This window comes from Actinomadura atramentaria DSM 43919, assembly GCF_000381885.1.
Lineage (GTDB): Bacteria > Actinomycetota > Actinomycetes > Streptosporangiales > Streptosporangiaceae > Spirillospora > Spirillospora atramentaria.
Genome location: NZ_KB907209.1, coordinates 449561 through 677750, shown reverse-complemented (window position 1 = coordinate 677750; position 228190 = coordinate 449561). Strand labels below are relative to the sequence as shown.

General features: G+C 73.7%; 213 protein-coding genes, 4 tRNA genes, 1 pseudogene, 2 CRISPR repeat arrays and 1 riboswitch (2 of these 221 cut by a window edge). Of the genes and pseudogenes, 89 read left to right on the top strand and 129 right to left on the bottom strand.

The genetic code is table 11. From position 1 onward, the window contains the following. The 14 genes from G339_RS0107130 to G339_RS0107065 all read right to left on the bottom strand — a co-directional run. A protein-coding gene (locus G339_RS0107130) for an Rne/Rng family ribonuclease (protein WP_019630385.1) crosses the window boundary here: on the bottom strand, nt 1-1368 show its 5' end (the start). 1665 nt of this gene lie to the left of the window's left edge; only the first 1368 of its 3033 coding nucleotides appear in the window; its start codon is at nt 1366-1368; its stop codon lies off the left edge, out of view. Between the two features lie 198 nt (nt 1369-1566). Beyond that, nucleotides 1567-2412 (bottom strand): TIGR03936 family radical SAM-associated protein, encoded by an 846-nt coding sequence (locus G339_RS32885; protein WP_019630384.1) that lies wholly within the window; start codon nt 2410-2412, stop codon nt 1567-1569. Nucleotides 2413-2773: 361 nt separating this feature from the next. Then, the gene (locus G339_RS0107120; protein ID WP_019630383.1) at nt 2774-4747 is read right to left on the bottom strand and encodes a TIGR03960 family B12-binding radical SAM protein; all 1974 of its coding nucleotides are present in this window, start codon (nt 4745-4747) and stop codon (nt 2774-2776) included. Between the two features lie 64 nt (nt 4748-4811). Then, the gene (gene rodA, locus G339_RS0107115; RefSeq protein ID WP_019630382.1) at nt 4812-5996 is read right to left on the bottom strand and encodes a rod shape-determining protein RodA; all 1185 of its coding nucleotides are present in this window, start codon (nt 5994-5996) and stop codon (nt 4812-4814) included. After that, the gene (gene mrdA, locus G339_RS0107110; protein ID WP_019630381.1) at nt 5993-8071 is read right to left on the bottom strand and encodes a penicillin-binding protein 2; all 2079 of its coding nucleotides are present in this window, start codon (nt 8069-8071) and stop codon (nt 5993-5995) included. Before mrdA ends, rodA begins: the two co-directional genes overlap by 4 nt. Further along, nucleotides 8068-8670, bottom strand: coding sequence for a rod shape-determining protein MreD (gene mreD / locus G339_RS0107105; RefSeq protein ID WP_019630380.1), 603 nt, complete (start codon nt 8668-8670; stop codon nt 8068-8070). The genes mrdA and mreD overlap by 4 nt, the downstream gene beginning before the upstream one ends. Before the next feature lies 1 nt (nt 8671). Then, entirely contained in the window at nt 8672-9655 is a 984-nt protein-coding gene (gene mreC / locus G339_RS0107100) for a rod shape-determining protein MreC (RefSeq protein WP_019630379.1), read from the bottom strand. Between the two features lie 168 nt (nt 9656-9823). After that, nucleotides 9824-10858 carry a rod shape-determining protein gene (locus G339_RS0107095; protein ID WP_026341230.1) on the bottom strand — a complete coding sequence of 345 codons (1035 nt, stop codon included), beginning with the start codon at nt 10856-10858 and terminating at the stop codon, nt 9824-9826. A gap of 187 nt (nt 10859-11045) precedes the next feature. Continuing rightward, nucleotides 11046-11456 carry a nucleoside-diphosphate kinase gene (gene ndk / locus G339_RS0107090; protein ID WP_019630377.1) on the bottom strand — a complete coding sequence of 137 codons (411 nt, stop codon included), beginning with the start codon at nt 11454-11456 and terminating at the stop codon, nt 11046-11048. Between the two features lie 201 nt (nt 11457-11657). Continuing rightward, nucleotides 11658-12098, bottom strand: coding sequence for a DUF4233 domain-containing protein (locus tag G339_RS0107085; RefSeq protein WP_019630376.1), 441 nt, complete (start codon nt 12096-12098; stop codon nt 11658-11660). Then, nucleotides 12095-13513, bottom strand: coding sequence for a bifunctional folylpolyglutamate synthase/dihydrofolate synthase (locus tag G339_RS0107080; protein WP_019630375.1), 1419 nt, complete (start codon nt 13511-13513; stop codon nt 12095-12097). The genes G339_RS0107085 and G339_RS0107080 overlap by 4 nt, the downstream gene beginning before the upstream one ends. 64 nt (nt 13514-13577) lie before the next feature. Then, nucleotides 13578-14621 carry a hypothetical protein gene (locus G339_RS0107075; protein ID WP_026341228.1) on the bottom strand — a complete coding sequence of 348 codons (1044 nt, stop codon included), beginning with the start codon at nt 14619-14621 and terminating at the stop codon, nt 13578-13580. A 121-nt stretch (nt 14622-14742) separates the two neighbouring features. Beyond that, the gene (locus G339_RS0107070; protein WP_157407381.1) at nt 14743-15549 is read right to left on the bottom strand and encodes a ComEA family DNA-binding protein; all 807 of its coding nucleotides are present in this window, start codon (nt 15547-15549) and stop codon (nt 14743-14745) included. A gap of 386 nt (nt 15550-15935) precedes the next feature. Next, nucleotides 15936-18557: a valine--tRNA ligase gene (locus G339_RS0107065; protein ID WP_019630373.1), complete on the bottom strand. Its 2622-nt coding sequence runs from the start codon at nt 18555-18557 to the stop codon at nt 15936-15938. A 252-nt stretch (nt 18558-18809) separates the two neighbouring features. On the opposite strand from G339_RS0107065, the gene G339_RS0107060 reads away from it, so the two are divergent. Together G339_RS0107060 and G339_RS0107055 are read left to right on the top strand one after the other, a co-directional pair. After that, nucleotides 18810-19589, top strand: a complete 780-nt coding sequence (locus G339_RS0107060; RefSeq protein WP_033322541.1) for a sensor histidine kinase — start codon at nt 18810-18812, stop codon at nt 19587-19589. A 52-nt stretch (nt 19590-19641) separates the two neighbouring features. Beyond that, a complete protein-coding gene (locus tag G339_RS0107055) occupies nt 19642-20289 on the top strand; it encodes a response regulator transcription factor (protein WP_019630371.1) in 648 nt (215 codons plus the stop codon). A 6-nt stretch (nt 20290-20295) separates the two neighbouring features. Here G339_RS0107055 and G339_RS0107050 read toward each other — a convergent pair whose 3' ends face one another. Next, the gene (locus G339_RS0107050) at nt 20296-21012 is read right to left on the bottom strand and encodes a TetR/AcrR family transcriptional regulator (RefSeq protein WP_240489750.1); all 717 of its coding nucleotides are present in this window, start codon (nt 21010-21012) and stop codon (nt 20296-20298) included. A gap of 85 nt (nt 21013-21097) precedes the next feature. On the opposite strand from G339_RS0107050, the gene G339_RS0107045 reads away from it, so the two are divergent. Then, nucleotides 21098-22549 (top strand): MFS transporter, encoded by a 1452-nt coding sequence (locus G339_RS0107045; RefSeq protein ID WP_019630369.1) that lies wholly within the window; start codon nt 21098-21100, stop codon nt 22547-22549. A 69-nt stretch (nt 22550-22618) separates the two neighbouring features. On the opposite strand, the gene G339_RS0107040 is transcribed toward G339_RS0107045, so the two are convergent. From G339_RS0107040 to G339_RS0106970, 15 genes are all read right to left on the bottom strand, one after another. After that, complete coding sequence (locus G339_RS0107040) at nt 22619-22948, bottom strand: carboxymuconolactone decarboxylase family protein (protein WP_019630368.1); 330 nt, start codon at nt 22946-22948, stop codon at nt 22619-22621. Beyond that, on the bottom strand, nt 22945-24198 hold the full coding sequence (locus G339_RS0107035) for a PucR family transcriptional regulator (protein WP_019630367.1): 1254 nt from the start codon (nt 24196-24198) through the stop codon (nt 22945-22947). Before G339_RS0107035 ends, G339_RS0107040 begins: the two co-directional genes overlap by 4 nt. 4 nt (nt 24199-24202) lie before the next feature. Then, nucleotides 24203-25789 (bottom strand): class I adenylate-forming enzyme family protein, encoded by a 1587-nt coding sequence (locus G339_RS32880; RefSeq protein ID WP_019630366.1) that lies wholly within the window; start codon nt 25787-25789, stop codon nt 24203-24205. Next, the gene (locus G339_RS32875) at nt 25786-26238 is read right to left on the bottom strand and encodes a MaoC/PaaZ C-terminal domain-containing protein (protein ID WP_019630365.1); all 453 of its coding nucleotides are present in this window, start codon (nt 26236-26238) and stop codon (nt 25786-25788) included. The genes G339_RS32880 and G339_RS32875 overlap by 4 nt, the downstream gene beginning before the upstream one ends. 36 nt (nt 26239-26274) lie before the next feature. Next, entirely contained in the window at nt 26275-26991 is a 717-nt protein-coding gene (locus G339_RS0107020; RefSeq protein ID WP_019630364.1) for an ABC transporter ATP-binding protein, read from the bottom strand. Next, nucleotides 26988-27713: an ABC transporter ATP-binding protein gene (locus tag G339_RS0107015; protein WP_033322355.1), complete on the bottom strand. Its 726-nt coding sequence runs from the start codon at nt 27711-27713 to the stop codon at nt 26988-26990. Before G339_RS0107015 ends, G339_RS0107020 begins: the two co-directional genes overlap by 4 nt. After that, the gene (locus tag G339_RS32870) at nt 27706-28689 is read right to left on the bottom strand and encodes a branched-chain amino acid ABC transporter permease (RefSeq protein WP_240489756.1); all 984 of its coding nucleotides are present in this window, start codon (nt 28687-28689) and stop codon (nt 27706-27708) included. The genes G339_RS0107015 and G339_RS32870 overlap by 8 nt, the downstream gene beginning before the upstream one ends. Then, a complete protein-coding gene (locus tag G339_RS0107005) occupies nt 28686-29555 on the bottom strand; it encodes a branched-chain amino acid ABC transporter permease (protein WP_019630361.1) in 870 nt (289 codons plus the stop codon). Before G339_RS0107005 ends, G339_RS32870 begins: the two co-directional genes overlap by 4 nt. Before the next feature lie 6 nt (nt 29556-29561). Continuing rightward, nucleotides 29562-30752, bottom strand: a complete 1191-nt coding sequence (locus G339_RS0107000) for an ABC transporter substrate-binding protein (RefSeq protein ID WP_084693137.1) — start codon at nt 30750-30752, stop codon at nt 29562-29564. Beyond that, a complete protein-coding gene (locus G339_RS32865) occupies nt 30749-31873 on the bottom strand; it encodes a class II histone deacetylase (protein WP_019630359.1) in 1125 nt (374 codons plus the stop codon). Before G339_RS32865 ends, G339_RS0107000 begins: the two co-directional genes overlap by 4 nt. A 119-nt stretch (nt 31874-31992) precedes the next feature. Beyond that, a complete protein-coding gene (locus G339_RS0106990; protein ID WP_019630358.1) occupies nt 31993-32433 on the bottom strand; it encodes a protein-tyrosine phosphatase family protein in 441 nt (146 codons plus the stop codon). Between the two features lie 18 nt (nt 32434-32451). Next, on the bottom strand, nt 32452-33489 hold the full coding sequence (locus tag G339_RS0106985) for an ABC transporter permease subunit (protein ID WP_019630357.1): 1038 nt from the start codon (nt 33487-33489) through the stop codon (nt 32452-32454). After that, nucleotides 33486-34379, bottom strand: a complete 894-nt coding sequence (locus G339_RS0106980; protein WP_019630356.1) for an ABC transporter ATP-binding protein — start codon at nt 34377-34379, stop codon at nt 33486-33488. Before G339_RS0106980 ends, G339_RS0106985 begins: the two co-directional genes overlap by 4 nt. Next, nucleotides 34376-34768 (bottom strand): GntR family transcriptional regulator, encoded by a 393-nt coding sequence (locus G339_RS0106975; protein WP_019630355.1) that lies wholly within the window; start codon nt 34766-34768, stop codon nt 34376-34378. The genes G339_RS0106980 and G339_RS0106975 overlap by 4 nt, the downstream gene beginning before the upstream one ends. A gap of 57 nt (nt 34769-34825) precedes the next feature. Next, the gene (locus tag G339_RS0106970) at nt 34826-35527 is read right to left on the bottom strand and encodes a nucleotidyltransferase domain-containing protein (protein ID WP_157407379.1); all 702 of its coding nucleotides are present in this window, start codon (nt 35525-35527) and stop codon (nt 34826-34828) included. A gap of 212 nt (nt 35528-35739) precedes the next feature. Here G339_RS0106970 and G339_RS0106965 point away from each other — a divergent pair, with 212 nt between their 5' ends. The 5 genes from G339_RS0106965 to G339_RS0106945 all read left to right on the top strand — a co-directional run bounded on the left by G339_RS0106965 (nt 35740) and on the right by G339_RS0106945 (nt 39213). Beyond that, nucleotides 35740-36393, top strand: a complete 654-nt coding sequence (locus tag G339_RS0106965) for a maleylpyruvate isomerase N-terminal domain-containing protein (RefSeq protein ID WP_026341223.1) — start codon at nt 35740-35742, stop codon at nt 36391-36393. A 76-nt stretch (nt 36394-36469) separates the two neighbouring features. Beyond that, entirely contained in the window at nt 36470-36883 is a 414-nt protein-coding gene (locus G339_RS0106960; RefSeq protein ID WP_019630352.1) for a hypothetical protein, read from the top strand. Further along, a complete protein-coding gene (locus G339_RS0106955) occupies nt 36862-37092 on the top strand; it encodes a hypothetical protein (RefSeq protein ID WP_019630351.1) in 231 nt (76 codons plus the stop codon). The genes G339_RS0106960 and G339_RS0106955 overlap by 22 nt, the downstream gene beginning before the upstream one ends. A 16-nt stretch (nt 37093-37108) precedes the next feature. Further along, entirely contained in the window at nt 37109-37828 is a 720-nt protein-coding gene (locus G339_RS0106950) for a response regulator transcription factor (RefSeq protein ID WP_019630350.1), read from the top strand. Then, the gene (locus G339_RS0106945) at nt 37825-39213 is read left to right on the top strand and encodes a sensor histidine kinase (RefSeq protein WP_019630349.1); all 1389 of its coding nucleotides are present in this window, start codon (nt 37825-37827) and stop codon (nt 39211-39213) included. Before G339_RS0106950 ends, G339_RS0106945 begins: the two co-directional genes overlap by 4 nt. A 57-nt stretch (nt 39214-39270) precedes the next feature. Here G339_RS0106945 and clpX read toward each other — a convergent pair whose 3' ends face one another. The 4 genes from clpX to tig form a co-directional block, all read right to left on the bottom strand. Beyond that, on the bottom strand, nt 39271-40551 hold the full coding sequence (gene clpX / locus G339_RS0106940) for an ATP-dependent Clp protease ATP-binding subunit ClpX (protein ID WP_019630348.1): 1281 nt from the start codon (nt 40549-40551) through the stop codon (nt 39271-39273). Between the two features lie 193 nt (nt 40552-40744). Continuing rightward, nucleotides 40745-41371 (bottom strand): ATP-dependent Clp protease proteolytic subunit, encoded by a 627-nt coding sequence (locus tag G339_RS0106935; protein WP_205625506.1) that lies wholly within the window; start codon nt 41369-41371, stop codon nt 40745-40747. 73 nt (nt 41372-41444) lie between these two features. Further along, nucleotides 41445-42077 (bottom strand): ClpP family protease, encoded by a 633-nt coding sequence (locus G339_RS0106930; protein WP_033322532.1) that lies wholly within the window; start codon nt 42075-42077, stop codon nt 41445-41447. Nucleotides 42078-42301: 224 nt separating this feature from the next. After that, entirely contained in the window at nt 42302-43795 is a 1494-nt protein-coding gene (tig, locus tag G339_RS0106925) for a trigger factor (RefSeq protein WP_019630345.1), read from the bottom strand. Nucleotides 43796-44124: 329 nt separating this feature from the next. Here tig and G339_RS0106920 point away from each other — a divergent pair, with 329 nt between their 5' ends. Further along, complete coding sequence (locus G339_RS0106920; RefSeq protein WP_019630344.1) at nt 44125-45294, top strand: DMT family transporter; 1170 nt, start codon at nt 44125-44127, stop codon at nt 45292-45294. Nucleotides 45295-45343: 49 nt separating this feature from the next. On the opposite strand, the gene G339_RS32860 is transcribed toward G339_RS0106920, so the two are convergent. After that, entirely contained in the window at nt 45344-47782 is a 2439-nt protein-coding gene (locus G339_RS32860) for a Tex family protein (protein ID WP_019630343.1), read from the bottom strand. Nucleotides 47783-47934: 152 nt separating this feature from the next. Between G339_RS32860 and G339_RS0106910 the strand changes: the two genes are divergently transcribed. Together G339_RS0106910 and G339_RS0106905 are read left to right on the top strand one after the other, a co-directional pair. After that, the gene (locus tag G339_RS0106910) at nt 47935-49218 is read left to right on the top strand and encodes a sensor histidine kinase (RefSeq protein WP_019630342.1); all 1284 of its coding nucleotides are present in this window, start codon (nt 47935-47937) and stop codon (nt 49216-49218) included. Further along, nucleotides 49170-49814, top strand: a complete 645-nt coding sequence (locus tag G339_RS0106905; protein ID WP_019630341.1) for a LuxR C-terminal-related transcriptional regulator — start codon at nt 49170-49172, stop codon at nt 49812-49814. Before G339_RS0106910 ends, G339_RS0106905 begins: the two co-directional genes overlap by 49 nt. A gap of 291 nt (nt 49815-50105) precedes the next feature. Here G339_RS0106905 and G339_RS0106900 read toward each other — a convergent pair whose 3' ends face one another. Further along, complete coding sequence (locus tag G339_RS0106900) at nt 50106-50504, bottom strand: cupin domain-containing protein (protein WP_019630340.1); 399 nt, start codon at nt 50502-50504, stop codon at nt 50106-50108. A 60-nt stretch (nt 50505-50564) separates the two neighbouring features. Here G339_RS0106900 and G339_RS0106895 point away from each other — a divergent pair, with 60 nt between their 5' ends. The 3 genes from G339_RS0106895 to G339_RS41055 all read left to right on the top strand — a co-directional run bounded on the left by G339_RS0106895 (nt 50565) and on the right by G339_RS41055 (nt 51870). After that, the gene (locus G339_RS0106895; protein ID WP_019630339.1) at nt 50565-51035 is read left to right on the top strand and encodes a MarR family winged helix-turn-helix transcriptional regulator; all 471 of its coding nucleotides are present in this window, start codon (nt 50565-50567) and stop codon (nt 51033-51035) included. Nucleotides 51036-51054: 19 nt separating this feature from the next. Next, complete coding sequence (locus tag G339_RS0106890) at nt 51055-51447, top strand: tautomerase family protein (RefSeq protein ID WP_026341221.1); 393 nt, start codon at nt 51055-51057, stop codon at nt 51445-51447. A 216-nt stretch (nt 51448-51663) separates the two neighbouring features. Next, a complete protein-coding gene (locus G339_RS41055; RefSeq protein ID WP_084693153.1) occupies nt 51664-51870 on the top strand; it encodes an HAD family hydrolase in 207 nt (68 codons plus the stop codon). Here G339_RS41055 and G339_RS0106885 read toward each other — a convergent pair. After that, on the bottom strand, nt 51851-52891 hold the full coding sequence (locus tag G339_RS0106885) for an NAD(P)-dependent alcohol dehydrogenase (RefSeq protein WP_019630337.1): 1041 nt from the start codon (nt 52889-52891) through the stop codon (nt 51851-51853). The genes G339_RS41055 and G339_RS0106885 overlap by 20 nt on opposite strands. A gap of 130 nt (nt 52892-53021) precedes the next feature. Here G339_RS0106885 and G339_RS0106880 point away from each other — a divergent pair, with 130 nt between their 5' ends. Then, a complete protein-coding gene (locus G339_RS0106880) occupies nt 53022-53777 on the top strand; it encodes a hypothetical protein (protein ID WP_019630336.1) in 756 nt (251 codons plus the stop codon). 12 nt (nt 53778-53789) lie between these two features. On the opposite strand, the gene G339_RS0106875 is transcribed toward G339_RS0106880, so the two are convergent. From G339_RS0106875 to G339_RS0106860, 4 genes are read right to left on the bottom strand one after another with little or no spacing between them, the layout of a single operon-like run. After that, nucleotides 53790-55223, bottom strand: a complete 1434-nt coding sequence (locus tag G339_RS0106875) for an aldehyde dehydrogenase family protein (RefSeq protein WP_019630335.1) — start codon at nt 55221-55223, stop codon at nt 53790-53792. A 1-nt stretch (nt 55224) separates the two neighbouring features. Continuing rightward, a complete protein-coding gene (locus G339_RS0106870; RefSeq protein WP_019630334.1) occupies nt 55225-57168 on the bottom strand; it encodes a GMC family oxidoreductase in 1944 nt (647 codons plus the stop codon). Nucleotide 57169: 1 nt separating this feature from the next. Continuing rightward, nucleotides 57170-58054, bottom strand: coding sequence for a diacylglycerol/lipid kinase family protein (locus G339_RS0106865; protein ID WP_019630333.1), 885 nt, complete (start codon nt 58052-58054; stop codon nt 57170-57172). Then, the gene (locus G339_RS0106860; RefSeq protein WP_019630332.1) at nt 58051-59667 is read right to left on the bottom strand and encodes an FAD-binding oxidoreductase; all 1617 of its coding nucleotides are present in this window, start codon (nt 59665-59667) and stop codon (nt 58051-58053) included. The genes G339_RS0106865 and G339_RS0106860 overlap by 4 nt, the downstream gene beginning before the upstream one ends. 54 nt (nt 59668-59721) lie before the next feature. Here G339_RS0106860 and G339_RS0106855 point away from each other — a divergent pair, with 54 nt between their 5' ends. Continuing rightward, the gene (locus tag G339_RS0106855; protein WP_019630331.1) at nt 59722-60369 is read left to right on the top strand and encodes a TetR/AcrR family transcriptional regulator; all 648 of its coding nucleotides are present in this window, start codon (nt 59722-59724) and stop codon (nt 60367-60369) included. A gap of 65 nt (nt 60370-60434) precedes the next feature. Then, a complete protein-coding gene (locus tag G339_RS0106850; protein ID WP_019630330.1) occupies nt 60435-61973 on the top strand; it encodes a glycerol-3-phosphate dehydrogenase/oxidase in 1539 nt (512 codons plus the stop codon). A 35-nt stretch (nt 61974-62008) separates the two neighbouring features. On the opposite strand, the gene G339_RS0106845 is transcribed toward G339_RS0106850, so the two are convergent. Further along, on the bottom strand, nt 62009-62605 hold the full coding sequence (locus tag G339_RS0106845) for a TetR/AcrR family transcriptional regulator (protein ID WP_019630329.1): 597 nt from the start codon (nt 62603-62605) through the stop codon (nt 62009-62011). Between the two features lie 119 nt (nt 62606-62724). On the opposite strand from G339_RS0106845, the gene fabG reads away from it, so the two are divergent. The 9 genes from fabG (at nt 62725) to G339_RS0106800 (ending at nt 72832) form a co-directional block, all read left to right on the top strand. Continuing rightward, the gene (fabG, locus tag G339_RS0106840; protein ID WP_019630328.1) at nt 62725-63486 is read left to right on the top strand and encodes a 3-oxoacyl-ACP reductase FabG; all 762 of its coding nucleotides are present in this window, start codon (nt 62725-62727) and stop codon (nt 63484-63486) included. Next, nucleotides 63483-64496 (top strand): phosphotransferase family protein, encoded by a 1014-nt coding sequence (locus tag G339_RS0106835; RefSeq protein ID WP_019630327.1) that lies wholly within the window; start codon nt 63483-63485, stop codon nt 64494-64496. The genes fabG and G339_RS0106835 overlap by 4 nt, the downstream gene beginning before the upstream one ends. Nucleotides 64497-64524: 28 nt before the next feature. Next, on the top strand, nt 64525-66018 hold the full coding sequence (locus G339_RS0106830; RefSeq protein ID WP_019630326.1) for a long-chain-fatty-acid--CoA ligase: 1494 nt from the start codon (nt 64525-64527) through the stop codon (nt 66016-66018). Between the two features lie 207 nt (nt 66019-66225). Further along, nucleotides 66226-67875, top strand: a complete 1650-nt coding sequence (locus G339_RS0106825; protein WP_019630325.1) for an ABC transporter substrate-binding protein — start codon at nt 66226-66228, stop codon at nt 67873-67875. Between the two features lie 26 nt (nt 67876-67901). After that, the gene (locus G339_RS0106820) at nt 67902-68846 is read left to right on the top strand and encodes an ABC transporter permease (protein ID WP_019630324.1); all 945 of its coding nucleotides are present in this window, start codon (nt 67902-67904) and stop codon (nt 68844-68846) included. Beyond that, the gene (locus G339_RS32855) at nt 68839-69726 is read left to right on the top strand and encodes an ABC transporter permease (RefSeq protein WP_019630323.1); all 888 of its coding nucleotides are present in this window, start codon (nt 68839-68841) and stop codon (nt 69724-69726) included. The genes G339_RS0106820 and G339_RS32855 overlap by 8 nt, the downstream gene beginning before the upstream one ends. Beyond that, nucleotides 69723-70757, top strand: coding sequence for an ABC transporter ATP-binding protein (locus tag G339_RS0106810; RefSeq protein ID WP_019630322.1), 1035 nt, complete (start codon nt 69723-69725; stop codon nt 70755-70757). The genes G339_RS32855 and G339_RS0106810 overlap by 4 nt, the downstream gene beginning before the upstream one ends. Next, nucleotides 70754-71764, top strand: a complete 1011-nt coding sequence (locus G339_RS0106805) for an ABC transporter ATP-binding protein (RefSeq protein WP_019630321.1) — start codon at nt 70754-70756, stop codon at nt 71762-71764. Before G339_RS0106810 ends, G339_RS0106805 begins: the two co-directional genes overlap by 4 nt. Before the next feature lie 54 nt (nt 71765-71818). Then, nucleotides 71819-72832 (top strand): NADPH:quinone reductase, encoded by a 1014-nt coding sequence (locus G339_RS0106800; RefSeq protein WP_026341219.1) that lies wholly within the window; start codon nt 71819-71821, stop codon nt 72830-72832. Between the two features lie 43 nt (nt 72833-72875). Here the strand turns inward: G339_RS0106800 and G339_RS0106795 are convergent, their stop codons facing one another. From G339_RS0106795 to G339_RS0106785, 3 genes are read right to left on the bottom strand one after another with little or no spacing between them, the layout of a single operon-like run. Next, nucleotides 72876-73517 (bottom strand): MBL fold metallo-hydrolase, encoded by a 642-nt coding sequence (locus G339_RS0106795; RefSeq protein WP_019630319.1) that lies wholly within the window; start codon nt 73515-73517, stop codon nt 72876-72878. A gap of 58 nt (nt 73518-73575) precedes the next feature. Then, nucleotides 73576-73989: a cupin domain-containing protein gene (locus tag G339_RS0106790; protein WP_026341218.1), complete on the bottom strand. Its 414-nt coding sequence runs from the start codon at nt 73987-73989 to the stop codon at nt 73576-73578. Nucleotides 73990-74027: 38 nt separating this feature from the next. Next, nucleotides 74028-75044, bottom strand: a complete 1017-nt coding sequence (locus G339_RS0106785; protein WP_026341217.1) for an NADP-dependent oxidoreductase — start codon at nt 75042-75044, stop codon at nt 74028-74030. 104 nt (nt 75045-75148) lie between these two features. On the opposite strand from G339_RS0106785, the gene G339_RS32850 reads away from it, so the two are divergent. From G339_RS32850 to def, 3 genes are all read left to right on the top strand, one after another. Continuing rightward, nucleotides 75149-76024: an oxygenase MpaB family protein gene (locus G339_RS32850; RefSeq protein ID WP_051107782.1), complete on the top strand. Its 876-nt coding sequence runs from the start codon at nt 75149-75151 to the stop codon at nt 76022-76024. Between the two features lie 68 nt (nt 76025-76092). Beyond that, entirely contained in the window at nt 76093-76749 is a 657-nt protein-coding gene (locus G339_RS0106775) for a hypothetical protein (protein ID WP_019630316.1), read from the top strand. A gap of 89 nt (nt 76750-76838) precedes the next feature. Then, nucleotides 76839-77498, top strand: a complete 660-nt coding sequence (def, locus tag G339_RS0106770; protein WP_026341216.1) for a peptide deformylase — start codon at nt 76839-76841, stop codon at nt 77496-77498. 180 nt (nt 77499-77678) lie between these two features. Next, a CRISPR array of direct repeats spans nt 77679-77978; the repeat unit is 30 nt; unit sequence GTCCTCATCCACCCTGCGAGGGTTCGCAAC. A gap of 49 nt (nt 77979-78027) precedes the next feature. Here def and G339_RS0106765 read toward each other — a convergent pair. From G339_RS0106765 to G339_RS0106755, 3 genes are read right to left on the bottom strand one after another with little or no spacing between them, the layout of a single operon-like run. Continuing rightward, on the bottom strand, nt 78028-78855 hold the full coding sequence (locus tag G339_RS0106765) for an alpha/beta fold hydrolase (RefSeq protein WP_019630314.1): 828 nt from the start codon (nt 78853-78855) through the stop codon (nt 78028-78030). Continuing rightward, entirely contained in the window at nt 78852-79445 is a 594-nt protein-coding gene (locus G339_RS0106760; protein WP_026341215.1) for a TetR/AcrR family transcriptional regulator, read from the bottom strand. The genes G339_RS0106765 and G339_RS0106760 overlap by 4 nt, the downstream gene beginning before the upstream one ends. A 50-nt stretch (nt 79446-79495) precedes the next feature. Then, nucleotides 79496-79897, bottom strand: a complete 402-nt coding sequence (locus G339_RS0106755; RefSeq protein ID WP_019630312.1) for a nuclear transport factor 2 family protein — start codon at nt 79895-79897, stop codon at nt 79496-79498. A gap of 123 nt (nt 79898-80020) precedes the next feature. On the opposite strand from G339_RS0106755, the gene G339_RS0106750 reads away from it, so the two are divergent. Further along, nucleotides 80021-80593, top strand: coding sequence for a PadR family transcriptional regulator (locus G339_RS0106750; protein ID WP_019630311.1), 573 nt, complete (start codon nt 80021-80023; stop codon nt 80591-80593). Nucleotides 80594-80615: 22 nt separating this feature from the next. Here the strand turns inward: G339_RS0106750 and G339_RS32845 are convergent, their stop codons facing one another. From G339_RS32845 to G339_RS0106735, 3 genes are read right to left on the bottom strand one after another with little or no spacing between them, the layout of a single operon-like run. Then, nucleotides 80616-80819 (bottom strand): DUF397 domain-containing protein, encoded by a 204-nt coding sequence (locus G339_RS32845; protein ID WP_019630310.1) that lies wholly within the window; start codon nt 80817-80819, stop codon nt 80616-80618. Next, nucleotides 80812-81009, bottom strand: a complete 198-nt coding sequence (locus G339_RS37520) for a DUF397 domain-containing protein (RefSeq protein ID WP_026341214.1) — start codon at nt 81007-81009, stop codon at nt 80812-80814. The genes G339_RS32845 and G339_RS37520 overlap by 8 nt, the downstream gene beginning before the upstream one ends. Then, nucleotides 81002-81811 (bottom strand): helix-turn-helix domain-containing protein, encoded by an 810-nt coding sequence (locus G339_RS0106735; protein WP_169514713.1) that lies wholly within the window; start codon nt 81809-81811, stop codon nt 81002-81004. Before G339_RS0106735 ends, G339_RS37520 begins: the two co-directional genes overlap by 8 nt. A 424-nt stretch (nt 81812-82235) precedes the next feature. Here G339_RS0106735 and G339_RS39340 point away from each other — a divergent pair, with 424 nt between their 5' ends. Then, nucleotides 82236-82478, top strand: a complete 243-nt coding sequence (locus G339_RS39340) for a hypothetical protein (protein WP_019630308.1) — start codon at nt 82236-82238, stop codon at nt 82476-82478. Further along, complete coding sequence (locus G339_RS41050; RefSeq protein ID WP_157407378.1) at nt 82382-82930, top strand: ATP-binding protein; 549 nt, start codon at nt 82382-82384, stop codon at nt 82928-82930. The genes G339_RS39340 and G339_RS41050 overlap by 97 nt, the downstream gene beginning before the upstream one ends. An 83-nt stretch (nt 82931-83013) precedes the next feature. On the opposite strand, the gene G339_RS0106725 is transcribed toward G339_RS41050, so the two are convergent. The 3 genes from G339_RS0106725 to G339_RS0106715 form a co-directional block, all read right to left on the bottom strand. Continuing rightward, entirely contained in the window at nt 83014-83406 is a 393-nt protein-coding gene (locus G339_RS0106725; protein ID WP_019630307.1) for a hypothetical protein, read from the bottom strand. Between the two features lie 72 nt (nt 83407-83478). Further along, a tRNA-Gly gene (locus G339_RS0106720) sits at nt 83479-83549 on the bottom strand. A 77-nt stretch (nt 83550-83626) separates the two neighbouring features. After that, a complete protein-coding gene (locus G339_RS0106715) occupies nt 83627-84352 on the bottom strand; it encodes an alpha/beta fold hydrolase (RefSeq protein ID WP_019630306.1) in 726 nt (241 codons plus the stop codon). Nucleotides 84353-84433: 81 nt separating this feature from the next. Between G339_RS0106715 and G339_RS0106710 the strand changes: the two genes are divergently transcribed. The 3 genes from G339_RS0106710 (at nt 84434) to G339_RS0106700 (ending at nt 86376) form a co-directional block, all read left to right on the top strand. After that, entirely contained in the window at nt 84434-85375 is a 942-nt protein-coding gene (locus G339_RS0106710) for a helix-turn-helix transcriptional regulator (RefSeq protein WP_240489749.1), read from the top strand. A gap of 79 nt (nt 85376-85454) precedes the next feature. Further along, nucleotides 85455-85528 (top strand) — tRNA-Pro (locus G339_RS0106705). A gap of 125 nt (nt 85529-85653) precedes the next feature. Then, nucleotides 85654-86376, top strand: coding sequence for a hypothetical protein (locus G339_RS0106700; RefSeq protein ID WP_157407377.1), 723 nt, complete (start codon nt 85654-85656; stop codon nt 86374-86376). A 32-nt stretch (nt 86377-86408) separates the two neighbouring features. On the opposite strand, the gene G339_RS39335 is transcribed toward G339_RS0106700, so the two are convergent. Further along, nucleotides 86409-87842: a serine/threonine-protein kinase gene (locus tag G339_RS39335; RefSeq protein WP_051107781.1), complete on the bottom strand. Its 1434-nt coding sequence runs from the start codon at nt 87840-87842 to the stop codon at nt 86409-86411. A 46-nt stretch (nt 87843-87888) separates the two neighbouring features. Then, a complete protein-coding gene (locus G339_RS0106690; protein ID WP_026341213.1) occupies nt 87889-90249 on the bottom strand; it encodes an ATP-binding cassette domain-containing protein in 2361 nt (786 codons plus the stop codon). A 58-nt stretch (nt 90250-90307) separates the two neighbouring features. Between G339_RS0106690 and G339_RS0106685 the strand changes: the two genes are divergently transcribed. Both G339_RS0106685 and G339_RS0106680 read left to right on the top strand, forming a co-directional pair. After that, nucleotides 90308-91312: an LLM class flavin-dependent oxidoreductase gene (locus tag G339_RS0106685; protein WP_019630302.1), complete on the top strand. Its 1005-nt coding sequence runs from the start codon at nt 90308-90310 to the stop codon at nt 91310-91312. A 24-nt stretch (nt 91313-91336) separates the two neighbouring features. Then, complete coding sequence (locus G339_RS0106680) at nt 91337-92764, top strand: aldehyde dehydrogenase family protein (protein WP_019630301.1); 1428 nt, start codon at nt 91337-91339, stop codon at nt 92762-92764. A 623-nt stretch (nt 92765-93387) separates the two neighbouring features. Here the strand turns inward: G339_RS0106680 and G339_RS36490 are convergent. Beyond that, nucleotides 93388-93972 carry a hypothetical protein gene (locus G339_RS36490; RefSeq protein ID WP_019630300.1) on the bottom strand — a complete coding sequence of 195 codons (585 nt, stop codon included), beginning with the start codon at nt 93970-93972 and terminating at the stop codon, nt 93388-93390. A gap of 710 nt (nt 93973-94682) precedes the next feature. Beyond that, nucleotides 94683-95204, bottom strand: coding sequence for a hypothetical protein (locus G339_RS0106670; RefSeq protein WP_019630299.1), 522 nt, complete (start codon nt 95202-95204; stop codon nt 94683-94685). A gap of 201 nt (nt 95205-95405) precedes the next feature. Between G339_RS0106670 and G339_RS0106665 the strand changes: the two genes are divergently transcribed. The 6 genes from G339_RS0106665 to G339_RS0106640 all read left to right on the top strand — a co-directional run bounded on the left by G339_RS0106665 (nt 95406) and on the right by G339_RS0106640 (nt 99259). Beyond that, nucleotides 95406-96275, top strand: coding sequence for a helix-turn-helix domain-containing protein (locus G339_RS0106665; protein ID WP_338028913.1), 870 nt, complete (start codon nt 95406-95408; stop codon nt 96273-96275). After that, nucleotides 96272-96520: a DUF397 domain-containing protein gene (locus G339_RS0106660; protein WP_019630297.1), complete on the top strand. Its 249-nt coding sequence runs from the start codon at nt 96272-96274 to the stop codon at nt 96518-96520. The genes G339_RS0106665 and G339_RS0106660 overlap by 4 nt, the downstream gene beginning before the upstream one ends. A 15-nt stretch (nt 96521-96535) precedes the next feature. Beyond that, nucleotides 96536-96781, top strand: a complete 246-nt coding sequence (locus G339_RS0106655; RefSeq protein ID WP_019630296.1) for a DUF397 domain-containing protein — start codon at nt 96536-96538, stop codon at nt 96779-96781. Nucleotides 96782-96927: 146 nt separating this feature from the next. Next, on the top strand, nt 96928-97581 hold the full coding sequence (locus G339_RS0106650; RefSeq protein WP_084693133.1) for a DedA family protein: 654 nt from the start codon (nt 96928-96930) through the stop codon (nt 97579-97581). Next, on the top strand, nt 97578-98495 hold the full coding sequence (locus G339_RS0106645; protein WP_019630294.1) for an ABC transporter ATP-binding protein: 918 nt from the start codon (nt 97578-97580) through the stop codon (nt 98493-98495). The genes G339_RS0106650 and G339_RS0106645 overlap by 4 nt, the downstream gene beginning before the upstream one ends. Continuing rightward, entirely contained in the window at nt 98492-99259 is a 768-nt protein-coding gene (locus G339_RS0106640) for an ABC transporter permease subunit (RefSeq protein ID WP_019630293.1), read from the top strand. The genes G339_RS0106645 and G339_RS0106640 overlap by 4 nt, the downstream gene beginning before the upstream one ends. A gap of 7 nt (nt 99260-99266) precedes the next feature. Here G339_RS0106640 and G339_RS0106635 read toward each other — a convergent pair whose 3' ends face one another. From G339_RS0106635 to G339_RS0106560, 16 genes are all read right to left on the bottom strand, one after another. Next, nucleotides 99267-99923, bottom strand: coding sequence for a response regulator (locus tag G339_RS0106635; RefSeq protein ID WP_019630292.1), 657 nt, complete (start codon nt 99921-99923; stop codon nt 99267-99269). 11 nt (nt 99924-99934) lie between these two features. Then, nucleotides 99935-101725: a sensor histidine kinase gene (locus G339_RS36485; protein WP_084693132.1), complete on the bottom strand. Its 1791-nt coding sequence runs from the start codon at nt 101723-101725 to the stop codon at nt 99935-99937. A 47-nt stretch (nt 101726-101772) separates the two neighbouring features. After that, nucleotides 101773-106224 carry a hypothetical protein gene (locus G339_RS0106625; RefSeq protein WP_019630290.1) on the bottom strand — a complete coding sequence of 1484 codons (4452 nt, stop codon included), beginning with the start codon at nt 106222-106224 and terminating at the stop codon, nt 101773-101775. A 175-nt stretch (nt 106225-106399) separates the two neighbouring features. Further along, entirely contained in the window at nt 106400-107932 is a 1533-nt protein-coding gene (locus G339_RS0106620; protein WP_019630289.1) for a carboxyl transferase domain-containing protein, read from the bottom strand. 29 nt (nt 107933-107961) lie between these two features. Further along, a complete protein-coding gene (locus G339_RS32820) occupies nt 107962-109365 on the bottom strand; it encodes a sensor histidine kinase (protein WP_019630288.1) in 1404 nt (467 codons plus the stop codon). Nucleotides 109366-109428: 63 nt separating this feature from the next. Then, the gene (locus tag G339_RS0106610; protein ID WP_019630287.1) at nt 109429-110004 is read right to left on the bottom strand and encodes a flavin reductase family protein; all 576 of its coding nucleotides are present in this window, start codon (nt 110002-110004) and stop codon (nt 109429-109431) included. Further along, nucleotides 110001-110531 carry an NAD(P)H-dependent oxidoreductase gene (locus G339_RS0106605; RefSeq protein ID WP_019630286.1) on the bottom strand — a complete coding sequence of 177 codons (531 nt, stop codon included), beginning with the start codon at nt 110529-110531 and terminating at the stop codon, nt 110001-110003. The genes G339_RS0106610 and G339_RS0106605 overlap by 4 nt, the downstream gene beginning before the upstream one ends. 257 nt (nt 110532-110788) lie before the next feature. Beyond that, entirely contained in the window at nt 110789-111952 is a 1164-nt protein-coding gene (locus tag G339_RS32815) for a PP2C family protein-serine/threonine phosphatase (RefSeq protein WP_084693131.1), read from the bottom strand. Between the two features lie 184 nt (nt 111953-112136). Beyond that, on the bottom strand, nt 112137-112613 hold the full coding sequence (locus G339_RS0106595; protein ID WP_019630284.1) for a ribose-5-phosphate isomerase: 477 nt from the start codon (nt 112611-112613) through the stop codon (nt 112137-112139). Between the two features lie 42 nt (nt 112614-112655). Continuing rightward, nucleotides 112656-113726 (bottom strand): hypothetical protein, encoded by a 1071-nt coding sequence (locus tag G339_RS0106590; RefSeq protein WP_026341208.1) that lies wholly within the window; start codon nt 113724-113726, stop codon nt 112656-112658. A 57-nt stretch (nt 113727-113783) separates the two neighbouring features. Next, entirely contained in the window at nt 113784-114719 is a 936-nt protein-coding gene (locus G339_RS0106585; protein ID WP_026341207.1) for an ATP-binding protein, read from the bottom strand. 168 nt (nt 114720-114887) lie between these two features. Beyond that, a complete protein-coding gene (locus G339_RS0106580; protein WP_019630282.1) occupies nt 114888-115655 on the bottom strand; it encodes an energy-coupling factor ABC transporter ATP-binding protein in 768 nt (255 codons plus the stop codon). Further along, complete coding sequence (gene cbiQ, locus G339_RS0106575; RefSeq protein ID WP_019630281.1) at nt 115652-116416, bottom strand: cobalt ECF transporter T component CbiQ; 765 nt, start codon at nt 116414-116416, stop codon at nt 115652-115654. Before cbiQ ends, G339_RS0106580 begins: the two co-directional genes overlap by 4 nt. Then, the gene (locus G339_RS39750) at nt 116417-116743 is read right to left on the bottom strand and encodes a PDGLE domain-containing protein (protein WP_026341206.1); all 327 of its coding nucleotides are present in this window, start codon (nt 116741-116743) and stop codon (nt 116417-116419) included. A gap of 11 nt (nt 116744-116754) precedes the next feature. Then, nucleotides 116755-117447, bottom strand: coding sequence for an energy-coupling factor ABC transporter permease (locus G339_RS0106565; RefSeq protein ID WP_026341205.1), 693 nt, complete (start codon nt 117445-117447; stop codon nt 116755-116757). Nucleotides 117448-117550: 103 nt separating this feature from the next. Further along, a complete protein-coding gene (locus G339_RS0106560) occupies nt 117551-118165 on the bottom strand; it encodes a mycothiol-dependent nitroreductase Rv2466c family protein (protein ID WP_019630280.1) in 615 nt (204 codons plus the stop codon). 160 nt (nt 118166-118325) lie between these two features. Here G339_RS0106560 and pepN point away from each other — a divergent pair, with 160 nt between their 5' ends. Both pepN and G339_RS0106550 read left to right on the top strand, forming a co-directional pair. Then, nucleotides 118326-120860: an aminopeptidase N gene (gene pepN / locus G339_RS0106555; RefSeq protein WP_019630279.1), complete on the top strand. Its 2535-nt coding sequence runs from the start codon at nt 118326-118328 to the stop codon at nt 120858-120860. A gap of 100 nt (nt 120861-120960) precedes the next feature. After that, entirely contained in the window at nt 120961-121935 is a 975-nt protein-coding gene (locus G339_RS0106550; RefSeq protein ID WP_019630278.1) for a hypothetical protein, read from the top strand. Nucleotides 121936-121939: 4 nt separating this feature from the next. Here G339_RS0106550 and G339_RS0106545 read toward each other — a convergent pair whose 3' ends face one another. Beyond that, entirely contained in the window at nt 121940-123370 is a 1431-nt protein-coding gene (locus G339_RS0106545) for an amidase (RefSeq protein ID WP_019630277.1), read from the bottom strand. 218 nt (nt 123371-123588) lie between these two features. Here G339_RS0106545 and G339_RS0106540 point away from each other — a divergent pair, with 218 nt between their 5' ends. The 3 genes from G339_RS0106540 to G339_RS0106530 all read left to right on the top strand — a co-directional run bounded on the left by G339_RS0106540 (nt 123589) and on the right by G339_RS0106530 (nt 127061). Then, on the top strand, nt 123589-124443 hold the full coding sequence (locus G339_RS0106540; RefSeq protein WP_019630276.1) for a nuclease-related domain-containing protein: 855 nt from the start codon (nt 123589-123591) through the stop codon (nt 124441-124443). A 257-nt stretch (nt 124444-124700) separates the two neighbouring features. After that, nucleotides 124701-126557 carry a dihydroxy-acid dehydratase gene (gene ilvD, locus G339_RS0106535; protein WP_026341204.1) on the top strand — a complete coding sequence of 619 codons (1857 nt, stop codon included), beginning with the start codon at nt 124701-124703 and terminating at the stop codon, nt 126555-126557. A 144-nt stretch (nt 126558-126701) separates the two neighbouring features. Beyond that, entirely contained in the window at nt 126702-127061 is a 360-nt protein-coding gene (locus tag G339_RS0106530; protein ID WP_019630274.1) for a DUF1330 domain-containing protein, read from the top strand. A 12-nt stretch (nt 127062-127073) separates the two neighbouring features. On the opposite strand, the gene G339_RS0106525 is transcribed toward G339_RS0106530, so the two are convergent. Further along, entirely contained in the window at nt 127074-127286 is a 213-nt protein-coding gene (locus tag G339_RS0106525; protein WP_026341203.1) for an FmdB family zinc ribbon protein, read from the bottom strand. Between the two features lie 242 nt (nt 127287-127528). Between G339_RS0106525 and G339_RS0106520 the strand changes: the two genes are divergently transcribed. Then, entirely contained in the window at nt 127529-128632 is a 1104-nt protein-coding gene (locus G339_RS0106520; protein ID WP_033322350.1) for a serine hydrolase domain-containing protein, read from the top strand. Between the two features lie 417 nt (nt 128633-129049). On the opposite strand, the gene G339_RS0106515 is transcribed toward G339_RS0106520, so the two are convergent. Together G339_RS0106515 and G339_RS0106510 are read right to left on the bottom strand one after the other, a co-directional pair. Continuing rightward, entirely contained in the window at nt 129050-129562 is a 513-nt protein-coding gene (locus G339_RS0106515; RefSeq protein ID WP_019630271.1) for an HNH endonuclease, read from the bottom strand. A 242-nt stretch (nt 129563-129804) separates the two neighbouring features. Further along, on the bottom strand, nt 129805-130218 hold the full coding sequence (locus G339_RS0106510) for a DUF11 domain-containing protein (protein WP_019630270.1): 414 nt from the start codon (nt 130216-130218) through the stop codon (nt 129805-129807). A gap of 114 nt (nt 130219-130332) precedes the next feature. On the opposite strand from G339_RS0106510, the gene G339_RS0106505 reads away from it, so the two are divergent. Then, nucleotides 130333-132402, top strand: a complete 2070-nt coding sequence (locus G339_RS0106505; protein WP_026341201.1) for a prolyl oligopeptidase family serine peptidase — start codon at nt 130333-130335, stop codon at nt 132400-132402. 66 nt (nt 132403-132468) lie between these two features. Next, entirely contained in the window at nt 132469-133254 is a 786-nt protein-coding gene (locus G339_RS0106500) for a class I SAM-dependent methyltransferase (protein WP_019630268.1), read from the top strand. A 19-nt stretch (nt 133255-133273) separates the two neighbouring features. Here the strand turns inward: G339_RS0106500 and G339_RS0106495 are convergent, their stop codons facing one another. Next, complete coding sequence (locus G339_RS0106495) at nt 133274-133936, bottom strand: GNAT family N-acetyltransferase (protein WP_019630267.1); 663 nt, start codon at nt 133934-133936, stop codon at nt 133274-133276. A gap of 9 nt (nt 133937-133945) precedes the next feature. Further along, nucleotides 133946-135484, bottom strand: a complete 1539-nt coding sequence (locus G339_RS0106490; RefSeq protein ID WP_019630266.1) for an NsdA family TPR-like regulatory protein — start codon at nt 135482-135484, stop codon at nt 133946-133948. Between the two features lie 537 nt (nt 135485-136021). Here G339_RS0106490 and G339_RS40270 point away from each other — a divergent pair. The 4 genes and pseudogenes from G339_RS40270 (at nt 136022) to G339_RS0106470 (ending at nt 139895) form a co-directional block, all read left to right on the top strand. Then, nucleotides 136022-136465: a hypothetical protein gene (locus G339_RS40270; protein WP_019630265.1), complete on the top strand. Its 444-nt coding sequence runs from the start codon at nt 136022-136024 to the stop codon at nt 136463-136465. 422 nt (nt 136466-136887) lie between these two features. After that, the gene (locus tag G339_RS38600; protein ID WP_019630264.1) at nt 136888-137883 is read left to right on the top strand and encodes a mechanosensitive ion channel family protein; all 996 of its coding nucleotides are present in this window, start codon (nt 136888-136890) and stop codon (nt 137881-137883) included. Nucleotides 137884-137952: 69 nt separating this feature from the next. Then, a pseudogene (locus G339_RS38595) lies at nt 137953-138318 on the top strand (globin); the annotation flags it as partial. 23 nt (nt 138319-138341) lie between these two features. After that, nucleotides 138342-139895: a glycoside hydrolase family 13 protein gene (locus G339_RS0106470; protein ID WP_019630262.1), complete on the top strand. Its 1554-nt coding sequence runs from the start codon at nt 138342-138344 to the stop codon at nt 139893-139895. A 282-nt stretch (nt 139896-140177) separates the two neighbouring features. Here G339_RS0106470 and G339_RS32805 read toward each other — a convergent pair whose 3' ends face one another. From G339_RS32805 to G339_RS0106365, 20 genes are all read right to left on the bottom strand, one after another. Further along, nucleotides 140178-141566: a S28 family serine protease gene (locus G339_RS32805; RefSeq protein ID WP_019630261.1), complete on the bottom strand. Its 1389-nt coding sequence runs from the start codon at nt 141564-141566 to the stop codon at nt 140178-140180. Nucleotides 141567-141713: 147 nt separating this feature from the next. Continuing rightward, nucleotides 141714-142343: a GNAT family N-acetyltransferase gene (locus G339_RS32800; RefSeq protein WP_019630260.1), complete on the bottom strand. Its 630-nt coding sequence runs from the start codon at nt 142341-142343 to the stop codon at nt 141714-141716. After that, nucleotides 142340-142777: an acyl-CoA thioesterase gene (locus G339_RS0106455; RefSeq protein WP_019630259.1), complete on the bottom strand. Its 438-nt coding sequence runs from the start codon at nt 142775-142777 to the stop codon at nt 142340-142342. Before G339_RS0106455 ends, G339_RS32800 begins: the two co-directional genes overlap by 4 nt. 129 nt (nt 142778-142906) lie before the next feature. Beyond that, on the bottom strand, nt 142907-144571 hold the full coding sequence (gene ettA, locus G339_RS0106450; protein WP_019630258.1) for an energy-dependent translational throttle protein EttA: 1665 nt from the start codon (nt 144569-144571) through the stop codon (nt 142907-142909). A gap of 72 nt (nt 144572-144643) precedes the next feature. Beyond that, nucleotides 144644-145930 (bottom strand): sensor domain-containing diguanylate cyclase, encoded by a 1287-nt coding sequence (locus G339_RS0106445; protein WP_026341199.1) that lies wholly within the window; start codon nt 145928-145930, stop codon nt 144644-144646. A gap of 958 nt (nt 145931-146888) precedes the next feature. Continuing rightward, nucleotides 146889-147434 (bottom strand): single-stranded DNA-binding protein, encoded by a 546-nt coding sequence (locus G339_RS32795; RefSeq protein WP_019630255.1) that lies wholly within the window; start codon nt 147432-147434, stop codon nt 146889-146891. A 104-nt stretch (nt 147435-147538) separates the two neighbouring features. Then, nucleotides 147539-149194, bottom strand: coding sequence for a GTPase family protein (locus G339_RS0106430; protein ID WP_019630254.1), 1656 nt, complete (start codon nt 149192-149194; stop codon nt 147539-147541). Further along, nucleotides 149191-151092 (bottom strand): P-loop NTPase family protein, encoded by a 1902-nt coding sequence (locus tag G339_RS0106425; protein WP_019630253.1) that lies wholly within the window; start codon nt 151090-151092, stop codon nt 149191-149193. The genes G339_RS0106430 and G339_RS0106425 overlap by 4 nt, the downstream gene beginning before the upstream one ends. Beyond that, on the bottom strand, nt 151089-152327 hold the full coding sequence (gene cobA, locus G339_RS0106420) for a uroporphyrinogen-III C-methyltransferase (RefSeq protein WP_019630252.1): 1239 nt from the start codon (nt 152325-152327) through the stop codon (nt 151089-151091). Before cobA ends, G339_RS0106425 begins: the two co-directional genes overlap by 4 nt. Nucleotides 152328-152477: 150 nt before the next feature. Then, on the bottom strand, nt 152478-153548 hold the full coding sequence (cobT, locus tag G339_RS0106415; RefSeq protein WP_019630251.1) for a nicotinate-nucleotide--dimethylbenzimidazole phosphoribosyltransferase: 1071 nt from the start codon (nt 153546-153548) through the stop codon (nt 152478-152480). Nucleotides 153549-153572: 24 nt separating this feature from the next. After that, on the bottom strand, nt 153573-154595 hold the full coding sequence (gene cobC / locus G339_RS0106410) for an Rv2231c family histidinol phosphate aminotransferase CobC (RefSeq protein WP_019630250.1): 1023 nt from the start codon (nt 154593-154595) through the stop codon (nt 153573-153575). After that, a complete protein-coding gene (locus tag G339_RS0106405; protein ID WP_019630249.1) occupies nt 154592-155188 on the bottom strand; it encodes a precorrin-8X methylmutase in 597 nt (198 codons plus the stop codon). Before G339_RS0106405 ends, cobC begins: the two co-directional genes overlap by 4 nt. 13 nt (nt 155189-155201) lie before the next feature. Further along, nucleotides 155202-155606 carry a cobalamin biosynthesis protein gene (locus tag G339_RS32790; RefSeq protein WP_019630248.1) on the bottom strand — a complete coding sequence of 135 codons (405 nt, stop codon included), beginning with the start codon at nt 155604-155606 and terminating at the stop codon, nt 155202-155204. A gap of 66 nt (nt 155607-155672) precedes the next feature. Next, nucleotides 155673-156650 carry a hypothetical protein gene (locus G339_RS0106395; RefSeq protein WP_019630247.1) on the bottom strand — a complete coding sequence of 326 codons (978 nt, stop codon included), beginning with the start codon at nt 156648-156650 and terminating at the stop codon, nt 155673-155675. Then, a complete protein-coding gene (locus G339_RS0106390) occupies nt 156647-157123 on the bottom strand; it encodes a hypothetical protein (RefSeq protein ID WP_019630246.1) in 477 nt (158 codons plus the stop codon). Before G339_RS0106390 ends, G339_RS0106395 begins: the two co-directional genes overlap by 4 nt. Continuing rightward, nucleotides 157120-157740 (bottom strand): GNAT family N-acetyltransferase, encoded by a 621-nt coding sequence (locus G339_RS0106385; RefSeq protein WP_019630245.1) that lies wholly within the window; start codon nt 157738-157740, stop codon nt 157120-157122. Before G339_RS0106385 ends, G339_RS0106390 begins: the two co-directional genes overlap by 4 nt. Continuing rightward, on the bottom strand, nt 157737-159188 hold the full coding sequence (locus G339_RS0106380) for a cobyrinic acid a,c-diamide synthase CobB (RefSeq protein ID WP_019630244.1): 1452 nt from the start codon (nt 159186-159188) through the stop codon (nt 157737-157739). The genes G339_RS0106385 and G339_RS0106380 overlap by 4 nt, the downstream gene beginning before the upstream one ends. Beyond that, the gene (gene cobO / locus G339_RS0106375; RefSeq protein WP_019630243.1) at nt 159182-159784 is read right to left on the bottom strand and encodes a cob(I)yrinic acid a,c-diamide adenosyltransferase; all 603 of its coding nucleotides are present in this window, start codon (nt 159782-159784) and stop codon (nt 159182-159184) included. The genes G339_RS0106380 and cobO overlap by 7 nt, the downstream gene beginning before the upstream one ends. A gap of 27 nt (nt 159785-159811) precedes the next feature. Next, entirely contained in the window at nt 159812-161935 is a 2124-nt protein-coding gene (locus G339_RS0106370) for a putative cobaltochelatase (protein WP_019630242.1), read from the bottom strand. A gap of 56 nt (nt 161936-161991) precedes the next feature. Then, nucleotides 161992-162110, bottom strand: a riboswitch (cobalamin riboswitch). A 99-nt stretch (nt 162111-162209) separates the two neighbouring features. After that, nucleotides 162210-162689, bottom strand: a complete 480-nt coding sequence (locus tag G339_RS0106365) for an ATP-binding protein (protein ID WP_019630241.1) — start codon at nt 162687-162689, stop codon at nt 162210-162212. A 214-nt stretch (nt 162690-162903) separates the two neighbouring features. Between G339_RS0106365 and G339_RS0106360 the strand changes: the two genes are divergently transcribed. The 4 genes from G339_RS0106360 (at nt 162904) to G339_RS0106345 (ending at nt 166859) form a co-directional block, all read left to right on the top strand. Continuing rightward, nucleotides 162904-163746 carry a helix-turn-helix domain-containing protein gene (locus G339_RS0106360; RefSeq protein WP_033322345.1) on the top strand — a complete coding sequence of 281 codons (843 nt, stop codon included), beginning with the start codon at nt 162904-162906 and terminating at the stop codon, nt 163744-163746. Continuing rightward, nucleotides 163743-163943 (top strand): DUF397 domain-containing protein, encoded by a 201-nt coding sequence (locus G339_RS0106355; protein WP_019630239.1) that lies wholly within the window; start codon nt 163743-163745, stop codon nt 163941-163943. The genes G339_RS0106360 and G339_RS0106355 overlap by 4 nt, the downstream gene beginning before the upstream one ends. Before the next feature lie 125 nt (nt 163944-164068). Next, a complete protein-coding gene (locus G339_RS0106350) occupies nt 164069-165088 on the top strand; it encodes an LLM class F420-dependent oxidoreductase (RefSeq protein ID WP_019630238.1) in 1020 nt (339 codons plus the stop codon). A 115-nt stretch (nt 165089-165203) separates the two neighbouring features. Next, the gene (locus tag G339_RS0106345; RefSeq protein WP_019630237.1) at nt 165204-166859 is read left to right on the top strand and encodes an acetolactate synthase large subunit; all 1656 of its coding nucleotides are present in this window, start codon (nt 165204-165206) and stop codon (nt 166857-166859) included. Nucleotides 166860-166909: 50 nt separating this feature from the next. Here G339_RS0106345 and G339_RS0106340 read toward each other — a convergent pair whose 3' ends face one another. Then, nucleotides 166910-167707: a methyltransferase domain-containing protein gene (locus G339_RS0106340; RefSeq protein ID WP_019630236.1), complete on the bottom strand. Its 798-nt coding sequence runs from the start codon at nt 167705-167707 to the stop codon at nt 166910-166912. 127 nt (nt 167708-167834) lie between these two features. On the opposite strand from G339_RS0106340, the gene G339_RS0106335 reads away from it, so the two are divergent. From G339_RS0106335 to gdhA, 6 genes are all read left to right on the top strand, one after another. Next, nucleotides 167835-168623: an SAM-dependent methyltransferase gene (locus tag G339_RS0106335; RefSeq protein WP_026341198.1), complete on the top strand. Its 789-nt coding sequence runs from the start codon at nt 167835-167837 to the stop codon at nt 168621-168623. Between the two features lie 46 nt (nt 168624-168669). Then, on the top strand, nt 168670-169200 hold the full coding sequence (locus G339_RS0106330) for a carboxymuconolactone decarboxylase family protein (protein ID WP_019630234.1): 531 nt from the start codon (nt 168670-168672) through the stop codon (nt 169198-169200). A gap of 108 nt (nt 169201-169308) precedes the next feature. Further along, a CRISPR array of direct repeats spans nt 169309-169641; the repeat unit is 28 nt; unit sequence GGCACACCCCCGCCTGCGCGGGGAGAAC. Between the two features lie 336 nt (nt 169642-169977). Next, on the top strand, nt 169978-170805 hold the full coding sequence (locus G339_RS32785; RefSeq protein WP_019630233.1) for a helix-turn-helix domain-containing protein: 828 nt from the start codon (nt 169978-169980) through the stop codon (nt 170803-170805). Then, nucleotides 170802-170990 carry a DUF397 domain-containing protein gene (locus G339_RS0106320; RefSeq protein WP_019630232.1) on the top strand — a complete coding sequence of 63 codons (189 nt, stop codon included), beginning with the start codon at nt 170802-170804 and terminating at the stop codon, nt 170988-170990. Before G339_RS32785 ends, G339_RS0106320 begins: the two co-directional genes overlap by 4 nt. 115 nt (nt 170991-171105) lie before the next feature. Beyond that, on the top strand, nt 171106-171285 hold the full coding sequence (locus G339_RS0106315; RefSeq protein WP_019630231.1) for a DUF397 domain-containing protein: 180 nt from the start codon (nt 171106-171108) through the stop codon (nt 171283-171285). A gap of 230 nt (nt 171286-171515) precedes the next feature. After that, a complete protein-coding gene (gene gdhA, locus G339_RS0106310; protein ID WP_019630230.1) occupies nt 171516-172865 on the top strand; it encodes an NADP-specific glutamate dehydrogenase in 1350 nt (449 codons plus the stop codon). A 126-nt stretch (nt 172866-172991) separates the two neighbouring features. Here the strand turns inward: gdhA and G339_RS38590 are convergent, their stop codons facing one another. Together G339_RS38590 and G339_RS38585 are read right to left on the bottom strand one after the other, a co-directional pair. Continuing rightward, nucleotides 172992-173273, bottom strand: a complete 282-nt coding sequence (locus G339_RS38590; RefSeq protein WP_019630229.1) for a hypothetical protein — start codon at nt 173271-173273, stop codon at nt 172992-172994. 123 nt (nt 173274-173396) lie between these two features. Then, nucleotides 173397-173612: a hypothetical protein gene (locus G339_RS38585; RefSeq protein WP_157407374.1), complete on the bottom strand. Its 216-nt coding sequence runs from the start codon at nt 173610-173612 to the stop codon at nt 173397-173399. 118 nt (nt 173613-173730) lie between these two features. Between G339_RS38585 and G339_RS0106295 the strand changes: the two genes are divergently transcribed. From G339_RS0106295 to G339_RS0106280, 4 genes are all read left to right on the top strand, one after another. Further along, nucleotides 173731-174918 carry a sensor histidine kinase gene (locus tag G339_RS0106295; RefSeq protein WP_157407373.1) on the top strand — a complete coding sequence of 396 codons (1188 nt, stop codon included), beginning with the start codon at nt 173731-173733 and terminating at the stop codon, nt 174916-174918. Beyond that, a complete protein-coding gene (locus G339_RS0106290; protein WP_019630226.1) occupies nt 174915-175583 on the top strand; it encodes a response regulator in 669 nt (222 codons plus the stop codon). Before G339_RS0106295 ends, G339_RS0106290 begins: the two co-directional genes overlap by 4 nt. 3 nt (nt 175584-175586) lie before the next feature. Continuing rightward, nucleotides 175587-175943: a hypothetical protein gene (locus G339_RS0106285; protein ID WP_019630225.1), complete on the top strand. Its 357-nt coding sequence runs from the start codon at nt 175587-175589 to the stop codon at nt 175941-175943. Nucleotides 175944-176047: 104 nt separating this feature from the next. Next, the gene (locus tag G339_RS0106280) at nt 176048-176728 is read left to right on the top strand and encodes a DUF4328 domain-containing protein (protein WP_033322343.1); all 681 of its coding nucleotides are present in this window, start codon (nt 176048-176050) and stop codon (nt 176726-176728) included. A gap of 4 nt (nt 176729-176732) precedes the next feature. On the opposite strand, the gene G339_RS0106275 is transcribed toward G339_RS0106280, so the two are convergent. Together G339_RS0106275 and G339_RS0106270 are read right to left on the bottom strand one after the other, a co-directional pair. After that, nucleotides 176733-177038 carry a DUF6504 family protein gene (locus G339_RS0106275; protein WP_019630224.1) on the bottom strand — a complete coding sequence of 102 codons (306 nt, stop codon included), beginning with the start codon at nt 177036-177038 and terminating at the stop codon, nt 176733-176735. Nucleotides 177039-177168: 130 nt separating this feature from the next. Further along, nucleotides 177169-177441: a hypothetical protein gene (locus G339_RS0106270; RefSeq protein WP_026341195.1), complete on the bottom strand. Its 273-nt coding sequence runs from the start codon at nt 177439-177441 to the stop codon at nt 177169-177171. A 191-nt stretch (nt 177442-177632) separates the two neighbouring features. On the opposite strand from G339_RS0106270, the gene G339_RS32780 reads away from it, so the two are divergent. After that, on the top strand, nt 177633-178304 hold the full coding sequence (locus G339_RS32780; RefSeq protein ID WP_019630222.1) for a TetR family transcriptional regulator: 672 nt from the start codon (nt 177633-177635) through the stop codon (nt 178302-178304). Between the two features lie 83 nt (nt 178305-178387). After that, nucleotides 178388-180130 carry a serine/threonine-protein kinase gene (locus tag G339_RS0106260; protein ID WP_033322341.1) on the top strand — a complete coding sequence of 581 codons (1743 nt, stop codon included), beginning with the start codon at nt 178388-178390 and terminating at the stop codon, nt 180128-180130. Between the two features lie 9 nt (nt 180131-180139). On the opposite strand, the gene G339_RS0106255 is transcribed toward G339_RS0106260, so the two are convergent. The 4 genes from G339_RS0106255 to G339_RS0106240 form a co-directional block, all read right to left on the bottom strand. Continuing rightward, nucleotides 180140-181615: an AMP-binding protein gene (locus G339_RS0106255; protein ID WP_019630221.1), complete on the bottom strand. Its 1476-nt coding sequence runs from the start codon at nt 181613-181615 to the stop codon at nt 180140-180142. A 98-nt stretch (nt 181616-181713) separates the two neighbouring features. Then, complete coding sequence (locus G339_RS0106250; RefSeq protein WP_019630220.1) at nt 181714-182334, bottom strand: DUF1444 family protein; 621 nt, start codon at nt 182332-182334, stop codon at nt 181714-181716. A gap of 69 nt (nt 182335-182403) precedes the next feature. Continuing rightward, nucleotides 182404-183903 carry a cobyric acid synthase gene (locus G339_RS0106245; RefSeq protein WP_019630219.1) on the bottom strand — a complete coding sequence of 500 codons (1500 nt, stop codon included), beginning with the start codon at nt 183901-183903 and terminating at the stop codon, nt 182404-182406. Continuing rightward, nucleotides 183900-184820, bottom strand: a complete 921-nt coding sequence (locus tag G339_RS0106240) for a cobalamin biosynthesis protein (protein WP_026341193.1) — start codon at nt 184818-184820, stop codon at nt 183900-183902. Before G339_RS0106240 ends, G339_RS0106245 begins: the two co-directional genes overlap by 4 nt. 142 nt (nt 184821-184962) lie before the next feature. On the opposite strand from G339_RS0106240, the gene G339_RS0106235 reads away from it, so the two are divergent. After that, nucleotides 184963-185036: transfer RNA gene (locus G339_RS0106235), tRNA-Arg, on the top strand. A gap of 145 nt (nt 185037-185181) precedes the next feature. On the opposite strand, the gene G339_RS40265 is transcribed toward G339_RS0106235, so the two are convergent. The 13 genes from G339_RS40265 to G339_RS39330 form a co-directional block, all read right to left on the bottom strand. Continuing rightward, the gene (locus G339_RS40265) at nt 185182-186591 is read right to left on the bottom strand and encodes a tyrosine-type recombinase/integrase (protein ID WP_019630217.1); all 1410 of its coding nucleotides are present in this window, start codon (nt 186589-186591) and stop codon (nt 185182-185184) included. Then, entirely contained in the window at nt 186591-186788 is a 198-nt protein-coding gene (locus tag G339_RS0106225; protein ID WP_019630216.1) for a helix-turn-helix transcriptional regulator, read from the bottom strand. The genes G339_RS40265 and G339_RS0106225 overlap by 1 nt, the downstream gene beginning before the upstream one ends. 269 nt (nt 186789-187057) lie before the next feature. Next, entirely contained in the window at nt 187058-188191 is a 1134-nt protein-coding gene (locus G339_RS0106220) for a DUF3631 domain-containing protein (RefSeq protein ID WP_019630215.1), read from the bottom strand. Continuing rightward, nucleotides 188188-189219 carry a bifunctional DNA primase/polymerase gene (locus tag G339_RS0106215; RefSeq protein WP_019630214.1) on the bottom strand — a complete coding sequence of 344 codons (1032 nt, stop codon included), beginning with the start codon at nt 189217-189219 and terminating at the stop codon, nt 188188-188190. Before G339_RS0106215 ends, G339_RS0106220 begins: the two co-directional genes overlap by 4 nt. A 126-nt stretch (nt 189220-189345) precedes the next feature. After that, nucleotides 189346-190353, bottom strand: coding sequence for a phosphoadenosine phosphosulfate reductase family protein (locus tag G339_RS36480; RefSeq protein ID WP_169514711.1), 1008 nt, complete (start codon nt 190351-190353; stop codon nt 189346-189348). A gap of 159 nt (nt 190354-190512) precedes the next feature. Further along, nucleotides 190513-190791 (bottom strand): hypothetical protein, encoded by a 279-nt coding sequence (locus G339_RS0106205; protein WP_019630212.1) that lies wholly within the window; start codon nt 190789-190791, stop codon nt 190513-190515. A gap of 140 nt (nt 190792-190931) precedes the next feature. Further along, nucleotides 190932-193142 (bottom strand): DUF3631 domain-containing protein, encoded by a 2211-nt coding sequence (locus tag G339_RS0106200; protein ID WP_019630211.1) that lies wholly within the window; start codon nt 193140-193142, stop codon nt 190932-190934. Continuing rightward, nucleotides 193142-194314, bottom strand: coding sequence for a DUF2637 domain-containing protein (locus G339_RS32770; protein ID WP_019630210.1), 1173 nt, complete (start codon nt 194312-194314; stop codon nt 193142-193144). Before G339_RS32770 ends, G339_RS0106200 begins: the two co-directional genes overlap by 1 nt. Further along, the gene (locus tag G339_RS0106190) at nt 194311-194703 is read right to left on the bottom strand and encodes an RRQRL motif-containing zinc-binding protein (RefSeq protein WP_033322338.1); all 393 of its coding nucleotides are present in this window, start codon (nt 194701-194703) and stop codon (nt 194311-194313) included. Before G339_RS0106190 ends, G339_RS32770 begins: the two co-directional genes overlap by 4 nt. Before the next feature lies 1 nt (nt 194704). After that, nucleotides 194705-194857: a hypothetical protein gene (locus G339_RS38580; protein ID WP_019630208.1), complete on the bottom strand. Its 153-nt coding sequence runs from the start codon at nt 194855-194857 to the stop codon at nt 194705-194707. 44 nt (nt 194858-194901) lie between these two features. Further along, nucleotides 194902-195339, bottom strand: coding sequence for a DUF3307 domain-containing protein (locus G339_RS0106180; protein ID WP_019630207.1), 438 nt, complete (start codon nt 195337-195339; stop codon nt 194902-194904). Then, complete coding sequence (locus G339_RS32765; RefSeq protein WP_169514709.1) at nt 195339-195647, bottom strand: WhiB family transcriptional regulator; 309 nt, start codon at nt 195645-195647, stop codon at nt 195339-195341. Before G339_RS32765 ends, G339_RS0106180 begins: the two co-directional genes overlap by 1 nt. Nucleotides 195648-195762: 115 nt before the next feature. Next, nucleotides 195763-195909, bottom strand: a complete 147-nt coding sequence (locus G339_RS39330) for a hypothetical protein (RefSeq protein WP_019630205.1) — start codon at nt 195907-195909, stop codon at nt 195763-195765. A 166-nt stretch (nt 195910-196075) separates the two neighbouring features. Between G339_RS39330 and G339_RS0106165 the strand changes: the two genes are divergently transcribed. Continuing rightward, the gene (locus G339_RS0106165) at nt 196076-196741 is read left to right on the top strand and encodes a GntR family transcriptional regulator (protein WP_019630204.1); all 666 of its coding nucleotides are present in this window, start codon (nt 196076-196078) and stop codon (nt 196739-196741) included. A 56-nt stretch (nt 196742-196797) separates the two neighbouring features. Here the strand turns inward: G339_RS0106165 and G339_RS37495 are convergent, their stop codons facing one another. Continuing rightward, a complete protein-coding gene (locus G339_RS37495; protein ID WP_205625489.1) occupies nt 196798-197541 on the bottom strand; it encodes a class I SAM-dependent methyltransferase in 744 nt (247 codons plus the stop codon). 300 nt (nt 197542-197841) lie between these two features. Further along, nucleotides 197842-199338 (bottom strand): Fic family protein, encoded by a 1497-nt coding sequence (locus G339_RS37490; protein ID WP_084693123.1) that lies wholly within the window; start codon nt 199336-199338, stop codon nt 197842-197844. 514 nt (nt 199339-199852) lie between these two features. Here G339_RS37490 and G339_RS36475 point away from each other — a divergent pair. From G339_RS36475 to G339_RS39740, 6 genes are all read left to right on the top strand, one after another. Further along, complete coding sequence (locus G339_RS36475) at nt 199853-200143, top strand: WXG100 family type VII secretion target (RefSeq protein WP_019630203.1); 291 nt, start codon at nt 199853-199855, stop codon at nt 200141-200143. Then, nucleotides 200140-201387 carry a WXG100-like domain-containing protein gene (locus G339_RS0106155; protein ID WP_157407372.1) on the top strand — a complete coding sequence of 416 codons (1248 nt, stop codon included), beginning with the start codon at nt 200140-200142 and terminating at the stop codon, nt 201385-201387. Before G339_RS36475 ends, G339_RS0106155 begins: the two co-directional genes overlap by 4 nt. A 24-nt stretch (nt 201388-201411) precedes the next feature. Then, nucleotides 201412-201780, top strand: a complete 369-nt coding sequence (locus G339_RS0106150; protein ID WP_019630201.1) for a hypothetical protein — start codon at nt 201412-201414, stop codon at nt 201778-201780. Between the two features lie 8 nt (nt 201781-201788). Continuing rightward, on the top strand, nt 201789-202154 hold the full coding sequence (locus G339_RS0106145; RefSeq protein ID WP_019630200.1) for a hypothetical protein: 366 nt from the start codon (nt 201789-201791) through the stop codon (nt 202152-202154). A 298-nt stretch (nt 202155-202452) separates the two neighbouring features. Next, the gene (locus G339_RS0106140; protein WP_019630199.1) at nt 202453-203583 is read left to right on the top strand and encodes an FKBP-type peptidyl-prolyl cis-trans isomerase; all 1131 of its coding nucleotides are present in this window, start codon (nt 202453-202455) and stop codon (nt 203581-203583) included. Nucleotides 203584-203786: 203 nt separating this feature from the next. After that, entirely contained in the window at nt 203787-207167 is a 3381-nt protein-coding gene (locus tag G339_RS39740) for a transglycosylase domain-containing protein (protein ID WP_205625488.1), read from the top strand. Between the two features lie 55 nt (nt 207168-207222). Here G339_RS39740 and G339_RS0106130 read toward each other — a convergent pair whose 3' ends face one another. Beyond that, the gene (locus G339_RS0106130; protein ID WP_157407371.1) at nt 207223-207594 is read right to left on the bottom strand and encodes a hypothetical protein; all 372 of its coding nucleotides are present in this window, start codon (nt 207592-207594) and stop codon (nt 207223-207225) included. A gap of 424 nt (nt 207595-208018) precedes the next feature. Here G339_RS0106130 and G339_RS0106125 point away from each other — a divergent pair, with 424 nt between their 5' ends. The 3 genes from G339_RS0106125 (at nt 208019) to G339_RS0106115 (ending at nt 213692) form a co-directional block, all read left to right on the top strand. After that, nucleotides 208019-212263: an SseB family protein gene (locus G339_RS0106125; protein WP_157407370.1), complete on the top strand. Its 4245-nt coding sequence runs from the start codon at nt 208019-208021 to the stop codon at nt 212261-212263. A 28-nt stretch (nt 212264-212291) separates the two neighbouring features. Then, nucleotides 212292-212666 carry a hypothetical protein gene (locus G339_RS0106120; protein ID WP_019630196.1) on the top strand — a complete coding sequence of 125 codons (375 nt, stop codon included), beginning with the start codon at nt 212292-212294 and terminating at the stop codon, nt 212664-212666. Nucleotides 212667-212795: 129 nt separating this feature from the next. Beyond that, entirely contained in the window at nt 212796-213692 is an 897-nt protein-coding gene (locus G339_RS0106115) for a hypothetical protein (protein ID WP_026341189.1), read from the top strand. Here G339_RS0106115 and G339_RS0106110 read toward each other — a convergent pair. Continuing rightward, complete coding sequence (locus G339_RS0106110) at nt 213679-214497, bottom strand: TrmH family RNA methyltransferase (RefSeq protein WP_019630195.1); 819 nt, start codon at nt 214495-214497, stop codon at nt 213679-213681. The genes G339_RS0106115 and G339_RS0106110 overlap by 14 nt on opposite strands. Nucleotides 214498-214643: 146 nt before the next feature. Between G339_RS0106110 and G339_RS0106105 the strand changes: the two genes are divergently transcribed. Both G339_RS0106105 and G339_RS36470 read left to right on the top strand, forming a co-directional pair. Next, nucleotides 214644-217061: a substrate-binding domain-containing protein gene (locus tag G339_RS0106105; protein WP_026341188.1), complete on the top strand. Its 2418-nt coding sequence runs from the start codon at nt 214644-214646 to the stop codon at nt 217059-217061. A 262-nt stretch (nt 217062-217323) separates the two neighbouring features. Continuing rightward, nucleotides 217324-218835: an RNA polymerase sigma factor gene (locus G339_RS36470; protein ID WP_026341187.1), complete on the top strand. Its 1512-nt coding sequence runs from the start codon at nt 217324-217326 to the stop codon at nt 218833-218835. Nucleotides 218836-218864: 29 nt separating this feature from the next. On the opposite strand, the gene G339_RS0106095 is transcribed toward G339_RS36470, so the two are convergent. Together G339_RS0106095 and pdxR are read right to left on the bottom strand one after the other, a co-directional pair. Next, nucleotides 218865-219944 carry a phosphotransferase family protein gene (locus G339_RS0106095; RefSeq protein WP_019630193.1) on the bottom strand — a complete coding sequence of 360 codons (1080 nt, stop codon included), beginning with the start codon at nt 219942-219944 and terminating at the stop codon, nt 218865-218867. A gap of 877 nt (nt 219945-220821) precedes the next feature. Further along, nucleotides 220822-222303, bottom strand: coding sequence for a MocR-like pyridoxine biosynthesis transcription factor PdxR (gene pdxR / locus G339_RS32745; protein ID WP_019630191.1), 1482 nt, complete (start codon nt 222301-222303; stop codon nt 220822-220824). Nucleotides 222304-222371: 68 nt separating this feature from the next. Between pdxR and G339_RS0106080 the strand changes: the two genes are divergently transcribed. From G339_RS0106080 to G339_RS0106065, 3 genes are all read left to right on the top strand, one after another. After that, complete coding sequence (locus tag G339_RS0106080) at nt 222372-223013, top strand: pyridoxamine 5'-phosphate oxidase family protein (protein ID WP_019630190.1); 642 nt, start codon at nt 222372-222374, stop codon at nt 223011-223013. 148 nt (nt 223014-223161) lie between these two features. After that, on the top strand, nt 223162-223776 hold the full coding sequence (gene orn, locus G339_RS0106070) for an oligoribonuclease (protein WP_026341185.1): 615 nt from the start codon (nt 223162-223164) through the stop codon (nt 223774-223776). Between the two features lie 72 nt (nt 223777-223848). Further along, a tRNA-His gene (locus G339_RS0106065) sits at nt 223849-223924 on the top strand. A 48-nt stretch (nt 223925-223972) separates the two neighbouring features. Here the strand turns inward: G339_RS0106065 and G339_RS0106060 are convergent. Further along, nucleotides 223973-224995 carry a hypothetical protein gene (locus G339_RS0106060; RefSeq protein WP_019630188.1) on the bottom strand — a complete coding sequence of 341 codons (1023 nt, stop codon included), beginning with the start codon at nt 224993-224995 and terminating at the stop codon, nt 223973-223975. A 483-nt stretch (nt 224996-225478) separates the two neighbouring features. Between G339_RS0106060 and G339_RS0106055 the strand changes: the two genes are divergently transcribed. Beyond that, complete coding sequence (locus G339_RS0106055) at nt 225479-227347, top strand: DNA/RNA helicase domain-containing protein (RefSeq protein ID WP_157407369.1); 1869 nt, start codon at nt 225479-225481, stop codon at nt 227345-227347. A 212-nt stretch (nt 227348-227559) separates the two neighbouring features. Then, nucleotides 227560-228190 carry the 5' end (the start) of a lipase family protein gene (locus tag G339_RS0106050; RefSeq protein ID WP_019630186.1) on the top strand. The gene runs 731 nt beyond the window's last position, so the window shows 631 of its 1362 coding nt (coding positions 1-631); it begins with the start codon at nt 227560-227562; its stop codon lies beyond the right edge, outside the window.

Below are 228190 nucleotides of genomic sequence, written 5' to 3'. Positions count from 1 at the left end.
CATCGTGCGCTCGACGGACTCGCGGCGGGCCAGGAACTCGGCCTCGGTGATCACCGGCGGGCGGCGGCGGCCCTGCTCGCGGCCCTCGCGGCGGCGCTGCTTCTTGGCCTCCAGCCGGGTGGAGCCGCGCACGGACTGGACCTCGTCCTCGACGGCGCGCGCGTCGCGGACGTGGACGACGGTGTTCGGCGGGTCGTCGACGACGCCGTCCTCGGCCCCGCCCGCGCGGCGGCGGCGACGGCGGCGACGGCGACTGCCGCCGGCCTCCTCGTCCGCCTCGTCGGCCTCGGCCTCGGCGCGCGTCTCCTGCGCCGCCTTCGACTCCTTGGCGCCCTTCGGCTCCTTGGCCTCCTTGGGCTCCTTCTTCGCCGCGCGCGCGGGCTTCTCGGCCTTGTCGGCCTTCTCGGCGCGCTCCTGGCGGTCGGCCTTCTCGGGCTTGTCGGCGGCCTCGTCGGCCGCGCCGTCCTCGGCGCCCTCGCGGCCGCCCTTGCCGCGGCCCCGGCCGCCGCGCCGCCGCCTGCGGCGGGTCGGGCGGTCGCCGGACTCGTCGTCCTCGGCGAGCTCGTCGGCCTCGTCGGCGGCCTCTTCGGCCTCCTCCACGACGGCCGCCTCGCGCTCGGTGCGCGGGGTGGACGGCGCGGGCTGCGGCGGCTGGAAGACCACCATCGGCGGCTGGAACGCGATCGACGGGACTCCGCCCGCGTTCTCCTCGTCCTCTTCCTCGTCCGCGGCCTCGGCGGCGGGGACGGGCGGCGGCGAGAACGCCGGTGCGGGCGGCACCTCCGGCGGCGGACCGGCGGGCGCGGTGGCGCGGCGGGTCCGGGCGCGGGTGCGGGTGACGGGCGTGACGCGCGCCTCGGCGGCCCCGCCCTCGGGCGTCTCGGCGGTCTCGGCGGTCTCAGCGGTCTCCGTGACCTCGGCGGTCTCGGCGGGCGGCTCGGCCGCGGCGGCGCGGCGGCGCGACCGGCTCCGCCCGGCGGGCGCGGCGGCCTCGTCGGGCGCGGGCGCCTCGGCGGGTTCGGCGGCGACCCCGGCGGGCGGCTCCTCGACCGGCTCGACCTTCTTGCGGGTCCGCGTCGTGCGCGTGACCTTGGGCTTGGTGGCGGTGGTGCGCGCGGTGGTCCGCTCCACGGTCTTGGCCGCGGCGCGGGTCGTCTTGCGCGCGGGCTCCAGCGCGGGCTCCAGCACGGGCTCCCCGCCCGTCGCGGCCTCGCCGCCGGTCGCGGCGGCCGCCGCGGGGGACGGGGCCTCCTCGACCTCCGGCGGTGGACCGGCGGGCCTGCTGGCCGCCCGGCGCGTCGTGCGGGCGGGCTTCTTCACCTGCGCGGTGCCGCCTGCGGCAGCCGATTCGGCGTCGTTCTCAAGCATCCGGGCAATCTCCCGTCAGGTTCCCGGGCGCGACCGCGCCGACCCGCCGGTCAGGGCGGGACGTGCGGTGCGCCGCGCGGGAACTCTCCTCAGTTCTCGGTGCCGGTGCGCCCGGACGGTCGTCCGGGCGCACCGACGAAGTCGTCGGGGGCGCGCCCGCCGCATACCGCCCGTCCCGTGCGCGGCACGGGACGGGCCCTACGCGAGGGCGCCGGCGGCATCCGTGCCCACGGCCGGCGGGCGAAGGGCGGCCGCGGCCGCCGAGCCGGCGTCGTCGCCGGTCGGCCGCGCGGTCTCCCGATCGGGTCCGAGCGGATCCGTGGGGCCACCGGTGGCAGCGTCCAGAGGCCCCTGCGCCAGCCTGGTCACCAACGGCGGTGACGGCGGCGCGAGGTCGGCGACCTGGCGCAGTCCGGTGAGGATGTCGTCGGGTCGTACGGCAGGAGTGGTATGCCGGACAACCATGCGAAGTATCGCACAAGGGGCATCCGCCGCCTCCGAGGCGCGCCGGTCCACTTCGCAGCGGGACACGGCGGACCTGGCGTCGAAACGGCGCCGACCCTTCTTGGTGAGGCGTTCGACCTCGACCGTTTCGGCGGCCAGGAAGGCCGCGACGGCCGCCCGCGCTGCGTCGGCCGCGACGCCGTCGAGCCGGACGCGCCACTCCGACGCCTCCAGCCGGTCGGCGAGGGCGCTCGCCCGGCCCGACCCCGGCGGCACGGCCACGGCGTCCAGGACGTCCAGGCCGTCCGGCAGGGCCGCGTCGAGCTCGGCGCGGACCCGGTCGGGGTCGCGGGGCTCGGTGAGCCCGATTTCGAGGTACTCCGCCTCGCTGGCCACTCCGGTGGCGGCCGCACCCGTGTACGAGATCTTCGGGTGCGGGGTGAACCCCGCGCTGTGCGCGACAGGAATCCCGGCGCGCCGCACGGCGCGTTCCACGGCCCGGGAGATGTCGCGGTGGCTCGTGAAGCGCAGCCTGCCCCGCTTGGCGTAGCGGATGCGGAGACGCTGCGTCACGGGGGCCGGTGCGGGGCCCTCCGGCATCGGTGCCAGGGCTTCGTCCTTCCTACTCGCTCGCGATGGCCGTCCGCCGCCATGACGGACGACTCTCCCCCTAGGGTACGGCTCCCGGAGCCGCCCTCGACCGCCGCGCCGCACCAGAAGATCGTCGAGAACACGAAAACCCTTGCACCGCAAGGCCTTTTCGCGTTTTCACAACACCCTCCCCCAAAGGGGGACACGGCGTCCGCACGGCCGCGAGCCGCCAGGCGAGCGGCCGGGCGGACGCAGCGCGAAGGGCCGCACCGCAGCGGAACGCCGCACCGCAGCGAGCGCCAGCGAGCGAGGATGCGGCGCTCCGCGCCGCGGGGGGCCGTGGGGGTCCGCCCTCACAGTGACGCGCGCGCTAGCGGAGCGAGGACGCGTCGCTTCGCGCCGCGGGGGGCGTGGGGGGTCGTCCCCCCACAGTGAGAGGAAGCAGTTTCCGGCCCGTCGGGCCGATCTGGATCTCCGTGCCCATCGTCGGGCAGACGCCGCAGTCGTAGCAGGGCGTCCAGCGGCAGTCGTCGACCTCGGTCTCGTCCAGGGCGTCGCGCCAGTCCTGCCAGAGCCATTCGCGGTCGAGGCCGGCGTCGAGGTGGTCCCAGGGCAGGACCTCGACCTCGTCGCGCTCGCGGACGGTGTACCAGGCGAGGTCGACGGGCTCGTCGGCGAGGGCCTTGTCGGCGCAGGCGACCCAGCGGTCGTAGGAGAAGTGCTCGGTCCAGCCGTCGAACCGGCCGCCGTCCGCCCAGACCTCGCGGATGACGCGGCCGACGCGGCGGTCGCCGCGCGACAGCAGGCCCTCGATGACGGACGGCTGCCCGTCGTGGTAGCGCAGCCCGATGGAGCGGCCGTACTCCTTGTCGGCGCGCAGGGCGTCCTTGAGGGCGCGCAGCCGCCGGTCGACGGTCTCGTGGTCGCACTGCGCGGCCCACTGGAACGGGGTGTGCGGCTTGGGCACGAACCCGCCGATGGAGACGGTGCAGCGGATGTCGCGGCGGCCGGTGGCCTCGCGGCCGGCCTGGACGACGCGGCGGGCCATCCCGGCGATGGCGAGGACGTCCTCGTCCTCCTCGGTGGGCAGCCCGCACATGAAGTACAGCTTGACCTGCCGCCAGCCGTTCTCGTAGGCGGTGGTGACGGTGCGGATGAGGTCGTCCTCGGAGACCATCTTGTTGATGACGCGGCGCATCCGCTCCGAGCCGCCCTCGGGCGCGAACGTCAGCCCGGACCGCCGCCCGCCGCGCGAGAACTCGTTGGCGAGCGTGATGTTGAACGCGTCGACGCGGGTGGACGGCAGCGACAGCGAGGTGTTGGTGCCCTCGTAGCGGTCCGCGAGGCCCTTGGCGACGTCGCCGATCTCGCTGTGGTCGGCGCTGGACAGGCTGAGCAGCCCGACCTCCTGGAACCCCGACTGCTTGAGCCCCTGCTCGACCATGTCGCCGATGGTGGTGATCGACCGCTCCCGCACCGGGCGGGTGATCATCCCGGCCTGGCAGAACCGGCAGCCGCGCGTGCAGCCGCGGAAGATCTCGACGCTGAACCGCTCGTGGACGGTCTCGGCCAGCGGGACCAGCGGCTTCTTGGGGTACGGCCACTGGTCGAGGTCCATGACGGTGTGCTTCTCGACGCGCCAGGGGACGCCGTGCCGGTTCGGCGCGACGCGCTGGATGCGCCCGTCCGGCAGGTAGGTGACGTCGTAGAACTTCGGCACGTACACGCCGCCGGAGCGGGCGAGGCGCAGCAGCAGCTCGTCGCGGCCGCCGGGCTCGCCCTCGTCCTTCCACTCGCGGACGACCTCGGTGATGGCGAGGGCGATCTCCTCGCCGTCGCCGAGGACGGCGGCGTCGATGAAGTCCGCGATGGGCTCGGGGTTGAACGCGGCGTGCCCGCCCGCGAGGACGATCGGGTGCTCGTCGGTCCGGTCGGCGGCGTCCAGCGGGATACCGGCGAGGTCGAGCGCGGTGAGCAGGTTCGTGTAGCCGAGTTCGGTGGAGAACGAGACGCCGAAGACGTCGAACGCGGCGACGGGCCGGTGCCCGTCCACAGTGAACTGCGGGATGCCGTTCTCCCGCATCACGGCCTCCATGTCGGGCCACACCGAGTAGGTGCGCTCCGCGAGGACGCCGTCGCGCTCGTTGAGGATCTCGTAGAGGATCTGGACGCCCTGGTTCGGCAGGCCGACCTCGTAGGCGTCGGGGTACATCAGCGCCCAGCGGACGCGGGCGGCGTCCCACTCCTTGACCTCGGAGTTCAACTCCCCGCCGACGTACTGAATCGGCTTCTGCACGCGCGGGAGCAGCGGCTCCAGTCGCGGGAAGATCGACTCGATCGGCATGGTGGCGTTCCTCCGGGTCTTCGGGGATGGACGCATCAGGCTACCGCCCGGAAGGCGCGGCGGCTCAGTCGAACGTGCGGCGGCGCAGATGGACGGCCTGGAGCAGCCCGAGCGCGATGAAGTTCGCGAACGTCGCGGACCCGCCGTAGGACACGAACGGCAGCGGCAGCCCGGTGATCGGCATGATCCCGAGCGTCATCCCGATGTTCTCGAACGACTGGAACGCCAGCCAGCACACGACGCCGGTCGCGACGAGCGTGCCGAACAGGTCCGCCGCCTGGGAGGCGGTGCGCAGCCCGCGCCACAGGATCACGCCGAGCAGGACGACGATCAGCGCCCCGCCGATGAACCCCAGTTCCTCGCCCGCGACGGTGAAGATGAAGTCGGTCTGCTGCTCGGGGACGAAGTGCCCGCCGGTCTGCTGCCCGTGGAACAGCCCGCGCCCGGTGACGCCGCCGGACCCGACCGCGATCCGCGCCTGCTGCGCGTTGTAGCCCGCGCCGAGCGGGTCGACGTGCGGGTCCATGAACGCCGTGAACCGGTCGATCTGGTACTGCTTGAGCAGCCCGAAGAACCAGACGCAGAACCCGGCGGCCAGCCCGCCGCCGACGAGCCCGGCCATCCACCGCTTGCGCGCGCCCGACACCGCGAGCATCCCGAGGACGACGGCGGCGAACACCAGCGTCGTCCCGAGGTCGGGCTGGAGCATGATCAGCGCGGCGGGCACCCCGGCGAGCGCGAGCGCCATGAGGATGTCGCGGCGGCCGGGCCCGACCTCGCCGTCGCGGGGCTCGCCGAGGATCATCGCGAGCAGCACGACGAGGCCGACCTTGGCGAACTCCGAGGGCTGGACCTGGAACCCGCCGCCGATGATGATCCACGAGTGGGAGCCGTTGACGGTGGAGCCGAGCGGCGTCAGCACCGCGAGCAGCCCGAGGCACGCGACGGCGAACAGGATCGGGACGTAGGCCCGCACGAGCCGGTAGTCCAGCACGGTGAACAGCCCGCACAGCGCGATGCCGATCGCGAGGTTCAGCAGGTGGCGGTCGAGGAACGAGTTCGGGTCCTGGCCCTGTTCGAGCAGCAGCCGGTGGGTCGCGGACCGGACGAGCAGCGCGCCGAGCACCGACAGCGCGCTCACCGAGAGCAGCATCGTCCAGTCCAGGCGGCGCAGCGCGGACGCCCGGCGCCGCCAGCGCGCGACGTCGCGGTCCCGGTAGCCGCCGAGCGGCGTCGTCCGGGCGGTCACGGCGCGGTCCCGGCGCCGTCGTCGGCGGGCTTGGGCAGCGCCTCGGGCAGCTTGCCGTCCTTGAGCGCGGGCTTGTTGCCGTTCAGCCCGTACATGGACTCCCAGATCCGCCGGACGGCGGGCGCGGCCGCCTGGGCGCCCTGGCCGCCCTGCGACACCATGACGACGACGACGAACCGCGGGTTCTTCACCGGGGCGAAGGACGCGAACCAGGACGTGTCGTCCTTTCCGTAGACCTCGGCGGTGCCGGTCTTCCCGGCGACCTGCACCTTCTTGTCGTCGAACCCGCTGAACGCCCCGGCCGCCGTACCGGACTTGACGACGCCCGCCAGCCCGCTCCGGATGTAGGCGAGGACTTTCGGGCTGACCGGCAGCTTCGGCGCGGGCGGGGCGCCGATCTTCTGGACGCGCGACCCGTCCGGCTGGACGATCGCCGTCCCGACGCGCGGCACGACGAGCTTCCCGCCGTTGGCGACGGCCGCGAACGCGCGCGCGACCTGGAGCGGCGTGGCCAGCACGTCGCCCTGCCCGACCGACAGGTTCGCCGCGTCGCCCGCGCGCCAGGCGTAGCCCTGCGCGCAGTTCTCCGCCGCGATGGCCTTGAGGTAGGCGGCGCGCGTCGGGTCGGTCTTGGCGATCTCCGGGTAGCCCTGCTTGGCGCCCTTGCAGTCGGCCTTCTTGGTGGCGTTCCAGTACGCGCGCTTCCACGAGCGGTCGGGGATGCGGCCCGCGACCTCGCTGGGCAGGTCCACCCCCGTCTTGCTGCCGAACCCGTAGTGGCGGGCCATCGCGACCATCGGGTCGGACGGGTGCTTCTTCGGGTGCGTGCCGCCGTCGCGCAGCCACTGCTCGTACGCGAACTTGTAGAAGATCGTGTCGCACGAGACGACGAGCGCCTGGTGCAGGTTCATGTTCCCGTGCTCTTCGCCCTCGAAGTTGGTGAAGGCGCGGCTGCCGACCTTGTACGAGCCGGGGCACGGGTAGGTGCCGTTGAGGTCGTAGCCGTCGTTGACGGCGGCGGCGACCGACGAGATCTTGAACGTCGAGCCGGGCGCGTACTGGCCCTGGATCGCGCGGGAGATGAGCGGCTGCCCCTCCTTCTTGCCGAGCAGCGCGTCGTACTGCTGCTGGGAGATCCCGCCCGTCCAGATGCTCGGGTCGTAGGTGGGGTAGCTGGCGAGCGCCGCGATGTGCCCGTTGGTCACGTCCATGACGACGGCGGACGCGGCGTCGGCCTTGCGGCCCTGCGACCGCGCGCTCTCCACGGCGTCCTTGATGGCCTTCTCCGCCGACGCCTGGATCTGCGAGTTGATGCTGGTGACGAGGTTGCCCCCGGGCACCGGCGGCTTCTCCTTGGCGGTGCCGGTGACGCGGCCCTGGCTGTCGACCAGGACGGTCCGCTCCCCCGGCGTGCCGCGCAGCTCCTCGTCGTAGCTGGCCTCCAGCCCGTCACGGCCGATGAGGTCCGCGCCCGCGTAGCCGGTGACCTTGAGGTCCTTCTTCCGGTCCAGCTCGGCCTGGGTGATCGGCTGCAGGTAGCCGATGACCTGCGCGGCCCCCGCCCCGGACGGCCGCGGGTACTCGCGGACGGCCTGCATCTGCGCGGTGACGCCGGGGAAGTCCTCCTGGCGCTCGACGATCTGCAGGGCGCGCCGGTCGTCCACGTGGTCGTCCACGGGGATCGGCTGGTACGGCGAGCCGGGCCAGCACGGGCGCGGGACGCTCGGCCCGCACAGCCGGACGCGGTTCCGCAGCGTGCCCACGTCGGTGCCGAGCACCTTGGCGAGCCGCGCGAGGACGGCCGCGCCGTGGTCCTTCTGCCGCATCAGCGTCGTGCGGTCCACCGACACGACGAGCGCCGTGCGGTTGCGGACGAGCGGGCGGCCGGTGTCGTCCAGGATCATGCCGCGCACGGCCGGGACGACGATGTCGCGGGTGCGGTTGTCGGCCGCGACCTGCCGGTAGTGCGCGCCCTGGAGGACCTGCATCGTCCACAGGCGGCCCATCAGGACCAGCAGCAGCGCGCCGACCAGCACGTACAGGACGACGAGCCGGAAGTGGGTCCGGGAGTTCACAGCCCGGTCCCCCGGCTCGACATCGCCCGGTACTTGGCGGCCGGAAGCGTGAACCGGTCGTGCCGCGCGCCCTTGTCGGCGCGCTCGTAGCGGCGCGTGACGCGCAGCACGGCCCACACGACGAACGGGCTCGCGACGACGTCGTAGAACACCTGGAGCGGCACCATCCGCGCGACGATCGTCCAGCTCGCGCGCGGGTCGCCCAGCAGCATCCCGGTGATCGCGTACAGCAGCGTCCCGGCGAGCGCGCCCACGGCGACGGCGACGAACGGCACGACGGACCGCCGGTCCATCTCCGTCGCCGCCATCCCGCACAGGTAGCCGATGAGGCAGTACACCAGCGCGTACCGGCCGATCGTGTGGTCCGCGGGCGGGATGATGTCGGACGCCAGGCCCGCGCAGAACCCGACGACGACGCCCGTCAGCGACCCGTACACCAGCGCCAGCGCGACGACGGTCAGCAGCACCAGGTCGGGCGTGACGCCGCCGGGCAGCGGCAGCCGGTTCGCGACCGACACCTGCAGGACCAGCGCGACCACCAGGACCAGCGCCGCCGTGAGGTGGCGGCCCGTCGCGCTCGGTTCGGGTGCGTTCAGCACGTCAACCCTCCGTCTTCCGCTTGGCCTTCTGCTTCTTGCCCTGCTGGCGGTGGGGGGCGGGCGTGCCGGACGCGCCCGGCGACGGCGCGGCCGTCGGCGGCGGCGCGGGCCGCGGGGGCAGCACGGCGTCGCGGGGGTCGGACTTGGGCGGCGCGACCACGACGGCGACGACGTCGAGGCTGGTGAACCGCACGAACGGGCGGACCATCGCGGCGCGGCTCAGCCCGCCCTCGGGCCGGTCGATGCGCTCCACGGTGCCGATCGGGACGCCCGGCACGTACGGGGAGTCGCCCTGCGAGCCGAGCGTGACGAGCCGCTGCCCGACGCGCAGCGGCGCGTTGGCGTCCAGGAGCTGGAACTTGATGGGGGTGGAGCCGCCGTCGCCGAGGCCGCGCCGACCGCGGCCCTGCACGATGCCGATCTCCTTGGAGTCCTCCAGGCGGGCCCCCACCGACGACGCCGCGTCGGTGGCGAGCAGGACCGTCGCGGTCGCGGGGCCGACGCGGGTGACGCGGCCGACGAGCCCGGCGGCGCTCATCACCGTCATGTCGCGGCGGATGCCGCTGCTGCTGCCGACGTCGAGCGTGACGGTGTCCTCGAAGCCCTGCCCGGCGGAGATGACCTGCGCCGCGACGATCTTGTAGCCGCCGATCCCGGCGGTGTGCAGGAGCTGGTCGAGCTGCTTGCTGCGCCCCGCGTCCAGCGCGTTCGCGCGGACCTGCTCGCGCAGCCGCTGGTTCTCGCGTTCGAGCCGTTCGGCGCGGCGGCGCTGGTCGGGCGCGTCGGTGATCGCGTCGAAGGCGTTCCCGACCGGGCGGACCACGGCGGCCGACGCGCGCTCGACCGGGCCGAACACCGCGGCCCCGACGTCGCGCAGCCCGCGCAGCGGGGAGTTCTCCCCGCCCCGGTAGTCGACCGTGATCAGCACCAGGGCCGCGACGATCAGCACGCCGAGGACCGCGCGGGTCCGCCGGGTGTCGTTCACCGGCCGTCCTCCCGTTTCTCACCGCGACCGGCGGCGGCCGGTCTCGCGATCGAATCCGGCCGGGACGCGCCCGACCGGCGTTGGCGTTCCTTCCCGACCTCGCGTCCCGGCGAACCGAAACGGTCGAACCGGACACCGAGCGACGCGGTGCCCGGCGGGCGGCGCGGGTCAGTGCCGCGGTTCGGGCACCAGGACCTGCCGCAGCGACTCGAAGTCCTCCACGCACTTGCCGGTGCCGAGGACGACCGAGTCGAGCGGGTTGTCCACGAGGTGGATCGGCATCCCGGTCTCCTCGCGGAGCCGCTCGTCCAGGTTCTTCAGCAGCGCGCCGCCGCCGGTCAGCGCGATGCCCCGGTCCATGATGTCGCCGGACAGCTCCGGCGGGCACTTGTCGAGCGTGGTCTTCACCGCGTCCACGATGGAGTTCACCGGCTCCTCGATGGCGCGGCGGACCTCCTCGGACGAGATCACGACGGTCTTGGGCAGGCCGCTGACCAGGTCGCGGCCGCGGATCTCGGCGTGCGGCTCCTCGTCCCCGCCGGGGAACGCCGACCCGATCGCCATCTTGATCTCCTCGGCGGTGCGCTCCCCGAGCATCAGGGAGTACTCCTTCTTGGAGAACGAGATGACGGCCTGGTCCAGCTCGTCGCCGCCGACCCGCACGGACTGGCTGGTCACGATGCCGCCCAGTGAGATGATCGCGACCTCGGTGGTGCCGCCGCCGATGTCCACGACCATGTTGCCGGTCGGCTCGTAGACGGGCAGGCCCGCGCCGATCGCGGCGGCCATCGGCTCCTCGATGATGTAGACGCGGCGCGCGCCGGCCTGGTACCCGGCCTCCTTGACGGCGCGCTGCTCGACGCCGGTGATGCCGCTCGGCACCGCCACCACGATCCGTGGCTTGGCGAAGTGCCGCCGCTTGTGGACCTTCTGGATGAAGTACCGCAGCATGCGCTCGGTGACGTCGAAGTCGGCGATGACGCCGTCCTTCAGCGGCCGGACGGCGACGATGTTCCCGGGCGTGCGGCCGATCATGCGCTTCGCCTCGATGCCCACCGCCACGATCTTGCCCGTGTTGGTGTTGATCGCGACGACGGAGGGCTCGTTGAGGACGATGCCGCGCCCGCGGACGTAGACGAGCGTGTTCGCGGTGCCAAGGTCGACCGCCATGTCACGGCCGAGAAACGACAGTTTGTTACCCATGAAGAAAGGGAGCCCTTCATGTCGGCGGGCGTGCGGAGCGGCACCCCCTATCGTAACGTGCCACGCGGGGCCGGGTCAGCCGCCCATTCGGTGTGCGTCGCCCAAAAAACCGGCGTTGACCTGGGATTGTTCGGGTAAAACAGACGCGGGCCGGAGAGCTCCGGCCCGCGTGTGTCGGTGGCCCGGGTCAGGCCAGCTCGGGGAAGAACAGCTTGATCTCGCGCTCGGCGGAGTACGTCGAGTCCGAGCCGTGGACGATGTTCTCGCCGATCTCCAGCGCGAAGTCGCCGCGGATCGTGCCGGGGGTGGCGCTGACCGGGTCGGTCGCGCCCGCCAGCGCGCGGAACGCCTCGATCGCGCGCGGGCCCTCGACCACCAGCGCGACCAGCGGGCCGCCGGTGATGAACTCGACCAGCTCGCCGAAGAACGGCTTGCTCGCGTGCTCCTCGTAGTGCGCCTCGGCGGTCTCGCGCGGCAGGTGCTTCAGCTCCAGCGCCACCAGGCGCAGGCCCTTGCGCTCGATCCGGCTGATGACCTCGCCGACGACGCCGCGGCGGACGCCGTCGGGCTTGACCAGGACGAGAGTGCGCTCGGACACGGGTGGTTCTCCTCAAGTGACGGTGGATGGCGGCGCGCGTCCCGCCCGGTCGTCGACCGGCGGCGGGCACGTGGGGGCCGCCGTCCGGACGGGGACGCGGCCGACGCACCTTCGGCCGTGGAGTTTACCGGTCCCGCGAGGGCCGCCGCGCTGCCGGGCGGCCCGGAGCGGGGCGGCCGCCCGCCCGATTTCCGCGCGAATTCACGCGCCGGGGGCCGCGCCGCCGTTTTCCGCGTCGTTTTCCACCGAATTCGCGGCGGCCGCCGCGGCGGCCCGGCGCGCCATCCGCAACGCCGTCCACCACAGCGCGCCGAAAAGGACGCCGAGGAAGAACATCGTCGGAACGAGGAATCCCGTCAGGAAGATCGCGGCCTGCAGGGCGGTGCCCACCGGGACGCTCCACGGCCGCCGCAGCAGGCCGGGCAGCAGCAGGCACAGCACGGCCAGGCCGCCGCAGACGCCGCCCGCGAGCCCGGCGGACACGTCCAGCACCGAGATCGCCACGGGGATCGCGAGCGCGATGACGACCGCCTCGCAGACCAGCACCGTGGACAGCAGCGGCCGCCCGGTCTCCGCGACGCTCGCGCCCGCCCCGCCCGTGCCCGCCATCGGGTCCGCCTTCCGGTCCGTCGCCGCCGTCATCGGTTCCCGTCCGCCCGCAGGAGAATCCGGGCGTCGCCCGCGGTGACGACCGACCCGGTGATGAGCACGCCCGCGCCCCGGTACTCGCCGGTCTCCTCGGCGAGGCCGATCGCGCGGTCGATCGCGTCGTCCAGCCGGTCGACGAGGTGGACGCGCTCCGCGCCGAACACGCCCTCGGCCAGTTCCGCCAGTTCCTCGGGCGGCATCGAGCGCGGCGACGAGTTGCGGGTGACGACGAGTTCCGCGACGACGGGTTCGAGCTGGTCCAGCGCGCCCGCCAGGTCCTTGTCGGCCGCGCCCGCGAACACCCCGACGAGCCGGGTGAACCCGAACGACTCGGTGACGGTCGCGACCGTCGCGGCCATGCCCGCCGGGTTGTGCGACGCGTCCACCAGGACGGTCGGGCCGGTGCGCACGACCTCCAGCCGCCCCGGCGACTCGGCCTTCGCCAGCGCGCTGCGCACCAGCGCGGGATCGAGCTGGCCGTCGTCGCCGCCCGCGTAGGTCTCGCCGGGCGCGATGCGGGTCGCCGCCTCCAGCGGGACGTCGCCGGGCGTCGGGCCGCCGGACGCGAACGCCTCGACCGCCGCCACGGCCGTCGCCGCGTTGGACGCCTGGTGCTCGCCGAACAGCGGCAGGAAGACCTCGTCGTACACGCCGTGCAGGCCGCGCACCGCGATCTGCTGGCCGCCGACCGCGACCTCGCGGCTCAGCACGCCGAACTCGATGCCCTCGCGGGCCACGCTCGCGCCCGTCTCCGCGGCGCGCGCCAGCAGCACCTCGGCGGCCGCGACGGACTGCTGCGCCAGCACCGCGACCGCGCCGGGCTTGATGATCCCGGCCTTCTCGACCGCGATCTCCTCGACCGTGTCGCCGAGGTAGCGGGTGTGGTCCAGCGCGACGGGGGTGACGACGGCGACCTGGCCGTCCGCGACGTTCGTCGCGTCGGTGACGCCGCCGAGGCCGACCTCGACCACCGCGACGTCCACCGGGGCGTCGGCGAACGCGGCGAACGCCATCGCGGTCAGCACCTCGAAGAAGGACAGGCCGATCGGGTGCTTGCCGTCCACGATGTCCAGATAGGGGGCGATGTCGGCGTAGGCGGCGACGAACGCGTCCTCGCTGATCGGCTCCCCGTCGATCGCGATGCGCTCGCGGACCGACACCAGGTGCGGGCTCGTGTAGAGGCCCACGCGCAGGCCCCGCTCGCGCAGCAGCGCCGCGATCAGCCGGGCCGTGCTGGACTTGCCGTTGGTCCCCGCGACGTGGATCACCGGGTAGGCGCGCTGCGGCGACCCGAGCAGGTCGACCAGGTCGGCGATGCGGTCGAGACTCGGGTCGAAGTCCCATTCGACGCCGCGCCGGTCGATGGCGCGGACGACGGAGTCGTAGTCGGAGAGCGGGGATTCAGCCACGCCCGAAAGCCTACTCACCCGGGGCGGCGGACCGTCCCCGGGTGCGACGGCGGTCGGCGGGCGGTCAGCGGTGCTTCTCCAGGTCGGCGCGGAGCAGGCGGGCGACGACGGCCAGCTCGGACGCGGAGCGCTCGGTCTCGGCGGCGACGAAGCCGTACGTGGTGGGGGTCGCCCAGGCGCAGTACGTCCGGGTCGCGGCGAGGACGGCGAACGTCCCGCACGCGGCCGCGCCGCCCTGGCCGCCGGGGGACTCGGCGCGCGCGGCGAGCACCGTGGCGGGCTCGGCGGTGCGCAGGAACGCGGCGGGGTCGGCGATCACCTCGTGGCCCGCGATGACCAGGACCTCGCTGCTTCCGGTGCCGTAGAGCGCGGACACGACCGGGGCGTCCCGGACCCCGGCGGCGGCCAGCGCGGCGGACGCGAACGGGTACGTCTGCGCGGTCGCGGCCGCGTCGGGGACGCGGGCGAGCCCGGCCGCGCGGGGCGCCGCGACGATCCGCGCGGCGTGCGCGTCGCCGCTCCCGGCGAGCACGGCGACCGTCCCGGCCCCGAGCACGGCCGCCACGCCCAGCGCGACGAGCCCGCCGTACAACGGAACCCGCCGCCGCACCCGCTTCCCGTTGCCGTCGCTCCGCGCCGGGCCGGTGCTCGCGCCGCCGGCGGCGGGACGGGCGTCGCCCGTAGCGCTCACGCCTTCGTCGGCGGCCCGAGTGCCCTCGCCGGCGACGCCGCTCCGCGCGGCGGGACGGGCGTCGCGGGTTCCGGCGGTGCCGGCGGGCGCGGCATGGGACGCGGCGGCCGGGTCGAGCGCGGCGGCGTCGGCGGGCGCGGGGGCGGGGCCGAGCGCGGCAGAGCCGGGGGGCGCGGTGGGGGAATCGAGCGCGGCGGCCGGGTCGAGGGCCGTGGGGTCGGCGGGCGCGGTGGGCGGGCTGGTTTCGGTGGTGGCGTAGATCGGGGCGTGGGTGACGTCCACGACCGGGGTCGGGCCGGTGATCGTGGCGGTGGGGCCGGTGCCGGTGGCCGGGGAGTCCGCCCACCAGGGCGGGGACGTGCCGAACAGGCCCTCGGCGTCGACCGGACGCGACGACGGATCGGACGAGTCGGCCATGACACTCCCGGCAGCGATCCCAACAAAGGCCACGAACAGCCGAAATCGTAACGTGCCGGGACAGGATGCCGGAGCGAATCAGGGCGACCCGGACATGCCGGGTGCGCGGCGGGGCGGCGGGTCAGGCCAGGTAGAGGCCGTACTCGATCAGCTCCGGGAGCAGCTTCGGCGGCAGGTCCGCGATCGTCGCCAGTTCCTCCGCCGAACTGAACCCGCCGACGTCCTCGCGGATGCGCACGATCCGCTCGGCCGTCTCCGGCGCGATGCCGAAGCGCGTCAGCTCCCCCGCCGGGACCAGGTTGACGTCGATCAGCCCGCCGTCGTCGTACGGGCGGCGGTACGGCGGGAAATCCGTCCGGCCGATCCGCAGCTCGCGCGCCATCAGCGGGTTCTGCGCGGCGAGCGCACGCGCCTCCCGGCGCAGATGCGCGCGGGCGTTCGCCTGCTGGATCGCCGCGTGGTTGATCTGCTCGGCGGTCGGCGGCGGCACCGGCGGGCCCGGCGGCCGCATCATCACCGGCGGCGGCACGGGAGCCGCCACCGGCACCGGCGGCGCGGGATCGCGCGCGGCCATCACGATCGCGTGGACGACCCACACCGGCAGCCACAACCCGAACGTCATCACCGTCAACACCAGGTGCATGATGTGGACCGACGCGTCCGACCGGCGCTGCGGCACATGGTGGACGTGGATCGGCGCGGGCGGCACCGCCCCGCGCGGCACGTCCGGCGGAGCCCCGACCCCGGCCGCCGGACCGGCCGCGCCGACCGCCGGAGCGCCGACCGGACCGATCGCGGGACCGTGCGGATCAGGCTCGTGGACACCGCTCGTCCGCGCGTCCCGACGCAGACCCGGAACGCCCAGCGGACCGGGCGGAGGCAGGGGGCCGCGGACGAGATCGGGACGGACCGGCCGCTGATCGTGCATCGTTGCTCCCCTGCCGTCGGACGCGAACGCCCGGAGACCGGACGCGGACGCCACCTAACGCCAGTGTAAAAGACGCGTGGGGAGGCCCTGATGTTCCTGTCATTGTGGGGGGACGACCCCCCACACCCCCCGAGGCGCGGAGCATGCATCCTCGCTCGCTGGCGCTCGCTGCGGTGCATCCTCCGCGCTGCGCGCGCCCGGCCACTCGCCTGGCGGCTCGCGGCCGTGCGCGCGCGGGCAACCCCCTGGGGTTCCGTCCTTGCTCGGGTGTAGGCCCCCGGGGCTCGCGGCCGTGCGTGCGGGGCACCCGCTGTGATGTCTGTCCGTGGGTGCTCGTGTTTTTGCTACGAGGGTTCTCGCGGGTGCTCTTCGTTGCTCCCCGTTTCTTACTCCCCCAGTCCGTCGAGCTGCTTCTCCAGGCGGCGGATGTCCTCTTCGGCCTGGGTGAGGCGGGTGCGGTTCTTCTCCACGACGGCGGCGGGGGCCTTGGCGGTGAAAGCCTCGTTGTCGAGTTTGCGGCGGGTCTGGTCGGCCTCCTTGCGGGCGGCGGCCAGGTCCTTCTCCAGGCGGCGGCGCTCGGCGGCGACGTCGATGACGCCCGCCGTGTCCAGGCGGACCGTCGCGCCCTCGACGGGGAGTTCCGCCGTCGCCGCGAAGCCGTCGCCGGGCTCGGTGAGGCGCAGCAGCGTCCGGACGCCCTCCTCGTGGGCGGCGAGCGGCGAGCCGTTCCAGTCGAGCGCGGCCGTGACGCGCTGGCCCGGCTTGAGCCCCTGGTCGGCGCGGAACCGCCGGACCTCGGTGACGAGCCGCTGCAGCGACTCGATCTCGGCCTCGGCGGCGGCGTCGCGGCGCGCCGGGTCGGCGGCGGGCCACGCGGCGGTGACGACGGTGTCCTCGCCGGTCAGCGTCGTCCACAGCTCGTCCGTCACGAACGGGATCACCGGGTGCAGCAGCCGCAGCAGCTTGTCGAGCACCTCGCCGAGGACGCGGCGCGTCGCGGGCGCGCGGTCGTCGGCGAGCTGGACCTTGGCCAGCTCGACGTACCAGTCGCAGACCTCGTCCCACGCGAAGTGGTACAGCGTCTCGCACGCCTTGGCGAACTCGTACTGCTCCAGGTACCCGTCCACGTCCGCGATGACGGTGTTGAGCCGGGACAGGACCCAGCGGTCCACCGTGGACAGCTCGTCCGGCAGCGGGCCGCGCGCGTTCGCGCCGTTGATCAGCGCGAACCGGGCCGCGTTGAACAGCTTGTTGCAGAAGTTGCGGGAGCCCTGCGCCCACTCCTCGGCGACGGGCACGTCGCCGCCGGGGTTCGCGCCGCGCAGCAGCGTGAACCGGGTGGCGTCCGCGCCGTACCGCTCGATCCAGTCGAGGGGGTCCACGACGTTGCCGAAGGACTTCGACATCTTCTTGCCGTGCTGGTCGCGGACCATGCCGTGCAGGACGATCTCGCGGAACGGCACCGCGCCGTCCATCGCGTACAGCCCGAACATCATCATCCGGGCGACCCAGAAGAACAGGATGTCGTACCCGGTGACCAGCGCGGACGTCGGGTAGAAGCGCCGCAGGTCGGCGGTGTCGCCGGGCCAGCCGAGCGTGGAGAACGGCCACAGCGCCGACGAGAACCAGGTGTCCAGCACGTCGGTGTCCTGCGTCCACCCGGCGGGCGGCTCCTCGTCGGGCCCGGGGCAGACGGTCTCGCCGTCCGGCCCGTACCAGACGGGGATGCGGTGCCCCCACCAGAGCTGGCGGCTGACGCACCAGTCGTGCATGTTGTCCACCCACTCGAAGTAGCGGGCGGCCATCTCCGGCGGGTGGACGGTGACGCGGCCGTCGCGGACGGCGTCCCCGGCGGCCTTCGCCAGCGGCGCGACCTTCACGAACCACTGGAGCGAGACGCGCGGCTCCACGACCGTCGAGCAGCGCTGGCAGTGCCCGACCGAGTGCTCGTACGGCCGGACCTCCTTGACGATCCGGCCCTCCTCGCGCAGCGCGGCGACGACGGCGGGGCGCGCCTCGAACCGGTCGAGGCCGAGGAACGGGCCGGGCTCGCTGATGACGCCGCGCTCGTCCATGACCGACAGGGACGGCAGGTCGTGGCGGCGGCCGATCTCGAAGTCGTTGGGGTCGTGCGCGGGCGTGACCTTGACCGCGCCGGTGCCGAACGCCGGGTCGACGTGGGCGTCGGCGACGACGGGGATGCGGCGGCCGGTGAGCGGCAGCTCGATGGTGCGGCCGACGAGGTGCGCGTACCGCTCGTCGTCGGGGTGGACGGCGACGGCGGTGTCGCCCAGCATCGTCTCGGCGCGGGTGGTGGCGACGACGATGGAGTCGTCCCCGTCGCCGTAGCGGATGGAGACCAGCTCGCCCTCGCGGTCGGCGTGCTCGACCTCGATGTCGGACAGGGCCGTCAGGCAGCGCGGGCACCAGTTGATGATGCGCTCGGCGCGGTAGATCAGGCCGTCGTCGAACAGCCGCTTGAAGATGGTGCGGACGGCGCGGGCACGGTCGTCGTCCATCGTGAACGCCTCGCGGGACCAGTCCACGCTGTCGCCGAGGCGGCGCATCTGGCCGAGGATGCGGCCGCCGAACTCGGCCTTCCACTTCCAGACGCGGTCCACGAACGCCTCGCGGCCGAGGTCGTGGCGGGACAGGCCCTCCTTGGCCAGCTCGCGCTCGACGACGTTCTGCGTGGCGATGCCCGCGTGGTCCATGCCGGGAATCCACGCGGTCTCGTAGCCCTGCATCCGGCGGCGGCGGATCAGCGCGTCCTGGATCGAGTGGTCGAGGGCGTGGCCGACGTGCAGGGAGCCGGTGACGTTCGGCGGCGGGATGACGATCGAGTACGCGGGGCGGTCGGGGTTGCGGGCCGGGTCCGCGGTGAACAGGCCCTCGGCTACCCAACGGTCGTAGAGCCTGCCTTCGACGTCCGCCGGCTGGTAGCGGGTGGGCAGATCGACGGCGGCGGGGCCGCGCTCGTTGCTGGGAGGAGTCGTGGGCTGAGTCACGGCCAACGATTCTACGGGGACTTCGGTCGCGAACACGCCGCGCCCTCGGAGCGTCCAAGGGACGGCGGTCGCGGAGCGCGGGAAACGAACCCGCGCCGCGCGGCGCTGAGAGAGAAGACGGAGTCCTCTCCGGGTCGCGGACTGAATTGGAAAGTTCCCGTCCGGATCGGGACACACGTCACCTGACACCGGGTCATCCGACCCTGGAAGATGGCCGAGGGCGGCCTCAGCACGGCCGCGGAAGGGATCGTCATGCGAGCGGTCGTCGGCCGCGCCGCCGCGCTGGCGGGCGCGTTCGCCGCGGGACTCGTCACCGCCCGGCTCGCCGGGACGCCCCGGACGCTGCGGTTGACGTCGGAGCTGCAGCGGTCGCGGGAGCGCATCCTGGCCGTCCGGGAGGAGGAGCGCCGCAGGCTCCGGCACGACCTGCACGACGACCTCGGCCCGACGCTGGCGAGCCTGGCGCTGACGGTGGACGCGGCGCGGCTCACCCTGACCCGCGAGCCGGACCGGGTCGCGCCGGTGCTGACCGAGCTGCGGGACCGGCTGGCCGGGACGGTCGCCGAGATCCGGGACCTGGCGCGCGGGCTGCGGCCGCCCGCGCTGGACGACCTGGGCCTGGCGGCGGCGATCGAGGCGCTGGCGGAGGGCTGCGGGGACCGGGTGGACGTCCGGTTCGAGGGCTCGGCGAACGACCTGCCCGCGGCGGTGGAGGTCGCGGCGTACCGGATCGTGGCGGAGGCCGTCGCGAACATCCGCGCGCACGCGAGCGCGCCCGCCGCGCTGATCCTGCTGACCCGCCGCGAGGACCTGCAGATCGTCGTGGCCGACAGCGGGGTGGGGCTGCACCCGGGCCGGGCGGCGCTGCGGACGGGCGGCGGGCTGGCGTCGATGCGGGAGTGGGCGGCGGAGGTCGGCGGGCACTGCGCGATCGGGTCGCGGCCGGGCGGCGGGACGGTCGTCGCGGCCCGCCTGCCGCTGGCCGCCGCCCGTTACCATCGGTCTCCCACCGGCAGGGGCGGCGGACGGTGACGCGCGGGCGTCGGCGGGCGCGTCCCCACGAGCACGCGACGACGGGGTTGCGATGACCAGCGAGGCGATCCGGGTTCTCATCACCGACGACCACCCCGTGTTCCGGCAGGGGCTGAAGAGCCTGCTGTACGCGCTCGGCGGGATCGAGGTCGTCGCGGAGGCCGAGTGCGGCCCGGACGCGGTGCGGCTGTCGGCCGAGCTGCGGCCGGACGTGGTCGTGATGGACCTGCACATGGCGGGCGGCAACGGCATCGAGGCGACGCGGACGATCACCCGCAACAACCCGGCGATCGGGGTGCTGGTGCTGACGATGTTCCGCGACGACGACTCGGTGTTCGCGGCGATGCGGGCGGGCGCGCGCGGCTACCTGCTGAAGGAGTCGGGCGCGGCGGAGATCGGGCGGGCGGTGCGGGCGGTCGCGGCGGGCGAGGCGATCTACGGCCCGGACATCGCGCGCCGGGTGCTGCGGTACTTCACCGAGATGCCCGATCCGAAGAAGGCGGCGTTCCCGCAGCTCACCGACCGGGAGCGGGAGGTGCTGGAGCTGATCGCGCAGGGCCGGGGGAACGCCGACATCGCGGCGACGCTGTTCCTGAGCCAGAAGACGGTCCGCAACCACGTGTCGAACATCTTCATGAAGCTGCACGTCGCGGACCGTGCGCAGGCGATCGTCCTGGCCCGCGAGGCCGGCCTCGGCTGACCCGCCTCAGGCGCGCGGCGCGAGGCCGAGGGACGCCAGCAGGTCGGCGAGCTCGTCGTCGTAGACGGCGGCGGGGTCGCGGACGAGGGACCGCAGGTGCCCGTAGATCTCCAGGGCGACGAGCCCGTGCATGCGCCCCCAGACGCGCAGCGTGAGGGCGAGGGCGGCGGGGGGCAGGCCGGGGAACTCCGCCCGGACGTGGGCGGCGAGGCCGGGGTCGAAGTCGTCCCAGGTGCGGTCGCGCAGCGCGGGCTGCCGGGGTTCGGCGTACGGCCAGGCCGCGGCGACGAGGCCGGTGAGGCCGGTGCAGGCCCGCTGCTCGGCCTCCCTGGCGGGTCCGTCGGCGGGCGGCCGGTACCCGGGGACGGGGTCCCCGTAGACGAGCCGGAACCCCTCGGGGTTGGCGAGCGCCCATTCCCGGACGGTCCGCGCCCAGGCCAGGACGCGCCCGCCGGGGTCGTCGGCGGGGACGGCGTCGCGGGCGTTCTCGGCGGCGCGGACGAGTTCGGTGTAGACGTCGCTGATCAGCGTGGTGACCAGGTCGTCGCGGGTGGCGTAGTAGCTGTAGATCGCGCCGGCGGTCATGCCCATGCGGCGCGCGATGGCGCGCAGCGAGACGGCGTCGGGGCCGCCCTCGGCCATGAGGTCGAGCGCGATCGCCTTGATCTCCGCGCTGGTCTCCGCCCGCAGCCGGTCGCGCCGGCTCATCACCTGTTCGCCCACGCTTGACAGCCTACAGCGTTGCCGTACTGTTCACCGTGGCAAGTCTGAACGCCGTGTAATAATCAAATCCCGTGCAGGAGAATCCGTGGACAACGCCCCACGACCGCCGACCCGGCCCGGCGCCCGCCTGGCCCTGCTGGCGTTCACCCAGCTCATCGTGGCTCTGGACTACAACATCGTTTATGTGGCGCTGCCCGACATCACGGGCGCGCTCGGCTTCACCGCCGCGTCCGCGCAGTGGGTCGTCAGCGCGTACGCCGTCGGCCTCGGCGGGCTGCTGCTGTTCGGCGGGCGCGCCGTCGACCGGCTCGGCCCGCGCCGCGTGTTCGTGTTCGGCCTCGCGCTGTACGGGGTCGCGTCCCTGGCGGGCGGCCTCGCCCCGGACGCGGGCGTGCTCGTCGCCGCCCGCGCCGTGCAGGGCGTCGGCGGCGCGCTGCTCACCCCCGCGACGCTCGCGCTGATCTACCGGGGATTCGCCGAGGGCGCCGACCGCAACCGGGCGCTCGGCGCCTGGGGGATGGCGGGCAGCGCCGGGCTGGCCGCCGGATCGCTGCTCGGCGGTGTCCTCACCAACTACCTCGGGTGGGAGTGGGTGTTCTTCGTCAACGTGCCGCTCGCGCTGGCCGCCGCGCTGGCCGCGCCCCGGCTGCTGCCCGCCGACCCGCCGCGCGCCGCCGGGGCGGGCGGGTTCGACGTGCCGGGCGCGGTGCTGGCCACGGCCGGGTCGGTGCTGCTGGTGCTGGGCCTGGCGAGCGGCCCGGAGCACGGCTGGTGGTCGGTGCGCGGCGCCGGGTCGCTGGCCGCCGGGGCGGTGCTGCTGGCGGCGCTGCCGGTCGTCGAGGCGCGGACGCGGGACCCGCTCGTCCCGCTGCGGCTGCTGCGCACCCGGAACCTCGCCACGACGATGGTGGTGATCGCGCTGTTCCAGGCGACGCTCGGCGGCGGGTACTACGTCCTCACGTCCTATCTCCAGCCCGTCCTCGGGTACAGCGCGCTGGAGGCCGGACTGACGTTCCTGCCGCTGACGCTGGTGTGCATGGCCGCCGCGCTGAAGGCCGCGCCGCCGATGCTCGGCCGGTGGGGCGTCCGCGCGACGCTCGCCGCCGGGATGCTCGGCACCGCCGCCGGGATCGCCGTGCTCGTCGCCGGGGCGACGTCCGGCGGCGGGTTCTGGACGCTGCTGCCCGGCAGCGTCGTGTGGGGGTTCTTCGGCGGCGTCGCGTTCGTGGCGCTGTTCGCCTCGGCGGGCGCCGGGGTCGCGCCCGCCGAGCAGGGCGTCGCGTCGGGCCTGGCCAGCACCGCCAAGGAGATCGGCGGCGCGCTGGGGCTGGCGGTGTTCGTCGGCGTCGCCACCGCCGGGCGCGCGGCGGGCGGCGGCGCGCCGGAGCTGCTGGACGGCCTGCACGCCGCGGGCTGGGCCATCGCCGCCGTCACCGCCGTCGGGGGCCTGGCGGCCCTCGCCCTCAAGCCGCCCGGGGCGGAACGCGCGCCGCAGGACGGGCCCGCGGCCCCGGCCGCGGAGGAGGTCGCCTCCTGACCCGCGGCGCGGTGCGCGAGTGAGCCGCGCGGCGGCCGGCCCCGGGTGGGGACGGCCGCCGCGGCGGTGTCAGGAGCGGTCGAACATCTTCAGGGTCAGCGCGCCGTGCGCGGCGGCGGCGCCGGCGCGCAGGGCGGCCGCGACGAAGACGGCCTCGGCGACCTCCTCGCGGGTCGCGCCCGCCTTCTTGGCCGCCGCCGCGTGGTCCTCCAGGCAGTAGACGCACTGGGTGGAGTGGGCGACGGCGAGGGCGATCAGCTCGCGGTACTTGAGCGGGATCGCGCCGTCCTCGCGGCCGACGGACAGGTCGAGCCGCATCCAGGCGTTGAACTCCCGCGGGGCGAGCTTCTTGAGTTCGGGGAGCAGGTCCATGTCGGCGGGGTCGTGGTAGTGGTTCATGGTGCCTCGTCGGTGTCGGGGGCGGGTCCGGTGCGGGTGCGCGCGCCGAGGCGGCGGAACATCCGGACGTAGATGAGCAGGTCCAGCAGTTGCGAGTGGTCGCGGGTGTCGATCCCGAACAGCCGCTCGATGCGGGACAGCCGGTAGTAGATGGTGTTGGTGTGGATGTGCAGGTGCTCGGCGGCCTCGCGGGCGCGCATCCCGCTCTGCAGGTAGACGCTGATCGTCTCGACCAGCTCGTGCGCGTACGCGTCGCCGCGCGCCAGTTCCGCGAGGACGGCGGGCGGCGCGAGCTGCAGGACGTCCTGCGCGCCGGTCTCCAGGAGGTAGTCGAACGCGCTGAGCGCCCCGAGCGCCGTGACGGGCCGGTCCGGGGTGGACATGTCGGCCGCGGCGAGCGCCTGCCGGTACGCCGTCCGGACGTCCCCGACGTGCGCGACGGGCAGGCTGACGCCCGCCCGCACCCGCCCGCCGGGGTCCGCGCCGATCGCGGCGCGGACCGCGTCGGCCACCGCCGCCCCGCCGAGGTCGCCCGGCGCGACGGCGGTGACCTGCGAGTGCGTCAGCGCCACGAACGGCCGCAGCCCGCCGCCCGCGGCGGCCAGCGACGACTCCAGCCGGACCGCGACCGCCTGCGTGCGCTCGTGCGCGGTCGCCAGCGGCGACGCGGGCAGGCTGACCACCGCGACGTAGTTGCGGCGGCCGACCGCGCAGCCGAGGCGGCGCAGCCGGGTCTCGGCCTCGACGCCGGACACGCGGCCGTGGACGAGGTCGTCCAGCAGGTCGCGGCGGTCGGCCGCCTCGGCGGCGGTGCGCCGCCGGTCCTGCGCGAGGTAGCTCTCGATCGTGACGTTGCGGGCCAGCTCGCCGTAGGCGAACCAGCGCGCCGCGACCTCGCGGACGTCGTCGAGGGCGGCCCCGGCCCCGGGCCGCTCGACGGCCCGCAGCAGCCACTCCCACAGGGCGATCTCGCCGATCCGGTACGCGCCGAGCGTCGGCAGCAGCGCGAACCCGGTGCGGACGCGGACGGCGGTGATGTCCCGCTCGAACGCCAGCTCCGGGGGCTCGCCGCCGTCGCTCCAGTCCAGGAACGCGCGCAGGTGCCGGGACGTGTTGTCCTCGACCTCGGCGTGCCCCGCGTACTCGGGGATCTCCGCGCGGATGCGCTCGGAGATCTCGGCGGCGACGGCGTCGCGTTCGGCGGCCAGCGCGGCGAGCAGCCGCTCGGCGCCGGGGCTCAGCGCGCTCATGAGGTCATCCCGCCGCCCTCCCCGCCGGGTGCTCGGCGGCGGCGCGCGCCGCCAGCGCCTTCTTGTCGATCTTACCCACCGGCAGCAGCGGCAACTCGCTGACCAGCGAGAACACCTTGGGGATCTTGTAGTTGGCGAGCCGGGCGCGGCACCAGACGTGCAGGTCCTCCGGCGTCAGCGCCGCCGCCGCGTCGCACTCGACGAACGCGACGCCGACCTCGTCGTACACCGGGTCGGGGACGGCGACGACCGCCGCCATCCGCACCGCCGGGTGCGCCTCGACGGCGAGTTCGATCTCGCGCGGGTACACGTTGTAGCCGCCGGACTTGAACATCTCCTTCTGCCGTCCGACGAGCTGGAGGTTGCCGTCCGCGCGGCGGACGGCGACGTCGCCGGTGCGCAGGTAGCCGTCGGGCGTCCCGGCGGCGAGGGTCGCGTCGGGGTTGCGGAAGTAGCCGAGCATCCGGCCGGGGTGGCGGACCTGGACCTCGCCCTCCGCGCCGACGCCGACGTCCTTCCCGTCCGGCCCGGCGAGGCGCACGTCGATCTCGGGGATGGGGCGGCCGACGGTGGTGGACAGGACCTCGTCGGACGCGTCCGGGTCGGAGTAGGTGACGGACCCGGTGATCTCGGTGAGCCCGTAGGTGACGCCGAGCCGGGACGCGACGCGCCGGTACCGGCGGACGACGTGCGCGGGCAGCGGCCCGCCGCCCCAGTGGACGGCCTCCAGCGACGACAGGTCCGCGGACGCGAACCGGGGGTGCTCCGACAGCAGTTTCAGCGTCGTCGGGACCTGCATGAGCGCGGTGACGCGGTGCCGCTCGACGGCGTCGAAGACCGCGTCCGGGGAGAACCGCTCCTGGAACACGATCGTCCCGCCGCCGACGAGCGGCGTGCAGCACAGGTCCCCGACGCCGCCGATGTGGTTGACCGGCAGGTTCGCGATGACGCGCAGCACCGACGCGGACTGGTGCCGCGCCTGGATGCGGAAGCACGTGCAGATCGCCCGGTGGCCGAGGACCGCGCCCTTCGGGGTGCCGGTGCTGCCGGAGGTGTAGACGATGAGCGCGGCGTCGTCGGGGGTGACGGCCGCGCGGGCGGCCTCCAGCGCGTCGTCGGGGACGGCCGCGCCCGCCGCGAGGAACGCGGCCCAGCCGGGCTCGCCGTCGCCGAACAGCACGACCGAGCCGACCTCGCCGCGCTCGGCGACGGCGCGCGCGTCGTCGCCGAACTCGCGGTCCTCGGCGCGGGCCAGCGCGAGCAGCAGCACGGGGCGGCTGTCGGTGACGACGTGCTCCATCTCCCCGAGCCGGTAGCGCGGGTTGAGGCCGACCCAGACCGCGCCGACGCTCGCGCACGCCAGGAACGTCTGCCAGAACTCCGGGCGCGGGGTGGTGAGCATCGCGACGCGGTCGCCGCGCCGCACGCCCGCCGCCAGCAGCGCCCGCGCGACGGCGTCGACCTGGGCGGACAGCTCGGCGTAGGTCGCGACGGCGTCGCCGAACGCCCACGCGGGCGCGTCGGGGGCGGCCGCCGCCCAGTGCCGGACGTAGTCCGCGAGGCGGTCGTGCTCAGGGACGATCGGGGTCACGACGCGTCCCCGGTCCCGCGCTGCAGGACGACCCACCGCGCCACCATCGCGGGCTTCTCGCGCCCCTCGACGTACATCGTGTTGTCGGTGGTGAGCAGCGTCCCGCCCGAGCGCTCCACGGCCGACACCACGACGGACTCGACGCGGACGCGCTCGCCCAGCATCACCGGCGAGGTGAACCGCACCCGGTCGGTGCCGTAGTTGAAGCCGTAGCCGCCGTCCCCGGCGCGCGGCGCGTACTTGAAGCTGAAGTACGTCAGCAGGCTGAGCAGCAGGAACCCGTCGACCAGCGTGGAGCCGAGCGGGTGGTTGCGGCTCGGCGTGAGGTCGACGTGCGCGTCGTCCAGGTACGTCGCCCAGGAGAACTGGCGCAGGTGCTCCTCGTCGATCGTGAACCAGTCGCTCACGAAGTGGGTGTCGCCCGGGAGCGGGGGCGTGCGGTCCGGCATGGGGCTCCTTCTGGATGGAGGGGGAAGGTGGCTGGTTCAGGTGTCGGCGCCGAGGTAGGCGGCGACGACGCCGGAGTCGGCGAGCAGTTCCGCGCCCGTGCCGGAGAGGACGACGCGCCCGCTCTCCAGCACGTAGCCGCGCTCGCTGACCGACAGGGAGGCGTGGAGGTTCTGTTCGGCGAGGACGACGGCGGTCCCGCCGTCGGCGATCTCGCGGACGGCGGCGATGACGGCGTCCACCATGAGCGGCGCGAGGCCGAGCGTGGGCTCGTCCAGCACCAGCACGGCGGGGCGGCCCATCATGGCGCGGCCGATCGCGACCATCTGCTGCTCGCCGCCGCTGAGCGTCCCGGCGGCCTGGTCGCGGCGCTTGCCGATGACGGGGAACAGCTCCGTCAGCTCCGCGACGCGCGCGTTGATCGCGGCGCGGCGCGCGCCGGAGGCGATGCCGCCGACGACGAGGTTCTCGTGGACGGTCAGGCCGGGGAACAGGTGGCGGCCCTCGGGGCACAGCACGAGCCCGTGCCGGACCCGCCAGGGCGCGCCGCGCGCGGTCACGTCGCGGCCGTCGAGGCGGACGGTCCCGGCGCGCGCGGGGACGAGCCCGGCGACGGCGTTGAGCAGCGTCGACTTCCCGACGCCGTTCGCGCCGACGACGCTGACGCACTCCCCCGCGTCCACCGCGATCGAGACGCCGTGCAGGACGGGCCGCGCGCCGTACGCGCAGCGCAGGTCGGAGACTTCCAGTTTCACGCGGGCTCGCCCCTCTCTCCCAGGTAGGCGGCGCGGACTGCGGCGTCGGCGGTGACCTCGGCGGGCGTGCCGAGCGCGAGCGGCGCGCCGGACGCCATGACGAGGATGCGGTCGCACAGCGACGTCATGAGCCGCATCTTGTGGTCGATGACGACGAGCGTGACGCCGGTGGCGTTGACGCGCCGCAGCAGCGCGCCGAGGTCCGCGACCTCCTGCTCGACGAGGCCGCCGCTGGGCTCGTCGAGCAGGAGCAGGCGCGGCCCGCTCATCAGCGCCATCGCGATGGCGAGGCGCTGCTGCTCGTAGACGGGCAGCAGGCCGGCGCGGCGGTTCTCCCGGCCGCGCAGGTCGAGCAGGTCCAGCATCTCGGCGACGCGGCCGGGGCCGGTGCGCGTCCGGTGCGCGACCTGCGCGATGGCGAGGTTGTCCGCGACGGTGGAGTCGCCGAAGACCTGGCTGGACTGGAAGGTGCGGGCCAGGCCGAGGCGGCTGCGACGGCTCGGGGTGAACCGGTCCACGCGGGAGCCGAGGACGGTGACGGTCCCGGCGTCCTGCCGGTCCGAGCCGGCGATCAGGCTGAACAGCGTGGACTTCCCCGCGCCGTTCGGGCCGATGACGCCCATGATCTCGCCCTCGGCGACGTCGAAGGAGATCCCGTCCACGGCCCGGACGCCGCCGAAGCTGCGGCTCAGCCCGTCGACGCTCAGCACGGTTTCAGGCATTCGTGCTCACCTTCTCCTCCTCCGCCTCGGGCTCGGGCGCGGGCCGCTCGCGCTCGACCAGCAGCCGCCGCAGCGTCCCGGCCACGCCGTGCGGCGCGAACCGGATGACGACCAGCAGCACGACGCCGAGCGCCAGCACCGAGTACTCCTGCGCGCCGCGCAGCGCCTCGGGCAGCAGCACGTGGACGGCCGCGCCGATGACGGGCCCGAGCGCCGTCCCGCCGCCGCCGATGATCAGCGCGAGGCCGGTCTTGAAGTTCAGGTCGATGCCGCCCGCCGACGGGTCCAGGAACCCGATGTAGGGCGCGTACACCGATCCGGCGAGCGCGGCCATCGCGGAGCTGATGAGCAGCGCCGCGAGCCGGGTGCGGACGGGGTCGATGCCGAGCGCGTCCGCGAGCCGCCCGTTCTGCTTGATCGCGGCGAGGCGGCGGCCGAGCGGGGACCGCACGACCAGCGCGGACACGCCGCAGAACACGACGAGGAACCCGAACGCCAGCAGGTACCGGGCCGTGGGCGACTCGAACGAGACGCCGGGCAGGCCGCTGTAGGTCGGGATCGGGCCGAGGCCGAGCTCACCGCCCGTCACGGCCGTCCACCGGCTGAGGACGAGCTGCGCCATCAGCCCGAACGCCAGGCTGGCGATGACGAAGTAGTGCCCGTGCATCCGCAGCGTCAGCAGTCCGAGCAGCCCGCCCATCGCGCAGCCGAGGACGGCCGCGACGGGCAGCGTCGCCCAGAAGTTCCACTGGTGCGTCGTCATCAGCACGCCGGTGGCGTACGCGCCCGCGCCGAACATGCCGCCGTGCGCGACGGACACGAGCCCGCCGTACCCGAAGCACAGGTTCAGCGCGACCATCAGCCCGCCGTAGATCACGACGAGGCTGGCGAGCTGGAGCGCGTAGGGCGAGCCGAGGACGAACGGCAGCACGGCCCCGAGGGGGACGAGCGCCCAGGCGAGGACGCGTCCGGTCATCTCCACGCGACGGCCTCCTTCCCGAACAGGCCCTGCGGGCGGACGACGAGCACGAGGATCAGCAGCAGCACCGGGTAGGCGTCGCGCCACTCCAGCGACAGGTACGCCGCGCCGAACGCCTCGACCGCGCCGAGCACGATCCCGCCGACGACCGCGCCGTTGACGCTGCCCATCCCGGCCAGGACGATCACGACGAACGCCTTGATCGCGAGCGGGTCGCCGACCGTCGGGTACGCCTGGGAGATCGGGACGAGCAGCGCCCCGGCGAGCCCGGCGAGCGCGCTGCCGATCGCCATCGCCAGCAGCCCGACCGCGCGGGGCCGCAGCCCGACGGCCTGCGCGCCGGTCCGGCTCTGCGCGGCGGCGCGCACCGACAGGCCGGTGAGCGTGCGGGTGAGGAACAGGTGGAGCCCGACGAACAGCGCCACGGCGACGCCGATGATGATGAGCCGCTGGTAGGTGATCGTCGCCCCGGCGATCGTGATGGACCCGGGGACGGCCTCCTCCACGCTGCGCGGGTCCGGCCCCCAGATCACCTGGGCCGCGCCCTGCAGCACCATGACCAGGCCGAACGCCGCGATGAACAGCGTCTCGGACGGGGCCTTGCGGAGCTGGTCGAACACCGCCGCGTGGGTGATGACGCCGAGCGCGGCGAGCGCCGCGACGGCGACGAGCAGCCCGAGCCAGTAGCTCCCGGTCTCCCCGCCGACCCACCAGGTGAGGTAGCCGCCGATCATGGCGTGCGCGCCGAACGCGAACTGCGGGATGTCCATGACGCCGAAGACCAGCGCCAGGCCAGCGGCGACCAGGGCGTAGATGCTGCCGAGCATCACCCCGTTCGCGAGCGTCTGGGTGAACAGTTCCATGCGGGGCTACTCGGTGATCTCGCGGTAGGCGCCGTCGTCGCCGACGAGCCGCAGGTGGACCGTTCCAGTGACCTCGCCGTTCGGCTGCATCCCGGTGATGCCGAGGGTGTTGGCGGACTCGTCCAGCGCCTTCGGCATCGCCGCGCGCATCTTGACGGGGTCGGTGGACCCGGCGACGCTCGCGGCGGTCGCCAGCCAGGACGCCTGCGAGTACATCGTGGACGCGCTCGGGTCGCCCCTGCGCCCGAACTTCGCCTGGAACGCCTTCTGGAACTCGGCCTCGGCGGTGCCGCCGGAGTTCCACGGGCCGCTCTCGAACAGCGAGCCCGCGAGCTTCTTCGGCCCGCCGAGCTTGCCCGCCACGTCGTCGGCGTCGCAGGCGAGCATGAACATGAACCGGCCCTTGTAGCCGAGCTGCCGGGCCTGCTTGACGGTCGACGCGGCCATGTCGCAGGTCAGCGGCAGGGCGAGCAGGTTCGCGCCGCCGGTGATGAGCGGGGTGAGCTGCGGGTACAGGTCCGTCGTCCCGGCCTTGAAGCTGGCCTTGCGGACGGCCGGGAACCCGGCGGCCTCCGCGCCCTTGGCGAAGTCGTTGGCCCAGCCGGTGCCGAACTCGTCGTCGGTGCCCAGCACGGCGATCTTGTCGATGCCGAGCTTGTCGCGGGTGTTGGCCTGCGCGAGGAGCTTCCCGGTGCCCGGCATGTACGCCGACGTCGCGAACCAGTAGCGGCTGATGAACTTGTTGCCGCTCTGCACGACCTTGTCGGTCGCGGCGCTGGTGTTGATGATGAACTCCTGGCCCTTCTGCTGGTTGAAGCTCATCAGCGGGAGGGTGTCCACGGAGGTCGCGGTGAGGACGGCTGCCGCGCCGTCGCGGCTGGCGAGCTTGCGCCCGCAGGTGACGGCCTTGGCCGACTGGTACTCGCTGTCGCAGTAGACGACCTTGACCTTGGCCTTCTTGCCGCCGACGTCGACGCCGCCCGCCTTGTTCGCGGTCTCGGCGTACAGGTCGATGCCCTCGCGGCTCTTCTTGCCGAGGTCGGCGGCCGGGCCGGACAGCGGGAGGATCACGCCGAGCTTCAGTTCGCCGGAGCCGCCGCCGTCGCCGCCCGCGCCGTTGCACGCGGACAGCAGCAGGGTTCCTGCGGCGGCGAGCGCCACGGCGGCGGCGCCCGTCCGGGGGGTGGGACGAATCATGCGGGGACTCCTGAATCGGTCGGGGCGCCGCCGTCGCGGATCGCGGTGACGAGCGCGGCCTGGTGCGGCTGGAGCGCTTGGAGGGGGTTGGCGGCGAGGCGGGCCAGCGCCGGGTCGGCGGCCTCGGTGCGGTGACCGCTCAGCGCCTCGACCACGGCGAGCGCGCAGAACGGGACGTAGAAGGCCGAGTAGCCGCCCTCGTGGACGACCAGCAGCCGGTCGTCGGCGGACTCGGCGGCGACCGCCATGAGGCGTTCGGTCATCCACCGGTAGGCGTCGCTGTGCAGCATCATCCGGCCGTTGGGGTCGAACGCCGCCGAGTCGTAGCCGCTCGCCGCGACGACGAACTGCGGGCGGAACGCGCGCAGGCGCGGCAGCACGATCTGCTCGAACGCGTACTCGTACGCGCCCGTCCCGCATCCGGCGGGCAGCGGGACGTTGACGTTCGCGCCCTCCGCGCCCGGCCCGCCCGTCTCGGCGGCCAGGCCGCCGTCGGGGAACAGCCGGTCCTGGTGGATCGAGACCGTCAGGACGTCCGGGTCGCCGTAGAAGATGTCCTGCGTGCCGTTGCCGTGGTGGACGTCCCAGTCCACGACCGCGACCCGTTCGATCCCGTGGACCGCGCGGACGTGCTCGACGGCCAGCGCGACGTTCGCGAGCACGCAGAACCCGAGCCCGGTGTCGGGCAGCGCGTGGTGGCCCGGCGGGCGCGTGAGGACGTAGGCGTTGCGGACCGCGCCGCGCGCGACGGCGTCGGCGGCCTCGATGGTCCCGCCCGCCGCCAGCTCGGCGATCTCCAGATCGCCCGGCCCGAACGGCACCCGCTGGATCTCGCGGTCCGCGAACCCGCCCTTGGGCTTGGCGTTCTCGGCGGCGAGATAGTCCAGGTAGCCGGGCGTGTGGACGCGCAGCAGCTCCTCGCGCGTCGCGCGGCGCGCCGCCACCGGCGTGAGCCGGTCCAGCAGCCCCGACGCCGCGACGAGCGAGGCGACGCGCCGCTTGGTCTCGCCGTTCTCCATGTGCTCGCCCGGCTCGACGAACCCGCCCGGTGCGAGCGGACCGGCCCAGCGGCCGTTGTCGAACCACGCGAGCCGTTCGTTCCAGACCCAGCCCGTGCCCATGTCGCGCGCTCCTCCCTGCGGTGATGTGAGGAGAATCGCAGGGCGGAGTGAGCGAGGTCACTGTCGTGCCGCGCAGAGGAGGGACGGTGCCCGCTGTGCGTTTTCACAGCGGGCGCGGATCAGCCGGGGAAGCGGCGGACCCAGCGGCGCTGCCAGGGCGTCTCGACGGCGCGCGGGCGGTAGTGCTCGCGCGCCCACGCGACCGCGTCGGCGGCGGGCGTCCCGGCGAGGACGGCCAGGCACGCCACGACCGTCCCGGTGCGGCCGACGCCGCCGCCGCACGCGACCTCGACGCGCTCGCCGGCCCGCGCGCGGCCGTGCAGGTCCCGGATCGCGCGGACGGCGGCGTCCCGGTCGGCGGGCAGCCGGAAGTCGGGCCACTCCAGCCACGCGTGCTCCCACGCCAGGGCGGCGCCGTGGCGGGCGCGCAGCTTCGCGGTGCCGAGGTAGAGGCCGAAGTCGGGGGCGGGGCCGTCCGGCGTCCCGTCGCGGAGCCCCCGACCGCGCACCCGCGCGCCGTCGGGCAGCCGCACCGAGCCGGGGAGGGGGGATTCGTCCATGTCGATCACGGTAGCGAACTACGTGACGCGGCGGCGGACCGTCCAGAAGCACAGGCCGGACAGGACGAGCGCGAGCACCGCGTACATGCCCGTCTCCATCCACTGGAGCGGCCAGAAGCGGTCCGCGGGCTGGTAGACGACCCGCTGCCGGTAGCCGAGCGCCGCCATCGCGTCGAAGCACGCCTGGGACGGGCCGCCGTCGATCGCGGCGTCGCCGGGCGGCGGCGGAGCGCACGGGCCGCTGTCCAGGTCCATCGCCAGCGAGGAGACGACCCGGCCGCGCGCGTCGAGGGTGTCGTTGGCGAGCGTCCAGGACCCGTCCTCCGGCGCTTTGACCCGGACGTGGACCGCGCCCTTGTCGCCGTCCATCATCAGCGACTCCATGTTCCGCGCGGTGATCGCGGTCGTCGTCGTGACGGGCGCGATCAGGTGCGGGCGGACGAGCATCGGCACCGCGACCTGCACGGCCGCGAACACCGCGAGCGTGACGGCCATCGCGGGCAGCGTCCGGCGGACGAGCGTCCCGACCGCGACGCCGAGCACGAACGCGAACGCCGCGTGCCCGAGCGGCACGATCCCGCGCGCGTCGAACACGATCGGCGTCAGCCGGGGCACCTGCCGGGCGGACGCCGCGTCGAGCGGATGCGCCCACCAGGTGACGGCCAGGCTCGCGACCAGCGCGGCGACGATCGCGGCGGCGCCGGTGACGGCCAGCTTGACGGCGAGCCAGCGCGTCCGCGTGACGGTCTGGTTCCAGACCAGGCGGTGCGTGCCCGCCTCCAGCTCGCGCGTGATCAGCGGCGCGCCCCAGAACAGCCCGACGATCGCGGGCACGAACAGCACGGCCACGCCGGTGCCGATGAACAGGGCGCGGTGGTCGTCGGCGAACCGGCGCGCGAAGATGTCGCACGCGTCACCGTGGCAGGCCGCGATCCCGCGCGCGTAGTCGTCCGCGATGCCGGGGCCGGTGACCGCCAGGACGACGTCGAGCACGGCCAGCAGGCCGAGCACCGCGGACGCCTGCACGCGGAGCTGCCGCCAGGTGAGCCAGATCATTTCCGCACCTCCAGGGCGGGGCGGCGGGGGGCCGCGTCGGGCGGTGCGCTCATGTAGGCGAGGACGACGTCCTCCAGACTGACGTCCCCGACCGTCCACGCCGGGTCGAGGACCGGGCCGTCGCAGCGGACGATCATCGTGCTCTGCCGCTCGCCGTGGGCGGCCGAGACGACGTGCTGGCCGGGCGGCAGGTCGGCGGGGTCGCGGCGCGGGCCGGTGAGGCGGGCGTGCCCGGTGAGCAGGTCGTCGACGTCCCCGGCAGCGCGGACCCGCGAGTCCACGAGCACGATGAGGTAGTCGCAGGTCCGCTCGACGTCCGACACCAGATGGGACGAGAGCACGACGCTCAAGCCCTGTTCGGCGACGTCCTCCAGCAACGACTGCAGGAACTCGCGCCGCGCCAGCGGGTCGAGCGCGGCGACCGGCTCGTCCAGCAGCAGCAGTTCGGGCCGCTTCGCGATGCCGAGCGTCAGCGCGAGCTGGGCGCGCTGGCCGCCCGACAGCTTCCCGGCGCGGCGGTCCGGGTCCAGCCCGAGCCGCTCGACGCGGGCGCGCGCCAGCTCGGCGTCCCACCCGGGGTTGAGCCGCGCGCCGAGCCGCAGGTGGTCCGCGACGCTGAGCCCCGCGTACGTCGGGGTGTCCTGCGCGACGAACCCGATCTTGGCGAGCTGGCCGCGCGACTGACCCGGCCGTCCGCCCAGCACCCGCAGCTCGCCCGCCGAGGGCTCGATCATGCCGCTCGCGAGGTTGAGCAGCGTGCTCTTGCCCGCGCCGTTCGGGCCGACGAGCCCGACGACCCGTCCGGCGGGGACGTCCAGGTCGCAGTCCCGCAGCGCCCAGCGCCGCCCGTACCGGCGGCCGAGGCCCCGCGCCTCGACGGCGGCGGTCACTTCGCCTCCCGCAGCGACGCGTGCCGGTAGGTGGACTGGAACAGCGCCTCGATGCTCTCGTCGTCGAGCCCGGCGCGGCGGGCCTTGGCGATCCACGTCCGCAGCTCGCGGCGCAGCGGCTCGTGCGCGGCCAGGGAGTCGTCCGCGAGCGTCGCGGTGACGAACGTCCCGACGCCGGGCCGGGCCGAGACCAGGCCCTCGTGCTCCAGCTCCCGGTACGCCTTGAGGACGGTGTTGGGGTTGATCGCGAGCTGCCCCACGACCTCCTTGACCGTGGGGAGTCGGTCCCCCTCCCGCAGCTGACCGAGCCGGAGCGCCTGCCGTACCTGCCGCACGAGCTGCAGATACGGGGAGACGCCCGACTTCTGGTCCAGGTAGAACGCGATCACCGAACCTCCATTGCACTAGCTAACTAGCACAATAGTTCTCTGGTTCGGCGGCCGGTGTCAACCGGACTCCGGCAGGTGCGCGCGGCGGACGTCGTGCAGCCAGGCCGTCACGCGGTCCTCGTCGGGGTGGTCGGGCAGGGGCGTGCGGGCCGCGTCGAAGTCCTTTTCCGCGTCCGTGATCAGGGCGCTCGCCCTGCCGAGATCGCCTGCCGCGACCTGCTCGCCGAAGTCGAGGAACCACTGCGGGTCCGCGAGGCGGACGTCCAGCACGCCCGTCCGGTACAGGCCGAGGCCCTGGTGGACGAGCCGCGCCAGATGCCGCGCGTGCTTGGCCGTCCGCTTGCGGGTGTCGGCGGAGAACGAGCCGTCGCCGCGCGACTCCAGGCGGCGGAACTGCTGCGTCGCGTACCCGAGATAGGCGTCGCGGACGCGCGGCGCGGACACGAACGCGTTCCGGATGCCGACGAGCCGGTCACCGAGGCCGGTGCGCGTCTCGTACAGCCCGTCCGGCAGCCACAGCAGCTCGGTCGTGGTCGGGTTCGCCTTCAGGCACAGCCCGGCGAACTTCGCGGCCTCGTGCAGCGTGCTGTCGGGCATGGTCGTGACGCGCGTGGCCTCCCTGCCGGTCGGCGGATTCAGGCCGTGGAACAGCACGGTCGGCGCGGCGTAGACGCCGAGCCGGTCGATGTCGGAGCCCGGCCCGGCGAGCCCGTACGCCGTGGACCCGACGATTCCCGCGAGCAGAACGCGCCCGTTCACCACACCGATCCCCTTTCCCGCGACGGCGGAACGGCATTCCGCCGAAAGCGAGCCTGCCAGGCAGCGTTCACCCCCGGGAATCCGTTTTCCGCGGCCTAGGGGCGCGAAGGCTCCCCGCCTACTTCCCCGGCCGCCCGCCCGACCTTCACGCTCTGCGCGACCCTCTTCTCCCGAAAGCCGCCGCGAACGACCGATCCCGCTAGCGTTGTCGGGTGGATCTTTTCTCTCGAAGTTGGGCGGCGTTGCTTTCGGCTGTGGCGGATGTGCCGGACGAGGAGTTCGAGCGGCCGTCCGGGTGCGCCGGGTGGTTGGTGCGGGATCTCGTGTGCCACCTGGTCATCGACGCTCAGGACGTGCTGATCACGCTCGTCACGCCCGCCGAGGGCGAGCCGACCGTGGACGCCGTCACGTACTGGAAGCTCGTGGAGCCGCCGACCGGGGACGACCCGCTCGACGCGCTGATTCCCCGGCTCGCCGCCGCGTACGGCGATCCGAAGCTGCTCAAGTTCCACCTGGACGACGTCGGGTCCGCTGCGGGGCGCGCCGCCGCGTTGGCCGATCCCGCCGCGCTCGTCAGCACGCAGGACGAGATCCTGACGGCCGGGGATTATCTGAGCGCGTACGTCCTCGAATGGACGCTCCACCACCTCGACCTCGTCGCGCATCTGACCTCGGTCGACGGGCCGCCCGCCGAAACCCTCGCGGCGGCGCGCGCGGCGCTGGAGAAGATCGCCGGAGCACCGTTCCCCGCCGCGCTCTCCGACGCGGACGCGCTGCTCGTCGGCACCGGCCGCCGCTCACCGACCGACGCGGAGAACGCCGCACTGGGCGACCTCGCCGCGCGGATTCCGTTCGTCCTCGGATAGCTCCGGATTTCTCAGAGTTCTGCCAGAGAACCCTTCTAGTGTCGGCCGCGAATCCATCCACCAGGGAGGTTTTGGCATGTCACGCAGGACTCTGCTGGCCGGGGCCGGGCTGGCGCTCGCCCTCGTGGCGGGCACCGGCGGCGCCGCGAGCGCGGACGTGTCCCCAAGCACGGCGCCGAGCACGGGCCCGAGCACGGGCCCGTCGAAGGCCGCCGCGCGGACGGCCAAGGACGTCGCCCGGTTCTGCGCGCGCGTCGAGCGCGTCGAAGGCCGCGTGAACCGGCTGACCGGGCGCATCTCCGGCGGCCCGAACACGCGCGGGTCGATCCAGTGGCTCCAGGCCCGGCAGAAGAAGGTCCAGGCCCGCAACCCGCAGCGCGCCGCGCTGATCGGCCAGCGGATCGCCCTCCGCCAGAACCGCCTCGAAACGCTCAAGACCCGCAAGACCGGACTTGAGAAGGCGCGGACGTGGTGCGCCGCCCAGCGCTGACGCGCGCCGCCGTCGCCGTCGTCCTCGCCGCCGTGGCCGCCTCGGCCGCCGCGTGCGGCGGGGACGGCGCGGACGGCGGGCGCGCGGCGAACCCCGGCGCGTCGACCGCGCGCGACGGCGGCGGCGTCCCGACCGAGCTGCAGAAGTACGTCGATGACGCCGACCGCGCCGCCCAGCAGGGCGAACGGGAGATGGCGGACGAACCGTGACGCGTATGGCACCCTGATGTCCGTGCAGGTCACCGGGCATGTCAACCCGCATCGCGTCCTCGCCGTGGACGACGATCCGGCGATCCGCCGCGCGCTGCGCCGCGGCCTGGCGCTGGAGGGCTTCGACGTCGCCGTCGCGGACTCCGGCCGGGCCGCGCTCGCGGCCGCCGGGACCGCCCCGCCGGACGCGATCGTCCTCGACGTGTCCATGCCCGACCTGTCCGGCATCGAGGTCTGCCGGACGCTCCGCGACCGCGCCGTGGACGTCCCCGTCCTCATGCTGTCCGCGCTGGACGAGGTCGAGGACCGCGTCGCGGGCCTCGCGGCGGGCGCGGACGACTACGTCGTGAAGCCCTTCGACCTGACCGAGCTGGCGCTGCGCCTGCGCGCCCTGCTGCGCCGCGCGCGCCCCGCGCCGGGCCGCGTCGTCCGCGTCGTCCGCGTCGGGGACCTCGCGGTCGACCCGGACGCCCGCACGGTGACGCGCGGCGGGCGGCCGGTCGCGCTGACCCGCCGCGAGTTCGAGCTGCTGGACGTCCTCGCCCGCAACGCAGGGATCGTCCTGTCCCGTTCGGTGCTGCTCGACCGCGTCTGGGGCTACGACTTCGACGTGACGACCAACGCCGTCGACACCTTCGTCGGCTACCTGCGCCGCAAGCTGGAGGCCGGCGGCACGCCCCGCCTCATCCACACCGTCCGCGGTGTCGGGTTCGTCCTGCGGGAGCCGGGCGCGTGAAGCTGACGACCCGGTTCGCCGTCTGCGTCGCGGTGCTCGTCCCGGTCCTGGTGCTGCTCGCCGGGCTGCTCGTGCTGCGCCTCGCCGCCCACGACCTGCGCGCCGAGCGGGACCGCCAGCTCACCGCCCGCCTGCGCGGCCTCACCCCGACCGCCACGACGTACGTCCAGCGCACGCGGCTGCCCGCCCCGAAGCAGGCCGAGCGCGCGCAGCGCCGGGTGACGGGCGCGGCGGTGGACGACGGGTCCGGCGGCGTCTACGTCGCCCCGGTCGCGGGCGAGCCGCTGGTGATCGGCGGCGTCCCCGCGACGCTGCCCGCCAACGACCCGGCCGGTCCCGCGACGTTCACGGCGGGCGGCGAGCGGTGGCGGTTCGTCTCCACCGCGCTCGGCGCGCGCGGCGCGGCCGGACGCCTGTGGGTCTTCGAGCCGGAACGCCGCGTCGCGGACCGCGTCGCGCTCCTGCGGCGGCGGCTCCTCGCGGTCACGCTGGTCGCCGCCGCCGCGGGCGCGCTCGCCGGGTTCGGCCTCGCGCGGCTCGCGGTCCGCCCGCTGTCGGCGCTGCGCGGCCAGGCGCGGGCGATCGGCGACGCGCCCGGCTCAGGGCGGCGGCTCGCCACCGCGTCCGGCACCGCCGAGGTGGACGAGCTGGCGCGGCTCGTCAACGAACTCCTGGACCGCGGCGACGACGCCGTCCGCCGCACCGCCGCCGCCCTGGAGACCGCCCGCGCGTTCGCCGCCACCGCCGCGCACGAGCTGCGCACGCCGCTGACCAGCATGGGCGCCAACCTCGGCCTCATCGACCACGCGGGCGTCACCGACGCCGACCGCGCCGAGATCGTCGCGGACCTCGCCGCCGAGCACGCCCGCATGGACCGGCTCGTGACGATGCTGCGCCAGCTCGCGCGCGGCGAGCTGCTGGACGCGGGCAGCCTCACCGCCGTCGACCTCGCGGACCTGGTCGAGGCCGCCGTCGAGGACGCGCGCCGCCGCCGTCCCGCCGCCGCGATCACCGCGACGGTCCGCGACCCGGCGGCGGTGCGCGGCTGGCCGGACGGCCTGCGCATGGTCGTGGACAACCTGCTCGACAACGCCGTCGTCCACGGCGCGGACCGCGACGGCCGCGCCGACGTCCGCGTCGCGCTGGACTCCGAACCCGGCGCGGTGACGCTGCGCGTCCGCGACCACGGCCGCGGCATCCCCGACGCGCGGCGGACCGAGGTCTTCGAGCGGTTCCGCAGGCGGCCCGGCAGCCCCGGCTCCGGCCTCGGCCCTACGCTCGTCGCCCAGCAGGCCCGCCTCCACGGCGGCACGGTCACCGTCGCGGACCCGCCGGACGGCCCCGGCACGCTGTTCACCGTCCGCTTCCCCCGCGCGGACCGCTGAGAAAAAGCACGAGCCCGGCCCCCGGAAACTCCGGGAACCGGGCTCGGCGAAGAACCGTCAGGCGCTCTTCTCGCGCGGCTCGCGCTTGGTCGCCCGCTCGCGCGGCACCAGCGTCGGGTTCACGTGCTCCAGCACCGCCTCGCGGGTGATGACGACGCGGGCGACGTCCTGCCGGGACGGCACCTCGTACATCACCGACATCAGCACCTCTTCCATGATCGCGCGCAGCCCCCGCGCGCCGGTGCCGCGCAGGATCGACTGGTCCGCGATGGCCTCCAGCGCGTCGTCGGTGAACTCCAGGTCCACGCCGTCCATCTCGAACAGCCGGTGGTACTGGCGCACCAGCGCGTTCTTCGGCTCGGTGAGGATGTTGATCAGCGCGTCGCGGTCGAGGTTGTGGACGCTGGTGATGACCGGCAGGCGGCCGATGAACTCCGGGATCATCCCGAACTTCAGCAGGTCCTCCGGCATCACGTCGCCCAGCATCGCGGTGGCCTCGCCGAAGTCGGACTTGGAGCGGATCGCCGCGCCGAAGCCCATCCCCTGCTTGCCGATCCGGGACTCGACGATCTTCTCCAGGCCCGCGAACGCGCCGCCGCAGATGAACAGCACGTTCGTGGTGTCGATCTGAATGAACTCCTGGTGCGGGTGCTTGCGGCCGCCCTGCGGCGGGACGCTCGCGGTGGTGCCCTCCAGGATCTTCAGCAGCGCCTGCTGGACGCCCTCCCCCGAGACGTCGCGGGTGATCGACGGGTTCTCGCTCTTGCGGGCGATCTTGTCGACCTCGTCGATGTAGATGATCCCGGTCTCGGCCTTCTTGACGTCGTAGTCGGCGGCCTGGATCAGCTTGAGGAGGATGTTCTCGACGTCCTCGCCGACGTACCCCGCCTCGGTCAGCGCGGTCGCGTCCGCGATGGCGAACGGGACGTTCAGCAGCTTGGCGAGCGTCTGCGCGAGCAGCGTCTTGCCGGAGCCGGTCGGGCCGAGCAGCAGGATGTTGGACTTCCCGAGCTCCACGCCGTCGTCGCGGCCCGCGGCCTCCCCCGACTGGATGCGCTTGTAGTGGTTGTAGACGGCGACCGACAGGTTCTTCTTCGCCGTCTCCTGGCCGATCACGTACCCGTCGAGGAACTCGTAGATCTCGCGGGGCTTCGGCAGGCTGTCCCACTTGAGGTCGGAGGTCTCGGAGAGCTCCTCCTCGATGATCTCGTTGCAGAGATCGATGCACTCGTCGCAGATATACACGCCCGGACCCGCGATGAGCTTCTTGACCTGCTTCTGGCTCTTACCGCAGAACGAGCACTTGAGCAGGTCACCACCGTCGCCGATGCGTGCCACCCAACCGTCTCCTTTTCGTGGGGCCGCCCGCCTGGAGGATGAGGTGCGGCTCGATGGGTCCGTCCCGGAGGTTCGTTCGACGTCGGATTCGACGGTACCGCCTCCCACGGACTTGGTGAGCCCCCGCGCCCGGACGTGTGACGACCGGGCGGGGGTCTCCCGCGTCCGTGGGGCGCCCGTCAGCGCCGTCGTCTCAGGACGACACTACCTCGGCTTGGCGCTTCCTGCTGACGAAGACATCGTCGATGAGACCGTACGTCTTGGCCTCGTCGGCGGTCAGGATCTTGTCGCGCTCGATGTCCTTACGAACCTCTTCCAGGCTCTTTCCACTGTGCCTGGAGAGGATGTCCTCCAGCAGTTCGCGAATGCGCATGATCTCGCGCGCCTGGATCTCGATGTCGCTCGACTGGCCGTAGGTGCCCTCGGTCGCCGGCTGGTGGATCAGGATCCGCGAGTTCGGCAGCGCCGCCCGCTTCCCCTTGGTCCCGGCGGCGAGCAGCACCGCCGCCGCCGACGCCGCCTGGCCGATGCAGACCGTCTGGACGTCCGGCTTGACGAACTGCATCGTGTCGTAGATCGCCGTCATCGCGGTGAACGAGCCGCCCGGCGAGTTGATGTAGATGCTGATGTCGCGGTCCGGGTCGATCGACTCCAGCGTGATGAGCTGGGCCATGACGTCGTTGGCGGACGCGTCGTCGATCTGGACCCCGAGGAAGATGATCCGCTCCTCGAAGAGCTTGTTGTACGGGTTCATCTCCTTGACCCCGTACGTGGTGCGCTCGACGAACGACGGAATGATGTAGCGGTTGTCGACGGGCATCGGCCCGGCCGCTTGGATCTGCGGGCGGATCAGGTCGCTCACTTGCGTGCCTCCGTAGGTCGGTCGGGGTTCGTCAGGAGACGGGGCCCTCGGAGGGCACCTGGGTGGCGCTGAGCACCACGTGGTCGACCAGGCCGTAGTCGCGGGCCTCGTCGGCGGTGAACCAGCGGTCGCGGTCGGAGTCCTTCTCGATCTGCTCCAGCGACTGCCCGGTGTGCTCCGCGATCTTCTCGGCGAGCGTCTTCTTGACGTACAGCATCTGCTCGGCCTGGATCTTGATGTCCGAGGCGGTGCCGCCGATGCCGCCGGACGGCTGGTGCATCATGATCCGCGCGTGCGGGAGCGCGTAGCGCTTGCCGGGCGTGCCCGCGCACAGCAGGAACTGGCCCATCGACGCGGCCAGGCCCATGCCGACCGTCACGATGTCGTTCGGGACGTAGCGCATGATGTCGTAGATCGCCATCCCGGCCGTGACCGAGCCGCCGGGCGAGTTGATGTAGAGCGTGATGTCGCGGCGGCCGTCCTCGGCCGAGAGCAGCAGCAGCTCGGCGCAGATGCGGTTGGCGATGTCGTCGTCGACCTGCTGGCCGAGGAAGACGATCCGCTCGCGCAGCAGCCGCTGGAAGAGCTGGTCGCCCAGGGGCAGCAGGGGCGCCTCGGCGACCCGCGCCTGAACCTGCGACGACTCCTCGAAAGTCGGAGGCATGCTCACCGGTGTTCCTCCGGTCCTTTAATCGGTACGGATGTTTGGACAGTAACGCGCCGGGGGGCCGGGTTAAGCCGCCAGGGGCCGCTTTTCGCTGGCGGCGTAGCCTGCCGCCGAGGGGGTTGAAAACGCCGGGGATCGGATAACAGGACGAACGCCCCGCCCCCGGCGGCGGGCCGGGGGCGGGGCGTTCGTCGTTGCTGGTCAGGCGGCGGCGGGGGCGCTCAGGACTTGTCGTCCGCCTTCTCGGCGGCGGCCTCGTCGGCCTCCTCGGCGGCCTGCACGTCGGCGGCGTCCGCCGCGGCGGCGTCGGCGTCGGCGTCGGCGATCTCCTGCGCCTCGGCGGCGACCTCGGCCTCGGCGTCGGCCTCCGACCCGACCTCGACGGTCTCGCCGTTCAGCTCGCGCTGGATCGCGGCCGCGTCGAGCTCGTTGCCCGACTCGTCCTTGATCGTGACGTGCTCGACGATGAGGTTCAGCGCCTTGTTGCGCAGCACCTCCGCGACGATCGCCGGGAGCTGGTTGTTCTCGGTGAGGTACTCCGCGAGCTGCTGCGGCGCGACGCCCATCTGCATGGCCTGCGTCACGACGTACTCGCTGAGCTCCTCGTTCTCGACGCCCAGCTCCTCCTGCACGGCGAGCTGGTCGAGCAGGAAGCCGCCCTTGACCGCCAGCGCGGCCGCCTCGGCGACGTCGGAGGTGAACTCCTCCTCGGTCTTCTCCTCCTCGGCGAGGTACGCCTCGCGGGTGGTGCCGGAGATCGCGAGCTGCTGCTCGAACTGCTGGTTGCGGCGGTCGATCTCGTCCTGCACGACCTTGTCGGGCAGCGGGATCTCGACCTTCTCCAGCAGCGCCTCCAGCGCCTTGTCGCGCGCGTCGGAGAGCTGCTGCAGCTTCACCTGGCGGCCGAGGCGCGTGCGGACGTCCGCGCGCAGCTCCTCGATCGTGTCGAACTCGGAGGCGAGCTGCGCGAACTCGTCGTCGGCCTCGGGGAGGTCCTTGACCTTGACGCTCTGCACCGTGACGGTGATCTCCGCGTCCTGCCCGGCGCGCTCGCCGCCCGCCAGCGGGGCGGTGAACGTGGCGCTCTCGCCCGCCGACAGGCCGGTGACGGCGTCGTCCAGGCCCTCGACCGAGGAGCCGGAGCCGACCTCGTAGGAGTAGCCGGTGGTGGACGCGTCCTCGACGGCCTCGCCGTCCACGGCCGCCGCGAGGTCGATGGTGGCGAAGTCGCCCGCCTGGGCGGCGCGCTCGACGGTCGTCAGCGAGGCGAACCGCTCGCGCAGGTTGCCGAGGGTCTCCTCGACCTGCTCGTCGGTGACCTCGGCGTCGTCGACGACGACCTCCAGGCCGTCGTAGTCGGGCACCTCGAACTTCGGCCGGATGTCCACCTCGGCGGTGAACGCGAACTGCTGGCCGTCGTCCAGTTCGGTGACCTCGACGTCGGGCTGGCCGAGCACGAAGATCTCGGACTCCTCGACGGCGCGCCCGTACAGCTCGGGCAGCGCGTCGTTGACCGCCTCCTGCAGGACCGCGCCCCGCCCGACGTACTTGTCGATCAGCGGCGCGGGAACCCGGCCGGGCCGGAAGCCCTTGATCCGCACCTGCTGCGAGATCTCCTTGTACGCCTTGTCGAGGTTCGGCTTGAGCTCGTCGAACGGAACCTCGACGGTGAGCTTGACCCGCGTGGGGGTCAGCTCCTCGACATCGGTCTTCACTGGGGTAGGTCTCCTTGATCCGCGCTGTCTCGGCCGGGGCGTTCGACGCGTGCTCAGCCGGGCGGTGTCCCCGGCTCCGTCTCACTCGCGGGCACGCCGAAGAACCGGCTCCGCGCCCGTGCGCGCCAAGTCTAGGGGGTTCGCGGGCCGGGTGCGGACACCGGCGTCCCCGCCCGCCCCGGGAACGCCTCCGGCGACGGGTCCGCTGCGCCGCGCGGGAGGCCGGAGACGAGTGTTCCGGCATGATCACCGAGCGCCTCCGATTCCTCACCATGCGCTCTACCTGCGCATGTGACATGGAGCACCGCGAACCCCCATACTCTTCCGGGATGAACGGGATAGCTGCGGCCTTCGGCGCGACGGCTCTGTACTACCTCGGTTTCGCCGTGTTCAAGCTCGCGGCGGACCGGATGGAGCCCCTGCGCGGCAACCGAATCGTGCACATGGCGTGGACCATCGTCACCAGTTGGGTCTTCCTCGTCGCGCTGGCGATCGTCCTGTGCGGGCTGAGCCTGCAGATCGTCGCGCTGTCCAAGGTGTCGCTCGGCGTGGCCGTGCCGATCTTCATGTCCGGCGTCGTGCCGCTGCTGCTGATCGCGATGGCGTTCTTCGGCGACCGGCTGACGGCCCGCGAGTGGCTGAGCCTGCTGATGATCGCCGGGGCGATCCTGCTGCTGGTCGCCTCGACCGGGAACCCGCCGCCGGTGCGGTCCGTGGACGTCCCGACGTGGAAGCTCGTCGTGATCATCGTCCCGGCGCTGCTCGGGCCGCTCGCGCTGGTGGTCTTCGGCGACTACCGGCCCGACGGGCGGCACGCGCGGCCCGTCACCGGCATCGCCTACGGGCTGCTGTGCGGCTTCCCGGTCGGCACCGCCGAGCTGGCGATCAAGGGCTGGAGCGATTCGGACAAGGCGGGCTTCGGCGTGCTGACGACGCCGTACCCCTATCTGACGGTGCTGGCGGCGGGCCTCGGCTTCGGCATCCTCGTCGCGGGGTTCCAGCGCTGCCGGGTGTCGGTCGTCGCGGCCGTGATGACGGTCAGCGCCAAGTCGTACCTGCTGCTCATGGGCACGTTCATGTACGACGAGCCGTGGCCGAACGACCGGCTGAACGCGGTGCTGCGCGTCACCGCGCTGGTCCTCGGCGTCGCGGCCGTGCTGCAGTTCCCCCGGCACCGTCCGGTTCCGGACACCGAGCCGCCGGAGCCGGTGCGCGGGCCGGGCGGCGACCCGTTCGACGCCGCGCCGCTGGAGTCGCGCGGGCTGACCGCGCCGGGCGTCTCCCCCGTCGACTACGGGCTGGCGGCCGCGCCGACGCCGCTGGACGGGCCGCCGGCGGGCCGCCGCGACCCGTTCGCGCCGGACCCGCTCGGGCACGACCCGCTCGCGTCCGATCCGCTCGGCCGCGACCCGCTGGGGCGGGGGCCGTACGAGCAGGGCGAGAACGGTCGGCCGTCGCAGCCGAGCGGCGAGTACCCGCGCAATCCGCCCTGGCAGTAGAGGCGTACGCGGACGGCCCCGGTGCTGAGCACCGGGGCCGTTCGTCGTCTCAGCGGGTGCGGCGGTCCTTGCCGTCGTTCTTGGGGCCGCCCGCGAGGCCCGCGCGGCGGAGGGCGTCGGCCATCGCGCCGCCACCGCCACCGCCGCCGCCCGCGCCGCCGGGACGGCCGCCGCCCCGGTTGCCGCGCTGGCCCTGCCGCTGCCCCTGGCCCTGCCCGCCCTGGCGACGGCCGCCGCGTCCCTCGCGCCGCTCGGCGCGCTCGCCGCCGCGCGCCTCGTCGGTGAGCCGCAGCGTCAGCGAGATGCGCTTGCGCGGCAGGTCCACGTCGAGGACCTTGACGCGGACGATGTCGCCGGGCTTCACGACGTCCCGCGGGTCCGCCACGTACTTGTCCGACATCGCCGAGATGTGGACCAGGCCGTCCTGGTGGACGCCGATGTCCACGAACGCCCCGAACGCCGCCACGTTCGTGACGACGCCCTCCAGCAGCATTCCCTTCTCCAGGTCGGACGGCTTGTCCACGCCCTCCTTGAACACGGCCGCGCGGAACGCCGGGCGCGGGTCGCGGCCCGGCTTCTCCAGCTCGGCCAGGATGTCGGTGACGGTCGGGAGCCCGAACGTGTCGTCCACGAAGTCGGCGGGCCGCAGCGAGCGCAGCACGGCCGTGTTGCCGACGAGCCCGGAGACGTCCGACCCCGCCGCCTCGAGGATGCGGTGGACGACCGGGTACGCCTCGGGGTGGACGCTGGAGGCGTCCAGCGGGTCGTCGCCGCCCGGAATCCGCAGGAAGCCCGCGCACTGCTCGAACGCCTTCGGCCCGAGGCGCGGCACGTCGCGCAGCCCGGCGCGCGACCGGAACCGCCCGTGCGCGTCCCGGTGCGCGACGATGTTCTCGGCCAGCCCCTCGCTGATGCCGGACACGCGGGTGAGCAGCGGCGCGGACGCGGTGTTGACGTCCACGCCGACCGCGTTGACGCAGTCCTCCACGACGGCGTCGAGGGACCGCGACAGCTTCACCTCGGAGATGTCGTGCTGGTACTGCCCGACCCCGATGGACTTGGGGTCGATCTTCACGAGTTCGGCGAGCGGGTCCTGCAGCCGGCGCGCGATGGACACCGCGCCGCGCAGCGACACGTCCATGCCGGGCAGCTCGCGGCCCGCGTACTCCGACGCCGAGTACACCGACGCGCCCGCCTCGGACACCATGATCTTGGTGAGGCCGAGGTCGGGGTGGCGGGCGATGAGGTCGGCGGCGAGCTTGTCGGTCTCGCGGGACGCGGTGCCGTTGCCGATCGCGACGAGGTCGACCTCGTGGGCGCGGGCGAGCGCGGCGAGCGTCGCCAGGGACTCGTCCCAGCGGCGGCGCGGCTCGTGCGGGTAGATCGTGTCGGTCGCGACGACCTTGCCGGTGCCGTCCACGACGGCGACCTTCACGCCCGTCCGCAGGCCCGGGTCCAGGCCCATCGTGGCGCGCGTCCCGGCGGGCGCGGCGAGCAGCAGGTCGCGCAGGTTCCCGGCGAAGACGCGGACGGCCTCGTCCTCGGCCTCCTGCCGCAGCCGGGTGCGGGTGTCGATGCCGAGGTGGACGAGGATGCGCGTCCGCCACGCCCAGCGGACGACCTCGCCGAGCCACCGGTCGGCGGGGCGGCCCCGGTCCGCGATGCCGAACCGCGCGGCGATCTCGGTCTCGAACGAGCTGCGCTCACCCGGCTCGGCGGCCTCCTCGGGCTCCAGCCCCAGGTCGAGGACCTCTTCCTTCTCGCCCCGGAACAGCGCGAGGACGCGGTGCGACGGCAGCGACGCGAACGGCTCGGCGAAGTCGAAGTAGTCGGCGAACTTCGCGCCCGCCTCCGCCTTGCCCTCGCGGACCTTGGCGACGACGCGGCCCCGCCGCCACATGCGCTCGCGGAGCGCGCCGATGAGGTCGGCGTCCTCGGCGAACCGCTCGACGAGGATCGCGCGGGCCCCCTCCAGCGCGGCGGCGGCGTCCGCGACGCCCTTGCCGGCGTCCACGAAACCGGCGGCGGCGGTCTCCGGGTCCTGGCCGGGGTCGCCGAACAGCAGGTCGGCGAGCGGTTCGAGCCCGGCCTCGCGGGCGATCTGCGCCTTGGTGCGCCGCTTCGGCTTGTAGGGGAGGTAGACGTCCTCCAGCCGCGCCTTGGAGTCGGCGGCCATGATCTGGGCGCGCAGTTCGGGGGTGAGCTTGCCCTGGGCCTCGATCGACTCCAGGATCGCGCCGCGCCGCTCGTCCAGCTCGCGCAGGTAGCGCAGGCGCTCCTCCAGCGCGCGGAGCTGCGCGTCGTCGAGGGCTCCGGTCGCCTCCTTGCGGTAGCGGGCGATGAACGGGACGGTCGCGCCGCCGTCGAGCAGGTCCACCGCGACGCGGACCTGGTTCTCGCGGACGCCCAGTTCCCCCGCGATGCGCGCGGTGACGGGCGGCGGGGCCTGGTCGTTCGGCCCGGCGGTCTGGCTGATGGTCGCAGTCAAATTCTTCTCCCCTGGATCTCGCCCGTGCATTGTTCCGGTTGCGGGGGCCGCTTGTCGCGTCATCGCCCGGACCCGCGGCAGGGGGCCTAGGCCCCGTGTGCCGCCGCGCGGCCGTGCCCACAATGGGGTGATCCGGACGAGGGAGGGCGGACGTGGAGCGCGACACACGGCGGACCAGGGGCGCGGCCGCGGCGGCGCGCGGTCTCGCGCAGGCGGTGCTGGCGCTCGCGGCGGGCATTCCGCTCGCGGTGGCGTCGGTGGTGTCGCTGGGGCTGGTCGCGGCGGTCGGCGTCGGGCTGGCGCTCGCGCCGTTCGCGCTGCTGGCCGTCCGGGCGTTCGCGGACCTGCAGCGGGCGTGGGCGGCGGAGTGGTCGGGGGTGGAGATCCAGCGCCCGTACCGGCCCGAGCCGGAGCGGCGGACGCTGCCGCGCCGGGTGTGGTGGATCTTGTCGGACCCGGCGACGTGGCGGGACCTCGTGTGGACGGCGGCGAACATTCCGGTGGGGTTCGCGCTGGGGCTCGTCCCGGCGGCCCTGGTCGTCTACGGGCTGGAGGGGGTCGTCGTCGCGCCGTGGGTCGGGCAGGTGTCGGGGTTCGGCTGGGGGCCGTTCTGGCCGCTGCGGGATTACGGGGCGGTCGGCGTCCTCGGCAGCGTCGGCCTCGGCGCGGCGGCGGTATGGGCGGGGCTGCGGCTCGGGCCGCCGTTCCTGCGCGCGCACGCGGTGTTCTCCCGGTCGCTGCTCGCGCCGACGCGGACGGCGCTGGCCGAGCGCGTCCGGCACCTGACCGCGACGCGCAGCGAGGCCGTGGACGCGTCCGCCGCCGAACTGCGCCGCATCGAGCGGGACCTGCACGACGGCGCGCAGGCGCGGCTGGTGGCGCTGAGCATGAACATCGGCCTGGCCGAGGAGATGATGAAGCGCGACCCGGAGACGGCGGCGCGGCTGCTGGCCGAGGCGCGGGAGGCGAGCGGGACGGCGCTGACCGAGCTGCGCGGCCTGGTGCGCGGCATCCACCCGCCGGTCCTGGCCGAGCGCGGACTGGACGGGGCGGTGCGCGCGCTGGCGCTGTCGCTGCCGCTCCCGGTGGACGTCGCGATCGAGCTGCCGGGACGGGCGGACGCACCGGTGGAGTCGGCGGCGTACTTCGCCGTGGCGGAACTTCTCGCGAACATCGTCAAGCACAGCGCGGCGCGGCGGGCGTGGGTGGAGATCGACCACGACGGGCGGCGGCTGCGGATGATCGTCGGCGACGACGGGACGGGCGGCGCGCGGGTCGCGCCGGGCGGCGGGCTGGCGGGCGTGGAACGGCGGCTGGCGGCGTTCGATGGCACGATGGCCGTCACCAGCCCGCCGGGCGGGCCGACGATCGTGAGTCTGGAGCTGCCGTGCGCGTTGTCATCGCCGAAGATCTCGCCCTCCTCCGGGACGGCCTGATCCGGCTGCTGGAGGCGTTCGGGTTCGAGGTCGTCGCGGCCGTCGACAACGGGCCGTCGCTGCTGCGGGCGCTGACCGGGCACCGGCCGGACGTCGCCGTGGTGGACGTCCGGCTGCCGCCGACCTTCACCGACGAGGGGCTGCGCGCGGCACTGGAGGCCCGGCGGACCCTGCCGGGCCTCCCCGTGCTGGTGCTGTCCCAGCACGTCGAGCAGCTCTACGCGCGCGAACTGCTGTCGGACAGCTCGGGCGGGATCGGCTACCTGCTGAAGGACCGCGTGTCGGACGTCGCGCAGTTCGTGGACGCGGTGAAGCGCGTCGCGGCGGGCGGCACGGCCCTCGACCCGGACGTCGTCGCGCAGCTCCTCACCCGCCACGCCCGCGAGGAACCGGTCCTGCGCCTGACCCCGCGCGAACGCGAGGTCCTGGAACTGATGGCCGAGGGCCGCTCCAACGCGGCCATCGCGGCGAAACTCTTCATCACCGAGAAGGCGATCGGCAAGCACACCGCGAACATCTTCACCAAACTCGACCTCCCGCAATCGGAGGACGACAACCGCCGAGTCCTGGCGGTACTGAAATATCTGAACGCGTAACCGCCCGGCCTTCAACGAGCACGACCACAACATCACGCACGCCCCCCACGACCCCGAGCCGCCCCCGACCCCGCGCGGCTGCGCGCCGCGTTCGCTCGTTCTCGCTGGTCAGCGCGAACGGAGTTACACGCGCACGACCGCGAGCCGAGCGGAAGCCCGTACGACTGCGAGCCGCGCCCGACCCCGCGGGGTCACCCCGCGCGGCTGCGCGCCGCGCGGGGCTCTGCGCGCGGCGGCGAGCCGCCAGGCGAGCGGCCGGGCGCTTGGGGGTTCGCGTTGGGGTGTCGTCGGTCAGACGATCCAGGGCGGCGTCGCCCGCTCCCCCAGTTCCCTCGCCAGGTCGCAGTCCGTCACCGCGTCGTAGACCTGCATTCCCGCAGGCCCGGCGACGACGGCCGTGAATCCGGCCGACCCGGCGACGACCTGCCGGGGAAGGTCGGCGGGCAGGACGGCGGTGTCCCCCTCGGCGAGGCTCAGCGTCTCCCCGTCGAGGTCGATGGTCGCGTCCCCCGTGAGGAACGTCCAGACCTGCGCGCTGTCGAAGGTGTGGCGCGGCCCCCGCGATCCGGCGGGCGCGGCGGTGTGCCAGACGGCGACGTCCGCGCCGCCCTGGGCGGGTGAGGCGAGGGTGGTCATGACGCCGCCCGGGGTCTCGGTGCGGCGCGCGTCGGCGCGGCGGATGACGGGCACGGTCGGTTCTCCCTAAGATGGACAATCAGGTTGTCCATATAGTCAACGAGGTTGTCTTTCATGTCAAGCGATCCGCCGCCGTGGGATCTGCCGCTGCGCCTGTTCCTCGGCTTCCGCGCGCTCGTGGACGACGTCCACGCCGACCTCGCCGCCGCCGGGCACGCCGAGCTGCGGCCGATGCACGGCTTCGTCCTCCAGGCCGTCGGCCCGCACGGCACCACGGCCGCCGACCTGGGCAGACGCCTCGGCGTCTCCAAGCAGGCCGCCGGGAAGACCGTGGACGCGCTGACCCGCGCGGGCTACCTCGAACGCGCCCGCGACCCCGGCGACGCGCGCCGCCGCCTCGTCCGGCTGACGCCGCGCGCCCACGACGCCCTGGCCCGCTCCGCGGCCGGGTTCGCGGCGGCGCGGGAGCGCTGGGGGGCGGTCCTCGGCGCGGACCGCGTCCGCGAGCTGGAGCGCGCGCTCGCCGAGGTCACGCCCGCCGACGTCTGGCGCCTGGACGTCCCGGGCTGGTTCGCGGGCTCCTGACCGCCCTAGGATCACGCCCGTGGCACAGGTGAAGATCCACGGGCGGCGCGCGGCGTGGGCGGGGCGGCGGCGGGAGGTCTCCGACCTCGTCCAGGAGTGCCTGGTCGAGGCGTGGCGGCTGCCGCCGGACAAGCGTTTCCACCGTTTCCTGCTCCTGGACGACGAGGACTGGATCTGCCCGGGGCGCGGCGAGCGCTACCTGATCCTGGAGATCCTGTGCTTCGAGGGCCGCGGCGACGCGGGCAAGCGCGCGCTGATCCGCGCCCTGTACGACCGGCTCGTCCCGGCGCTCGGGCTGTCCGCCGACGACCTCGAACTGACGATCGTCGAGACGCCGCGCGTGAACTGGGGCATCCGGGGCGTCCCGGCCGACGAGCTGGCCCTGACCTATCCCGTCGCCCTCGAACCGTGATCGACGCCGTCCTGTTCGACCTCGACGGCACGCTCCTCGACCACGACGGCGCGGCCGCCGAGGCGGTCGCCGCGATGTTCCCCGCCGCCGACCCGGTCGCGGTCGGACGGCGCTGGGCGGAGCTGACCGAGCTGGCCTACGACCGGTATCTGGCGGGCGAGCTGACCCACGACGGGCAGCGCCGCCTGCGCGTCACCGCGCTCGCCGCCGAACTCGATCTTCGCCGCCGCGTGCGCCGCGCTCGGCCTGCCGCCGCGGCGCGTCGCCTACGTCGGGGACCGGCTCGACACCGACGCGCGCGGCGCGCTCCGGGCGGGCCTGCACGGCGTCTGGCTCGACCGCTCCGGCGCGGGCCCCGACGCCGGCGTCCCCCGGATCACGACGCTCGCGGATCTGCCCGACCTCATCCGTTCGGCAGGATGACCGCGCGCCCGTTGATCTCGCCGTCGTGGAGCCGCTGGTACGCCAGCGGCGCGTCGTCGATGGAGTACCGCTCGACGTGGACGTCCACCGCCCCGCTCCGCGCCAGGTCGAACACCTCGAACAGCTCCCCGCGCGACCCCCAGTAGGGCGCGCGGGCCGACATGTCGTACGGGACGCTGCCGAAGCCGACGTCGGCCCGTCCGCCGCCGATGCCGACGATCACCACGGCCGCCTCCACCGACGCGACGGCGGTCGCGATGGCCACGGTCGGCGGCGCGCCGACGAAGTCGAACACGCCCTGCGCGCCGATCCCGCCGGTCAGCTCCCCCACCCGCGCGACGGCCGCGTCGTCGGACAGGACGGCCTCGTGCGCGCCGACCTCGCGGGCCAGCGCCAGCTTCCGCTCGGTGACGTCCAGCGCGACGACGCGCGCCGGAGTCAGCGCCCGCAGGAGCTGGATCGCGACGTGCCCGAGCCCGCCCGTGCCGATCACGACGGCGGTGCTGCCGGGCGTCAGCACGGGCAGCGCCTCCTTGATCGCGTGGTACGGGGTGAGGCCCGCGTCGGTCAGCGGGACGGTCCGGACGGGGTCCAGGCCGTCCAGCGGGACGAGGTGCCGCGCGTCGTCCACCAGCATGTACTCGGCGATGGCGCCGGGCGCGCCCAGGCCCGGCGGGAAGATCCCCAGCTCGGCGGCGCGCAGGCAGTAGTTCTCCTTGCCCTGCGCGCACTTGGCGCACCGGCCGCAGCCCCACGGCCCGTACACCGCGACGGAGTCGCCGACCTCGACGCCGCGCACGCCGTCGCCGAGCGCCGCGACCGTGCCCGCGCCCTCGTGGCCGAGCGTGAGGGGCAGCGGGAACGTCAGCTCGTCGGCGGAGAAGTTCATCACCGCGATGTCGGAGTGGCAGACCCCGGCGGCGGTGATTCTCAGCAGCACCTGGCCGGGGCCCGGCTCGGGCTCGGGCACGTCCACGACCTCCGGCGAGCCGCCGAGCTCGCGGTACTGAACGGCCTTCATCGCGTCCCCCTCACATCGGTTGCGTCCGCGTCAACCCCTTCCGAGCCCTGTGGACGGATACGGGCTGGTCCGGCGAGATCTTTCTTGACCCTCGGCGGTCCGGCCGTCCCCGCCGGGCACGCTCCCGGGCATGGGAACGTGGTTCGCGCGGGAGATCGTGGGCACCGGCAGGCTCCGGCTGTTCTGCTTCTTCGTCGCGTTCATCGGGGCGTTCCTGTTCATCCGGTTCAGCGTCCGGATGATCCGGCGCGGGACGCGCTGGTGGCCGGGCAACGTAGCGCCCGGCGGGCACCACGTCCACCACGTGGTGTTCGGGCTGGTGTTCATGTGCGTCGGGGGCGTCGGCGGGTTCACCGTGCGCGATCCGACGTCGGCGTGGGCGGGCGCGGCGGCGGCGCTGTTCGGCGTCGGGACGGGGCTCGTGCTGGACGAGTTCGCGCTCGTCCTGGATCTCAGGGACGTCTACTGGTCCGAGCAGGGCCGCCTTTCGGTGGAGGTCGTGTTCATCGCGGCGGCGCTGTGCGGGCTGATGCTCGTCGGGCTGCATCCGCTCGGCATCGACACCGCCGTCCACGACGCCGGGTCCGGCATGGCGCTGTGGCAGGTGATCGTGCTGCTCCTGCTCAACCTCGCGCTGTCGGTGGTGACGCTGTTCAAGGGCAAGGTGTGGACGGGGCTGCTCGGCGTCTTCGTGACGCTGTTCGCGCTGGTCGGGGCGGTGCGGCTGGCGCGGCCGGGCTCGCCGTGGGCGCATCACCGCTATCCGGAGGGCTCGTCGAAGATGAAGCGCGCCCGGTCCCGCGAACGCCGCCTCCGCGCCCCCGTCCAGCGCTTCGCGTACCGGGTCCAGGACGTCGTCGCGGGCCGCCCGTCCGGCGAGCGGTGATTCCGGGCGGCGTCAGAACTGCACCGCCGTCACCGCCGTGAACTCCTCGATCCCGTCCGCGCCCATCTCCCGGCCGTAGCCGCTCTGCCCGTAGCCGCCGAACGGCGCGGTCGGGTTGACGACGCCGCCGTTGACGCTGATCTGCCCGGCCCGCATCCGTCCGGCGAACGCGGCGGCGCGGTCGGCGTCGGCGGCCCAGACCGCTCCCGCGAGCCCGTAGGGGGTGCCCTCGGCGACGGCCAGCGCCGCGTCGTCGCCGCCGTCGTAGGGGACGACGGTCAGCACCGGCCCGAACACCTCCTCCTGCTCGATCCGGCTCCCGGCCTCGGCGACGAGCACGGTCGGCTTGACGAAGTACCCGGTGGGGAGCCCGGCGGGCTGCTCCGGTCCGCCCGCGACGAGCCGCGCCCCGTCGGCGAGGGCGGCGGTGATGTGGCCGCGGACCCGGTCGCGCTGCGCGGCGCTGACGAGCGGCCCCTGCTGTGTGGCGGGGTCGGCGGGGTCGCCGAGGACGGTCGCGGCGGCGAGCCCGGCCAGGATCTCGGCGGCCTCGTCGACGCGGGCGCGGGGCAGCACGAGCCGGGTGGTGGCGCTGCACGTCTGCCCGCTGTTGTTCAGGCAGCCGGTGAGGGTGGCGGCGACGGCGCCCGCGAACGCGTCCCCGGCGAGGTCGTCCAGCAGCACGCTCGCGGACTTGCCGCCGAGTTCGAGGGCGGTCCGCTTGGGCGCGGCGGCGGCGAGCTCGGCGACGCGGCGGCCCGCGCGCGTCGAGCCGGTGAACGACACCATGTCCATCAGCGGGTGGGTGACGATGGCCTCGCCGACGTCCGGCCCGGTGCCGGTGACGAGGTTGAACACGCCCGGCGGGAGCCCGGCGTCGGCCATGACCTCCGCGAGCACGTACGCGACGCCGGGGGTGAGTTCGGCGGGCTTGAGCACGACGGTGCAGCCCGCGGCGAGCGCCGCCGCGGTCTTGGCGGTGACCTGGTGCAGCGGGTAGTTCCACGGGGTGATCGCGCCGACGACCCCGGCGGCGCGCCGGGTCAGCACCGAGTTGCCCTGCTCGCGGCGCCACTCGACGCGCGGCGCGACGTCGGCGACGGACGCGAAGTCGGCGACCCCGAACCCGGCCTGCACCAGCACCGAGAAGACGTAGGGCGCGCCCATCTCGGCGGTGGCGACGGCGGCGATCTCCGCGACGCGGGCCTTGAGCCCGTCCGCGATGCGGGCGCAGTACGCGACGCGCTCGGTCCACGGCAGCGCGGACCAGCCGGGCAGGGCGCGGGCGGCGGCGCGCGCGGCGCGGTCGACGTCCTCGGCGGTGCCCGCGGGAACGGTCCCGATGGGCCGCTCGGTGTAGGGGTTGGTCAGCGTGAGCGTCGCGGTGCCCGCCGGGACGGCCCACGTTCCGTCGATGTAGAGGGTGTCGCGGGTGTGGTCGGTCATGTCACTTCCCTCGGGCCAGGATGTTCTCGGCGGTGCGGTGGGCGAGCGCCATGCAGGTCAGCATCGGGTTCGCGCCGGACGGGGTGGGGAACGCGCTGGTGTCGCCGATCCACACGCCGGGCGTGTCGTGGAGCTCCCCGGTCGGTCCGGCGACGGAGGCGGCGGGGTCGGCGCCGATCCGCGCGCCGCCCATCTGGTGGGCGGTGCCGATGGGCAGCCCGCCGCGTCCGATCGGGATCTCGCGGAGCCGCGCGGCCCACGCGTCCAGGTCGTCGCCGCGCCGCAGGACGGGCGCGTTCGACACCCACACCGACTCGGCGCCGGCGGCCAGGTGCAGTTCGGCGAGGGCGCGGACGCCCCGGTGGTAGGTGTCGACGTCGCGGGGGTCGTCGAACGGGTAGTGGTGGCGGGCGGTGCCGGACTCGTCGGTGTCGACGTGCCCGCCGGTGTGCTCGCGGAGGATCATGACGAGGTTGGCGAGCCGCCCGAGGTCGGCCATGACCTCCTTGTGCTCGGCGCCGTCGCCGCGCGCGAGCTGGAAGGCGATGATGCCGGGCGACAGGTGGGAGCCCTCGATGATGAAGCCGTAGCCGTCGCCGAGGTCGCGGAACTCGTCCAGGACGGCGGCCTGCGGCGGGCCCCACCAGGGGTCCTGCCGGTCGGGGTAGACGGCGAAGACGCCCGCGCACGGGTGCAGGAAGAAGCCCTGTCCGACGGCGGGCCCGCCGAGGCCCGAGCGCAGCAGCAGGGCGGGGGTCTCCAGGGCGCCGCCCGCGACGACGACGTCGCGCGCGTGGACGGTGATCCGCCGCTCCTCGCCCGTCGCGGGGTCGCGGTGGACGGCGCGGACGCCGCTCGCGCGCCCGCCGGAGGTGAGGATCTCGGTCGCCTCGGTGTCGGTGAGGATCTTCGCGCCGTGGTCGAACGCGTCCCGCAGATAGGTGTTGAGCGTGCCGCGCTTGCTGCCGCTCGGGTCGCCGAACTGCGTGTAGCCCGCCGCGACCGGGTCGTAGGTCGCGGGGTCGACGTTGCGCAGCGCGGTCTTCACCGACCAGCCGAGCTTCGCGGCCCCTTCGGCGAGCCGCCGGTGCGGGCCGTTGTAGTCGCTGCACGCGTCGGTGGCGTTGATGCGGGCGGCGACGGCGTCCAGGTGCCGGTCGAACTCGGCGGTGTCGGCGCCGGTGATCCCGGCGGCGGCCCATTCGCGGCGGACGGCGTCGGTGGGCCGCAGGCAGTGGTGCCAGTTGACGGTGGTGCCGCCGCCGAGCGTCCGCCCCGCGAGCAGGCCCGCGTTCCCGTCGGCGGTGGAGGCGACGCCGCGCCGGTACAGCATGGTGCGGCTGGCGCCGTACTCGAGCTGGTCGTAGTCGCGTTCGCTGGTGGCGCCGCCGGCCTCCAGGACGACGACGCGGCGCCCGGCGGCGGCCAGGACGCCGGCGACGGTGCCGCCGCCCGCCCCGGAGCCGACGACCACCACGTCGGCCGCCAGCGTCTCGCCGTCGGCGGGCGCGTACGGGGTGATGTACGGCTCGTCGTCGGGCGGCCGGATCTGCGGCCCCGGATACCCGTACTGCGCCCACAGCGGGTTGCGGCCGTCCGCGCCGGTCACCGAGTGCGCGTAGACGCAGGCGAGGGCGCGCAGCCCGGCGATCCCTGCGGCGGCGTCGGGGGCGAGCGCGCCGAAGGTGGCGAGCATCCCCTCGCGGGTGGCGCGTCCCTGGTGCTGGAACCCGATGGACGCGAGCCCGTCGAGGAGTCCGGCGAGCGCGGCGTTCTCCTCGGCGGACTGGGTGTCCAGGTGGTCCAGCAGCGCGGTGTCGGCGCCCAGCGAGGTGCCGGAGGCCGCCCAGTAGCCGTGCGGGTCGTCGGCGCGGTCCAGCGGCGGCACGGCGGTGTCGACCACGGCGCGCAGCACCGCGAGCTGCGTCTCGGTGAAGTCGGGCATGTTACCTCCGTGGGGTGATGAGGGGGAGGGCGCCGGGGAGGACCCGGACGGTCGCCGGGAGGGTGCCGATCTCGTCGCCGTCGGCGCACAGCGGGATCGGGCGGTCGGCGCTGACGGTCAGCGTCGTCGCGGTGGAGAGCCGCACCTGGGGCCGCTCGATGTGGCGGCCCTCGCGGGCCTCGTTGGTGAACGCGACGATCTCGCGCTTGGGGATGCCCTCCTCGACGACCATGACGTCCAGGCGCCCGTCGTCGAGCCGGGCGGGCGGCACGATCCGCAGCCCGTGCCCGTAGGAGCCGGAGTTGGCGATGACGACGCTGGTGGCGCGCACGGTGCGGCGCGTGCCGTCGGCGTCCAGGGCGACGGTCGGGTTCCGCCACGTCAGCAGCGCGATGGGCGCGGAGATCCGGTAGACGAGCAGGGCGGGCAGGAACCGCAGCCGGTTGATGACGCGGTTGGCGGCGGACTCGACGCCGAAGTAGGCGTTGCCGGGGACGATGACGCCGTTGACGTCGAGCACGTCGATCGGGTCGGCGGGGCCTTCCAGCAGCATCCGGGCGAGTTCGGGCGCGGCGGTGGGGACGCCGAGGAGCCGGGCGAGGTCGTTGCCGCGTCCGGCGGGGACGACGGCGAGGGTGCCGCCGCCGCGCACCGCGCCGCCCGCGGCGTCGCGGACGAGGCCGTCGCCGCCGACGGCGACGACGACGTCGCCGCGGTCCGCCGCGGCGGTGGCGCGTTCCACGGCGTCGGCGGAGGACGCGGTGGTCTCGGTGGTGACGGTGGCGCCCGCGGCGGCGAGGAGTTCGGCGACGGGCTCCCACATCGCGCGGGCGGCCCGCTCGCCGGAGATGGGGTTGACGAGCGCGGTGAACGACCGCGCGGTCACGGCGCGCCGCCCGCGATGAGCACGCCGGGATTGAGCACGCCCTCGGGGTCCAGCACCCGCTTGACGGCCGCGAGCGCCTCGACCGCCAGCGGCCCGACCTCCTCGGCGTACAGCTCGCGGTGGTCGGTGCCGACGCCGTGGTGGTGGGTGATGGCGGCGCCCGCGTCGCGGATGGCGCGGCCGGCGGCGTCCTTCGCGGCGCGCCACTGGGCGATCGGGTCGTCGGCGGCGGCGCAGGTGACGGTGAAGTACAGCGACGCGCCGGTCTCGTACACGTGGGAGACGTGGCAGAGCACGGCGGGCGGGGTGCCCTGCGCGGTGAGCGCGGCGGTGAGGGCGGCGGTGACGTCCGCGCGGAGCCGGTGCAGGTTCGACCAGAACGTGACGGTCTCCAGCGTCTCGGCGATGCCGCCGCCGTCCAGCACCGGGTCGCGCAGGTACGGGCCGCGGAACCGGCCGCGCCGCCACGCCTCCCCCGGTTCGGGGCCGAGCGGTTCGCCGCCGTGGCCGCGCAGGACCGCCGACGCGGCCGCGCGGCGCGCGGCGACCTCGGCGGGTTCGCCCTCGTATCCGGTGACCGCCAGGCAGCCGGCGGCGACCCCGCCGGTCTCCCCCGCCGGGTCGGGCAGGTTCGCGGCGGTCTCGGCCTCGTCCGACAGCCGCAGGACGGTGGGCAGCGGCCCGTCCTGGGCGAGGGCGCGCAGCGCGTCGGCGCCGGCCTCGAACGACGGGAACCGCCATCCCTCGAAGACGCGTTCGCGGGGGACGGGCCGCACCCGGACGGTGACGGAGGTGATGACCCCGAGCGTCCCTTCCGAGCCGAGGACGAGCTGCCGCAGGTCGGGCCCGGCCGCCGACTTGGGCGCGCTGCCGAGCCGGACGGTGCCGCGCGGCGTGGCCAGCACCAGGCCGACGACCATGTCGTCGAACCGCCCGTACCCGGCCGAGGACTGCCCGGCGGACCGCGCGGCGGCGTATCCGCCGATGCTGGCGCCCTCGTAGGACTGCGGGAAGTGCCCGAGGGTGAATCCGTGGCCGCGCAGCAGCTCCTCGGCGCGGGGGCCGCGCAGGCCGGTCTGGAGTTCGGCGGTGCGCGACACCGGGTCGACGCGCAGCAGCGCGTCGAGGCGCCGCAGGTCGAGCGCGACGAGCGCGGTGAACCCGGTGCGGTCGGGCGCGAGTCCGCCGACGACGGACGTGCCGCCCGCCCAGGGCAGGACGGCGACGCGGTGCGCCGAGCAGATCCGCAGGACCGCGACGACCTCGTCGTGGCCGCCCGGGTACAGCACGGCGTCGGGCGCGGCGGAGGCGTCCCCGGCGCGCAGGCGCAGCACGTCGGCCAGGGACCAGCCGCCGGTGTGCGCGACGCGGGTCGCGTCGCCGGTGTCGACGTGGTCGGGGCCGAGCGCGGCGGCGAGTTCGGCGCGGACGGCGTCGGGCAGCGCGGACGGCGCGGGCCGGACGTCGGCGATCTCGGCGGGCCCGGCGGCGGGCGGCGTCGCGCCGAGCGCGGCGAGGGCCTGCCGCGTCGCGTCGGGCAGCGCGGCGGGGCGGTCGGGGTCGCCCCACCGGTAGGGGTGGAAGCCCACGACGGGCAGTGCGGTCTCGGTCATCGGAAGCTCTCAATGCTCTCTACATGTCGGGGTGGCGCTGCTACGATTAAACACATGAGCCCAGAACGTTTCAATGGCAAGTCGGAACTGGACCGCATCCGGGCCCGTCCCGCCGAGGCCCACAATGCGATCCCGGAGGACCGCATCCTCGACGCCGCGAGGGACTCGCTGCTGGAACACGGGATGAGCCGGTCCACGATGGCCGACATCGCCAAACGGGCCCAGGTGTCGCGCGCGACGCTGTACCGGCGCTGGGACAGCGTGCAGAGCGTCATCGGCGCGCTCATCACCCGCGAGTGGGCCGCCATCGCCGACGCCGGGTACGCCCTCGGCGGCGCGCACGCCCGCGAGCGCGTCGCCAACGCGGCCGTCCACATCACCCGCGAGATCCGCGCGCACCCCGTCCAACGCAAGATCATCGAGACCGAGCCCGAGTTCCTGCTGCCCTACCAGATCAGCCGGCTCGGCACCAGCGTCGCCTACCTCCTCGCCCGCGTCGAGGACGCCATCCGCCAGGGCGCCGACGACGGCTCCGTCCGCCCCGGCGACCCGGCGCTCCAGGCCCGCACCGTTCTGCTCGCCGGCTGGTCCTTCACCGTCAGCGCGCCCGCCGTCGTCGGCGCCGCCACCGGGACCGGACCCGAGTTCGACGCGCTCGACGCCGAACTGCGCCGGCTCATCGACCGCTACCTCGCGCCCTGATCCGCAGCTCCCGCCGCTCCCGCACGGCACCGCACGGCGGGGCGCCCACCCACAGGAAGCCGCTTGTGAACACAACCGAGCCCTCCCGTTCCCTCAACGCCGCGCGCCGCGCGCGCGACCTGGACGCCCTCGCCGCCGGCGCCCGCCCCGACCTGCTCGTCATCGGCGGCGGGGCGACCGGCGCCGGGGTCGCGCTGGACGCCGCCGCCCGCGGCCTGTCTGTCGTCCTGGTCGACAAGCACGACCTGGCGTTCGGCACCAGCCGCTGGTCGTCCAAGCTCGCCCACGGCGGCCTGCGCTACCTCGGGACGGGCCATGTCGGCGTCGCCCACGAGAGCGCCGTCGAACGCGGCGTCCTGATCGAGCGCACCGCGCCGCACCTCATCCGCGCGCTGCCCAACGTCTTCCCGCTGCTGAACTCCCTGGACCCGCGCGCCGCCGCGCTGATCCGCGCCGGGCACCTGGCCGGGGACGCGCTGCGCGCCGCCGCGGGCACGTCCCGGCACACCCTGCCGCGCTCGCGCCGGGTGACGCGCGCCGAGCTGCGCCGCCTGGTGCCCCGCGTCCGCGAGGACGGGCTGCGCGGCGGCCTGGTGTTCTGGGACGGGCAGCTCATCGACGACGCCCGCCTGGTCGTCGCGCTCGCCCGCACCGCCGCCGGGCTCGGCGCCCGCGTCCTCACCCGCTGCGCGGCCGTCGAGGCGACCGGGACCGGCGCGGTGCTGCGCGACGAGACCACCGGGGAGCGGTTCGAGCTGCCGGCCCGGATGGTCGTCAACGCCGCCGGCGTGTGGGCGGGGTCGCTGGCGCCCGGCATCACGCTGCGGCCGAGCCGCGGCACGCACCTGGTGCTGCCGCGCGCCGCGTTCGGCGGGATGGACGCGGCGCTGACCGTCCCGGTGCCCGGCGAGCCGCACCGGTTCGTGTTCGCGCTGCCCGCGCCCGGCGACCGCGTGTACCTCGGCCTCACCGACGAGGAGGTCAAGGGCGAGATCCCCGACGTGCCGGAGGCCACCGAGGACGAGGTCGACTTCCTGCTGGCCACGATCTCCGCCGCGCTGCGCGCCCCGCTGACGCGCGCCGACGTCCTCGGCGCCTTCTCCGGGCTGCGCCCGCTGCTGGACGCCGGGAACGGCCGCACCTCCGACGTGTCGCGGCGGCACGCGGTGCTGACCGCGCCGGACGGCCTGGTCACCGTCGTCGGCGGCAAGCTCACCACCTACCGGCGGATGGCCGAGGACGCCGTGGACGCCGCGCTGGCCGCGCGCGGCGCGACGGCCGGGCCGTGCCGGACGCGGCGGCTGCCGCTGGTCGGCGCGGCGGGCCGGGCGGCGCTCGGCGCGGTGCCCGCCCCGGCGCGGCTCGTCCGCCGGTACGGCACCGAGGCGCCCGCGGTCGTCGCGGCGGCGGGCGGGGACCCGCGGCTCCTCGAACCGATCGCCCCGGGCCTGACCACGACGCGCGCCGAGCTGCTGTTCGCCGTCCGGCACGAGGGCGCGCTGGACGCCGGCGACCTGCTGGACCGGCGGACGCGGATCGGGCTCGTCCCCGCCGACCGCGAACGCGCGGGCGAGGCCGCCCGGGAGGCGCTGGCGACCGCGTGATCCGGTGCCCCCGCGTGCCCCCGCCCGCTCCCGCGTCAGGCGGGTTCCGCGCCGACGAGCCGCAGCGCCAGGTCCCGGAAGTGCGCGGCGACGTCCTCGGGCGTCCACCGGCCACGGTCGCTGTACCAGCGGCCGATGTCGATGCCGAGCGACACGATCGCCAGCACCGTCATGTCGACCCGGTCGGTGCGGAACTCGCCGGTCGCGAGGCCCGCCTCGACGATCGAGCGGAACACCCGCTGGGTGCCGCGCCGCCGCTCGGCGATCGCCGCCAGGTGGTCGGGGGCGAGCGCGTGCAGCTCGTAGTTGACGATCCGGGCGCGCGTGTGGTCCTCGGCGTGCCACCGGAAGTAGGCGCGGGCGACCGCCGACAGCCGCTCGGTGGGGGTGACGCCCTCGGCCGCCGCCGCCCGGACCAGCGCGAGCGTCGCGTCGTGGCCCGCCAGGGAGATCTCGAAGAGCAGGTCTTCCTTCGACCGGTGGTGGACGTAGATCGCGGCGGGGCTCATCCCGGCCCGGTTCGCGATGTCGCGGGTGGTGGTGCCGTGGTACCCGCGTTCGGCGAAGGCCAGCGTCGCCGCCTCGATGATGCGCCGCTGCGACGCCGACCGGGCGGGTTCCTCGGTGGTCACGGTGGCCTCCCGGTGCCGGGGCTGGTCGGTGCGGGCGGCCCTTGACGGTGCGCCGCCCGGCGGGCCAGAGTAGCAGCCGCTTACTACTGAACAAGCGCTTAGTAACCAAGGAGCTGGAGATGACCGAACCGACGCGGCGCACCGCCATCGTCACCGGCGCCGCCCGCGGCATCGGGGCCGCCGTCGCCGAACGCCTCGCCGCCGACGGGTTCGCCGTCGCCGTCCTCGACCTGGAGGAGTCCGCCGCGCGGCGCGTCGCCGACCGCGTCGAGGCGGCCGGCGGCCGGGCGCTGGCCGTCGGCGCCGACGTGTCCGACGAGGCCGCCGCCGAGGCCGCCGTCCGCCGCGTCGCCGACGAGCTGGGCGCGCCCGCGGTGCTCGTCAACAACGCCGGGATCATCCGCGACAACCTGCTGTTCCGGATGTCGGCGGACGACTGGGACGCCGTGATGGGCGTCCACCTGCGCGGCTCGTTCCTGATGGCGCGCGCCGCCCAGGCGTACATGACCAAGGCCGGGTGGGGGCGGATCGTGAACCTGTCGTCCACGTCCGCGCTCGGCAACCGCGGCCAGGCGAACTACGCCGCCGCCAAGGCCGGGCTCCAGGGCTTCACCAAGACCCTCGCCCTGGAACTCGGCAAGTTCGGCGTCACCGTCAACGCGATCGCGCCCGGCTTCATCGAGACCGAGATGACCGCCGCGACCGCCGCCCGCGTCGGGATGGACTTCGAGGAGTTCAAGCGCGCCGCCGCCGCGCAGATCCCCGTCGCCCGCACCGGCCGTCCCGAGGACATCGCCGCCGCCGTGTCGTTCTTCGCGCGCGAGGAGGCCGGGTTCGTGTCCGGGCAGGTCCTGTACGTGGCGGGCGGGCCGAAGGCGTGACCGCCCCCGCCGACCCGCCCGGCCTGCCGCTGGCCGCGCTCGCCGCCCACCTCGACGCCGCCGCGCCCGGCCTGCTCACCGGCCCGCTCACCGCGCGGCGGCTGCCCGGCGGCCGGTCCAACCTCACCTACGCCGTCACCGACGGGGCCAGCACCGTCGTGGTGCGCCGCCCGCCGCTCGGCCACGTGCTCAGCACCGCCCACGACATGGGCCGCGAGCACCGGGTGATGTCCGCGCTCGCGGGGACCGGCGTCCCCGTCCCGCGCACCCACCTGCTGTGCGCGGACCCCGACGTGATCGGCGCGCCGTTCACCGTCATGGAGCTGGTCGACGGCGCGTCCTACGCGGGCGCCGACGACCTCGCCCCGCTAGGCCCGGACCGCGTCCGCGCGCTCGCCGACCGGATGGTCGCGGCGCTCGCCGCGCTGCACGCCGTCGACCCCGCGGCCGTCGGCCTGGCCGGCCTCGGCCGCCCCGACGGCTACGTGCGCCGCCAGGTGGAGCGGTGGCGGCGGCAGTGGGAGGCGTCCAAGACCCGCGAGCTGCCCGCCGCCGACGCCCTGTACGCCCGGCTCGCCGCGGCGGTGCCCGCCCGGTCCGACGCCGCGGTCGTCCACGGCGACTACCGCCTGGACAACCTCCTCGTCGACGGCGACGACCGCGTCGCGGCCGTCCTGGACTGGGAGATGGCCACGCTCGGCGACCCGCTCACCGACCTGGCGCTGCTGCGCGTCTACGGGGAACGGCCCGCCGCGCCCGGCCGGCCGCCCGTCGCCGCCGCGCCCGGCTTCCCCTCCGGCGACGAGCTGTTCGAGCGGTACGCCGCCGCGTCCGGCCGGGACGTCGCCGCGCCCGGCTTCTACCTCGGCCTCGCCCACTTCAAGCTCGCGGCGATCTCCGAGGGCATCCACCGCCGCCACGCGATGGGCCGGACGGTCGGCGACGGGTTCGACGAGATCGGCGCGGCCGTGCCCGGACTGCTCGACGCGGGACTGGCCGCCCTCACCTGATGGAACGTTCCCACCCCCCGGAGGCACCATGACCGCGCTCTCCCTCGCCACCGTCCTGGCGACCGCCGCCCGCCGCTCCCCCGCCGCGACCGCCCTGGTGGAGGGCGACCGCCGCCTCGACTACGCCGAGGTGTGGCGGCTCGCCCGCCGCGTCGGCGGCGCGCTGGCCGCGCGCGGCGTCGGGCCGGGCGACCGCGTCGCGCTCGTCGCGCCCAACGCCGTCGAGTTCGTGACCGGCTACTACGGCGTCCTCGCCGCCGGGGCCACCGTCGTGCCGGTCCCGACGCTGCTCACCGCCCCCGAGGCGGCGCGGACGGTGGCGAGCGCGTCCGCCGCCGCGCTGCTGTACCACGGGACGTACCGGGACCTGGCGGCCGAGGCGGCCGACGTCGCGGGCGTCCCCGCGCTGGCCGTGGCCGACCTGACCGAGGACGGCCCGGAACTCGCCGAGGCCGTCGCCCGCGACGCGTCCGACACCGCCGTCGTCTTCTTCACCAGCGGCACCACCGGCCGCCCCAAGGGCGTCCTGCTCACCCACCTCAACCTGGTGATGAACGCGACCGTCAACGCCTTCGACGGCGACGGCCTGTCCCCCGACGACACGGTCCTCGGCTGCCTGCCGCTGTTCCACCTGTTCGGGCAGACGGTCACGATGAACACGGCCTTCCGCGCGGGCGCGACGCTCGTCCTGCAGCCCCGCTTCGACGCCGCCGCGTGCCTGGACCTGATGGCCGCCGAGAAGGCCACGGTCTTCGCGGGCGTCCCGACCATGTACGTCCGCCTGCTGGAGGCCGCCGGCGCGACCCCGGCGCGTCCTCCCCTGCGCGTCTGCGTCTCCGGCGGCGCGTCCCTTCCGGTGGCCGTCCTGGAACGCTTCGAGGAGACGTTCGGAACCCAGATCCTCGAAGGCTACGGCCTGTCCGAGACGACGGGCGCGGGCACCGCCAACCAGACCCGCTTCGGCACCAGACCCGGCACCGTGGGCCACCCCCAGTGGGGCGTCGAGGTCGAAATAGCCGACCCGGACGCCGAGGACCGCGTCGTCCTCCTCCCGCCCGGCGCCCCCGGCGAGATCGTGATGCGCGGCCACAACGTCTTCGCGGGCTACCTCGACGACCCGGCCGCCACCGCCGCCGCCCTGGTGGACGGCTGGCTGCGCACCGGCGACATCGGCACGAAGGACCCCGACGGCTTCATCACCGTCGTCGACCGCAAGAAGGACCTCATCATCCGGGGCGGCTTCAACGTCTACCCCCGCGAGGTCGAGGAAGTCCTCACCCGCCATCCCGCCGTGGCCCAGGCGGCGGTCGTCGGCCTCCCCGACCCGGTGTCCGGCGAGGAGGTCTGCGCCGCCGTGACCCTCCACCCCGGCGCCACGGCCACCGAGGACGAGATCCGCGCCTACGCCCGCGAGCGCCTGGCCCGCCACACGTACCCGAGGATCATCAGGATCCTCGACGAACTCCCGATGGGCCCCAGCCACAAGGTCCTCAAGCGGGAACTGCGAGAAGCCCTCAAGTAACCGCGGAACCGGCGCGGCCGCAGCACCCCCGGCGGGCGGCCGGGCGGTGCGCGGAGGCGTCGCCCCGCACGAGCAGTACTGAAACATTCAGGAAACATCTGTATTGACACTTGAGTGACTTCTGTTACTGTTACACCACTTCGCAATCTGTTGCAGCAAGCGCAGGTTCGGCCAGCTCACCTGGCCTTTCGAGAGGCGAACAGCACCATGCACGATGAACTCAGCCGCCGCGGCTTCCTGGCCCGCGGAACCGGCTCCGCCCTGGGGATCGTCATGCTCGCCGGTGGCGGCAACGGCCTGCTGGCCGCGTGCTCGTCGTCGGACGGCACCGCCGCGGACGGTGAGCCGGGCGTCTCGACGGAGACCCCGAAGCGCGGCGGCACCCTGACCGTCGGCGTCCTCGCCGAGCAGAAGGGGTTCAACCCGCTCGTCTCCAACTGGGACACCGTCGGGCTCATCTACGGCAACACGATCTTCGACACGCTGACCCGCATCGACGCGGACGGCAAGTGGGCGCCCAACCTCGCCGAGTCGATCACCGTCAACGACGAGGCGACCGAGTTCAGGATCAAGGCCCGCGCCGGTGTCGCGTTCCACGACGGGACGCCCTGCGACGCCGCCGCCATCGCCGCGAGCCTCACCGCGAACTGGAAGTCCGAGAGCAACGGCCCCGCGCTGCTGAACGTCAAGGACGTCAAGGCCAAGGGCGACGAGGTCGTCGTCACCGCGCACACCCCGTGGCCCGCGTTCCCGTACTACCTGAGCGAGTACTGCGGCGTCGTCCTGGCCCCGGCGATGCTCAAGGACAAGAACGGCCTGGCCGACAAGCCGATCGGCACCGGCCCGTTCAAGTTCCAGAGCTGGACGCCCAACGACAAGCTCGTCGTGGTCCGCAACGAGAAGTACTGGCGGGACGGCCTGCCCTACCTCGACCAGGTGGTGTTCAAGCCGATCGCCGACGACCAGTCCCGCGCGAACGCGCTGAAGGCCGGCGACGTCGACCTCGTCCACTGCGTCGGCCCGAAGGTGATCCAGCAGCTCAAGGACGACTCGTCCGTCGCGTCGGCGACGGACGAGAAGGGCGCCACCGAGCGCAACATGGACACGCTGATGATCAACACGGCCAAGGCGCCGTTCGACGACCTGCGCGTCCGGCAGGCCCTCGCGTACGCCACCGACCGGGACCGGCTGCGCAAGGTCATCGACGTGGTGAACCCCGCGTCCGACGGCCCGTTCGGCCCCGGTTCCCCGTACCACTCCGAGACGGGCTTCCCCAAGTTCAACCTCAGCCGGGCCAAGCAGCTCGTCGCCGAGTACGAGCGGGAGAAGGGCAAGCTGCCCGTCATCACGCTCACCGCGCTCAACGACCAGACGGCCGTCGCGCGCGCCCAGATGGTCCAGGCGATGTGGAAGAACGCCGGGATCGAATGCAAGATCGAGCAGCTCGCGCAGGGCCAGGCCGTGCTGAACGCGCTGCTCGGCAAGTACGACGTCGTCCACTGGACGCAGTTCGCGGCCGGCGACCCCGACCTGAACTACACCTGGTGGTCGGAGCTGACGGCCGCGCCGATCGGCAAGCCGTCGCTGAACTTCACCCGGTTCAAGGACGCCGACCTCCAGAAGGCGCTCGTGGCGGGCCGCACCAGCGTCAAGGACGCCGACCGCGTCGCCGCCTACCAGCAGGTCGCGAAGGTGTTCGCCGAGAAGGTCCCCTACATCTGGCTGAACCAGGCGGTCTACCTCGTCGCCGCCAAGCCGGCCGTGCGGAACTGGGACAACGGCACGCTGCCCGGCGGGAAGCGCGCCCAGAAGACCACCACCGGCGTCATCAACGTCACCGAGACCTGGCGCCGGTAGCGGCGCCCCGCAAGGAGTGTGAGCCGATGCTCCGGCTGGCTCTGAAGAAGCTCGCGATACTCGTCCCGGTGGCGCTGGCCGTCTCGGTCCTGACGTTCCTGCTGATGAACCTGCTGCCGGGCGACCCCGCGTACACGATCCTCGGCTCGCGGGCGACTCCGCAGTCGGTGGCGGAGCTGACGGCCCGGCTGCACCTGGACGAACCCGTCTGGACGCGGTACTCCTCCTGGCTCGGCGGCGTCCTGACCGGCGACCTCGGCCAGTCCTACCTCAACTACCAGCCCGCGTCGTCGCTGATCGGGCACGCGCTTCCGGTGACCCTGGAACTGCTCGTGCTGTCGCAGGTCATCGCGCTGGCGCTCGCGGTGCCGCTCGGCGTGTACTCGGCGCGGCACCCGCGCGGGTGGGTGGACCGGATCGCCTCCACCGTCTCGTTCGGGACGCTGGCGATGCCCCCGTACATGCTCGGGGTCCTGCTGGTGTCGGTGTTCTCGGTGGGGCTGAAGGCGCTGCCCGCGACGGGGTTCACGCCGTTCGGCGACGACCCCGGGCTGAACCTGCGGTCGATGGTGCTGCCGTCGCTGACGCTGGCGCTGGGCTCCCTGGCCGTCTACGTCCGGCTGCTGCGCACCGAGATGATCTCGACGCTGCAGCAGGACTTCGTGACGGTCGCCCGCGCCAAGGGCCTGCCGGGCCGGGCGGTCCTGTGGCGGCACACCGTGCGGCCGTCGATGTTCTCCCTGGTCACCGCCGTGGGGATCAACCTCGGCTCGCTCATCGGCGGGGCGTTCGTGGTCGAGTACATCTTCGCGCTGCCCGGCGTGGGGGCGCTCACCCTCAACTCGATCTTCCAGCGCGACTACCTGGTCGTCCAGGCGTGCGTGCTGGTCGTCGCGGTGGGCTACGTGCTCGTGAACCTCCTCGTGGACCTGCTCTACCCGATCATCGACCCCCGGGTGCGCCATGTCTGAAACCATCGTCCTGACCAAGGACGTCCCGGCGGCGGCCGCCGCCCCCGACGACGCCGCCGCGCCGCGCCGCCGCCTCGGCCCGGTGTTCTGGGTCGCGGCCGGCTGGCTCGCGCTGATCGTGCTGGCCGCCGCGCTCGCCGACCTGCTGCCGCTGTCGCGGCCCGGCGACCTCGGCGACGCGATGCCGGGCGCGGGACCGTCCGCCGGGCACCTGCTCGGCACCGACGACCTCGGCCGCGACCTGCTGTCGCGGGTGATCTACGGGGCGCGGGTGTCGCTGATCGTCGGGTTCGCCTCCATCGCCGTCGGCCTCGCGGTCGGCGGGGTCCTGGGCCTGCTCGCCGGGTACTTCCGCGGCTGGGTGGACGCGGTGATCACCGCGGCGGCCAACGTGCTGCTGGCGTTCCCGGCGCTGGTGCTCGGCCTCGCGGTCGTGACGTTCCTCGGGCCGTCGCTGCCGCACGTCACGCTGGCGATCTCGCTGCTGGCGATCGGGCCGCTGACGCTGATGGTGCGCGGCGCGACGCTGATGTTCAGCGAACGCGAGTTCGTCCTGGCGTCCCGGCTCGTCGGCGCCCGGACCCACCGGACGGTGCTGCGCGAGGTGCTGCCGAACGTCGTGCCGTCGGCGCTGTCGCTCGGCCTGGTCAGCGTCGCCAACGCGATGGTCGCCGAGGGCGGGCTGTCGTTCCTCGGGCTGTCGGTCCGGCCGCCGGACCCCACCTGGGGGAACATGATCGCCGAGGGGAGCGCCGTGCTGGAGCGGACGCCGGCGGTCGCGCTGTGGCCCGCCGTCGCGATGTTCCTGACCGTCCTGTCGCTCAACTACGTCGGCGACCGGCTCCGCGGCCGCTTCGACGTCAAGGAGGGGGCGCTGTGACCGCCGCCGAGGAGTCCCCGCTGCTGCGGGTGACGGACCTGACGACCCACTTCCGCACCGACCGCGGCCTCATGCGGGCCGTGGACGGGGTGTCGTTCACCCTGGAGCGCGGCCGGACGCTCGGCGTCGTCGGCGAGTCCGGCTCGGGCAAGACGGTGCTGTCCCGGTCGGTGATGGGGCTGCTGCCGCGCGGCGACGTCGTGCGCGGCGGAACGGTCCAGTACGCGGGCGAGGACATCTCCGCGCTCGACGAGGACGGCCTGCGCCGGCTGTGGGGCCGCGAGATCGCGATGGTCTTCCAGGACCCGATGACCTCGCTCAACCCCGTCGTGCGCATCGGCCGCCAGATCACCGAGCACCTGCGGCTGCACACCGGCGCGTCCCGCGCCGACGCCCGCGCCAAGGCCGCCGCGCTGCTGAAGTCCGTCGGCATCCCCGAACCCGAGCGGCGGCTGCGCGAGTACCCGCACCAGCTCTCCGGCGGGATGCGGCAGCGCGTCATGATCGCGGTCGCGCTCGCCACCGGGCCGAGACTGCTGCTCGCCGACGAGCCCACCACCGCGCTGGACGTCACCGTCCAGGCCCAGATCCTCGACCTGCTGCGCGCCCAGCAGCGCCAGCGCGACATGGCGATGATCCTGGTGACGCACGACCTCGGCGTCGTCGCCGGACGCACCGACGAGGTCGCCGTCATGTACGCCGGACGCGTCGTCGAACGCGCCCCCACCCGGACGCTGTTCACCAACATGCGGATGCCGTACACCGAGGCGCTCGTCCGCTCCATCCCGCGGATCGCCGACCCCGGCCACACCCGGCTCGCCGCGATCCCCGGCCGTCCGCCGGACATGACCCGGCCGCCCGCCGGATGCCGCTTCGCGCCGCGCTGCGCGTACGCGCGGGACAAGTGCCGCGCCGAACAGCCCCCGCTCCGCGAGTCCGGCGAACCCGGACACACCTTCGCGTGCTGGTACCCGGTCGGAACCCCCGAGGGCGCCGCCGCCCTGGAACGCAACCGCAAGGAGGCATCGTGACGGCCACCGCCCCGCACCTGCGCGCCGCCGACGCCGCGCTGCTGCGCGTCGAGGACCTGGTCGTGGAGTTCCGCGCGGCCGGACGCCGCCGCGTCCACGCCGTGTCCGGCGTCAGCTTCGACGTGCTGCCCGGCGAAACCCTCGGCATCGTCGGCGAGTCCGGCTGCGGGAAGTCCACCACCGCGCGCGCCGTCATGCGGGTGACGCGGCCCGCGTCCGGCTCGGTGCGGTTCCGCGGCGCCGAACTCACCCGGCTGTCGGAGCGCGGGCTGCGGCGGATCCGCACCTCGATGCAGATGATCTTCCAGGACCCGGTGTCGTCGCTGAACCCGCGCCGCCGCGTCCGCGACATCGTCGCCGAACCCCTCGTCGTGTGGGGCCGCGGCGACGCCGCCGCCCGGGAGGCCAAGGTCCGCGAGGCGCTGGCCGCAGTCGGCCTCGACTACGACGTCGTCGGCGACCGGTACCCGCACCAGTTCTCCGGGGGGCAGTGCCAGCGCATCAGCATCGCCCGCGCGCTGGTCCTGGAACCCGAACTCCTCGTCTGCGACGAGCCGGTGTCCGCGCTGGACGTCTCCGTGCAGGCGCAGATCCTCAACCTGCTGGAGGATCTGAAGGAACGCTACGGGCTGACGCTGGTCTTCATCTCGCACGACCTCGCGGTCGTGAAGAACGTGTGCGACCGCGTGGCCGTCATGTACCTCGGGAAGGTCGTGGAAGTGGCGCCCGCGGACGCGCTCTACCGCGCGTCCGCGCACCCGTACACGCGCGCGCTGCTCAGCTCGATCCCCGACCCGGACCCCGACCCCGGCCCCGACGCCGCCGCGCGCGACGCCGAGTACGGGCCGCGCGGCGAGTCCCCCTCGCCGCTCGACCCGCCGTCGGGCTGCCGCTACCGGACCCGCTGCCCCCTCGCCCAGGACAAATGCGCCCGCGAAGTCCCCGAACCCCGGCAACTCGACGACGGCCACACCGTCGCCTGCCATTTCCCGATCACGACGTCCTGACCTGCCGCGACGCCGCGCGGGAATACCGAGCTGTCCAGTGGGGATTTGCTTGGTATGAGAGCGATCAGCTATGGCGAGTACGGCGGGCCGGACGTTCTGCGGCTCGTGGAGCGCGACGTGCCCGAGCCGGGCGAGGGCGAGGTCCGCGTGCGGATCGCCGTCTCCGGCGTCAACCCGACGGACTGGAAGCGGCGCGAGAACGGCGACCGCCTCGAGGGCGAGACCGTTCCGCACCACGACGGCGCGGGCGTGGTGGACGCGGTCGGGCCGGGCGTGACGGAGCCGCGGGTCGGCGACCGCGTCTGGACGCTGCTCGCCGCCTACCACCGCGCCGACGCGGGCACCGCGCAGGAGTTCACGGTGCTGCCGGTGAACCGCGTCGGCAAGCTGCCCGACGGGGTGGACTGGGACACCGGCGCGTCCCTGGGCGTCCCCGCGCTGACGGCGCACCGCGCGCTGACCGTCGCGGAGGGCGGCCCGGCCGAGCTGGCGCCGGGCGCGCTGGACGGCGTGACGGTGCTGGTGCCGGGCGGCGCGGGCGCGGTCGGCCACGCCGCGATCCAGCTCGCGCGCTGGGCGGGCGCGACGGTGATCGCGACGGTCAGCGGCGAGCGCAAGGCGAAGCTGGCGACGGCGGCGGGCGCGCACCACACGGTCGCGTACACGCGGCCGGACGCGGCCGACGCCATCCGTCGAATCGCGCCCGAGGGTGTGGACATCGTCGTCGAGGTCGCCGCCGCCGCGAACACGGCCCTGAACACGGCCGTCCTCGCCCAGGGCGGGACGGTCGCGGTGTACGGGAACGACCGCGGCGAGGGCAGCGTCCCCGTGGACTTCGGGACGAGCATCTGGCTCAACGCGCGCTACCAGTTCCTGGTGCTCTACACCGTCCGCGAGGAAGCGCTGGCCAGCGGCGTCCGCGCGGTCAACGCGGCGCTGGCCGACGGCGCGCTGCCCGTGGGCGAGGACGCCGGGCTCCCGCTCCACCGGTTCCCGCTGGCGGACACGGCCGACGCGCAGCGCGCCGTCCAGGACGGGGCGGTCGGCAAGGTCCTCGTGGACCTGTGACCGAGCGGCCGGGCCGCGCGGAAGGCGGCCCGGCCGACTTTCGTCAGAGTTCCGACGCGACCCCGTGCTCCAGCACGCGCAGCTCGGTCCCGTCCGGCCCGAGCCCGCGGAACAGGTTGTAGTGCAGGGTCTGGTGGACGTCCGCGAGCCCCGCCTGGTGGATCGGCACGGCCACGTCCGGCCGTACCGCGCGCAGGTAGTCGATGCCCTCGGCGGCCTTCATCCACGGCCCGCCCGCCGGGACGAGCAGCACCCCCACCGCGTCGGGCGGCGCGGCGAGCGCGTCGCCGGGGTGGTACACCGCGCCGTCGATCACGTAGCCGTTGTTGACGAGTCCGGGCAGGTCCGGGTGGATGACGGCGTGCTGGCCGCCGACGACGCGGACGGCCGCCGCGCCGAGGTCGAGCTTGTCGCCGTCGCTCGCGACCCGGTGGTCCAGCCCGGCCTCGGCGAGCTTCGCCCCCGTCCCGGCGTCCGCGACGAGCCGCGCGCCCGGGTTGGCGGCGAGCAGCGCGGGCAGCCGGTCGAGGTCGGCGTGGTCGGGGTGCTCGTGGGTGATGAGGACGGCGTCGAGTCCGGTGACGTCCTCGAACCCGGTCGCGTACGTGCCGGGGTCCAGGAGCACGCGCCCGCCGCCGTCGGTCTCCACGAGCACGCAGGCATGGCCGAAGTGGGTGATCTTCATCTGGCTCCTCCACATGGGCATCGGGATATGCGCCCACCTCGAACGTTAGCGCCGCCGATCAAGCGCGGGCGTCGCCCGGCGGGTGCTCGGCGAACCACTGCGCGATGCCGGGCATGTGCTGCTCGAATCCGCCCGGAGCGGAGATGTTGAGGACCCCGGCGCGCTCCGAGCCGCGGTTCTCGAAATCGTGCGTCGTGCCGCCCGGCACCAGGACGAACGACCCGGCCGCCGCCTCGATCCATGCGCCGTCCACCAGCACCGTCATGGTGCCGGCGAGGACGTAGAACACGTCGTCCTCGGGATGCGAATGCGCGCCCGGACCCTTGGTGTGCGGTTCGAGCCACCATTCCGAGATCGAATACCGCTGCCCGGTCTCCGCGCCGTCGGCCTTGAAGACTGCCGATATACGCCCCATCGGATAAGCCCGTCCCTCGCCCGGCCGCAACACGACCGGCCGCCGCGCATCACCCATCGCCGCACCTCCACCGCCACACTACCCACGCGCGGGCGTCATTCGCGGTCGGTGAGGCGGACGAGCATTTTCCCGGTGTTCGCGCCGCGCAGCATTCCGAGGAACGCGTCCACCGCGTTGCCGATCCCGTCCACGACCGTTTCGGAATAGCGCAGCGAGCCGTCCGCGAGCCAGCCCGCGGCGAGCCGCGCGTATTCGGGCGCGAGGTCGCGGTGGTAGCCGACGATGAATCCGCGCAGCGTGAGGCGCTTGCCGACGGCGAGGAAAAGGTTGTCCGGGCCGGGCGGCGGCTCGGCCTCGTTGTACGCGGAAACGGCGCCGCACAGCGCGATGCGACCGTCCGGGTTCATCGCTGCGAGCGCGGCGCGCAGGTGGTCGCCGCCGACGTTGTCGAAATACACGTCGACGCCTTCCGGCGCGGCCGTCGCGAGTTGGCCCTCGATGTCCCCGAGCCGGTAGTCGATCGCGGCGTCGTAGCCGAATTCCTCCACGAGCCGCCGCGTCTTCACCGGCCCGCCCGCCGAGCCGACGACCTTGGCCGCGCCGAGATGCCGCGCGACGCGTCCGGCGATGATCCCGACCGCCCCGGCCGCGCCCGAGATGAACACGACGTCACCTTCTTCGACGGGAGCGATGCGGACGAGCCCGGCATAGGCCGTGAGCCCGACCATCCCGAGCGCGCCCAGGTACGTCCGCGCCGGGGCGAGCCCGGTGTCCACCACCTGTGCGGACGTTTCCGGCACGATCGCGACCTCGCGCCACCCGCGCGAGTGCAGCACGGTCGCGCCGACCGGGATGTTCGCGGCGTTCGACGCGACGACCTCCCCGACCGCCCCGCCCTCCATCGGCTCCCCGAGCCGGTACGGCGGCACGTACGACTTCACGTCGTTCATGCGCCCGCGCATGTACGGGTCCACCGACATCCACGTGTTGCGCACGAGGATCTCCCCTGATCCGGGCTCCCCCACCGGTACCTCGACGAGCTCGAAGTCGGACGGGACGGGCTCCCCGACCGGACGGGCAACAAGACGGACTTCACGCGTGGTCTCGGACACTGGACGTCCTCCCAACTCTCCCGCGAGACGCGGGTCACACCGATAAGACAAAGCTTGCCTGATGTCTCATTCCATGTAAGCGTCTGCTTATGAACGTTCGCGCCATGATCGACGACGCCTACTGGGCGATGCTCGCCGCCGCCCACCTGCCCGGCGAGCAGTACACCGAACCCGTCGGCGACCCCGGATACTTCGGCCCGGACTCCGCCATCTGGTACGTCCACGGCGACGTCTCCGGCGTGCTCGGCGGCGTCTCCGGTCTCCTGCTCGGCACGCTCAACGAACCCGTCACGCACGGCACGAACCAGCACTCGAACTACCTCCAGGACCCGATCAAGCGGCTCGGCTTCACCGCCAGCTTCGTCATGGGCGTGACGTACGGGTCCACCCCCGTCGCGGACAAACTCACCGGAACCATCCGCGCCATGCACAAACGCGTCCACGGCACCATGCCGGACGGCCGCCCCTACTCGGCCACCGAGTCCGCCGACATCATCTGGACCGGCGTCACGCAGGCGTACTCCGCCGCGCGCGCCCACGTCCGCTACCACCCCAGGCCGCTGCGGGGGCGCGACCTGGACCGCTACTTCGCCGACTACGCCGTGATCTCCGAGAAGCTGGGCGCGACCGGCGTCCCGAAATCCCGCGCGGACGTCGAGGACTACTTCGCGATGATGCGGCCGCGCCTCACCGTCAGCGAGGAAACACTGGAAGCGATCCGTTTCCTGCGCGGCGCGTACGGCGACGACGCCGGGACGCGGCTCGGCAGCCTCGTCCTCAGCCGCGCCGCCACCGACCTCCTCCCCGATTTCGCCAAGAAACTGCTCGGCTTCACGCCGCGCACCCCGGTCGGCCCGATCGCCGCGCGGTCGGCCGGCACGGCGATCGTCCGGACGCTCCGGTACGGCGTGCGCTGGCGGAACATCGAGGAAGCGCACGCGCGCGTCGGCGCGCCGTACGTCCCGCCCACGGCGCTGTGACGCCGGGGGAACGCTGAATTGACCGCGACGGCCCGCGCGCCGCGCCCGGATTTCCCTACACTGACCGCATGGGCGACCTTCCGGTCTATGACGCCGTCCTGCTGCCCCCGGCGGACGTGAACACGCGGTCGGCGGAACTCAGCGCGCGGCTTTCCGGCACGGCGGAGACGGAATTCGTCCTCCGCACGGACGGGCCGTTCCCGCACCTTTCCCTCTACATGGCCAATTTCCCGGCCGAAAGGCTCGGCGCGGTCCTGGCCGAACTGCGGGCGATCGGCGCGGCGACGCCGCCGGTCGTCCTGGCGGGCGACCGTTTCGCGGGCAACGAGCACGGCATGTTCGAGATCTTCTACCGGAAGACCGACGCCGTGACGCGGCTCCAGCACGCCGTTCTCGCGCGCCTCGATCCGCTGCGCACCGGCCTGCGCCGCCGCGACCCGGTCGGACGCGTCATCGCCGACCACCGCCGCACCGCCCCGCCCGTCGCCGCCGCCAATCTCGACCGGTACGGCTACGACGAGATCGGCGAACTGTTCCGTCCGCACATCACCGTGACGCGGTTCCGCGACCCGGCGCTGGCCCCGGCGGACGCGCCGCCGCCGGAGTCGTTCAGCGCCGTCTTCCCCGCGCTCGCGCTGTGCGTCATGGGCGAGCACGGCACCTGCACGGAGATCGTGGAGGCGTTCGACCTCACCGCGTCGGACGCCGGATGCCCGGTCGCCTGATCAAACGGCGACGTTGCAAAGGATGCTACTTTGCAAAGCCGAGGCACGCCGCCCGGCGGCTGAGGCGTTCGCGGAAGGATTGATGGTTCATGGCTCGTGGGTTCGGTGACACGGCTCAGGATCGGCGGGTGCGCGTCCAGGGCGTGCCCGTCGACTCCTTCCCGGAGCTGGCACCGGAGGTCGGCCGGGGCGAGGCGCGCCGGATCACCGTCGTCGGCGAGGACATCCTGCGCCGCCGCCTCCGCGAGGTGACCGAGTTCGGCACGCCGGAGCTGGCGAAGCTGATCGACGACATGTTCGCCACGAACCAGATCGCGGACGGCGCGGGCCTCGCCGCCAACCAGGTCGACGTGGACCTCCAGCTCTTCGTCTGGGACGTCACCGACGAATGGGGCGTCCGCCACGTCGGCCACATCGCGAACCCCGTCCTGGACGAGGTCCCGACGGGCGAACGCCGGCTCATCAAGGAGAACGAGGGCTGCCTTTCCGTCCCCGGCCCTTATAGGACGGTCCCGCGCCTCGACCACGCCGTCGTCCGCGGTTTCGACAAGGACGGGAATCCGCTCGTCATCGAGGGCCGCGGCTATTTCGCCCGCTGCCTCCAGCACGAGACCGACCACCTGCACGGCCGCCTTTACCTGGACCGCCTCTCCAACCGCGAGCGCAAGTCCGCGCTCCGCGAAATGGAGACCGCCCAGGACGAGGTCTTCGCCCGCCGCGCCGCCAACGCCGCCCGCCTCGGCAAATAACCCGCCCTCCCCGAACACGGCCGGACGCCCACCCGGCCCTCACACGCCGCGACCGACCCATCACTCGCCCGGCCGTTCTGCAGCGAACCTCCCAGGGTTTCCGCACGACCGGAGGTTCGCTGCAAAACGCGCCTCAGCACCCCGGCTTGACCCCAGCGGGACCTGCGGCTTTACCCTGGGGTCCTCATCCACCCTGCGAGGGTTCGCAACCGTGTTCGGGTTCGATCCGTACATGACGCAGAACATCAGGTCCTCATCCACCCTGCGAGGGTTCGCAACGTGGTGAAGCGGAGCCGGGCGTCGCGGTCCTCGAAGTCGTCCTCATCCACCCTGCGAGGGTTCGCAACCGCGCCGGTACGGCGAGACGCTGGCGTGGCGGTCCGGGTCCTCATCCACCCTGCGAGGGTTCGCAACACATTGCTGAGTTCGGCGGCGGATCGCGCGAGGCGGGTCCTCATCCGACCTGAGAGAGTTCGCGACGTCGATGGCCGATTGAATCGGGAGTGGAAGCGCCGCAGGCCGAAAGGGATCAATCGAGGTCGAGCACCTTCCGGAGAACCGCCGCGAACTCGGCCGGGTGACTGCTGAGACCGGTGTGACCTCCGGGGAATTGGACGAGTTCCGTGCCGAACCGTTCGGCCAGGAAAGCGGCGGGCCGGTACGGCAATTCCCCGCGCGAATCCACGCCGCCTGCGAGAACGAGCTGCCCCGACAACGCCGCCAACCGGTCGACGTCCGGCGTATACGCCATGAAGCTCGGCACGATGCGGCCGAGGAAGTAGGGCATGTTCGCCATCGTCCGCTGAGCGCGCGCCGCGGCCTGCGGCGGCAGTTCCGCGGGGAGTTCGGGAGCCTCGTCGCCGGGCCGCCGCAGCCCCGCCGCGAACTCCATGACGGCGGGCATCAGGCCGTCCCGCCGGAACGTCTCCTGCACGCGGGCGAGCAGCGCCCGGTGCTCGGCGGCGTCCGGCAGCACCTCCACGACCGGCGGTTCGTGCGCCACGACGCGCCGCACCCGGTCGGGCCGGGCGGTGAGCAGGTGCAGCGCGACGATCGCGCCCGAACTGCATCCGACGACGTCGGCGGGCGCGTCCGGCGACAGCAGGTCGATCAGCCGGGCCGCGTCGTCGGCGTGCCGGGCGACGTCCTGCGCGGCGTCCGGATCGTCCAGCGGGCTGCGGGACATGCCGCGCGGGTCGTAGGACGCGACCGTGCGGCCGTCCGCCAGCGCGTCCGCGATGCCGTCGTAGGACGCGGCGTCGCCCGCGCCGCCGGGGATCAGCAGCAGGAGCGGGCCGCCGCCGCGCGTCTCGTAGTGCAGCGTCGCGCCGTCCACGCGCAGGTTTCCGGTGATCATGAGTCGTCTCCTTCGCGGGGGGCGGGCCAGTGCTCCAGGAGGACGTGCAGCGCGTCGATGCAGCGGGACCACGAGTCCTCGGCCGGGCGCGCGTGCGCGAATCCGCCCGCGGCCTCCAGGCTGACGAAGCCGTGGAGCGTGCTGCGGACGAGCCGGACGGCGTCGGTCAGATCGGGCTCGGCCAGCGCGTAGGCGCGCAGCATACTGTACGTCAGCTCGACCGCGCGCCTCGGCCCGGCCGCGCGCGCGGCGAGTTCCGGGTCGATCCGCGTCGGGACCTGCGTCGCGGTGTACCGGCCGGGGTGGGCGTGCGCGTACGCGCGCCAGGCGTCCGCGAACGCGGCGAGCGCGTCTTTCCCGGACCGTCCGGCGGTGGCCTCGGCGATCCGGATGGTCTTCTCGTCGGCCGCCATCAGCGCGATGCGTCCGCGCAGGTCCTCCAGGCCGCGGACGTGCGCGTACAGGCTGGCGTCCTTCACGCCGAGCCGCCGCGCGACGGCCGACATGGTGACGTGGTCGAGCCCGACCTCGTCCGCCAGTTCGGCGCCCGCGAGCGTGACCCGGTCCGCCGTCAAACCGGCCCGTACCATCCGTCCTCCTAGGGCTATTAGATTTTGCCTAATATCCCTAGGCTAGCGCGTCACGCGCCCGCTTTGGACCGGGCCACCGCGTCGGCCTTGATGTCCTCGAACTGCGCGCCCATCCGCTCCGCGAGCGCCTCGGCGGCGCGCAGCGGGCGGACCATCACCTTGAAGTCGAGGATCTTGCCGTCGTCGTCGCAGGTCAGGAAGTCGCAGCCGTTGATCTCCAGGCCGTTCACGGTGGCCTCGAACTCGTAGGCGTGGTGCGGGCCGTCGTGGATCTCGCGGACGTAGCGGAAGTCCTCGAAGACGCGGACGACTCCGGCGAGGATCGCGGCCGTCATCGCCCGGCCCTGGTACGGGCGGAACGCGACGGGGCTGGTGAACACGACGTCGTCGGCGAGCATCGCCTCGATCGCGTCGATGTCCCCGGCGAGCACGGCATCGGTGAAGGTCGTCACGGTGATCCCCTAGTCAACTTGTTGAGTATCCGGAGACCGATCGTAGGTCCGCCGTCCGACACCCGTCTAGGGGCGATTAATCAACTATGCGAATACTCCGCACGCACGGCTAGGGTGGCGGGCATGGCGCTGCGGAACGCGATCCTCGCGATGCTGCTGGAGGGCGAGTCGTCGGGATACGACCTGGCCAAGGTGTTCGACGCGTCCGTGGCGAACTTCTGGACGGCGACCCCGCAGCAGCTCTACCGCGAGCTGGACCGGATGGAGGCGCAGGGCCTGGTCCAGGCCCGCGTCGTGCGACAGGAACGCCGCCCCAACAAGCGCCTCTTCTCACTGACCGAAACGGGCCGCGCCGAACTGACCGCCTTCACCGCCCGAACCCCCCGCCCGACCGCCATCCGCGACGAGCTGCTGGTACAGGTGCAGTCGCTGGAATCCGGCGACGCGGAGTCGATCCGCGCCGCCGTCCAAGAGAAGCAGGCCGTCGCCGAACGGAAACTCAAGCACTACGAACGCACCCGTGCCCATCTGCTAGCGGGCCGGACCGAGGCGGACTACCTGACCAAAGCCGACCGCGTCGGCCCATACCTGACGCTGACCCGGGGCATCGCCTTCGAGCAGGAGAACATCCGCTGGTGCGAATACGTTCTTGAAGTGCTCGAAGCCCGCACGCGATCGGCTGCCCCGCGTACTTGACGAAGGGCAGCCGACTTGCGGTTCAGGCCAGGTCGTGAGTGCCCGTGTGGACGGCGTTGATCAGCGCTCCGAACGCCAGTTGGTTAACGATGATTTTGGGGCCGTCAAGGTCCTTGGAGTCGCGCACGGCCACCGCAGAACGGACGGCTGCGACTTCGACGCAGTCCCCACCGTACTGGTCGGAGCGGCTGCTCTTACGCCACCGAATACCGGACAGATCAAGCATGATCCTCGCCCTCCACTTGATGGATGAATTCGGTGAACGCCGAACGGTTCACCACGAGCTTGGGACCATCGGGGTCCTTGGAGTCGCGCATGGCCACCGCAGCGGCGACGGCGGCGACTTCCACACACTCCCCGCCATGCTCATCGCTTCGGCTGCTCTTGCGCCACAAAACACCCGACAGATCAAGCATACTTCTGGCCTCTCACTTGGCTGATCAACGCCCGCGACTGCTCTACAGGCAGCGCGTGGCTTCGTACCGAGTCATACCGTATGACATGGCGCGCCACCTGGACGGCATCTTGGATCAGCAGCCCCATACCCGATGACTCGGTGTATACGATCGTCCTTCCATCCTCAGTTCCCAGGACTATAAGCATTCCACCGACGCCTGGGTAGAAGCCCACGGAAGACGGAATTATTTCGATAGAAACATTGGGATGCTCGGACATTTCGAGAAGATAGTCGAGCTGGCGTCCCATGATCTCAGCGTTTCCGACAACCCGATGCAACACACTCTCGTCGATCATAAAGTTGGCGTGCGTGCGATCGAGGACCGCGCGACGCTGCATCCGGTCGCGGACGAGATGGTCGACCATGTCCATCGACTGATATGCGCCGATGATCGTCCGGGCGTAGTCCTCGATCTGGAGTAGTCCGGTGACCAGCACCGGACTCATGTTCTTGATGTAGAGCGCCTGCGTCTCATACCTGCAGTATTCCGGGAAGCCCGGCGGCACGACGGAGTAGTGCCGCGTCTCCTGGATGCGTTCCCACAGCCTGTGGAAGATGCCATCGGTCTTGAAGTACGTGTCGAGCGCGTCGGCGAACTCCTCTGACGGCAGGTTCTTGCAGTTCTCGACCTGGCCGACGTAGGACTCGCCGAACCCGAGGATCTTGGCGAGTTCGTTCTTCTTGAGTTCGGCCTTCTCCCGTCGCCACGTCAACTCCTTGGCGAACGTGACGATGGCGGGCGCGTCGTACGGTTCGGGCATGGCGGGCATCGCGACTCCGGGGAGGTGCGTCCGATCGGCCGATGCGGTCGATCAGGGCGGCGCTGCGTCCAGCGGGTGTTCGTCTGCCTCCCGAGAGTAAGGGAACCGGCGCGGCCGGGCGCGTCGATCCGGAACACGCGACCGCCGCGCTCCGCGTCCGGACGGTCCCGCACCCGGCGCCGCCGACGTCCGCCCTCGTCGGCGCGGGCGGTGTACCTGACCCGCCGGTGCAGTTGATCAAGGCCGTGGTGTGCCGCTGGTCGTGTCCGGCCGCTTCCCGAGCGTGACCGGGGCTGTGAGGGTTGGGACCACTCCGGCGGACGAAAGGCGGGACTCCGCGCGTCCCGTCCTGAACGCCGCCGGGGCACCGGAGACACGAGCAGCCCCGGCGCGCCGGGGCACGACCGGACGAGGAGGTCCGGCTGTGGGCCACGCACTGGATCGGCCGCCGCGGACGAACGCGCGGGCCGACCGCGCCGACCGAGCCGCCGCCGCGCGGATGGAACGCGAGAACCCCGGCTGGCTGGTGTGGTGGGGCCCGTGGTCCCAGCGCTTCTGGGCGGTCCCGGCATGGCCGTCCGCCCCGACCCTGGACGCACCGACCGCCCACGCTCTGACCGCCGCAATGCGCGTCCACACCCCGCACGGCCCGGCGGCGACCCGATGACCGCCGAAGTCCCGACAACGAGAACGCCCGCCCGAGCGACCGGCATAGCCCGCGACCTGACAAGCGTCCCAGCCGCAGCAGGAATAGCCCGAGACCACACCGCGAGAGCACTGGCGTCCTGGAACCTGCCGAACCTGATCAGCGACGCCGAACTGATCGTCACAGAACTCTTCACCAACGCAATGCAAGCTTGCAGCCCAGCAGAAACCGTCCGCCTCTACCTCGGCCGAACAACAACAACCATCGTCCTGGCGATCTGGGACGCCAGCCCCAAAACCCCCACCTGCCGCACCACAAGAATCAACCCACAATCCCTAGACCTCACACCGCGAAACTTCGACGCCAATGGCGGCTGGGGCCTCCCAATAGTCGCAGCCCTGACCACCCGCCAGTGGATCCACCCCACAACCCCGCGAGGCAAATGGGTCTGCGCAGAACTCCCCACCCGCTAACCCCCAAAGCCGCCCGTCCCAGGAGCCGGAGGGGACCCCTGGGAAGGGCACCGACCCTGTGCCCGCCTCCAGCGCCCGAGACCTCACAGGCCGGGAACGACGATCTCCAACCGCGAAGGCTCGTCGAGAGCATCGGCGAAAATGCGCAGCCGAAAGCTGATCGCCCCAACGTGAACGGTGATGCGGTTCCAGTTCCCGACATCCCGCACGGCCAGCTCGCCGTGCGCGGACGTGAACTCCCCCTCGTAGTAGGCGACGGGAAGTGAAACGTCCGCGCTCTCCGTGACGACACGAACAGACGTCAGTCCCTCGACCGCATGCCGGACCACCAGCACAAGGTGGCCCGGCGAGGACACGACAACCGGCCCGTCCCCCATGTCCGGCGGCTCGCCCCCGAACCCGGTCGAGGGGTCCTCAACGAACAGCACCCCGTTCCCGGCGAGCACTTCCAACACCGCAAGCGTTCCCATGTCCATCCCTCGACGGCACACGAAGAACAAAAGACCCGGGTCTGGAAAACATCCCCGACCTGGGTCTTCATCATGGAGAGCGGGCGACGGGAATCGAACCCGCGTAGCCAGTTTGGAAGACTGGGGCTCTACCATTGAGCTACGCCCGCGTGCGATCGGCCCGAAGGGGATCGCCTTCCGTAGGGTACAGGGTTTCGGGCGGGTTCGCGTTGGGGTGGGTGGGGGGTCAGGTCGTTAGGGCTTTGGCCAGGTGGGTTGGGGCGGAGAGCATCGGCCAGTGGCTGGTGGGGAGTTCGGTGAAGGTCCAGCCGGGGGTGGCTAGGGCTGTGAAGGCTGGGGCTCCGGTGGCGGTCATCTTGTGGACGGCCGCTAGGGGGATCGTTGTGGCGATCATCGTGCGGGGGGTTGTCGGGAGTGCGGCCGGGCGGTGTAGGGGGTCGGTGGCTGTGCGGGCCGGTTGGGGGGTTGCTCGGGTGCGGAGTTGGGACAGGGCTTCTTCGGTCAGGTCCGTCAGGGCTTGCGGGTCGGTGGTCGGGTCGAAGGGTGGGGGTGGGAGGACGGAGCCGTCGCCGATCTTCGCCAGGGTTTCCGCGCGCTTTTCGGGGTCCAGGAAGTCGATCTGTGCCCAGCCGGACGGTAGGGGTGCTGTGTCCACGTAGATGATGCGTTCCACGCGGTCGGGGGCTTGGTCGGCCGCACCGGTCACGGGCATGTTCGCGCCGCTGTGGGCTACCAGGACGACCTTGCGCGCGGCCGTTGCGTCGATCGCTGCCAGGACGTCCTCGATGTGCGTGTCGAGGGTGATGTCGGGCGATGCCTCGGAAGCGCGGTCTGCGACGCCCGTCAGGGTGATGGGGTGCGCTGCGTGGCCTGACGCGCGTAGGGCATCTGCTACGCGGTCCCAGGCCCATGCGCCCAGCCAGAAGCCGGGCACCAGTACGTATGTCGCCATGCTTGAAGCCTTCCTGGGTGGAGTTCGTCTGAACCGTACGGTTGAATCCGGGCAGTGTCCGTCCGGATTAGGGAGTGGCGTGTGTCACCTGCGGCGCGGGTTCTGGCGATGCTGGAGCTGCTCCAGGCGCGGCCCGGCCTGACGGGCGTCGAGCTGGCGGACCGCCTCGGGGTGGACGAGCGGACCGTCCGCCGTTACGCGGCGCGGCTCGGTGAGCTGGGTGTGCCCGTCGCCGCCGGGCGCGGGCGGTACGGCGGGTACCGGTTGACGCCCGGCTACCGGCTGCCGCCGCTGATGCTGAGCGACGCGGAGGCCGTCGCGGTCGTGCTCGGCCTGGTCGCGGGGCGGCGCGCGGGGCTGCCGGGCGACGCGGTGGAGAGCGCGCTCGCGAAGGTCGAGCGGGTCTTGCCGGACGCGGTGCGCGACCGCGTCCGGGCGCTGCGGGACGTCCTCGGCTTCACCGCGGCCGCGCGGGACGGGGACGCGCCGCGCACCGGCGTCCTGCTCGCGCTGGCGGCGGCGTGCGAGGCGGGCCGGCGCGTCCGGATCGCCTACCGCGACCGGACGGGCGCGGCTACCGAACGGGACGTCGACCCGCACGGCATCGTCCTGCACGGCGGCCGCTGGTACGTCACCGGGCACGACCACCGCAGCGGGGAGCGCCGCACGTTCCGCGTCGACCGGGTCGTGTCCGCCGAGACGACCGGACCCGCGACGACGACGCCGCCCGCCGACCCGGTCGCGGCCGTCGCGGACGCGCTCGCCGCCGTCCCGTACGCGCACGACGTCGAGGTCCTGCTGCACTCAGACGCCGAAGCGGTGAGGCGCCGCGTCCCGCCGACCGTCGCGACGCTGCGCCCGACGCCGGACGGCACCCTGCTGAACCTGAGCACGAACCGCCTCGACGGGGCCGCCTTCCTGCTGGCGAGCCTGGGCGTCCCGTTCACCGTCCGCCGCCCGGACGCGCTGCGCGACGCCGTCCGCGCGGTCGCCGCGACGCTGCGCGAGTCCGCCGAGCGGTAACGGCGGAAAAGCACGCGCTGCCGGGCCGCGCCCGCCTGATAGGCTCCGCGACGATGCGGCCGGTTCACGAACCCGCCGACGGGCTGTAGCGCAGCTTGGCAGCGCGCCGCGTTTGGGTCGCGGAGGCCGGGAGTTCGAATCTCCCCAGCCCGACCGTCGCCGCGGCGTCCGCCCGACCGGACGCCCGGCCCGTCCCTCCCCTCGCGGTGACGAACATGTCCCGCGTCAACTCGCGCCCACCGGGGAAAGAGCAAGATCATCTACGGTGGGGGTGGTCGATGGTGCGTAGGACGATCGCGGCGGTGTTCGCCGTCGCGGCGCTGGTCGCGGGCCCGGTGGTCGCGGACGCGGTGGTCGCGGACGCGGGGGCGGCGAGCGCGGGGCCGAAGCGGCGCGCGAAGGTCAGGGTGGCGGTCGATCCGGGGACGGTCCGGCTCGTCCCGGGCGCGACGGCGCCCGTCTCGGTCGAGGTCGACTTCGGGACGTGCGTGCGGGACGCGCTCGTCGAGATCGAGGCGGCCGAGGGCGAGGGCTACGACTTCGCCGACGTCGGGGAAGCGGTCGAGGGCCGGGCGCGGGTGTCGTTCGCGCTGGACGACGTCGAGCTGCGCGGCCGCTGGACGGTCACCGCGACCGGCACCGCGTGCGCGACCGGGCGCGCGCTGGCGCGCAAGAAGGCGTTCGAGGTCAAGCGCGACACGAAGGTGGACGGCTTCGCGGCCGAGCCCGGGGACGCGGGCGTCGCGGTGTCGGGGACGCTGACGCGGATGGACCCGTGGACGCGCGGCTACGTCCCATACGCCAGGGCGAAGGTGCGCATCGAGTCCCGGACGGGCGACGCGGGGGCGTGGACGACGCGCGACACCGTCGAAACGGACGCCCAGGGCCGCTTCTCGGCGAACGTCGCGGCGGACGGCGCCGACGCCTGGCGGGCCGTGTTCGCGGGCACCCGGCACCACGCGGACGCGGTCGGCGAGCCGCCCGACGCCGCGCTGCTCTGACTGTGCTGCTCTGACCGTGCTGCTCTGACGCGTCAGCCCGCCGCCCAGCGCGGCCCGGCGCAGCGCGCGACCAGGGCCTCGATCTCGGCGGCGGGCGTGTCGAACTCGTCGAGGTGGGCGACGACGACCCAGCGCGACCGGCCGTCGTCGGTGGGCTGGTCCAGGTAGGGGCGGCCGACCGAGCTGCGGTGCCGGGGCGGCGGGACGCCGGGCGCGGTCCGCACGGCGAGCGCCGTCGCGGTTCCGGCGGGCTGCGTCCGCACGCCGACGATCTGCTCCCACGGGTAGTGGACGGACTGGTGCCCGTACCGGACGGCGATCCCCTGCCGCCCGACGTGCAGGTCGTTCGGCGCGGACGCGACGACGGACGCGCGCCGCATCTCCAGCGCCGCGAACGGGACGGCCAGCAGCAGGCCCAGCCCGAACAGCACGAACACGACCGTCGCGTGGGCGAGGAACGCGACGACGGTGAGCACCGCGAGGAGCGCGAGCAGGACGGCGTACTCGGCCGTCCGGGACCGGTACGCGCCGGGGTCGCCCGCGTACCGCACCCAGTCCGGCGCGTCGGCGGGCGGCGGCACCGACGACGGGGGCGGCGGCGCGGCGGGCGCGGTCGCCATGCGCCGGTCCACCATCGTCTGGACCGGCTCGGGCAGCCAGCCGTGCGCGTCGCCCACCGCGAACGCGCGGACGAGGTCGGCGGGCGCGGGCCGCGCCGCCGGGTCCTTGGCGAGGCAGTCCGCGACGACGGGGCGCAGCGCGTCCGGCATTCCCGTCAGATCGGGCTCCTGGTGGACGACGCGGTACACCAGCGCGTGCGCGGGCCCTTCGCCGAACGGCTTGACGCCCGCCGCGTGGCACAGCACGACGCCGAACGCGAACACGTCCACGGCGGGCCCGGTGTCGCCGCCGGTGGCCTGCTCGGGGGCCATGAACCCGGCGGTGCCCGCGACGACGCCGGTCCGCGTCATCGCGGTGGCGTCGAGCGCGCGGGCGATGCCGAAGTCGATGACGCGCGGCCCGTCGTCGGCGAGCAGGATGTTGGACGGCTTGAGGTCGCGGTGGACGAGCCCCGCCGTGTGGACGGCCGCGAGCGCCTCGGCGAGCCCGGCGGCCAGGACGCGCAGCGACGCCTCGGGCAGCGCGCCGTGCTCGTGGATGGCGTCCGCGAGCGACGGCCCGGGGACGTAGGCGGTGACGAGCCACGGCGGGTCGCCGTCCGGGTCGGCGTCCACGACGGGCGCGGTGTGGAACCCGCCGACGCGCCGCGCGGCCTCCACCTCGGTGCGGAAGCGGCGGCGGAACTCGGGGTCGGCGGCCAGCTCGGGCCGGATCACCTTGACGGCGACGGGCCGGCCGCCCGGGGAGACGCCGAGGTAGACGTCGCCCATGCCGCCGCGGCCGAGGCGGCCGGTGATGCGGTGGCCGCCGACGCCGCGCGGGTCGGTCGGGGCGAGGACGTCCACGGACCCTCCGGAATGATCGGGGATTGCCCCCTTTTTGTACCGAGTGTCAGTGCGGGCGCGCCACCCGTTCGCGCGTCCGGAGGAAAGCCCGCAGGTAGGGGGCGGTGCGGCCGGCCGGGGATTCCGCGACGGCGGCGGGCGGGCCCGCTGCGACGACCGTGCCGCCGTCCGTACCGCCGCCGGGGCCGAGATCCACGACGTGGTCGGCGGTGGCGACGGCGGCCATGTCGTGGAGGGCGGCGACGACGGTCGCGCCGCCGTCCACGAGCGCGTGCAGCCGGTCCATGAGCAGGTCGGCGTCGGCGGGGTGCAGGCCGGTCGTCGGCTCGTCCAGCAGGTAGAGGGTGTCGTCGCGGCGGGCGCGCTGGAGTTCGGACGCGAGCTTGACGCGCTGCGCCTCGCCGCCGGACAGCTCCGTCGCGGGCTGGCCGAGCCGCAGGTAGCCGAGGCCGACGTCGCGCAGCGCGCGCAGCGAGCGCGCGGCGGCGGGCACGTCGGCGAGGACGTCGACCGCGTCGTCGACGGTGAGGGCGAGAACGTCCGCGATGCTGCGGCCGTTCCAGCGGACTTCGAGCGTCTCCGGGTTGTAGCGCGCGCCGTGGCACACCGGGCACGGCGCGTACGTGGACGGCAGGAACAGCAGCTCGACCGACACGTACCCCTCGCCCTGGCAGTGGGGGCAGCGGCCGCCCTCGACGTTGAACGAGAACCGGCCCGGCCCGTAGCCGCGCTCGCGCGCCTCGGGCGTGGCGGCGAAGACCTTGCGGACGGCGTCGAACAGGCCCGTGTAGGTGGCGAGGTTGGAGCGGGGCGTGCGGCCGATCGGGCGCTGGTCGACGCGGACGATCCGGGCGACGGCGTCGGTCTCGGCCAGGACGTCGAGGAGCGTGGACTTCCCCGAGCCCGAGACGCCGGTGATCGCCGTGAACGCGCCGAGCGGCACGTCGGCGTCGAGGCCGCGCAGGTTATGGCGGGTGACGTCCCGCAATCGGAGCTGCCCGCGCGGGTCGCGGGGTGTCCGTACGGCCTGTTTCACCTCACCGAACAGGTAGGGGCGCGTCACCGATTCGGCGATGTCGGCCAGCCCGTCCACCGGGCCGCTGTAGAGGACGCGGCCGCCGCCCGCGCCCGCGCCCGGACCGACGTCCACGATCCAGTCGGCGCGGCGGACGACGTCGAGGTCGTGCTCCACGAAGAACACGCTGTTCCCCGCCGCGCGCAGCCCGGCGAGCACGCCGATCAGGGCCTCGGTGTCGGCGGGGTGGAGTCCGGCGGACGGCTCGTCCAGCACGTAGACGACGCCGAACAGCCCCGAGCGGAGCTGGGTGGCGATCCGGAGCCGTTGGAGTTCGCCCGCCGACAGCGTCGGGGCGGAGCGGTCGGTGCTGAGGTAGCCGAGGCCGAGGTCCACCAGCGGTTCGATGCGCGAGACCAGGTCGCGGGTGAGCGCCCCGGCGGGGCCGTCGCCGCCGGTGAACGGGCGCAGGACGGCGGCGAGCGCGGTGAGCGGGAGCGCGGCCAGGTCCGCGATGGAACGTTCCGCGAAGGTGACGGCGAGCGCGTCCGGCCGCAGCCGCCGACCGCCGCAGACCGGGCACGTCCGCGCCTCCAGGAACGACGCCGCCTTCGCACGCCGCGCTTCGCTCTTGGAATCGGCGTACGCGTGGAGCACCAGGCGCTTCGCGCTGGAGTACGTCCCCTTGTACGGCCGCTGCACCCGGTGCGCCTCCCGGACGGGATGGACCGTGACAACGGGCTGCTCGTCGGTGAACAGTATCCATTCGCGCTGGTCGCGCGGCAGGTCCCGCCACGGGCGGTCGATGTCGTAGCCGAGCGCGTCGAGGATGTCGCGCAGGTTCTTGCCCTGCCACGCGCCGGGCCACGACGCGACCGCGCCGTCCCGGATGCTCAGCGACGGGTCCGGGACCAGCGAATCCTCCGTCACCTCGTGGACCTCGCCCAGCCCGTGGCAGCGCGGGCACGCCCCCGCCGGGGTGTTCGGCGAGAACGCGTCGGAGTCCAGCCGCTCCGCGCCCGGCGGGTACTCCCCCGCCCGCGACAGCAGCATCCGCAGCGAGTTCGACAGCGTCGTGACCGTCCCCACCGACGAGCGCGCGGACGGCGTCGAGCGGCGCTGCTGCAGCGCGACCGCCGGGGGCAGCCCGGTGATCTCGTCCACGTGCGGCGTCCCGGCCTGGTGCAGCAGCCGCCGCGCGTACGGCGCGACCGACTCCAAATAACGGCGCTGCGCCTCGGCGTACAGCGTGCCGAACGCCAGGCTGGACTTGCCAGATCCGGACACGCCGGTGAACGCGACGAGCGCGTCGCGCGGGACCGCCGCGTCGACTCCCCGCAGGTTGTTCTCCCGAGCCCCCCGGATTCGGACGAACGGGTCGTCGGACTCCATGATCTGCACCGTACCCAGCGCGGGAAGACGCGAGCCGCCCGCCGGGTTGCAAGGGAACATGACCGTTCCCTTCTCCGTCCTCGACCTCGCGCCCGTCGTGTCCGGGTCCAGCTCCGGGCAGGCGCTGCGCAACACGCTCGACCTCGCCCGCCGGACCGAGGCGCTCGGCTTCCACCGGTACTGGCTGGCCGAGCACCACGCGATGCCGGGCATCGCGAGTTCGGCGACGTCCGTCCTCATCGGGCAGGTCGCCGCCGCCACGACCCGGCTGCGCGTCGGCTCCGGCGGGATCATGCTGCCGAACCACGCGCCGATGGTCGTCGCCGAGCAGTTCGGGACGCTGGAGGCCCTGTACCCCGGCCGCATCGACCTCGGCCTCGGCCGCGCGCCCGGCACCGACCAGGCCACCGCGCGGGCGCTGCGCCGCTCCGCCGAGGCGCTGTCGGCCGACGACTTCCCCGAGCAGGTCGCGGAGCTGCGCGGCTACTTCGCGCCGGACGGCGTCGTCACCCCGGCGGCGGGCAACGGGCCGCCGGTGTGGCTGCTCGGGTCCAGCGGGTACAGCGCGCGGCTCGCGGGGCTGCTCGGGCTGCCGTTCGCGTTCGCGCACCACTTCAGCGCGCAGAACACGCTTCCGGCGCTCGCGCTGTACCGGGAGTCGTTCCGGCCGTCCGAGGTGCTGGACGAGCCGTACGCGATGATCGCCGCGTCCGTCATGGCCGCCGAGGACGACGCGTACGCGCAGGAGATGGCGAAACCGCAGGTCCTGCAGTTCCTGCGGCTCCGGCAGGGGCTCCCCGGGCCGCTCCCGACGCCGGAGGAGGCCGCGTCCACGCCGTACTCGCCGCTGGAGGCCGAGATGATCCGCGCGCGCATCGGCGACCAGATCATCGGCGGGCCCGAGACCGTCCGCAAACGCATGGACGAGCTGCTGGAGCGCACGCGCGTCGACGAGATCATGGTGACGACGTCGGTGTACCACCACGAGGACCGGCTGCGCTCCTACGAGATCCTCGCCGAACTGTACGGCCTCGCCTCCGGCGCGCCGGAGGCCCGGGGATAGCGTGAAACGGACGCGAGGGAGCTGATGAACGTGACACCTTTCTGGCTGGCGGGGCGCGCGGCGACGGGCGAGGAGTCGATCGAGGTCACCCACCCCTACGACGGGCGGACGGTGGGCGTCGCGGCCGTGCCGACGCCCGCGCAGGTCGAGGAGGCCCTGGCCGCCGCGCACGCGGTGCGGCGGACGGCGGCGGCGCTGCCCCTGCACGTCCGCGCGGACGCGCTCACGCACGTCTCGCGGCGGCTGGCCGAGCGCGCCGACGAGGTCGCGCGGCTGATCACCGGGGAGAACGGCAAGCCGCTGATGTGGGCGCGCGCGGAGGTGAACCGGGCCGTCGCGACGTTCCGGTTCGCGGCCGAGGAGACGCGCCGCTGGAGCGGTTCCGTGCAGCGCCTCGACACCGAGGCCGCCGCGGACGGGCGCATGGCGTACGTGTCGCGGGTGCCGCGCGGGCCGGTGCTGGGGATCTCGCCGTTCAACTTCCCGCTGAACCTCACGGCGCACAAGGTCGCTCCGGCCGTCGCGGTCGGCGCGCCGATCGTCGTGAAGCCCGCGCCCGCGACGCCGCTGTCGGCGCTGCTGCTCGGCGAACTGCTCGCGGAGACCGACCTGCCCGCCGGGATGGTGTCGGTGCTGCCGGTGCCCAACGACCGGGCCGGGGCGCTGGTCTCGGACCCGCGGCTGCCGATCGTGTCGTTCACCGGGTCGGTGCCGGTCGGGTGGGCGATCAACGACCAGGCGCCGCGCAAGCACGTCACGCTCGAACTCGGCGGCAACGGCGCGGCCGTCGTCCTGCCCGACGCGGACCTGGACTGGGCGGCGTCGCGGATCGGGCTGTTCGCGAACTACCAGGCGGGGCAGAGCTGCATCGCCGTCCAGCGCGTCTACGTGGACCGGTCGGTGCTGGAGGACTTCCTGCCCAAGCTGGTGGACGCGGTGAACGGGCTCGTCACCGGCGACCCGTGGGACGACGCGACGCAGGTCGGGCCGCTGGTCAGCGTCGCCGCCGCGGAGCGCGTCGAGTCCTGGGTGAACGAGGCCGTGGACGCCGGGGCCAAGATCCTCACCGGCGGCGAGCGCGACGGCGCGGCCTACGCGCCGACGATCCTCACCGGTGTGCCGGACGACGCGAAGGTCGTCCGCGAGGAGGTCTTCGGGCCGGTGCTGCTCGTCCAGCCGGTCGACGGGGTGGACGAGGCGTTCGCGCGCGTCAACGACTCGGTGTTCGGTCTGCAGGCGGGCATCTTCACGCGCAGTCTGGACGTGGCGTTCCGCGCCCATCGGGAACTTGAGGTCGGCGGGGTGGTGATCGGCGACGTCCCGTCGTACCGGGCGGACCAGATGCCCTACGGCGGTGTGAAGGACTCCGGGGTCGGCCGCGAGGGCCTGCGGTCCGCGATGGAGGACTACACGGAGGAGAAGGTGATGGTGCTGACGGGAGTGCAGCTCTAGCCCTGCGGTCTCACCGCCGAGCCCCGGCCGACTTGGCCGGGGCTCCGCCGCTCAGCCGGGGCTCGGCCCTTCCACAGGCCGCGCAGCGTGGACACGACGCCCCGGTCGCGCGTGCCGAACCCTCCGCGTTGGCCCAGCCACCGCGCCGCGCCCGCCAGACCCGGGTGAGCCCGCTGACCCCGACCGTCTCGGCAGGGTCGCCGAGCGGTGACACGACGCCCGGCCGACGCATCCGCGCCCTGGCCGTTCGGAGCCAGCCAGCCGCCGGGGCTGTCAGGTGCGGGCGAGCACGCTGATCCGGGCCTGTCGCGCTCGGAGCCTCCAGCAGGGACGGCGGCCCCGGCGGCCTGGTCGGCGCTTCCGACATGTGAGTCGCGCCCGGCCCGCAGGGGCCCGCAGCCCGGTGAGGCGCGGACGGGCACCGCCGCGACCGTGCAGGAGTGCGTTGGACGCTCCGCGTCACGCATGACCGCAGTTCTGGCCACCGCACTTCCGGCCACCGCGCTTTCGACTACCGCTTGGCTCTGGGTCGGGGAATGCGGCTCGGCGAATGTTCCGTGCGCCGGTGTCTGGACGACCGAATCACCGCACGATGAGTTCTCCTTTCGATGTGGGGCCGCGTGTCAGCGGTGGTAGGAGCAGCGGGGTGCTGGTCTGGCTCGTCTGTCGATCTGGCAGCCGGAGGGCATCGGCAGTCGGCCCCGGTGCGGGACGGTCAGCGGGCCGCGACCGCAGGGTTCGGGGGGCTGCAGCGGATCGACGCGTCCCCAGATCAGCGCGGGATCGTCGTCCGCGCGGGAGGAATCGCAGGCGGAGGCGTCCTCGCGGGAGGTCTCGGGACGCTTCTCCAGGAAGGCCGCCTCGTCGCGGGTGGACGCGGGCGGGAGGGGCTGCGCGGGGTCGCGGCGGCGCGTGCGGTCCTCGGCGTCCCGGCGGACGTCGCCGTCGACCGGCGGACCGTCCACGCGCGTCTTCTTGATCGGCTCCGGCTTGTACTTGGCGTGGTACTCCTCGACGCACAGGACCTCCGCCATAGGGAACCGCATGGCGTAGACCACGCTGCCCGTGCGCCTGACCTCGCTCACCTTGAGCACGCCGCCCTCGACGACGCGCTCGACCCGGCGGCCGGCCTTGGTCGCGATGATCTCGTGGACCTCCGCGCGCCTGCCCGGCGGCTGGATGGTGACGACGACCCTGTCGCCTCGCATACGGTCCGTCCTTTCGTCGCGTGCGGACATCGGCCCCCATCAGACCGGCCCGGCGACACCCCCGCAACCCCCGGCCCGAAGCTGTGGATAACTTCCGCATCCGCAGCCCCGCAGGGCTTCCCGGGGCCGGTGAACGCGACCGTCCGGGCGGCGGAACAAGGATGCGGAAGAGCGGCCACGAACACTACAGCGACGGGATGACCGTCTTCATCTGTTCCGCGCGCAGACCGCGCGGCGGGCGGCGTGGGCAGGGGCCAGCGGGACGGGCACGGAGTCCAGCGCCGAGCAGCGCGCGGCGCGCAGGGCGCAGGGCGGTGCGGGGCAACGCGCGGGCAGCGCTCGGCGCGGACGCGAGGCGGCGCGCAGGGCGCAGCGCGCGGGCAGCGCTCGGGCGGACGCAGGGCAGCGCTCGGCGCGGGCGCGGCGCGGGGCGGACGCGGCGCGGGGCGGCACTTGGCGCGGACGCGGCGCGGCGCTCGGGGCAGGGCGCAGGGCGGGGTGCGGGGCAACGCGCGGGGCAACGCGCGGCGCGGACACAAGGCGGCGCGCAGGACGCGGCGCTCGGGGCAGCGCTCGGCGCGGACGCGGGGTGGTGTGCGGGGTGAAAGTGGTGCGGTGCAGGGCGAGGCGCGGGTGGGGGGTGGGGTGGTGTGGGCGGGGTGGGGCGAGCCCCGGGCCGGTGAGGGGGCGGGCCGGGGCTCGCGGCGGTGTCAGGCGGAGACCCAGACCAGTTCCGAGCGGAGCCGGTGCGCGGCGCTCTCCGGGCTGCGCCACTGGCCGAAGGGGCCGCCGTTCGTGCCGAGGGTCGTCGCCGAGCCGCGCGGCAGGGCGACGCCGAAGGCGATCACCTCGGGCGGGGGCGGGGCCGCCGACGCGGCGGCGGTCTCGTCGGACGCGCCGTCGTCGGCCCGCCGGGCGGGCCCGCGATCGGCCGTCGCCGTCGCGGACTCGCGGCCGGGCGGGTCGGCGGGGTCGCCGTCTACCGGGCCGCCGGGCTGGCCGTTGTCCTCGCCGTCGTCCTCGTCGTCCTCGTCCGGCCGGCGGACCAGGACGAACAGCCTCGGCCGGACGCCGGGGAAGAGTTCGGCGACCAGGCCCGCGTCCATCGCCACTTCCTCGACCGGGTCCAGCGCGGACGCGAAGATGTCGTCGGCGCCGTCCTCCGGGCCGTTCGCCGCCTCCCGCCCGACGTGGTAGACAGGCGGACGTTCGGACCTGCGGATGCCGTCCATGCGATGCGCTCCCTTCCGAGCACTCCGGGGCCGGGACGGCCTGCCGCCAAGCACTGACCGTCCCGGCCCCTCGCCGTGTCCAGCCGCCCGGCCCCCGGCCGCACGACTTGACCTTTTCGCTAACTCCCCGTGAGGAGCCTCACACCTTCGGTATAGTGGCACACGCCCGCAGCCCGAACAAGGTGCTTGGGCAATGACAACATGTGGAGTCATGTGATGGCACGATCTCAGTGGGTGACACTCCGGGCTCAGTGGCTCGGTCAGCAGCTACGAAGCCTCCGCGAGGAGAACGGCATGCTGATCAAGGAGGTGGCCGAGTATCTGGAGCGTGACCCCGGCACCGTCAGCCGGTACGAGACGGGCGTGTACCCGATCCACTCGCCCGAACTTCTGAAGCTCCTCGATCTCTACCGAGTCGCCGACGAGCACCGCCGCTTCTCACTGCTCAAGTTGAGCGAGGAGGCGTGGCAGAAGGGCTGGTGGGACGGCTACGCACCGGATCTGGCCGAGTGGTTCAGCGACTACATCTGGCTGGAGTCCCGTGCCGACCACATCCAGATGTTCGACAACGTCGTGTTTCCTGGCCTGCTCCAGACAGAGGAGTACGGCGAGGCAGCGATGCGGACCACCGCTTGGGATGCCGACGACGAGAGCATCCGCCGCATGTTGGAGCTGCGGATGACACGCAAGGCGATCCTCGCGAAACCCAAACCACCGAGGATCTCCGTGATCTTGGACGAGGCGTTGCTACGTCGCCCTTCGGGCAGCCCAAAGGTCTTCGTCGCTCAACTTCGCTACCTCGCCGAATGCGCCGAACGGCCGAACACTGACGTCAGGGTGCTCCCGTTCAAGGCTGGCCTCCATCCGAGCCACACCGGCGCTTTCAAGATCTTCACGATGCCGGAACCGTTCCCACGGATCGCGCACGCCGACACGCTGCAGGGGGCGGTCTACATCGAGTCCCCTCAGTGCGACCGCTTGGTTGAGGCATACGATCGTCTGCACACGCTGTCCCTTGGCCCCGCAGACTCGGTTGAGCTGATCTCAGCCGTGGCAGAGGAGTTGGAATGAGCAAGCCCGAGACACGCGACGCGCTGACTCCAGACGAGCGGTCCCGGATCGGTTGGCACATCAGCACTTACAGCGATGGTGGCCCTCCCAACTGCGTCGAGGCCGGCCCGCTCGCGGACGGCAGTGACCGCGTGGCCGTCCGCCACAGTCAGCACCCGGACGCGGAGCTGATCGTCTACACGCGCGCCGAGTGGGAAGCCTTCACCGCCGGGGTACGTAACGGGGAGTTCGACTTCTTCGCCTAACCCTCGGAGGCGACCATGCACGACACCAACGCGGGCACGCTCGGAACCACCGAGCGTGCCCGCATCGCTTGGCACATCAGTACGTTCAGCGACAACGGGGGCGGAAACTGTGTCGAGGCTGGGCCGCTCGCGGACGGCAGCGACCGCGTGGCCGTCCGCCACAGTCAGCGCCCCGACGCCGAACTCATCGTCTACACCCGCGCCGAGTGGGAAGCCTTCACCGCCGGGGTACGCAACGGAGAGTTCGACTTCTTCGCCTGAGTTGCGCAGGCGGGGCGTTCCGTGAGCCCGCCCGCGCGGGCGGCACGATGGCCGCGCGGCGGGCGGGCGACCCCGACGAAAGTGCAGGTGGACGCTGGTCGGGTGGGTGATGCCGCGCGGAGTTCCGGGTTTCTAGCGTCGCAGGCATGAGCGATGTCATGGAGTTGCTGGACACCGCCGTGACGTCCCCCTGGTTCGTGCTCGTGTTGTTCGTGGTGGCGGCGGTCGATGCGTTCTTTCCCGTCGTCCCGAGCGAGAGCATGGTGATCACGGCGGGCGTGTACGCGGCGGACGGGCGGCCGCAGGTGGCGGCGGTGGTCGCGGCGGCGGCGCTCGGGGCGTTCGCGGGCGACCACGTCGCGTACGCGCTGGGCCGCGTCGTCGGCGGGCGGTGGGGGCGGGGGCCGCGCTGGGCGCGGCGGGCGGTGGCCGAGCGGGGCGGGCTGATCCTCGTCGTCGCCCGGTACGTGCCGGGCGGGCGGACGGCGGTGACCGCGACGATGGGCGCGGTCGGGTTCCCGGCCCGCGAGTTCGCGGGATACGCGGCGGTCGCGGCCGTGACCTGGGCGCTTTACGGGACGCTGCTCGGCTATGTCGGCGGACGGGCGTTCGAGGACGATCCGATCCTCGGCGTCGCGGTCGGCCTGGGCCTGGCGCTCGGAGTGACGGCGGTCGTGGAGGCCGTCCGATACGTCCGCACCCGACGAAAGTCGGGGTCGCCGGCCGACGATCGCGCACTGCCCGCGCCCGAGCCCGCTTCCTACGGTGTCGGACGCCACGACGACGCGGAGGAACGATGATCACACTGCGGGGCCTGACGAAACGGTTCGGCGCCAGAACGGCCGTCGACGGCCTGACCCTCGACATCGAGCCCGGCCTGGTCACGGGCTTCCTCGGCCCAAACGGCGCGGGAAAGTCCACGACGATGCGGATGATCCTCGGCCTGGACCGTCCCACGGCGGGCGCGGCGCTGGTCGGCGGACGGCCGTTCGCCGAGCTGCGCCGCCCGCTCGCCGAGGTCGGCGCGCTGCTGGACGCCAAGGCCGCGCACCCGGGCCGGTCCGCGCGGGCGCACCTGCTGGCGATGGCGCGCAGCAACGGCCTCGGGCGGCGGCGCGTGGACGAGGTCCTGGCCGCGGTCGGCCTGACGGAGGTCGCGGGCCGCCGCGCGGGCTCGTTCTCGCTCGGGATGAGCCAGCGGCTCGGGATCGCGGGCGCGCTGCTGGGCGACCCGCACGTCGTCCTGCTGGACGAGCCCGTCAACGGCCTGGACCCCGACGGGGTGCTGTGGGTGCGGCGGCTCATGCGGTCGCTTGCCGCCGAGGGCCGGACGGTGTTCGTGTCGAGCCACCTGATGAGCGAGATGGAGCGGACGGCGGACCGGCTCGTCGTCATCGGCCGGGGACGGCTCATCGCGGACGCGCCGGTCGCGGACGTGATCGCGGGGAGTTCCCGCACGTCCGTCCGGGTCCGCAGCCCGCGCGCCGGGGACCTGGCGGCGCTGCTGGCCGCCGAGGGCGTCGCGGTGGCGCGCGCGGGCGCGGAGGAGCTGACGGTCACCGGCGTCCCGGCGGAGCGGGTCGGGCTGGCCGCGCACCGCGCCGGGGTGCCGCTGTACGAGCTGAGCGTGCGGGAGGCGTCGCTGGAGGACGCGTACATGGAGCTGACGGGCGCGAGCGTCGAGTACGGCGCGGGACGGGAGGCGGCGCGATGACGGGCGACGGGTACCGGGGCGCGGTCCTCGCCGAGTGGACGCGGTTCTGGTCGCTGCGGTCCACGTGGTGGGGCCTGCTGAGCGCGTTCCCGCTGATGGGGATCGTCGCGACGACGCTGGCGAACTCGGTGACGGCGAACAACACCGACAGCGTGCGCGGCAACGACCAGGGCGTCGTGGCGACGAGCGGCGTCGCGCTCGACGCGCTGGACCTCGTGCAGTTCGTCCCGTTGACGCTGGCGATCCTGCTGGTCACGGGCGAGTACGCGCACGGCGGGATGCGGGTGGCGCTGGCGTGCGTGCCGTCACGGGCGCGGCTGCTGGCGGCGAAGGCGACGGTCGTCGCGGCCGTGTTCTTCCCGCTCGGGGCGGCGCTCGCGGTGGCGGGCACCGTCGCCTGCGTCCCGTTCCTGGGCAAATGGGGGCATCTGTCGGCCGGGGACGCGGTGGCGGACGCGCTGGCGTGCGGGCTCTACCTCGCGCTCGTCGGCGTCCTCGCGCTCTGCGTCGGGACGATGCTGCGCAGCACCGCCGGGGCGCTGACGACGGTGTTCCTCGTGCTGCTCGTCCTGCCGATGCTGCTCGGCGGCGGGCAGGAGATCGCCGAGCGGATCGGGGACGCGCTGCCGAGCGTCGCCGGACGGCACTTCATGAAGGGCGACGCGGACCCGTACCCGGCGGCGGCCGGGCTGGCGATCCTGCTGGTCTGGATCGCCGCGGCGCTCGCGGGCGGGTACGCGGCGCTGCGCGAGCGCGATGCCTGACCGCCGGTCAGCGCTCGTCGACGAGGTCGGCCTCGTAGGCGATGATCGCCGCCTGGACGCGGTTGCGGACGTCCAGGCGGGTGAGAATCGCGCTGACGTACGCCTTCACCGTGCCCTCCACGATGTGGAGCCGGGCGGCGATCTCCGCGTTGGACAGGCCCCGGCCCAGCAGGGCCAGGACCTCGCGCTCGCGCGGGGTGAGGGCGGCGGCGCGGCGGCGCGCGCGGGCGGCGTGCTCCAGCCGTCCGCCGCTCAGCTCGGTGATGACGCGGTGGGCGACCTTCGGGGACAGGAACGCCGCGCCGTCCGCGACCGCGCGGACCCCGGCGAGGAGTTCGTGCGGATCGCCGGATTTCAGCAGGAACCCGCTCGCGCCGTCCGCCAGGGCGCGGGCGATGTACTCGTCCTCCCCGAAGGTGGTCAGCATGACGACGCCGACGTCCGGGGCGGCGCGGCGCAGCTCGGCGGCGGCGGCGAGGCCGTCCAGGCGGGGCATCCGGACGTCCAGCAGCGCGACGTCGGGGCGGTGCGCGAGCGCCAGCGCGACGGCCTCCCGCCCGTCGCCCGCCTCGGCGACGACCTCGACGCCGGGGTCGGCGGCCAGGATCGCGCGCACTCCGGCGCGGATCATGGCCTCGTCGTCGGCGAGCAGCACGCGGATCACGCGGGGTCCCTTCACTGGCGGAGCACGTCCTTGGCGGCGAGGCGGCCCCCGGCGAAGCACAGCCGGTAGACGTCGCCGAGGCCGAGCAGGTTCACGTCGGAGCGGTAGTAGCGGCAGTCCGTGCCGCGCGGCTCGGGATGCCGGGCGCGGACGGACTCCCGGTTCACGAGCTGCATCGGCGGCGCGTCCCGCAGGACCGCCGCTCGGTCCGCGCCGATCCGGAGCGCGGTGAACCGGTCCGGGGGCAGGGACGAGTTCAGCGTCGCGACGGCGTAGTACCCGGCCATCACCGCCGACAGCGCGGCGAGCAGCAGCGCCGGGACGACGATCGCGGTGGCGAGGCTGCGGCGCACGGCGCGCCGCTCCCGCGCCAGCCGCCGCGCGGACTCGGACTCGTCCGCGCCGGGATCGGCCGCGCCGAGGTCGGCCGCGTGGAAGCCGTCTCCGCCGGGGTCGGCCGCGCCGGGACCGCTCGTGCCCGGGGCGGGTCTTCGCGCGTCGGGCGATACGGCGCCGGGCGCGCAGGGGAGGTTCGCGGTGACCTCGAAGCCGCCGGACGGCGTCGGGCCGGTGCGCAGGGCGCCGCCCGCGAGCCGGACGCGTTCGGCCAGCCCGACCAAGCCGAAGCCGCCGGACGCGAGGCCGTCCGTCGCGAGGCCGTCCGGCACAGGGGCGTCCGGCTCGTGGCCGCCCGGTGCGGGAGCGCCCGGCGCATGGCGGCCCGACGCGAGGCCACCCGGCGCGAGGGCGTCCGGCGCAAGGGCGCCCGGCGCAGGGGCGCTCGGGGCGGGGGTGGTCGGTGGGGCGTTGGTGATCGTGACCGTCACCGTGTCCCGCGTCGGGCGGGCGAGGTGGACGGTGATCGGTGCGCCGGGCGCGTGCTTGGCCGCGTTCGTCAGGGCTTCCTGGACGACGCGGTGGACGGCCAGCGCCGCCATCGGCGCGAGGTCCAGCGGCGCGTCGTCGCCGGTCAGCCGGACGGGCACGCCGGACGCGCGCGCCCGCGCCACGAGGTCCGCGACGCTCTCGCGGGCGGGCCGCACGGACGCGTCCGCGTCCGCCCGCAGCACGCCGATGATCTCCTGGAGCCGTTCGGTCGCGGCGGCGGCCCCGGCGCGCAGGTCGGCGGCGGCGCGCCGGTGCTCGTCCGCGAGGCCCGGCGCGACCTGGAGCGCGCCCGCGCGGACGGCGAGCAGCGCCAGCTCGTGCCCGAGGGAGTCGTGCATGTCCCGCGCGATCCTGGACCGCTCCCGCAGCCGTTCGCGCTCGGCCGCGATGCGCTGCTCGCGCTCCAGCCGCGCCGCGCGGTCCCAGCCCGCGCGCACCAGCTCCCGGTCCTGCCGCCAGTAATGGCCCGCGAGCCACGGCAGGACGCCGAGCAGCACCAGCCAGACCGTCAGCGCGAACCAGGTGGTGATGTCCGCGCCGCGCAGCAGGTTCATGACCGTCCCGCCGACGACGATCACCGTGAACGTCCACAGCACGGGCCGGGACCGCGCTGTCCGCAGCCCCGTCAGGTACGCCATGACCGGCAGCCCGAACGCGAAGTTCCCGTGGACGGCCGTCAGCGCGACGACGACCACCAGCGACAGCAGCGGAGCGGCCCGGCACGCCAGCACCGCGACGCCCAGCAGGACGACGCCCGCGAGCTGCGCCCACCAGTGCGCTTCGTGCGGCCGGACGACGACGAGGTCGGCGGTGACGGGCGGGAACTCCAGCACGGCGAGCAGCAGCGCGTCGAGCGCGACGGCCCGCCGCGACGGCCGCCGCGCCAGGCCCCGCACTCCGTCCCCCACGTTCATCCGATTCAACGTACATACCGGACGACCAGCGGCGTTACTGACGAAAGTCAGGTCCGCGCCGCCCACGCCGCCTGGAACATCTCGTGGATCGGCCGGGGCGGCAGCACGCGCAGGAACGGACCCGTCACCTCGTTGCGGTGCGAGACCTCCAGCAGGTACGGCTCCACCTTGAACGCCTCCAGCGGCAGCACGGGCGACTTCGTCTCCTGCCACTCGCCCGGGATGAACGCCGTCCGCCGCGCCCGCGCGCGCTTCTCCACGACGACGAGCCCGAGCGCGGCCAATTCGTCCTGCGCCGCCTTGTGCCGGGCGGGCTTCCACCCGTTCCAGCGGCGCACGTTCGCGTCGGTCGGGTGCGCGAGCGTGAGGAGCTGGAGGTACAGCGCGGCCGCGTCCGCGTCGGCGCCGGTCGCCGCGCGGACGTCCGCGACGAGTTCCGGCACGCTGCACGACGGGTCGTACTCGTACCGCCCGGCGGGCACCGGGCTGTCCAGCGCCCGCTCCACGAGCCGGGCGACGTCGCGGACGGCCAACTCCCGCCGCACCTCGGCGGCCAGCCGGTCGAGCCCGTTGTCCTCGCACACCTCCAGCACGTCCGCGACGAGCGCGGCGTCCGCGAGCCCGGCGGGCCGGAACAGGACGCGCTGGAAGTCCTCGTCGCTCCTGATCAGCAGCAGTCCGTCGTCGAACAGCTCGAACGGCCGGTCCTCGGCTCGGTCCGGCGCGGCCGTGACGGTGTCCGGCCCGAACAGCGCCGCCCGCGCCGTCCGCCCCCGCCCGACCCGGTGGTACCCGAGGTGCGAGATCAGGCCCGGCGTGTCGAGGACGGCGCGCAGCCGGTCCGCCGCCGCGCGCAGCCCTGCGAGCGCCGGGTCGCCGACCGGCCGCTCCGCGCACGCCCACGCGACCGCCGTCGCGCGCTCGGCGTAGGCGTGGCCTCGCAGCCGCTGGAGCTTTCCGTCGGCGTCTCGGAAGTTGAGCCAGACGTGGTTGCCGTACGCGGTGAGCACGACCGTCGGCCCGGGGACGGCCCGCTGCGCCGGGTCGCCCAGCGCGGCGGCCCAGCCCGCGCCGAGCCCGGTGTCGCGTTCGAGCGCGGCGGCCAGTTCCTCGTCCACGGGCGGGCGCGCGCCGAGCCGGGCCGCCCACTCGTCCGCCATCCGCTCGGCGGCGGCGACCGCGCCGTCGCGCGTCCACAGCTCGGCCGGGTCGCCCGGGACGCCCGCCGCGAGGACCGCCGCGTGCCCCGCGTAGTCGAGCCGCCGCAGCGTCCGCTCGACCTCGTCCAGCGACTCCCGCGCCACCCCGTACGGCTTGGCGCGCAGCGCCCGCCGCTGCTCCTCGATGTTGGTCACGAAGTCGGTGCCGAGGTCGCAGCGGCTCCGCAGCCCGTCCAGGACGTACCGGGCGACGGCCAGGCGCGTCCCGGTGCGGCGCGCGAACGCCTCGACCGCCTCGTCCGGGACCGGCGCGGGGCCGCGTTCGGCGAGCAGGTCCAGCGCGCGCGCCAGCCGCGCCGCGTCGTCGCGGGTCACGGCGGCGGTCGCGGTGTCCTTCGCGTCCGCCGGGGCGGGCTCGGCCGCGCGCTGGACGAAGCGGTGCCCGGCCTCCTGCCCCCGGTAGGTCCGGGCCGCGCCGACCGCGCCGGGCGGCAGCGAGCCGTTCGGGACGAACCCGACGCGCCACTCCCCCGGCGCGGCGAACGGCGTCCGCGCCCACGTCCGCAGCAGGTCCGCGAGCGCGGCCCGCTCGCCGTCCTCTGCGGCCGGGGACAGGACGCGCCGCACGACCGCGTCGATCCGGCCGAGCAGCACCGTCCAGTCGCGCGGCTCCGCGAGGCGGCTCACCGCGCGGACGCGCTCGTCCACGTCGCCCGCGAGGAACGCGCCGTCCGCCGCGACGGCGGTGGCGAGGACGGGCAGCGGCGACACGTGGTGCCTCGACGCGCCCCGGACGTGGTTCGCGACGAGCCCGCGCAGCGCCGGGAGCAGCGCCGCGTCGCCCACGTCGGCGGCGGGCCGCACCAGCGCGCCGGACGCGACGATCCGCGCGCGCCCCGCCAGCTCGTCGCGGAGCCGCGTCAGCCGCCCGGCGATCTCCGCCGCCGAGGCCGCGATCACCGGGTCCGCGACGCCGGGCGGCGGCGCGCCGTCGAGCAGCGCTCGGACGGCCGACGCGTCCAGCGCCCGCAGCGCCCGCGACGACGCCGGGTCGCGCGGCGCGAGGAAGTGCCAGAACATCAGCGGCGGCACGGGCGGCCCCGCCTCGCCCCGGCGCGCGACGCCCGCGACCGCCGCGCGCCACAGCGCGGTGGCGGGCTCGATCGCCTCGATCCGCCCGTCGGATTCCCGCACGACGAGCACGGCGTCCGCCTCCGGAATCCGCAGCAGCGCGCACGCGAGGGACCGGTCCCCGGCGGGCAGCCGCACCGCGCGGCCGTCCGCGGACTCGACGAGCCGATGCGGGTCCTCGCCGCCCGTGACCAGGATGCGCGCGCCGCTCAGCCCGTCCGCGTCCCCGAGCGGGGAGGAGACCCCGGCGAGGAGCCGCGCGAGCAGGACCGACCGCTGGTCGATGCCGTATCCCGCGCGCGGCACGGTGCAGAACGCGGGGGCGGGCGCGGCGACGGCCTCGCCGGTGGCCGCGTCCACCGCCTGCCAGTCGGCGCGGTCGCCGAACGCGTCGGCCGACCAGACGCGCGCGCCGTCCCCGACCTGGCGGAGCGGGAACGCGACGGTGGGCGCGTCGCCGGGCCGCAGCACGCGCCGCCCGTCGAACCGGCCGCCGCCGACCGCGAACTGGTCGCCGTGCCCGACGCGGGACACGTCGCCGGTGACGCCGTGCGCGGCGCTCGGCTGGACCTCGGCGACCGCGCCCGGCTCGCCCGCCCAGAACACGCGGCGCGGCGCCTGCGGGATCGTCCCTGACGCGACGAGGAAGTCCCCGCCGACGTAGTGGACGGTGTGGAACTTCGCGTCCTCCGGCACCGCGAACGCGCACGCCCCGACGCGCCCGGACGGCCCGACCGCGACGGCGCGGTCCCGCCCGTACAGCGTGAGGACGGGCCAGGACGCGGTGCATCCGACGACCTCGCCCAGCTCCGCGACGGCCTCGTCGAACGCGGGCCAGCCCAGCTCGGCCGGGATTCCGGCGCGCAGCGTCCGCAGCACGGGCGCGGTGAGGTCGAGGGCCGCGAGGGCGTCCGCGACGCCGTCGAGCGCGGCGAGCGTCGGAGTGTCCAGCAGCTTGCCCAGCTCGCGCAGCGTCTCGCCCGCCGCCCACGCGCCCTGGTCCGCGACGGCGCGCAGCAGCTCGTCCACCCGCGCGTGGACGCCGGCCTCGATGCCCGAACCGGGCCGCAGCCGGGTGAGGGCGGTGCCGGGGCCGTCCCAGTGGCCCGGCTGGAGCGTCCGCTCCAGCAGCGGGCCGAAATCGGGGTCGGCCGCGAGCGCGGCCAGGTCGCGCCCGGAACCGTCGTTGCGGACGTGGAGTTCGTGGCGCGGCCCGGGGTGCTCGACCGGGACGCCCGCCGCCAGGCACGCGTCGAGCAGTTCGGCGTCGAGCAGGGACCTGGCCCGGTACTGCGAGCGGTGCAGCGCGACCGGCGCGTCGATCCGCGGCGCGAGCCGCTCGACGGCCGCGAACAGCTCGGCGGGCGGCCGCTGCGCCGTGATGCCGCCGCCCGGGACGCGCACGTAGGAGTAGTGGAACGGGAAACCGCCGAGCCACGCCGCGAGGCCGCCGTCCGGCTCCAGTGAACCGTCGGCGAACGCGGCGAGGACGCCCGCCGCGTCCAGCATCCGCAGGAACGCCGCGCCGTCCGTCGCGCCGGTCGGGAAGAGGGCCGCGAGGGCGGGCAGGTCGTCGGGCTCGGGCGGGGCCTTGGCGAAGACGGCCGCGGCCGCGTCCAGCAGGCCGTCCGACAGCGCCGTCCCGCCGCACCGGGCCAGGACGCGGCCGAGCACGCGGGCCTCTTCCTCGACGCCGAGCCCGGCGGCCTTCGCCGACGCGCGCACGAGCCGGACCAGGTCGGCGGGCGGCGCGGCCCCGCGCCACGCGGTCAGCAGCGCGGCGAAGTCCCGGTGCGCCCGGTCCGCCGGGAACGTCGCCGCCAGCCAGGCGCGGTGCTCGCGCAGCGCGCGGGCCGGGAGCGCGCCCGCGCGGGCGAGCAGCGCCGCGTTGGCCGCGCGGTACGCGGCGTCGACCGGTTCGGCCTCGGCGGCGCGCGCCAGCAGGTACGCCTCGCCCGCCTGCTTGGTCCCGACGCGCAGGAACCGGTGCGCGACCGTGTCCCAGTACCAGGGGAGGTGCTCGGGCGGCAGCGCGCGGGCGGGCCGGGCCAGCTCGTCCAGGAAGCGGCCGGGGCGGCGCGAGTGGACGCCCGTGCGCAGCGCCTCGACCAGGCGTTCGGCGTCGGGGATGTGCGCGGGGGCGTGCGCCTTCGCCCAGTCGAGGTAGACGGTGGAGGCGGCCGGATCGGTCGGCAGGGGGACGGACATGTCGCGGATTATGGCAGCGAGTCCGGACAGACTTGACGGATTCCCGGACCACCGCCCTATATTCGATCCGCCGTCCAATAGCGACGGCGGGCCGGCCGGGGCCGCGGTGGGAAAGGCGCCCTCCGCGCGGCCCCGGCCGGCCGCCTCAGCGTCGGGTGTCTCAGCACGGGCCGCCTCAGCGTCGGGCGTACCGCGCCGCGCGGGCGCGCGGCGACGGCTCGCCCAGCGCCGCCAGCTCCGCCGCCACGGCCGCCGCAGCGCGGGCGCAGAACGCGGCGGGCTCGTCGGCGGCGTCCGGCCGCTCGTCCAGCAGCGCGTCCGCGATCCCCGCGCGCAGCAGGTCCGCCGCCCCGACGCCCTGCGCCCCGGCCAGCTCCGCCGCCCGGTCCGGCGTCCGGTGGACGATCACCGACGCGCCCTCCGGCGGCAGCGGCGCGAGCCACCCGTGCCGCGCCGCGAGCACCCGGTCGGCGGGCAGCAGCGCCAGCGCCGCGCCGCCCGTGCCCTCCCCGAGCAGCAGCGCCAGCGTCGGCGCGGCCAGCGTGATCATGTCCGCGAGGCAGCGCGCGATCTCGCCCGCCAGCCCGCCCTCCTCGGCTTCGGCCGACAGCACCGCGCCGGGCGTGTCCACGACGGTCAGCAGCGGCAGCCCCAGCTCGGCGGCCAGCCCCATCCCGCGCCGCGCCACCCGCAGCCCGGCCGGGCCGAGCGGGTGCCCGGTGCGCTGGCTGCGCCGGTCCTGGCCGACGACGACGCACGGCTCGCCGCCGAACCTGGCCAGCGCGAGCAGCAGGCCGGGGTCGGCCTCGCCCTGGCCCGTCCCCGACAGCGGCGTCACCGACGTCGCCCGCCGCAGCAGGTCGCGGACGCCGGGCCGGTCCGCGCGCCGCGACCGCTCGATGGCCTCCCACGCGGGCGGCGCCTCGACGGGCGCGGGCTCCCGCAGCGGCCGTTCCGCGACGGGCGCGGCCCGCGCGGGCTCGTCCGAGCCGCCGGACCGCCGCGCCGGGCGCGCCGCGAGCACGTCCAGCGCCGCCGCCGCGACGTCCGCGAGGTCGCCGATCCCCACGACCGCGTCCACGAGCCCCTTCGCCGCCAGGTTCTCCGCGACCTGCACGCCGTCGGGGAACGGCCGCCCGTGCAGCCCCGCGTACACGCGCGGCCCGAGGAACCCGATCAGCGCCCCCGGCTCGGCCGCCGTGACGTGCCCGAGCGACCCCCACGACGCGAACACCCCGCCCGTCGTCGGATGCCGCAGGTACACCAGGTACGGCAGCCCCGCCGCGCGGTGCGCCGCGACCGCCGCCGTGATCCGCGCCATCTGCGCGAACGCGGCCGTGCCCTCCTGCATCCGCGTCCCGCCCGACGACGGCGCGGCCAGCAGCGGCAGCCCCTCGGCCGTGGCGCGCTCGACGGCGGCGACGATCCGGTCGGCGGTCGCGAGCCCGATCGACCCGGCCAGGAACCGGAACTCCGACACCACGCACGCGACGCGCCGCCCGCGCAGCAGGCCCTCGCCGGTCAGCACGGCCTCGTCGCAGCCGCTGCGCTCCCGCGCCGCCGCGAGGTCCGCCGCGTACCGCGAGCCCGGTTCGGCGACGGCGGGCGGCGGCTCGTCCCACGACCGCCAGCCGGTGAGGACGCGGTCCAGCAGCACGCGGGCCCCGACCCGTTCGGTCACGGCGGCTCCCTCCGGGGTCGCGGACATGTCCGGCAGAGCATAGGAGGACCGCCCCGTCAGGACGTCCGGCGGGTGCCCGAGTCCGACAGCGGCAGCCGCAGCTTCAGGCACGCCCCCTGCCCCGCGCCCGCCGCCGACGGCAGCCCGTCGCCCGTCGCGATCAGCGACCCGCCGTGCGCGTTCGCGATGTCCCGCGAGATCGGCAGGCCGAGCCCGCTGCCGCCCTTGTCGCGGCGGCGGCTCTCGGCGAGCCGCTGGAAGCGGCGGAACACCTTCTCCCGGTCCTCCGGCGCGATCCCCGCGCCGTCGTCTCGGACGGTCAGCACCGCGTCGCCGCCGGACGACCGCACCCGCACCTCGATCCGCCCGGCCGCGTGCCGCTCGGCGTTGTCCAGCAGGTTCGTCAGGACGCGCATCAGCGCGTGCTTGGAGCCCCACACCAGCACGCCCGGCTCCGCGTCCACGTCCACCGGCACGCGGCGGCGGTGCCGCACCGACTCGTCGCCCGCGAACGCGCCGAGGTCGATGGCCTCGCGCTCCAGCGGCACGCCCGCGTCCAGCTTGGCCATGATGAGCAGGTCCGCGACGAGCCGCTGCAGCCGGTCGGCCTCGCCGAGCGCGCCGCGCGCGACGGCGGGCCAGTCCTCGTCCTCCGGGCTCTGCAGCGCCACCTCGAGCTGCGCCTGGAGCCCGGTGAGCGGGCTGCGCAGCTCGTGGGAGACGTCCGCGACGAACCCGCGCTGCCGCTCCAGCACCCGCTGCAGCCGCTGCAGCGTCACGTTGATCGACTCGGCCAGGTGCGCGACCTCGTCGCCGGTCGTCGGGACGGTCAGCCGCTGCTCGGCCGCGCCGCCGGTGATCGCGGCGAGTTCCCGCTCCATCCGCTGCACCGGCCGGACGGCCCGGAACACCGCGTGCCAGATCGCCCAGCCCACGACCAGCCCGGTGAGCGGCACCGCGAAGATGGCCTCCCACATCATCACGCGCAGGACGATCCCGAGGACGGGCACCGGTAGGCCCGTGTAGACGATCCGCCACCCGTCGGGCGTGTGCGCCCAGCCCCCGACGACGTAGACGGAGCTGTCGTAGCCGCCCACGTCCACCGTCTTGGCGACCGTCCCGGCGTATCGGGCGGGGCGGCGCGCCGTCAGCGGCGGGAGACCGGCGGCCTGGGTGTTCGCGGCGACGACGCGGCCCCGGTCGTCCACGATCTGGATCAGCGAGAACCCGAGCTGCCGCGTCCGCAGCTCGTCCGGCCCCGGCGCGCGCACGGCCGCGCTGATCTCCGCGACCGCCTTCTCCCCGTCGTGCCGCAGGTTCTTGAAGACGATCGCGTGCAGGATGAAGTAGTACGCGACCCAGCCCGCGATGATGAAGCCGACGAAGATCGCGGTGACGAGAAAGGTCACCCGGGCGCGCAGCGACCAGCGCGACGGCGGGCGCCACCCGCGACGCGGCATCTCCGCTCCCCCTCCGCTCGGACGCGCACGGCGACCGTCGCCGGGGGACGGACGATCAGTTGATCATGTTTGTTGCCGGGCGGGCCCGGGCGAAACCTCCGGATGGACTTTCTTGACGTTCCGCCCGTGCGCGGCGAACCGTCCGAACCGCCCGCGGTGGTAGAGCAGCGGCAGATCGTCGTCCTCGCCGATCTCGACGCCGGTGACGTGCCCGACGACGAGCAGGTGGTCCCCGATCTCGCGGACGCTGTGCCACGCGCAGCCCAGCCGGACCGCGACGCCCTCCAGCAGCGGCTCGCCGCGCGGCCCGGACCGCCAGCGCGTCGGGGCGGCGAAGCGGTCGGCGTCGCGCGCGGCGAACCGCGCCGCGAGGTCGGCCTGGTCGTGCCGCAGGACGTTGACGGTGAAGCCGGACGCCGTCCGCAGCCGCGGGAACGTCGTCGAGGACCGCGCGACGTAGAACGACACGAGCGGCGGATCGAGGCTGACGGAGGTGAAGGAGGTCGCGGTGAGTCCTTCCGGCGCGCCCCCGGAAGGACGCGCGGTGACCACGACGACACCGGCGGCGTGCCGGGCGAGCGCGTCGCGGAAGGAGTCCCCGGTGACCGGGACGGGCCGTGCCGTCGCCGTCCCGGTCACCGGGACACCCCCGCCGGCAGAGCGCCCCGCACGGCGGGGGCCACACGGCCGGCCCATTCCGTGACGACGGAATCGAGCCGGTCGAGGTCTTGTTCGAGCAGCGCGAGCCCCGGGGTCGGGACGGTCGCGCCCAGCTCGACGAGCAGGGGCCGCAGATGGACCTCCACGGCCAGCGCGTGCTGCGGCGCGCCGAGGACCAGCAGCGGCAGCGCGACCTTACCGGTCAGCGCGCCGCCCGGCAGCCGATCCAGGAAGGTCTTCAGCAGGCCGGTGTAGGTCCCCTTGTAGGTGGGGCTGGCGATGAGCAGGAGGTCGGCCGCCGCGACGCGGTCGAGCGCGGCGGCGACGTCCGGGCCGGGGTCGGACCGCAGCAGGTCCGGTCCGAGCTCGGACAGGTCGGTGGTCTCGGGAACGGCGGACAGTCCCGCCGCCTCGGCGACGGCGCGGGCGGCGGCCAGCGCGGCCGTGGCGGTGCGGGATCGGGGGCGGGGGTTGCCGATGATGACCGGGAAGCTCACGCGCCCCATTAAAGGGAACTATCCCTACCAAGTCAATCGGTTATGCCGGTATATGGGAAACGCCCGCGCGGCCCGGAAAAGGCCGATGCCCGCGCGGACGGCGCCTCCCACCCCTGGGGTGCCGTTCGCGCGGGCATCACCTTCGGTGCCGCCAACCGCCCGGGGTCTCGCGCGCCGAGGAGGATCCGACGAGTTCCGAGCCGGTTGCCGAACTGGTTCCCAGTCTGCCGGTGCGGTGTTCACTGGGGGCTACATCGAGATGACGTTCACGTTTCCAGTTCGGGCCGCGCGACTCGCTCCGGCGGCGGCCACGTGCGCCAGATCACGACGAGCGCGCAGTCGTCGTCGCGCTCGGCCGCCATCCGCTCCACGAGTTCCCGCGCGCCCTTGCGGAACCCCTCGGGGACGAGCCGCTCCGCCTGGCCCAGCAGGTTCTCGATGCCCTGGTCCAGGTCGGTGCCGGGCGTCTCGACCAGGCCGTCGGTGTAGAGGAGCAGCGCGTCGCCCGGCATGAGCGTCCCGGTGTCGGCGACGCAGTCCATCTCCGGCACGACGCCGAGCACGACGCCCTTGGCCGGGCTGACCTGCCACTGCCCGCTGCTCGCGTCGAACTGCACGGCGGGCGGGTGCCCGGCCGACTCGACGGTGTACGCGCCGGTCGCCAGGTCGATCTCGACGTGGACGGCGGTGACGAACCCCTCGTCCCAGCGCTGCCGGTGCAGGTAGCGGTTGCAGGCGGGCAGGAAGCCCTCCCGCTGGACCGATCCAAGAAGTCCGCCGAACGCGCCCGACAGCATGAGCGCCCGTGTCCCCGCGTCGGTGCCCTTGCCCGACACGTCGACCAGCGCGACCTCCAGCCGGTCGTCCTCGCGCACCGACACCACGAAGTCGCCGCCGAACGACGACCCGCCCGCCTGGAGCAGGACGACCTGCGCGTCCCAGCCCGGCGGCAGGTCGGGCAGCTCGCCCTGGCGGCGCAGCCGGTCGCGCAGCTCCAGCAGCATCGAGTCGCCGCGCAGGCCCTGCACGCCGAGCTGCTGGCGCGTCCGGGCCAGGGTCAGCGCGAGCAGCGCGCTGATGACGATCGTCGCGATCAGGCCGACGCCGAGGCCGCGCCCGTCGTCCCACGCCGCGTACGCGTTGAACCCGATGATCCCGGCGACCACCACGAGCAGCGCGACGACCGTCCGGATCTTCAGCAGCAGCCCGCCGCCGAGGACGATGAGCACCAGCGCGCCCGACGTCGCCCGCGACCGCGAGTCGCCGCCGAGGCCGATCACCAGCGCAAGCAGCGCCAGCGCGACGAAGACGTACCGCTCGCGGGTCAGCTTGCCCTGCCGCATCCACCGGTACAGGCGCACGAGCACCGGCATCCGGCGCAGGAACGCGCGGGCCCGGAGCGGAAGAAGGCGCACCAGTCGTTGCAGCATGACGCTAGGACCATACCGAGCATCCGGCGCCCACGGTGGGGTTCCACCGCCGCGATCACCCTGCGCGACGGGACGGTCATCGCGGGTGCGACCGTCCCGGAACCGCCGCCGCGCGCGGGCTGCGGCCGGGACCGGACACACGGCGGCCCCGTGCCGCGCGGACGCGGGACGGGGCCGGTTCCGGTCAGTCCTCGGCGGGCAGCGGGGGCAGTTCGCCCGTGTCCTCGTACTCCGCGAGCATCGTGATGCGGCGCGTGTGGCGCGGCTCGTCGGAGTACGGCGTGGCCAGGAACAGCTCGACGAACCGGGTCGCGTCGGCGAGGTCGTGCTGCCGCGCGCCGAGGCTGATGACGTTCGCGTCGTTGTGCTCGCGGGCCAGCGTCGCGGTCGCGTCGCTCCACACCAGCGCGGCCCGGACGCCCTTGACCTTGTTCGCCGCGATGGCCTCGCCGTTGCCCGAACCGCCGATCACGATGCCGAGCGTGCCCGGCTCGGCGGCGACGCGCTCGGCGGCGCGCAGCACGAACGGCGGGTAGTCGTCCACCGCGTCGTACTGCAGGGCCCCGCAGTCCACGGCCTCGTGCCCGTTCTCCTTGAGCCAGGAGAGCAGGTGCTCCTTCAGCTCGAAGCCGGCATGGTCGCATCCCAGAAACACGCGCATGCGGAGATTGTCGCAGGTGTCGCGGTGCCCCCGGTCCCCGGGTCAGGCGTCGCGGCGGTCGGCGCGGGTGACCTCGTCGTCGTCCGGTCCGGGTGCCTCGCCCGGCTCGTCCGACGCGTCCCGTGCGTCCTGGTTCGACGGCTCGGACGGCTTGGACGGCGTCGGCCGCTCCGGCTCGTGGCCCGGCGGCTCGGGCGGCTGCTGGCCCTGACTCGACGGCTCGCCCGGCTGTCCCGGCGGCGGAGGCGGCTGCTGACCCGGCGGGGGCGGCGGCTGCCGGCCGTACGGACCGGGCTGCTGCCCCGGCGGCGGGGGCGGCTGCGGCGCGCCCCAGCCGCCCGGCTGCGCGGCGTAGGGCTGCGGCGCGTACGGCTGCGGCGGCGCGGGTTGCGGCACGGGTTGTGGCACGGGCTGCTGGGGCGGCCCCCAGCCGACCGGCGGCCCCTGCGCCCCCGCGGGCGGCGTGTACGGGACTCCGGCGGGATGCCCCGGCGCGAGCGGCGCGCCCGGCCCCGCCGCGCCCGCCTTGCCCCGGCCCGCGAAGTAGGCCAGCACCGCGACCGCCCCGCCGAGCCAGCCGTAGACGATCGCGAACCCGAGCCCGCTCTCCATGACGGTCCACAGCATGCGGTACTGGGTGCTGCCGTACCCGCCCGAACTCGCGATGACCGCGCCGCCCTTGACGAACCCGCCGACCGCGCAGCCGACGAGCGCCGCCCACCACGCGCCCGCGAACGCGCCGAACGCGCCCCGGCGCGGGTCGAGCGAGCGCGCCGCGCCCGTCGCCAGCAGCAGCGTCAGCCCGAGCGCGAGCAGCGTGCCGAGCAGGTCGAGGACGAGGTAGTCCGCGGGCGGCTGGTGCCCCCGCCCGAACCCCCAGTCGAGGAACGACAGCCACATGACGGGCGTCAGGATCGACTCGTCGGCGTGGACGTGCGTGAACAGCCACGTCCGGACCCACGGGTTGCCGAACACGACGAACAGCACCAGCAGCGGCGCGACCGCGCCCAGTCCGACGAGGAACGCGCGCGGCCGCGCCTCGGCGCCGCGCGGAGGAGGGCCGGGCGGCTGCGGCGGACCGGGCGGGGGGCCGGGCGGCGGGCTGAACGTCATGGCGGCGTAGCGTAACCCGCCCGCCGCCGCGCCGGTAGCCCCGTCCGGCCGCCCGTTTCAGGCCGGGTAGCGGAACCCGGGATCGACCTGCTCCTCGAGGTTCGCGCCGACCGCGCGGTTCGCCCAGGACCGCGCGTTCTTGATGTGGAAGTCCACGGCCTGCTGGAAGTACGCGTCCCAGTCCTTGGCGCGGGCGTCCACGGCGGCGAGCATCGCGTCGAGGGCGGCGGCGTTGGCGTCCTCCAGGGCGACCCCGGCGCGGCCCTGCTCGAACGCGCGGACGGCGGCGGACTGCCCGACCCACGCCAGCAGGTCGTCCCCGACGTGGTCGCGCAGGTAGGCGACGTCGTCGTCGTTCTGGACCTTGTTGCCGACGACCTTGATGGCGACGTCGAAGTCCCGCGCGTACTCGGTGTACTGCCGGTAGACGCCGACGCCCTTCCGGGTGGGCTCGGCGACCAGGAACATCAGGTCGAACCGGGTGAACAGTCCGGACGCGAACGTGTCGGCCCCGGCGGTCATGTCCACGACGACGTACTCGCCGGGCCCGTCCACGAGGTGGTTCAGGTACAGCTCGACCGCGCCGGTCTTGGAGTGGTAGCAGGCGACGCCCAGGTCCTCGTCGCTGAACGGACCGGTGGCCAGCAGCGTGACGCCGTCCACCTCCTGCCCGAGCGCGTGGACCGGGTCGTCGCCGCGGGGCCGCAGCAGCCGCGAGCCCGCACCGGGCGGCGTCGTCTTGACCATCGCGGCGGCGGACGCGATGCGCGGGTTGTCGCCGCGCAGCCACTCCTTGATCTCGGTCAGCCGCTCGCCGAGCGCGGGGACCTTGGCGGCGCGGTCGTCGTCGAGGCCGAGCGCGACGCCGAGGTGCTGGTTGATGTCGGCGTCCACGGCGACGACCGGCAGCCCCCGCGCCGCCAGGTGCCGGACGAACAGCGACGACAGCGTGGTCTTGCCGCTGCCGCCCTTGCCCACGAACGCGATTTTCACGGTATGCCCCCGATTCGGATATGAAAACCATTGCCACTACGGACCGTGAGTTTCCCGAACCCCGCGCGACGGGGCAAGCCGAATCGTCGAGAACCGGCCGGAGTGTTGCCGACCTCTCACCCGCGGGACCGGGACGCGCCGGGCGGACCGCCCCTCAACGGGCGGCGCTCAACGGGCGGCGGCCGCCGGGTCGAACCCGAACGGCAGCTCCAGCCGGTGGGCGCGCAGCAGCTCGTCGTCCGCGAGCAGGTCCAGCGTGGGTGCGTCGGCCGCGATGACGCCGCCGGACAGGATCAGCGAGCGCGGGCACAGCTCCGCCGCGTACGGCAGGTCGTGGGTGACCATCAGGACCGTCACGTCGAGGCCGAGCAGGATCTCGGCCAGCTCGCGGCGGCCCGCCGGGTCCAGGTTGGACGACGGCTCGTCCAGCACCAGGATCTCCGGCTCCATCGCCAGCACGGTCGCGACGGCGACGCGGCGGCGCTGCCCGAAGCTGAGGTGCTGCGGCGGCCGGTCCGCGACGTGCCCCATCCCGACGCGGTCGAGCGCGGCCGCGACGCGCCGGTCCAGCTCGGCCCCGGCGATCCCGAGGTTGGCGGGCCCGAACGCGACGTCCTCCCGGACGGTCGGCATGAAGAGCTGGTCGTCGGGGTCCTGGAAGACGATCCCGACGCGGCGGCGGATCTCCCGCAGCGCCTTCTTGTCCTTGGGGTCGACGCGCAGCCCGCCGACGTCCACGGTGCCGAGGCCGCCGTGCAGGATGCCGTTCAGATGCAGGACCAGCGTCGTCTTGCCCGCCCCGTTCGGGCCGAGCAGCGCGACGCGCTCGCCGCGCCCGATCGTGACGTCCACCCCGTACAGGGCCTGGGTGCCGTCGGGGTAGGCGTAGGCGAGTCCGCTGACCCGCAGCGACGGGACGGATTCAGACGTGGTCACGGCACCATCCAAGCAGCGGCCGCCAGCAGCGCCGCGACCGCGGGCAGGACGGCGGCCGCCGACCACTGCGCGGCGGTCGCCCCGACGTCGGCGGTCGCGGGCATCCGCCCGGCGTAGCCCCGGCTGACCATCGCGAGGTGGACGCGCTCGCCCCGCTCGTACGAGCGCAGGAACAGCGCCCCGAGCGACCGCGCCAGCACGCGCGTGGCGCGCAGGTCGCGCGCCTCGAACCCGCGCGCCGCCCGCGCCGTCCTCATCCGCGCCAGTTCGGCCGACACCACGTCGGTGTAGCGCAGCATGAACGCGGCGATCTGCGTGAGGAGCTGCGGCGCGCGCAACCGTTCGATGCCGAGCAGCAGGACGCGCGGCTCCGTCGTCGAGGCGAGCAGGATCGACGCGACGACGCCGAGCGTGCCCTTGGCGAGGATGTTCCACGCGCCCCACAGCCCGTCCTCGCTCACCCGGACGCCGAGCACGGCGATCCGCTCGCCCTCGGCGATGAACGGCAGCAGGAAAGCGAACGCGACGAACGGGACCTCGATGACGACGCGGCGCAGCACGAGCCCCGCCGGAATCCGCGCGACCGCCGCGACGACCGCGAGCAGCACCGCGTACCCGGCGAACGCCCACACGCGCTCGCGCGGCGTCGCGACGACGGCCAGGACGAACAGCAGGACGGCGACGAGCTTGCACTGCGGCGGCAGCCGGTGGATCGGCGACGCGCCCGCGACGTAGAGCCGGTGGGCGTGCCCGGCTCCCACCTACGCGTCCTTCGCCGGCACGGGCGCCGGCACGGGCGCGGGCCGCCGCCGGACGGCCCAGAACACGCCGCCGCCGAGCACCAGCACGACGCCGACGCCGATGACCCCGGCGAGCCCGCCGGACAGCCGCCCGTCCCCGACGCCCTTGACGCCGTAGTCCGCGAGCGGCGAGTCCTTCATCGTGTGGGACTTCTCCTTGGCCGCGATGCCCTTGTCCGCGGCGACCTTCTCCAGCCCGTCCGGGCTGGAGCTGGCGTAGTAGCTGACGATCCCGGCCAGGACGAGCGAGACCAGCAGGAAGACGGCGAAGAAGCGCTTGGTTCTCACGGTGGCTCCTCTCAGCGCGCGGCGGGCGCGGGCTCGGTGCGCAGTTCGAGCGGCGCGGCCAGCCCGCGCGCGCCGTAGACGAGGTCGGGCCGGATCGCCAGGACGCTGGACACGGTGACGGCGGTGATCAGCGCCTCGCCGATCCCGATGAGGACGTGGACGCCGATCATCGCGGTCGCGACCTTGCCGATGGAGACGTCCGTCGTCCCGCCGAGCGCGTAGATCAGCGTGAACACGACGGCGGCGGCGGGCACGGACACGACCGCGCCGACGAAGGACGCGGCGGCGGCCGACGCGCGCGACCGGGGCAGCACGCGGATCAGCAGGCGGAACAGCCCGTACCCGACGACGACGGTCACCAGCGCCATGTTGACGATGTTGACGCCGAGCGCGGTGATGCCCCCGTCCGCGAACACGAGTCCCTGGACGAGCAGCACCACCGACACGCACAGCACCCCGGTGTACGGCCCGACGAGGATCGCCGCGAGCGTCCCGCCGAGCAGGTGCCCGCTGGTGCCGCCCGCGACGGGGAAGTTGAGCATCTGGGCGGCGAAGATGAACGCCGCGGTCAGCCCGGCGAGGGGCGCCGTCCGGTCGTCGAGTTCGCGGCGGGCGCCGCGCAGCGCGAGCGCGACGCCCGCCGCGGCGACGACGCCCGCCCCGACGGACACCGGAGCGTTGATGAACCCATCCGGTACATGCACACCCATCACCGTCCTGGCAGATCGTTCCAATTACGCCCAGTTTGACGGCATCCAGTATGCACATGCAAGACAGTTGCAACTGCCCCTCAGGGGCAGGTGAATGTCACTCGAAGATCGGGTCGCGGGTGCGGGAGCGCTTCAGCTCGAAGAACCCGTCCGTCTCCGACACCGCGAGCACGCCGTCCCACAGCTTCGCCGCCGCCTCGCCGCGCGGCGCGGGCGACACGACCGGACCGAAGAACGCGTTCTCCCCCACGGCGATCACCGGGGTGCCGACCTCCTGGCCGACGCGGTCGATCCCGTCGGCGTGCGAGGCGCGCACCGCGTCGTCGTACTCGGTGGACTCGGCGGCGTCGGCCAGCGCCGGGTCGAGCCCGGCGGCCTCCAGCGCGGCCTCGAACATCTCCCGGCCGAAGTCGGCCCGCTCCAGGTGGCGGCGCGTGCCCAGCTCGGTGTAGAGGCGGCCGAGCACCTCCGGCCCGTGCTTCTGCTCCGCGGCGACGCAGATCCGCACCGGCCCCCAGCCCTCCTTGATCATCTTCTTGTACGCCTCGGGGACGTCCTTGTCCTCGTTGAGCACCGAGAGGCTCATCACGTGCCAGCGCACGTCGATCGGCCGCAGCTTCTCGACCTCCAACATCCAGCGGGACGTCATCCACGCCCACGGGCACAGCGGGTCGAACCAGAAGTCCACCTGCGTACGGTCGTCCTGCGTCACGGGAACCCTCCTTCGGGCCGGGAAAGCGAGATGTCACCGCTCAACGCCAACCGGGCGGCCGCCGCCGCCATTCCCGCGCGGACCCGGCGGCATCCCCGGTGCGGACCCCGGCCGGTTGGTAGATATGAGGGGACCAGGAAGCACGAATCAAGGAGAGCATGTGGCAGGCAACCTCACGCGCGACGAGGCGCGGGAACGCGCCCGGCTGCTCACCGTCGGGTCCTACGCGGTGGAGTTGGACCTCACGGCGGGCGAGGAGCGGTTCGGTTCCACGACCGTGATCCGGTTCGCCTGCGCGGAGCCCGGCGCGGACAGCTTCGTCGACCTGCACGACGCGGTGGTGCGCGAGGCGACGCTGAACGGCCGCCCGATCGACCCGGCCCGCTACGACGCCGCCAAGGGCCGGCTCCCCCTGGACGACCTCCGGGAGGACAACGAGCTGCGCGTCGCCGCCGACATCCTCTACTCGCGGTCCGGCGAGGGCCTGCACCGCTTCGTCGACCCGGTGGACGGCGGCGTCTACCTCTACACCCAGTTCGAGACCGCCGACGCGCACCGCATGTTCACGTGCTTCGACCAGCCCGACCTGAAGGCGACGTTCGAGCTGACCGTCACCGCCCCGGCCGACTGGCAGGTCGTCACGAACGAGGCCGCCGACTCCTCAGGCGACGGCCGCTGGCACTTCGCGCCGACGCCGAAGATCTCGACGTACATCACCGCGCTCGTCGCGGGCCCGTACCACGCCGTCACCGGCGAGTACCGCCGCCCCGACGGCACCGCCATCCCGCTCGGCGTCTACTGCCGCGCGTCGCTGGCCGAGCACCTGGACGCCGACGCGATCCTCGACGTCACCCGGCAGGGCTTCGCTTTCTTCGAGAAGGTCTTCGACCGGCCGTACCCGTTCGCCAAGTACGACCAGCTCTTCGTGCCCGAGTTCAACGCGGGCGCGATGGAGAACGCGGGCTGCGTGACGTACCTGGAGGACTACGTCTTCCGCTCCCGCGTCACCGACGCCGCCTACGAGCGCCGCGCCGAGACGATCCTGCACGAGATGGCGCACATGTGGTTCGGCGACCTCGTCACCATGCGCTGGTGGGACGACCTGTGGCTCAACGAGTCGTTCGCCACCTACATGAGCGTCCTCTGCCAGGCCGAGGCCACCCGGTGGACCAACTCCTGGACGACGTTCGCCAACGTCGAGAAGGCGTGGGCGTACCGGCAGGACCAGCTCCCGTCCACCCACCCCATCGCGGCGGACATCCCCGACATCCGGGCCGTCGAGGTGAACTTCGACGGGATCACCTACGCCAAGGGCGCGAGCGTCCTCAAGCAGCTCGTCGCCTACGTCGGGCGGGACAACTTCCTGGAGGGCGTCCGGCGCTACTTCCAGCGGCACGCGTGGGGCAACACCGTCCTGGCGGACCTGCTGGACGCGCTGGAGGAGACGTCCGGGCGCGACCTGGCGTCCTGGTCGAAGGAGTGGCTGGAGACGGCGGGCGCGAACACGCTGCGCCCGTCCTACGAGGTCGACGCGGACGGGAACTTCACCTCGTTCTCCGTCGTCCAGGAGGCCAAGCCGGACTACCCGACGCTGCGCTCGCACCGCGTCGCGGTCGGCCTGTACGACCGCACGCCGGACGGCATCGTGCGGCGGCACCGCGTCGAGCTGGACGTCGTCGGGGCCCGCACCGACGTGCCCGAGCTGGTCGGCGAGAAGCGCGCCGACCTGGTCCTGGTCAACGACGACGACCTGACCTACGCCAAGGTCCGGCTGGACGAGCACTCGCTGCGCACGCTCGTCGAGGGCATCGGCGACATCCGCGACGGCCTGCCGCGCGCGCTGTGCTGGTCGGCGGCGTGGGACATGACGCGCGACGCCGAGATGGCCACCCGCGACTACGTCAAGCTGGTGGTCAGCGGCATCCGGGGCGTCACCGACGTCGCGGTCGCGCAGACGCTGCTGCGCCAGGCGCGCACCGCCGTCCAGCAGTACGCCGCGCCGGAGTGGCGCGCCGAGGGGCTGCGGCTGCTCGCCGACGCGCTGTACGACCTGGCCCGCGACGCCGAGCCCGGGTCGGACTTCCAGCTCCTCTACACCCAGGCGTTCACCGGCGTCGCGACGGGCGACGAGCACCTGGACTGGATCGCGGCGCTGCTGGACGGCTCCGCGGCGCTGCCCGGCCTGACCGTCGACACCGACCTGCGCTGGGGCCTGCTGCGCCGCCTGGTCGGCGCGGGCCGCGCCGGGGAGGCCGAGATCGACGCCGAGCTGACCCGCGACCCGACCGCCGCGGGCGAGCGGCAGGCGGCGGGGGCCCGCGCGCAGATCCCGACCGCCGAGGCCAAGGCCGCGGCGTGGGCGGCCGTCACCGGCGGGAAGCTGCCGAACGCGGTGTTCCGCGCGACGATCGCCGGGTTCGTCGACCCCGACCACACCGACCTGCTGGAGCCGTACGCCGAGCGGTACTTCGCCGAGGTCGGCCGGATCTGGAACGAGTGGACCAGCGACACCTCGCAGACGTTCGCCGAGGTGGCGTACCCGTTCCTGGTGATCGACCAGTCCACGCTGGACCGCACGGACGCCTACCTGGCGGCGGAGAACCCGCCGCCCGCGCTCGTCCGGCTGCTGTCGGAGGGCCGCGACGGCGTGGTCCGCGCGCTGCGCGCCCGGGAGCGGGACGCCGCCGCGTCCTGATCCGGCCGTGTCGTCCCGTGCGCCGGGACCCGCCGCTTCCATCCCTGGAAGCATGGGGTTCCGGCGCGCGGGACGCCGGACTCGGGGAGGACCGGAAATCGTGGAGACGGCACGCGACGTGCTGCGGGCGCTGGCCCGGCGGCACGCCTTCGGCGACCTGGAGGCGCTGACCGGCGGCGATCCGGCGGTGGCGGCGCTGTGCGCGTTCGGGCAGCGCGTCCTGGACCTGGACGCCGAGGACTTCGGGATGCCCGAGGCCGTGGGCGACGTCCCCCGCGACCTGCTCGACCGGGCGCGCGCGTCCCGGATGCCGCAGACGCCGCGTGAGCGGCCGCGCGGCGCGCTGGCCAGCCTGCGGCCCGCGTACGCGCTGCTGCTGGAGGTCGTGGAGATCCGCTGGCGGCGGCGGGAGATGGCCGCGCTCGTCGCCGCCGTCCACATCGCCAGCGAGTACCTGCCGCTGCTGGCGTGGGAGCCGGTGCTCGGCCACGCGGGCGACCCGGCGCTGATCGGCGGCGCGGTGACGGGCGCGGAGAGCCGGTTCGGCGTGCCGATCGAGCCGGGGACGCCCCGGCGGTGCGACCACACGCGGCCGGAGCGGTCGGCGTGCGAGCGGACGCTGCGCGTCGCCGCCGAACCGCCGTCCGGCTGGCGCGCGTACCTGGACCGGCAGCACAGCCAGGTCGCCGCGGCGCTCGGCGAGTGCGCCGCCCGCTGCCGGACGCCGTGCAGCGTCATGACCCGGCTGGACGAGCCCGTCCGCGCGGACCTGACGGCCCGCGCGCGGCTCGCCGCCGACTTCGCGGACACCGCGATCGTCCGGCTCCGGCACGCCGCGCCGGTCGGGCACGGGTTCGGCGTGCCGTCGCCGGAGGAGGTCGAGACGGCGTGGGGTCGCGCGCTGGCGTCGCTGCGGCACCGGCCGCTCGCGGCGGCGGCGCTGGCGGACGCGGACGGCGACGGGTTCCCGCTGCCGGGGCTGCCCGCGCTGTTCTCCGCCGTCGCCGCCGCCCCGATCGCCGCCGACACGCTGCTGCACGAGGTCGGCGACCGGCTCGTCCGCGCCCTCGGCTGACCGCCTACCGCTCCCAGATCGGCGGGGTCCGGCCGATCCACGGCCGGGCCTCCTCCAGTTGCGCGGACAGCGCGATCAGGTCGCCCTCGCCGCCGACGCGGCCCGCGAGCATGACGCCGATGGGCAGGCCGCCGTCCGTCCAGTGCAGCGGCACGTTCACCGCGGGCTGCCCGGACACGTTGTAGACGGACGTGAAGGGCGTGAACATCGTCTGCCGCCGGAAGTTCTCCGCGGGCTCGCACCCGTGGAAGTGCCCGATCTCGGCGGGCGGCTGCGCCAGCGTCGGGTGCAGGATCGCGTCGAACTCGTTGAGCCCCGGCAGCACGGCGCGCAGCGCGGACTGGAACGCGGTGAGCGCGTCCAGCAGCTCCGACGCCGACGTCCCCGCGCCGGTCTCCCGCAGCCACCGCGTGAGCGGCTGAAGCTTCCCCTCCTGCGCGGGATCGACGGGCGTGCGCGTCGCCATCGCCGCCCACAGCTTCTCGAACTGCGGGACCAGGTCGTCGCCGAGCGTCAACGGCAGGTCCACGACCTCGTGGCCGAGGCTCTCCAGCAGTTCGCTCGCCTCTTCGTAGGCGGCGAGGCAGTCGGGGTGGACGACCGCGTCCGGCACGAACGGGACGGCGCTGCGGGCGATCCGCATCCGGTCCGGCCGCCGCTCGGCGTGGCCGAGGAACGTCTCGCCGGGCGCGAGCGGCGGGGCCAGGTACAGGTCGCCGGGGAACGACGCCGCCATGACGTCCAGGAGCAGCGCCGCGTCCCGGACGGTCCGCGCGATCGGCCCGTTGGTGGACAGCCCGAACAGGTCCGGGACGATCGGGCCGGACGAGACCCGGCCGCGCGTCGGCTTGATCCCGAACAGCCCGCACACGCTGCTCGGGATGCGGATCGAGCCGCCGCCGTCGCTGCCCTGCGCGGCCGGGGCGAGGCCCGCCGCGACGGCCGCGGCCGCGCCGCCGCTCGACCCGCCCGCCGAGCGGGCGAGGTCCCACGGCGTCCGCGCCGGGGCGGACACGCCGTTTTCGGTGTAACAGGGCAGACCGAATTCGGGGGTGTTGGTCTTACCGAGAAGGACAGAACCCGCTTCCCTCAGCAGGACGACGACATTGTCGTCCACGAAACCGGTCAGACCCGCATATACCTCCGAGCCGAGGGTCACCCGGACGTCCTTGACCATGTTGAGGTCCTTGATCGGGACCGGCACGCCGAGCAGCGGCGGCAGCGCGGCCGGGTCGGCGGCGTCCAGCACCGCCTTCTCCGCCGCCGCGGCCTGCGCCCGCGCGATCTCGGGCGTGACCGTCACATACGCCCCGACCTGGTCGTTCAACCGGTCGATCCGGTCCAGGTAGTGGTCGGTCGCCTCGACGGGCGACACCTCGCGGGAGCGGATCGCCTCGGCGAGCCGCAGGACCGTCAGATCATGGAGTTGCGTCACACGGCCCGACGGTAGACGCCCCACCGCCCGTCCTCCAAGGAGCGCCGGGGACGCGGCGAGGGGTGAGGGCGCCCTTACCCCCGGCAGGGATGTGCGAATCGCGCGAAGACGGCGACAAAACTCTGCACCCGGCGCGGCTAGTCGCCGCCCCTCGAAACTGATTACTCTGCGCTCGGAGAATCATGTTTCCGGTGCGGAAGGAACACGGAGCGTCACCCATGTCGATCAGGGAACGCAGCGACACCCATCAGGACGTAGGCATTCCGCCCGAGGACGAAACTCTCGACGACCGGGTCCCCGACGCCGCCCGCGACACGGAACCCCCGGCGCCCCCGCCGGAGGACGCCCCCCGGCGGCCGCGCACCTACGGCGAGCTCGTCGGCGACCCGCAGGTGCGCCGCTGGATGCAGCGCGCCGCCGTGGCCGTCGCCGTCGCCGTCGTCGGCTCGGTGGTGCTCGGGGTGCGCCTCGGCGTGACGCTGGGCGCGCTGTACGTCGTCTACGACGTCGTCCGGCGCGCGCGGCGCGGCACCAGCAGCGTCGCGGCGTGGCAGAAGTCGTCCGCCGTCGAGCGCAAGACCGAGAAGCAGCTCAAGGCCCTCGAACGCAACGGCTACCGGGTACTGCACGCCCGCGCCGTCCCGCGCGACGACGAGGGCGTCAGCGACGGCCGCATCGACCACCTGGTGATCGGCCCGAGCGGCGTGTACGCGATCGACTCCGAGAAGTGGGACCGGCGGCTGCCGGTGCGGACGATGTCCCACCGCAAGCTGTTCCACGGCCCCTTCAACAAGAAGGACCGCCTCGACGAGGCCCGCTGGGAGGCCGAGCAGGCCAGCAGGACCATCAGCGCGCAGGTCGGGTTCGAGGTGCCGGTCCAGCCGTCCGTGGCGATCTACGGCCCGTCCATCCCGTGGAAGGTGATGCGCGTCCGCGACGTGGACGTCTACTCGGGCACCCGCGCGCGCGGGTACCTGCGCCGCCGCCCCACGATCCTCACCGAGGCCGACGTCCAGCGCATCTACTCGGCCGCCGAGAACTCCCTGCCCCCGAAGTACCCCGAAGGCCCCTGAACCGCGGAACGATCGAGGGGGAAGGCCGGTCTCCGGCCTTCCCCCTCGTCGCGTCCCCGGCCGCGCGGCCGGCGTCCGCGCGCGGCGAGTAGACTCGGGAGACGGTCGGCCGGTCCGCACGACCTCCGCGACACCGGCGGCAGCGCCGCGATCCGCCGCTGCGACCGCCCTGCTTCGGGCCGCCCCAGGACGGCCCTCACACCGCCCGCGACGGGGTTCGGGACGTCGTCGCGGCATACCGAAGGTTGGAGAGGTCCATGCCCCCGCTCAGGTCACGTACGGTCACGCACGGCAGGAACATGGTGGGCGCGCGCGCCCTCATGCGGGCCAGCGGCGTCGCCGGGGAGGACTTCGGGAAGCCCATCGTGGCGGTGGCGAACAGCTTCACGCAGTTCGTCCCGGGCCACGTCCACCTGCGCGAGGTCGGCGACGTGGTGGCGGGGGCCGTCAAGGAGGCGGGCGGTGTCCCCCGCGAGTTCAACACGATCGCGGTGGACGACGGCATCGCGATGGGCCACGACGGGATGCTGTACTCGCTGCCGTCCCGCGAGCTGATCGCCGACGCCGTCGAGTACATGGTCAACGCGCACCAGGCCGACGCCCTGGTCTGCGTCTCCAACTGCGACAAGATCACGCCGGGGATGCTGCTGGCCGCGCTGCGGCTCAACATCCCGACGGTGTTCGTGTCCGGCGGGCCGATGGAGGCGGGCAAGCCCGTCGAGGGCGTCGCGGGCGGCAACAAGCTCGACCTCATCGACCCGATGATCGCGGCGGCGAACGAGTCCATCAGCGACGCCAAGCTCGCCGAGATGGAGGAGGCCGCCTGCCCGACCTGCGGCTCCTGCTCGGGCATGTTCACCGCCAACTCCATGAACTGCCTCACCGAGGCGATCGGCCTCGCGCTGCCCGGCAACGGCACGACGCTCGCCACGCACACCGCGCGCCGCCGCCTCTACGAGGACGCGGGCCGCACGGTGGTGGAGATCGCGAAGCGGTACTACGAGGACGACGACTCGTCCGTCCTCCCGCTGAACATCGCCACCAAGGAGGCGTTCGAGAACGCGATGGTGCTGGACATCGCGATGGGCGGCTCCACGAACACGATCCTGCACCTGCTCGCGGCGGCGTTCGAGGGACGGGTCGACTTCGGGCTCAAGGAGATCGACGAGCTGTCCCGGCGCGTCCCGTGCGTCTGCAAGCTCGCCCCCGCGACCGGCAAGTACCACGTCGAGGACTGCCACCGCGCGGGCGGCATCCCGGCGCTGCTCGGCGAGCTGGACCGGGCGGGCCTGCTGCACCGCACGACGGCGTCCGTCCACTCGTCGTCGCTGACCGAGTTCCTCGCCAAGTGGGACGTGCGGTCGCCGGACGTCCTGCCCGAGGCGGTCGAGCTGTTCCACGCGGCGCCCGGCGGCGTCCGCACCACGTCGGCGTTCAGCCAGAGCGCGCGCTGGGAGGAACTGGACCTCGACCGCGTGAACGGCTGCATCCGCGACGTCGAGCACGCCTACACCCGCGACGGCGGCCTGGCAGTGCTGCGCGGCAACCTCGCCGAGGACGGCGCGATCGTCAAGACGGCCGGGGTCGAGGAAGAACTGTGGCGCTTCGCGGGCCCGGCGGTGGTCTTCGAGAGCCAGGACGACGCCGTGCAGGGCATCCTCGGCGGCGCGGTCAAGGAGGGCGACGTCGTCGTCATCCGCTACGAGGGCCCGAAGGGCGGCCCGGGCATGCAGGAGATGCTGTACCCGACGAGCTTCCTCAAGGGCCGCGGCCTGGGGAAGGCGTGCGCGCTGATCACCGACGGGCGGTTCTCCGGCGGGACGAGCGGCCTGTCGATCGGGCACGCGTCCCCGGAGGCGGCGGGCGGCGGCGTCATCGCGCTGGTCGAGGACGGCGACCGCATCGTCATCGACATCCCCGAGCGGCGGCTGGACCTCGACGTCCCGGCCGCCGAGCTGGAGGCCCGACGCGCCCGGCTGCTGGACGAGCTGGGCCGCTACCGGCCCCGCGACCGCCAGCGCACGGTCAGCGCCGCGCTGCAGGCGTACGCGGCGCTGGCGACGTCCGCGTCGACCGGCGCGGCGCGCGACGTGACGCTGCTCGACGGCCGCTGAGAACGCGACGCGCGAGGCCCCGTCCCCGGTTCCGGGGGCGGGGCCTTTCGCGTTCCATTACCCGCGAGGTCATCGCCTCGCTTCCCCCGGACGGAACAGACTGGGCACGTCGGAACGAACCGGCACCGATCCTGGAGGTTAGAAATGCCCGCTTACGCGATGGCCCAGCTCCGTCCCGTCCCGCCGCTCGCCGAGGGCGTCTTCGCCTACATCGAGCGCATCCAGGAGACGATGGACCCGTTCGGCGGCCGGTTCCTCGTCCACGGCGCGGACATCGAGCCGCTGGACGGCTCGTTCGAGGGAGCGATCGTGGTGATCGAGTTCCCGGACCTGGCCGCCGCCCGCGCCTGGTACGCGTCGGACGCCTACCAGGCGATCCTCCCGCTGCGCACCGACAACATCCCCGGCAGCGCGTTCCTGGTGGACGGCGTCGGCCCCGACTACGACCCGCGGCGGACGGCCGCCCGGATGCGCGCCGCGCAGGCCGCCGCGCTCAGCGCGTGACGCGGGCGCCGGTCAACCGCAGCAGCCACCGCCGCAGCAGCCCCCGCCCCCGGCGGGCGGGACGGCCGGTCCGGCCGCTCCCCCGGTCACGGCGACCGTCGACAGCAGCTTGACGGTGTCGTCGTGGCCGGCCGGGCAGGGGGCGGGCGCGGACGCCTCGCTCATCGGGCGCGACACCTCGAACGTCGATCCGCAGGAGCGGCAGCGGAAGTCATAGCGTGGCATGACCCGATTATCGCAACCGCGAGCGCCCGGGCGAGCCGTCCGGCACCGGCGATGCGGCCGGGACGCGCACTCGCGGTCCTTAGCTCCGCGAAAATTCATCGCCTTCGTCGAATGCGGAGAGCGGCTTTGGAGCGGGCGCGGGAATGACCGGGCGGACACCGTTGCGCGCCCTCTGCGGGACCGATAGCGTGCGCGGAAATCTAGACGGTTCCCGGTCGCGTGAACCGCCGTCGGGAGTGGCCATGAAAGCAGTGAGCGGGCTCGGCGCCGTCCTCCTGACGACCGCGGCGGCGGTGGTCGCGGCGGTCGGCCCGGCGGACGCGGCTCCGACCGACGCGCTGGCCTCGGCCGTCCAGGACATCGTCGCCGCGAACGGCGGCGGCGCGATCGGCATGGTCCGCGACGGCGCGACCGAGCGCACGGCCGCCGCCGGGCTGGGCGACCTGTACCGCGGCGTCAGGGCCGACCCCGCCGCGCAGTTCCGCATCGGCAGCAACACCAAGGTGTTCGCTTCAACGGTCCTGCTGCAACTGGAGGCCGAGGGAAAGCTGTCGCTGGACGACACGGTCGCCAAATGGCTGCCGGGCGCGCTGCACGGCACCAACGACGGCGCCAAGGTCACGATCCGCCAGCTCCTCAACCACACCAGCGGCGTCTACGACTACATGACCGACCCGCTCACGCTGCTCACCTACGGCGTGAACGTCTTCCCGGACCTGAAGTACACGCCGCAGCAGATCGTCGACATCGCGAACCGGACCGCGCCCTACTCGCCGCCCGGCAAGGAATGGCACTACGCCAACACGAACTACATTCTCGCGGGAATGGTCATCCGGGCGGTCACCGGCCACGACCCGTCGGTGGAGATCAAGAACCGAATCCTCACGCCTCTGGGCCTGACCCGCACCTACATGCCCGACGGCGCGTCAAAACTTTCCGGCAACCATTTGCACGGCTACGGATACGTCCTCGACGTGACCACGTCGAACACCTCTCTGACGGGCACCGCCGGCGCGGCCGTCTCCACCCTCGCCGACCAGGCGACGTTCCAACGCGCCCTGCTGACGGGAAAACTGCTCCCGAAGAAGCAGATGCAGGAACTGGAGACCACGGTCCCCGCAGGAGCGGAGGGAACGGAATACGGCCTGGGGCTGGTCCGCTCGAAAACCGCGTGCGGCACCGTCTGGTCCCACGAGGGCGCGGTCCTCGGCTACCTGGCCCTCTGGATGTCCGACGAATCCGGCCAGCACCAGGTACTCATGGCCAGCAACGTCTTCCCGGGCCCCAACACCAACGCCATCCGAGACGCAGGCACAAAGGCCTTCTGCGCAACAGAACAACCCTGATGCCCAACCAGCCGTGTCGCCCGACCCTCGTAGAAAAAGACGGCGACCACAGCGGGACCGCCAAAGCGAGCGCACCGAGCAAGAAGACCCGCAACGAACAGCAACCACGAGGGGCCTACACCCGAGCAAAGGACGGAAACCCCAGGGGTTACCGGCGGGCGCAGGGCCACGAGCCCGGGGGTGTCCACCCGAACAAGGACGGGAACCACCGGGGGTCCCCGGCGGGCGCACGGCCACGAGCCCCGGGGGTCTATGCCCGAGCAGGACGGGAACCACGGGGGGTGCCCCGCGCGCGCACGGCCGCGAGCGCTAGCGAGTGGCCGGGCGCGCGCAGCGCGAAGGGTCGCACCGCAGCGGAGCGAGGATGCGGCGCTTCGCGCCGCGGGGGGTGTGGGGGGTCGCCCCCCCCCCACAATGTCACGCCGCGGGTTCTCTCACATAAGCCGCCCACTCCGGATCCCCATCATTGATCACCCCGATCAACCGCCAGTGCGCCCCGCGCGGCACGCACGGCGTGACGGCCAGCGTCCACCCGAGTTCTTCGAGGAGCCGGTCCGCCTTGTTGTGGTTGCAGGTCATGCAGGACGCGACGCAGTTCTCCCACACGTGCTGCCCGCCCCGGCTGCGGGGCTGGACGTGGTCGATGGTCTCGGCGCGGCGGCCGCAGTAGACGCACCGGTAGTTGTCGCGGCGCATGAGCGCGGCGCGGGTGAGCGGGACGCGGCTGCGGTAGGGAATCCGGACGTAGCGCCGCAGCCGGATCACGGAGGGGACGTCCACCCGCGTGGACGAGGAGTGCAGGACCGCGCCGGAGGAGTCCTTGTGGACGATCTCGGCCTTCTCCCGCAGGAGCAGGCAGACGGCGCGGCGCAGCGGCAGTGTCGTGAGCGGTTCGTACGTCGCGTTGAGGAGGAGGACCTGGTGCCGCATCACGCGTCCCCCGCCGGTCCGGCGCTGGTTCTCGCCCCGGCGGGCGCGCGTCCGCGCGCGTGCCGCCGAGGCTCGCATATCTCCGGTACTCGCACACCCGCCATTGAGGACCTCCCCAGGGCGAACCGACCTGAAATCAGTGTGGCCTCAGAGGGAGGTCGTTCGCTACCCCATATCTCCCCCGGTGCCCGCCGGTCCGAACCCGGGTTCCCGGCGGGCCACATGGTTGTCGCCGTCCGGTGTCATCGGGGCGGCGGCTGCCGCCAGGTGACCCGGCCGCCGATGCGGACGGTGCCGGTGGCGCCGCGCGGGACGCGTGCGACGAGCCGTCCGGTGCGGTGCGCGCCCGCAGCGAGCGCGCCGTATCCGCAGCGCACGCCGGTCTTGCGGGCGGCGCAGCCGGGTGTGACGGCGACGACGGCGAGCCGGGGCCGGAGCCGGTGGACGACGGCGAGGTCCCCGACGGCGCGCGGCCCGGTGTTGCGGACGGTCCACGTCCACGCGATGGTGCGCCCGTCGTGCGCGACTTCCGCGCGCGAGTAGGCGAGCGTGACGGCCGCCGCGCGGCGCGGCGCGGCGCGCACCGGTGCGGCGGTGGTGAACGCGCAGGCCAGCGCGCCGGTGAGCGCGACGGCCCGGGTGGTCGCCCGGTTCATGGCCCCTCCTCGGATCAAGATCATTTCTAGCGGAGCGGGCCGGCCGGCGGGCGGCGACACGTCGGGGCGGGCGCGCCGGACGCGGCCCGGCGGCCGGTGAATACAGTGCAGTTCATGAGCCGACCGACATATCCGCCCGCGCGGCGGGAGGACCTCGTCGACGAGATCCACGGGCGCCGCGTGCCCGACCCGTACCGCTGGCTGGAGCGCCGCGACACCGACGAGACCCGCACGTGGCTCGCCGCGCAGGACGCGCTGTTCCGGGAGACGGTCGGCGGCGTCCCCGCGCGCGACCGGCTGCGCGCGCGGCTGGCCGAGCTGCTGTCGGCGGGCCACGTCGGCGGGCCGGTGTGGCGCGGCGGGCGCCGGTTCTTCACCCGCCGCGACCCGGGCCAGGAGCACGCGGTGCTGTGCGTCGCCGACCCGGGCGCGGACGTGCGCGTGCTCGTCGACCCGATGGCCCTGGACCCGGCGGGCACCACGACGCTCGACGGCTGGCAGCCCGACAAGGAGGGCCGCCTGCTCGCGTACAAGATCTCGCGGGGCGGTGACGAGGAGTCGCTGCTGTACGTCATGGACGTCGCGACCGGCGAGCGCGTCGAGGGCCCGATCGACCGCGCCCGGTACTCGTCGGTGGCGTGGCTGCCGGGCGGCGCGGCGTACTACTACGCGCGCCGCCTGCCGCCGGAGAAGGTCCCGGACGGCGAGGAGCAGTACCACCGCCGCGTCTACCTGCACCGGGTCGGCGCGGACCCGGCCGACGACGTCGAGGTCTTCGGCGACGGCCGGGACAAGACGAACTACTACGGCGTCGGGGTGAGCCGCGACGGCCGCTGGCTGACGGTGTCGGCGTCGCGGGGCACGGCCCCGCGCAACGACCTGTGGATAGCGGACTTGTCCGCGTCCCCGCCGGAGCGCCCCGAGCTGCGCGCCGTGCAGGAGGGCGTGGACGCCGAGACGGGCCTGTACGTCGGGCGGGACGGCCGCGCGTACGTCTTCACCGACCGGGACGCCCCGCGCTCGCGGCTGTGCGTGACCGACCCGGCCGACCCGCGCCCGGAGACGTGGCGCGACCTCGTCCCGGAGGACCCCGAGGCCGTCCTGACGGACTTCGCGATCCTCGACGACCTGGACCGGCCCGTCCTGCTCGCCGCGTGGACGCGGCACGCGATCAGCGAGATCACCGTCCACGACCTGGCGACCGGCGAGCGGACCGGGACCGTTCCGACGCCGGGCCTGGGCTCGATCGGCGGCCTCGGCGAGCGCCCGGAGGGCGGGCACGAGGCGTGGTTCGCCTACACCGACAACACGACGCCGACGGTCGTCCTGCGCTACGACGCGCGGACCGGGGAGACGACGACGTGGGCGACGCCGCCCGGCGCGGTCGAGGTCCCGGACGTCGAGACGCGCCAGGTCGTCTACACCTCGCGGGACGGCACCGAGGTGCGGATGCTCGTCATGGCGCGGCCGGGCTCGTCCGGGCCGCGCCCGACGATCCTCTACGGCTACGGCGGCTTCAACGTCCCGCTCACGCCGGGCTACTCCGCGAGCGTGCTGGCGTGGGTCGAGATGGGCGGCGTGTACGCCATCGCGAACCTGCGCGGCGGATCAGAAGAGGGCGAAGAGTGGCACCGCGCCGGAATGCGCGAGCACAAGCAGAACGTGTTCGACGACTTCCACGCGGCGGCGGAGGCGCTGATCAGCGGCGGCTGGACGACGTCCGACAGGCTCGCGATCTCCGGCGGCTCCAACGGCGGCCTGCTCGTCGGCGCGGCGCTCACCCAGCGGCCGGAGCTGTACCGGGCCGTGGTGTGCTCCGCGCCGCTGCTCGACATGGTGCGCTACGAGCGGTTCGGCCTCGGCCAGACGTGGAACGACGAGTACGGCACCGCCGACGACCCCGAGGAACTCGGCTGGCTGCTGTCCTACTCCCCCTACCACCGCGTCCGCGCGGGGACGGCCTACCCGGCGGTCCTGTTCACGGTGTTCGACGGCGACACCCGCGTCGATCCGCTGCACGCCCGCAAGATGTGCGCGGCGCTCCAGCACGCGACGGCGTCGGACGCGCCCGTCCTGCTGCGCAGCGAGGAGGAGGTCGGGCACGCGGGGCGGTCGGTGAGCCGGTCGGTGGACCTGATGACGGACACGCTGTCGTTCCTGGCGTCGCAGACGGGCCTGCTCTGACGTGGGGTCGGTCACACCGCGCCCGGACGCGCGACAACCCGAATTGACACATGCTCCAATAAGCGCATGGTGACCCCCGTGACCGCCCCCGCCCTCGACCGGATCACGGCGCTGCTCGCCGACCCGCCCGCCGACCCCGACACCGCGGCCGGGTACCTGGACCTGCTCGGCCCCGCCGCCGACCCCGCGCCGACGATCGCGCAGTCGGTGATGCGGTCGGCGTTCCTGCCGCAGATCTACGAGCGCGTGTGGCGGCCCGTCGGGTTCAACCTCGCCAAGGGCTGGCCCGCCGGACCCGGCACCGCCGCCGAGCAGGCGCTGCTGCGCCGCACGCTCGGGCTCGGCGGCGACCGGCCGGACGCCGCCGTGCTCGACGTCGCGTGCGGGCCCGGCAACGTCACCCGCGCGCTCGCGGCGGGCGTCGGCCCCCGCGGCCTCGTCGTCGGCCTCGACGCCGCGCCCCGGATGCTCGCCCGCGCCGCCGCCGAGGACGTCCCGGCGGACGGGCCCGCCATCGGCTACGTGCGCGGCGACGCCGCCGACCTCCCGTTCGCCGACGCGACGTTCGACGCGGTCTGCTGCTCCGGCGCGCTGTACCTGTTCGACGACCCGTGGGCCGCGCTGGACTCCATGACGCGCGTCCTGCGGCCCGGCGGCCGCATCGTCGTCCTGACCAGCCGCCGCCCCCGGCTCCCGGTGACGGGCCTCGCCGCGAGCACCGTGTCCCGCGCGGCGGGCGTCCGGCTGTTCGGCGACGGCGAGGTGACCGGCGCGCTGGAGGCGCGCGGGTTCACCGGCGTCCGGCGGCACCGGTACCCGTTCGTCCAGGTCGTCGGCGGCCGCCTGCCCTGACCCCGGCCCGCCGGCCCGCTCAGCGCAACTGCTTCTCCAGGTACACGTTGACGAGCCCGCCGATCCGCTCCCGGCGCGTCTCCCGCCAGCCGAACCGGCGGTACAGCGCGAGCGCCGTCGTCTGCTGCGACGTGGTGTCGGCGCGCAGCACCCGGTAGCCCAGCTCGGCGGCGCGGTCCTCCAGGATGCGGACGAGCGCCGTCCCGTGGCCCCGCCCCTGCCGGTCGGGGCGGACGCGCAGCCGGACCATCTCCACCGCGTCCAGCCCGGTCGCGCCCGGCACGCCGCCCGCGACCGCCAGCCCGGCGGCCGCCGCCTCCGCCGGGCCGAGCACCGCCGCGCCGAACGCGCGCGCGTGCCCGCCCGGCACCAGGTCGGCGCGGCGCAGCCCGCCCATCGCGACGATCGCGCCGCCCGCCTCCCCGACGAGGAACTCCCCGTCGTTGCTGAGGTAGATCTCCTCCATCCGGAAGAAGTCGTGGTCGTAGTAGACCCCGTCGCCGGGCCGCAGCCCGACCTGCGCCAGCCCCTCCCGGTGCAGCCGCAGCACGGTCGCGTGGTCGGCGGGGCGGTAGCGGCGGACCCGCAGCTCGCCCGCCTCCCACACGGGCGGTTCCTGCTCCCGGCGCACCGGGAGCGGGCGGCCGGTCTCGCGGGGGGACGTTTCCCCGGACGTCGTCATGTGCGTGGCTCAGACTTCCGTGCTCGGATCGGGGGCCGCCGGGCTCTTCACCCACGGGCCCGCGAGGGTCTCGTAGAAATCGTTCAGCTCGGGCATGTCGCCGCAGCGCGCCCGCACCTCGCCGCCGATCTGCCGGGCGCGGTGCATGAGGATGTCGGACCGGTGCTCGGGCGGCAGGTCGGTGATCGCCTCGGCGGCGGCCGCGAGGGCGGCGTCGCCGTGCCCGGCGTTCAGCCGGCACGCGGCCCGGTCGAGCTTGACGAGCGTCAGGTCGACGCGGTCGGTCGGCGCGTACAGGGTGAGCGCGCGGCTCAGCACCGCGTCGCCCTGCTTGTGGTCGCCGAGGTTGGTGAAGGTGTCGCCCTCGTAGAACGTCATCTGCCGGTCGGTGAAGCCGAACACCAGGTCGCCCGTGTGCTCCTCCCCCAGCCGCTCGAACACCGACCGGCCCCGCGCCAGCGCGCGCCGCGCCCCCGGCCCGGCGTCGCCGCGCCCGCGCAGCGCGAGCATCCCGAGCGCCCGCGCCTCCACCGCCGGGCCCATCGCGGCCGCGACGCTCGGGTCGCGGCCCGCCAGGTCCTGCGCCTTGCGCGCCAGGTGCAGCGCCTCGCGCGGGTCGCCGTAGTACATGGGGACGAGCGACTCGCGCACCGTCACCCACGCGCGGAGCTTGCGGTCGTTGGTCTCGTCGGCGGCGGTCCGCGCCGTCCGGAAGAACGACCGGGCCAGCCGGTGGTCGCCCAGGTTGATCATGATCAGCCCGGACAGCGCCGAGAGCTGCGCCGCGATCCGGCACAGGCGCTCCTGGAGTTCCACCGGCTGCCGCTTGTCGCACATGCGGCGGACCTCGCTGAAGTCCAGCAGCACGTCGCACAGCATCCGCAGCGACGGCGTCGCCTGGTAGATCTGCCCGTACCCGAGGGTGGTCTCCTCCCACTGGTCGAGCATCGTCGGCGAGACCGTGGCGTTGACGAGCGTGTCGTCCATCTTGCGCCGGAGCCCGTCCACGGCTCCGAGGAACTGGCCGTCCACCGCGACGCCCGCCCCGGCCAAGAGCTGCAGCAGTGTCCTACGCAGCACGATGTCCTCCTCCCCCACATCGACCGACATGGGATTCTCCGCGTGATCGAGCCCCGCGCGCCGGTCGGCGGGGAGCCAGCGGCGCGGCTCCGGCCGGCCGATGACGGCCCCGACCAGGGGCGGCGACTCGATCACGCCCCGCTCGGGTTCGCGGTCCCCGGACCCGGGGGCGCCGTGCCCCCGGCCGCAGACGCACGGGTTCTGGTAGCCGAGCCGTTCGGGTTCCACCCGGTAGACGGCGCAGAGGTAGTGCAGGTATTCGGGGCCGGGCCGCTTGTAACCGCTCTCGTACGCCGACAGCAGGGTCTCCCCCAGCTTGGGCTCCGGCTTTCCGTCCACCTCGAAAAGGGCGCGGACCTGCGCGACGATGTCGGACAGGGCGACGCCGTGCGCCAGCCGGTGCGCCTTCACCGCGCTCGTTCCGAACAGCGGGCCGCACTGCTCGTGGATCTCCTGGGCGATCTCCACGGGCGCGTGTCCCCGTGCCAGCCCGTGCGCGCGTATCCGGCGCGCGATGTCCGTTTCCTTACGGGGGGGCTCCGACATGTGCCTCCGGCCTCCCTCGCCGGCGGGCGGGGGGCTCCGGTCCCGGGGGGCGACCGGCGTCTCCTGCCACGGCGACCGGTTGGGTATTGCCACGACAGATAATCTTTCGCGCACAGAGCGTAACTCCCGCACCGGTGCGCGCCAAGCGATTCGTCAGAAAGGCGGCACGGTCCGGAGGACCATCCGCACCCCGGGTAGAGGATTTTCCTCCGTGGGGGTGAAAAAGCACTCCCGCGTCGAACTTTCCCCCTCCTTGGGGGCCGAACGCGCCGCTTGACCCTTCTGGTGAGAGTTGCAATTCTCGCAGTCAGTGACCGCGACGATCCGAAGCGTCCGGGCCCGGTGCCCGGCCGCGCGCCTCGGGGGCGGGATCGGCGCGTCACTCGGCGAGGTCGGCGGACCGGCCGCCCGCGCGGCGGCCGGGTCACCGGGAGCAGCGGCGACGGAGGGGGTGCGCGGGTGGTCATCGACGGACACGTCGAACACCTGGAAGGGCTCGGACGGGAACTCGGGACGCGCGGGCTGGTCGCCCGCGTGGTCGGGGCGCCGGGCGGGCCGGTGTTCCTGCGCGTGATCAACCCCGACGCGGCGAGCCTCGCCGAGGACGTCACCTGCGCCCCGGCGCCGGAGACGAGCGACGCCTACTTCTGGTGGTCGTGGGGCGAGCGGCTGCACCGGGCGGACGACCCGCGCGCCGCCGCGGCCAAGCTCGCGCACGTGCTGCGGCCGCACCACCGCTCGCCCGACCGGTCCGCCGGGCACCGCCCGGACCTCCGGCACGGGCCGCAGTCCGGCCGCGACGCCCGCCCCCACGAACTCCGCCTCCGCGAACCGCGCGGCCACACCGCCCGCGGTCTCGCCGCGGCCGACCCGGCGCTGCGCTGGCAGGCCGGCCACCCCTAGCTCCCCGAGCCATCCCGGATCGCCCCTGGACGGGCGCGTCCCGCGCGACGGCGGGCGGAACGGCGCGGCGAAGCCGCCGCGCGGGACGCGTCCAGCACCCGATCCGACCGACCCCCGCATCCCCCGACCGGCCCGCAGGAGCGCCGGGCGGCCCGCGGCGTCCGACCCGGCGAACCCCCTCGCCGGCCGGACCGGCCGCGCCGCCCCGGCCGATCCGGCGCCGCGACCAGACCCCCGGTCGCGGCGCCGGGCCCCCCGGTCCCGTCCGGCTCCGGGAACGGTCCACAATCCCGGCGCGCGGGCCCGGGCGGTGCCCGTACGGACGGGTCCGCCCCGTCCAATACGATCGGGCGGGTCGTCGCCGCGGGTCCGCGACCCGGCGGTGCGAAGGCCCAGCAACCGGCCGGGAGGTCAGTTCGATCATGTTGTCCAACCTCGGGTCCGCCCTGCTCCCCTGGGAGGACCACGGGTCCGCGGAGTCCGCGTGCCGACCGGGCGAGCCCAGCGTCGCCTGCCGCATCGTGTGGAACGTGTCGCACGACGACGGCTTCACGAAGTTCTTCCGCGCCTGGCTGGACAAGCCGCTCAACACCGTCTTCCTCATCGTCGTCACGTTCGTCGTCGCGCTGCTGCTGCGCCGCTTCGCGCACCGCATGATCGACAAGGTGACGCTGCGGATGGCGGAGAGCACCATCTCCGAGCGCGTCCGGGAGAAGTCCAAGACGCACTTCGCGGGCAGCCCCGCGCTGCTCAGCCAGCGCCGCGCGTCGCGGGCGAAGACGCTCGGCTCGGTGCTGCGCAGCGTCGCGTCGATCCTCATCATGGGGACGGCGGCGTTCAGCATCCTCGGGAACCTCGGGCTGAACCTCGCGCCGATCATCGCCAGCGCGAGCGTCGTCGGCGTCGCGGTCGGCTTCGGCGCGCAGAACATCGTCAAGGACTTCCTCGCCGGGCTGTTCATGCTGCTGGAAGACCAGTACGGCGTCGGGGACGTCATCGACGTCGGCACCGCGAAGGGCACGGTCGAGGCCGTCAGCCTGCGCGTCACGCGGATGCGCGACGTGAACGGCATCGTCTGGTACGTCCCGAACGGCGAGATCAAGCACGTCGGCAACGAGTCGCAGAACTGGGGCCGCGCGGTGCTGGACATCCCCGTCGACATCGCCGAGGACGTCGAGAAGGTCAAGGACCTGCTGCAGAGCACCGCCGACGAGCTGGCCGCCACGCCCACGTGGGACGAGCTGATCCTGGAGAAGCCGTCCGTGTGGGGCGTGCAGTCCCTCGCGGGGGACGCGCTGACGATCCGCGTCGTGCTGAAGACCGCGCCCGGCAAGCAGGCGCCCGTCGCGCGTGAGCTGCGCGAGCGGGTGAAGGTCGCCTTCGACCGGGCGGGCGTCTCGGTCGGCCCGACCGCCTGATCTTTCCCCGCCGCCGCCCCGCGCGGCGGCCCGCCCCTCGCATAGGGTGGGGGCGCTATGGCTGAACAGGTGACCTTCTACGAGGCGGTCGGCGGCGAGGACACGTTCCGGCGCCTGGTCCACCGCTTCTACGAGGGAGTCGCGGACGACCCGGTGCTGCGCCCCATGTACCCGGAGGAGGACCTCGGCCCCGCCGAGGAGCGGCTGCGGCTCTTCCTCATCCAGTACTGGGGCGGGCCGAACACCTACAGTCAGGAGCGCGGCCATCCCCGGCTGCGGATGCGGCACGCGCCGTTCGTGATCGGCGCGGTCGAGCGCGACGCGTGGCTGGCGCGGATGCGCGAGGCGATGGACGACCTCGCGCTCCCCGCGCAGCTCGACGCGATGCTGTGGAAGTACTTCGCGATGGCGGCCGAGAGCATGGTGAACGCGCCGTCCTGACCGGGTAGGTCGCGGGTATGACCCGAACCCCCTGGTGGCGCGATGCCGTCGTGTACGAGGTGTACGTCCGCAGTTTCGCCGACTCCGACGGGGACGGCGACGGCGACCTGCGGGGCGTCCGGTCCCGCCTGGGGTACCTGCGCGACCTCGGCGTGGACGCCCTGTGGCTGACGCCGTTCTACCGCTCCCCGCTGGCCGACGGCGGCTACGACGTCGCGGACTACCGCGCGGTCGATCCGCGCTTCGGCTCGCTGGACGACTTCGACGCGCTCGTCGCCGACGCGCACGCGCACGGCCTGCGGCTGATGGTCGACATCGTCCCGAACCACACCTCCGACCGGCACCCGTGGTTCCGGGAGGCGCTGGCCGCGCCGCCCGGCTCGCCGGAGCGCGAGCGGTACGTGTTCCGCCGGGGCGCGGGCGACGCACCGCCGACCGACTGGCCGTCCGCGTTCGGCGGCCCGGCCTGGACGCGGCTCCCGGACGGCGACTGGTACCTGCACCTGTACGCGCCCGAGCAGCCCGACCTGAACTGGCGCGACCCGCGCGTCCGCGCCGAGTTCGAGGACATCCTGCGGTTCTGGCTGGACCGGGGCGTGGACGGGTTCCGCATCGACGTCGCCGCCGGGCTGTTCAAGGACCCCGAGTTCGCCGACCTCGGCGACCGGGGCCGGCACTCGCCGGGCAGCCCGATCTACAGCCGTCCCGAGGTCCACGGCGTCTACCGCGACTGGCGGCGGCTGCTGGACTCCTACGACGGCGACCGGATGGCGATCGGCGAGGTCTGGAGCGACGACACCGCGAACCTCGCCCGCTACCTGCGCCCGGACGAGCTGCACCAGGTCTTCCAGTTCCACCTGCAGCTCGCGCCGTGGTCGGCGGACCGCTTCCGCGCGGTCGTGGACGAGACGATCGAGGCGGTGGCCCCGACCGGCGCGGCCCCGACGTGGGTCCTGTCCAGCCACGACGTCGTCCGGCACGTCACCCGGTACGGGTTGCCGGGCGGCCCGCCGGGGATCGGCGCGGCACGGGCCCGCGCGGCCCTGCTGTTCCTGCTGGCGCTCCCCGGCTCGGCGTACCTCTACCAGGGCGAGGAACTAGGTCTCCCCGAGGTGATGGACATCCCCGGCGAGGCGCGCCGCGACCCGATCTGGACCCGCAGCGGCGGCACGGCCCTGGGCCGCGACGGCTGCCGCGTACCGCTCCCCTGGTCCGGGACGGCCGCGCCGTTCGGCTTCGGCCCACCGGCCACGAACCCGTGGCTCCCGATGCCCGACGCATGGCGCCACTACACGGCCGAGGCCCAGGAGACCGACCCCGACTCGATGCTCACCTTCTACCGGCGGGCACTGGCGCAGCGCCGCGCGCTCCCACCGGATCTGCCGGGCACGGTGGAATGGCCGGACGCCCCGCAGGGCTCGCTGCTGCTGCGCCGAGGCCCGCTGACCTGCGCGGTGAACTTCGGCGACCGCCCGATCCCGCTACCCCCCGGCCGCCCGCTCCTCACCAGCGCCACGCTCGACGGCACCCTCCTCCCCGGCTCGTCCGCCGCCTGGCTCACCACGACCTGACACACCCGCGCCCGCAGGCGTGCGGCCGGCACGACACGCGGTCACGCGCTGCACGAACACGCGGAACGCACGTCGCGCGGGCTCGCGCGCGGCCCGGACACAGGCACGCGCGCCACACAGGACGCGAGCACGCGGCCCGCGCCTGGCGCGGGTGCGCCCGGCGCGGACCGCGCCCGGTGCGGACCGCGCTCGGTGCGGACCGCGCTCGGTGCGGACCGCGCCCGGTACGGACCGCGCCCGGTACGGGGTGGCGGGCCGCCGTTGGGTTGGGGCGGCAGGCGGTTAAAGGCGCGGGCGGTCCAGGAGCAGGGGGTCGTCGGCTTCGACGGCGCGGGCGGTGACGGTCGGGGCGGGGCCGGCGTTCGCCCAGCGGCGGACGTCCGCGGCGGCGGCCGCGCGGTCGCGCTCGGGAAGGGTCGCGATGAGCCGTCCGCTGTGGTTCATGCCCGGCGCGACGTACACCGCCGAGTCGCGCGAGCCCCGGCCGAGCCGGAACGGCTCGGCGCCCCACGGGTCGTTCTGGCCGTAGAGGAACAGCAGCCGCTCGCCGTGCGAGCGCACCCACGCGTCGATGTCGCGCATGGCGCGTCCGCCGTCGAAGCGCATCGGGATGTCGCGCGGGACGTACGTGCGCGGCAGGTAGTCGTCCTTGTAGCGCAGCAGCCCGCGCAGGTTGGGGAAGCTCGGCGACGGCCAGCCGAGCTGCGTGCCCGCCTGGTAGTAGTACGGCGAGTACTGGGCGAGGCTCTGGTCGGTGTAGGACGACAGGTCGGAGATCGCGTCGAGGCTCGCGTAGAGCGCGTCGTCGGACGCGTCCGGCGCGGGCAGCTTCGCGCAGTCGGCCTGGAGGCTGTACTGCCAGAACGCCCACTCGAAATCCAGCACGGAGTTCTCGAACGCGCGGTCGGGCGTGCGCAGGATCGTGAACGTCCACCCCTTCTGCTTCGCCTCACCGGTGAGGCGGGTGACGAGCGTCGTGCGGCGCTTGAGGAATTCGCGCGACAGCGTCTTCAGCCGGGTGCGGCACGCCGGGTCGGTCCCGACGCTGTCCAGGAACCGGTCGTAGCGGCTGTCCTCGTCGTTGCGGACGTCGTTCGGCGCGACGTACACCACGCTGCCGTCCACGTCGCCCGGGTAGAAGCGCCGGTGGTAGACGGCCGTCATGCCGCCCTTGCTCGCGCCCGTCGAGATCCACCGGGCGCGGTAGATCTTCTTGAGCGCGCCGATGACGCGGTGCTCGTCGGTCGCGGCCTGCCAGATGGTGTCCTTCGACCAGTCCGCCGGTTCCGGGCGGGACGGCGTGAAATACCGGTACTCGACGGAGATCTGGTTGCCGTCCACGAGCGCGGTCGGCTCGGCGGTGAACATCGTCTCGGGCGTCGCGTAACCGCTGGTGTAGAGGACCATCGGCCGGTCCTCGGACTTGTGCTGCAGCATGATCCGCTGCTCGAACCACCGCCCGCGCGGATTGCGGTGGTCGACGGGCTGCCGGTACGTCAGCCAGAACCAGCGGTAGCCGGGCAGCGTCGAGGTCTTCTCCTGGACGGTCATGCCCGGGACCGCGCGGAGCCGGTCGGCCACGTCGACAGCCGCCGACGCGGGCGGACCGGGCTCCGCGCGGACCGCCGTGACGGACGCGCAGGTCAGCCCGGCCGTGAGGAACAGGGCCATCGCACCTTGTGAGAAGCGCCGCATCTCTCCCCTTCCCTGTGGGTTCTCCACAAGTTCGCGACGCGACCTTAAGGGGACGTCAGTGGCGAGAACGGACCCTGTTCCGTCCGTTATCCATCCGTGACCACGGCCGGGCCGTCCCCCACATTACTGATCTTGGTCCGCGGCGCCCGGAAGCCACGGCGGCCCGGCCGCCCCGGCGTGCGGCGGCACCAGCGAGCGGCCGTCGTCCCACGGCGCGAGCCGCTCGTACAGCCGCTCGTCGTGCCAGCGGCCCGCGACGTGGATGTGCCGGCGCGCGATCCCGACCGGCGTGAACCCGTTGCGCTCCAGCACCCGCTGCGACGCGACGTTGTCGATCCGCGTGAACGCCTCCACCCGGTGCAGCCGCAGCTCGGTGAACGCGATGTCCAGCGCCTGCCGCAGTGCCTCGGTCGCCACGCCCCGCCGCACGTGCGCGCGGCCCACCCAGTACCCGGCGAAGCAGCTCTGCAGCGCGCCGCGCAGGATGTTGTTGAGCGTGATGCGGCCCGCGAGGACGCCGTCCACCAGGATCACGCCGGGCCACATCTCCCCGCACGCGTACGCGTCCAGCAGGTCCCGGACGTTGTCGAGCTGCCCCGCGACGGTGAAGTACCGCTCGCCCCGCTCGGGCTCCCACGGCCGCAGATGCTCCCGGTTCGCCCGGCACAGCGCGGCGAGCGCGGGCGCGTCGCACTCCGCGACCGGGCGCAGCCGCACCCGCGCGTCCCGGCCCGCCGGTTCCGGCGGGGTCACGCCTCCGGCGCGAGATATCGGCCGACGAACTCCCGCTCGTACGGGGTGAACCGCCGCAGCCGGTTCGCCGCCACGTCGAACGCGACGATCGTGGACGTCGCGGTCGCGAACACGTTCTCGTCGTCGCGGACCTCGTAGGCGAGCTTGAACGACGCGGCGCGCGCCTGCGTCACCCACGTCTCGACCCGCACCGGGTAGACGGTCGGCAGCAGCGGCAGCCTGTAGTCGATCTCGTGCCGCGAGATCACCATCCCCCGCACCGGCTCCTCGCCCTTGCGGACCGGGTCGCCGTGGAACATCTCCAGCCGCGCGTCCTCCAGGTACCCGAGGAACTTGACGTTGTTGACGTGGCCCTGCGAGTCGATGTCGCCGAACCGGATGTTGAACTCGTACACGTGGCGGTACTCGGCGGGGGGCGGTTCGCTGCGCTGCATGTCCTCACCTGGACTCGGTGACACGTCGTGCTGGTCGGGGCGATGGTACCCGTATCCGACATCCCGCCCTGAACAGACACCGCCCCCGGCCGGGGCGGGCCGGGGGCGGTGCCGTCGCGACGGAACGCGTCAGTCGCGGGTGAGCTTGCGGTGCGTCACGCGGTGCGGGCGCGCGGCGTCCGCGCCCAGCCGCTCCACCTTGTTCTTCTCGTAGTCGGCGAAGTTGCCCTCGAACCAGAACCAGTTCGACCCCTCTTCCCACGCCAGGATGTGCGTGGCGATCCGGTCGAGGAACCACCGGTCGTGCGAGGTGATGACGGCGCAGCCGGGGAACTCCAGCAGCGCGTTCTCCAGGCTCGACAGCGTCTCGGTGTCGAGGTCGTTCGTCGGCTCGTCCAGCAGGAGGACGTTTCCGCCCTGCTTCAGGGTCAGCGCCAGGTTCAGCCGGTTGCGCTCGCCGCCCGACAGCACCCCGGCGGGCTTCTGCTGGTCCGGGCCCTTGAACCCGAACGCCGCGACGTACGCGCGGGACGGCATCTCGACCTGGCCGACGTTGATGTGGTCGAGCCCGTCCGACACGACCTCCCACACCGTTTTGTTCGGCTCGATGCCGCCGCGGCCCTGGTCGACGTAGGAGACCTGCACCGTCTCGCCCAGCCGCAGGACGCCCGAGTCGGGCTGCTCCTCGCCGACGATCATCCGGAACAGCGTCGTCTTGCCGACGCCGTTCGGGCCGATGATGCCGACGATGCCGTTCGGCGGCAGGTTGAACGACAGGTCCTCCATCAGGAGCCGGTCGCCGAAGCCCTTCGTCAGCCCCTCCGCGACGATCACCGTGTTGCCCAGGCGCGGGCCCGGCGGGATCTGGATCTCCTCGAAGTCGAGCTTGCGGGTCTTGGCCGCCTCGGCCGCCATCTCCTCGTAGCGCTGCAGACGCGCCTTGCTCTTGGTCTGCCGGGCCTTGGGGTTGGAGCGGACCCACTCCAGCTCGTCCTCCAGGCGCTTCTTGCGCTTGGCGTCCTTGTTGCCCTCGACCTTCAGCCGCTCGGCCTTCTTCTCCAGGTAGGTGGAGTAGTTGCCCTCGTAGGGGTGGCAGCGGCCGCGGTCCAGCTCCAGAATCCACGTCGCGACGTTGTCCAGGAAGTACCGGTCGTGCGTGACGGCCAGGACGGTGCCCTCGTACTTGGCGAGGAACTGCTCCAGCCAGTTGACGCTCTCGGCGTCGAGGTGGTTGGTGGGCTCGTCCAGCAGCAGCAGGTCGGGCGCCTCCAGCAGCAGCTTGCACAGCGCGACGCGGCGGCGCTCGCCGCCGGACAGCTTGGTGACGTCCGCGTCCGGCGCCGGGCAGCGCAGCGCGTCCATCGCCTGTTCGAGCTGGCTGTCGAGGTCCCAGGCGTTGCGGTGGTCGAGCTGCTCCTGCAGCTTGCCCATCTCCGTCATCAGCTCGTCGGAGTAGTCCGTCGCCATCTGCTCGGCGATCTCGTTGAAGCGGTCCAGCATCGCCTTGGTCTCGGCGACGCCCTCCTCGACGTTGCCGAGGACCGTCTTCTCCTCGTTCAGCGGCGGCTCCTGCTGCAGGATGCCGACGCTGTAGCCTGGCATGAGCCGCGCGTCGCCGTTGGACGGCTGCTCCAGACCGGCCATCATCCGCAGCAGCGTCGACTTACCGGTGCCGTTCGGCCCCAGGACGCCGATCTTCGCGCCGGGGAGGAAGTGCAGGGTGACGTCGTCCAGGACGACCTTGTCGCCATGCGCCTTGCGCACGCGCTGCATCGTGTAGATGTACTCGGCCATGTTTCAAGACTAGAGCCTTCGCGGCACCGGTCGACGCGCCCTGCGGGGCGGGCGGGTCGGTCGCGGCGGGCGTCAGGCGTCGGGGGTGCGGGGGGCGTCGAGGGCGGGGAGGCAGACGCGGTCGCGGCCGGACGCCTTCGCCCGGTACAGCGCCAGGTCGGCGGCGGCCAGCATCTCGATCATGTCCGAGCCGTGCATCTGGAACAGCGCGACGCCGATGGAGATCGTCACGCTGACCGTGCCCTCGTCGGCGGGCACCGCGAGGCGGCGGACGCGGCCGCGCAGGCGCTCGGCGACCCGGCACGCCTCGACGGTGTCCGCGCCGGGCAGCAGCACGACGAACTCCTCGCCGCCGAACCGCCCCACCAGGTCGTAGTCGCGGAGCTGGTGGCACAGCGTGCTCGCCACGCCGATCAGGACCTGGTCGCCGATGAGGTGGCCGTGGGTGTCGTTGACCCGTTTGAAGTAGTCGATGTCGATCAGCAGCAGGGCCAGCGGCTCGTGGCCGCGCTGCGCGCGGGACAGCTCGGTGTCGGCCTCGCGCTGCCAGGCGACCGCGTTGAGCAGGCCGGTCTTGGCGTCCGTCCGCGCGGCGGCCTGCAACTGCTGGTGCATCAGGCTGCGCTGGAGCAGGACGGCGGGCGGCAGCGCGAGCAGCAGCAAGCCGAGGGAGACGGCCGCCAGGAGCGCGACCGTCACGCCGACGCACAGCTCGACCAGGTCCAGCAGCAGGCTCTCCCGGGTCCACAGCACGTCGCGCCAGCCGCTCTCGGGGTTGGCGGTGTGCGCGGCGACCGCGACGACGAACGTGCTGATCACCGTGAACAGCACCGCGCAGCCGATCGCCACCGGGACGCCCGGCGTGACGTCCACGACCCAGCCCGGCCCGGCGAGCGGCCGGGGGACGACCAGGTGGAACAGCACCGACGCGACCGCCGCCGCGATGCCGTGCGCGGCCATGACGAGGAGCCGCCGGTGCAGCAGCGTCCGGCGGACGCGGAACTGCAGCAGCAGTTGCAGCGGGACGGGGACGAGCAGCGCGTACGCGGGCGGCAGCAGCAGCGCGGCGGGCAGCCACCAGGCCGACAGCAGGTCGCGCGCGACGCCCGCGGGCATGCCCAGTCGGCGGGACGCCTCGATGCAGACGACCCCGCACGCCAAGATCGCGCCAAACGTGGCTAGATCGTTCAACCGCAGCGGGGCCTGCACGAGGGCCGCGAGCGTGAGGGAGACGTGGACGGCGACCACGGCGCACACGTAGACGGCCGTCAGGGACGGACGGCCGGAAACCCCTCGCCAACTGGGCTTTCGGGTGAGGTCCCCGCCACGGTCCTCCGCGGACGACTGCACTGCCGTCATCCTTCCCCCCTATGCATCACGTTGTGTAACACGATAGTTGCAACGTGTGCGTAGCGCGCCGGAAACCGGTAGCTTCGATAACGCACAAGTCGGTGGCCACAGGGCCATCCACCACACGGCCAGCGAATCCGTCGGCCTCAGCACATTCGGAGGGGGAGAGATCATGCGTGGCGTTTCCTGGATCTAAGGCGGCCCGCGACCCCCACCGCGCGGGGGCGGCGCACGGACGGCGCCCCCGCGATGGGGGACGGAGCCGGATCATGACCGCGACACCCGCTCGCCGCCCGCCCGCACGACGACGGCCCGGCCGTGGGTATCGCGGTCCGCGATCCGCCCGGAACCCGCCCCGCGCCCCCGAACCCGGCTCCCGACCCGGCCCTGCGCCTCGCGAGGCCGTCGGATCGCGCGCGCGGACGTGTGCGGGTGCTCGTTCTCGCCGAACGGACCGTTCCCTGACGAGCCGTGCCGTGTGCCGACCGGGCGGCGGCAGACCGGCCACGCCGTGCCGCGTTCGTCCCGCACGCCGGACCTCCCCTCGCCCGCCGAACCCGACGCGTGATTACCGACAGTACCGAGAACTTTACGTTGGCGAAAGACCCTGCGGCGACTTTTTGCAATCACTAGACCACCGTCTGTGACGCTCATGGGCATCCCTGTACCGTCCCCGGAACATGCCGTGCCACGCGTCCCGAGATCCGTGACCGTCCGCGACCCCGCCCGCCGCCTCGCGCCGGACCCACCCGACGCACGCTTCGATTCTGCGCGCGGTCGGCGGGCCGACGCGGTGTTTCCGGCGGCGCGCCGCGCCTAATCCCGCTACCCCCGAAGCCAGCCCTCCCCTACCTCCGCGCGGCCCGAAGACCACGCGCCGCCCATGCGCGTCGCGCGCCCCGCGGGACCGGGCGCGGCGGTCGGCCGCCGCGCCCGGGACCGGTGTTCTCGCTGGTGAAGCCGGAGATCAGGCGGCTTCGGCGCGGCGGCGTTCCGGGGTGGGCGGGGCGGCGGACGCCGCGGCGGACTGGGGTGTGGAAGAGGTCTCGGCGGGCTGGTCGGGCGGGGCCGTCAGCGGACCCGCGGCCGCCCAGTGGTCCGTCGCCTCGGTCGCCTCGCGGCGCTCGTCCTCGCTCAGGCCCGCCGACCGCGTCACCGGCCGGAAGTCGGCCGTCCCCCGGTTCAGGTCCGGCCCGACCGTGAGCGCGTCGATCTCGGCGGCGAACCGCCCCACCCCGTCCTTCTCGTACTGGCGGATGCGCAGCCGCCCGGTGACGACCACCGGGTACCCGCGCCGGAACTCCGACGCGTGGACGTTGTCGGCCAGCGCCTTCCAGCACTGCACGGTCAGGAACATCGTGTCGGAGTCCTGCCACTGGCCGGTCTGCCGGTCGAAGCGGCGCGGCGTGCAGCCGACCCGCAGCGACACGAACGGCGTGCCGTTCGCGGTGACGGAGTAGAAGGGCTCGGCGGCGACCCAGCCGGTGACGGTGATCTGCGCCTCGTTCAACATGGCCTCCCTGGGAAGCCGCGAGCCCGGGCGGCTCGCGGCACGGGGACCACGCTGCGGCACGGGCCGTCGAGAAAGGAAAACCGGCGGCCGCCTGTGGATAACCCTCAGCCGCGCAGCGTCTCCACGTCCGCGCGGAACCGCGCGTACCGGGCCAGTTCCTCGCCGATCGGCCGGATGACCTTGGCGTCCGCGAGCCGTTCGATGCGTTCGCGCATGTGGCGTTCCAACCGTTCGCCGTGCTTGGCGGACGACAGCGCCGCCATGTTCCGGCACGCCGCCGACGTCAGCCAGCCCATGCCCAGCATGCAGACGGCGAGGACGGCGATGTACGGGATCAGCCCGGCGTCGCCCAGCAGCCGGTTCGTCCCCGAGTCCGCCCCGATGATCGCATACACGACGAGCACGCCGATCCACCCGAGCCCGAGCACGGTGGCGAGCGCGAGGAAGTACTGCCACGTCTTCACCAGCCACCACCAGCGCGGCACCTGGTTGAAGCCCGGCAGCACGTCGCGCAGGGACGAGCCGAGCGCCTCCGGCAGGTCGTGCGCGTGGGTGCGCGCGGCGGCGCGGACGGACCGCGCCCACGCCTCGGGCAGCGCGTCGGCGTACCCCTCGGTCACCTTGACCAGGGCGTTGTCCACGTCGCCCTGCTGCGCGCCGACCGGCCCGGTGAACGCGCCGCGCAGCTCGTCGCGCAACTCGGTGAGCCGCATGCGGCGCAGCGGGTCGCTGCGCAGCCGGGCGATCAGGGCGTGGACGGGCCAGCCCACGAAGTCGGCGGCGCGCAGCTCGTAGGCGCTCTCCATCGCCTCGGCGACGGCGGGCGCCCCGGCCGCGTCGGTCAGCTCCCCGACGAGCTCGTCGCGCTTGGCGGCGGGCACGGCGGTGGGCGGCTCCTCGTCGGAGCGGTGGACGAGGAACCGGTCCGCGAGCCGGTCGAGGTCGGTGGCGAGCCGCGCCGCCCCGGCCTCGCGCGCCGCGACGGTCTCGGTGAGCACGGTGCGGAGCCCGTCGATGCCGTCCGCCGCGACCGCCGACGTGGTGATGATCTTCGGCTTGGCCAGGCCCTCGGCCTCCAGCAGGCGGCGCAGGTCCGCGACGCAGTCGTCGACCTCGCCGGGCTGGAGCTTGTCGACCTGGTTCAGGACGATCAGCGTGACCGCCGCGTACCGGGCGAACGGGACGATGTAGTTGCGGTGCAGGGCCGCGTCCGCGTACTTCTGCGGGTCCACGACCCAGACCAGCAGGTCCGCGATCGTGACGAACCGGTCGACCTCGGCGCGGTGGACGGCCTGGATGGAGTCGTGGTCGGGCAGGTCGATGAGCACCAGCCCCTGCAGCGACTGGTCGGCGCGGTTGTCCAGGGCGCTGGCGCGGGCGTAGCGGTGGCGTTTGTCCACGTCGAGCCAGTCGAGCAGCGGCCCGGCCCCGTCCAGCCCCCACACGCAGGCGTGGGCCTTGGACGTCATCGGCCGCCGCACGCCGGTCGGCGACAGGTCGAGCCCGCAGACGGCGTTGAACAGCGACGACTTGCCGCTGCCGGTGCCGCCCGCCAGCGTCACGACGGTGTGGTCGCCCGACAGCTTCAGCCGCTGCCCGGCGCGGTCCAGCAGGACGCGGGCGTCGTCGAGAAGAGCGCGGTCGACGCGGTCCTCGCCGTCGGCCGCGAGCCGCGCGAGGCCGTCGAGGCGGGCGCTCAGCGCGGCCGCGCCGGCGGGCTCGGCCCGGGCGGACTCCGCCGGGAGCGCGGAGGTGGTCATCGGGCGGCCTCCAGGGTGCGGGCGGCCTGCAGGAGGCGCGCGGGGACGGTCTGGTCGGGGATGCCGGCCGCGTCCAGCGCCTGGCCGAACCTGATCGCCTCCTCGTCGAAGATCATGCCGATGCGGCTGCGCAGGTCGGCGCGGGCCTTGGCGCCCATGCCGCGCAGCGACTCGGCCCCGAAGAGGGCTTTGAGCAGGCGTTGCGGGACGGCGCTGGTGCCGGCCTCGACGGCGACGTCGGAGGTGCCGAAGCCGAGCAGCCCGATCATCAGGACGAGCGAGACCGCCTCGGCGTCGAACGAGACGAGCTTGGCGACCGAGCGCTTGGTCACGCCCTCGGTGCGGACCAGCTCCTGCACGTGGTCCTGCCAGGAGCTGACGGCCCGGGTGACGCGCCGCGCCAGCTCGGGCGAGGCGGTGCCGAGCGCCGAGGACGGCCGGGCCAGCACGGGCCCGCCCGCCGGGTGCTCCCGCCAGCCCGCCAGGACCTGCTCGGCGGCGTGCTCGGCGGACGAGACGATGAGCGATTCGAGCCCGGCGCGCAGCGCGGACTTCAGCGCGCGGACGCGGCTCGGGCTGCGGTGCCGCCGCGCGCCGCGCTTGGCGCCCTTGCCCCGGCCGCGGACGCGGAGCGAGCGCAGCAGGTCGCCGGTGCCCGCGAAGTCCTGCCAGCGGGCGAGCACCTCGCCGCGCAGCAGGGAGCCGTTGCGGGTGGCCTCGTCCAGTTCGGCGAGCGCGGTGCCGTAGGCGCCCTCCACGATCCGGGCCAGCTCGGCGCGCTGCTCGGCCTGCGCCTCGACGTGCCGGGCGATCTCCGGGACGCGGGTGCGGAAGCTGTCCAGCACGGCGGCGAGCGTCTCGGACACCACGACCTCGCGGTCGGCGGCGCTCTCGGCGACGCCGGTGAGCCAGCCGCGGACCTCCTCGACGGCCTCCTCGGGCAGGCGGCTGTCCTCGATGCGGGTCTCGGGGACGGTGAAGCGGCGGGCGGTGCCGATGCCGCGCTCGTCCAGCATCGTCTGGAAGTGCTCGACCACCTCGGACCCCGCGCCCTGCGGGACGCGCGACAGCACGACGCCGATGGTGGCGCCGTTGTCGCGGGCGCGGCCGATCATGTCCCAGACCTGCGCGTCGGCGTAGCGGGCGGCGGTGGTGACGCACAGCCACAGGTCGGCGGCGGCCATCAGCTTGGTGGCGAACTCGTAGTGGTCCTCGAAGACCGAGTCGAAGTCGGGGCTGTCGAGCAGGGCGAGGCCGGGCGGCAGGGACTCGCTGGCGATGACGACGAGCTGGTCGCCCGCGATGGCGTCGGGCGCGGGGCCGCGGACGCGGCCCATGCCGGGCAGCAGCGGGCCTTCGAGGAACCAGTCGGCGTGGTCGGGGTGGCAGACCAGGATCGGGCTGCTGGTGGTGGGCCGGAGCACGCCGGTGGCGCTGACGCGGGTGCCGACGAGCGTGTTGACCAGCGTGGACTTGCCCGCGCCGGTGGAGCCGCCGAGGACGACGAGCATCGGCGTCCCGGCGGCCTGGACGCGCGGCAGGACGTAGTCCTCGAGCTGGTTGCCCAGTTCGGAGCGGGCTTCGCGGGCGTCCTCGACGCCGGGCAGGTCCAGGACGAACTCGAACGCGCCGAGCCGTTCGCGCAGGGCGGTGAGCGCCTCGGTCAGGGCGCGCTGGCGGACGGTCAGCGAACCGGGCCGGACCGTGCCCGCGCCGGTCCGGGCGACGGCCTCGGTGCGGACGGCGGGCGCGGGCACCGCGGGCTCGGCGGGCTCTCCGGCGGCGGTGCTGTTCGTCTCGACGGGGCGGTCCTTGTCTGGTGTCTCGGCGGGCGCGCCCGGCCCGTCGGGGTCGGCGGCGCCGTCCTGGACGGCGCTTCGGTCTGCGGGGGAGGTCACGGATCCCGTCCCAAGTCGGCTCGCAACGTGTCGATCTCCTGTGCCACGGTGACGACGTCGCCCACGATCGCTATCGCCGGTGGCCGGACTCCGGCGGCGCGCATCTCGCCCGCGACCGTCGCCAGGGTCGCCGTCAGCGAACGCTGGCCCGGGAGCGTCCCCTCCTGCACCACGGCGACCGGCGTGTCGGACGACCGACCATAGCCTATGAGGGCTTCGGTGATCAGTTCCATGCGCTCGACGGCCATCAGCAGCACGAGCGTGCCCTTGGACGCGGCGAGCGCGGCCCAGTCGACCGTGGACGCGGGGTGTCCGGGCGGGACGTGCGCCGACACGACGTGGAACTCCTGCGACACGCCGCGGTGCGTCACCGGCACCCCGGCCGCGCCGGGGACGGCGACGGCGCTGGTGATGCCGGGGACGACCGTCACCGGGACGCCGTGCCGGGCGCAGTGCAGGGCCTCCTCGCCGCCGCGTCCGAAGACGAACGGGTCGCCGCCCTTGAGCCGCACGACGAACCTGCCCTGCTTGGCGTGCTCCACGAGGTAGTCGTTGATGCTCTCCTGCGGGACGGTGCGCCCGTAGGGGATCTTGGCGGCGTCGATCACCTCGACGTCCGGGGCCAGCTCGTCCAGCAGCTCGCGGGGCGCGAGCCGGTCGGTCACGACGACGTCGGCCATCGCCAGGAGCTGCCGCCCCCGGACGGTGATCAGCCCGGGGTCGCCGGGCCCGCCGCCGACGAGCGCGACGCCCACGGGCTTGCGCCGCGAGTGCCGGGACGCCAGGCCGCCGTCGCGGACGCCGTCCACGATGGCGTCGCGGAGCCCGGCCGCGCGGCGCGGGTCGCCGCCGGACAGCACGCCGACGGTGGTCTCGCCGACCTGGCCGCTGGCGGGCGTCCAGCCGGGCGAGGCGTCGGCGTCGTCGGCGCGGACCGACCAGATCCGCGCGGTCTCGGCCTCGGCCACGACGGCGGCGTTGACCTTGCCGTCGTCGGTGACGGCCTGCACGAGCCACGCCCCGGCGCAGTCGCCGCGCTCGTACGTCCGGCGGTGCCAGGTGAGGCGGCCCGCCGCGACCAGGTCCTCCAGGGACGGCGTGATCTCGGGCGACACCAGGACCACGTCGGCTCCGGCGGCCAGCAGGGCGGGCACGCGGCGCTGGGCGACGCGACCGCCGCCGACGACGAGGACGCGTCGTCCGGCGAGCCGGAGTCCGAGCAGGTACGGGGGCACGGCGTGGGTCTCTCGATCAGTCTGGACGGTCGTTCTCGGACGAGCGTGACGGACATGGTTCTTTGCGCATAAAGGTACTCGGAACGGCGGGTCGATGGAGAGCGCCGGAGCCGCCGATGTGCGGCACCGGCCCATACCGTGACCAGGTCGTTACGACTCCTCCCGCTTGTCGGCGACGCCCGCCGCGTCGAACGTGGCGACCTCGTGCAGGACCCGGACGGCCGCCTGCACGAGCGGCAGCGCCAGCAGCGCGCCGGTGCCCTCGCCGAGCCGCAGCTCCAGGTCCACCAGCGGCCGGACGCCCAGATGCGCCAGCGCGGCGGCGTGGCCGGGCTCGGCGGAGCGGTGCCCGGCCACGCAGGCGGCGACGGCGTCGGGGGCGAGCGCGGCGGCGGCGAGCGCGGCGGCCCCGGCGATCACCCCGTCCAGCAGGACGGGCACGCGCAGCGCCGCGCCGCCCAGGATGTACCCGGCGAGCGCGGCGTGCTCCAGCCCGCCGACCTCGGCCAGCACCGTCAGCGGGTCGGCTCCGGCGGGCAGCCGCTCCAGCGCGCCCGCGACGATCGCGACCTTGCGGGCGTGGGTGTCGGCGTCGATGCCGGTGCCGAGGCCGGTGACGTCGGCGGCGGGCCGCCCGGTGAACGCGGCGATCAGCGCGGCGGACGCGGTGGTGTTGGCGATGCCCATGTCCCCGGTGACCAGGCAGCGCGCGCCGTCCGCGACGAGCGCGCGGGCGACCTCGACGCCCGTCGCGACGGCCCGGCGGACCTGCTCGGGCGTCATCGCGGGCCCGGCGGCCAGGTCGGCGGTGCCGCGCGCGATCTTGCGGTCCAGCAGGCCGGGCGCGGCGGGCAGGTCGGCGGCGACGCCGACGTCCACGACGGTGACCGAGGCCCCGACCTGCCCGGCGAACGCGTTGACGACCGCGCCCCCGGCCAGGAAGTTGGCGACCATCTGCGCGGTGACCTCCTGCGGCCACGGCGAGACGCCGCGCGCGTGGACGCCGTGGTCGGCGGCGAAGACGGCGACGGCGGCGGGCTCGGGCGGCGGGGGCGGGCACTGCCCGGCGAGCCCGGCGAGCCGGACGGACACGTCCTCCAGGACGCCGAGGGAGCCGGGCGGCTTGGTGAGCCGGTTCTGCAGGTCGCGGGCGTCGCGGATCGCGGCGTCGTCGGGCGGCGTGATCGCGGCCAGGGTCTCCTGGAGCGGGTCGGCGGGCATCGGGGGCTCCTTGCTCTGCGGGGGTCAGACGCCGAGGTCCGCGAGGACCTTCAGCAGGCCGTCGTGGGCGGCGCGGTCGCGGACGGCGATGCGCAGCCAGTCGGGGCCGAGGCCGGGGAAGGTGTCGCCGCGCCGGACGGCGTAGCCGCGCTGGCGCAGCAGCGCGCGGATGCCGAGGGCGTCGGGCACCCGGACGCACAGGAACGAGGCGCGCGCGCCGGGGACGACGTGGATGCCGCGCCCGGTCAGCTCGGCGGCCAGCCGGTCGCGTTCGCGGCCCATCGCGGCGGCCCACGCGTCCGCCTCCGCGACGGCCGCCGGCGCGCAGCACGCCTCCATCGCGGCGAGCGCGGGCGTGGACACGGCCCACAGCGGCTGCGCGTCGGCGAGCCGGGCGACCAGCGCGGGCGCGGCCAGGACGTATCCGGCGCGGAGCCCGGCCAGGCCCCACGTCTTGGTGAGGCTGCGGATCACCGCGACGCCGGGCGGGAGCGCGCCGGCCAGGCTCTCGGGCTCGCCGGGGACGCAGTCCATGAACGCCTCGTCCACCACGACGAGGCGGCCGGGCCGGGCCAGCGCCGCGACGGCGGCGGCCGGGTGCAGCACCGACGTGGGGTTCGTCGGGTTGCCGATCATGACGAGGTCGGCGTCCTCGGGGACGGCGGCGGGGTCCAGCGCGAAGTCCCCGCCGAGGACGACCCGGTCCACGGCGTGCCCGGCGGCGCGCAGCGCGGCCTCCGGCTCGGTGAACTGGGGGTGGACGACGACGGCGCGGCGCGGCGCGAGCACCCGCGCGAGCAGCACGAACGCCTCGGCGGCCCCGGCGGTCGGCAGCACCTCGGCGGGCGCGCGGCCGTGCCGGGCGGCGACGGCGGCGGTCGCGGCGGTCGCGTCGGGGTAGGCGGCCAGGTCCGCGACGGACGCGCGGACCCGCTCGGCGAGCCACTCCGGCGGCGTCCCGGTGCGGACGTTGACGGCGAAGTCGACGAGCCCGCCGCCCACCTCGGCGTCGCCGTGGTGGCGCAGGTCGATCCCGGGGGCGGTCACGGGGTGGCCTCCGTCGAGTAGAGCAGCGCGTTGACGGCCGCGGCGGCGACGGCGGAGCCGCCCTTCTCCGAGACGTTGCTGACCTGCGGCAGCCCGCTGGCGCGCAGCGCCTCCTTGGCGGCGGCCGCGTCCACGAACCCGACCGGCAGCCCCACGACCAGCGCGGGCCGCACGTCCCGCGCGATGATCTCCCGCAGCGCGGCGGGCGCGGACCCGACGACCCACAGCGCGCCCGGCCCGACCTCGGCGTAGGCGTTGCGGACGGCGGCGGCCTCGCGGGAGATCCCGGCGGCGCGGGCGAGCCGCCCGGTGTCGGGGTCGGCCAGCGCGCACACCGCGCGGCGGGCGGTGATCCCGGCGACGACCATGCCCTCGTCCGCGACGATCGGCGCGCCCGCGCGCAGCGCGGCCAGGCCGCGGCGCAGGTCGTCCTCGCGGGTGACGACATCGACGGCGTACTCCAGGTCGGCGCTGACGTGGATGATCCGCTCGGTCACCGCCCGCCACAGCGGGGGCATCGGGGAGAGGTCGACGCGGGACCGCAGGATCTCGTACGACCGGACCTCGATCGGGTGGGGCTGGCGGACGGTCACCGGTCCCTGCCTTTCAGTTCGTGGACGGCTCGGGCCGGGGCGGGCCCGCGAGCGCGGCGGTGGCGCGGGCGGCCGCGGTCCGGCCGACGAGCAGTACCGCGCGTCCCAGGGTATGGGCGGACCGCAGGGCGGCGGCCTCCGCCACCGAGGGTGTGCCGGTCCGCGCGCGGACGGTCTCGGACGGGTTCGGGACTGCGACGGCCGCGAGGTCGGCGGCGGCGTGGCCGTCCACGGGCACGCCGAGCGCCCGCGCGAGCGCGGTGACCGGCGGCGCGTCCGCGCGGGCGGCGAGGGTCGCGAGCCGGGCGACGTCGCGGCGGTCGGCCCCGGCGACGGCCAGGACGTGGTCGACGAGCGCGGCGAGTTCGGCGGGCGTCGCGGCGGACGACAATCCGACGCCGACGACGAGCCGCCTCACCACGGCACCTTCACCACGGGGCCCTCACCACGGGGCCCTCACCACGGCGCCTTCACCACGGCGCCCTCACCACGGTTCCGCCAGGGTCTCGACGCGGCGGGCGGGGGGCGCGGCCGGGCGCTGCGGGACGCCCCGGCCGGGCTCGCGGTCGCCGCAGACGACGTACGCGTGCTCGGGCGCGCGCCGAGGCCCGTCCGCCTCGGTTCCGGTCGTGAGGGAGATCGTCTCGACGGCGAAGCCCGCCGCGCGGAACGCGTCCGCCGCCGCCTCAGCGGGCTCGGGGGCCGCGTGAACGGCGACGGCCGTGCGCAGCGCCCGCGCCGCGCACCGGGCGGCGAGACCGGCGTCCCCGGTGACGACGACCGCGTCCGGCTCGGGCAGGTGCGCCAGCACGGCGGGCGACGAGCCGCGCGCGACGGCGGCCTTCACCCGGTGCGCGGCGACGTCGGCGCGGATCGCCGCGCGGGCGGCCCGGTCGGCGGCGACGGCGACGGCCGCCGCGCCGAGCCGGGCGCACTCGACGGCGACGGGCCCGGCCGCGTCCCCCGCGTCCCACACCAGGTCCCCGACGCGCGGCCCGACCCGGGCCAGGACCAGCGCGCGGACCGCCGCCGGGGCGGCGGGCCGGGCGAACGCGGCGGCGGGCAGCGCCCAGCCCGCCGGGCCGGGCGGCGTCCCGGCGAGCCACGACGGCTCGTCGAACCGCCCGAACGGGTCCAAGACGAGCACGAGCTGCGGGTCGCGCCACGGCCGCGTCGTGGCCTCGGCGGGCCGGACGCGCTCGATCCGCTCGGCGGGGCCGTCCAGGTCCTCGCAGACGACGAACGTGCGGGGCGTCACCGGGAACAGTTCCCGGGCCAGCTCGGCGGGCCCCGCCGCCGGGCCGGTGAGCACGGCGACCTTGCGGTGCGCGCGGCACGCGTTCGCGGCGCGGCGCAGCCCGCCGTCGCGCGCCGACACGACCAGGGCGTCGGCGTCGCTCAGCCCGGCCCGCGCGAACGCCCGCGCGGCGAGCACGGCCGGCGAGCCCTGCGGGGCGCTCATCCGGCCGGGGCCGACCGCCCGACCATGCCGGTCATGCGTCCGGCGGCGTCGACCAGCACGACCTGCACGGCGACGGCGGCGTCGAGGCGGTCGACGACGCGGCGGCACAGCTCCCGGCCGCACACGCCGAGGACCCCGGCGGCGGCCCACAGCGCCCGCGCGTCCTCGCCGGGGCCGGGGACGGGCGCGTCCATCGCGGCGGCGACGTCCGCCAGGACCGCCGCGCGCGAACCGCCCGCCGGTCCGGCGGCGTCGGCCAGCTCGGCGAACCCGCCGATCACGACGACCTGCGCCGCCCCCGCCGCCGCGTCCCGGACGGCGGCGGCGAGCGCGGCCGCGCCGACGTCGGCGAACCGCGCGGCGGACAGGCGCGGGAGCATCGCGCGGGCGGCGTCCCCCGCGCCCTCCCCCACGCACAGGACGAACGGCTGGTCGGCGGCGGCCGCGCCGGGCGCGGCGGTGGATGCGGTCATGCCGTCGAGCTTGGTGCGGGCGGGGCCACCGCGCCCTCAGGCGCGCCGGGCAGGTCCCGCGCGAGGTCGTTCGCGATCAGCCCGAACACCACCTGGTCGTGGTGCGCGCCGTCGGGGGTGCGCTCCGCGCCGCGCGCCCGGCCCTCCCGCAGGAACCCCGCGTTCTCGGCGACGCGGATCGAGGCGTGGTTGGACGTGAGCGCGCGCAGCTCCACCCGGTACAGGCCGCGCTCGTGCAGCGCCCACCGGACGACGAGCTTCAGCGCCTCGGTCGCGTACCCGCGCCCCCGCCACCTGGGCCGCAGGCCGTACCCGACCTCGCAGGTGAGCTGGGCCCAGTCGACGCGGAACAGCCCGATCGTCCCGGCCAGCGCGCCGCTCGCCGCGTCCAGGACGGCCAGGTGGACGCCGAGGCCGAGCCGCTGCGGCTGGTGGACGCCGGTCTCGAACCACCAGGCGAGCTTGTCGGCGTCCAGGTCGCGGGGGAAGTTCGGCGGGAGCCAGTCCTCCCCGGCGCGCAGGACGGCGATGTAGTCCTCGGCGTCGTCGAGGCCGAACGGCCGCAGCAGCACCCGTTCGCCGCGCAGGGTCACGGGCGGGTCGAACCGTTCGGTCATGCGCACTCCTCCACCAGGCGTCTCGCGAACCAGGGCGTCGCGGCCCAGTGCAGGTGCAGGTAGGACGCGACGCACGCGCCGCGCACGAACCCCTCCGGCCCCGTCGGGGACCACTGCCAGGCCGCGGCGGGTCCGTGGCCGGGCGTGGCCCGAGTGCGGTGGAACTCGTGGCCGCGCACCCGTTCGCCGGTCCGGGCGACCGCCGAGTCGGCGACCGCCACGGCGGCACGGTAGCCCAGTGTGAGACGCGGCGCCATCGACGCGGAGACATCGGGCAGAACCCCGCACATCGGGGCGCCGTCGAGTTCGCGGGCGAGGTACAGCAGCCCGGCGCACTCGGCGTAGACGGGCGCGCCGGACGCCGCGAGCGCGGCCACGCTCGCGCGCAGCGGCGCGTTCGCCGACAGCCCGGCGGCGTGGACCTCGGGGAACCCGCCGCCGATGACGAGCGCGGCGGTGCCCGCCGGCAGCTCTTCGTCCCGCAGCGGATCGAACCGCACGACCCGGGCCCCCGCCGCCGCCAGCAACTCCTCGTTCTCGGCGTACCCGAACGTGAAGGCAGGCCCCCCGGCCACCGCCACCACCGGCTCCCACCCCCGACCGCGCGCCCCCGCCCCGCGCGCGGCCGGGCCGGGTCCGTCGCCGTAGGGCGCAGCAGTCGGGCGTGCCGTGTCCGGTGCGCTCATGGTGAGGGCGGTTTGCGGGGTCCAGGGTTGTGCGGTGAGGGGTGGGGCGGTGCGGGCGAGGGCGAGCAGGGCGTCGAGGTCGCAGGTCGCGGCGACCAGGTCGCCCAGGCGGCGCACGGCGGCGACGGCGTCCGCGCCGCGTTCGGCCGCCGGGACGAGCCCGAGGTGCCGCGACGGCGCGGCCACGTCGTCGCGGCGGCGCAGCGCGCCCAGCACCGGAAGACCCAGCCCCGCGACGGCCTCGCGGCACATCGCCTCGTGCGCGTCCGAGCCGACCCGGTTCAGGATCACCCCGCCGATGCGGACGCGCCCGAACGTCGCGAACCCGTGGACGAGCGCCGCCACCGACCGTCCGGCCGCCGCCGACGCGTCCACGACGAGCACGACGGGCGCGGACAGCAGCCGCGCGACGTGCGCCGTCGAGGCGAAGTCGCCCCCGGAGTCCCCGCCGGACCCGCCCGGCATGACGCTCGAAGCCCCGTCGTACAGGCCCATCACGCCCTCGATCACCGCGACGTCCGCCCCGGCCGCGCCGTGCAGGAGCAGCGGGGCCAGCGCGTCCTCCCCGCACAGCCAGGCGTCCAGGTTGCGGCCGGGCCGCCCGGCGGCGAGCGCGTGGTAGCCGGGGTCGATGTAGTCGGGGCCGACCTTGTGCGGGGAGACGCGCAGGCCGCGCGCGGCGAACGCGGCCATCAGCCCGGTCGCGACGGTCGTCTTGCCGCTGCCGGAGGACGGGGCCGCGACGACGAGGCGGGCTACCACTCGATGCCTTTCTGCCCCTTCTGCCCCCGGTCCATCGGGTGCTTGACCTTGGCCATCTCGGTGACGAGGTCGGCGAAGTCCAGCAGCCGCGGGTCGGCGTCCCGGCCGGTGATGACGACGTGCTGGTCGCCGGGCCGGTCGCGCAGCACCGCGACGACCTCGTCCACGTCGATCCAGCCCCACTTCATGGGATAGGTGAACTCGTCCAGGACGTACAGCCGGTACGTCTCGGCGGCCAGGTCCCGCTTGATCTGCTCCCAGCCCTCGCGGGCGTCGGCGGCGTGGTCTTCTTCACTGCCGGGCTTGCGAATCCACGACCAGCCCTCGCCCATCTTGTGCCAGGTCACGGTGCCGCCCGCGGCCGCCTCGCCGAGGGCGCGCAGCGCGGCCTCCTCGCCGATCCGCCACTTGGCGGACTTGACGAACTGGAAAACCCCGACCGGCCAGCCCTGGTTCCACGCCCGCAGCGCCAGCCCGAACGCGGCCGTGGACTTGCCCTTCCCGGGACCGGTGTGGACGATCACCAGCGGCCGGTTGCGGCGCGCCCGCGTGGTCAGCCCGTCGTCGGGGACGTTCTCCGGCTTGCCCTGCGGCATGGTCGTTCTCCTAATGTCGGGGGGGTGTCAGGCGGCGCGGCGGTCGCGGACGACGCCCGCGAGCGACCCGGCGGCCAGGTCGTCCAGCCGGACGGTCTCCGCGCCCAGCCGCGCGCCGAGCGCCGCCGCCAGCCCGAGCCGCACCGGCCCGGACTCGCAGTCCACGACGACCGCCGCGCCGTCCGCGAGCACGCCCGCCAGCGCGGCAGCCGCCGGGGCCGGGTCGGGGCCGTGCGTGGCGCGGCCGTCGGTGACGACGACGAGCAGCGGCCGCCGCGCCGGGTCGCGCAGCCGCTCGGCGGCGAGGACGCGGGCCGCGCGCAGCAGCCCCGCGCTCAGCGGCGTCCGGCCGCCGGTCGGCAGCCGCTCCAGCCGCCGCGCGCCCGCCTCGACCGACGACGTCGGCGGCAGGACCAGCTCGGCGTCGGCACGGCGGAAGGTGACGAGCCCGACCTTGTCGCGGCGCTGGTACGCGTCCAGCAGCAGGCTGAGCACCGCGCCCTTCACGGCGGTCATGCGGCGGCGCGCGGCCATCGAGCCGCTGGCGTCCACGACGAACAGCACCAGGTTGCCCTCGCGCCCGTCGCGGACGGCCGCGCGCAGGTCGCCGCGCCGCACGGCCAGGCCCGCGCCGGTGCGGCCCCGGGACCGCTGGTGCGGCGCGGCGGCGCGCAGCGTCGCGGGCAGGTGGACGTCGCGCAGCCGCCCGTCGCCGGGGACGGGCCGCGCGCCGGACACGCGGCCGTGCGGGCTGCGGGACCGGGAGCGGCGGCCGGGCGCGCCCGCGCCGAGGCCGGGGACGGTGAACAGGCGCGGGGTGAAGCGGGCCCCGGCGGGGGCGGGCTCGGCGTCGCCGCCCGTGTTTGAACCCGCGCTTGAATCCGCGCCGCCGCGCGCGTCCACGCGCTCGGCGTCCGGGTCCTCGCCCGCGCCGACGCCCGTCTCGGGAACGGGTTCGGCGTCGGAGTTCTCGCCCGCGCTCTCGCCGTCGCCGGTCTCGGCCGCGTCGCCGGACGCGGGCGGCGGGACGGAGCCCGACGCGGAGTCGCCCGGCGCCGAGTCGTCCGGCGCGTCCCCGCCCGGCCCGCCGCCGTCCGGCCCGCCCGGCCCGTCGTCCGGCGGCTCCGGCTCGTCCGCGTGCTCGTCCAAGATCTCGTCGAGCCGGTCCCGGTCCAGCCCCGGCGCGTCGAACGGGTCGCGCCGCCGCCGGTGCGGCAGCGCGAGCCGCGCGGCGGTCCGCACGTCGTCGGCGGTGACCGCGTCCCGCCCGTGCCAGGCGGCCAGCGCGAGCGCGGCGCGCGCGGTGACGAGGTCGGCCCGCAGCCCGTCCACCTCGAACGCGGCGCAGACGGCGGTGATCCGCCGCAGCGCCGCGTCGGTCAGCGCAACGCCCGGCAGCCGGTCGCGGGCGGCGGCGATGCGCGCGGCCAGCTCCCGTTCGGCGCCCGCGTAGCCCGCCTCGAACCCGGCCGGGTCGTCCTCGAACCGCAGCCGCCGCCGCACGACCTCGGCGCGCTCGGCGGGATCGCGGGTCGCGGCGACCTCGACGGTCAGCCCGAACCGGTCCAGGAGCTGCGGCCGCAGCTCGCCCTCCTCGGGGTTCATCGTCCCGACGAGCAGGAACCGGGCCGCGTGCCGCACCGACACGCCCTCGCGCTCGACGTGGGACTCGCCCATCGCGGCCGCGTCCAGCAGCAGGTCGACCAGGTGGTCGTGCAGCAGGTTGACCTCGTCCACGTACAGCACGCCCCGGTGCGCGGCGGCGAGCAGGCCGGGCTCGAACGCGGTGACGCCCTCGGTGAGCGCGCGCTCCAGGTCGAGCGAGCCGGTCAGCCGGTCCTCGGACGCGCCGACGGGCAGTTCCACCAGCCGCGCCGCGCGCGCCTCGGCGGCGGCGCCGTGCGGCCCGTCCGGGCAGCGCGGGTCGGGCGCGGCGGGATCGCAGGAGAACCGGCAGCCCGCGACGACCGGCACCGGCGGCAGCAGCGCGGCGAGCGCCCGCACGATCGTCGACTTGGCGGTGCCCTTCTCACCCCGCACCAGCACGCCGCCGACACGCGGCGACACGGCGTTGACCAGCAGCGCCAGTTTGAGGTCGTCCATGCCGACGACCGCGGAGAACGGATAGCGCGCGTCGCTGGATGAGGCCATGCCTCGATGTCCTTCCCTCGGGTGTCCACGCCCGTTGGCGGCCTGCCGACGGCCGGAGTCTCCTGGCTCCCGGCTCGCCGCCGCCCCCGGCCTTCCGGCGTTTCCGCCGTGGCTTCGTCGAGGGAGGCTCCCCGGTCACAGTTGCGGGACAGCCCCGGATTTCCACCGGGTTCCTCCGCGTCCGTCGCAGGCAAGGATCGCACACCCGCGTCCGGAAGGAACCGGTAGGAGGGCGTCAGGGCAGTTCAACAGGCTTACACCCGAGAAGGGGGGTTCAGTCCCGAGGGATCACGAACCACACCGCCTTGCCCGGACCGGGCTCGCCGAGGCGCGCGACGGCGGACGCCACGCCCCACCGGCCGTCCGACAGCTCGCGGACGATGCTGAGCCCGCGCCCGCAGTCGCCCGACGTCCACGAGTAGCCGGGCAGCCGGGCGGCGGTGTCGCGGTCGAACACCGCGCAGCGCAGCTCCCCGGCGGGGCCGCGCGTCAGCCACAGCTCGTGCGGGCCGGGCGCGGTCGCGTGCTGGTGGGCGTTGGTGGCCAGCTCGCTGACCATCAGCCGGGCGTCGCCGCGCTCCCCGGCCGACAGGCCGAGCGCGGCCAGGACGCCGTCGAGCGCGGCGCGCGCGTGCCGGGCGCACTCGGGGCCGTCCGGCAGCGTCCACGCCCAGTCGGGGGGCGGGGGCGGCTCGGCCGCGGCGGAAGCACCGGGTTCACCGCTCGTTTCGGTGGTCTGGGCTGTGACTTTCACGGGGGCCGTCCTCCCGCTCGGAACGCCGGAGTCGGTTTCCGGCAACTCGTAACATTGCGTTCCCGAGCCGTCACGCGACAGCGTCTCGTGAGAATCTCACCGGCGCAACTGCCTTCGCCACATTGGTCCGCCGAGTTCGCCGGGGCGCGCGGATCGCCGTGGATTCCGGCAATCGCGTTGTGCGCGCGGCCCCCGCCGTAAAGACTCGACGACCATGAACTACCGGCCTACTGTGCGCGGCCGCCGGCTGGCCCGGGAACTCCGCAAACTGCGGGAGGAGCAGCGGCTCACGCTGCAGGACGTCGCGGACCGCCTCGCCTGGTCGCGCGCCACGGTCTCCCGGCTGGAGACCGGGCAGACGCGTCCGAAACCCGACGACGTCGCCGCGCTGCTCGACCTGTACGGCGTCCCGAGCCCCGACCGCGACGCGCTGCTGACGCTGGCCCGCGAGGCCGGGCAGCGCGGCTGGTGGACGGCCTACGCGGACGTGTTCGCGGGCAGCTACGTGGCGCTTGAGGACGACGCGTCCGACATCCGGACCTGGGACCCGCAGCTCATCCACGGCCTCCTGCAGACCGAGGACTACGCGCGCGCCGTCATCACCGCGGGCCGCCTGCTCCCCCACCGCGACCAGATCGAGCGCCGCATCGATGCCCGCCGCATCCGCCAGGGCCTGCTGGACCGCCCGGACGCGCCGCGCCTGCACATGATCGTGGACGAGGCGGTGCTGCGCCGCCCGATCGGCAGTCCGGCGGTGATGCGGGCGCAGTTCGAGGCGCTGCTGGTCGCGGGGCGGCGGCCGCTGGTGACGGTACAGATCCTCCCTTTCGCCCGTAAGGAACATGCCGGACTTGACGGACGTTTCACCATTCTTTCGTATCCAGACCCCGCAGACCCCGATATCGCCTACGTCGAAGGGACGATGGGCGACGTTTACATCGAAAGCAGTGCGGAAATAGCAAAGCACAGGGAACGTTTCCGTCTGATCGAGGAGGCGTCCCTGAGCCCCGAGGAGTCCGCGCACCTCATCACCGAGGCGACAAGGAGCAGCACGTGAACCATCTCCAGCGCGAACTCGCCGACGCCGCGTGGCGCACGTCCTCGCACAGCGGCAGCGGGGACCAGTGCGTCCAGGTGGCGGACCTGGCCGGCGCCCGGCGCGCCGTCCGGGACTCCAAGGACCCCGGCGGCCCCCTGCTGGTCGTGTCCCGGACCGGCTGGAACGCCCTGCTCGACGCGGTCCGCGCGTCCTGACCGGGCACGAGCGCGCGGCCCGCCGGACGGTGCTCCGCCCGGCGGGCCGCCCCGGCCCGGCCTTCCACCGAAACTAGAACGCGTTCTACCATGCACGGGCGACCCGCGAACCGGAAGGACCGCCCGTGACCGAGGACCTCAGGATCGGCGTCAACGTCGGCTACTGGCAGCGCGACGCCGACGACCAGACCGACACCGTGCTCGCCGCCGAACGCCTCGGCTACGACGCGGTGTTCACCGCCGAGGCGTACGGCTCGGACGCCTTCACCCCGCTGACCTGGTACGCCGCGCGCACCAGCCGCATCAAGCTCGGCACCGCCGTCGCGCAGATCTCCGCGCGCACCCCGGCCGCCACCGCGATGCACGCCCTCACCCTGGACGCGCTGTCGGGCGGGCGGATGCTGCTCGGGCTCGGCGCGTCCGGGCCGCAGGTCGTCGAGGGCTGGTACGGCGTGCCGTTCCCGAAGCCGCTCGCCCGCACGCGCGAGTACGTCGACATCGTGCGCCGGGTCTGGCGGCGCGAGGAGCCCGTCACCAGCGCCGGGCCGCACTACCCGCTGCCGCTGCCCGGCGGGACGGGCCTCGGCAAGCCGCTGAAGTCGATCGTCCACCCGCTGCGGCCCGAGATCCCCGTCTACCTCGGCGCGGAGGGCCCGAAGAACATCGCGCTCGCCGCCGAGATCGCGCAGGGCTGGCTGCCGCTGTTCGTGGACCCGCGGCGGATCGACGCGCTGTTCGGGGACTCCCTCGCGCACCGGCCGGACGGCTTCGACATCGCCGCGACCGTCACCACGATCGTCACCGACGACCTCGCGGGCGCGCTGGAGATCGCCAAGATCCCGCTCGCCTTCTACATCGGCGGGATGGGCGCGAAGGACCGCAACTTCCACCTCGACCTCATCGGCCGGCTCGGCTACGCCGAGGAGGCCGAACGGGTGCAGGAGCTGTTCCTGGACGGCCGCCGCGCCGAGGCCGTCAAGGCCGTCCCCGACGAGCTGGCCGACGCGATCTCGCTGCTCGGCCCGCTCGGGCGGATCTCCGAGCGGCTGGCGCTGTGGCGCGACAGCCCCGTCACGACGCTGCTGTTCGCGGGCGTCCGCGACGAGCCGACGCTGCGCGCGCTGCGCGACCTCGTCCGGGGCTGAGCCGGTCGCGGGGTGGGCGGTGCCACAGCCGCGCGGCGGAATGATCGAATGGGAGGCGACGCTGAACGGAGTGTCCGCGACCGGCGGACCACCGCGACTGGAAGAGGGACACACGATGTCCACGCAGGCCGACGCCGCACGGCTGCTCGTCCGCATCCTGGAGGCCGAGGGCGTCGAGTACGTCTTCGGCATCCCCGGCGAGGAGAACATCCACTTCGTCGATGCGCTCCGCGAGTCCTCGATCCGCTACGTCCTCGTCCGCCACGAGCAGGGCGCGGCGTTCATGGCGGAGATCTACGGGCGGCTGACGGGCCGCGCCGGGGTGGCGTCGGCGACGCTCGGGCCGGGCGCGATCAACCTGCAGCTCGGCGTCGCGGACGCGCAGACCAACAGCACGCCGGTCGTGGCGATCTCCGCGCAGGTCGGGCTGGACCGCATCTACAAGGAGTCGCACCAGATCGTCGACCTGGTGTCGCTGTTCCGGCCGATCACCAAGTGGTCGGAGCTGGCGCCGACCGCCGAGGCGCTGCCGGAGATGGTGCGCAAGGCGTTCAAGGTCGCGCAGACCGAGCGGCCCGGCGCGGTGTACCTGGCGATCCCCGAGGACGTGGAGTCCGCGCCGGTCCCGGCGACGCTGGCGCCGCTGAAGGTGGACGTCGTCCGGCCGCAGGAGCCGTCGCCCGCGCAGATCGCCCGCGCCGCCGACGTCATCGCGATGGCGCAGCGGCCGATCGTCCTCGCGGGGCACGGCGCGACGCGCGCGCACGCGGGCGAGGCGCTGGTGCAGTTCGCCGAGCGGCTGGGCGTGCCGGTCGCGACGACGTTCAACGGCAAGGGCGTGTTCCCTGACGACCACCGGCTCGCGCTGGGCGCGGTCGGGTTCATGCGGCACGACTACGCGAACTTCGGCTTCGACCTCGCGGACGTCCTCATCACCGTGGGGTACGAGCTGCAGGAGTTCGACCCCGTCAAGATCAACCCGAACGCGGACAAGAAGATCCTGCACATCCACTCCGGCCCCGCCGAGGTGGACGACCACTACCCGGTGTCGGTCGGCGTCCAGGGCGACATCTCCCGGACGCTGCGGCAGCTCGCGGACGCCGTCCACCGCCGCTTCGACGGCGCGGGCGCGGGCGAGAAGATCCGCAGGATGCTCCGCGCCGAGCTGGAGCAGGGCCGCGAAGAGAACGGCTTCCCGCTGTCGCCGCGCCGCGTCGTCTCCGACATCCGCGCGGCGATGGGCCGCCACGACATCGTCCTCGCCGACACGGGCGCGGTGAAGATGTGGATGGCGCGGATGTACCCGACGTACGAGCCGAACACGCTGCTGGTGTCCAACGGGCTGTCGTCGATGGGGTTCTCCGTGCCGGGCGCGGTCGCCGCCAAGCTCGCCCGCCCGGACCGGCGCGTCCTCGCCGCGACGGGCGACGGCGCGTTCCTGATGAACTCCCAGGAACTGGAGACCGCCGTCCGCGAGAACATCCCGATCACGGTGCTGATCTGGGAGGACGGCGCGTACGGGCTCATCGGCTGGAAGATGGACCTCGAACTCGGCCGCAGTTCGAACATCACGTTCGGCAACCCCGACTTCGTCGCCTACGCGGAGAGCTTCGGCGCGCGCGGCTACCGCGTGACGTCCGCCGACGAGCTGCTCCCGACCCTGCGCAAGGCGCTGTCGGACGACGGCGTCTCGGTGGTGACGGTCCCGGTCGACTACAGCGCCAACCTGGAACTCACCGACAAGCTGGGCGAACTGACCGACCCCTTCTAACCCCGCGCCCGCGACTCGCGTGGGGTGAACCGCCGTCTCGGCCGGGCGGTTCACGCCACGCAGATGATCTCGCCGTGGGTCACCGAGAACCAGCCCGCGTCGTCGGCCGCCCACTCCTTCCACCCCGCGTAGATCGCCGCCAGTTCCTCGCGCGTGGCGTGGCCCCCGGCCACCGCCGTCTCCGCGACGTGGGACCGCACCATCCGCCCGCCCCACGACTCGCTCCACCACTCGCGCTCCTCCGGCGTCGCGTAGCACCACGACGACGAGGACGCGGCGACGTCGGCGAACCCGGCGGCGCGCGCCCACGCGACCAGGCGGCGGCCCGCGTCCGGCTCGCCGCCGTTGCCGCGCGCGACCGGGTAGTAGACGCGCAGCCAGTCGTCCATGCCGGGCGGGTTCGGGTACCAGATCATGCCGCCGAAGTCGGCCTCGCGGACGGCGACGACGCCGCCGGGCCGGCACACCCGCCGCATCTCGCGCAGCGCCCCGACCGGGTCGGGGACGTGCTGCAGCACCTGGTGTGCGTGGACGACGTCGAAGGAGTCGTCGGCGTACTCCAGCGCGTGGACGTCCGCGACGGCGAACTCGACGTTCGTCGCGCCCCGTTCGCGGGCGGCGCGCGCGGCCTCGTCCAGCACGGCCTCGGCCGCGTCCACGCCGACGACGCGGCCGGGCGCGACGCGTTCGGCGATGCCCGCGGTGATGGTGCCGGGCCCGCACCCGACGTCCAGCACGGACGCGCCCGGCACCAGGTGGGGCAGCAGGTGCGCGGCGGAGTTCTCGACGGTCCGCCACTGGTGGGAACTCAGCACGGTCGCGTGGTGGCCGTGGGTGTACGTGCTCATGGTCGGGGCCCTTCCTCCGAGGTCCGGTGGACGTCTCCGACCCTAGACCCGCTGCCCAGTATTTGAGAATAGGATCTCATTATTTGAGACGAGGCGATGTTTGGTGCGGTATGTGATGATGTGACGCATGAGTGCGGAGGTAACCGACTTCACCCGGCCCGTCTCGGCCCGCGTGTGGAACTACTGGCTCGGCGGCAAGGACCACTACGCCGCCGACCGGCGCGCCGGCGACGAGGTCGCCCGGCACGTCCCCGGCATCGCCGCCGCCGCCCGCGCCGACCGGCGCTTCCTCGGCCGCGCCGTCCGGCTGCTCGTCGAGGACGCGGGCGTCCGCCAGTTCCTCGACGTCGGCACCGGCCTGCCCACCGCCGACAACACCCACGAGATGGCGCAGCGCCTGGCGCCCGACGCGCGGATCGTGTACGTCGACAACGACCCGCTCGTCCTCAGCCACGCCCGCGCGCTGCTGACCAGCACGCCCGAGGGCGCGACGAGCTACGTGGACGCCGACGCGCGCTCGCCCGAGGCGGTCCTGCGCGCGGCGGCCCGGACGCTGGACTTCGACCGGCCGGTCGCGCTGATGCTGCTGGCGATCGTCCACCTGATCACCGACGACGCCGAGGCCGCCCGGATCGTCCGCACGCTCGTGGACGCGCTCCCCTCCGGCAGCTACCTCGTCCTGACCCACGCCTGCCTGGACGTCGAGGCGACGCGGACGGCGATGGACGTCTGGAACGAGTCCGGCACCCCGCACCCCATCCGGGCGCGCGGCCGTGCCGAGATCGGAACGTTCTTCGACGGCCTCGACCTGCTGGAACCGGGCGTCGTGACGTGCCCGCGCTGGCGACCCGGTCCGGACGGAACCGACTTTCCCGACGAGGTCATGACGTTCGGCGGAGTAGCCCGCAAACCCTGACCAATGCCGCTAGGGTGCCGATGATCTTCTTCCTCGGAGGCGCCCCGTGCCGCACATCGACCTCGGCAACGACCTGCCCGGACTGCCGTCGCTGCTCGCCTACGCGCCGGAGACCGCGGGCCCGCTGCGGGCCCTCGCCGAGGCGCTGCTTCGCGGCCCCGGCCCGCTGTCCCTGGGCGAGCGCGAGCTGATCGCCGCGCACGTGTCGGAGCTGAACGAGTGCCGTTTCTGCGCGTCCTCGCACGGCGCGTGCGCGATCGAGCAACTGGACGACGGCGCGGACGTCCTCGCACGCGTCCGCGCCGACCCGGACACCGCGCCGATCACGCCGCGCCTGCGCGCCCTGCTGCGCCTAGCCGAAGCCGTCCGCGAGAGCGGCCACACGGTCACGCCCGAGACCATCGACGCCGCCCGCGCCGCAGGCGCCACCGACCGCGAAATCCACGACACGGTCCTCATCGCCGCCGCATTCTGCATGTTCAACCGCTACGTCGACGGCCTGGCCACCCAAACCCCCACCGACGACCGCGCCTACACAACGATGGCCCGCGCGCTCATCACCAACGGCTACACCTGACCCGGTCGCCCGCACCCCCGCCAACGGCCATGCAACCACCGCCGACCGAACCACCCCCACCCACACGGGGAAAACCCGTCGTAGACAAGGCGCGCCTGATCCCGGTCCGACACACCCCCGCCTGCGCGGGGAGAACACGCCGTTGCGGGTCGCCGCCTTGAACCGCTCCGGCACACCCCCGCCTGCGCGGGGAGAACCGCCTCGACCCGCCGAGCGGGTGGGGTCGGATCGGCACACCCCCGCCTGCGCGGGGAGAACGCCGCCTCCTGGCTGACCCCCGCCCGGAGCGCCGGCACACCCCCGCCTGCGCGGGGAGAACCAGCTCCAGGTCGGCCGTGGCCCTGGCCTCCTGGGCACACCCCCGCCTGCGCGGGGAGAACGTCAGGGTGGTCCAGGACCCAGGCCCACACCGCGGCACACCCCCGCCTGCGCGGGGAGAACACTTCGCGACCTGCGGCTGAGCGGGGCCGTTACCAGTTTGATGCCGGAAGTGGGTCGGAAGCTGTCGCCTTATGTCGGTGATTCTACGACGGTGGGAACGGGACGGGGCTGTTCTTGCGAGCCGCCACGGCTCGACGCCTCGGGGGTTCGGTCATGGGCTCGGTTCGGTGGTGGCTGGGAGTGGGCGGCGCGGGTGGGCGGTGGTCTGGCTGGCGCGGCTGGCGCGCGGTGCTTGAGATGATCTGCGCTCACTTCTCGGTTTCCACGGCCGAATCGACGGGAGACGCCTACGCTCTGAGATCGAACCGTTCCCCGGCGTGAGAGGTGGGAGATTCCGTGACGCCCCCCAAACAGCTCGACCCCAGTGCGTCCTTCCCCCAGCACTACGGCTGGCGCATCCGGACGAACCGGGATGAGAAGGAATGGACCCTGGAACAGCTCGGCGAGAAGATCGCTTGCAGCAAGTCCCAGGTCAGCCGCTTCGAGCACGGCGAGGCGGTCCCCGACCGCGCGACGGCCAAGCTCCTCGACCTCGCGTTCGGCACGACGTACTTCAGCGAGCACCAGGAGGTCGCCGAGCGCGAGACGATCCCGCCGCCCGCACGATCGCTGGCCGAACACGAAGCGCGAGGACGCACCGCGCGCGAGTACGCCCTGGGCGGCATGCCTGGACTGCTCCAGTCGGAGGCCTACATCCGGTCACTCGTGGCCGGAGGCATCACGCCCGAGGCGATTGAGTCCATCGTCGCCGAGCGCCTGCGGCGGCAGGGCGTCCTCGACCGGACGGAACCGCATCCGCTCCGGCTGACCACGCTCATCGACGAGGTCGCCCTTCGCCGGATGCCGGGCGGCCCGAACGTCGAGCGGGAGCAGATCGCCCATCTCATCGAGCGCGCCGAGCAGCCCAACATCACCATCCAGGTGATCCCCTTTCACACGAAGGGATACCTCGGCTTGGAAGCCGGTCCTTTCACCGTGATCGAGGACGCCAAGGACAGCCGTCTCGTCGCCTGGCGCGAGGGAACGGCGGGCACCGGTGAGATGACGAACGACGCCACGACCATCCGGAAGCTGTGCGAGGCCTACGATTCCATCCGGACGGTGGCGCTGCCCACCGACCTGACCATCCAGCTTCTCCGGACGATCCAGGAGTCTTTCGAATGACCGACTTCACCCCGCGCAACTGGCGTAAGTCCTCCCACTCGGGCAGCAGCCACGGCAACTGCGTGGAGATGGGCTCGGCGGACGGCAAGGTCGGCATCCGCGACAGCAAGAACCCCACCGCAGGCCACCTCACCCTCACCCCCGCCACGGCCGCCACCCTCCTCGCCCACGTCAGAACCCTCTGACGCACTCGACCGAGGCCCCTTCCCCGAATCCCGGGAAAGGGGCCTCGCCACATCACCCCCCCGGATGTCAGACTCAAGACCATCGGCGATGACTCCCCAGAAACCGGGAGACACCATGACCCCGCGCAACTGGCGCAAGTCCTCCTACTCCGGCGGTAGCCACGGCGACTGCGTGGAGATGAGCTCGGCGGACGGCAAGGTCGGCATCCGCGACAGCAAAGCGCCCCACGCTGGCTGCCTCGTCCTCGGCCCGGCCACAGCCGCCACCCTCCTCGCCCGCATCAAGACCCTCTGACCGATCCCGAAAAGGCCCTTCCCCGCGTACCCGCTGGAGGGGCCTTGTCGTGTGTGCTGGTCGGGGCGGCGGGTGGGCGCGTGGATTCGGTGGTGTGCCCCGTCTCCGCATCCGGGAGCGCGGGGAATACCCTGGCGCCGTCCCCCGTCGCGCCGGTCACACGCGTGCGCGGCGGCGGGCGATGACGCGTTCGCGATCGGGTGATCCCCGAAGCCTGGAGGTATACGAGGGTGCCAGTCCTTGACGAGAAACTGCACGACGTCTACGACGAGGTCCTGCGCCGCAACCCCGGCGAGCTGGAGTTCCACCAGGCCGTCCACGAAGTGCTGGGCAGCCTCGGGCCGGTGGTGGCCAAGCACCCCGAGTACGCGGACGCGCAGATCATCGAGCGGCTCTGCGAGCCCGAGCGGCAGATCATCTTCCGCGTGCCGTGGCTGGACGACGCGGGCCGCGTCCAGATCAACCGGGGCATGCGCGTCGAGTTCAACTCCGCGCTCGGTCCGTTCAAGGGCGGCCTGCGCTTCCACCCGAGCGTCTACCTGGGGATCGTCAAGTTCCTCGGCTTCGAGCAGATCTTCAAGAACTCCCTGACGGGCATGCCGATCGGCGGCGGCAAGGGCGGCTCGGACTTCGACCCCAAGGGCCGCTCGGACGCGGAGATCATGCGGTTCTGCCAGTCGTTCATGACGGAGCTGTACCGCCACATCGGGGAGTACACCGACGTCCCGGCGGGCGACATCGGCGTCGGCGGCCGCGAGATCGGCTACCTGTTCGGCCAGTACAAGCGCATCACGAACCGCTACGAGTCCGGCATCCTGACGGGCAAGGGCCTCACCTGGGGCGGGTCGCAGGTCCGCACGGAGGCGACCGGCTACGGGACGGTCTTCTTCGTGGACGAGATGCTGCGGACGCGCGGCGAGTCCTTCGACGGCAAGCGCGTGGTCGTGTCGGGCTCCGGGAACGTCGCGCTGTACGCGATCGAGAAGGTCCACCAGCTCGGCGGCACCGTCGTCGCCTGCTCGGATTCGAGCGGCTACGTCGTGGACGGCAAGGGCATCGACCTCGACCTGCTCAAGGAGGTCAAGGAGGTCCGCCGGGGCCGCGTCGCGGACTACGCCGAGGCGCGCGGCGGCGACGCCCGCGTCGCGGCGGACGGCTCGATCTGGAACGTGCCGTGCGACATCGCGCTGCCCTGCGCGACGCAGAACGAGCTGAACGGCTCGGACGCCGCCGCGCTCGCCGGGAACGGCTGCCTGGCCGTCGGGGAGGGCGCGAACATGCCCGCGACGCCCGACGCCGTCGAGGTGTTCGCCGAGGCGGGCGTGCTGTTCGGGCCGGGCAAGGCCGCCAACGCGGGCGGCGTCGCGACGAGCGCGCTGGAGATGCAGCAGAACGCCTCGCGGGACTCCTGGACGTTCGAGTACACCGAGAACCGCCTGAACGACATCATGCGCGGCATCCACCAGCGCTGCCTGGAGACCGCCGAGGAGTACGGCTCCCCCGGCAACTACGTGGCGGGCGCGAATATCGCGGGATTCACCCGGGTGGCGGACGCGATGCTGGCCCTCGGCGTCATCTGACGTCCAAACGGAGATCAGGTCACAATTCGAGAACGCCGCCCGCCCCGAATCCGTGAATTCGGGCCGGGCGGCGTTTCACGATGATCGCCGTGCGGCGGGACCGGCCCCCGGCTCGGCCCGCGCCGGTCAGGCGGCCGCGGCCACCCGGCGGCGGCGGTGGGCGGGGCGGTGGCGGGCGGGCGGTGCGGGCGGTGCGGACGGCGCGCCGACCGGCAGCGCGACAGGCTCAGGAGCAGGCTCGACCACGGGCCCCACCACGGGCTCGATCACGGCGGCCGGTTCGGCGTAGCCGTTCAGCGCGAGGCCGGACACCGCGCCGAGCCGCGGCTCGACCAGCGTGCGTTCGGCGGGCCCACGGAATCGCGGACGGGTCAGATGGAACGTCTCCCCGGGGACTGTGTCGTTCACTGCTACCCCTTTCCGAGCGCGCCGCGGACACCGGTTCCGAGCGCGCGTCTCACGCCCGGGTCATACCCGGTGACGCGTCAGGAAAAAGCCCGATCCCCCGGCACTTATTCCGTGGCGTGCGTCTCACTGAACACTCACGTTATGGCCTGCCTCCGACATTTCCGCGCCCCGATTCCCGGCGCGGCCGCCGTCCGGGCCGGGCGCGTCGAGGCGGGCGCGGCGGCGCTCCCGCAGCGGCTCGGTGATGTCCAGGAGCGGCGCGGCCAGTCCCGCGTAGAACACGAACGCGAGGAAGAACAGCACCGCCGGGGCGAAGACGAGGGGCATGACGAGGTCCATGCCCCCAGCCTGCGACGATGCGCGGGCGGGCCGCATCGACCTGGCGTCCACACTTTCCTGGCCGGGTAGTCCGTTCGGCCGATCCCCGCGTGCGCCGCAGGTCGTAGCCTCGGGAGGCGTGAACGAACGAGCCGGCGGACTGGACCGCGTCCACTCGGTGGGCGGCTGCCTGCTGCGGGTGGCCGTGTGGGGCTGCTCCGCGCTGGTGCTGCTCGCGTCCGTGCTCGCCGGGGGCCGCACGCCGCTGAACCTCGCGCTGTGCGGGGTGGCGGCGCTCGCGGTCGTCGGCGCGCTGGTCCGCCGGGACGTGCTGGCGTGGGCGGGCGGCGTCGCGGCGGTGTCGGGCGCGGCGACGGTCGCGGTGCTGACGCTGCGGCCGGTGCCCGCGAACCCGGCGGTGGCGCTGGAGATCGCCGGGCTGCTGGTCCTCGTGGTGCGGACCGTCCACAAGGCGCCGCGCGACCGGCTGGTCGTGCTGACGGCGCTGACGTCCGGCTCGGTCCTGCTGCTCGGGGCGCGGTTCGCGCGGCCGGTGCTGGTCGTCGTCACCGTGCCGCCGCTGGCCGTCCTCGTCGCCGTGGCGATCGGCGTCGGGTTCTACCTGCGCGCGCTGGACGAGCGGCGGGTCCGCGCGCTGGCCGCCGCGCGCCGCGACGAGCGCCTGGAGCTGGCCCGCGACCTGCACGACTTCGTCGCCCACCACGTCACCGGGATCGTCGTGCAGGCGCAGGCGGCGCGGTTCGCGGCCGGGTCGGGCGCCGCGCAGAGCCCCGAGCAGCTCGACGCGATGCTCGCGTCCATCGAGAAGGCGGGCGGCGAGGCGCTGACGTCGATGCGGCGGATGGTCGGGCTGCTGCGCGACGCGCGCGGCGGCGCGGCGGACCCGGCGGACGGCCTGCGCCCGGTCGGCGGCCTCGCGCAGGTCGCCGAGCTGGTCGGGGACTGGACGGAGCCGCCCGCGTCGCTGGCCGTCGCGCCCGACGTCGGGGAGCCGCCGCCCGAGGTCGCCACGACGCTGCACCGGATCGTGCAGGAGGCGCTGACCAACGTCCGCAAGCACGCCGCCGACGCCACGGCCGTGCGCGTGGAGATCCGGCGGCGCGGCGGCGACGTGGAGGTCGTCGTGACCGACGACGGCCAGGGCCGCGGCCGCCGCCTGCCGTCCGGCGGGTTCGGCCTGGCCGGACTGGACGAGCGGGTCGCCGCGCTCGGCGGGCGGCTGCGCGCGGGGCCGGGCCCGCGCGGCGGCTGGCGGGTGGCGGCCGTGCTGCCCGCCGCCCCGGCCCTGCGAGAATCGAGGGCGTGACCCTGCGCGTGCTCATCGCCGACGACCAGGAGATGGTCCGGGCCGGCTTCCGCATGATCATCGATTCGCAGCCGGACATGACGGTGGTGGGCGACGCGGAGGACGGCGTCCGCGCCGTCGAGCTGGCCCGCGCGCTGCGGCCCGACGTCTGCCTGTTCGACATCCGGATGCCGCGCATGGACGGCCTGGAGGCGACCCGGCTGCTGGCCGGGCCGGGCGTCGCGGACCCGCTGCGCGTCGTGATCGTCACGACGTTCGACATGGACGAGTACGTGTACGGCGCGCTGCGCGGCGGCGCGGCCGGGTTCCTGCTGAAGGACAGCGGCCCGGCGCTGCTCGTCGAGGCGGTGCGGGCGGCGGCGGAGGGCGCGGCGCTGGTCTCCCCGTCCATCACCGTCCGGCTGCTGGCGCGGCTGGCGGTGCCGCCCGCCGCGTCCCCGCCGGGCCGCGCCGCCCCGGCCGAGCGGCCGACCGAGCGCGAGCTGGACGTGGTGCGGCTCGTCGCGCGCGGCCGCACCAACGACGAGATCGCGGCGGAGCTGTTCGTGTCCCCGTCCACCGTGAAGACGCACCTGAGCAGCGTGCAGCGCAAGCTCGACGTGCGGAACCGCGTGGAGGTCGCCGCCTGGGCGTGGGAGACCGGTCTCGTGCGCGGGGGCGCGTAGCGGGTGGCACCGGAATCGCTGGCGGGACTGCCGTTCGCCGTCGTGGTCCTGTGGCTCCTCGCGGCGGCGGGCTGGGGCGGGGTCCTGGCCGGGCTGGTGCGCGGCCTGCCCGAGTCGGTGCGCGGACCGGCGGTGTTCGCGCACGTCCTGACGGCCCCGACCGCGGTGCTGCTGCCCGCGCTCGTGGGGTTCGGGTCGCTGTTCCTGACGGTCGGCCTGGCGGCGGCGTGGTGGTCGCTGCTGCTGACGACGGGCCTGCGGCCCCGGCGGCTCGTCGCGGCGGGCGGCTGGCCGCGGCTCGCGGCGTTCCTGCTGGTCGCGGCGGGCGGGGTGGCCGCCGGGACCGCGCTCGTCGGCTGACCTCTCCCGGCCCTGTGCGCGCTTGACCCGTTAATGCGGTCGATGTCCGGTCATCGGTACGTAGGATCGGGACAAGTACGAGCAAAGCGCCGGGGAGGTGGATCATGCCGTGTGCGCTGTGCGGCGACATCATCCCCAGGACCGTCGCCCGCTGCCCGCACTGCGGCGCGTGGGCGCGCCGCCGCGACTTCCGGGCCGTCGGCGTCGCGGTGTTCATGCTGCTCGGCTTCAACGCCTTCATCGCGCTCGGGTCGGGGATCAGCCTGCTGCGGGTCGGCCGCCCGCTGCGCACCGAGACGCACGACACCTACGACCCGGTCGGCACCGGGCGGGCGCTCGCGCCGTACGCGGACGTGTTCGCCGTCTGCGCCGTCCTCGCGGGCCTGACCGGGCTGCTGTACCTCGGCTGGCTGTGGCGGGCGCACCGGCAGTCGCCGGGCCCGCACCACCACCACCGCGCGTGGGTCGTGCTCGGCTGGGTCCTGCCCGTCGTGAACCTGTGGCTGCCGCCGCGCGTGGTGTACGACGTGTGGGTCAACAGCGGCCGCTACCGGACCGCCGAGCGGCAGGTCGCGGGCGTCGTCGTCGCGGGCTGGTGGACGTGCCTGCTGCTCGCGCTGCTGCTGGCCCGGCTGTTCGGCGCCGCGCACGCCGACACGCTCGCCGACGCGCGCTTCGACGTCCACCTCGGCGTCGCGGCGGCGGCGTGCCAGGCGCTCGCCGCCGCCCTCTGCATGGTGACGGTGTTCCACATCACGCGGCTGCAGGTCGTCCGCGACGACTGACCGCTCACGCCCAGACGCGGGTGAGCAGCCAGGAGCCCTCGGACGCCTCGTGCCGCAGCTCGTAGACGGCGGCGGACCGGCCGCGCACGGCCTCGACCCGCCAGTACTCCACCGGCCCGTCCGGCGTGCCCGCGTCGGCGCGGCCCGGCTCGGCCGCCTCCATGCGCCACCACTCGGGCGCGACGATCCAGTGCTCCAGCACCCGCAGCACCGCGAAGCGGCCGTCCGGCCCGGCGCCGGGCCGGCCGAACGCCGCCGGCACCCCGTCCGCCGCCTCGACCTCGATCCGGTCCGCGTACACGCGCGTCATCGGCTTCCCCCCGTCTCCCAGGTGCGTCCCGAGCGCCGCACGGGGGAAGTCATGCGGTTCTCGAACATGTGTTCGGTAGGAGTCTAGGGCGGCCGGAGACCGGACAGTACCTCGGGGTGCCGCGAAAACGTCAGGTCAGGCGGTGGGCGATGGCGTCGGCGGCGCGGTCGGCGTCCGCCACGTCGGCGATGCCGCCGCCCGTCCACAGATACGACCAGCCGGTCCCGGTGGGCATCGCGACGATCATCACCTGGTGCCCGGTGCGCGGACTGGAGACCGCCAGCACGGACTCCTCCGGCCCCGCCAGCCGCCAGTGCAGCCCGCGCGCGCCGACCGCGCGGGCGAGCAGCGCGAGATGGTGCCGGCGCACCTGCGCCGGGTCGTGGGCACGGGCTACGGACACCGTGATCAGCCGCCTCGGGGTGAAAGGGGTTCGCTGGGGCTCGGTCGGCTCGTTCCTTCCCGTGCGTCACGTCCGCGTCACGGAACAGATGGTCACGAGATGCTTACGCGCGCGGCCGACGAAGACGGGCCCGGACCGCTCGTGATAGACCCACTGGAAAAAGCGAGCCCCGCGCGAAGGAGCCCCCAGAGATGACCGCCGTCCCCGGTCCCGGCCTGCCCTCGCCGAAGGACGCCCGGACGGACCCGTCCCCGGCCGGACTGCGGGAGCGCAAGAAGCAGCGCACCCGGCTCGCCCTCATCGACGCCGCCCTCGACCTCTTCCTGCGCCAGGGCTACGAGGAGACGACGATCGACGAGATCGTCGCGGCCGTCGAGGTCTCCCAGCGGACGTTCTTCCGCTACTTCGCGACCAAGGAGGACGTCCTCACCGGCTTCTTCGCCGACTTCGACGAGGTGCTGATCCGCGCCGTCCGGGAGCGGCCCGCCGCCGAGCGGCCGTTCACCGCGCTCGCGGAGGCGACCCGGTCGATGCTGCGCTCGGTCGCCGACAGCGGCGCGGCCGGGGTCGCGCGGTTCCGCGGCGTCCGGCAGGTCATGGAGCGCAACCCGGTGCTGCTCGCCGCGCAGATGGCCCGGTTCCAGGCGGCCGAGGAGGCGCTGACCCGCGTCGTCGCCGAACGCGAGGGCGTCGACCCCGCCGAGGACCTGCGGCCCGAGCTGATCGTCGCGTTCCACGTCGCGACGATGCGGGTCGCGTTCGAGCGCTGCGCGCGGCTGGAGGTGTGGGACCCCGACGCCATCGCGCGCCGCATGACCGACTGCACGCGGGTCGCGCGCGAGGCCATGCGCGACTGGGCCTGACCGCGTTTTCCGATTCCTCCCGCCGGGAGCGGGACGGCTATGGTTTCCCCACACGCGCTCCCCGAGAGACCCCCTGGACCATCATGACCTCGTACGCAGGAGAGAACGACGCGCTCGCCGCCGGTGACCCGCGGGAACTCGGGCCCTACCGGCTGCTGTCGCGGCTCGGCCGGGGCGGCATGGGCACCGTCCTGCTCGGCGAGGACCCGGCGGGGCGGCGCGTCGCCGTCAAGGTGATCAACACCGAGCTGGCGGGCGAGGCGGCGTTCCGCGAGCGGTTCCGCCGCGAGGTCACCGCCGCGCGGCAGGTCCGGCGGTTCTGCACCGCCCCGGTCGTCGACGCGGAGCTGGAGCGCGACCCGCTGTACGTCGTCACCGAGTTCATCGACGGGCCCAGCCTGGAGCGCGCCGTCGCCGAGCGCGGGCCGCTGCCCGGCTCGGAGCTGGAGGGGGTGGCGGTCGGCGTCGCGACGGCGCTCGCGGCGATCCACGCGGCGGGGATCGTCCACCGCGACCTCAAGCCCGCGAACGTCCTGCTGTCCGCGACCGGGCCGCGCGTGATCGACTTCGGCATCGCGCGGGCGCTGGACGCCCCGGCGGGCGACGGACCGACCCGCACCGGGCAGTTCGTCGGCACCCCGAACTACCTGCCGCCCGAGCTGCTGCGCGGGGAGCCGGTGACGCCCGCGTCGGACGTGTTCTCCTGGGGCTGCGTCGTCGCGTACGCGGGCACCGGGCGCGCGCCGTTCGACGGCGGGTCGATCCCGGAGATCTTCTACAAGGTCGCGCACGAGGCGCCCGCGCTGGACGGGCTCGACCCGGACCTGCGGGACGTCGTGTCCGCCGCGCTGGACAAGGACCCGCGCCGCCGCCCCTCGGTGGAGGACCTGCTGAGCCGGCTCGTCGGCAACCCGCGGCCGAACCCGGCGCAGCTCGCGGAGACCGTGCAGGCGAGCTGGCACGGTCCCGGGCCCGCCGCGGACCCGACGGTTCCGGCGCGCGACCGGAACGTCCCGCCGACCGCGCAGCTCGGCGGCGCGCCGACGCAGCACGACCGGAGCATGCCGCCCGCCGCGCCGCCCGTGCCGCCGCGTCCGTCCGGCGGCGGTTCGGCGCGGCCGCTGGCGATCGGCGGCGCGGTCGTCGCGGCCGCGCTCGTCGCGGGCGTCGCGCTGTGGGCGGTGCTGTCGTCCGGCGGGCCGCCCGGCCACACCGCACCGGTGTTCAACGACGACTTCAGCCAGGACACCACCGGCTGGTACGGCAACGACTACGCGCCGCCGGGGCCCGACCAGGGGTACGAGAACGGCCACTACCGCGTCGACCTGCGCTCGTCCGACGACATCAACGTCACCGACTCGCCCGTCGACACCAAGAAGCGGACGCTGCCGACGCGCGCGCTCGTCACCGCGAACGTGCGGGTGACCGCCGGGCCGGACTACGGGCAGTTCGGGCTGTACTGCCGGGGCGACGACTCGTCGTCCCACGAGACGGGCTACCAGTTCCTCGTCCGCAAGGACGGCAAGGGCACGGTCATCCGCAAGGTCGCCCGCGACGGCGGCTCGAAGGAGCTGTACCGCTCCGGGGACGCGCCCGGCTACCGGCCCGGCGAGGAGAACACCGTCCAGATCGCCTGCGAGCAGAACGACGAGGGCACCGAGGTCAGGCTGCGGCTCTGGCTGAACGGCAAGCAGACCGGGTCGGTCACCGACAAGAGCGCCATCCTGCCGAACGCCAACGCGGGCCTCGCCCTGGCCCGCGTCAGCCAGTCGTCGGAGACGATGACGGCCCTCTTCGACGACTTCGAGATCGCCGAGATCGACTGACCCGCCGCGTCAGGCGCCGCGGCCGGTGCGGGAGAGGGCCGCGCGGCGGATCTTGCCGGTGGACGTGCGGGGCATCTCGGCCATGAACACCACCGAGCGCGGCACCTTGTGGGCGGGCAGGCCCGCGCGCGCGAAGCCGATCAGCTCGTCCTCGGTCGCGCGCGTCGGCGGGGCTCCGCCGTCCAGGACGACGAACGCGCGCAGGTCGCCGTCCGGGTCCGGGACGACCGCGACCTCCACCACCGCCGGGTGCCGCCCGAGCGCCCGCTCGACCTCGACCGGCGCGACGGGTTCGCCGAGCACCGTGACCTGGTCCCGCACGCGGCCGTGGTGGTGGACGAACCCGTCCGCGTCCACGTGGACGAGGTCGCCGGTGCGCAGCCAGCCGTCGCCGCCCAGCGCCTCCGCCGTCGCCTCCGGGCGGCCGAGATACTCGCGCGTCACCGCCGGGCCCCGGACGTGCAGGACGCCCGTCTCCCCCGGCCGCGCGACCCGGCCGTCCACCCGCACCTCGATCTCGTACGGGTCCAGCGCGACGCCGAGCGCGCCGCGCCGCCGCCGCGTCAGCGTGTTCGACACGAACGTGCAGCCCGCCTCGGTGCTGCCGAGGCCGTCCAGCACCGGGCAGCCGAACGCGTCCTCGATCCGCGCCGCCAGCGACGGCAGCAGCGGCTCCCCCGCCGACAGCGCCGCGCGCAGCGAGCCGAACGCGGCCGCGAGGTCCGGGCCGCCCTCCGCGACCAGCCGCGCGTACAGCGTCGGGACGGTGAACAGCAGCGACGGCCGGTGCCGCCGCGCCCGGTCCGCGACGCCCGCGACGGTCGGCGCGTCCGGCCACAGCACCGACGACGCGCCGAGGAACATCGGGAAGAACACCGTCGCGCCCAGCCCGAACGGGTAGCACGCCTTGGACAGGGACAGGACCACGTCGCCGGACGTCATCGCCAGCGCGCCCTCGGCCAGCGCCCGCACGAAGCACTCGGGGTCGCCGTGCCGGTGGACGACGCCCTTCGGCGCGCCCGTCGTCCCGGACGTGTACTGCACGTACGCGGGCGCGTCCGCGCCGACCGGCTCCGGCGGCGGGACGGACGCGGGCTCGTCCGCCAGGTCGTCCGCCGTCAGCATGTGCCGTCCCGCGAACCGCTCGAACAGCTCCGGCGCGCACACGACCGCGCGCGGATCGGCGTCCGACGCGACGAACCCGTGCTCGGCCGGGCTCTGCTCCGGGCCCGCCAGCACCGCGACCGCGCCGAGCCGCACCGTGCCGAGCAGCGCCGCGACGAACCCCGGCGAGTCGGGCAGCGCGACGAGCACCCGGCCGCCCGCCCGCACGCCCGCCGCCGACAGGATTCCGGCCGCGCGCGCCGCCGCGTCGTGGACCGCGCCGTGCGCGAGCGCGCCGTCCGGCGTGTGGAACAGCGGGCGGTCCCACCAGCCCCGGGTCCGCGCCCGCCGCGCGAGCACGTCCGCGAGATTTCCGTCCATGACGTGGCTCCTCCTGCTCGGGGACGAACAGGAGGCTACGCCGGGTATGCGCACCGACACGGGCGGTTCGCGAAAAAACCGGCCCGCCGGGGCGCGGTCTAGAAGACCTCCCAGCCCGTTTCCCGGCGGACCAGCAGGTCCCGCACCAGCAGCGTTCCCACGGGCACGTCGCGGCCGGGCGCGGCGTCGTCCTCGCCGCGCCCGTCGGACCAGACCTGCCCGACGGCCCAGCGCAGCTTCTCGATGCCGTCGGGGTGGCCCGTTCCGGAGGCGACGAGGACGTCGCGGGCGGGCACGGCGACGACGAGGTCGCCGTCGACGTCCTGCGCGAGCTTCTCCAGGAACCCGTCGTCGAGCAGCAGCGCCGCCTCCAGCCCGGCCCCGCCGAGGGTGACGGTGACGGCGCGGACGTCCGGATACCAGTCCAGGGACAGTTCCCGCCGCCGGTCGCGGAGGTTGGCGGTGGCGAGGGCCCGCAGGTCGCCCGCGGCGACGCCGAGCTCCTCGCAGTGGCGGGGGGCGACGTGCTCGTAGCGGCGGCGCGCGCCGCCGTCGTCGGGCAGTTCGAACGCGTAGGTGACGTACAGGTCCCCGGCGAACGGTTCCCGGACGGGCTCCTCGCCCGGCGGCAGCGGGAACTCCAGTTGGACCTCGGCGGGAACCCGCGCCTTCGGCAACGGGACCACGAGGTCGGTCCGCTGTTCGGTCCGCTCGGTCACGAGCTGCTCCTCCTGGGGACGGGGTTGCGCGGGTGGCTCACGATACCGGCAGGTCCCGCGCGGGCCCGGTCACGAACCGCCCGGCCCGCCCGGCGGGACGACCGGCAGCCCGGCGGGCGCGCCGTGCTCGACGAGCCGCAGCAGCGCGCCGGTGTCGAGGTGGTCGGCGACGAGGTCGCCCAGGACGTCGAGGGTCCGCTCGCGCAGGACGCGGAACGACACGTCGGGGGCCGGGACGAAGCGGCGGCCCGCGGCGGCGGCGACGTCCGCGAGGAACGCACGCCGGAAGCCGTCGTTCTCCAGCGCCCCGTGCCAGGTCGTGCCCCAGACGGCGCCGGCGCGGCAGCCGTCCAGGAACGGGTCGCCGCCGTCCGCGCGGACGGTCCCGTGGTGGATCTCGTACGCGTCGACCGGCTGCCCGTACGCTTCGCCGCGCGGGCGAGCGAGCGTCTTGTCCGGCGCGAACACGACGTCGGCGGGCAGCAGGCCGAGGCCGGGGACGTCGCCCGCGCCGGATTCCACGTCGTCGCGGATCGTGCGGGCGAGCATCTGGTAGCCGCCGCAGATCCCGAGGACGGGCCGCCCGGCGCGCGCCCGCGCGACGACGGCGTCCGCCAGCCCGCGTTCGCGCAGCCACGCGAGGTCGGGCACGGTCGCGCGGCTGCCGGGCAGGACGACCAGGTCGGCGTCCGCAAGGTCGCCGGGGCTCGCCGCGTACCGGACGGCGACGCCCGGTTCGCACAGCAGCGCGTCCAGGTCGGTGAAGTTGGAGACGCGCGGGAACCGGACGACGGCGACGCGCAGCGTCTCGTCCCCGTGCGGGGCGCGGGCGTCGGGCCGGGGCGCGTCGAGCGCGAGCGTGTCCTCCGAGTCGAGGTACAGGCCGAGCCGCCACGGCAGGACGCCCAGCACGGGCCTACCGGTGAGCGCGGTGAGCTGGTCCAGGCCGGGGGCGAGCAGTTCGGGCGCGCCACGGAACTTGTTGATGACGAACCCGGCGATGAGCGCCTGATCAGCCGGTTCGAGCAGCGCGACCGTCCCGTACAGGGACGCGAACACTCCGCCCCGGTCGATGTCCCCGACGACGACCACCGGCAGATCAGCGGAACGCGCCAACCCCATGTTGACGATGTCGCCCGCGCGCAGGTTGATCTCGGCGGGACTGCCCGCGCCCTCGCAGACCACGACGTCGTACGCCTCCCGCAACTCCGCGAGGCTCTCGGCGACGACGCCGCGCAGCCGCTCCTTGACGGCCCCGTACCCGAGCGCGTCCACCTCCGCCAGCGGACGGCCGCGCACGACGACCTGGCTGCGCCGGTCGCTGCCCGGCTTGAGCAGCACCGGGTTCATCGCGGCGGTCGCCTCGATCCCGGCGGCCTGCGCCTGCATGTACTGGGCGCGGCCGATCTCCGCGCCGTCCGCGGTGACCATCGAGTTCAGCGACATGTTCTGCGCCTTGAACGGCGCGACGCGGACGCCCTGGCGCGCCAGCCAGCGGCAGACGCCCGCGGTGACGACGCTCTTGCCCGCGTCGGAGGTGGTCCCGGCGACGAGCAGCGCGCCCTTCACGTCCTTCTCCCCTGCGCGACGGCGGCCGCCAGGACGGCCGCCGCGAGGGTGACCGTCCGCGACAGCCTCACGGCGCGGCGGACGTCCCGGACGCGCGGCGCCGGCCCGTCGCCCAGGACGGGCCGGTCCTCGGCGCGCCCGTGGTAGACGTTCGCGCCGCCGAGCGCGACGCCGAGCGCGCCCGCGAACGCCGCCTCGCAGCGGCCCGCGTTCGGGCTCGGATGCCGCGCGCCGTCGCGGCGCAGGACGCGCCACGCGTCCGTGCCCGGCGCGCACGCGGCGGTGAGCAGGCCGGTGACGCGCGCCGGAACCCAGTTGACGAGGTCGTCGAACCGCGCCGACGCCCAGCCGAAGTTCGCGTACCGGGCGTCGCGGTAGCCGACCATCGCGTCCAACGTGTTCGCGGCCCGGTACGCCAGCAGGCCGGGGACGCCCGCGACCGCGCCCCACAGCAGCGGCGCGATGGCCGCGTCCGAGGTGTTCTCCGCGACGGACTCGACGGTGGCGCGCGCCAGCTCGTCCGCGCCCAGGCCCGCCGGGTCGCGGGCGCACAGGTGGCCGAGCCGGGCGCGGGCCGCGTCGAGGTCGCCGCGCTCCAGCCGGTCCGCCATGATCACGCCCTCCCGGCCGAGGGACGTGCCGCCGAGGACGGCCCACGTCGCGGCCGCCGTCACCGCGACCGTCGCCGCGTCGCCGCGCGCCGCCCGCTGCGCCGCCCAGCCCGCCGCCGCCGCGCCGCCCACGAGGACGGCCGTGAACACGACGCCGTTCACCCGCGCGTCCGCGTAGACCCGCCGCTCCAGCCCGCGCGCCGCCCGCCCGAACGCCGCCACGGGATGGCCCCGCCGGGGATCGCCGAACGCCGCGTCCAACGCGACGCCCGCCAGCAGCCCCACCGCCCGAGGAGAGACGCGCATCGCCGCATCCCACCCCAAAATCGTCCCCACCACGGAGATAGACGATAAGACCTGCCGCCCACCGCCCCGACCGCCGGAAACAGGTGTGGAGCCGGAAGACGCCCGGCCCTACACTGTGACCCGGTGCCCACCGGGCGCCGGAGCGCCCGTAGCTCAGTTGGACAGAGCACCGGTCTTCTAAACCGACGGTCGCGGGTTCGAATCCTGCCGGGCGCGCGTCTCCCACCTCACCAACATGCCGCCTGACCAGTGCGAACGCCGGTCAGGCGGCTTGCTGCATGTGCGGTTGCATGCGGCGCCATGCGGCCGGATGCGGCGGCCCGTTCCCCATGCGTTCCCACGGGAACGGGCCGCCGGCCGCTCAGTCGTCGCCGAGAGCGTCGGTGATCCTGCGCTTGGCCGCTTCGTCCTGTCCGACGATGCACTTGGCGTAGACGCGCAGGAGCACTTCGACACTGTGACCGGCCCACTCGGCGACCTGGGGCGCCTGAACGCCCGCGTTGAGCCACGTGGACACGCACGCGTGACGGAGGTCGTAGGGTCGCCGGGCGAGCGGGGACGCCGCTTCCGCCTCGGTGAGCGCGTCCGTACGGGCTTTGCGCCAGGCACGGCGGTAGGTGATCGCGGGCAGCTCGCCGCCACGAACGCCGTAGAACAGCCGTCCGTCCGGACCGTCGCCGAACTCCGCGAGATGCCAACGGAGAATCCGCGTCAGCGCGGGAGCGCAGGGCACCGTACGGGATTGGCCGTCCGCCCTGTGCTTAAGTGCCCGTTCTTCGTAAGGGTCGCCGTCATCGGTCCACGCGGCGCCGACGTATGGCCGGGCCTTATGAAGCACGATCTCGCCCCAAGCGTCAGCGGACTCGCTCTCTTCTCCCGTTTCGTCCGCGCCGAGAGCCGGCAAGGCGATGTCGGCCTTGCGAAGGTTCAGGGCTTCTTCCGGCCGAAGGGCGGCGTAGTAGATGAGCGCGAAGAACGCGACCAAGCGCGGACCGCTCGGTTCCTGCTTCTTCACCGCGTCGAGCAGGGCACGCGCTTGGGCGTGGTTCACGACGCTGCGCCGGTCCACCTCGTTCGTGTCCGGCGCAGCGATCCATTTCAGGTCACGGATCGGATTGTGCGGGAGATATCCCTTTTCCACCGCGAAATCCATGGCGTTGGCCAGCAACATCCGGTGTCTCCGCGCAGTCGTGGCCGCAGCTCTCTTGCCGTCCAGCCGGGACGTTCCGGCGATCAGCAGCGCACGAGCCACCGTCGCATCGGTGAGAGCGCTCACCGGCGTCGTGTTTTCGTTCAGCCAGCGCAGCACCCGCGCGGCGTCGTCGGGCGCGGTCTCGCGGTTCTTGGTATTGAAGCCCCAACGATAGGTGGAGACCCTGATCTCCTTGTCGTCGGGCTTTCCTCGGCCGTCCGGAACCATTGCCGGTGTCGCGGCGGTGAGAGCGCGCGCGATGTCCTGGCGGTACTTGCCGGCGGCGGTCTTCCACTTCATGTCGACGTACTCGCACGCGAACGCGTACCAGCTCACGTCCTCCTTGGCGGCGCGGCCCCAGGAAACCGGCTCACCGGTCGAGAGGCTGAACGCCTCGCCTTGGCGGGCGGCGGTCACGAGGGAGCTGCGGAACGCGTCTGCTTGCGCCGACCTCTTGAACGACCGCTTCCATACCTCGGCGTCGGTGCGCCAGGCGACGCGGTAGGAAGTGACAGCGCCGGCCTTGTTCCGGCGCTCCTCGATCGCGAACACGCGAACGTTGTAGGTCGTGTTCTTCATCAGGCGGCTTCCTCGCGCGTGTCCAACCAGCGTTCGAACTCGGCGCGACGGACACGCAGAGCACCGTTGGGCAGCTTGATGCAGCGCGGGCCGGTGCCCTTGGCACGCCACTCGTAGAAAGTGCGGGAAGCGATACCGAGGTCTTTGCAGATCTGGGCGACGGTGAGCTTGTCGTCTCGACGGAACGGTTCTGGCATTGCTGTCACCTCGTCTTGCTGATCGGTCAGGGCATGAACCGGCGGCGTGCTTGGTGGCTTGAGCGCCGGTGTGTTCGTGGCGAAGGTCGAGGGGAAGCCGTCCCAGCCGTCCCAGCCTCGTTTTCGCAGGTCACCCCTGGGACGGCTTGGCGGGGTGGGACGGCTTGAGCCGTCCCAGGGCTGACGGGTGGGACGGCTCAAGCCGTCCCACGGCTGCGGGCCGTCCCAGGGGTGACCTGGGGTTATGAACCTGGGACGGCTGGGACGACCTACCCCCCTTCGCCGGTAAGGGGCAGAGGCGTCACGGTGGCGGGCGCGAGCTTGTCCGGAGCGCTGTCGGGGATGCAGTAGCGCCCCCAGGCGTCGAGGAAGTCGGCGCGCAGGTAGCCCTTGGCCTGTCCGCCGGGAAAGCGGATGTTGCCGGACCGGATGTCGTATTCGCGCAGCAATGCACCGAGCCGCATGGCGGTCAGGCCGGCGTGACCGTAGGTCGCCCAGGGCGCTTCCGGATCGGCTTTGAGCCGTTCCAGCAAGGTCGCGGTAGGAAGGGCATTGTCATGGCCGAATGCGGTCCGGCAGTCGGTGAGGAGCCGCAGCCGTGGTGACATCTGATCTCCGTCGCTGGCCTCGGCGGTAAGAGTGAGAACGGCGTGGCGGGCACGGTCGGGCCAGTGGCCCCCCGCATGGTCGGCGACGATGACGAGCGGTTCCCAGGTGTCGGCGGCGCGGTCCTCGACGGGCATGGGCGGCTCGGCGCGCTCAAGGATCGGCAGATCGACGCGCAGCCAATCGGCGAGGTCGTCGGCGAGCTGACGCAAGGCGGGACGGTCGCGACGGTGCCGGAACGGCTGCACAGTTTCACCGGGACCGCGCCGGCGCATGCGGACGATGACGGCACGGTCTTCGATCGTGTCGGGCATGGCGCCGATGCCGGCGAGCGCGGCCATGGCGAAGGTGGGGATGGATTCCACGCGGCCGGTGTTGGCGTCGTACCGCTTGGCGGGCCGGTTGCGCTGGTGACCGGCGTTGAGCAGTCCGCGCAAGTCTTCGTTGCCCTCCGCTTTGGGGCCGAAGATGGTGTCTGCCTCGTCCACCAACATGGTGGGCGGGTCTTCCGTGATCGAGCGGTAGACGGCGGCCGACGAGCTGTTGACCGTGATGAACGGGTCGTGGCACGTCGCTTCGATCACGTCGAGCAGCCGGGACTTCCCGCACCGCTTTTCCGGCGCCCGGATGACAAGCCGGGGCGCGTGCGCCCATGCGGGCTGTGCGTGCGTCGCAGCGATCCACAGCGCCACGGCATCGGCGGCGGCCGGGGTCGGAAGGATCACGTATCGCGTGAGCGCGGTGACGAGCGCGTCGAGCAGATCGGCGCCGTCGAGCCGTCCGGGTACGGGGTTCATGCGGCGTTCTCCCGTCGTGCGATGGTGCGGGGGTTGCGGGCGCCGGCAGTGAGTCCGGCCGTGATGGTGGCGCGCGCTTCGGCCGGGGTGAAGGCGTCGCGTCCGGTCGAGAAGTGGACGCTGGCGGCGTCCCACAGAACGCTTCTCGCGGTCGGCTCCGGCAGCGCACCAGAGCCGACCAACCTGCCGAGGTTGTACGCGGCCTTGTTGACCGCCCAGTTGCGTCCGCCCGGCTGCGCGTCGGTGATGCGCTCGGCCTCCCCCTTGAGTGCCTGGCGGGCGTAGGCGTCCAAGTCCGCAACGGTGGCACCGAGGTCGGCACCCAAGGAGGGGGCAGGCACGGCGGCGTTCACGAGAAGCCTCGTGAGCCACGTGGGAAGAGGCGCGGGAAGGATGTTGTGCGTGACGGTGTAAGAGCCGGCACCGTCCGGAAGCGAGACGAAGCTTCCAGGCGCAACGACGTACCCGCCATGCGCGCGGGTGTCGATGAGCCATCCCAGGCCGGTGCGATGGCGTCCGGAGGTATTGCGCAGCCGGACGCCAGGCGGTGCGGCGAAGTACAGATGAAGCCCGCCACGCCGGGTTCTGACGGTGAAGGTCTCGCAGGGGAACGACTCACCGTGCCGTTCAGCGAGTACCGCGAGAACGTCGGCTCCGTCCCGAACGCCCGGCTGCATCCACTCACGCGGCGGGTCCTGTCCGGGCTTGGGCGTATCGAGGTCGATGACGACGAGCCCGGACGGGCCGCACGCGATGCCCACGTTGAACCGGTCGCGTGCCCAGAACGCGCGGATGCGGTCGGGATCGGTGGTGGCGTTGGTTTCCCAGTTGGTGAAGCCGGACAGCGGTCGCTTGCCGCACGGGGTGAGCGGGAAGACGTGCCATCCCCTCGCGGCACAGGCGAGAGCGGCGACGCCCGGGTGTGCGGAACGCACGGTCGTCGGCGAGGTCCCGGTGGTCTCACGCGTGTCCAGCAATCGTGGGCCGTTTCGGGTCACGGACGGGACGGGCGGCGAGTTCTCCGTCATGATGGGGATGCCTCTTCTCAGGGTCTCGGTGAGGTCTTCGGGTCTCGTTGGGATCCGTGATCGGTTGGGGCGGGGCGGTCCGGCGGCGTGCTTGGTGGCTTGTGCGCCGGACCGCCCGTTGTGCGCCTAGGCCGCTCGCGGAGCAGTGGCGCCAGCGAGCTTGCTGGTCTGTTCAGCGGTGATGAGCCCTTGTTTGGCCCAGGTGTCGAAGAGGTCGGTCTGTCCGGGCGTGGGAGCAGGACAGGATGAGCACAGGCGGCCAGCGACGCTGCCCGGCTTGATGGTCGCTCCGGCCGGCTTCTGGCCCCATCGGCAGTTCTTGATGCCGAGGTCTGCGGCCTGCTTTTCCAGCGACCGGATGCGGTAGGCGGTGTTCGGGTACCAAGCCTCGATCTCGTCCAATTCGCCAGGCTTGGCGTAGGCGCCGCACAGGCATTCGCCGGACATGTGCAGAAGGTCGGCGACCTCGTTGCATGGGAGGCCGTAGCGGCGGCGGTACTCATGCATCTGGGCATTGGTGAAATGCACGATTGGCGAACACCACACGATGCCGCCTTGGGGATCGATCTCGGCGGCGTTTCGGAACCGGCGCTGAGACTCGTCCCAACGCATCCCAGCCAGGTAGAGCACCTTGCGGGACCTTCCGGCAGAGCCGAGGATGGCGGCCCGATTTCGCTGCAACGGCTCGTCCTTGAGACGGCGATACATCACCCGATGCCCCGCCGGGCCAGGAAACCCCATCCAGACCTGACGGCGGCCGGCGTTCGGGCCGGTGCGCGCGATCACGCGCCCCAGCACCAAGGCGTCGTAGGAGTCACGTGGGTGCAGTTCCCTCAGTGGCAGCCCCCACCCAGCGGCCGTGTCTCGGACGTATTGCCGGGTCTGCTCTATTCCAATCCCGGTGTTGACATGCACGATCGCATCGTGCTCGGAAGAGTCCAGGTAGGGGCGCACCAGATGCGCCAAGACCGTGGAGTCGTTTCCACCTGACATGAGCGCCTGACGCGCCACAATCGGGAAGCGGTCCAAGGCTTCACCGATGATCTCGTGAGCCCGTGCGATTGCCTCATCCAGCGTTCGCGCAGGCGGCGGCGCGTCAGCCTTCTCGGGGTGCCCGCCTACGGTGTCGGGCATCCCTGGCAGCATCCCCAGGTCGGTGCTGCGACGTCCCATCTCCGATACCTCGTCTCTGGTTGATACGTCGTTCCGTTGGGGTGATCGGTCGGTCGAAGCGGTCCGGCGGCGTGCTTGGTGGCTTGTGTGTCGGACCGTCCGTTTGTGTTTGTGGGTGGGTCAGCGGTGGCGGCGGGTGTGCCCGCTGACGTCTTTCAGGTAGGTCCAGAGGCGGCGGCCAGTGCGGAGCTGCGCACCGCGTCCGGCGCAGTGGTTGCAGTAGCGCCAGGCGCGCCCGGACGGGGAGCGGAAGCGTCCGGCGCCGTCGCATTTGCGGCAGGACCGATACGGCCAGATGACGCAGTGGACGATGTAGCCGACTGCGGTGACGGTGATGAGCAGGAACCAGACGCCGGGACCGGCGACGGTGCCGCTAGCGGCGATGAGCGAGGGGTTCAAGGTGGCCTCCCAGGCCGAATCCGGAGTTCCCGCAGGTCGAGGGTCTAGGCGCTAGATCACTGGTCAGCGGGCAGATGGGTGTCTAGAGGGGCCTCTAGGTCTAGAGGGGGCGGCCTCTAGACCTAGAGGCGTTCGGCGGGCTACTCGGTGCCGCGTCGGAGGTTCGCCAGGGCGTTGACGACGTGCTCGCGGTGGACGCCCTTGAGGTTCCGGCCGCGCCCGGTTTCGTCCTGTCCCCAAACCTGCGGGGTGGAGATGCCGTAGGGCTTGAGAGCGTTGGCGAGCTGGCGAGCCTTGCCGGTCGGGTCGAGGTCGGCCCACGCGCCGTAGGTCGCGGGACGAAGCTCGGCGAGCCGGTCAACGAGGGTCTGAGAGTGCTGCTTGTCCTCGCCGGGGGCGAACACTGCGGTGAGGTCGTCCAGCAGGTTGACGCCGTCGTCGGCAGGTGAGGCGTCCTCGCCGGCGGCGTAGCCGGTGAGGGTTCCCGCGTGCTTGCGGGCGGCGCGGGCGCGGTCGGCGATGCGGTCGGCGGCGGGGCCGTCGATGTAGAAGCCCCGGACGATCTGCGGGACGTCGCTCTCTCCGCCGAGGTAGCCGATGCCGCGATCCTGCTTGGTGAACGTCGTCGCCCGGATGCCGTTCTGGTACATCGAGGTGCCCAGGATCATGTCGTTCTCCATCTGGCCCATGACCCGAAGGCAGAACCGCAGTCCCACGTTGGCGCTGATCCCGGTGGGCAGGGACGTCTTGTCGGGGCGCTGCGTGGCCAGCAGCAGGATCACGCCGAGCGCGCGACCGCGCTTGATGATGGCGGTGGCCAGCTCTCCCGCTTCCTTGCCGTAGTCGGGGTGGGAGAACAGTTCCTGGCACTCATCGACCACGAACACCAGCGGGAACAGTCCGAGGGACTTTTTCGCCGAGAGCTGCGGCGTGACCTTGTTCTCCGGACGCACGTCCTTGGGCAGTCGGGCGAGGGTCTTGGCGCGCTTCTCAAGGTCGGTGTGGACCTCCTTGAGCGAGGCGAGGCAGTCGCCGATGGTGGCGTCGTCGGGGCCGGACCCGTAGTGGTGGGCGTACTTCTCGGCGAAGTCCAGGTCACCGGTGCCCTTGAGTTCGAACACCCGGCACTGCGCGAGCGGGTCGAGACCGGCGGCCAGAAGGGCAGGCTTGATCGCGAACGTCTTCCCCGCGCCCGGCATCGCGCCAATCAGCATGTTGGCGTACATCAGGGTGAGGGTGACGACGCGTCCCCGCTGGTCGGTACCGAACGGGATGGCTTTGAACAGGTCGGCGGCGGCGCCGGTCTTGGCCAGCGGCCACGCGGGCGGCTTGACTTGGTTCATGTCCTGGTCGCCGACCCACAGCACCAAGCGGCCGGCGTGCTGGTCGTGCGCGGGTTCGGGCCAGACGCACCCAAGGGGGCGGCGCAGCCCCGACGCGAGCCGGTCGCGGCGCTCCATGATGTCGGTGGCGGTCACCCCGTAGGGAAGATCGACCTCGGCGCGCCAACCGGGACCGTCGCGCGTGATGGGGGCAGGGAAGGTGATCCCGACACCACCCTTTCCGACCGCCTTGTTGATCTCGGCGATTCCGAGCGCGGCCAGAGCGCGCACGACGATCTCGCTCGTGAGCTTGGGTGCCTTGGTCGAGACGACGGCGGTGTCCAGGATGCGCTTGTCGCCGGGCGTGCCGATCCAGCCGAGCAGGAACACCAGCGCGGCCATGACGGCGGTCTGGGTGACGCCTCCGGCGGCGGTCACGGCGGCGGCGCCGAGTCCGGTACTGGCGATGCCCGCGCCGGTCACGAGCAGCCGGGCGCGCACGCGGTCGTTCCGCTCGGCCATGAGCTTGAGGTAGTCGTCGGTGTTCTTGCGGTCTACCGCGTGGGTACGCAGCGGCCGGCCGTCGAGGTCGAACGTCCAACGGGCGGTACCGGACACGACGCGGTAAAGGCCGCGCGGCGACCGCAGCGCCAAGCGCATCGAGTAGAGCGGGATGCGCGCGGCGTGGTAACCGGTGACGTGTCCGGCGTATCCGACCGCCCATCGGACGGTGGCGCGGGCTTCGTCACGGTCGCGCAGCCATGGCGCGATGATCGGGCGACGCTGCGCACGCTCGGCTTCCATCCGCCGTGCCCGCACGTCCGGCCGGTGGCGGGTGTCGGGGCCGTCCACCAGCACCCGGCCTTCCAACGGGTCGTCACCCTCGGCCACGCCGTCCGGGCCGGGCTCGGTGGGCGGCGACGGCACAACCGGCGGGGGCGGCGGGAATGCGGGTACCGCGTCCGGCACGGCGTCGGCGGGAGGGACGGGCAGGCGGATGACCTCGCCCATGGTGTTGTCGGTGGTCATCACTCGGTCCCTTCCTGCGTGGTCGTGGCGTTGGCGGTCTCGGTGGTGATGCGGTTGCGCAGCCGACTACCGGTGCGTTCGGAGACCTTGAGACGGCGGCCAAGTTCGGCGCCGGTCATGGTCGGGTCGTCGGCCAGCAGTGCGCGCGCCTTGGCGGTCAACCGGTCGGGCTTGGTGGCGCGCTTCCTGGCGGACTTGGCGGAGGTGCGGGTGACGGTCACAGTGCCGGGCCGGTTGTCGGACTTCGCCGGGCGCTCGGTGTCCGCCATCGCGCTCACAGACTTGTCCGATCCGGTGCCCGATCCCTGTCCGCCAGTCGAGGCGGTCAGAGCGAGCGGCGCGTCGGCGGGTGCAGCCATCACGGTCTCGCGCTCGGCGGCGACGGCGGCGAGTTCGCCGAGCCGGTACAGAGCGCGCACGCGGCGGGGCGCCTTCCATCGCCAGGCGAGCGCACCGTAGGTGTCCTGTAGATCGGTGCGGACCAGCAGACGGGACCGCTCGCGGTTGAGCGCGTCGGGGTAAGAACGTGTCTCCCACAGCACCATCCGGCGCCAGAGTTTGAGGGTGGGCCAGGGTGCCAGCACCCAACGTGAGGCGCGGATGCCATCCATGCGGGTGCCGGACTCGATGCCGGCGCGGACTCGGATGACGTGGGCGGCGACTTCGACGGCGATGACCCACAGGCCGGGAAGGATCGCGTGCGCGACCATTCCGAACGCGGTGTGCTCGGCGTTGACGTTCAGCCAAACGGTCGCGGCCGTCAGCGACCACGGGATGAAGCGCAGCCACCGGACGCGCATGTCCAGGCGGGCCAGCACGATGTCGAGCGCGGCGAAGATTCCGATGCCCAGGTCGATCCCGAGAGGGACCGTCCAGGCCAGCGGGCCGAACGAGGGTTCGGCGGCCTTCGCGACGGCGGCGAAACTGTTGACGAACCCCAGGACGCCGAGCACTCCCACGAGCGCGGCGACCGTGACGACGGCGGTGAACTCGTTGCCGGTCAGGCGCCGAACGGCCGGCGTGGTCCCCTCCCCGGACGTGCCGAACGAGGGCGGCGGGGTGTCGTTGAGACGCGTGATCGGTCGGGTCGGGTCGGGGGTCTCGGCGGCGTGCGGGTTGGTGGCCTGTGCGCCGAGGAACGGAAAGGCTGTCGTGTCGGGTTGAGCGGTCATGCTGCGATGTCCTCCCAGTCGGCGCAGTCCAGGCAGAGGCCCAGACGGCGGGACAGGACGTAGCCGGCATCGCGTCCGCAGTCAGGGCAGACGCGGCGGGCCTTGAGTGCCTTGGCCAGCGCGGCACGCTGGCGTTCGGTCGGGACGCGCTTGGGCAGCGCCAGGCGCACGTCGTAGAGGTAGGCGACGCGCACCCCACCGGGCGCGCTGTAGCGACGCGAGCGCCAGAGCACTTGAGCAACCGGCGACTGTCCGCCGGGCCGCTTACCGCGGGCCGCAAGCTGGCGAACCGTCAGCAAGTGCGCGGGCGCCATGCGCCAGGGGTAGGTCGGTATGCCGTAGCGGGCGCCGGTCGGGTCGTAGAACAGGGCGGAGCTGCGGCGACCCATGTCAGCGCTCACTCTCGCGGGAGAGCTTGCGGTGCCCTTCGACCTGACCCACGAGAGTTTCGTGCGCCTTTTTGTCTCCGGCGGCCTCGTACTGGTCAGCCTTGGCCAGCAACCGCGTGGCCTCGTTCTCGTGGTCCTTCTTGGTCCAGCCCATGGGGGTCTCCTAGATGCGCGCGTCATGCGCGGGCAGGGGCATGGTCAGAGCGAGGCGATGAGGGCCGCGACGAACAGCCATCCGATATGCCACGACTGGTCCAGGGCGTAGGCGCCCGTCCCAGCCGGTGCGGCGCCGCCATCACCGAGCCGGGCGAACTCCGCCTTACCGACCTTGTCGGCGAGCTTGAGCAGCGTGGCTCGGCGGTCAGCCCAGTAGTGGGACAGGGCGTCCACCAACAGGCCGGCCGTGACCGTCCAGACGTTGAGCGGAAGCGCCAGAACGAGCGCGGCGAACGCCAGAGCGACCACCTTCACGACGGTCAGGCCGACGACGTGCCGGGCGCAGAGCAGGCGACCGGTCCAGCCGGTGGCGCCCTTGCCCAGGGCCTCTCGGCCACGCTGAACCCAGTGGTCCCCCACCTCATGAGCGGCGTAGAGCACTGCGAAGACGGCGGCGAAGACGATCGGCGAGCCGTTCATCAGGCGACCTCTCCGAGGTCGTCGATGAACGTGCCAGCGAGCGCACGGATCTGCGCGACGGTGTGCCCGCCCCACACGCCGTAGTCCGGCTGCGTGTCGATCGCGTAGGCCAGGCACGCAAGGCGGAGCGGGCACATTCCGCACACCTCGACGGCCACTTCCTCGCGGGCCGCGCGCTCGTCGGGAGTCTCGCTGGCGTTCGGACCCGTGTGCAGTTCCGGATCGAAGCGGCACTGCGCACCGATGGCGATGTCTCCACGAACGTCCACCAACGGGACGGTCGAAGGCTTCTTGAAGATCGGGTTCACGGACATCTCCTTGAGAGCCGGGATCGGTTGGGGGCAGAGCGGTCCGGCGGCGTGCTTGGTGGCTTGTGCGCCGGACCGTGTCTGCATCGGGGAAGTACTCGTCATCGCGTCGTGGTCAGCTCAGGGCGCCGGCGAACTGCGAGATGGCGCTCACGACCTTGTTGATGAGGTGCGCGGCGGACGTCGGGTTGTTGACGGCGTAGACCACGGCGACCACGCCGACGACCCACTGACCGGCCTTGCTCGACTTCTGGGGGAACATCTGAGCCCTCCTGATCGCCCTTGCGGGCGCTGCCGGTGGCTCACCTTCGGGGCGAGCCGTTGGCAGCATCGTATACGCAACTTCGTATACGCACAATCCCTAGGTATACGATGATGCGTATACGCTGGTGGAGGACACCAGAGCACCCGAAGGGACTGATCACGCAGTGGCAGAACCGGCCTACGTCCGCATCGCCGGCGAGTACGCCCGGCGTATCCGCAGCGGGGACCTCGCACCAGGCACGCAGCTACCGAGCTACGCCGAGATCGCCCAGCAGCACAGCGTGTCGGACATCGTGGTCCGCAAGGCCATCGAACTTCTCCAGAGCCAGGGGCTCGTACGATCCATGCGGCGACGAGGTGTCTTCGTCGCCGACCGCCCCAACCTCGTGCGCGTGTCGCCCGAACGCCAGATGGAGACCGCCGAACGCTCGTTCCAGAACGAGTCCGATCGGCGGATCGAGGTGGAGCGCGAGACCGAGCAGATCGCCGCCACGGGCGAACTCGCAGAAGCCCTCGGCGTTCCGGCAGGCGAAGAGATCACTCACGTCATCACCAGGGCCACCGAAGACGGCCGGCCCATCTCGATCTCGGACACGTACCACCCGGCAGACGTCACCGACATCTCGGGCGCCGCCTACCTGGAAGAGACGATCTCCGACCGGCTACCGACAGCGGCGCACGCCTCCTGGCTGCGGACAACGGCCGGCGACCTCGTCAAGACGGTTCACCAGCAGTTCATCGGCGCCGACAAGCGAGTGATCATGATCTCGGATGTCTCGTATCCCCGCGATCGGTACGACGCGTTCGTGTTTCGCATGAGCCTCAAGTAGACATACGACGAAGGGGGCGCCGATCGATCGGCGCCCCCTTCGTCATTCGCACAAGCTCAGGCCCTAACCCATCCTTGCGCCACATCCGCGTCCGTCCACCATGAAACGAACTGCGAATCTACGGATTCCAGTCTCCAGCGAGTGGATAGAGCATCAAAGAAGGCATCATTACCCGTCTTCCCGCCCTTCGGTTCACCAATGTAGACGAGTCGCTGCCCCCCCGCATTCTCGAAAGCCGCAAGCGCATCTGAGGCCATGGTGTCGCCCCAGCCAGGAGGCCAGCAGAGGAACAGTACGTAATCCGCCCGACCGGCGCGCGTCGCGAACTCGTCCAAATCACCGACTCGGTGCCATACATCTACCTGGCCAGCCGCTCCAGGAAACGAAGCATTTACGGTTTCATTCGGTGGCTCTGAATCATACGCATCGACAGTCAACCCATAATCAGCCAACTGCGCCGCCCAATAGCCCCGGCCGGCCCCAAGTTCCACGACCGGAAGATTCGCGCAAAAATCCGCCACCCACTCGACGGTTTCCGGCGCGGGTATCGCGTAGGCGTAACTCGACTGCAAGAGCATCTGCGCGAAGGCGAGGCGCGCGCTTCCTTCTCCGCGACCGCCACCCACCACACGCCGACCTTCGTGCTCAACCACGCACGGTTCCACGATGTCCCAGTATGGGTTCCGGCTCACAGCACTGCCACCGGTCATGTAGTGGACGAACCGCAAGTCGAACTGCGCGTCGGCCTGGTTGTCACCCGTCCCCGCCAGCCCCGCCGCCGTCGCCAGGTACTCGGCCACCCTCGGGTACTCCGCCCGGAGTCTCCCCTCGTCTTTCAGCAACGCGGTGATCTCGCCCCATCTGCTTGAACTCATAGAAAACTTCGACACGATACAAGTCTCCCGTACGCTAGACGAACAGTCCACCCCGGAAACCGCGCCAGTGGATACGGGCGCCATGCTGGCAACCGACGAAATCGACTGGCGGGATCACGAACGACGAAATCATTATACAGAAGAGTGATTACCTCGGTCCTTGGACCACCAGAAGCCACTTACAGAAATCGGCAAGGTACTCAACCAATGTATAATTGTAAGTATTCAAATGCCGTTAATCGAACGACGCCACGGGTACCTATTAAGGGGCGGTTCCAGAACGTGGGCTTTCGCGATCCCATCTTGAAAATCTCGCGCCAGGGCGCTCGCAACGAATTCGGCAGCTTCATCGGGCGCAATTGACAACGTCCGCCCACTCTTCGTGCGAATAACTACGGAATCTCCACGACCTTCACGCACGATCAATTCCACAATTGTGCCGAACATCTTTTCGTAGACCGTAGTCGACCAAGGCCGTCGAGAGTAGATAAGGAATGAAAGGGCCGGCTCACCCTCACTGTGCCTGAAGAGTTCCCCAGCGGGATCTAGCAGCAGATAAACACGACTACCGGGGTAGCGCTCCTGTGAACCAATTCCACCCACCACCAGACCCTCACGGGTGCCGTTACGGATACGCGCATACGCGACTTGATCCACCATTTCTTCCGGGTCAGTCCGGATCTCGAGACCGTGCAACGCCAGATGCCCACCAAGAAGTTCGAGCCAGGACACGAAAGAACTTTTCCACTGCACGTACGAGCTAGCGGCGCGCTGCTTGATCTCTTCCTCAAAGATGCGCAAGGCCCATCGCGGGTTACGCATATCTCCGATGGCCCGCTCAAGCACACGTAGAAATACACCGATTAGCGGCGCAAGGTCTCCACCTTCATCACTTACCGCAAGCGCATTTATGTACCGGCTTCGATCACCGGACACGCGAATGATCAGCGGAGGGAGCCCCGCCGAACCAACTACAATATTGGCAAGCAGACGCGCGACTCGACCATTCCCATCATCGAAAGGATGGACGTGGGCGAGCCATGCATGAACTGTTGCAGCAATAATTACCGGAGGAAGCAGGCTATTCTTCCGGACATGTCCCAACCATTCTACGAGCTGCCCCATAGCACTCGGCGTGTCCGTTGGGGCGAAAGGAGTGTGCGCTGCACCAGATATTTCGTTGCACCACACTTTATAGCGCCCCGCGAGCGGATGCCGAGGCCCCATGAGCGTTTTATGCATACCGCGAATGTCAATCTCAGTGATGGGACGATCATTCCCATACATAATGGTGTCCGCGAAATTCTTGGCGCCACTCAGTTGCAAAACATCCAGCGTACGTGGATCACTTTCCACGCTTTTTGTGATTGTGTATCGTGTCAACTCGCGTTCAATATCGGACGCATCTTTGCTGGATAGAATTTCGTGCGTATGGGCTATCAGCTCCGGCCCTAGTCCCTCAACCCGGTTACTTTCATGCAATTCACGCACGCGATGAGAACGTTTTAGTGGTTCACTGAAAGCAGCGAGGTTGGCGAAAAGTTGGTCCCGTGCGCTCGCCGTGTCGGTCGTGACGTTGCGGATTCGTTTGAGCATGGAGCGCACACGGTCCCGGCTCTCTGTCAGCTCAGGAACGGAGTACGGCGAGCCCTCAAGACCGGTCTGCAGGTCCGCAACAGTCCAGTCGGTTCGAGACCACGGTCCCGGCGGCGGCGTGAACATGTGACCAGTGTGGCCCGACTTGCCACAGTGTGTCCCCGAATCTGGACACTGTCCCAACGGAAACCATCACGCCTTGGGCGAACGGGACGGTCATCACGTACTTCCCTGGCGGGCTCAACGAGCTTAAACGCTCCCAATACGGTCCCATAGGGCACGTTGCGGATCACGGGATCACATGTTTTCCCAGGTAGGGTCCGGTCTGTAGCGGGAGCGCACTCCGGTCTTCTAAACCGACGGTCGCGGGTTCGAATCCTGCCGGGCGCGCTCCCACCCCCGCCTGATGCCAACCGAGCGTCCGGCCACCCCTCGCACACGACCGCGCACCAAGGGCCTACCCACGATCCCCCGCGCCCGCCGCGGCGACGGACATTCGACAACCCGCTTCCCCGCCCGCTTCGAGACGGACGTGATCCTTCACGCACCCTCTGTGCCCGGACAACGTGGTTGACGCTAGACAAATCAACTGCAAGATTGACCGCCGACATACGCGATCCCGCGGATACAGGAGCCGCCGATGGGGCAGATCAAAGCCGAGTTCTCCGCATTCAGCGACGCCGAGAAGCTCTTCCACCGCGCGCTCGACGAACTCGAAACCACACTCGACGAATTAGCCGCCGACCTCGACCGCTCGATGGCCCGCTGGGAGGGCGACGACAAAGCGGCGTACGTGGACGCCCACGCGCAATGGGATGCGTCGGCCCGCGCCCTCCACGCCCAACTGGCGCTATTGCACAAGACCATTGTGCGAGCGCATCGCAACTACCAGAGCTCCAGCAGCACGAACGTCCGGATGTGGTCGGCGTGACCCGCGTCGTCATCGACACCGGTCTAGTCACCGATGTCGCGGGACGTGTCGCGGCCGTCCAGAACCACGACGTCAGCGCCGCGTGGACGAATCTCGCCCATGTATTGGGCGGCACCGGCGGCATGGCGGGCGACCCCGGCAAGGACAAGGCCGCCGCGAGTTTCGTGACGGCCTACACGCCGGCCGTCCAGGCGGCGTGGCGCGGATGGGCCGCCGTACACCGCGCGACGGGCGACATGTCACGCGGACTCGCCCAGATGGCGAACAACCACGACCGCGCCGACCGCCACTCCGCGATCGGCGGCGGCTTCTCGGTGCTGCCGCACTCGATCGGCACGATCGCCGACCAGGCGCTCGGCACGACGCCGGCCGCACCATTGAGCCTGGGCGAACCGCCCTCCGCCGGAGGAAAGGGGGTGGGCGCACCGCATTCGCTCCTGGGATCGCTGATCGGCACGGAGATCATCGATTTATCCGAGTACTGGCCGACCGCCGACCCGGGCAAACTACTGACCGCCGCCAGCGCCTGGAAGGCGGCCCACCAAGGTCTGATCAATGCCCGAGACCGGCTCGCGGCGAACGTTCGGACGGTCACCGACCAGGGAGATGCACCGGATCTCGACGCGTTCGGCGGTTACTGGAAGAAGGTGTACGGCGACTGCAACGCCAACACTCTTCTAGAGGGCTTGCCGTTGCTCTGCCTCGGCATCTCCAACGCGTGCGGCGAATACGCGTCGGCCGTCCAGCAAGCGCGGCTCAAGGTGAGCGGCGCGTCGGCGAACCCCATCAGCACGGCCGTCGAACTCGCCGCGCTGCGAGCGAGCCTCGCCGCGGCCGCGGGCAGGCTGGTGCAAACGGTCGGCACCATCGCGGCCGGCGGCCTCGCCGGGCACCTCATCACCTCGGTGACAATCGGCACCGCCAACATCCCCGACCTCCGAGTCCTCCAGGCGGAGATGGACGATTCGGTCCTGCGAGAGTGGAACTATCCGGACGATGACGCCGATGAAGAGAATCTCGAGGGGGACCTAGGGGAGATCGCACGGAACTATGACGACGGCGACCACTCAATCCGGGAGATCAGGGACGCCATCCATGCCGTGAAGAACAAGGCCAAATGGCGCGGCCTGGGAAGCAACAAGAATCCCGATATGGTCGTTGACATCAGAACCGGGGAAGTTTACCCCAGGACACCGAAAGGAATCAGCGATGACAGCATTGGCAACATCGGAGACTTCCTTTAGCATGGCGCAGCCGGGATTGCATCGATGATCCAGTATGACTCGATCGAAGACCGTAAGATCCTCCAGGCCCGAGGCACAAGAGTCGTCGAAGTCGATGCGGCCCCCAGTTTTCGGCTGCTACTGACCGACGGTCTCAAACTCGAGTACGACGGAGAAGTAACCTACAAACTAGGCGGTGAAAGCATTCGGAGCGCCCGACCGCTGTCGACGCTCCCGCCCGAGCAGGTCAACAGGCTCGTTGCCGCCAGACCCCTGTCCTGGGTCGTCTTCAACACCGGTGACCAGCGGATCGTGTTCTCGAACGCCTGGTACCTGTACCTGAGCGTCGACTCGGGGCAGTCGTGGCGACTTGATCTGGGCGATGGCGTCACACTGACCCATCCACCCACTTGATCGGGCACATGATCCTGAAAGATCGAAAGATCCTTCAGGCAAGAGCGACCGAAGTCATCGAAGTGAGGACTGATGCGGGATTTCACCTTCACCTGACGGAGGGACTGAGCCTGGAGTACAGCGGTGAGATGTTCTTGACCGTGGGACGCGAGGGCGACGAGAGCGCTCGTCCGCTCTCCGGCCTCTCGGCCGGACAACTCACCGCGCTCATCTCGGCCAGGCCGCTGTCCTGGGTCGTATTCAACGACGGGGATCAGCGCATCGTGTTCTCGAACAGGTGGTTCCTGGAGTCCCGGGTACGCCCAGGCGAGACTTGGCGACTCGTGCTCGGTGGCGGTGCCGTCCTCACTCATCCGCCCGCGCCCGGGCAGTGATCCTGCGGCCGACCAGGTGTGCGCTCCGTGTGCGGGCGGGGGGTGGTTCGGGGAAGCCGTGCGGCGTAGGCCTCACAGGGCGTGTCAGGGGCGGTGGGCGGGGGTGGGGCGGGTATCGTGGCGGTTTTCTCCGTGACCACTCGGTCCGAAAACGGTCCGCCGCACCGTCGAAGGCTCGGCCAGGGGACCGGTAGATTGCGAGCCGGTCTTCTTTGCCCTGTTTTCACGGTCCGCTTAGGTGACCGATGGCAGGGTGTGACCGTTGTGGTGTCGACGATCCCGGAGCGAGTGAGGAAACATGTCTGAGGATGGCAAGCCCCGGGGCGAGCCGGCGGTCAAGGCGAAGCTCCCGAACGCCAAGAGCATCCGCAGCCCCGAGTTCACCCCGCACGGCATCAGCGCCGGGCGCAAGAGCGGGCCGCGCCCGTCCGCGCTGACCGCCGCCCAGGCCAAGAAGCGGCGGCGGATCGGGATCGTCGCCGCGCTCGTCGTCGTCATCGCGGCGGCGGCCGGGGTCACCTACATCGTGACGCGGCCGGGGCCCGAGGTGAAGGTGACCGGCGCGTTCGGCAAGCTGCCCAAGGTGTCCATCCCCACCTCGCTCGCGCCCGCCAAGAAGCTCGTCGTCACCACACCGGTCAAGGGCAAGGGCACCGCCGTCGCCGACGGGGCCGCCGTGTACGGCCGGTACACGTTCTACCAGTGGGCCAAGGGCACCGGCGACGAGGCCAAGAAGAAGAGCACCAGCAAGAAGATCGACGACTCCTACAGCGCCGCCGCCGGGCAGATCCGGCCGCTGGTCATCGGCAAGACGGGCGTCAAGGGCGTCGACAAGGGCCTCGTCGGGCACACCGCGGGCAGCCGCGTCGTCCTGCAGATCCCGCCGGCGGACGGGTTCGGCGCGCAGGGCGAGCAGATGGGCATCTCGGCGAACGACTCGATGGTCTTCGTCATCGACATCCTCAGCGTGTACCCGAAGGACGCCGGGCCGTCCGGCACGACGCACGAGCTGAAGGACAAGGACCTGCCGAAGGTCACGCCGGGCAAGGCGGGCGAGGCGCCGAAGGTCGAGATCCCGAAGACGGACGCGCCGTCCAAGCTCCAGGTCAAAACCCTCGTCGAGGGCACGGGCGCGCCGCTGAAGAAGAACGACAGCGCGGTCGTGAAGTACCAGGGGCAGCTCTGGCGCAACGGCAAGGTCTTCGACTCCAGCTTCACCAACGGCGTCCCGGCGGTGTTCCCGATCGGGACCGGCGCGACGGTGCCGGGCTTCGACAAGGGGCTGACGGGCCAGAAGGTCGGCAGCCGCGTGCTGCTCGTCCTGCCGCCGAAGGAGGGCTACGGGTCCAAGGGCCAGGAGCAGGCCGGGATCAAGGGCACGGACACGCTCGTGTTCGTGGTGGACATCCTGGGCACGATCCCCGGCTAATTCCGACATATCGCTACACAGACGGCGGCGGGAACCCGGGAACGGGTGTCCCGCCGCTCGGCGTTCAACGGTCGGGGCCGCCGGTCAACCGGCGGGAACCCCCGATCGTCCTTTCTAGGTAATCCCGGGAGACAGTAATTGACCGGCCGAGTGAATCGGTCCCCTCGGGTATCGTCAGGTAACGGAATCATCACGGGGGGCTTGTGAGCGACAGCGGTAAGAACCCGGAGGGCACCGTGCCCGCCGGGCGGGGCGGCGACGGCGACGCCGGGCGGGAGCCGACCGCCGCGACGCCGGAAACGGCTCCCGAGACGGGGTCCGGCACGGGTTCCGACTCGGGCCCGGCACTGCCGGACGCGTCCGGGGACGACCCGGCGGCCACCCCTCCCCCCGCCGACGAGCCCCCGGACGAGCCCGCGGACCCCGCCGCGGACGCGGGCGACGACCGCGCCGAGCCCTCCGCGACGACCGACGATCCCCCCGCCGAGACCACCGCCGCACCCGCGAGCACGACCGCCGGGGCCGCGAGCGAAACGGACGCGCCCGCTGAGGACGACGAGCCCGCAGGGCAGTCGGCAAAGCCGACGCGTCCGGGAAGCACGAGCGAAGCGGACAAACCCGTCGAGGGCGACGGGCCTGCGGGCACGGCCGATGAGTCCGCAGGGGACGCGACGGAGCCGACGCGCGCGGAGAGCGCGAGCGACGCGGAGAAGGCCGACGAGACGACCGGGGACGCGGGCGGCGCGGACAGCGAGGGCGCTGAGCCCGCCGACGCGACCCGCGCGGAGTCCGTCGTCAAGGGCGCCGCAGGCGCCGACGAGGCCGACGAAACGAGCACCGCGGGGGCCGACAAGGCGGACGCGACGCGCGCCGAGCCGATCGTGGACGACGCGGGCGCGACCCGCGTCGAGGCCACTGCGGACGACGCGGAGACCGACGACGCCACGCGCGCCGAGAGCACCGTCGCCGACGCGACCCGCGCCGAGCGCGTCGTGACCGACGCCGACGTCGCGGAGGCCGCCGCGGCCGAGGCCGACGCCACGCAGGCCGACGCCACGCGCGCCGAGCCGGTCGTGGCCGACGCGGGCGCGACCCGCGTCGAGAACGATGCGGACGCCGACGACGCCACGCGCGCCGAGCGCGTCGTTCCGGACGCGACGCGCGTGGACCGCGTGGTCGGCGACGACGACCTCGCGGCGGCGGGGGCCGTCGCGGCGGCCGGGCCGGAGGCGGGGGCGGCGGGGGCCGTTCCCGGCGGCCCGGACGATCCGGCGGCGACCGCCCGGATCGGGAACGACGGGACGACCGGGCCGGACGACGACGCGACGTCCGCCCTGAACACCGAGGACGGCGCGGGCTCGGGGGCCGCGCCGCCCCCGGACGTCCCGCCGGACGGGAGTTCCCCCGGATCGGGGGACTCGGGGAAAATCGACAAGGACAAACCGAAGCGCAGCCGACGCGTCCGCTACCTGCGGCGGGCGCTGTTCACGCTGCTCGGCCTGGTCGGGCTGGTCGTCGCGGCGTTCGGGGTGGCGTATTTCCTGACGCCCGTCCCGTCGCCGCAGGAGGCGGCCATCGCGCAGGGCCCGACGTTCTATTACTCGGACGGCAAGACGGTCATCGCCAAGACGGGCGTGAACCGCGACGCCGTCACGATGGACCAGATTCCGAAGTCCATGCGCGACGCGGTGATCGCCGCGGAGAACCGCAGTTTCTACGACGATCCCGGGATCTCGTTCAGCGGGACGGTCCGCGCGTTCTGGTCCACGGCGACCGGCGAGCAGCTCCAGGGCGGTTCGACGATCACGCAGCAGATGGTCCGGAACTACTACGGCGGGATCGGCAAGGAGCGGTCCGTCACCCGCAAGCTCAAGGAGATCATGGTCTCCCTGAAGGTGGGCCGGGAGAAGCCGAAGGACTGGATTCTCGAACAGTATCTGAACACCATCTTCTTCGGCCGGGACGCGTACGGCGTCCAGGCCGCCGCGCACGCCTATTACGGCAAGGACGTCAAGGACCTGACGGCCGCCGAGTCGGCGTACCTGGCGGCGGCGATCCAGCAGCCGAGCAACTTCGCGGACCCGACGGGCCAGAACCGCGTGTACGCCGAGCAGCGGTGGCGCGCGGTGCTGAACAACATGGTGCGCGACAAGGCGATGGACGCGAACGAGGCGGCGGCGATGAAGTTCCCCGCCCCCGCCAAGCAGAAGATCACCGACATCCTGAAGGGCCAGAAGGGCTACATGGTCAATGTGGCCAAGAAGGAGCTGACGGAGCGCCGGGGCTACAGCGAGGACGAGATCAACCGGTCCGGGCTGAAGATCGTCACGACGTACGACAAGCGCCTGATGGACCAGCTCAAGGCGACGGTGAAGGCCAACACGCCCGCCGGGATGAACAAGAAGATCCGCACGGCGGTCGTGTCGGTCGATCCGAAGACGGGGCAGGTCGTCGCGTTCTACGGCGGCCGGAACTATCTGGACGAGCCGTTCAGCAGCGCGTTCAGCGACTGGGCGCAGGTCGGTTCGGGATTCAAGCCGATCGCGCTGGCCGCCGCCCTGGACGCGGGCAAGTCGCTGACGACGGCCTACGACGGGAGTTCGCCGCAGACCTTCAACGGCGTCTCTCTGCACAACGACAGCAACGAGAACTTCGGAATGGTGAACCTGGTCACCGCGACGGAGCACTCCATCAACACGGCCTATATCAACCTGGCCCAGGACATCGGCAACAAGAAGGTCGCCGCGATGGCCGAGAAGATGGGCATTCCGGCGGGCCGGATGACGCCCGCCCAGCGGGCCTCGGCGTCGTTCCCGCTCGGCGTCATCTCCGAGCACCCGGTGGAGCAGGCGGGCGTGTACGCGACGTTCGCGTCCGAGGGCGTCCACCGCACGCCGTACGTCGTGAAGTCCGTCTCCGACAACGACGGGAAGACCCGGACGTTCACCGAGAAGGGCACGCGGGCGTTCAGCGCGCAGGTCGCGCGGGACGCGACGTACGCGATGGAGCAGGTCGTCAACGGCGGCACCGGTACCGGCGCGCAGTTGCCGGACCGGGACGTCGCGGGCAAGACCGGCACGACCGACGCCGGTGCGGCGATCTGGTTCAACGGCTACATCCCGCAGATGGCGACCACGGTCGCGATGTTCCGTTCGGACGGGAAGCCGCTGAACATCCCCGGCTACGGATCGTACGGCGGTCAGCTCCCCGCGCAGATCTGGTCGTCGTACATGCGCGAGGCCGTGGACATCAAGGGCTACGAGCCGAAGGACTTCGGCGAGCCGTCCGTCCGCACCGGCGGCTACGACAGCGGCGGCGGCCAGAACCAGGGGACGCCGGGCGGACCGCGGACGAACCGGCCGGGCGGGCCGGACACGCGCGGGCCGATCTCGCCCGTGGAGCCGTCCGGTCCGACGCGGCCGACCGGCGGCCCGGTCACGCCGCCCGGCAGCGGCGGCGGGAACGGCGACGGCGGTGACGGCGGCGGGAACGGCGGCGGAGGCGGCGGCACCAATCCCGGCGGGGGCGGCGGGAACGGCCCCGGCGGCGGGGGCGGGGGCGTGGGCCCCGAACTCGGCCGCTAGTGGCCGTCCGGAGGGGCGTGCGGTGCGCCGCGCGCCCCTTCGCCGTCCCCGGCGGTCAGTCGCAGACCGCGCCGAGCCTGCGCGGGGTCTCGGCGAGGGTCGCGTTGAGCCCCTTCACGTCGCCGGTCGCGACGGCCGCGGACGCGGTGCGCAGCTTGCCCGCCTCGTCGTTCAGGACCGTCCGCAGCTTCTTGTCGTCGGCCTTCTTCGCCAGCGCGGCGATCTTCGCGGCGAGCTGGTCGGTGGGCGCCTGCCACGGCTTGGACTGCGCGGCCGGGACCGTCCTGATCTGCGTCATGTACGCCTGGTAGGCCGCCTTCGCCTCGCCGCAGACGGCGTCGGAGTTGCCGCCGCACGCCGCCGTGAGGCCGACCGCGGCCAGGACCGCCACCGCTCCCGGCACCGCCCGGAATCGACCGAATCGCATGACGCCCTCCTGCTTCGTCCCCGTGAGCATCCGCCCATACTGGCGCACAGCGCGGGTTCCGGCGCCTCACGCCGACGGGACTCGCACAACGAATCACGGTGACGTTCATGTACCGGTGGATGCCGCGGGGACGCGCCCCCTACCCTGTCGTGAAGCGCGGAGCCGGTGTCCCCGTCCTGGGGGTCCGGGCGTCGCCGCGCCGTCCGGCGGGGGGACCGGGCGGACGCGCGCGCCGGGAATCCGCTCCGCCGCGCGGGGGGTCGCGCATGCCGCGGGACCGGGGCGACGGGGGTCGCCGCGTCCCGCCGCGGGACCGGCCGACACGGGAGCTTTGGCCGTGTTCGCCCATGTAGCGTAGGCAGGTCCGTAACTCGTCGCGGCGTCGTCTCCCAGGACGCCGCCGACGGGACGAAGGCGGCGCGGGATGAAACAGGGGGTGGCGACCGTGGCCGACGTCTGGCGGCCCACGTCAGAGCTGGAACGGCGGCTCGTCGAGGCGGTCCGGGCGGGTGACCGGGAGGGGTACTTCCGGGCGCTCGCGACGGCGGAACTGCTGTTCCCGGTGGCGCCCGACCTCGTGGACGACGTGCTCGCCAACCGGGTGCAGCCGCCCTGGCCGACGCGCGACGACGACGGCCGCGTCCACGTCCTGGCGTTCACCTCTCCGGCGGCGATGCTGGCCTGCCTCGGCCCGGCGGTCCGGCACTTCCTGACGCTGTCGTTCGCGGACGTCGCGCGGAACTGGCCGGAACCGCGCTGGTGGCTCGCGGTGGACGCCGTGTCGCCGGGGCTGCCGGACGCGCCGCCGCTGCCGGTCGAGGGGCGGCTGCCGTCCTGGTTCGTGCGGCAGGTGGCGGACGGGGACGCGCTGCCGCCGCTGGCGGGACGGCCCGAACTGCTCACGCCGGTGCCGCCCGGCGCGCGGCACGCCGCGCCCGAGCCGTACGCGCCGGATGCGCCCGCCGCGCCCGCCGCGCCGGAGGGCGAGCGGGCCCCGTGGACGCCGCCGGGCGAGGCGCCCGCGTTCGACCGGGCTCCGGAGGGCGATCCGCGCGAGGAGACCGCGCCGCCGACGAGCCGCGACCCGTACCCGTCCGCGCCGGAGGCCCGGCCCGCCGCCGAGGACGAGCGTCCGGCGCCCGCCGGGTATCCGGGCGACGCGCGGCCGCGGGTTCCCCAGGGCGACGCGCTCGACGACGTCGCGCCGCCGTCCGCCGCGCCGCCGAACTTCGATTCCGTCGCACCGCCGCAGGAGCCGATCGCCCCGGCCGCGCAGGAGCCCGTCGCGCCGCCGTCCGTTGACTCGGGCGCGCCGCCGCACGAGCCCCTCGCGCCACCGGCCCCTGATTCGGGCGCGCCGCCGCAGGAACCCGTCGCGCCGCCAGCCCCTGATCTCGTCGCGCCGCCGCACGAGCCCGTCGCGCCCGCAGTCCCTGATTCGGGCGCGCGGCAGGAGCCCGCCGCGTCACCGACCCCTGATCTCGTCGCGCCGCCGCACGTGCCCGTCGCGCCCGCAGTCCCTGATTCGGGCGCGCGGCAGGAGCCCGCCGCGCCACCGGCCCCTGATTTCGTCGCGCCGCCGCAGGAATCCGTCGCGCCGCCGGCCGTTGATTCGGGCGCGCCGCCGCACGAGTCCGTCGCGTCCGCGGCCGATGATTCGGGCGCGCGACCGCAGGAGTCGGCCCCTGATCTCGTCGCGCCGCCGCAGGAGCCGAGCGCACCGCCCGCCGTGCTTGAAACCGCCGCGCCTTCGGCGCAGGAACCCGGCGCGCCGCCGCAGGAACCGGTCGCGGCCCCGGGGTCCGGCGCGGACGCGTCCGGGACGCCGCCGTTCGGGCGCCCCGCCGGTCCCGCGCCGGACGAGACGCAGCTCGACCTCCCCGTCGTCGCCGACGACGAGCCGTGGGAGGAGCTGCGCGAGCGCGCCCCGGCCAGGTCGCGCCCGTTCGAGCCCGCCAACGACGTCGAGCGCGACCTGCTGCGCGCCGCGTCCGCGAACGACCACGACCTGTTCCTGCGCACGCTCGTGGACGCGGAGGTCCTGCTCCCCGTCCCCGACGACGTGGACTACGCGCTGCGGCCGGGCCGCCCCGGCTTCCCGTGGCCGACGCGCGACATCGACGGCACCGCGACCGTCCCCGTCTTCACCTCGCCGGAACGGCTGGTCGAGGCCGCGCGCGACGCCGGGACGGGCTCGGCGTACATGCCGCTGCCGTTCACGGCCGTCCTGCGGTACTGGCCGGACTCCGCGCGGCCGCTCGCGGTGAACTCCGGCTCCCCCGCCGGGGGGACGATCCACGCCGGGCAGCTCCCGGGCCTGGCGACCTGGGCGGACCAGCGCGCGGCGCGGCGGCTCGCCGAGGCGTTCGAGCCGCAGAACGAGGTCGAGGAGAAGCTGTTCGAGGCGTCCCGGCGGGGCGACACCGAGGCGTTCTTCCAGATCCTGACGGGCGCGCAGGTGCTCGTCCCGGCGGAGCCGCAGACGCCGTGGGGCATCCCGCCGGAGGACCCGGACTTTCCGTGGCGTCCGGTGCCGGTCCACGGCCGCACGTCGATCCAGGTGTTCACGTCGCTGCGGTGGATGAGCGAGGCGATCGGGTCGTCCCGGTTCGTCATGCCGAGCTTCGCGGAGATGGCGGCGGCGTGGCCGGACGAGTCGTGGACGCTCGTGCTGAACCCGGGCACACCGGTGGACGCCGTCCTCCCGGCCGACCGCGTCCGGGCCCTCGCGGGCCGCGCCACGGCCCCGGAACCCGCTCCCGACGCGCCGTCCCCGGCACCGGGCGCGATCCCCGTGCCGGACGCGCCGTCCGCACCGGACGCGATTCCCACGCCGGACGTCCAAATCCCGCCGTCCACGCCGGACGCTCCAGTCCCGCCGTCGATGCCGGACGCCCAAATCCCGCCGTCGATGCCGGACGCGCCATCCCTGCCGCCCGCACCGGACGCGGTCCCCACGTCGAACGCCCAAGGCGCGCCGCCCGAACCAAGCACGGCACCCGTGCCGGACGCATCCGTTGAGTCGCGCCCGCCGCTGGCGGACGCACCGGCCGTGCCCGGAGCGAGCACGCCGCCCCTGCCGGGCGCGGGGGGAACGCCGCCCGCGCCGGACGCGCCGTCCGCGCCGTCCGCGGACAGCGCCACGGTCGGCGCGCCGGACGCGGGCGGGCCGCCTCGGCGGGGAATGGACGAGCCCGTCCTGGCCGCGCCGGATGCCCGTGGGACGGCGGCCGCTGAGTCCCATTCGGCCGCGTTCGAGCCGGGGAACCGGATCGACCAGGAGCTCTACGAGGCCGTCCGCAGCGGCGACTCGGACGCGTTCCTGCGGGTGCTGCTCGCCGCGAACGTGCTCGTGCCGATCCCCGACGACGCGCCGCTGGAGGTCACGCCCGTCCAGCGCGAGTTCCGGTGGGACGCGGCGCTGCGGGACGCGGTGTCGGTGCGCGTGTTCACGTCGCTGGTACGGCTGCGGGAGGTGCTGCCAGAGTCGCGTTTCGTGTACGCGGACTTCCGGGAGCTGATCGCCGCCTGGCCCCGGCCGGACTGGGCGATGCTCCTCAACCCGGGCACGCGGATCGGGGCGTCGCTGGAGGGCGAGCAGGTCCGGGCGCTGAGCGCGTGGGCCGTACGGGTCGGCCTGGTGCGGTCGCGGCCGGAGATCCCGCCGCTGCCGGAGCCGCCGCGCCCGCCCGCGCCGTACGCGGAGTCCGCTCCGCGTCCGCTGCCGTCGCGGCCCGAGCACGCGCGGGTCGGCACGCGCCCCGCGCCGCGCCCGGCACCGCAAGAGCAGTCGGGAACGCGCCCCGCGGAACAATCCGGCCCGCACGCACAACCAGGGACGCCACCCGCGCCGCAGGAGCGGTCCGGCCCGCACGCGCTACCCGCGCCGGAGGAACAGCACGCGCAGCAGGATCAGTCCGGTCCGCACGCGCAGCCCGCGCCGGGGCTCGTCCCCGAGCCCGCTCCCGAACCGGACGCCGCCCGGGAGCCCGTCGCCGTCCCGGAGAACGGGCTGCAACACGGGCTGCAACACGGGCTCGACCGGCGGCCGGAGCCCGGCCACGACGTCCGGAGCGACGGCGGCCCGCGCCCCGAGCCCGTCCCGGCGGACGCCCCGGCCGCGCGCCCGGCGCCGCCGGAGCCGGAGGGCGAGCCCGTCCCGCAGCCGTCGATCATGCAGAAGGTCGTCCCGCACGGCCACGTCGGCTGGTACCTGGAGCAGGGCTACGACCGCGTCGGCGGGTTCGTCCACCCGACGTCGGACGTGGCCGAGCTGCAGACCCCGGCGCAGCTCTACGAGACGCTGGGCCTGCTGTACCCGGACTCGCCGTTCGCGCCGTCCGACGAGGGCGTGTACGTCATCCGCTGGCCCGCGTACTGCGCGGAGCTGTACCGGGTGCCGTTCGGCGGCCGGTCCGAGGAGGAGCTGGCGTCGTGGGGCGACGCGGGCTGGGTCCTGGAGGCCGCGCCGTTCCAGGGGACGGGTTTCGCGCCGGGCAGCGCGGGCTCGATCCGCGAGTACAAGGTGGACAGCGTCCGCCTGCCGTACGGCGCGGAGATGTACCTGCTGGGCGCGGACCGCACGGAGCGGTTCGTCGCGATGTACGACCCGGACCGGCTGGCCTGGCTGCGGCCGGAGGCGGGTGAGCCGGGTGGCGAGCGCCGTTGACGGGCCGCCGGATGCGACGGGAGGCGTGATGGCGCCGATTCGGGACGGTTACCTGGCCCGCTGGCTGGGCCGCGACTTCGAGGCGGCGCCGGGCGCGGACGGCGAGATCCGGCTGTACGCGGCCGAGCCGACGGACGGGTTCGACGAGCTGCGCCCGGGCCGGTACCGCCGGATCGTCCCGGCGTTCGAGGTGGAGGCGCTGCGGTACGTCCGGACGGCGTGCCGGTGGCGCGGGGAGCCGTTCGTGATCGTCGGGGAGCACGAGGGCTGGCTGCGGGTGGAGTACACGGGCGGCCGCGCGCCGGTCGCGGAGCGCCTGGGGCTGGACCGGGTGGACCAGGGCGTGTGGCAGAGCTGGGCGCCGCGCGACGAGGTCGAGGACGTCCGCGAGGAGACCGTCTGACGCCCGTCCGGATCGCCGACCCGTTCCGGCAGGAGTGAAGAAGGACTTCCCGGGGTAGAGCGTTCCGGGGCGTTTCGGGGCAAACGCGACGGAGGTGCGTGGGACGTGCTCGCCCGGGTGAGGGCTCGTGTGACGGGGACCGGAGTTCTGCTGGGCCTGGGCCTGGCCGCGGGCATCGCGGCCGCGCCCGCGCCCTCGGAGTCGCCGCCGGGGGACGACGGCACGTCCGCGCCCGCGACGCTCACCGTCGCGGCGACGGCCCCGGCGAAGGCCGCGCCGGGCGACCCGGTGACGCTGACGGTCCGGATCGGCGCGCACGGCGCGGACGCGGCCGGGGTGCGCGTCACGAAGATCACCGCGTCCGGCGGCGCGGAGGTCGGCGGCGCGTGCGCGCCGCCGTTCGCGGGCGACGGCTGCGCGGTCGGGGCGCTGGCGCGGGACGAGTCCGGAACGGTCACCGCGACGGTGGCGGTCCCCGGCGACGCGACGGCGACCAAGGAGGTCGAGGTCAGCGTCACCGCGACGGCCGAGGACGTCGCGCCGGTGACGGGCGGCACGAAGATCACGTTCGCGGTGCCGGTGAAGCCGAAGCCCAAGCCGACCCCGAAACCGACCGAGAAGCCCAAGCCGAAGCCGAAGCCGACCGGCGACGGGAAGCTGACCGCGCCGCCGGTGCCGCCGGTCGCGCCGTCCGTCCCGTCCGTCCCGCGAGTGGCGGGTCCGCGGACCGCCGCGCCGCCCGTCGCCGGGTCGGACACGCGGCTCCCGTCCGTCGCCCCGCAGGCCCCGCCGCCCGCCGTGGCGCAGGAGCGCACGACCGCGCTCCCGCAGAGCCGGCTGCGCTCCAACACGGCGGCCGTCGCGGACGACGCCGCGTTCGAGCGGACGGCGGGCGTCCAGGCCGCGTGGCTCGCGGCGCTGTTCGTCGCGACGCTGCTGGTGCTGACGCAGGCGCGGCTCGGCCGCCGCACCGCCGCCGCCCGCCGCCGCCCGGGCGGGCGCCGCTCCCGGTTCAGCTCCCGGTGACGAGCGCGTAGCACGCGATGGCGGCGGCGGCGACCACGTTGAGGGAGTCGACGCCGCCCGCGAGCGCGCCCGGGTCCATCGGGATGCGGACGGGCGCGTCGGCCTCGGCCAGCCAGTGGGACGTCAGCCCGTCGCCCTCGGTGCCGAGCAGCAGCGCGACGCGCTCCCCCGAGGGCGCGCGGTCCAGCGGGACGGCGGCGGCGTCCGGGGTGAGCGCGAGCAGGGTGAACCCCGCGCCGCGCAGCAGCGCGAGCCCGTCCCGCCAGGACGCCATCCGCGCGTAGGGCACCGCGAACACCGCGCCCATCGACACCTTCACCGACCGCCGGTACAGCGGGTCGGCGCAGCGCGGCGACAGCACGACCGCGTCCACGCCGAGCGCGGCGGCGCACCGGAAGATCGCGCCGACGTTGGCGTGGTCGACGAGGTCCTCGAGGACGAGCACGCGCCGCGCGCCCGCGACGACCGAGGCGACGTCGGGCAGCGGCAGCCGGGCCAGCGACGCGAGCGCGCCCCGGTGGACGGGGAACCCGGCGACGGCCTCCACGACGGCGTCGTCCGCGACGTAGACGGGCGCGTCGGTCCCGGCGAGCGCGTCCGCGAGCGGCTCGACCCAGCGCCGCGCCATGAGGAACGACCGGGCGGGGTGCCCGCCGCCGAGCGCCCGGCGGATGACCTTCTCCCCCTCGGCGATGAACAGCCCGTGCTCGGCTTCGAGGCTCTTGCGGAGGTTGACGTCGCGGAGCCGGGTGTAGTCGGCGAGGCGCGGGTCGGCGGGGTCGGCGACGGGGACGAGGCTGGCCATGCCGCTTATTGTGCCGGGCCGTCCGCGCGCCCCACCGTCCGGCGTATGACCTGCAACATCATCATTTTCCCCGCCTTTGTAACCTATGGGCCGGACTACTACAGTGCCGGGAAACATCGACGGGTTTCTGGTGAATCGAGGCTGCCGTGAGCGGACGTCATCGCAACGACTTCCCTGAGGGGCCGGATGACGGTGAGCACGACCCGGCAGCACCGGTCTTCGGTCCCGCCAACGACGGGTCCTCCGACTGGTTCGCGCCGCGCGACAGCCAGACCCCGCAGGTGACGCCGGGCGAGACGGGCGAGAACCCCGAATGGCCGGGGCAGCGCTCCTACGGCGAGTCCGGGCCGCAGATCCCGGGCGGGACGGGCGGGTACGGCGCCGCGCCGCAGCAGCGGCCGGACCCGTACGGCTCCTTCGGCTCCGGCGGCTACGAGCGGCCGGGCTCGGGCGCGTACCGGCCGGGCGGTTCCGAGCAGCCCGGCTCCGGATCGTACGAGCGACCGGGCTCCGGTGGCTACGAGCGACCCGGCTCGGGCGCGTACCAGCCCGGCGCGAGCGGTGCCGAGCAGCCCGGCTCCGGATCGTACGAGCGCCCCTACGCGTCCGGCGGCTACGACCGCCCCGTCCCGCAGGGCTCCGGCGAGATCGGCGGCTACACGCTGCCCGGCGCGTCCAGCGCGGGCTTCAGCGGCTACGACACCGTCTCGGGCTCCGACGAGCGCCCCACCGGCTTCTTCGGCGGCCGCGCGGGCGGCGACTCGGGTGGTTCCGGGGGCTCGGGCGGGTCCGGCGGTCCGGGCGGCTCCGGCGGCTTCGAGAGCGGCCGCCGCCGCAAGCGCCGCCGCGGCGTCCTGCTCGGCCCGCTCGCGGGCGCGGTCGGCCTCGCGGTCCTGCTCGGCGTCGGCGTGTACGCGTTCCTCGGGACGGGCGGCGGCTGCGGCGGCGACGAGGCCCTGACGCTCCGCGTCTCGGCGTCCCCCGACATCGCGCCCGCGATCCGCAAGGCGGCGGACCGGTTCAACGGCGACGGCCGCAAGGTCGGCGGCAAGTGCGTCCAGGCGTCGGTGTCCGCGGACGACCCGTCGTCGATCGCGACGCTGCTGTCCGGCCAGGGCGTCCCGTCCGACTCCACCAAGCAGCCCGACGTGTGGATTCCCGACTCCACCCTGTGGACGTCGCTCGTGCGCACCAGCCCCGACAAGGCCAAGCGCGCCATCACGATCTCCAAGACCTCGGTGGCGACGAGCCCGATCGTCGTCGGCCTGCCGCAGTCGCTCGCGGCCCAGCTCCAGAAGCAGGGCGTCACCGCGACCCCGACGTGGGACAACCTGCTCAAGGCGGCGGGCGGCGTCGCGGGCGGCGGCGTCACCAAGAACCAGATGATCCCGCCGAACGCGGTGCGGCTGATGGTCCCCGACCCGACGAAGAACGCGTCGGGCCTGGGCGCGCTGATGATCACCGACACCCTGCTCACCAGCGACCCCAACAAGGAGTCGATCTTCACCGGGATCGTCCGGACGGTCCGCGAGGCGACCGTCCCCAAGGTGGACGACCAGTTCAAGCTGTTCAAGAAGGGCCGCACCGGCAAGCAGCCGGTCGCGCTCTCCTCCGAACAGGCCCTCTACAAGTTCAACAAGACGAACCCGGCCGAGCCGGCCGTCGCCCTGTACCCGATCGAGGGCACGCTCTCGGAGGACTACCCCTACACCGTCACCACCGGCGACGACGCCAAGACCAAGGCGGCGGCGCTGCTGGAGTCGGCGATGAACACCGACGCGACGCGCGCCGACGTCCGCGAGCTCGGCTTCCGCACCGCGGACGGCAAGGCCCCCGAGGGCTTCTCGGAGAAGCTCGGCGTGAGCCCGTCCCGTCCGCGCCAGCTCCCGTCGCCGAAGGCCGCCGAGGTCGCCGGGGTCATGCAGGCGTGGTCGAAGCTGTCGCTCAGCATCCGCATCCTGATCCTGACGGACGTGTCCGGCTCGATGGCCGCCCCGGTCGGCGGCGGGATGAACCGGCTCCAGGCGATCACCCGCGTCGAGCAGGGCGGGCTGAGCATGCTGCCCAACGACACCGAGATCGGCGCGTGGGAGTTCTCGACGAACCTCGTCGGCAAGCGCGACTGGAAGGAGATGGTGCCGATCGGCGGCCTCGGCGACCGCATCGGCTCCACGACCCGGCGCGGGCAGATCCTGTCCGAGCTCGCGCGGCTCCAGCCCAAGCCGAACGGCGACACGGCCATCTACGCGACCGTCCTCGCCGCCTACAAGGAGATGAACCGCGGGTACCGGCCGGACTTCGTGAACACCATCCTGCTGTTCACCGACGGCCAGAACGACGACCCCGACGGGCCGTCCCTCGCCCAGACGCTCGCGCAGATCAAGCAGATGCGCGACCCGAACAAGCCGATCCAGGTCGACATGATCGGCTACGGCAAGGACGTCGACCAGACGTCCCTGCAGAAGATCGCGGCGATCACCAACGGCACGGTGAACGTCGCGCAGAACCCGCAGGACATCCAGAAGATCGTCCTGAAGATGATCGCGCGCCGCATCAACGACTGACCCCGGCCCGGCGGGGCGGGCGGCTTGCCCCGCCCCGCCGGAAACCTCCAAAAAAATCTGCGATCGGTGTCAACCGGCCGCCCGGCTCGACCGTCTTCCTTGTCGGAGGCCCGACGGGGAGCGGGGCCGTCGGGCCTCCGACCTCTTGCCCCCTGCCGGTTCCGCCGGGGGCTCGGGCCGCGACCGGCCGCACGGCGCGCGGAACGCCGCTCACCTCCGCCCGTCGCGCCACCCTCGCCCGTCCCTCTCGCGGGAGGACCCTGTGTCCGCTTGGCCCAGTCTCGACCGTGCCGCCGACGAACGGCTCGCCCGGGCGCTCGCGGTCGGCGACCCCGCCGCCCCGGCGCTGCTCACCGACCGGTACGGCGCCCGGTTGTACGACTACTGCCACGCGCTGCTGCGCGACCAGGACGACGCCGCGTGGGCGCTGCACAACGCGCTGCTCGCCGCGTGCGCGCTGGGCCGCGCCGGGTCGCCGGACATCCCGTCCGGCGGGCGGCTGCGCGGCTGGCTGTACGCGCTCGTCCGCACCGAGTGCCTGCGGCGGCTGCACGACCCGGACCGGCCCGTCGAGCGGATCGAGGCCCCCGAGGCCGAGGACCCCTACCTGGACGAGGCCGAGCAGGCCCGGCGGCTGGAGGGCCGCCGCCTCGCGCACAGCGCCCTGGCCGGGCTGCGCGGCCGCGAGCGCGAGACGCTCGACCTGCTGCTCCGCCACGACCTGGACACCCCCGAGATCGGCGCGGTGCTCGGCCTCGACGACGCCGACGCGGCGCGGCTCACCGCCGACGCGCGCGCCGCGTTCGACGACGCCGTCGCCGCCGCGCTGATCGCCCGCGCGGACGGCGACGGCTGCCCGCGCGCCGCCGCGCTCGCCGCCGAGGGCGGCTGGCCGCTCACGCCCGACGCGGCCCGCGCGCTGGTCCGGCACGCCGAGGAGTGCCGCCGCTGCGGCGGCAGCCCGCGGCGGCCCGTGGCCGGGGCGCGGCTGCTGCAGGTGCTGCCGGTCGCGCTGATGCCCGCCGAACTGCCCGGCGCCATCACGGACGCCGCCGCGGACCCGGAGGTCGTCGCGGCCGCCGCGGAGCGGGCCGGGTCGCCCGGTCCCGAGGCCCCGACCGCCACCGTCCGCCTCGCGGGGCCGCCGTCCGGCGCGGACGGGGCGGACGATCTGGACGGGCCGCGCCGCCGCCGTCTCCCGCCCCGGCTGCTGCCCGCGCTGGGCGCGGCCGCCGCCGTGGTGCTCGTCGTGCTGGGGGCCTACCTGCTGATGCCGGGCTCGTCGGACCCGGCGGCGGGGCTGGGGTCGCCGTCGCCGTCCGCGCCCGCCGACCCCTCGGACTCGCCGGAGGACAGCCCGCCGCCGTCCGAGTCCGCGACGCCGTCCCCGACGCCGACGACGACCTCGCCGAGCCCGACGCCGTCCACCTCCGCGACGACCCGCACGGCCACCCCGAAACCCACCCACACCCTCCGCAAGACCCCGTCGACGCGCCCCGCGCCGCCGACGCACGGCGCGCCGCCGCAGCAGTCCATCAGCGTGTCGCCGTCGAGCTGCGAGCTACCGGGGATGTGCGTGGTCAACGTGCATGCACCGTCCTCCGTGACATGGACCGTGGTCTCGGATGGCGGGTTCAACGTGAGCCAGCACGAGGGAACCGGCGAAGGATCGGTCATGATCTCAGGTGACTGCCACTCCGGTTCAGTCAGCTTCTCCCCGCAGGCGACGGTCGCCGTCACCTGCACGGAGTCCCAGGGCCGTCCGACGCAGTGACCCCGCCGCGTCCCGTCACCGTTCGGCCCTCACCAGGGAGAGCCGGAGTCCAGGATGGCGTGGGCACGGTCCAGGAGCAGCGGGACGGCGTCCCCGATCTCGGCGAACCCCTCCCCCACCGTGGCGTTCTGCAGGAACCGCGCGTGGATGCCCTCCAGGATCGCCGCGAGCTTGAAGCAGGCGAACGCGACGTAGAAGTCGAGGGACGCGAGGTCCGCGCCGGTGAGCGCGGCGTACCGCTCGGCGAACTCGCGGCGCGTGTGGAAGCCGGGCGCGGCGGTGATCGTCGCGCCGACCGGCAGGGCGGCGGGGTCGGCGGCGTCGGTCCAGTAGACGAGCGTCAGCCCGAGGTCCGACAGCGGGTCGCCGAGGGTGGCCATCTCCCAGTCCACGACGGCGGAGATGGCCGGCGGGTCGAGCCGGACGAGCGCGTTGTCGAGCCGGAAGTCGCCGTGGACGAGCCGCGCGGGCGCGTCGCCGGGCAGCCGTTCGCCGAGCCGCGCGACGAGCCGGTCGTACTCGGGCAGTTCGCGGACGGTCCCGGTGGCGCGGATGGCGTCCTGCGAGCTGTCCCACTGCTTGCCCCAGCGGCGGAGCTGCCGCTCCATGTACCCGGCGGGGCGGCCGAAGTCCGCGAGCCCGGCCTTTCCGGGGTCGACGGTGTGGATCGCGGCGAGCGCCTCGGCGAGGGCGTCGCTGAGCCCGCGGGCCTGGTCGGGGGTGAGGTCGGCGGCGTCCGCCTCGTCGCGCAGGACGCGGCCCTCGACGAAGTCCATGAGGTAGAACGTCGCGCCGATGACGTCCGGGTCGTCGCAGAACGCGAGCATGCCGGGCACGGGCACGCCCGTGTGCGCGCCGAGCGCGGCCATGACGCGGTACTCGCGTCCCATGTCGTGCGCCGTCGGCAGGACGTGCCCGAGCGGCGGTCGGCGCAGCACGACGCGGCGCCCGTCGCCGAGCGCGATGCCGTAGGTCAGGTTGGACCGGCCGCCCGCGATCAGCTCGACCGCGGTGATGGGGCCCGCGCCGGGGAGGGCTCCGGCGAGCCAGGACGCGAGGCGCGGGACGTCGACGCCGGGCACGCCGGCGGGCAGTTCAGGGACGCTCATGACGACCTATTAGAACGCGGCTCGGATCGCCGGGGGAAGACCGCCCCCTCCCTTGCGCCCCGCCGGACGCGCCACGCCTCCCCGGCCACATCCGGCCGCGCCACGCGACCGCCCCGGAACACCGCCCACCTGCGGCGGAACGGCCACGACCCGCCGTGGCGACCGACGACCCCCGGCCGCGAGGTGGATCGGCGCGGCGCGCCGGGTACGCCCGCCGCGGCGGCCCGGGGCACGCGCCCGCGAACGGCCGCCGAACGCACGGCGGCGCCGGGGTGGACATCCCCGCCCCGCTGGATTACGAACGAACGATCGGACCAATTCGGGGCGAGAGCGCCCGATTGGGGAGGACGCACGGTGGCAGACGCATGGCTACCGGGGGCCGGCCGCATGCCGGCACGCGACGACGGCGGACCGCTGCGCGGCGGGGCCCCGCGCGCGGTGTGGCTGGGCAGCGACTCCGATCCGCGGGTGGTGTCGGCCCGGTCGGTGGCCGCCGACCTCGTCCGCGCCGGACGGCCCGTCCACGTCGTGTGGAATCCGCGGACGGGCGAGCTGGTGCAGCTCGTCCCCGCGACACGGGCGGCGGCGGCGCTGGGCGCGGCGGGCCGGGAGGGCCGCGCGTGCCTGCAGATCATGGTGGTGGGGGCGGCGCACGAGCCGTTCACGGCCGCGCCGCTGACCGGACTGGACGTGATCATGGCGTGGCTGGACGCGTGGGGGGTGGCGCGCCGCTGGCCCGCGGGCCCGCCGCTGCCGCCGCCGCAGTCCTACCAGGCGCGGCGGGACCGGCGGGCGTGGGCGCGCGGCGGCCACTTCGGCGCGTCGCAGGTGCCGGGGCCGGGGCGGCCCGACCCGGGCGCGATCGACGTCCGGCGGGTCACCGGGCCGGAGACGCCGGTCGCGGGGAGTCCGCCGGTCGCCCGGCCGCTGCCGCGCGAGGAGCGCGCGCCGCGGCTGCCCGCGCCGCGCCTGCCCGGGGATCTCGATCCCGTGCCGCCGCTGCCAGTTCCCGAACCAGCGAGCATCCGGTCCTGAGCGCGTCGGCGTCCGGGGCCGCGCCGTAGCCGATGACGAGGCCGCTCAGCTCCGGCTCGGTCGTCTGGTAGCGGCCGAGCGCGTCCACCAGGACGCCGCGCTCGGCGGCCTCGCGCCGGACCCGTTCGGCCGCGCCCGCCGGGAGCGCGACGACCAGGTGCAGTCCCGCGGTGTCGCCGCGCAGGTCGAGCCCGGCCAGCGCGTCCGTCGCGACGGCGCGGCGGCGCGCGTACTCGCCGCGCATCCGGCGGACGTGCCGGTCGAGGTCGCCGCGCGCCAGCAGGACGCGCAGCGCCTCCTGCGCGAGGTCGGGCGCGCGGTCGTTGACGCTCTCGCGGTACCGCGCGACGGCCGCCGCGAGGTCGGGGCGGGCCGCCAGCCAGCCGACGCCGATCCGCGACGTCAGGATCTTGGCGGTCGTGCCGAGGTAGACGACGACGTCGGGGTCGAGGCCGTGCAGCGCGGGCAGCGGCGCGACGTCGAACCGGAACTCGCCGTCGTAGTCGTCCTCGGCGACGAGCGCGCCGGTCCGCCGCGCCCACGCGACGAGCGCCTGCCGGCGCGGCACCGGCAGGACGCCGCCGAGCGGGTACTGGTGGGACGGCGTGGTGTAGACGAGCGCGAGGTCGTCCGGCAGGTCCGCGACGACGAGCCCGTGCCCGTCCACCCGGCACGGCACGACCTCCAGCCCGCGCGCGGCCAGCACCGCGCGGGCCTTGCCGAACCCGGGCTCCTCGACGCCGACGCGCAGGCCGGGCCGGAGCACGGCGGCGGCGGTGAGCGCGAGGCCGCTGGTCGCGCCGCGCGTCACGACGATCCGGTCGGGCGGGCACACCACGCCCCGGCTGCGCCGCAGGTACTCGGCGAGTTCGGCGCGCAGCCCCGCCTGGCCGCGCGGGTCGGTCCGCTCGTCGAGCGGCGCGGACGCGGCGAGCCGCCACGCGCGCCGCCACGCGGGCGTGTCGAGCGAGCCGGTGAACGCGGTGCCGGGCCGCAGGTCGATCGTCCCGGCGGCGGCGGGCTCCCGCTCGACGCGCGGTGCCTCGGGCGCGGCGGCGCGCGGCCGGTGGGCTTCGCTGACGATGTCCGTCACGTACGTCCCCGAGCCGTGCCGCCCCTCGATCCAGCCCTCGGCGTAGAGCTGCTCGTACGCCTCGGTGACGACGGTCCGGCTGACGCCGAGCGACGCGGCCAGCGCCCGCCCGGACGGCAGCCGCTCGCCCGCCGCGAGCCGCCCGTCGCGCATCGCGGCGCGGAGCTGGCGGACGAGCTGGTCGCGCAGCGGGCCCGCGCCGCGCTCCACCACGAGCGGAAGGTCGAACAAAGTGGTCCCCCCTGATCGCCTCGAAGTGGCTCTACTGACCAGTCCACTCGCGGCCTAGCGTAGGCGACATGGAAACGACACCGCTCTCCTCCACCGAACGGACCCGCGTCCGCCGCTACCCGGAGCGCTCCACCGCCGACCGCGCGGCCCTGTACCGGCTGCTCGACGAGGGCATGGTCTGTCACCTCGGCGTCGTCCTGGACGGCGCGCCGCGCGTGATCCCGACCGCGTACGGGCGCTCCGGCGACACCCTGTACCTGCACGGTTCGACGGGATCAACGACGCTGCGCGCCGCGCAGGAGGTGTGCGTCACGGTCACGCTGGTGGACGGGCTGGTGCTCGCCCGATCGCTTTTCCACCACTCCATGAACTTCCGCAGCGCCGTGATCTACGGGACGCCGCGGCCCGTCACCGACGACGCGGAGAAGCTGGCGGCGCTCCGCGCCATCACCGACAACCTCGCGCCAGGCCGCTGGGACTCGGTCCGGCAGCCGACCGCCAAGGAACTCGCCGGGACGTCCGTGCTCGCGGTGCCGCTCGCGGAGGCGTCGGTGAAGGCCCGCTCGGGGCCGCCCGGCGACGACGAGGACGACTACGCGCTGGAGGTGTGGGCGGGCGTCGTCCCCGTCCGAACGGCGTTCGGCGAGCCCGAGCCGGACCCGCGACTGGCCCCCGGCATCCCCGTCCCGGCGGGCGTTCCCGGCGCCTGACGGGCCGTGCGGCCGTGCGGGGCGCCGGAGAGGCATAACCTGACCTGGTGACCATGACCGCCGACCCGTGCGCCGCGTCCGGCGACCGCCGCGCGCCGGCGGCTCCCGCCGACCCCGGCGCGGACGGCTTCCGCAGGTGAGAGGGTAGATGAGCGACACCAAACTCGTATGGGTCGATTGCGAGATGACCGGTCTCGACCTCCGCAACGACGCCCTCATCGAGATCGCGGTCCTCGTGACCGACAGCGAGCTGACGATCCTGGACGAGGGCATCGACATCGTCATCCGGCCCCCGGACGCCGCGCTGGCCCAGATGACGAAGGTCGTCCGCGACATGCACACCACGTCCGGCCTGCTGGAGGAGCTGCCCGGCGGCGTCTCCCTCGCCGAGGCCGAGGACCGCGTCCTCGCCTACGTCAAGCGGTACGTCAAGGACGCCAACAAGGCCCCCCTCTGCGGCAACTCGATCGCGACGGACCGCTCGTTCATCGCCCGCGACATGCCCGCGCTGGACGGCCACCTGCACTACCGCATGGTGGACGTCTCCTCCATCAAGGAGCTGGCCCGCCGCTGGTACCCCCGCGCCTACTTCGCCAGCCCGGCGAAGAAGGGCGGCCACCGCGCCTTGGCCGACATCACCGAGAGCATCCAGGAGCTGCGCTACTACCGCTCCGCGGTCTTCGTCGCGCAGCCCGGCCCCGACTCCGAGACGGCCCGCGCCCTGGCCGCCGACGCCATCGCCGCGACCCCCCGCCCCGCCTGACGAATCTCGGTGGCGCACCACCCTCCCGGAGCCGCTACACTACTGGAAGCCGCGAACGCCGTTCCGGCCACGGTGGGTGTAGCTCAGCTGGCAGAGCACTTGGTTGTGGTCCAAGATGTCGGGGGTTCAAGTCCCCTCACTCACCCCACTCCCGAAAGGCCCGGTCCCCGACCGGGCCTTTCGCGTTCCCCAAGCACTACTGCGCTCCCTTTGGCGGCGGTGCCTTGAACGTGTGGTTCCGGTGCCAGGCGAAGTAGTCGGCGCGCTCGGGGTTCCACCACGAGACGACGCGGCCCCGCAGGTACCGCTCGATGTGCTCCTTGAGGTGGTCATGGCGGACGAGCGGGCTGACGAGCACGGCACCCCCGTCGTCCACCGCGACGAATCCCTTCTCGTAGACGATGTCGCATCCCAGATTGCATGCCAGCATCGCGATGTTGGGCATGTCCCCGCGTTCACGGTCGGTGCATTCACTGCGCTTCTTGATATGCGCCGCCCAGAGGACCTCGCGAGGAAGGATGCGGCCGCACAACGCGCACTCTCCTTCGTCACCGGGCAGCAGATACTTCTTCAAAGCGCCCTGTTCGACACGCCGGGTGGCATCGACGCGGCGGTCGAAGTCCCGGTCGACGGCCGGGAGTCTCGGCTGCTTCGGCGCGGCGGCCGACGCGTAGTCGTCCGCGAGGTCGAAGCCGGGAGAGTCCACGATGTCGACCCCGGCGAAATCGGCGACTCGCTCGGCGTCCTCTCCATCAACGACATAGGGGTTCTGTACGAAGAATCTGTCGCTCTTGATCCTCGAGAGGAGCGGCCGGATCTCACTGAACGGGATTTTGCAGCCGCGAACGTCGGTCAGTGAGTACATGCATTCCCAGGTGCGGCCGTCATCGTCCCTTCCCCACAACCGATCGGCCAACTCGGCGTTGCGGAAGAGATGGCTGATCGATCCACCGAGATAGAGTCTTTTGTCACCATAGAAGAAGACGTAGTCTCCGCGCTCGAGCTTTTCGTAGCGCGAGACGTTCACGCCGCCCTTCCCAGGCGTCATTCCCCACATAACCGCACGACCGGCCGGCGACAGTTCTTGGAGGATCCGCAGATCCTCCTCGCCCAGGAGGTCCGCGTTGGCGTCCAGGTCGACGGGGTTCAGGACGGTGTCCTCATAATGCTTCTTGACCGACTTGGTCTTCAGTCTGGCCGGCTGGAACATCACCTTCATCGATGCATTCCCAAAGTCGTCGTGTCTGGCGTTGCCGCCCGGAGGCAGACGATGGGCGGCACGTTGCGCTGGCCGGGGGCCAGGCGGCGATGTCCGACGAGCCACCGGGGCCGGGGTGCGGGGCGGATTGCCGCAGTGATGCCGGTTCGATCGCCGTCCGCGACTCTAGCCACCGGAGACCCCTTCATGCCGTGAGCCGCGCCGGGTACGGCGGTCCCATCGCGTTCTGTCGCGGGCGGTCGGTAGGTTGATCCGCGTCCGGTGGTCTGCTGTTCCTGCGCCTTGAGGCGGTAGGCGCTGGGCGTCATCACGACGGCTCCACTCCCGGCGGGGGAGTCGGGTCGCGAGAGGGCGGGCGATGACTTACGTCCCGACCAGGTCGAGAGAGGATCGCGGCAAGGTGCTCAAGGCCGTGAAGGTCCCGAACCGGCGGGATGCCTCGGGATCGCAGCCCGATCGCACGCACGTCACGGGGGACGCGTCGTGAGCGCGGCGGCAACGACGATCCCCTGCGTGTGGCACGGGCCGGTCGCCGTGCTGGCGGAACGTCTGCGGGATCCGGGGTTCTTCACCGCGTGCGCCGAACGGTACCGGGCCGAGGGCTTCGGCCCGGCCGGCGACGGCGAACTGCGGAGCTGGCGGAACAGCTGGCCGCCGCTCGTCGACGTCCTGCTGCGCGCCGGTCTCGGCGGGCTGTGGATCTACCTGGAGCACGGCATGGCGGGCGGCGGAATGCGCTTCGACGCCCTGTTGCTCGGCACCGGGCCGGATGGTTCCCCCGACCTGATCGTGGTGGAGTTGAAGCAGTGGGACGACGCCGAGCCCGTGCGGGACGGGTTCGTCCGCCTCCGGAACGGCAAAGAATTCCTGAACCCGGTCGTCCAAGTGCTCGGCTACCTGGCCTTCCTGCGCGGCTGGGTCGAGGACGGCTTCCGCCTGTCGCGGATCCGGGGCGTCGCCTTCCTCCACAACGCATCGGAGGAACGGGCCCGCGTCATCTGGGCGGCCGAGCGACGGCACGCGGCAGAGGTCCCGGTCATCGCGGGCGACCAGACAGGAAGCGAGGTTCCCCCGCGGCAACTCGCACGGCTGTTCCTGGCCGAGTCCACGAGCCCGCCGGACGAGCGGTCGGTCGCCGAGTTCGCGAGAGCGCGGTGGGTTCCCGCGCAGTCCCTGCTCAGCGCCATGGCGGACGACGTGGAGAACGCCGCGTCGTTCACCCTGGCCGGGGACCAGCAGACGGCGTTCCTCAGCGTCCGGCGCGCGGCGCAGGAGGCGCTCCGCTCCCCCGGCTCGCGGCCGCGCCTGATCGTCGTGACCGGCGGACCCGGCAGCGGGAAGACGGTGGTCGCCATCCGGTTGTTCGGCGGCCTCAATCGCCGGGCGGGCGTCGCCGCCCGGTTCGTGACCCCGTCGGGCACGCTCATCGCCCAGGTGCGCCGCGTGCTCCGCGACGCGGCCAAGAACCTCGTCCTGCTGCCGACGGCGATGCTCGCGCACAGCGCGCAGGGCGCCCGCGCGATGATCATCGACGAGGGCCAGCGGCTGAAGCGGAACCAGGCGCAGCGGCTCCTCGGCCAGACCGTGGAGCGGATCCCCGTCCTGGTCCTGTTCCTGGACGAGCGCCAGATCATCCGGCCGGACGAGGGCATCACCGTCCAAGAGGCCGAACGCGTCGCGGCCGCGCACGGCGCGGACTTCGAGGTGCTGCCGCTGTCGGGGAGTTTCCGGTCCAACGGGTCGCGGAACTACATCCGCTGGGTCGACCGGTTCCTCTACGAGACACCGGTCCGCTGGACCGGGGACGACTTCGACCTCGCCGTCGCGAACGACCCGCGGGAACTGCAGGACTGGGTCGACCGGCACGCGACCGCCGACCACGGCGCGCGGATCACCGCCGGGTTCTGCTGGCCGTGGGCGCGGGACCGGCGCGTGCTGGTGCCCGAGGTCGACATCGCCTGGACGGATCCCGACGGCTCCCCGCGCACCTGGTCCGCGCCGTGGAACGCGGACGAGGCGATGCGCGACGCCCCGCACCGGAACTTCTGGGCGACCGACCCGGGCGGGCATCGCCAGATCGGATGCATCTACACCGCGCAGGGGCTCGAGTACGGGCACGGCGGGGTCATCATGGGCCCGGACCTCGTGCGGCGCGGTGACGCGTGGGTGGCGCGCCCGGCCTTCAGCAAGGACTCCGCGATGAACGGCATCTCGCCGGAGCGGTACCTGCCGCTCGCGCTGAACATCTACCGGGTGCTGCTGACGCGCAGCACCCGCGCGACGCGCGTCTACTCCACGGACCCGGAAACCCAGCGGTTCCTCAACGAACTCATCGGAAGAGGAGTGCGCTGAGCACCCGCCTCGTCCGCCGAACACCGGTGACGCCCCGCGGTTGAGCACCGATCGCGGGTAGATGTGCGCCTCCGCGGGGCGGTTCTTGTTGTTCGGGGGTGGGTTGGGGGTGGGGAGACGTGCGTGTGGCGCACTAGTGTCTCGGCGGGCTTCGGGCGACCGTTTCTCGTGACCGGAACCCACCCCGTCCGGTCGGAAGGTGCGGGAGAGAGATGAGTCGCCGGTTCGGGCGTTGGGTCGTCGCCGTCGCGGTCTGGATCGCGGCGGTCGTGGTGCCGGGTGTCGTGGCGCGGGCGAGTGGGGAGGCGTGCGGGGCCTCCGTGGCGCGGGTTCGGTCGTCGCCTTCGGTGATCATCGGGGAGCCGGGGGACGTGTTGGCCTGCCGGATGGTGCGGGACGGGGTCGTCGGGGCGCGGGCCTGGGTTGTGCAGTACGTGTCCACCGACGTTCGTGGGCAGAAGATCGCGGTGGCGGGGACGGTCGTGGTGCCGGACGCGCCGTGGACGGGGAGCGGGGCGCGGCCGCTCGTCGCCTATGCGCCGGGTGGGCTCGGGCTGGGAGCGCGGTGCTCGTTCTCGCGTCGGCTTGTTGAGCGGCCACAGCGGTCCGGGACGCTTCGTCCCGACCACGCGGTCCGGACCGGCACGGCGACCGCCCGCTCGGCTGCGGCGGCCGACCAGGTCGCGGCCGGCCTGGCCGCTGAGGGCGGCGGGACGGGCGGTTCGGTCGGCGCCTATCTGCGGCAGGGATTCGCCGTCGTCGTCGCTGACGGGGTCGGGCGGTTGGACGGGCAGACGCCCGCGTTCGGCGTCGGCGCCGCGGCGGGGCACGCGCTGTTGGACG

Bases quoted from the DNA above. Each gene is read 5' to 3' on its own strand.
- G339_RS0106660 (WP_019630297.1), top strand. From the start codon at position 96,272: ATGAGCAAGCCCGAGACACGCGACGCGCTGACTCCAGACGAGCGGTCC.
- G339_RS0106110 (WP_019630195.1), bottom strand. From the start codon at position 214,497: ATGGCCAGCCTCGTCCCCGTCGCCGACCCCGCCGACCCGCGCCTCGCC.
- G339_RS36490 (WP_019630300.1), bottom strand. From the start codon at position 93,972: ATGCGAGGCGACAGGGTCGTCGTCACCATCCAGCCGCCGGGCAGGCGC.
- G339_RS0106510 (WP_019630270.1), bottom strand. From the start codon at position 130,218: ATGAACCGGGCGACCACCCGGGCCGTCGCGCTCACCGGCGCGCTGGCC.
- G339_RS0106855 (WP_019630331.1), top strand. From the start codon at position 59,722: ATGAGCCCAGAACGTTTCAATGGCAAGTCGGAACTGGACCGCATCCGG.
- G339_RS0106390 (WP_019630246.1), bottom strand. From the start codon at position 157,123: ATGACCGCATCCACCGCCGCGCCCGGCGCGGCCGCCGCCGACCAGCCG.
- def (WP_026341216.1), top strand. From the start codon at position 76,839: ATGGCTCGTGGGTTCGGTGACACGGCTCAGGATCGGCGGGTGCGCGTC.
- G339_RS36480 (WP_169514711.1), bottom strand. From the start codon at position 190,353: ATGCCCGACACCGTAGGCGGGCACCCCGAGAAGGCTGACGCGCCGCCG.
- G339_RS37520 (WP_026341214.1), bottom strand. From the start codon at position 81,009: ATGCTTGATCTGTCGGGTGTTTTGTGGCGCAAGAGCAGCCGAAGCGAT.
- G339_RS0106750 (WP_019630311.1), top strand. From the start codon at position 80,021: ATGGCGCTGCGGAACGCGATCCTCGCGATGCTGCTGGAGGGCGAGTCG.
- G339_RS0107120 (WP_019630383.1), bottom strand. From the start codon at position 4,747: ATGCCGATCGAGTCGATCTTCCCGCGACTGGAGCCGCTGCTCCCGCGC.
- G339_RS0106620 (WP_019630289.1), bottom strand. From the start codon at position 107,932: ATGTCCGCGACCCCGGAGGGAGCCGCCGTGACCGAACGGGTCGGGGCC.
- G339_RS0106860 (WP_019630332.1), bottom strand. From the start codon at position 59,667: ATGACCGAGACCGCACTGCCCGTCGTGGGCTTCCACCCCTACCGGTGG.
- G339_RS0106445 (WP_026341199.1), bottom strand. From the start codon at position 145,930: ATGACGGCAGTGCAGTCGTCCGCGGAGGACCGTGGCGGGGACCTCACC.
- G339_RS0106605 (WP_019630286.1), bottom strand. From the start codon at position 110,531: ATGGGGCGCGTGAGCTTCCCGGTCATCATCGGCAACCCCCGCCCCCGA.
- G339_RS0106760 (WP_026341215.1), bottom strand. From the start codon at position 79,445: ATGGTACGGGCCGGTTTGACGGCGGACCGGGTCACGCTCGCGGGCGCC.
- G339_RS0106190 (WP_033322338.1), bottom strand. From the start codon at position 194,703: ATGGGTCGCCGCAGCTCCGCCCTGTTCTACGACCCGACCGGCGCCCGC.
- G339_RS0106950 (WP_019630350.1), top strand. From the start codon at position 37,109: ATGTCCGTGCAGGTCACCGGGCATGTCAACCCGCATCGCGTCCTCGCC.
- G339_RS0106505 (WP_026341201.1), top strand. From the start codon at position 130,333: ATGAGCCGACCGACATATCCGCCCGCGCGGCGGGAGGACCTCGTCGAC.
- G339_RS0106920 (WP_019630344.1), top strand. From the start codon at position 44,125: ATGAACGGGATAGCTGCGGCCTTCGGCGCGACGGCTCTGTACTACCTC.
- G339_RS32855 (WP_019630323.1), top strand. From the start codon at position 68,839: ATGTCTGAAACCATCGTCCTGACCAAGGACGTCCCGGCGGCGGCCGCC.
- G339_RS0106735 (WP_169514713.1), bottom strand. From the start codon at position 81,811: ATGCCCGAACCGTACGACGCGCCCGCCATCGTCACGTTCGCCAAGGAG.
- G339_RS0106260 (WP_033322341.1), top strand. From the start codon at position 178,388: ATGACCTCGTACGCAGGAGAGAACGACGCGCTCGCCGCCGGTGACCCG.
- G339_RS32885 (WP_019630384.1), bottom strand. From the start codon at position 2,412: ATGCCGGAGGGCCCCGCACCGGCCCCCGTGACGCAGCGTCTCCGCATC.
- G339_RS0106765 (WP_019630314.1), bottom strand. From the start codon at position 78,855: ATGATCACCGGAAACCTGCGCGTGGACGGCGCGACGCTGCACTACGAG.
- G339_RS0106500 (WP_019630268.1), top strand. From the start codon at position 132,469: ATGGTGACCCCCGTGACCGCCCCCGCCCTCGACCGGATCACGGCGCTG.
- G339_RS0106640 (WP_019630293.1), top strand. From the start codon at position 98,492: ATGACGGGCGACGGGTACCGGGGCGCGGTCCTCGCCGAGTGGACGCGG.
- G339_RS41050 (WP_157407378.1), top strand. From the start codon at position 82,382: ATGGCCGTCCGCCCCGACCCTGGACGCACCGACCGCCCACGCTCTGAC.
- G339_RS0106870 (WP_019630334.1), bottom strand. From the start codon at position 57,168: ATGCCCGACTTCACCGAGACGCAGCTCGCGGTGCTGCGCGCCGTGGTC.
- G339_RS0106655 (WP_019630296.1), top strand. From the start codon at position 96,536: ATGCACGACACCAACGCGGGCACGCTCGGAACCACCGAGCGTGCCCGC.
- G339_RS0106540 (WP_019630276.1), top strand. From the start codon at position 123,589: ATGTCGATCAGGGAACGCAGCGACACCCATCAGGACGTAGGCATTCCG.
- G339_RS0106220 (WP_019630215.1), bottom strand. From the start codon at position 188,191: ATGAACCCCGTACCCGGACGGCTCGACGGCGCCGATCTGCTCGACGCG.
- fabG (WP_019630328.1), top strand. From the start codon at position 62,725: ATGACCGAACCGACGCGGCGCACCGCCATCGTCACCGGCGCCGCCCGC.
- G339_RS32770 (WP_019630210.1), bottom strand. From the start codon at position 194,314: ATGACCGCTCAACCCGACACGACAGCCTTTCCGTTCCTCGGCGCACAG.
- G339_RS0107040 (WP_019630368.1), bottom strand. From the start codon at position 22,948: ATGAACCACTACCACGACCCCGCCGACATGGACCTGCTCCCCGAACTC.
- G339_RS0106320 (WP_019630232.1), top strand. From the start codon at position 170,802: ATGACCGACTTCACCCCGCGCAACTGGCGTAAGTCCTCCCACTCGGGC.
- G339_RS32805 (WP_019630261.1), bottom strand. From the start codon at position 141,566: ATGGCCCTGTTCCTCACGGCCGGGCTGACCTGCGCGTCCGTCACGGCG.
- G339_RS0106360 (WP_033322345.1), top strand. From the start codon at position 162,904: ATGAACTACCGGCCTACTGTGCGCGGCCGCCGGCTGGCCCGGGAACTC.
- G339_RS0106795 (WP_019630319.1), bottom strand. From the start codon at position 73,517: ATGAAGATCACCCACTTCGGCCATGCCTGCGTGCTCGTGGAGACCGAC.
- G339_RS0106430 (WP_019630254.1), bottom strand. From the start codon at position 149,194: ATGACCACCTCCGCGCTCCCGGCGGAGTCCGCCCGGGCCGAGCCCGCC.
- G339_RS0106690 (WP_026341213.1), bottom strand. From the start codon at position 90,249: ATGGAGTCCGACGACCCGTTCGTCCGAATCCGGGGGGCTCGGGAGAAC.
- cobT (WP_019630251.1), bottom strand. From the start codon at position 153,548: ATGCCCGCCGACCCGCTCCAGGAGACCCTGGCCGCGATCACGCCGCCC.
- G339_RS32795 (WP_019630255.1), bottom strand. From the start codon at position 147,434: ATGTTGAACGAGGCGCAGATCACCGTCACCGGCTGGGTCGCCGCCGAG.
- G339_RS32870 (WP_240489756.1), bottom strand. From the start codon at position 28,689: ATGACCGGACGCGTCCTCGCCTGGGCGCTCGTCCCCCTCGGGGCCGTG.
- G339_RS0106990 (WP_019630358.1), bottom strand. From the start codon at position 32,433: ATGGACGAATCCCCCCTCCCCGGCTCGGTGCGGCTGCCCGACGGCGCG.
- G339_RS32845 (WP_019630310.1), bottom strand. From the start codon at position 80,819: ATGCTTGATCTGTCCGGTATTCGGTGGCGTAAGAGCAGCCGCTCCGAC.
- G339_RS0106820 (WP_019630324.1), top strand. From the start codon at position 67,902: ATGCTCCGGCTGGCTCTGAAGAAGCTCGCGATACTCGTCCCGGTGGCG.
- G339_RS0106335 (WP_026341198.1), top strand. From the start codon at position 167,835: ATGAGTGCGGAGGTAACCGACTTCACCCGGCCCGTCTCGGCCCGCGTG.
- G339_RS0107035 (WP_019630367.1), bottom strand. From the start codon at position 24,198: ATGAGCGCGCTGAGCCCCGGCGCCGAGCGGCTGCTCGCCGCGCTGGCC.
- G339_RS0106670 (WP_019630299.1), bottom strand. From the start codon at position 95,204: ATGGACGGCATCCGCAGGTCCGAACGTCCGCCTGTCTACCACGTCGGG.
- G339_RS0107095 (WP_026341230.1), bottom strand. From the start codon at position 10,858: ATGGGTAACAAACTGTCGTTTCTCGGCCGTGACATGGCGGTCGACCTT.
- G339_RS0107070 (WP_157407381.1), bottom strand. From the start codon at position 15,549: ATGCACGATCAGCGGCCGGTCCGTCCCGATCTCGTCCGCGGCCCCCTG.
- G339_RS32820 (WP_019630288.1), bottom strand. From the start codon at position 109,365: ATGCCGCGTCGCGGGTGGCGCCCGCCGTCGCGCTGGTCGCTGCGCGCC.
- G339_RS0106515 (WP_019630271.1), bottom strand. From the start codon at position 129,562: ATGCGGCACCAGGTCCTCCTCCTCAACGCGACGTACGAACCGCTCACG.
- G339_RS0106595 (WP_019630284.1), bottom strand. From the start codon at position 112,613: ATGCGCGTGTTTCTGGGATGCGACCATGCCGGCTTCGAGCTGAAGGAG.
- G339_RS0106275 (WP_019630224.1), bottom strand. From the start codon at position 177,038: ATGACGCGCGTGTACGCGGACCGGATCGAGGTCGAGGCGGCGGACGGG.
- G339_RS0106680 (WP_019630301.1), top strand. From the start codon at position 91,337: ATGAACGTGACACCTTTCTGGCTGGCGGGGCGCGCGGCGACGGGCGAG.
- G339_RS0106280 (WP_033322343.1), top strand. From the start codon at position 176,048: ATGCCGTGTGCGCTGTGCGGCGACATCATCCCCAGGACCGTCGCCCGC.
- orn (WP_026341185.1), top strand. From the start codon at position 223,162: ATGAGCGACACCAAACTCGTATGGGTCGATTGCGAGATGACCGGTCTC.
- G339_RS0106725 (WP_019630307.1), bottom strand. From the start codon at position 83,406: ATGGACATGGGAACGCTTGCGGTGTTGGAAGTGCTCGCCGGGAACGGG.
- ilvD (WP_026341204.1), top strand. From the start codon at position 124,701: ATGCCCCCGCTCAGGTCACGTACGGTCACGCACGGCAGGAACATGGTG.
- G339_RS38580 (WP_019630208.1), bottom strand. From the start codon at position 194,857: ATGGGCTGGACCAAGAAGGACCACGAGAACGAGGCCACGCGGTTGCTG.
- G339_RS0106120 (WP_019630196.1), top strand. From the start codon at position 212,292: ATGGCGCCGATTCGGGACGGTTACCTGGCCCGCTGGCTGGGCCGCGAC.
- G339_RS0106530 (WP_019630274.1), top strand. From the start codon at position 126,702: ATGCCCGCTTACGCGATGGCCCAGCTCCGTCCCGTCCCGCCGCTCGCC.
- G339_RS0106715 (WP_019630306.1), bottom strand. From the start codon at position 84,352: ATGGCGACATACGTACTGGTGCCCGGCTTCTGGCTGGGCGCATGGGCC.
- G339_RS38600 (WP_019630264.1), top strand. From the start codon at position 136,888: ATGTTGTCCAACCTCGGGTCCGCCCTGCTCCCCTGGGAGGACCACGGG.
- G339_RS0106645 (WP_019630294.1), top strand. From the start codon at position 97,578: ATGATCACACTGCGGGGCCTGACGAAACGGTTCGGCGCCAGAACGGCC.
- G339_RS39330 (WP_019630205.1), bottom strand. From the start codon at position 195,909: ATGTTCCCCCAGAAGTCGAGCAAGGCCGGTCAGTGGGTCGTCGGCGTG.
- G339_RS0107055 (WP_019630371.1), top strand. From the start codon at position 19,642: ATGACCAGCGAGGCGATCCGGGTTCTCATCACCGACGACCACCCCGTG.
- G339_RS0106345 (WP_019630237.1), top strand. From the start codon at position 165,204: ATGTCCACGCAGGCCGACGCCGCACGGCTGCTCGTCCGCATCCTGGAG.
- G339_RS0107000 (WP_084693137.1), bottom strand. From the start codon at position 30,752: ATGATTCGTCCCACCCCCCGGACGGGCGCCGCCGCCGTGGCGCTCGCC.
- G339_RS0106150 (WP_019630201.1), top strand. From the start codon at position 201,412: ATGATCCAGTATGACTCGATCGAAGACCGTAAGATCCTCCAGGCCCGA.
- G339_RS32815 (WP_084693131.1), bottom strand. From the start codon at position 111,952: ATGCTGCAACGACTGGTGCGCCTTCTTCCGCTCCGGGCCCGCGCGTTC.
- G339_RS0106080 (WP_019630190.1), top strand. From the start codon at position 222,372: ATGGAAACGACACCGCTCTCCTCCACCGAACGGACCCGCGTCCGCCGC.
- G339_RS0106685 (WP_019630302.1), top strand. From the start codon at position 90,308: ATGACCGTTCCCTTCTCCGTCCTCGACCTCGCGCCCGTCGTGTCCGGG.
- G339_RS0106960 (WP_019630352.1), top strand. From the start codon at position 36,470: ATGTCACGCAGGACTCTGCTGGCCGGGGCCGGGCTGGCGCTCGCCCTC.
- G339_RS0106775 (WP_019630316.1), top strand. From the start codon at position 76,093: ATGGGCGACCTTCCGGTCTATGACGCCGTCCTGCTGCCCCCGGCGGAC.
- G339_RS0106525 (WP_026341203.1), bottom strand. From the start codon at position 127,286: ATGCCACGCTATGACTTCCGCTGCCGCTCCTGCGGATCGACGTTCGAG.
- G339_RS0106700 (WP_157407377.1), top strand. From the start codon at position 85,654: ATGGTGCGTAGGACGATCGCGGCGGTGTTCGCCGTCGCGGCGCTGGTC.
- G339_RS0107015 (WP_033322355.1), bottom strand. From the start codon at position 27,713: ATGCCTGAAACCGTGCTGAGCGTCGACGGGCTGAGCCGCAGCTTCGGC.
- G339_RS36485 (WP_084693132.1), bottom strand. From the start codon at position 101,725: ATGAACGTGGGGGACGGAGTGCGGGGCCTGGCGCGGCGGCCGTCGCGG.
- G339_RS0106875 (WP_019630335.1), bottom strand. From the start codon at position 55,223: ATGACCGACCACACCCGCGACACCCTCTACATCGACGGAACGTGGGCC.
- G339_RS0106395 (WP_019630247.1), bottom strand. From the start codon at position 156,650: ATGAGCGCCCCGCAGGGCTCGCCGGCCGTGCTCGCCGCGCGGGCGTTC.
- G339_RS0106665 (WP_338028913.1), top strand. From the start codon at position 95,406: ATGTGGAGTCATGTGATGGCACGATCTCAGTGGGTGACACTCCGGGCT.
- G339_RS0106140 (WP_019630199.1), top strand. From the start codon at position 202,453: ATGTCTGAGGATGGCAAGCCCCGGGGCGAGCCGGCGGTCAAGGCGAAG.
- G339_RS32865 (WP_019630359.1), bottom strand. From the start codon at position 31,873: ATGGGCACGGGCTGGGTCTGGAACGAACGGCTCGCGTGGTTCGACAAC.
- G339_RS0106930 (WP_033322532.1), bottom strand. From the start codon at position 42,077: ATGCCTCCGACTTTCGAGGAGTCGTCGCAGGTTCAGGCGCGGGTCGCC.
- G339_RS32875 (WP_019630365.1), bottom strand. From the start codon at position 26,238: ATGCCGGACCGCACGCCCCCGCTCCCGGGCGACACCCACTTCGTGAGC.
- ettA (WP_019630258.1), bottom strand. From the start codon at position 144,571: ATGGCCGAGTACATCTACACGATGCAGCGCGTGCGCAAGGCGCATGGC.
- G339_RS0106370 (WP_019630242.1), bottom strand. From the start codon at position 161,935: ATGGCCTCATCCAGCGACGCGCGCTATCCGTTCTCCGCGGTCGTCGGC.
- G339_RS0106650 (WP_084693133.1), top strand. From the start codon at position 96,928: ATGAGCGATGTCATGGAGTTGCTGGACACCGCCGTGACGTCCCCCTGG.
- G339_RS36475 (WP_019630203.1), top strand. From the start codon at position 199,853: ATGGGGCAGATCAAAGCCGAGTTCTCCGCATTCAGCGACGCCGAGAAG.
- G339_RS0106935 (WP_205625506.1), bottom strand. From the start codon at position 41,371: ATGCCCGTCGACAACCGCTACATCATTCCGTCGTTCGTCGAGCGCACC.
- G339_RS0106125 (WP_157407370.1), top strand. From the start codon at position 208,019: ATGAAACAGGGGGTGGCGACCGTGGCCGACGTCTGGCGGCCCACGTCA.
- G339_RS0107005 (WP_019630361.1), bottom strand. From the start codon at position 29,555: ATGGAACTGTTCACCCAGACGCTCGCGAACGGGGTGATGCTCGGCAGC.
- G339_RS0106060 (WP_019630188.1), bottom strand. From the start codon at position 224,995: ATGAAGGTGATGTTCCAGCCGGCCAGACTGAAGACCAAGTCGGTCAAG.
- G339_RS0106180 (WP_019630207.1), bottom strand. From the start codon at position 195,339: ATGAACGGCTCGCCGATCGTCTTCGCCGCCGTCTTCGCAGTGCTCTAC.
- G339_RS0106470 (WP_019630262.1), top strand. From the start codon at position 138,342: ATGACCCGAACCCCCTGGTGGCGCGATGCCGTCGTGTACGAGGTGTAC.
- G339_RS0106340 (WP_019630236.1), bottom strand. From the start codon at position 167,707: ATGAGCACGTACACCCACGGCCACCACGCGACCGTGCTGAGTTCCCAC.
- G339_RS38585 (WP_157407374.1), bottom strand. From the start codon at position 173,612: ATGGACCTCGTCATGCCCCTCGTCTTCGCCCCGGCGGTGCTGTTCTTC.
- G339_RS0107085 (WP_019630376.1), bottom strand. From the start codon at position 12,098: ATGACGGCGGCGACGGACCGGAAGGCGGACCCGATGGCGGGCACGGGC.
- G339_RS0106790 (WP_026341218.1), bottom strand. From the start codon at position 73,989: ATGGGTGATGCGCGGCGGCCGGTCGTGTTGCGGCCGGGCGAGGGACGG.
- G339_RS0106800 (WP_026341219.1), top strand. From the start codon at position 71,819: ATGAGAGCGATCAGCTATGGCGAGTACGGCGGGCCGGACGTTCTGCGG.
- G339_RS0106830 (WP_019630326.1), top strand. From the start codon at position 64,525: ATGACCGCGCTCTCCCTCGCCACCGTCCTGGCGACCGCCGCCCGCCGC.
- G339_RS0106240 (WP_026341193.1), bottom strand. From the start codon at position 184,820: ATGCGCGTCTCTCCTCGGGCGGTGGGGCTGCTGGCGGGCGTCGCGTTG.
- G339_RS0106985 (WP_019630357.1), bottom strand. From the start codon at position 33,489: ATGATCTGGCTCACCTGGCGGCAGCTCCGCGTGCAGGCGTCCGCGGTG.
- G339_RS0106145 (WP_019630200.1), top strand. From the start codon at position 201,789: ATGATCCTGAAAGATCGAAAGATCCTTCAGGCAAGAGCGACCGAAGTC.
- G339_RS0106625 (WP_019630290.1), bottom strand. From the start codon at position 106,224: ATGTCCGTCCCCCTGCCGACCGATCCGGCCGCCTCCACCGTCTACCTC.
- G339_RS0106495 (WP_019630267.1), bottom strand. From the start codon at position 133,936: ATGACGACGTCCGGGGAAACGTCCCCCCGCGAGACCGGCCGCCCGCTC.
- cobO (WP_019630243.1), bottom strand. From the start codon at position 159,784: ATGCCGCAGGGCAAGCCGGAGAACGTCCCCGACGACGGGCTGACCACG.
- G339_RS37490 (WP_084693123.1), bottom strand. From the start codon at position 199,338: ATGTTCACGCCGCCGCCGGGACCGTGGTCTCGAACCGACTGGACTGTT.
- G339_RS0106880 (WP_019630336.1), top strand. From the start codon at position 53,022: ATGGGAACGTGGTTCGCGCGGGAGATCGTGGGCACCGGCAGGCTCCGG.
- G339_RS40265 (WP_019630217.1), bottom strand. From the start codon at position 186,591: ATGAAGAACACGACCTACAACGTTCGCGTGTTCGCGATCGAGGAGCGC.
- G339_RS0106520 (WP_033322350.1), top strand. From the start codon at position 127,529: ATGAAAGCAGTGAGCGGGCTCGGCGCCGTCCTCCTGACGACCGCGGCG.
- G339_RS0106225 (WP_019630216.1), bottom strand. From the start codon at position 186,788: ATGCCAGAACCGTTCCGTCGAGACGACAAGCTCACCGTCGCCCAGATC.
- G339_RS0106885 (WP_019630337.1), bottom strand. From the start codon at position 52,891: ATGAAGGCCGTTCAGTACCGCGAGCTCGGCGGCTCGCCGGAGGTCGTG.
- G339_RS0106590 (WP_026341208.1), bottom strand. From the start codon at position 113,726: ATGACGTTCAGCCCGCCGCCCGGCCCCCCGCCCGGTCCGCCGCAGCCG.
- G339_RS0106255 (WP_019630221.1), bottom strand. From the start codon at position 181,615: ATGGACGGAAATCTCGCGGACGTGCTCGCGCGGCGGGCGCGGACCCGG.
- G339_RS0106315 (WP_019630231.1), top strand. From the start codon at position 171,106: ATGACCCCGCGCAACTGGCGCAAGTCCTCCTACTCCGGCGGTAGCCAC.
- G339_RS0106385 (WP_019630245.1), bottom strand. From the start codon at position 157,740: ATGACCGAACGGTTCGACCCGCCCGTGACCCTGCGCGGCGAACGGGTG.
- G339_RS0106895 (WP_019630339.1), top strand. From the start codon at position 50,565: ATGTCAAGCGATCCGCCGCCGTGGGATCTGCCGCTGCGCCTGTTCCTC.
- G339_RS0106215 (WP_019630214.1), bottom strand. From the start codon at position 189,219: ATGACGGAGAACTCGCCGCCCGTCCCGTCCGTGACCCGAAACGGCCCA.
- G339_RS0106455 (WP_019630259.1), bottom strand. From the start codon at position 142,777: ATGCAGCGCAGCGAACCGCCCCCCGCCGAGTACCGCCACGTGTACGAG.
- G339_RS32850 (WP_051107782.1), top strand. From the start codon at position 75,149: ATGATCGACGACGCCTACTGGGCGATGCTCGCCGCCGCCCACCTGCCC.
- G339_RS0106200 (WP_019630211.1), bottom strand. From the start codon at position 193,142: ATGACCACCGACAACACCATGGGCGAGGTCATCCGCCTGCCCGTCCCT.
- G339_RS0106825 (WP_019630325.1), top strand. From the start codon at position 66,226: ATGCACGATGAACTCAGCCGCCGCGGCTTCCTGGCCCGCGGAACCGGC.
- G339_RS0106095 (WP_019630193.1), bottom strand. From the start codon at position 219,944: ATGAGCGTCCCTGAACTGCCCGCCGGCGTGCCCGGCGTCGACGTCCCG.
- G339_RS0107075 (WP_026341228.1), bottom strand. From the start codon at position 14,621: ATGGCCGACTCGTCCGATCCGTCGTCGCGTCCGGTCGACGCCGAGGGC.
- G339_RS0106130 (WP_157407371.1), bottom strand. From the start codon at position 207,594: ATGCGATTCGGTCGATTCCGGGCGGTGCCGGGAGCGGTGGCGGTCCTG.
- G339_RS0107060 (WP_033322541.1), top strand. From the start codon at position 18,810: ATGCGAGCGGTCGTCGGCCGCGCCGCCGCGCTGGCGGGCGCGTTCGCC.
- G339_RS32780 (WP_019630222.1), top strand. From the start codon at position 177,633: ATGACCGCCGTCCCCGGTCCCGGCCTGCCCTCGCCGAAGGACGCCCGG.